The organism is Mesorhizobium sp. M1078, from assembly GCF_040318615.1.
Classification (GTDB): domain Bacteria; phylum Pseudomonadota; class Alphaproteobacteria; order Rhizobiales; family Rhizobiaceae; genus Mesorhizobium.
The window spans coordinates 55,212-262,811 of record NZ_JAMYMP010000005.1; the positions used below are offsets into that span (position 1 = coordinate 55,212).

The following is a 207,600-nucleotide window of genomic DNA, read 5'->3' on the forward strand; positions in this document are numbered from 1 at the left end:
ATGCCTTGCGTGGCCTCCTGTACGGACCCGTTCAGCCGCGAGTTGATCAGCACCGATTCCCGGTTGATGCGCCGCAATCGGCGGGTGATGTAGACGACGGCCCAGATCAGCGGCGGCCCGATCAGCAGCGAGCTGAGCGACAACACCGGATCCTGGTAGATCATGACGCCGACGAGGGCGATCAGCGAGACCGCGTCGCGGCTGATGGAGGTCAGCGTCAGCGACAGCAGATCGCGAACGCCGCCGACATTCTCGTTGACCTGTGCCGCCAGCCGACCGGAACGCGTATCGTTGAAGAAGTCGACGCCGAGCTTCATCAGGTGGTCGAAGCTGCGCTTCTGGTAGCGGGCGACCAGATTGTTGCCGATCTTGGCCAACGCGACCGCCTGGCCGTAACCGGCGAAGCCGCGCAGCACGGAGGCGGCCATGAACCCCGCGCAGATCCAGACGATCATGTCGCCGCGTCGTTCGTAGAAGATCTCGTTGATCATCGGGGCCATGATCCACGCCGTGAAGGCGGTGGTGGCGGAAACAATCAGCAGGCAGCCGACGGCAACGACATAGGTCCAGCGATATTCACTACCGTTTTCGGCCAGGATGCGGCGCAGCACCGCAGTGACCTCAGCTGGCTGGACTTTCAGTTTGAGTGGACTTTGAGCGGTCAAATCGCGGGCGCTTCGTGGTTTGCTAGAGCATGATGCCGAAAAGTGTGAAGCGGTTTTCGGACGACATCATGCTCTATCTCTTTGATTTAGAGCCGGATGATTTCAGGTCGATTCGATCTGAAATCAACCGGCATCTAGGGATGCCAGGCTGGAATTCGGCCCCCTCTTAGCGCCCCGGCTACGGCTTGCCTATGGCGAAACTTCGTCGCGGCCCGAGGTTGGGGTCACGAAAGCGGCAGCCATTTCCAAGAAAATACCCGTTTTCGGGACGAAATGGATCATGCCCGCCAGCGCCGCCCCGCGGTCTGGACGCCGAACAGCGAAGGGTTGCGGGCATAGGCGGCAAGGCCCAGAAGTGCCGCCAGCGGGTGGGTGATGACATAGACCGGCATCGAGGCCATCAGCGCGCTGTGCGGCGCCTTGTCCTCGAAGGCGGCGCGGAAATTGCCTTCCTTCAGCGCGGGCACGATCTTTTGCGCGATGCCGCCGGTCAAGAACACGCCGCCGCGGCTCATGAACACCAGCGCGAGGTCGCCGGCGGTGCGGCCGAGGCAGGTGACGAACAGCGCCAGCGCTTCCTCGGCGACCGCATCGGTCTTGGCCAGGGCCGCCCCGGTGATTTCGGCCGGCGTGGTGAACGGCGCCGGCTTGCCGTCGGCCTTGGCGACCGCCCGGTAGACATTGACCAGACCGCGCCCGCACAGGATCTGCTCGCCCGAAATGCGGCCGTCCAGCTTTTCGATATGCGGGAACACCTCGAAATCGCGCGGCGTCCGCGGACCGATATCCATATGGCCGCCTTCGCCAGGCACCGGTATCCAGTGGTGGAGGGCATGAACCAACCCGGCGACGCCGAGGCCGGTGCCGGGGCCGAGCACGACGCGTCCGGCATTCTCCTCCGGCGTGCCGCCGCCGATCTTTTCCATATGCTCTTCGCCGAGCGCCACGACGGCCAGCGCCTGCGCCTCGAAATCGTTGAGCACGACGATGTCGCCCAGGCCCAGATTGGCAAACATCTGCTTCGGCTTCACCACCCAGGGACAGTTGGTAAGCGGGATCTCGTCGCCATCGACTGGTCCGGCGATCGCCAGCACTGCCGAATTCGGCCGGATGGACGACCGGTCGAGCACCGCCGCCTGGATCGCCTCGTCTATGGTGGAGAAATTGGCGGTTTGCACGATATGCGGCTCACCGGCTTCCGAATTTGCGTCGATCACGATCGAAAAGCGCGCATTGGTGCCGCCGATGTCGCCGATCAGCACTGGAAACCGCAACGCGGTGTCGTCGTCGCCTGACATGCTCTTGCTCGTCCCCTTTGCGGCGCCGTTGCGACCGTTTCAATCGCCCGGTTTTTCAATCGCCCGGTGTTCAATCGCCCGGTGTTCAATCGCCCGGTGTTCAATCGATTGACTAGCGCATGGCCCCGGAAAGGGAAAGCGTCAGTTCGCCATCACTGTCCGACGTTTGCCGGCGGCCGTCGCCTTGGCAGGGGAATGCCGATCTCCGGCGTGGCGGTGAAGGCGTTGGCTGCGTTTGGCAAGCCGCCCGCATTGCCCGCAATAGGCGGAGGCGCGTCGGGTTCCGGCGCCCTGGCGGCGATCGGCACGCCGCCGCCGCGATAGGTGACGGCTTCGGCCGAGTCCGCGTCGGGCTGGTCAAGCACGAACTGGCATTGTTTCGGCAGGTTCGCCATCGTCATCAGGTCGCGCGCCTTGGGCGCATCCGGGTTCTTGTTGGGGCGCCACGGCTCCTCGGTAAACCACCAGGCCAGCGGCTTGCCGCAGCCGTCATCGTCGGGCGTCGCTTCCTGTCCCTTGCAGTTGGGCGAACCCGGCTGGCAGCCGATGCGGATGTGGAAATGATAGTCATGGCCCCAGAACGGCCGGATTTTTCTCAGCCAGGTACGGTCGCCGGTGACGGTGTCGCACAGCTTCTTCTTGATGCCTGGATTGACCAGGATGCGCTCGACTTCCGGATAGCTCGCGGCGCGCTTCAACAGCTTGGTATGTATCGGCTTCCACAGCCTGTCCTTCACCAGATGCGTCTTGTCGTCGACCATCAGCGTGGCGCTGATGTTTTCGCGCTCCTGGGTCGTAAGCTTGCGGTCGGGCATCGGCGTCAGCCAGATGTCGGCGTCGAGGCCGATCTGGTGCGAGGCGTGCCCGGTCAGCATCGGGCCGCCGCGCGGCTGCGAAATGTCGCCGATCAGAAGCCCCGGCCAGCCGTCGGCGGCGGCATCGCGCGACAGCTTCTCGATCAGCGCAATCATCGTTGGATGACCCCAGCGCCGGTTGCGCGAGGGACGCATCACCTCCCAGTTCTGGCCGTCCATCGGAATGGCGACGCCGCCGGTGAAGCAGCCCTTTGAATAGAAGCCGAAGGATTGCGCCGCAGCCACCGCCGGCAGCTTCTTGGCGCCGAACAGGTCTTTTGCCCGTGGCTCGGCCGTGATTGCGCCCGCCACCAGCCCGGCCAGCGCCACGATCGCCAGCGCCGCCGTCAGGAACGGCCGTCTGCCGGTCAAGGATCGCATCGAAATCGTCATGAACCCCACTGCAAAAGTCCGCAACACAATCGAATCATATCACCCTCGGGCTCGCGTTTCGATTATCTACCTTCATCGGGCTGCGCGGCTCGCCGTCGCGCCAGCTGCCGTCGGCCCACATCCGATCGAACGCCTGGCGGTAGTCCGGATAGCGGAACCGGTAGCCCGCTGCCTTGATCGCGGCGTTGGCGACGCGCTTGTTCTCGCCATAGAAGGACCGCGCCATGGGCGAAAGTTGGGCGGTCTCGAAAGGAATCTCCGGCGGCGGCTCGACGCCCATCAGCGAAGCGGCACAGGTGACGACATCCTGCGGCGGCGCCGGCTCGTCATCGGTGACGTTGAAAATGCCGCCTCTATTGCCACCGATGAGGTGCCAGAGCGCACCGGCGATGTCGTCGCAATGGATGCGGTTGAACACCTGGTCGGGCTTGACCAGCCGCCTGGCCGTGCCGTTTTCCAGATTGACCAGCGCGTTGCGTCCCGGCCCATAAATGCCGGAAAGCCGCAGGATCGCCACCGGCTTGCCGGTCTCGAGGCCAAGCTGCAGCCAGTCCCGCTCGGCCGCCACTCGCATCGACGAGCGTTTCGACACCGGCCGGCACTCGGCCGTTTCATCGACCCAGGCGCCGTCATAATTGCCATAGACGCCGACGGTCGAGAGATAGCCGATCCAGCGAAGCGCCGGCATCGCCTCGATCGCCTTTCGCGCGGCGAGAAGCACAGGGTCGCCGGCCTCCTCCGGTGCCACGGAGACGATGAGATGGGGGGTCTTTTCCAGCGCATCGCCGATTTCAGGGGTCAGGGCGCCGTCGAACAGCAGCGGCGCGATGCCGACCTGCCGCAGCGCGTCGAATTTTTCCGATGAGCGCGTGGTGCCGAAGATCGTAATCGCCTCCGCATTGGCCCGTGCAAAGGCTTTGCCCGAATAGCCGGCGCCGAAGATAAAAACCTGTTTTTCGCTCATGCATGCGCCTCGATTGGCAATGCGGACAGCCATTCGTCCTGCACTGTAGTGTCGGTTTCGGTTTTCAAGTAGATCGCCGCCTGCCCGTTGAATTCGGCGGCCGTCACCAGCCGCGCCAGCGCCCAGATCGCCGCGCCGCGCACCAGCGGCGAGGCATCGCCAAGCAGATCGCGCACCGGGCCGGCCAGCGAAACATCGCCGGAATTGCCGGCGGCGGTCAGCACATTGCGGACAAAGCGGTCGCGGCCGATGCGCTTGATCGGCGAGCCGGAGAAAAAGGTCCGGAACGCCGTGTCGTCCAGCTGCAACAGTTCCGCCAGCGGCGGTTCGCGCAGTTCATCGCGCGCGGCGAGCTTGGCCTCCGAGGCGGCGCGGGCGAACTTGTTCCACGGGCAGGCGGCGAGACAATCGTCGCAGCCATAGATGCGGTTGCCGATCTTTTCGCGGAATTCTTGCGGGATCGGCCCCTTGTTCTCGATGGTCAGGTAGGAGATGCAGCGCCTGGCATCGAGCCGATAGGGCGCCGGAAAGGCATCGGTCGGGCAGGCGTCGAGACAGGCGCGGCAGGAACCGCAATGGTCTACCTCGGTCGAATCTGGCGTGAGCTCCGCCGTGGTGAAGATGGTGCCGAGAAACAGCCAGGAGCCGTGCTCGCGGCTGACCAGATTGGTGTGCTTGCCTTGCCAGCCGAGCCCGGCGGCCTCAGCCAGCGGCTTTTCCATAACCGGGGCCGTATCGACGAAAACCTTCACGTCGCCGCCGGCCCGCGCGACGATCTTGCCGGCGATCTCCTTCAGCCGGCCCTTCATCACTTCGTGATAGTCGCGGTTTTGCGCATAGACCGAGATCGCGCCGAGATCGCGCCTTGCCTGCAGCGCACGCGGATCGTGGTCGGGGCCGTAATTCATTGCCAGCACGATGATCGAGCGCACCTCGGGCCACAGCGTCGAAGGCTCGCTGCGGCGTTGGAGCGTCTCCGCAATCCAAGCCATCGAACCGTGAAAACCATCGGCGACGAATTCTGCCAATCTGGCCGGCGCCAGCGGGATCGCGTCAGGCGTGGTGACGGCAACCGCATCGAAGCCGGCGCGCCGCGCCTCGGCGTCGATCAGCGCGCGCAGGGTTTGGCTTCTAGAAGTCGAGGTCCGCATAATGCGAAACCGGCGACAGGCCGCGAACCCGGTCGGAGAGCAGCGGCCGGAACGACGGCCGCGATTTCACCCGCGTGTACCATTCGCGCGCCGCGGCATGCTCGCGCCAATCGATCTCGCCGAGATAATCCAGCACCGACAGCGTCGCCGCTGCCGCCAGGTCGGCATAGGTGACCTTGCTGCCGGCCAGCCAATGACGGGTGCCGGCCAGCCAGTTGGTGTACTTCATGTGCTGGCGAATGTTGGCGCGCGCCGCGCGGATCGCCGCCGAATCGGGGGAACCGCCGCCCGCCGTTTCCGGCATCACCGGCTTCAGCACCCGCTCGCGCACCAGATGCCGGGTCACTTCGCCTTCGGCCTTGTTGAGATACCAGTCTGTGAGGCGGCGGATTTCGGCGCGCTGCATAGGGTCTTCCGCAAACAGCCTCTTGTCGCGCTTCAGGACGCCACGTGTCTCGTCGAGATATTCCGCGATCACCATGGCGCCGACGATCGGCACGTCGCCCTCGGCAAGCAGGATCGGCAAGGTGCCGGCCGGGTTCAGCGCCAGAAATTCCTTGCGCCGCGTCCACGGTTTTTCCTCGATCAGCGCCAGCTCCTCGCCATATTCGCCGAAGGCGAGGCGCACGAAGCGGCAGGTGGCGAACATCGGGTGATGGAAAAGCGTCAGCATGATTCCGCGATATTAAGGCGCACTGGCGAATCGCCGTCCGCACCGGTAAGTCTTGGCGGCCCGTCATGCGGCCGTCACGGTGCTGCGACCTATAGGGGGACTTCCGCGCCGTGACAAGCAAGCCATTCGCAAGCCGTTTCCTTCCGTCCCTTGAATGCCGAGGTTGCCATGGATAGCCACACCATCGTCGAAGCCCTGCTGCTCGGCCTGCTGGAGGGGCTGACCGAGTTCATCCCGGTCTCCTCGACCGGCCATATCCTGCTCGCCGGCCATTTCCTCGGCTTCCATTCCACCGGCAAGGCCTTTGAGATCCTGATCCAGCTGGGCGCCATCCTGGCGATCCTCAGCGTCTATTTCCGCCGCCTGTGGCAGATGCTGCTCGACCTGCCGCATGACCGGCTGACGCGGCATTTCGTCATCGGCATCCTGATTGCCTTCCTGCCGGCCGCCATCATCGGCGCGCTGGCGCATGATTTCATCAAAACGGTGCTGTTCGAATCGCCAAGGCTGATCTGCATCATGCTGATCATCGGCGGCGTCGTGCTGTTGGTCGTGGACCGCATGAAGCTGCAGCCGGTCTATCGCGATGTCGAGCGCTTCCCGACAAGGCTTTACCTGCAGATCGGCCTGTTCCAGTGCCTGTCGCTGATCCCCGGCACGTCGCGCTCCGGCTCGACCATCGTCGGCGCGCTGCTGCTGGGCGTCGACAAGCGCGCGGCGGCGGAATTCTCCTTCTTCCTCGCCATCCCGACCATGGTCGGCGCCTTCGCCTTCGATCTGTTCAAGAACCGCAACGTGCTGAGCAGCGCCGACCTGCCGATCATCGCTATCGGCTTCATCGCCGCCTTCCTTACCGCGCTGATCGTCGTCCGCTTCCTGCTCGATTACGTCTCGCGCAACGGCTATTCGCTGTTCGGCTGGTGGCGCCTGGTGGTGGGAGCGGTTGGGTTGGTGGCGCTTTTCATTTGGGGGTGAGCTTTACCCTCCCCCTTGTGGGGGTCCGAAGGACGGGCGAGACAGGCGGCTCGCCCCGGTCAGTCGATCCGCAAAGCGGATCGGGGTGGGGGCGCCACACCCCCGCCCCGTTTCGCCAACGACGCGTCGAGTCGCTTGCTCACCGACCCTCCCCACAAGGGGGAGGGTAAAGGCCGCTAACTCCTCCCAAAAAACGCGTTCTCGACATGCACCGGCCAGCGCCAGGGCAGCACCGCGATCATGTCGAAGCGCATCGACAATCTGCCGTAGTCCGGCTGCCGCGACAGCCAGATGTCGGCGGCGCCCTCGATGCGGTGCTCCGATTCGTGGCCGATCGCCTCCATCGCTTCCATCAGCGTGCGCCGCGCCTTGACCTCGACGAACAGCACCAGGTCGCCGCGCCTGGCGATCAGGTCGATCTCGCCGAAGCGGGTGCGATGCCGGCGGGCGAGGATGCGATAACCTTTCAGCATCAGCGCCGCTGCCGCCAGCCACTCGCCGCGATGGCCGCGCCGATAGGCTTTTTGGCGGCTGGCGGCCGGGCGCTCAGCCACCTTCGCCTTCTCCAACCGCATTCCTGAGTTCCAACAGCCGGCGGTAGAGCGACTGCTTCTGCCCGCCTGTCATCTTCGCCGCTTCCGCCGCCGCCTTGGACGCCGGCATTTCGGCGGCCAGCGACAGCAGCAGCCGGTCGATGTCGGCGGGTTGGTCGGCCTTGATCTCGGCGGGTCCGACGCAGATGACGATCTCGCCCTTCGGCGTGTCAGCCGCCGCATAGTGGTCGGCCAGCGCCTGCAGCGTTCCCGTCCGCATCTCTTCGAAAGTCTTGGTCAGCTCGCGGCCGATGGCGGCCTTGCGCCCACCACCCAGCGCCTCGACCATCGCAAGCAGCGTATCGGCCAGCCGGCGTGGCGACTCGAAGAAGATCAGCGTTGCCGGCACCGTCTTGAAGGTCTCCAGCCTGGTCAGCCGCTGCCCAGATTTCACCGGCAAAAACCCCGCAAACAGGAAGGCGTCGGACGGCAGGCCCGACGCCGTCAGCGCCGCCAGCGGCGCCGATGGGCCGGGGATCGGCACCACGCGCAGGCCGCGCTCCAGCGCTTCGCCGACCAGCCGGTAGCCTGGGTCGGAGATCAGCGGCGTGCCGGCATCCGAAATCAGAGCCACGCTCTGCCCGGCCTCGAGTGCCGCGATCAGCTTCGGTCCGGCCTCGCCGGCATTGTGTTCATGATAGGCCGTGGTGCGGCGGCGGATGCCGTAGCGGTCGAGCAGCACGCGCGAGACGCGGGTGTCCTCGCAGGCGACGACGTCGGCGGCCGCCAGCGTTTCCAGCGCGCGTAGCGTGATGTCGGAGAGATTGCCTATCGGCGTCGCCACCAGATACAGCGCCGGCGCCAGCGGCCGGACTGCGATCTCGGTCTGCCCGATCACATAGCTGCGTTTCTCGCCGGTCACCGGGTCTCTCCGTTTCGCCCTGTTTGGCATGGCGCGCGCCGGGTTGCAAAACTCCCGAACGTCGGGCCAAACCTGACGCCGATGTAACCCGGCGGCCATGTCTTTGCCACAGTGGGGAACGAAAGCGTGGCTGGCGGATTGAATACCTGAGTCTCTTGAGGAGGAGGACAGGATGGACAGCCTGGAATTGCAGGACGTTTTCGAGCCCTACTATGCCGGGCGCAACCGCGTGCCCGCGCCAAAGGGCAAGCGTGCGCTCGCCGAGAGCGACACCGGCCTGACCAGTCGGGCGGCCACCGCCTTGCCGACGAATGTCAGGCTTTCGGACAACAAACCGGACAGCACGACGGAGCACTGACCGTACGATGCCCAATCGTTTCGATATCTTCATCACCCGTCTTGAAACGAAGAGCGCCCGCGAAGGCGCGCCGCCGCATCCGATGAACGACCAGAACAGCGTCCGCCGGGACAAGAGCGACGCCAAGCCGGCCCGGACCGGAGAGGCGCATGCCGAGAAACACCGCGGCAAGCGCCGCTTCAAGCACGACGCTTGACGAAGAGCACGTTTTTCAAAGGCGTTATCGCGCCAAATCCGCCACCACGGCATCGAGCACGATCATGCCGGCTGGCGTGGCGCGTAGCCTGGCATTGCCGATCGGCGCCACCAGCCCCTCATCCTGCAGCACGGTCAGCCGGGCGCTCGACAGGCCACGCCCGGAAAACGCCTCGTAGCGGGAAAGGTCGATGCCTTCGGCCAACCTCAGCCCCATCAGCAGGAACTCGTCGGCCTCTTCGGAGCGCGTCAGGATCTCGCCGCCGGTGACGCCATGGCCCCTGGCCTCCACCAGATTGGCCCAGGTCTCCGGCATCCGCTCGGCGATCGTCACAACACGGTGGCCGTTCTCGATAAAGCGGCCATGCGCGCCCGGTCCGACGCCGACATATTCGCCATACCGCCAATAGGTCAGATTGTGCCGGCTCTCGGCGCCCGGCCTGGCGTGGTTGGAAATCTCATAGGCCGGCAGGCCATGCGCCGCGGTGACCTCCTGAGTCAGCGCATAGAGATCGGCGGCCCGGTCATTGTCGGGAATGGTAAACTTGTGCGCCGCATGCAGCGCATGGAACGGCGTGCCTTCCTCGATGGTCAGCTGGTAGAGCGACAGATGGTCGGCGGCATGGCCGATCGCCTGTTCGAGCTCCGCCTGCCAGTCGTCCAGCGTCTGGCCGGGGCGGGCGTAGATCAGGTCGAAGGAGAGGCGCGGAAAGATTTCGCGTGCCAGCCCGATGGCATGCAGCGCCTCGTCGACATTGTGCAGTCGGCCGAGAAAGCGCAGATCCTTGTCGTTCAACGCCTGCACGCCGAGCGAGACGCGGTTGACGCCGGCGGCGCGGTAGCCGCGAAAGCGCTCGGCCTCGACCGAGGATGGATTGGCCTCCAGCGTCACCTCGATGCCGTCGGGCACCGTCCAGTTCTTCGCCACGGCGTCCAGCACCGCCGCCACCGTCTGCGGGTGCATCAGCGACGGTGTGCCGCCGCCGAGAAAGATACTGGTCACCTCGCGCGCCCCGGTCCGCTCGCGCATCGCCTTCAGCTCGGTCTCGAAGGCGCGGGCAAAGCGCTCCTGGTCGACCGGCTGGTGACGGACATGGCTGTTGAAGTCGCAATACGGGCATTTGGCCGCGCAGAACGGCCAATGGATGTAGACGCCGAAGCCCGGGCTGCGGTCCAGCGACATTAAGCTGAGCCTAACCTGGCGCGGGCGAATTTCTGGAAGGCGCGGGCGCGGTGCGACAGCGCCGTCGGCTGACCGGGCTTCCAGCCGTGTTTTTCCTCAGCGCTCATCTCGCCGAACGTCTTGTCGAAACCGTCGGGCAAAAACACCGGGTCGTAGCCGAAGCCGAGTTCGCCGCGCGGCGGCCACACCAGCGTTCCCTCAGCCTCGCCGCGATAATATTCAGCCTCGCCATTGGGGAAGGCCAGGCAGATGACGGCGACGAACCGCCCCTTGCGCTGCGCTGGCTTGGCGGCGCCGACCTCCTGCAAGGCCACTTCGGTGCGCTGCATGGCCATGCCGAAGTCGCGGCTGCCATCGGGAGCTTCGGCCCAATTGGCGGTGTAGACGCCGGGGGCGCCGTCGAGCGCGTCGACGCACAGGCCCGAATCGTCCGACAGCGCCGGCAGGCCGGTCGCCTTAGCCGCGGCGAAGGCCTTGATGTAGGCGTTTTCCTCGAAGGTGGTGCCGGTCTCCTCCGGTTCCGGCAGGCCGTAGTCCTTGGCCGACTTCGCCTCGAAGCCGAACGGACCCATCAAGTCGGCGAATTCGCGCAGCTTGCCTTCATTGTGGCTGGCAACGACGATCTTCTTTCCATCGAGAGAATGCATCAAAGGCCCCAGATCCCTGGCTCGGCGAATTCGATCGAATTGCCCGAGGGGTCGCGTATGTAGATCGAGCGCCCGCCCTGCGGCCATTCGAATTCGCTTTCGATGGCGATGTTTTTCGCCTCAAGTTGCGCCTTCCACTGTGCGAGTTCATCCGCACTTGCGGCAAAGCAGAGATGGCCCTCGCCGACCGTGCCATGTGGCGGCACTTTCAGCCGCGCATCGGGCGCCGGCGGGATTTTGGTGGCTTCGGCATTGAAGACCAGCAGCACGCCCGGGCCGCAGCGGAAGAAGAGATGGCGGCCGTCGACCTTGCCGAGGAGAGGGAGGCCGAGGACATCGGAGTAGAAGGTCTCGGCAGCCGGCAAATCAGTGACGTAAAGTGCCGATTCCAGAATCGCGGAGGGAGTCACGAGGCACCCCCCTCTGCCCTGCCGGGCATCTCCCCCGCAAGGGGGGAGATTGGCAGTTCCGCTGGCGGCGTCTCAACGTTGATGGTTGGCGAAAACGGTAGCGACCTCTGATCTCCCCCCTTGCGGGGGAGATGGCCGGCAGGCCAGAGGGGGGTGTGAAGGATCGCCGACGTCATCACGTTAAATTCAATCAGGCCACAGCCATCTGCTGCAAGCTCACCAGCCGCTGAATGCCCTTCTTGGCCAACCCCATCAGCTCCGCGAACTGACCTTCCGAGAACGGCTCGCCCTCGGCGGTGCCCTGGATCTCGACGATGCCGCCCTTGCCGGTCATGACGAAATTGGCGTCGGTGCCGGCAGACGAATCCTCGATATAGTCGAGGTCGATGACCGGCTTGCCGTCGTGGATGCCGCAGGAAATTGCCGCGACATGGTCCTTCAGCACCTTGGCAACACTGGCCATCTGCCGCGCTTCCATCCAGCGCAGGCAATCGTAGAGCGCCACCCAGCCGCCGGTGATCGAGGCCGTGCGGGTGCCGCCATCGGCCTGGATGACGTCGCAGTCGACGGTGATCTGCTGTTCGCCCAGTGCCTGCAGGTCGACAACGGCGCGCAAGGAGCGGCCGATCAGCCGCTGGATTTCGAGCGTGCGGCCGCCTTGCTTGCCGGCCGAGGCTTCACGGCGCATGCGCTCGCCGGTCGAACGCGGCAGCATGCCGTATTCGGCCGTCACCCAGCCCTTGCCGGAATTGCGCATCCAGCCTGGCACCTTTTCCTCCAGGCTCGCCGTGCACAACACATGCGTGTCGCCGAATTTCACCAGGCACGAGCCTTCGGCGTGTTTGGAGACGCCGCGCTCGAAGGAGATGGCGCGCATTTCGTCGGCTTGGCGTTTGGAAGGGCGCATCGAGGCCTCTTTCTGTTCTTTTATGGTTGCGTCGGCGGCTTGTAGACGCATGCAGCCCATGGCGCAAAGGAAAAGGCCCCCATACAGACGCCGGGTTGCGCGGGGGCGATGGAAGTCTATATCCTTGAGCCGGAGGTTTTTGGCTCGAATGACCAAGGCAGTCACCGAACCCAGTTTGCTGGCGCCCGCGCTGCAATCGCTCGACATGCGTTCGCGCGACATTTTTAGGCGCATCGTCGAATCCTATTTGAAGGACGGTGAGCCTGTGGGATCGCGCAGCCTGTCGCGCATCCTGCCGTCGTCGCTGTCGCCGGCCACCATCCGCAATGTGATGAGCGACCTCGAACATCTCGGCCTGATCTATGCCCCGCACATCTCGGCCGGGCGCCTGCCGACCCAGACCGGCCTGCGCTTCTTCGTCGATGCCTTCATGGAGCTTGGCGATCTCTCCGACGAGGAACGCCGGGTCATCGAGGCGCAGGTGCGCGCCTCCGGCTCGGGCGCGACGCTGGAACACATGCTGACCGAGGCCAGCCAGATGCTGTCGGGCATGTCGCGCGGCGCCGGCCTGGTGCTCGCCACCAAGAACGAGGTGGCGCTGAAGCACATCGAGTTCATCCAACTCGAGCCGACCAAGGCGCTGGCGGTGATGGTGTCGCAGAATGGCGATGTCGAGAACCGCGTCGTCGACCTGCCGGCCGGCATCACCGTCTCGCAGCTGCACGAGGCCTCCAACTTCCTCAACGCCCATATCAGGGGCCGCACGCTCGCCGAGGCGCGCATCGAGATCGCCCGTATCAAGGACGAGACCCGGGCAGCGCTGGACACGTTGTCGCAGGACCTGGTCGAGAAAGGCCTGGCGGTGTGGGCCGGCGCCGATAGCGGCCTGCCGGCGCGCCTTATCGTGCGCGGCCGCGCCAATTTGCTCGAAAACGTCACCGCCCAGGCCGATATCGAATTGCTGCGCCACCTGTTCGAGGATCTGGAGACGCAGGACGGGCTGATCCAGCTGCTCGACCTCGCCGAGGACGGCCCCGGCGTGCGGATCTTCATCGGCTCGGAAAACAAGCTGTTCTCGCTCTCCGGCTCGTCGCTGGTCGTGGCGCCTTACCGCGACAAGGACGCCCGCGTCGTCGGCGCGCTCGGCGTCATCGGCCCGACCAGGCTGAATTATGCCCGCATCGTGCCTATGGTCGACTACACGGCGCAATTGATTACCCGGATGTTAAGATAATTCCGAAGCCGGGATCACCGTAAAGGAGGGCGCAGAATGGCGCTTGAATCGTTCAAGGCCCAGATCAGCATGCTGCTCGAAGAAATGGTCAACCAGCCGGAGGACGAGCACGAAATCCAGGAGCAGCTGCGCGAAAAACTGCGCGAAATGCGCGCCATGGGCTTGCCGCTGCCGGAAGATCTCGTCGCATTGGAAAAGCGTCTCGACGACGATCTGGACGTCGAAGAGGAAAGTTGAGCGGTTCTCTCGTCGAATCTGCGCGCGCACGCTTCTCTTTTGCGGCGGCCGCACAATATCTCCCTTGTCGTGACGCGCCGACCGGCGCGAGTTCGAGGAGAACAGCATGATCCGGATTGCCGGCTTCGCAGGCCTTGCCCTGCTTCTGGCCACCAGCGCCTTCGCCCAGCAGGCTGATCAACTGCTGCTGACCGGCAAGGACGCTTTCGGCGACTGGAAGGCCGACAAGCCAGGTGTGCGCCGGCTGATTAGGCCGGATGATCTGAAAAGACCCAACATCACCGAATCCGCCTCCAACAGCGCCGGCCTTGGCGATCGGCCCGAGGGCGCGAAGCCCGTCCTGCTGCCTGGGTTTTCGGCCGAACTGGTTGCTTCCGGCATTTCCAATCCGCGGGTCGTGCGCGTGGCGCCGAACGGCGACCTGTTCGTCGCCGACAGTGACGCCAACCAGATCCGCGTCTATCGGCTGGCCAAGGGTAGCGCGAAGCCGGCCGAAGAGGGCATTTTTGCCGACGATCTCAACGAGCCCTATGGCATCGCCTTCTACCCGCCTGGCGACAAGCCGCAATGGGTCTACGTCGCCAACAACGACAGCGTGGTCCGCTACGCCTATCGCGACGGCGACCTTAAAGCCTCCGGCGAACCGGAGACGATTGTCTCCGACATCCCTACCGGCGGCCACTGGACCCGCGATATCGCCTTCTCGCCGGACGGGAAGACGCTGTATCTCTCGGTCGGCTCCGGATCTAACGTCGCGGAGGGCATGGGGAAGGCACCGAATAGCGGCGTTGACGCCTGGGCAAAATCACAGCCACTCGGCGCCACCTGGGGTTCCGAGGATGGCCGTGCCGACGTGCTGGCCTTCGGCCCCGACGGCAAGAATGGCCGCATCCTCGCTACCGGCCTGCGCAATTGTTCGGGCATGACCGTGCAGCCGGCGACCGGCGCGCTGTGGTGTGTCGTCAACGAGCGCGACGGTCTCGGCGACGATGTGCCGTTCGAATATGCCACCTCCGTCAAGGACGGCGCATTCTATGGCTGGCCCTGGTATTATATCGGCGCCAACGAGGACCCGCGTCACGAGGGCGCGCGCCCAGACCTCGCCGGCTCGGTCACCGTGCCCGACGTGCTGATGCAGGCGCATTCGGCGCCGCTCAACATCGCGTTCTATGACGGCGGCAATTTCCCGGCAGAGTACAAGGGTGACGCCTTCGTCGCCCTGCACGGCTCCTGGAACCGTGGTATGAGGACCGGCTACAAGGTGGTGCGGCTGAGATTTAGCGACGGCAAGCCGACCGGCGAGTACCAGGATTTCATCACCGGCTTCGTCCTCTCCTACGACGCCGTCTGGGGCCGGCCGGTCGGCGTCGCGGTGGCCAGGGACGGTGCGCTTATCGTCACCGAGGATGGCAACGGCACCATCTGGCGCATCACCCATGTCGACGGCCCGTCCTGAGCCGGCGAACTGCGCAACCGGCCCTAATGTACGTCCCGATGGATCACCTTGGGATAGGTATGGATCACCTCGGCCGATGAGACACGGTCATCGAAACCGGTATCCCTGAGATTGAAGAGGCCGACCGAGCCGAAGGACTTCTTCGCCCCTTGCGCGAAGCGGCCGTCGCTGAAATCGTGTTCGTAAAGCGTCACCGTGACGTGGCCGGCATTGAGCTTCGGCACGTAAACACTGCTGATGGTGTCGTTGGCGACGCCAAGCTGGTTGACGTTGAAGCGATAGAGGTCCTGCACCATGCGCCGGGCCGCATTGCCATTGATCATCCAGTATTCGCGGCGCGAAGCGCGGTTCGGGTCGATGAGTTTGAGCGGCGCCTTGCGGCCAAGCCCGAGCCAGTGCTCGAACACCATCACATTGGCGCCCCAGGGATAGGGATAGTTGGACTTGTCGATGATGCGTGGCGGGCCATCCTCGGCAATCTCGGCGGTATCTACATAGTCCAGCCATTGCAGCTGGAACGACGCTTCCACGTTGAGGTCGGTGTTGCGCGGATCGGCAGCGATGATGCGCCAGTCGGAGACCGGCGGATATTTGGTGTCGAGGTCGATGTAGAATTCGCCTTTGGCGGTGTCGTCGGGGTCTATCTTTTGCGGTCCGTCACGCTCCATCGCCACCAGTCGCACCTTGAACCGGTTGTTGACGACCAGCGGATAGATCATCGGACGAATGGGGTGAGCGCCAGGGTCCCGGCTGTCGGTAAAATATCCAGTCTGCGGAACGACATCGCTATCGCCCTCGTCGAACAGGCTGAAAGCCTGACGCCCCTCGAACCACAGATACCATTCCAGCTCGTGGACATGACCGCGTGCTTCGGAATAGTTGTTGGGCATCCACTTCATGAGCTGGATGTGAAGTCTTTTGGCTAACATGGGTGCTCCTGCCGTTCGGAGCCATGCGAGATAGCCGACCGCCTTCGGGGCGTAAGTGAACCATCTCTCGCTTTCAGGCGAGGATGACCGGCGTTCATGTCCTGCTTGGCGCAATCGAATCCGTTTTGCCGTTGCAGGCTTTCATGGCATCAGAGCGGCTCAGGAGGTGCGACCGTCATGACCCTCACCGGCTTCCTTGCCTATAGTGCTGCGCTGGGCATCGCCGCCGCCATTCCCGGCCCCGGCGTCACCGCGCTTGTGGCGCGGGCGCTCGGATCCGGCTTCCGCTCGTCGCTGGCGATGTCGTTCGGCCTGATGCTCGGCGACCTCATTTATCTCACCGCGGTGGTGCTCGGCCTTGCCTTTGTCGCGCAAAGCTTCGGCATGGTGTTTCTCGTCATCAAATGGCTGGGCGTCGCCTATCTCGCCTTCCTCGGCTGGCGTTTCTGGACGGCCGGGATCACGCCCGAGACTGTCGAGGCCAGGAAAGGCAAGGGCGGCCTGGTATCGAGCTTCCTTGCCGGCCTCACCGTCACGCTGGGCAACCCGAAGACGATGATCTTCTACCTCGCCATCACGCCGACCATCGTCGACCTGAAGACCATCACGCTCGCCGACTATGGCATCCTGGTCGCGCTCACCGTTATCGTGCTCTTCGTGGTGCTTGTGCCCTATCTGGCGCTGGCCGCCAAGGCGCGCTGGTTCCTGAAATCGCCGCGCGCGCTGAAGGCGCTGAACCGCACCGCCGCTGGCTTCATGGTGGGCGCGGCCGCAGCCATTGCCGCACGTCAGTAGATCGGTTCAGGCAATTCATTCCGCCGATCGGTCCATCCGGAAATGCGGCTTCGGAAGGCAAGCGTTTTCAGCAAGCGGCCCACTCGATATTTTCGGCCGGCAGCCTATCTTGCGCGGGCGAAAGCCTTATTCTGTCCGCCGACGCCAATTGCCTGATCTGATTTGGGAGCGAAACCAATGAACAAGCCTTCCGCGCGCGTGCCCGGCCGCGGCCGTGTCTACAACTCGATCACCGAGACGATCGGCGACACGCCGCTGGTGCGGCTCGACAAGTTCGCCAAGGAGAAGGGCGTAGTTGCCAACCTTCTTGCCAAGCTCGAATTCTTCAATCCGATCGCCTCGGTCAAGGACCGCATCGGCGTTTCGATGATCGAGGCGCTGGAAGCGTCGGGCCGGATCAAACCCGGCAAGACGACGCTGATCGAGCCGACCTCCGGGAACACCGGTATCGCGCTCGCCTTCGCCGCTGCCGCCAAGGGCTACAAGCTGATCCTGACCATGCCCGAAACCATGTCGGTGGAGCGCCGCAAGATGCTGGCGCTGCTCGGCGCCGAACTGGTGCTGACGGAAGGGCCGAAAGGCATGAAGGGCGCCATCGCCAAGGCGGACGAGCTGGCCGCCACCTTGCCCGACGCCGTCATCCCGCAGCAGTTCGAAAACCCGGCCAACCCGGAGATCCACCGCCGCACCACCGCTGAGGAGATCTGGAACGACACCGATGGCGGGGTCGACATCTTCGTCGCCGGCATCGGTACCGGCGGCACGATCACCGGCGTCGGCCAGGTGCTGAAGCAACGCAAGCCCTCGATGCATGTCGTCGCCGTCGAGCCGGAGGCCTCGCCGGTGCTGTCGGGCGGCCAGCCCGGCCCGCACAAGATCCAGGGCATCGGCGCCGGCTTTGCGCCCAAGATCCTCGACACCTCGATCTATGACGAGATCGTCAAGGTCTCCAACGAGGATTCGGTCGCCAACGCCCGCCTCGTCGCCCGCCTTGAAGGCGTGCCGGTCGGCATCTCGTCGGGCGCTGCCCTGCAGGCCGCCATCGCCGTCGGGTCGCGGCCGGAGAACAAGGGCAAGAACCTAGTGGTGATCATCCCGTCCTTCGCCGAGCGCTATCTGTCGACGATCCTGTTCGACGGGCTGGGGGCTTAACGTCTTAACTGGATAGGCGGCGATCCTTCGCACCCCCCTCTGCCCTGCCGGGCATCGGGGGGTGCTGTCCCTCCGACATCGGAAGTCTCATGGCTGGACCGCAGAAAACCCGGCCGTGGCGTCCGCCACCGGCTTGAGCGGGAGGCGGCTTCAGGGTCAAATCGCCCCGGCCTGCTTCGCGCGGGCAGGGGGAGAATCACATGTACAAGCTTTACACGCGCCCAGGCAGCGGCGGTTTTGTCGTCGAGGCCGCATTGGCGCTGGCAAACGCGCAATTCGACAAGATCGATGTGCCCAAGAAGGATCCGCCGGACCCGGCTTTCCTCGACATCAGCCCGTTGAACCAGGTTCCGGTGCTGACCTTGCCCAACGGTCAATCGATAACCGAATCGGCGGCGATCTGCATCCTGCTTGCCGAGCGCCATCCGGAGGCGGGTCTGGCGCCGGCCGCCGGATCGCCGGATCGCGCCGGTTTCCTGCGCTGGATGGCGTTCATGTCATCGGTGCTCTACCCCGCCATCCTGCGCCTCTACTATGCCCATCGCTACACCGCCGATGCCGACGGCAAGAAAGCCGTCAAGCAGGCAGCCATTGCCGAGATGGACCGCGGCTTCGCCATTGTCGATGCAGCCCTCGAGGGGCGCGGCTGGCTGGTCGGCGACGCGATGTCGCTGGCCGACATCTACCTCGTCATGCTGGTGGCCTGGCACCCCGATATGGACAAGGCGCGAGCCGACTGGCCGAACATCGAACGCTTATGGTCGGCGCTGCGCGCGCATCCGCTGATGAAACGGCTCAACACCACGCATGAGATGTGGCCGGCCTGAACGGACGCTTCAATTTCGCAGGATCGCCCGTTTCGCCTGCAGGAAGCGGCGCACGGCGGGGTCGCGTTCAAGGCCGATCGCCCGGTCATAGGCTTCGACCGCTTGCGCCGCATTGCCGAGCCTGGCCAGCAGGCCGGCGCGAGCGGCCCAATAGGGCTGATAGTCGTTGAGCCGCTTGTCGTCGCCCAGCACGTAGAGCGCCGCCAGTCCTGCCGCCGCCCCTTCGGCCTCGGCAATCGCCACGGCGCGGTTGATCGAAATCACCGGCGAGCCTGATATCGCCGACAGCGCATCGTAGAAGTTACGGATCGCCGCCCAATCGGTTTGGCCGGTCCGTCGCCGCGTCGCATGCACCGATTGTACCGCCGCTTCGAGCTGGTAGCGGCCGATGACGCCAATGGTGGCGGCGTGGCCCAGCAGCGACTCGGCTTCGTCGATCAGCGCGTGATCCCAAAGACGGCAATCCTGTTCGGCGAGCGGCACATAATCTCCAGCCGCATCGCGCCGCGCCGGGCGGCGCGCCTCGGCAAACAGCATCAGCGCCAGCAGGCCGAGCGCTTCCGGTTCGTCCGGCATCAGCGATGCCACCAGCCGCCCGAGCCAGATGCCTTCGGTCGCCAGATTGCGCGCTCTCGTCTCGGTCCCTGCCGGGTCGGTCCAGCCTTCGGCGAAAGCCGCGTAGATCGCTTCCAGCACCGTTCCCAGCCGCTCGCCGAGTTCGGCGCGATCCGGCACGCGGAACGGAATGCCGATCTCGCGGATGCGGCTCTTGGCGCGCACCAGACGCTGGCCCATCGTCGCCGGCGAAACCAGGAAGGCCGAGGCGATCGTCGCCGCGTCGAAACCCAGAACCGTCTGCAGGATCAGCGGCGCCCGCACGCTGGCTTCGATCGCCGGATGCGCACAGGCAAACATCAGCCTGAGACGTTCGTCGGGAAGGTCTTCGTCTTCCATGCTCGCCTCCATCTCCTCGGCCATCAGCTTGAGATGGTCGCGGCTCGCCTCGCTGGTCAGCCGACGGCGCACCGCGTCGACGCGCCGCCGGCGCGCCACGGCCAGCAGCCATGCTTCCGGCTTCTCGGGCACGCCGGTCTGTGGCCAGCGCTCAAGGGCCGCGGCAAAGGCCTCGGCCAGCGCGTCCTCGGTGCCGGCTACGTCGCGGGTGCGCGCAGCAAGGTAGGCGACCAGCTTGCCGTAACTCTGCCGGGCGGCCGCTTCGGCCGCCGCCCGCGCGACGTTCGGGCGATTGTCCATCACGGTGTCATTTCTTGGGCATGTAGTCGGCCATTTCCCAGATCGGCCGCAACTCGACCGTGCCGGCGCTCGCCGCCGGACAGCGCGCCGCCCAGTCGATGGCGGTATCGATATCGGCCGCCTCGATCATGTAGAAGCCGGCAAGCTGCTCCTTGGTGTCGGCATAGGGGCCGTCGATCACGTTGGTCTTGCCGTCTGTGATCCGCACCGAGGTGGTCGCCTGGGTCGGGCGCAACCGTTCGCCGGCGAGCCATGCGCCGGATTTCTTCAACGCTTCGGTATAGGCGGCATATGCTGCGCTCATCTGCCGAGCCTTCTCGATTGGCGTGTTCGCCTGCGCGGCTTCGTCGCTGTTGATCAAAAGCATGTATCGCATGGGTCTTCTCCCGTGGTTTCGAAGGCCGCATCCTATTGGGGCCAGACGTATGTCGCGCGGCGGCGGCCGATTTCGACAGGCTTCAGAAAAAACTTTCGCCTCCGCCAGGAGATTTCGCAAGGACCAGATGTTCCTCCGTCTGCTGGCGGATGACCGGCAGCGGACTGGCCGTGGCTCCGCACAGCACTATCCTCTGTCGTTGGCGGGCACGTCACACGAGGCATGGGAGAAGAGAATGGAACTCATGACCCACAAGAAATTCAAGAACGGCCGGTTGATGCCATGCGGCAAAGGCACGGTCGTCAGCGGTGCGAAAGGCACCGTCTATCTCTGCGGCAACACCGCGACATCGGCTGACTACGATCCGGCCGGCAAGAAGGGTGGCGGCTTCGCCGGCGATGCCGCGGCGCAGTGGCGGGAAGTTCTCGGCAACATCAAATCGGATCTGGAAGAACTTGGCAGCGGGCTCGACCATCTCATCAGGCTGACCTTTTTCGTCAAAGGGCCCATTTCCCGACGGCGGCGTCCTCAGCTCGCCTAATTTTCGTCTCGACGTGCTGGACGCGTTTTTCGCCGAGCATTGTCCGAAGCATTGTAGCGACAACAATCCGCCGCCTTCGGAGGCAATCGGCGTCGCAGCGCTTGCCCAGGCAGACATCGTCATCGAGATCGTCGCCGTCGCGGCGCTGCCGGACTGAGGCGCGAACGAACAGGCCGGCCTTGCGCGACGTCGCCATTGCGATCGAAGCGCGTCGGCCGCCGCGCCGGTGCGGGTTTTGCACCAGGCCTCGGCCTTGCCCAGTGAGCGCCCGGCGACGAGCAGGATCAGGCGTGGCTCGCTCTCCAGCAATTGCACGATGCGGCCGCCGAAAATGCCATAGCCGCCAACGACCAGAAGCCTCATCGCGCCGCTCTTTTTGCGTATGTCGTTTTCCCAGAACGGAGGTCATTTTTGGGTGACATGCGATTAGCCGATCACGCGCGCACGTATCGCGGCGGACAGGATCTCGCAACTGTCCTTGCGGCCGAACATGCGTAGCGGTTTTTGGCGATGCGTTCGTAGAGCCAGTCACGCAAGGGGCGCGGGATGAGCAGCAGGGCCTTCGCCGCCGGCCACGGCCAGCCGAGTTCGGCGGCCATCACCGCGATGAAACTGTCCAGCCGCATGAAGGGAGCGCCGCCGACAAGGACCAGATTGGTCTCGTAGCTGTCGGTGCGCAGCCCGTATCTCTGGAACAGCCCTCGCCGAAGGGCGACTGCGCCGTGGCGAAGCGGAAGCGGTTTTTGCGGTCGAGCCCGACCACCGTGCGTACGAAGCCCGAGCACAGCACGCAGACGCCGTCGAAAACGATCAATGGCTGGTTGGCATCGAAGGGTTCAGGAGAAGAAGTCACGGGACATCCGGCAACTTGTGTCTTCAGACACTAAGCCCGCCGGCAGCGGGATCAAAGCCGCGGCGTTGTCGCACGGCTTCTCGCGGCCAGCGCGGGGCGCTCGGCGCGATAGGTGGTTGCGCGGGGATCGGCCTCCGGTCTGCAGATCCGGCTGTCGTGACGCGTTTCGAACGTCATGATCAGTGCGCGCCGAGCGAGCTGCCGCGACGGGCGCAGGCCGGACCCGGGCCGCGCATGTAGTAGCGCTCCGGCCGATAGGTCGGCGCGATGAACTCGCGGATGGCGGCGGCATAGCCGGCGATGTGGCCCCAGAATTTCATTTTACTCAAGTCCCTGTCCCGATTTTCGGATGTCCCGTCCGATTGCGGGGGATCATAGTGTCGAGGCGTGAATAGTCGGTGAACACGATGTTAATCTTTGGTCGAAAACCCCATGCTTCGTGGCCGGAATGCGGCTGTTTGGGGGTCTTTCGGTGTAGTTCGTCGCCATTTCCGGCATTGTGACTTTTGCATCACATATGTTTCGTCTGGATGTCGCTTGGGCGCGGTTCTGTTTCAGATTTGGCGAGCCTCTCGAAATTTCCATGCTCGCTGCCGAAATGCCCCTGGTTGCGCGCCCGGAACCGGAACGGGCCTTGCCCGTTCTCGCTTGAACCGCATCGCGCAGGAGTTCGCCATGGCACCTCGCCCCGCCTGGAAGGGCTATCTGAAACTGTCGCTGGTCACCTGCGCTGTCGAACTGACCAACGTCGTCACCCACGCCGAAAAAGTTTCGTTCCGGGTGCTCAACCGCAAGACCGGCAACACGGTCAAGCGCATCTATGTCGATTCTGAAACCGGCAAGCCGCTGGGCGATGGCGACGAGATCAGGGGCTATGAGGTGAGCCCCGGTGAGTTCGTCTATGTCGAGGACGAAGAGATCGAAGCGGTGCAGATCGAGTCCTCGCACACGATGGCGCTGGACGGCTTCGTCGACAAAGCCTCGATAGAGCAGATCTATCTCGACACGCCCTATTATGTCACGCCCGCCGACAAGGTGTCGGAGGAGGCCTTTGCCGTCATTCGCGATGCCATGGCGGACAAGAAGATGGCCGGGCTGGCGCGCGTCGTGCTCTATAGCCGCGAGCGGCCCGTGGTCATCGAGCCGCGCGGCAAAGGCATGGTGCTGACCACCTTGCGGTACGGCAACACGGTGCGGGAGCCGGAGAGCATCTTCGGCGACATGAAGGCGGTGAAGACCGACCAGGAGATGACCGATATGGCCGAACGCATCATCGACAAGAAGAAGGGGAAGTTCGATCCGTCGACATTCGAGGACAAGTATGAGGACGCGCTGCTCGAACTGATCCGCGCCAAGAAGGCCGGCAAGAAGGCTCCGAAAGCGCAGGCCGCGCCCAAGCCGTCCAATGTCGTCAATCTGTTCGACGCGCTGAAGAAGAGCCTGTCCGATGGCGGCCAGGCGGAAGGCCCGGCGAAGAAGGCCAAGCCGGCGGCAAAAAGCGGCAAGGCGAAAGCTTCTGCGCCCAAGCGCAAGTCGGCTTGAGGGTCGGCGCCGTGGCCAGCCTCGAACAATATCAGTCCAAGCGCGATTTCAAGAAGACGGCCGAGCCGGCGGGCAAGGTCGCGCGCGGCAAGCAGCCCGGCGGCATCTTCGTCGTCCAGAAGCACGACGCGACTAGGCTGCACTATGATTTCCGCCTTGAGCATGAGGGCGTGTTGTGGAGCTGGGCGGTGACGCGAGGCCCGAGCCTCGACCCGCACGAAAAGCGGCTGGCCGTGCATGTCGAGGACCACCCGATCGACTATGCCGGCTTCGAGGGCACCATTCCCAAGGGCGAGTATGGCGGCGGCACCGCCATCGTCTGGGACGAAGGCACATGGACGCCGGAGATCGACCCGGCCAAGGCGATGAAAAAGGGCCATATCGACTTCGAACTCAACGGCCAGAAGCTGAATGGGCGGTGGCATCTGGTCAGGTTAAGACCCCGCCCGGGCGAAAAGCGCGACAACTGGCTGCTGATCAAATCCGACGATGCCGCCGCCCGCCCCGGCGAGGATATCCTGAAGGACGCACCGAAATCGGTGAAGTCCGGCCTGACCATCGAAGAGGTCGCGGAAGGCAAGACCGCCGACGGCAAGAAGCCGAAGGTCTGGCACTCCAACAAGCCTGCGGCATCCAGCAAGGCGAAAGCCGGCAAGCGCCTCGACTTCGTCGAGCCGCAGCTGGCGACGCTGGAGCGCGAGGCGCCGCCCGGCGAGGACTGGCTGCATGAGGTGAAGTTCGACGGGTACCGCATGCAGGCGCAGATCGCCGGCACAGAGGTGCGGCTGCTGACCCGCACCGGCCTCGACTGGACGGAGAAATTCGGCCCCGAGATCGTCGCGGAACTGGCCCAGCTGAAATGCAGCGACGCCATCATCGATGGCGAGATCGTCGTGCTCGCCGACAGCGGCGTTTCGTCCTTCTCGCTGCTGCAGCAGGATCTCTCCGCCAATCGAACCGACCGCTTCACCTACTATGTGTTCGACCTGATGCGGCTTGACGGCAAGGATTTGCGCCGCGAGCCGCTGGTCGAGCGCAAGCAGGCGCTGCAGGAGCTGCTCGGCGAGACGGCCGAAAATGCCGCTGTTCGCTTCAGCGACCATTTCGCGGAACCGGGCAAGATCATGCTGCAGCACGCCTGCCGCATGGGCCTCGAAGGCATCGTCTCCAAGCGCGCCGATGCTCCCTACCGGAGCGGCCGTGGCCCAAGTTGGGTGAAATCGAAATGCACGGCCCGCCAGGAATTCGTCATCGGCGGGTATCTGCCCTCGGACAAGACCGGCCGCGGCCTGCGTTCGCTGCTGGTCGGTTACCACGAGGGCGGCAAGCTCCACTATGCCGGCCGCGTCGGCACGGGCTTCACAGCCAGGAGCGCCACCGATCTGAAGAAAAAACTCGATGCGCTGAAGGCAGACGCCTCGCCCTTTGCCGCCGCGGTGCCAAAGGGCAAGGGCCTGGTCTGGGTCAGGCCCGAACTTGTCGGCGAACTGGAGTTCCGCAGCTGGACCTCGGACCGTATAATACGCCACGCGTCGTTCCAGGGACTGCGCGAGGACAAGCCGGCGGAGGAAGTCGTGCAGGAAAAGCCATCGAAGGCGGCAAACAAGGCAAAGCCGGCGGCAAGCAGCGCCGGCAAGGCCGCCGGGGCTAAGGCGCCCGCGACGATCACGACCAGCGTAAAACTATCCCATCCCGACAAGCTGCTGTGGCCCGAGGAGAAAATATCCAAGCAGGCTTTGCTTGAGCACTATGCGCTTGTCTGGCCGCGGATGGAGCAGTTCGTCGTCAACCGGCCGCTCAGCCTGGTCAGGGCGCCGGATGGCATCGGCGGCCCGCGCTTCTTCCAGAAACATGCCTCGGCCGGCATGAGCGACAAGATTGCCCGCATGAAGGATCCAACCGATGGCGAGGAAATCCTGTTCATCCGCGATTTCGACGGCCTTGCCGCCTTGGTCCAGTATGGCGTGGTCGAGGTCCACATCTGGGGCTGCAAGATCGAGGAGCTGGAAAAGCCGGATCAGATCATCTTCGATCTCGATCCCGATGAAGGCGTCGACGTCAAGGCGGTGCGCGAGGCCGCACTCGACATCAGAGGCAAGCTTGACGATCTGTCGCTGCCGAACTTCGTCAAGCCGTCAGGCGGCAAAGGCTATCACGTGCTGGTGCCGCTGAAACCCTCGGCGGATTGGGAGGAAGTCAAAACCTTCTCCCATGATTTCGCCAAGGCGCTGGAGCAGGCCGCGCCGGACCGCTACACGGCGACGCTGTCGAAAAAGGCGCGCACCGGAAAAATCTTCGTCGACTATCTGCGCAACGGCAGGGGTTCGACCACCGTCGCGCCCTACTCTTCCCGCGCCAAAAAGGGCGCGACGGTGTCGATCCCGGTGACGTGGGCGGAGGTTGAAAAGGGGCTGGCGCCGAATTCCTTCCCGATCGGGGGCAAGACGACGCTGAAGGAACTAGCGGAGGCCGATCCGTGGGTGGACTTTTTCAAGCAGGGGAAGGTGCTGAAGCGGGGGTGAGCGTCGCGCGCCTCACCTGCTACGCAAGCGTTTCGTCACACCCCCCTCTGTCCGGCAGGACAGAGGGGGGGTGCTGTACCGCCAGCGTCGCCCAATTAGCGCTGCCGAACCTCTACGCCAAAAACACCCGCTCGAACGCCTGCTTCCCCGGCGGTGAAAACACCACCGCGCGGCTGTCCTTCTCCCGCCTTGCCCATTTCTCCGCCAGGATCTTGTCCAGAATAGCCGCGCCCAGCGTTCCCGCAAGGTGCGAGCGGCGCACGCTCCAGTCGAGGCAGGCGCGGCAGACCGGCCGGCGCGGCCTGGCGCCGACATCGATGCCGATGGCCGAAAAATGCGAGGCTGCTGCTGGCCCCAGCCGGATCTCCCCCGGCCTGGTCTCCCCGAGCCTGATCTCATTGTCGTCGCGCAACAGGATGCCGCGCGCGACGAGCCGGTCGAGCATCGCCACCGCTTGTTCGCCGGCGAGGTGGTCGTAGCAGACGCGGGCCACGCGCATGGCGCCGTCGCGCGGGCCGGGCCGCACGCGCTTGGGGCCGACCGCTTCGGCCACCCCGGTGATCGCCTCGATCATGCCGGCAACCTGCGGCCCGGCGAGGCCGTAATAGCGATGCCGTCCCTGGCTGGCCAAAGTTAAAAGCCCGCCCTCCATCAGTTTCGACAGATGCGAGGACGTCGTCGGCAGCGAGACGCCGGCCTCCAGCGCCAGTTCGCTGGCCGTCAAAGCCGTGCCGCCCATCAGCGCATTCAGCATGTTTGCCCGCGCCGGATCGCCAACCAGGCTGGCGATGCGGGCAATGTCGGGTCCTTCACGCATAGTTAGGCCTCCATCGAAGCATTCTCGTCAGATAAGCATTATTGTCGGGCGGGATCAAGGAGAACGCCGATGCCAACCGCTTCCGCCCCACTCGCCAGCCGCCGGCCGTTCCCGTTCGTCACCTGGCTGCAACGGCGGCTTCTCGCCCGCTGGTACGACCGCCATCTGCAGCGGCTAGACCTCGCGGAGGTCAACGACCATCTGCTGCGCGATCTCGGCCTGACCCGTGAGGATGTGCGCCGCGAATGCGCAAAATCCTTCTGGCAGGCCTGACCGCCAGCGCTTTTGCTTAGCAGACCCTGCGGCACAACGTTTCGACGCCGCTCGAACTATCGATGCGAAACCCAAGGAGATCACGATGACCATCACCTGCTTCATCCGCTATGAGATCGACCCGTTCGGCAAGCCGGCCTTCGAGCAATATGCCAAGGCCTGGGGCCAGGCGATCCCGCGCTGCGGCGCCGATCTGATCGGCTACTACGCCCCGCATGAGGGCTCGGCCACCACGGCCTACGCCGCCTACAGCATCGACAGCCTCGCCGCCTACGAGGCCTACCGCGCCCGCCTCGCCGCCGATCCCGCCGGCAAGGCCAATTACGAATTCGCCCGCCGCGAAAAGTTCATCTTGAAGGAGGACCGCATCTTCCTGAAGCTGGTGTCGGGGCCGCATGGACCGCGGCAGCTGTTCCGGACCGCGGTCAAGGAGGAGATATGATCGCTGTCATCTTCGAGGTGCAACCGGCTGAGGGAAAGCGCGATGCCTATCTCGGTATCGCCGCCGAGTTGCGGCCGCTGCTCGACGGCATAGACGGTTTCATCTCGATCGAGCGCTTCCAGAGCTTGGTCGACCGGAACCGCGTCCTGTCGCTGTCCTTCTGGCGCGACGAGGAAGCGGTGAAAGCCTGGCGCAACACGGAAGAGCACCGGCAGGCGCAAAAGGCCGGCCGTGGCGGAATCTTTGCCGGCTACCGGCTGCGCATTGCGCATGTGCTGCGGGACTATGGGCTGACGGAGAGGGATGAAGCGCCGGCCGACAGCCGGGCGGTGAATGGGTGACTAGGTATCGGCGTCGCGCCAGGCCCCCTCATCCGGCCGCTTCGCGGCCACCTTCTCGCCGCTGGGGAGAAGAGATGGCGCAGGCGTCGAAAACCTCCTCTCCCCTCGGGGAGAGGTCAGCCGAGCGAAGCGGAGGCTGGGTGAGGGGGCGCTTGGCGCTCATGCATTCCCGATCAGCACCCCGGCCGCAAACACCAGCGCCCCACCCAGCACCACCTGAAACGCCGCGCGCAGAAACGGGGTTTGCATGTAGCGGTTCTGCACGAAGGCGATCGCCCATAATTCGAAGAACACCACGACGGCCGCCACCGCCGTCGCCGTCCAGAAATGCGGGATGATGTAAGGCAGCGCGTGGCCCAGCCCACCCAGCATCGTCATGATGCCGACGGTCAGTCCGCGCTTGATCGGCGAGCCACGCCCCGACAGCTTGCCGTCGTCCGAAGCGACTTCGGTAAAGCCCATCGAAATGCCGGCGCCGATCGAGGCGGCGAGGCCGACCAGCAGCGTCTGCCAGGTGTCGTGGGTGGCAAACGCCGCGGCAAAGATCGGCGCCAGTGTCGACACCGAGCCGTCCATCAGCCCGGCCAGTCCCGGCTGCACATAGGTCAGGATGAACTGGCGCTGCTCGGCGCTGGCTTCCTCGTCCTTCACCTCGCCCGGCACGAGTTTCTGTTCCAGCCGATGCGCCGAATTCTCATGGCTTTGCTCGGCCGCGGCCAGGTCGCCGAGTAGTTTCCGCGTCGAGGCATCGCCGGTGCGCTTGGCCGCCTCGACATAGAAGCGATAGGCCTGCCGCTCCATCTCTTCGGCTTGGCGCCGCACATGCTCGATGCCGAGCGGCCGCACCAGCCAGTCGGGCTTGCGCTCGTAATAGCCTTTCACGTGCTCGCGGCGCAGCAGCGGAATGCGCTCGCCGAAGCGCTTGCGGTAGAGGTCGATCAGGGAATCGCGATGGCCGTCCTCCTCCTCCGCCATCGCCTCGAACACTTTCGCCGATTGCGGAAAACTGTCCGCCAGCCCGTCGGCATAGGCGCGGTAGATGCGCCCGTCATCCTCTTCGGACGAAATTGCCAGCGCCAGGATCTCCTGTTCCGACAGCGTTTCGAAAGGACGGCGGCCGAAACCGAAGACACGGGAAAGCATGAGAAATTCACCCCAGTTTAGAACAATTCTAAACTAGGCGCTGCAGTCTCCGCGGTCAATCACCAGTCAAGAAATGTTGAAGCGCCGGATTGCCACGCGCCCTTCATTATCGGCAAATGTTCACCTATATTGTCGCGACACGCAAGCGAAAGGCATGAGCAAGATGACGGCAAAGCCGCACGACCACTTCGATCCGAAACCCGTCCTCGATCTGATCGCCAGCATCGAGGCCGATTTGCAGCGGCTGAAAGGCCTGGTCGAACAGCAAGTCGAAAAATTCGACCCCGCCAATCCGCACAACAAGGCGCCCGACGGCAAGCTGACCGAGGAGGGCGTCGAATGCTGCTACCGCCTGTTCGACGAAGGCAGGTCGCGCTACTCGGTCGCCCAGCAGATGAAGATCTCGTTTGCCGCCGCGACGCACCGGTTCAACTCCTGGCGCAAGGCGGGCGGGCCGAAGCGGCAGAGGGCGTTGCTGGGCTAATTGGCGAAAGCCGCGGGGAGACCCGATCTCCCCCCTCGTGGGGGTTGAGGAGTGGTCCGCGCAGCGGACGGAAAGCCAACTGCTTGGCTTTCCGAGCGACGAACGGCCGGCAGGCCAGAGGGGGGCGCTGTCCCGCCGACCTTTCCCTGCCCTAAAGCCCAGCACCGTTCAGGATGCGCCTCCAAGCCCAGCCGCAATCACAACATGCTGGCAGACATTGTCGATGTCGCGGATGACGTCGTCATTCCAGAACCGCAGGACGGTCCAGCCATCTTGTTCGAGGTGCGATGTCCGCGTTTCATCCCCGGCAGCCGCGCCGGCGTCCGCATGCTGGGAGCCATCGACTTCGATGACCAGCTTCTTCCCCGGGCAAGCGAAATCGACGATGTAGGCGGCAATCGGAAATTGTCGCCGGAAGCCAAGCCCCATCAGCCGGTGGGCACGAAGTTCGTTCCAGAGCTTGAGTTCGGCTGGCGTCAGGACTTTGCGCATCGATCTGGCGTTTGCGCGATGTCGAGGCGGTAGAGGCGTGTGCGGCATTACGATGCTCGGTGGTTGCCGAGGCTTGCGCTCTATGGCGCCCCCCTCTGTCCTGCCGGACATCTCCCCCACTTGGGGGGAGATTGGCTGTACTTCCTACGGCGTCAGTTCAATTTCCTCCGTCTCGCCGCCATTGCAGGTGTAGCAGCAATCCTCGCATTTTTCCTTGTTGTTGGGGCCGACGCCCCAATAGGTTCCCTCGTCGCCGTCGACCCAGGCGCCGTAGCAGATGGACTCGCCCTCGTCGCACGAGACCGGGATCTGCTTGGTCTCGCCGTCGTCGAGATAAAAATCCTTGTCGTTGCCCGGCCAGACATAGTCGCGGTCCTGGCTGTAGAGCTCGAGGCGCATGGCGTTGGGATGGCTGTTCTTGACGGCGAAGGTGATGTCGGCGGCGTGCGCGGCCGGCGCAAACAGCCCGGCCAGCGAGAGCGCGACGACGATGCGGCGCAGACAAGTGAAAGACATGGTGTTTCCCCGAGGCAAATCGGCCCCCCGGCCGAGGGAATCAGCATCGCATGATGGCGGCTGACATTGAAGGGCGGGGCGTGACTGATTTTGGGGGGATTGGGAGAGGTTGGTGGAGCTGCTGATCTCCCCCCTCGTGGGGGAGATGCCTGGCAAGGCAGAGGGGGGCGCTGTCCCGCCGACCGCTCATTCCTGCAGCCGCGCCATTTCAATTTTAGGCTTGCTGATCCATACGCTGGCGATCCTTCGCGCCCCCCTCTGTCCTGCCGGACATCTCCCCCACGAGGGGGGAGATCAGCAGCTTCGGCGCCCCGCCCCTCACTCAACCAGATCGATCGTCTCGGTCGTCTTCTCCACGCAGATGAAACAGCACGTATCGCACGGCCGGTCATTGTCCGGCCCGACCCCAGCCGAGATCGCATCATTGCCATTCACCCAGGCGCCGTAGCAGATATTCTCGCCCGGATTACACGAGATCGGCACCGATTTCTGCGAGCTCGGATCGATCAGAAACACCTGGTCGCCGCCCGGCCACGACATCTTGCGGTCACGGCTGAACAGCTCCACCGCCACCGCCCGGCTGCGCAGGTTCTTGACGAAGAACGCCATATCGGCGGCATGCGCCGGGGTGGCGAGGAGCAGGGCGGCAAGGGTGAGGCGGAGCATGATGGGATCCCGAATCGGAGATGCGAGGGTCGCACGCCGCGAGGGCCGGGCCTAGAGCCACGGCTAGGCAAGTCCCCCTCACCCGGATTGCCAGCCGAATTGCGAAAGGCAATTCGGGGCAATCCGACCTCTCCCCGAGGGGAGAGGAGCTCGCTCGGCGCTGGTGCTCGCCTCTTGTCCCCAGCGGGGAGAAGGTGGCCGCGAAGCGGCCGGATGAGGGGGCGGCCTCGTGATACCCTACGCCCCCTACTGCCCCACCTTCACATGCGGCGCCAGCCGCCGGATCGCGTCAATCACCTCGGCGACTTCAGCAACGTCCATATCCAGCCGGCAAAGGTCAGCACCAAAAACGGATAGCCGGCGGCGGGCAGCGGCGCCGAGGTCGGCAGCAAGGGCGCGCCCCACAGCACCATGGCCACGGTCACGACAAACAGAATGGCGGCGATGAGGCCGGTGAGCCGCATCCACAGCGCAAAGGTGTTCTCCGCGCCGATCAGGACGAGTGCTGCCGCCCACAGCGAGATGCCGCCGACATAGGAGGGCACACTGGCCTCCAACCCCGCCGCATCGCCTGAAATGATCAAGGTCTCGCCGGCGAGGAAGGTGAGGAACCCGGCCGCAACGCAGTCATTGCCCAGCCGCTGGTATTTCATGGTCAGCAGCGCGGTTGCCACCACAAGCGCCACGCCATCGATCGCCCAGAGTGTTTCGCGCAGCGGAGCGCTGGCGACGAAAGTGCCGGCCAGGCCGAAGGCGCCGCCGATGGCGAGGCCGATCGCGGCGACGGTGTCTGAGGTGGTGCGCATGCGGTGTATCCCCAAAGCCGGGGAGAGAATACGCCAAGGTAGGGTGTTTTCAACGGGCGACTTAACGCCGAATGCGGCCGGTTGGCCTGACAAAGCCTCTTTGTGACCGGCTAAAAGTGAGCGCAAAAATGAAGGATGGGGGATGGGGATGGGTAGGAATGATGAAGTTGAGAGGACGCTCTGCTAGTCGCGTAGCCACAAACAAATGGCGCGCTCGACATTAAAGTAGGGTGAGCCGCGTTATCTAACGTGAGCAGGGAGCCAAGACCGTCTCATCTCCTTGACAAATTCACCTCTGAAGATGACGTATGGTTTGATGGAGGGGGACATGATTGGATTTCACGACATTTTTGGGGTTCCAATTTTAACTAAGGAAAGGTTTCTTGCCTCAAAAGAAGATGGGATCGCTCATCGTATATGCTTTGGATCCACTCATACGAACGCTCTTGCCGAATATAATGATAAATCTCCGTACAGATTTTCTGTACCATTTCCAGAGTCAATTGAAGAGATATTTGAATATGAAACTGGCCTAAAATTGTTTCGAAGCAAATTTGGAAAAGGGGTTTGGTGCGGTCTTTCAGATAGCGAAATGCCCATAGTTCGGAACTTCATGAACGGGCACCGAGATCACGTTTTTCTCCGAGATCATTTAGATTCGAGTGTGGCACTCTCCATGCACTACGACGGCAATTCGAGAACCCCTCTGGGAGATCTCGAATACGCCGCGAAATATCAACAAGACACGGGCGCGATTAGCAAGCTCACGGATTTAGCAGCGCAGTTTATCTCGACCACACCTCGCTACAAAAACGTTAAGCTGATTGCGCCGGTCCCACCGCGGCCCGATAAACAATTCGACCTTCCCACCGTCCTTTGTACCGGGGTCGCTCAGAAACTCGAGTTGCAACTTGTGTCCGCTGGCGAATGGACCAAGCCGAAAGCTCAGCTGAAAGAAAAAAATATTGGCGAGAAATGGGATGCGCTGGAGGCAGCGGAGTTTAAGATGAGCCCGGATATCAAGGGAAAGGGCGCGATAATTCTAATGGACGACCTATATCAAAGTGGGTGTACGATCAATTTTGTCGGAAATCGCGTGCAGCATCATGGCGAAATCGATGTCTTCGGTCTGTCGGTGGTGAAATCGGCAGGCGACCAAGATAATCTGTGATGAAGGACCTAGCTTACAATACACTGGCTCCGCAGGATGGCCGGTACCCCAATGTAATGCGAGAGCTGTTCGGCCATTTTGATACGCCAACTATATATTATGTAGGAAATTTAGATCTCCTGGATATCCCATCTGTTGGTTTCTGTGGATCACGAAATGCCAGCGACAAAGGCCTTGACGTCGCTCTTGATTGCGCAAGTCAATTTGCTAGCCACAACGTATGTGTTGTCTCTGGATATGCAAAAGGCGTCGATACGCAAGCTCACCTAGGAGCAATAACTAACAACGGGTACACGGTTGTGGTCTTACCTGAGGGCATAAAGCATTTTCGTATTAAGAAGGAGCTTGCGAAATTTTGGGATTGGCAACGCATTTTGGTTTTGAGCTATTTTCAGCCCGACGCGGTCTGGAGGGCAGACCGAGCCATGGACAGAAATAGGATGATCGTCGGTATTTCTGATGCGACAATAGTTATTGAGGCACGGGAGAGCGGCGGCACGTTCCATGCTGGCATAACAGCGATACAACAGAAGAAATTGCTAATTGTAGCTAAGTATTCTGATACAAATACCTCAAATGTTGGCAATGAGCGCCTTATAGAACTTGGAGGTGTTCCCCTTCAGAGGAATAAAAATACTGGCTTGAGCGAAATACGCTGGGTTGTCTCATCGATATCAAAAGGCATTTCGAGCTAACCACCGAATTCTGTATCAAGTCAGCTCAGTGAGCCAAGTCGGGGATAAGGGCCAATTGTAGGCTGAATCATTGTTGACCCGTGGTAACATGCTCGATCACGAATCGGAGTTGCCTGAATGTCTGAAGATAGTGACCGGTCCCGGAAGCTGGCAGAAATCGCCTTCGGAGAGGCCTTCCACCCCCAAGAGCTAACCGCAACGAACGCTACCATCGAAGATCTTATAACGGCGTTCGAGGAAGCCGCTCAAACGGATGAACAGGGCAACGAATTTTGGTATGCCCGCGATCTGCAGCGACTTTTCGGGTATGCCAAATGGGACAACTTCTTGATGGTTGTCGACAAGGCACGCGACGCGTGTGCGGCGTCAGGGAATGCAACTTCTGATCATTTTGCTGACGTCGGGAAAATGATCAGTCTCGGCAAAGGAGCCGAGCGCGAAATAGACGACATCGTCCTCAGCCGGTATGCTAGTTATTTAACGGCACAGAACGGCGACTCGAGAAAGCAAGAGGTCGCGTTCGCTCAGACGTATTTTGCGATTCAGACCCGTCGCCAAGAGATTACAGATAAGGCTGCTGCCGAATACGTCCCTCTATCTGAGGATGAGCGCCGTTGTTTGCTTCGGGACGAGATTAAAGAGCACAACAGGAACTTGGCTAGCGCCGCAAAGAATGCCGGTGTTCGTGAAGGTCTCGATTTCGCGATCTTCCAAACATACGGTTACAAGGGCCTCTATGGTGGCTTGGACGTCCCCGGAATACGGAGGCGAAAAGGGTTAAAGGCCAACAAGCAGATCTTGGATCACATGGGCAGCACGGAGTTAGCTGCGAATCTGTTTCGCGCCACCCAGACGGAAGAAAAATTGCGGCGAGAGCAGACCAAAGGGAAAGACGCGGCCAATCGAATACACTTCGATGTCGGCGCCAAAGTCCGCCAAACTATCCGCGAGATTGGTGGCGATATGCCAGAAACATTGCCGCCCGCAGAAGATATCAAAAAGGTTGAACGCCGCCTGAAGAGAGGGATCGGCGCACAGACGAGGATTGCTGGCCGGTAGCTTCCTTTGACGTCGCCGACCCCCGGGGTGGGACCCGCTGCCTTCGGCAGCTCCCACCCGGACTTGCGCTCGCATCGACCCACTGGGTCGATGCGTCCGGCCGAAGGCCGGACCGCTTAGTCCCCCATCTTCAAGGCCTGGATAAACGCCTCCTGCGGGATATCCACCTTCCCGAACTGGCGCATGCGCTTCTTGCCCTCTTTCTGCTTGTCCAGCAGCTTGCGTTTGCGCGAGACGTCGCCGCCGTAGCACTTCGCGGTCACGTCCTTGCGCAGCGCCGAGATGGTTTCCCGCGCAATGACCTTGCCGCCGATCGCGGCCTGGATCGGGATCTTGAACAGATGGTTCGGGATCAGTTCCTTGAGCTTCTCGCACATCTGGCGGCCGCGCTTTTCCGCCGCCGTGCGGTGGACCAGCATCGACAGCGCGTCGACCGGCTCCTCATTGACCAGGATCGACATTTTGACCAAGTCGCCTTCCTTGTAGTCGGTCAGATGATAGTCGAAGGAGGCGTAGCCCTTGGAGATCGACTTCAGCCGGTCGTAGAAGTCGAAGACGACTTCGTTGAGCGGCAGGTCGTAGATGAGCATGGCGCGCTTGCCGACATAGGACAGGTCGGCCTGGATGCCGCGCCGATCCTGGCAGAGCTTCAAAATGCCGCCGAGATAGTCGTCGGGAGTCAGGATGGTGGCGCGGATCCACGGCTCCTCGATGGCGGAGATTTTCACCACGTCGGGCATGTCGGCGGGGTTGTGCAGCTCCTTCGTCGAGCCGTCGGTGAGCAGCAGCCGGTAGACGACTGATGGAGCCGTGGCGATCAGGTCGAGGTTGAATTCGCGCTCCAGCCGCTCCTGGATGATTTCCAGATGCAGCAGGCCAAGGAAGCCGCAGCGATAGCCGAAGCCGAGCGCGGCACTGGTTTCCATTTCATAGGAGAAGCTGGCGTCGTTGAGGCGCAATTTGCCGACGGCGGCGCGCAGATCCTCGAAATCGGCGGCGTCGACCGGGAACAGGCCGCAGAATACCACCGGCTGCGCCGGCTTGAAGCCGGGTAGGGCATGGGCCGTCTGGCGCTTGTCCTCGGTGATGGTGTCGCCGACGCGGGTGTCGGCCACTTCCTTGATCGAACCGGTGAAGAAGCCGAATTCGCCGGGGCCAAGCTCGTCGACATTGATGCGGGCCGGCGTGAACACGCCGGTGCGCTCGACCAGATGCTTGGCGCCGGTGCCCATCATGCGGATGGTCGCGCCCTTCTTCAGCACGCCGTCGATGATGCGTACCAGAACGATGACGCCGAGATAGGCGTCGTACCAGCTGTCGACCAGCATGGCTTTCAGGGGTGCTGACGCATCGCCTTCGCGCGGCGGCGGCAATTGGTGGACGATGGCCTCCAGCACATCGGGAATGCCGAGGCCGGTCTTGGCCGAGATCAGCACGGCGTTGGAGGCGTCGATGCCGATGACTTCCTCGACCTGCTCGCGGATACGCTCGGGCTCGGCGGCCGGCAGGTCGACCTTGTTCAACACCACGACGATCTCGTGATTGTTGTCGATGGCCTGGTAGACATTGGCCAGCGTCTGCGCCTCGACACCCTGCGAGGCGTCGACGACCAGCAGCGAGCCTTCGCAGGCGGCGAGCGAGCGCGACACTTCATAGGCGAAGTCGACGTGGCCGGGCGTGTCGATCAGGTTGAGGATATAGTCCTCGCCATTGTTGGCGCGGTATTTTAGCCGCACCGTCTGCGCCTTGATGGTGATGCCGCGCTCGCGCTCGATGTCCATCGAGTCCAGCACCTGCTCCTTCATGTCGCGCAGCTCCAGCCCGCCGGTGGACTGGATCAGCCGGTCGGCAAGCGTGGATTTGCCATGGTCGATATGGGCGACGATGGAGAAATTGCGGATGTGGTCGAGAGGCGTGCTCATGGCGCGCGCTTTAGCAGGGGCGGGTTGCAGGGGCAAGCGGGGTGGCGGTGCCCTTGCCTTCTCCCCTTGTGGGAGAAGGTGGATCGGCGCGCAGCGCCGAGACGGATGAGGGGTGTTCCAGCTTGACGCCGGCGTTCTTTCACCGCCATGGCTGCAAACTGACATCCCTTACATAAGCGATTATCGTGGTGCAGACGCTGTCCATGTCTTTCAGGACATCGTCGTTCCAAAAGCGCAACACACGAAAACCTCTCGCCTCCAGTTCCGTTCTACGGGCCTGGTCTGACTCTGAGTCCGCATGCTGACTCCCATCGATCTCGATGATGAGGAGTGATTCAAGACAAGCGAAATCGGCGACGTATTTTCCAACAGGAACTTGGCGCCGAAATTTGATCCGATCGAGCCTGCGGTCACGTAGTTCGTGCCACAGTTTGTCTTCCGCCTCCGTCATTTCACGTCGGAGCGAACGGGCAAAGTTTCGTTTGGCAGGAGCGACGGGCTGATGTGGCATGACGTTAGATTAACCAACGTCTCACTCCGCTGGAACACCCCTCATCCGTCTCGGCGCTTCGCGCCGATCCACCTTCTCCCACAAGGGGAGAAGGCAACGACGCGTCCGCCCCCAATCACGAAGCGGTGAACCATGTAACGAAGCCTCGGGCAGCGACGAAGTGTGGGATGAACCCGCCGCAACGGAGACCCCGATGACTGGACTTAACCCAAAACGCGCCGGCATGCTGGCTGCCGCAGGTGCGGCGCTGATGATGCTTGGCGGCACCGCCTTCGCCCAGCCGCTCACCGTGGTCGAATTGTTCACCAGCCAGGGCTGTTCGTCTTGCCCGCCGGCCAATGCCAATCTGATCAAGGTCAAGGACGAGCCGGGCGTTCTGGCGCTGTCGTTCAACGTCACCTACTGGGACTATCTCGGCTGGAAAGACATTTTCGGCCGCGAGGAATTTACCCAGCGCCAGGTGCGCTATGAGCCGTCGCTCGGCCGCTCCGGCCCGTTCACGCCGCAGGTGGTGGTCAATGGCGGTGCCGATGCGGTGGGCGCGGCATCAGGCGAGATCGAGCAACTGATTTCCGCGAGCGGTCACACGAAGGGGCCGATGCTGTCGCTCGACGGTGGCAAGATCAGCATCGGCGCCGGTTCCGCGCCGGCCGGCCGCGCCGATGTCTGGCTGGTCCGCTACAACAAGGGCGTCGTCGAGGTGCCGGTGGCGCGCGGCGAGAATACCGGGCGCACGCTGCCGCATGCCAATGTCGTGCACTCGCTGGAGAAACTCGGCAGCTGGAGCGGCGACGCCACCACACTGCCGCTGCCGGCAGCCTCCGGCGGCTTGAGCACCGCCGTGCTGGTGCAGTCGCCCGGCGGGGGGCCGATCCTGGCTGCAGCCGCCGACTGATTCTTTTTCTACGCAACGCCGCTAGCGCGGCATAACCGGGCTCGCATCCGCGCGCCCTCTTCAAGGAGGAAATACCATCATGACCAAGACCCTGACCGCGCTCGCTTTTGCGCTTTCGATGACCGCCTTCGCCTCCGGCGCCCGCGGGGACGAAGCGACCAACGCCATGAAGCCGGCGATGGCAACTGATGCGATGAAGCCCGCGACCGATGCCATGGCGCCGGCGACCGATGCCATGAAGCCAGCCGATCCGATGGCGACGAATGCAATGAAACCCGCCACCGACGCCATGAAGCCGGCCGATGCCATGAAACCCGCAACGGATGCGATGAAGCCGGCGGACGCCATGGCGCCCGCGCAATAAGGCTGGGTCCCATGGCCCGGCCGCACAGTGGCCGGGCCGGCGCACGGCAATTTGAGAAACCAGGCGGGACGTTCTGTCGTATAGTCTTCGCCACCATCAAGGAGATCAGACATGACCGGCATTGCAAGGACGAGAACGCCGATCTTCAAGAGCGCGCTTGCGGCGCTCATCGTCGCTGCTGCTGCGGCTGCCCTCTGGCAGAGCCCGGCGCGTTCGGCCGAGGACGCGGTGGTGATCCCGCCGCCGGCAGTGGACGAGAAGGCCGCCAGCGGCAGCGCGAAGGCTATCTTCGCCGGCGGCTGCTTCTGGGGCGTGCAGGGCGTGTTCCAGCACGTCAAGGGCGTGACCAAGGCCGTCTCCGGCTACACCGGCGGCGCCAAGGATGACGCCGTCTACGAAACGGTGGGCAGCGGCCGCACCGGCCACGCCGAATCGGTCGAGATCACCTACGATCCGTCCAAGGTGACCTACGGCCAGCTGCTGCAGGTCTATTTCTCGGTCGCCCACAACCCGACGCAGTTGAACTTCCAGGGCCCGGACTCGGGCACCCAGTACCGCTCGACCATCTTTGCCGAGAATGGCGAGCAGCAGAAGATCGCCCAGAGCTACATCGCCCAGCTCGACCAGGCGAAAGTGTTTGCCAAGCCCATCGTCACCACGCTGGAGACGGGCAAAACCTTCTATCCGGCCGAGGAATATCACCAGGACTTTTTGACGCTGAACCCGACCTACCCCTACATCGTCTACAACGACCTACCCAAGGTGGCGAATTTGAAGTCGCTGTTCCCGGGGTTGTACAGCGAGAAGCCGGTGCTGGTGCTGGCGGGGAAGAGCTGAGCACCTAATCTCCCCCCCGAGGGGGAGATGTCGCCGGAGGCGACAGAGGGGGTCGGTCCGACCGGACGCGACCTCCTGCGGCAGAAGAAGGTTAGCGCTCCACGCGCGGCGACCCCCTCTGGCCTGCCGGCCATCTCCCCCTCAAGGGGGGAGATCAGCTCCCCTCAATCATACGTCAGATCCGTCGCCTTCCCCCCGAACACCCGATACGCATAGAACGAATAGAAGATGATCACCGGCAGCACGACCACCGTGCCGGCGAGGATGATGGCGAGGCTTTCCGTCGCCGACGCCGCCTGCCAGATGGTCAGCCTGTCGGGCACCACGAAGGGGTAGAACGACCAGGCAAGCCCGGCAAAGCCGAGCGCGAAGATGGTGGCGAGCGTCAGGAACGGCCGCAGCGCATGGCGGTCGTCGGGCTTGGGCAGGTGGAAGGTCTGCCGCCACAGCCACATGAACAGCAGCGCCGACAGGATCGGCAGCGGCGACAGATAGAGCATTTCGGGCCAGACGAACCATTTGGCGAAGATGCGCGGGCTGGCGAATGGGGTCGCCAGCGACACCGCCGCCATGCCGAGCGCGGTCAGCACAAGGGCCGTGCGCAGCCAGGCCACCGCCTTCCTCTGCAATTCGCCCTCGGTCTTGTAGATGACCCAGGCCGCGCCCATCGCTGCATAGGCCGCCGACAGGCAGAGCGCCACCAGCGCCCCGAAAGCGATGCCGCCAAAGCCGACATCGAGGCCGAGCACATAGACGCCGAGCATATAGCCTTGCGCCAGCGAGGCGATGACGGAACCGAGGAAGAAAATGCGGTTCCAGCGATGCTTCTTGCCGGCAGGCACTTTGGCGCGGAAATCGAAGGCGACGCCGCGCAGGATGAGGCCGACCAAAAGCACGAAGACCGGAATGTAGAGCGCGGTGAGGATGACGCCATGCGCCAGCGGGAAGGCGACCAGGAGCAGGCCGACGGCCAGCACCAGCCAGGTCTCGTTGGCATCCCAGAACGGGCCTATTGCCGCGATCATGGTGTCCTGCTCGGCATCTTCGGCGACCGAGAACAGGATGCCGATGCCGAGATCGAAACCGTCGAGAATGACGTAGATCAGGATGGCGAGGCCCATCAGGCCGGCGAAGATGAGGGGCAGCGCGGTTGGCCAGTCGAAGCTCATCGGTCTGTCATCCCTCTCATCAACGGTTCTGCCCTTCGCTATGGCTCCGGGCGTTCGTCATTCGAAAAGCCGAATCGTTGGCTTTTCGTCGGCTACGCGGACCATTCCTCACTCCGCTGCGGCCGGTTGCGACATGGCCGTCTTCATCACCCCCGGCAGCGGCGAGGTATCGCCGTCCTTGGCGGCCTTCAGCGCCAGGTGCACCAGCACGCCGAGATAGGCGATCAGCAAAAGCACATAGAGGATAAGATAGATGGAGAGCGTCAGCGCGACATGGCTGCCGGCGACCGGGCCGATAGCGTCGGCGGTTTTCAGCACGCCGGTGACCAGCCAGGGCTGGCGGCCGATTTCGGTGGTGTACCAGCCGGCCAGCGTCGCCAGCCAGCCGGAGAGCGCCATCGGCACCATCAGCATGGCCAGCGGCCTCGGCAGGCTGTGGCGGCGCTTGAGGAAGAAGGTCGCCGACCACGAGACGATGAGCATCAAAATGCCGGTGCCGACCATGATGCGGAAGCCCCAGAACACCGGGAAGACCGGCGGATGCAGGCCGGGATAGTCGTTGAGCCCCGGCACGATACCGCTGGTGGAATGGCGCAGCACCAGGCTGGCGCCGTCGGGAATGGCGATCTCGAATTTGTTTTCCTTCGCCGCCTCGTCGGGCAGCGCAAACAGCACCAGCGGCACGTTGGGGCCGGTGTTCCAGTTCGCCTCCATGGCGGCGATCTTCTGCGGCTGGTGCTCCAGCGTATTCAGCCCGTGCTGGTCGCCGGCGAAGATCTGGATCGGGATCAGGATGGCGGCGGTGAAGACGCCGGTGCGCAGCGCCTTCCACATCGATTCCGACCGGTCGCCGGTGAGATAGCGCAGCGCCGACAGGCCGGCGATCAGGAACGACACCGTCAGGCCGGAGGCAAGCAGCATATGCGTCAGACGGTAGGGCATGGACGGGTTGAAGACGATCGCCCACCAGTCGACGGGATGCGCCTTGCCATCGATCATCTCGAAGCCGGCCGGCGTCTGCATCCAGGAGTTCAGCGCAATGATCCAGAAGGCCGACAGCGTGGTGCCGCCGGCGACCAATACCGTCGCCAGCGTGTGGACGCGGTTGGAGACGCGGCGGAACCCGAACAGCATGATGCCGAGGAAGGCCGCTTCGAGGAAGAAGGCGGTGAGGATCTCGTAGGCAAGCAGCGGCCCGGCGATGTTGCCTACATGCTCCATATAGCCCGGCCAGTTGGTGCCGAACTGGAAGCTCATGGTGACGCCCGAGACCACGCCCATGGCGAAGGACAGCGCGAACACCTTTACCCAGGTGAAATAGGCGCGCATCCAGGCGGAATCGCCGGTGGCGTTGTAGCGGAGCTTGAAGAACAGCAGCACCCAGCCAAGCGCAATCGTGATGGTCGGAAACAGGATGTGGAACGAGATATTCGCCCCGAACTGCATTCGCGACAGGATGAGCGGGTCCATGCGGGCTCCGGCTGCTGTTTGTTGGCGCAGAATAGGCGGCGGATGCGGTCCGGTCAAAGCGGCTTGGCGTCACGCGGGGCGCGTTGTCGCAGCAGATGGGATCAATCCGTCAGTGCCCCGATACCCCCATGACGAAACGGCAAAAGGGGGAACGTTTGTCCACAATTGTCAGCAGCGGCATTGACTTCCCGCCGTGCGCACCGACATTCAGCGCAATAATAATCCCCGCCTCTTTCAAACAGTCGTTTTCGGCCTCATGTCTTCCACGAATTTGCCTTCCATCATTTCGATTTCCGGGGTCACCAAGACCTACGCCACCGGCTTCAAGGCGCTGAAGGAAATCAACCTCGACATCGAACGTGGCGAAATTTTCGCGCTGCTGGGGCCGAACGGCGCCGGCAAGACGACGCTCATCTCGATCGTCTGCGGCATCGTCAACCGTTCGTCGGGAACGGTGACCGTCGACGGCCATGATATCAACCGAGACTACCGCGCGGCGCGCAGCCTGATCGGGCTGGTGCCGCAGGAGCTGACCATCGACGCGTTCGAGAGCGTCTGGGCAACCGTCACCTACAGCCGCGGCCTGTTTGGCAAGGCGCCCAATCCGGGCTTCGTCGAAAAGGTGCTGCGCGACTTGTCGTTGTGGGACAAGAAGGACGCCAAGGCGATCACGCTGTCGGGCGGCATGAAGCGGCGGCTGATGATTGCAAAGGCGCTGTCACATGAGCCGCGCATCCTGTTCCTCGACGAACCCACGGCCGGCGTCGACGTCGAACTGCGCCAGGACATGTGGGCGATGGTGCGGCGGCTGCGCGACGATGGCGTCACCATCATCCTCACCACGCACTATATCGAAGAGGCCGAGGCGATGGCCGACCGTGTCGGTGTCATCAACCGCGGCGAGATCATCCTGGTCGAGGGCAAGGCCGAACTGATGCGCAAGCTCGGCCGCAAGCGCCTGATCGTCGAATTGCGCAACCCGCTCACCGCCATTCCCGGTGCATTCTCGCACTACGCGTTGGAGCTGTCGGACGATGGCACACAGCTGACCTACACCTATGACAATCAGAGCGAACGCCCCGGCGTCGCATCGCTGCTGCGCGAACTCGAGACGGCCGGCATCCAGTTCCGCGACATGGACACGCAAAACAGCTCGCTCGAGGAGATCTTCGTCAATCTGTTGAGGCAAGAGCCATGAATTGGCGAGCAGTATGGGCGATCTACCGGGTCGAGATGGCGCGTGCGTTCCGCACCGTGCTGCAGAGCATCGTCTCGCCGGTGATCTCGACATCGCTTTATTTCGTCGTCTTCGGCTCGGCCATCGGCTCGCGCATCACCGAGATCGACGGCATCAGCTACGGCGCCTTCATCGTGCCCGGCCTGATCATGCTCTCACTGTTGACGCAGTCGATCTCCAACGCTTCCTTTGCCATCTATTTCCCGAAATTCGTCGGCTCCATCTACGAGCTCTTGTCGGCGCCGGTGTCGTATCTGGAGATCGTCATCGCCTATGTCGGCGGCGCCGCGACCAAGTCGATCATCCTCGGCTTGATCATCCTGGCGACGGCCTCGCTGTTCGTGCCGCTCACCATCCAGCATCCGTTCTGGATGCTGGCCTTCCTTGTCTTGACGGCGGTGACCTTCAGCCTGTTCGGCTTCATCATCGGCATCTGGGCGAAAAGCTTCGAGCAATTGCAGCTGGTGCCGCTGTTGATCATCACGCCGCTGACCTTCCTCGGCGGCAGCTTCTATTCGATCAACATGCTGCCCGAGACCTGGCGCACGGTGACGCTGTTCAACCCGGTCGTCTACCTGATCAGCGGTTTCCGCTGGAGCTTTTACGGCAAGTCCGATGTCTCGGTCGCCGTCAGCCTGGGCATGACGATGGTGTTCCTCGCCATCTGCATCGCCATCGTCGCTTGGATCTTCCGGACCGGCTACCGGCTGCGCAACTGACCCTGCCGCTCTTAAGCGCGTCGCGTTTGAACGGACTCAGGCGACGCGCATGTCGTTTGCTCAAAATCGGGACCACTTTTGAGCGACATGCAAATAGGCGATCGCCCGTGCGCCGGTCAAATCAACAGTTTTGCTGAGGGCAAATTGGCCACGTTGGCCGCCACGGATCTTGCTAGATCGCCTTGATGAGGCGCAGCAACCCCAGCATCTCGATCAGCCTTCCTTGGCGGAAGGCGATGTAGGTCGGTTCCTCGATGCCGTGGAAGCGGCGCTTGAACGCCGCCTGGCCTTTGAGGTTGAACTTGCTGCGGTTGACCCAGGGAGACTCATAGGCCCGCTCGAAGGCGTTGCGCCAGAAGCTCGATTCGGCAAAGCCGTTGGCTCCGACATCGAGCATCGGCGACAGGCCGAGCGTGACGACCGAAATGCCCTCATTGCGAAACCGGTCGACGGCGAATTTGGTCAGCCCGATTTCGGCATGCGGCGAGGCATCGATGTGCTTGCGCTTGAACGAGGTGGTGTAGCCGATCACCTTGCCATCCCGGAACATCGGATCGAAATCGAGCAGAGCGACGAGCTCGCCTTCCGGGCTGTAGAGCACGAAACGGCGCATATCGATGCCGAGATGATCGGCAAAGGGGCGGTTGAGGAACGCCATCTCCCAGCGCTTGACGATGCGGTCGGCCCGCCAGTTCTGTGACAGGCGCTGGACCTCGTCGAGATAGACCGCTCCTTCGCCAAAAGAAAACCCCTTCTTCAACAGCCAGCGTTCGGAATACCGCACGGTTTCGTTGCGCTTGCCGGAAAAATCGTGAGCCGGCAGTTCCAGCCGCGTGTCGACGCCGAGACGGTTGACCTGGTAGCCGAGCCCGGCCAGAACGCGCGCCGTCGGTTCGCCGATTTGCACGAACCACGGGCTGTCGGCGGCTTCGACAAAGCGCCTGATATAGTCGGGCCGATCAGCCGGATGGGCCACCGGGTCACCGAGCGCGAAATGGTGCTTCATCTTGGTGCCGAAGGCGATGTAGCCGTCGGCGTCGCCGAAATAGGACAGTTTTTGCTGCACGGCGGTCGAATAGGCCAGCGAGAAGTCGCCGTGCTGGCGGACAAGCGCCAGCCGCTCGACATGCGAAAAATCCTGGCGCGGCACCTTGGCTGCGGCGCCCTCCAGCAGTCTGTCGAGAAAGATACGCAAGGAGGGCATGGTCGAGCTTCCGCGTGCCGATGATAAACAGAGGCTTGCCCCCAAGGCCTCGAATCAGTCGCATTGACGCGACCTCATTATCGATCATATCGCCCCTGTGCCATATGGAACGTGCCATATAGGACGGGTCCCCATGGCGCACCTGAAAGGAAATCTCGACCGAATGGCGGCTACGACAAGCGAAACGATGCCTATCGTCCTGGGGCCGAAAGGACTCGACGATACGGTTATCGTCATCGGCGCCGGAGCGGCGGGGCTGGCGGCCGCCGACGCGCTTGGCCGGCGCGGCGTGCGGGTCGTCGTGCTTGAAAAGGAGCCGCGGATCGCCGAACCGTGGCGACGGCGGCACGAGAAGCTGACCCTCAACACGCATCGCGCGCTGTCGGCCCTGCCCGGCCTTGCCTATCCGCCACGCACCGCCGCCTTTCCGAACAAGGATGCCATCGTCGGCTATCTCCAGGACTTTGCCCGCGCGCGCGGCATAAGGGTCGAATTCGGCACCGCCGTCGAGCGGATCGAACGCAGAGGCAATGGCTGGCTCGTCCATACGGGCCGGGAAACGCTGAGCGCCCGCAATGTCATCGTCGCCACCGGCCGCGACCGCTTGCCATGGACGCCGGACTGGCAAGGCAAGGCGACTTTCACTGGCAAACTTGTCCACGCCACCGATTTCGGCACAGCGCAGGACTATGTGGGCAAAAGCGTGCTGGTGGTCGGGGCCGGAAATTCCGGCTTCGACGTGCTCAACCACCTCGCCCGTGCCGACACCAAGGCCATCTGGTTGTCAGCCAGGCAGGGTCCGTCACTGATGCCGAAGCGGATCGGCAAGGTCGCGGTGGCGCGCTTCGGCGGTTTCATGGCGATGCTGCCGACTTGGATTGCCGATGCCGCGATTGCCGCGACGCAGCGGCTGGTGTTCGGCGACCTCACCCGCTTCGGCCTGCCGCCAGCGCCGAAGGGCGGCGCCAGCCGGCTCGGTGTCGAGCAGATCGCGATTGCCGTTGATGACGGCGCCGTCGCCGCGCTGAAGGCCGGACGGATTTCGGTGGTGGCGCCGGTGGCGGCTTTCGAAGGCGCTGGCGTGCGGCTGAACGACGGCACGGTGCTCGAGCCGGATGTGGTGATTGCGGCAACCGGCTATCGCACCGGCCTGGAGGCCATGCTGGGCGATCTCGGCGTGCTCGACGCTAAGGGCGTGCCGAAGGCCAATGGCGGCACCCCGAGCGGCCAGCCCGGCCTGTGGTTCATTGGCATGCGGCCAAGCCTGACCAGCTATTTTCACAGCGCCGGCCTGCAGGCCGAAGCGATTGCCCGTCAGATCGCCAAGGGGTTGTAGACGAGCGCTTCTGGACGGAGAACCACCGCACTTCGGGCTGCTGCTGTGGCGCGGACTGGTGGTTCAACGCATCTGCAAGACGGGATCGAATATCCTGGCGATTGGGCGAAACGCCATCCCGTCGTCATCCACGGGCGAAGCAAGGAGCGTAGCGACGCGGCGCAGACCCGAGGATCCATGCCGTGACTTCTGAGCTACGCTGCGTTGCAGGTTCTGCTCCGCTGCTTCCACGGCCAAGGCATGATCCCTGGGTCTCCGCGACGGAGCTTCGCTCCTGCTTCGCCCAAGGACGACGAAGTTGAGATGCTTGCGGCCAACTTCCAAAGCAGGCGCTTGAACTCGTTCATTGCATTATTATATAACATGTTATACTTATCCAGGAGACGGACCACCCATGGAAGACATCATTCGATCCCTTGGCTATCTCACCCTCGGCAGCAGGCTGAAGCGCATCGGCGAGCAGTTGCAGGCCGATACGCAGCGCATGCTCGATGGGCTGGAGGTGCCGGTGCAGTCCAGCCAGTATCCTCTGCTGGCCGCGCTCGACCGGCTTGGGCCGCTGCCTGTCGGCGAACTGGCCCAGTCACTGGGGATCACCCAGCCGGGGGTGACGCGCAGCGTGGCGCTGCTGGCCGAGTTGGGGCTGGTCGAGGCCGCGCCATCGGACGACGACCAGCGCCGCAGGATGATCTCGCTGACCGCGAACGGCCAGCGCCTGGTCGACAAGGCGAAGCGGAACGTTTGGCCGCGCATCGAGAACGCCGTTGCCGACTTGTGCAAAGGCCTTGCAGGGCCGCTTCTCGAACAACTCTCGGCAATGGAGGACGGCCTGGCGGCGGCCCCGCTCGATCGTCGTGTGAAGCAGGATGCTGCGCCATGAGCCATGTCCTCGATCGTCCGGTCTGGAGCGCGCTCGACACGCGGCATCGGATCTTTGCGTATGGCGACAGGCTCGCCAGGCGCTATCCCTCCTCGATCGTCCCCTTCGCGGCTTCCGGGGCAGACGGCGCTGAGAGCCTGCAGGCGCTCGCAAGCCTCATTCCTGCAGGTGAGAGCGTGTTCATGCTCCAGGCGGACCCCATTGCCTTGCCGCCGGAACTGACCGCGACCGTGACCGCCTTCGGCGTTCAGATGGTTGCCGAGGCGCCATTGCCTTCCGTGTCGGACGAGCGTGTGCAGCAGCTGACGCAGGACGACGCGGCCGAGATGCTTGCTTTGGCGTCACTGACCAAGCCCGGCCCGTTCACGCTCAAGGCGCTGAGCCTCGGCGAGTTCTGGGGCGTGAAGATCGGCGGCCGGCTGGCGGCGATGGCCGGCGAGCGCATGAAGCAGCCCGGCTACAGCGAACTCAGCGGCGTCTGCTCGCATCCCGAATTTCGCGGCAGCGGCCTCGGCCGGCTGCTGTCGGTGTTCGTGGCCAACCGAATTTTTGCGCGCGGCGAAATTCCCTACCTGCATGCCTATGCCAGCAATGCCGGCGCGGTCCGGTTGTACGAGTCCATCGGCTTCAGGCTGAGGGCAGAGATGAATGTGGCCGTCGTGCAGCGCGCCGGCTAGAGGCCTTTGTTTTTTACCCAATTCCGGACGGAAACCGCTTCACACTTTTCTGGAATTGCTCCAGGCCGCCTTGCAGGCCTCAGGCTGATTTCGGCTCCAACCGGCGGAAACCCACGGTTTCCATAAGCATATCTTCCTCGACCATGCCGGCATTGTGCAGCGCAAGCAGGTTCAGCGCGATCTCCCGCGCATCCGCGGAATCGGGATGCACGTCGCGCCTGCGGCAGGCTTCGTCGAACACGCGTTGCAGCCTGGCGATGTCGTCGGGTTTCAGCAGGCCACGGTCATAGACGGACTTTGGCATCGCAGTCTCCTCCAGAAGACGTAGGACGCCATGTTTAAAAGTCCATTCTTTTCTAATGCTTGAGCGCAGCTGCCTGGGTTTGCACGAATCCGACCGAGCGTGGCAGTCAGACCGCGATCGCGCTGCCATTCATTCAGCACCTCGGCCGTGGCCTGTTCCGCCGCAGTCTGCTTGACGTGCCGCCACGCTTGCGAAACAAGAGCTGCCACAAAGGACAGCGAGGCACAAAAGTGAGTTTCTGGGGACTGGCGCAGCTCGTCATTTCGACGGTGATCTTCCTGCTGGCGGCCATCGCGGCCAAGCAATGGGGGCTGGCGCCAAGCCTTGGCAAGATCGTGCTGACACTGGCGCTCTATACGGCGGGCAATCTGATGATGCTGCGGCTGGTTCGTGAGTTCGGCATGTCGGTGTCGTTCAGCCTGTCGGCGGTGATCCAGCTGGTGGCGGTCAATGTGGTGGCGCTGGTGTTCTTCGGCGAACGCGTCAACGCCTTGCAGGCGACCGGCATCGTGCTGGCCATCGCGGCGGTGGTGCTGATCTCGCTCGGGCCTTACCTGCAGGGGCGATTGTAGTCCGATGAAGACCCCGCGTGCGTTCACCAACTGGCTTGAATTTCCGGTGCTGCTGGCCGGGCTGGTGATAGCCGCCGGGCTGTGGGGCTTCGAGGAACTGATGGAGGTGGCGCGGGCCACCACGCCGCACGCTTTCGATACTGAGATCCTGCTCGCTTTCCGAAAAGTGGGTCAGCCGGATGTTCCCGTCGGCCCGGCATGGCTGGAAGGCGCGATGCGCGACATCACCAGCCTCGGCAGCTCCAGCGTGCTGGTGCTGATCGTAACGGCGGTGATCGTCTACCTCCTGCTGATCCGCAGGCCGAGGACGGCGCTGCTGATCTTTGTCGCGGTGGCCGGCGGGCAGCTGCTGTCGACCTTGCTCAAGGCCGGCGTCGACCGGCCGCGCCCCGATCTTGTCTCGCACCTGGCCAACGAGACGTCGCTGTCGTTTCCCAGCGGCCACGCCATGCTGTCGGCGGTGACCTATCTCACGCTGGGCTCGCTGGCAGCGCGCTTCCTGCCGGGACGAACGACGAAAATCTATGTCCTCAGCCTGGCGGTGCTGCTAACGCTGCTGGTCGGCGTCAGCCGCGTCTATCTCGGCGTCCACTGGCCTTCCGACGTGCTGGCGGGATGGTGCGCCGGCTTCACCTGGGCGACGCTGTGCTGGCTGGCGGCGCGAATGCTGCAGCGGAACAAGGCGGTGGCCGATGGCAACGAGCCCGAAGACTGACGATCCGGAGCGACATTCAAATCAGCCGGTTGATCAGCCCGTGTCCGCAGCCTGCCAGCAGAAAAACCGCCGACAGCAAGGCTGCCGACGTAGTCAAGGTCCTGAAAATCTTCAACGGATATTTCCCCGCCAATAAGAGCCAAGGCGGTAACGTAGCATGCTCATCCCGTATCCCGCCATCCGGCTTTGTGGAGAGATCATGTTTCATGTATGCTTTATGATGGTTGAAACATCACTATGATTGTATTACACGTCGTCTCCGCAGACTCAGACGGGGGTTCCGACCGATGATCACTGCCGCGCAGATGCGCGCCGCGAGGGCGCTGGCCGGCATCGATCAGAAGACACTCGCCGAGCGTGCCGGCGTTTCGCTTCCGACAATCCAGCGCATGGAAGCGAGTGACGGCGTGGTCAGGGGTGTGGTCGATACGCTGATGAAGGTTGTCCAGGCTCTCGACGAGGCCGGGGTGGAGCTCATCGGCGAGAACCAGACCAGCGAGCGCGGCGGCCGGGGCGTGCGCCTCAAGCCGGTCGCGCCGCCGAACCCGCAAGGCTGAGCCGGCATATAGTCGCGACGGCGACCGCCGACAGTCCTGCCGACGATCCCGCCGCCTTCACGCAAGCGGAAGGCAGTCCATGGATCAGATCCGGCGGGCAGTGCATCAACCGGCCCAGAAGTCGGCAAAGCCGACATTTTCAGAGCTGTTCACGCCCAAGCTGGTGACGGTCTGGCGCGAAGGTTACCGCCTGCCGCAGTTCCAGGCCGACTTCATGGCCGGGCTGACCGTCGCCATTGTCGCGTTGCCGCTGTCGATGGCGATTGCGATTGCTTCGGGCGTGACGCCGGAGCGCGGCCTGTTCACGGCCATTGTCGGCGGCTTCATCGTCTCGGCGCTTGGCGGCAGCCGCTTCCAGATCGGCGGCCCGGCCGGCGCCTTCATCGTGCTGGTGGCGGCGACGGTGCAGCGCGAAGGCGTCGACGGACTGCTGCTGGCGACGATGATGGCCGGCATCTTCCTGCTCGCCATCGGCTATCTCCGGCTCGGAACCTATATCAAATTCATCCCTTACCCGGTGACGGTCGGCTTCACCGCCGGCATCTCGATCATCATCTTCTCCGGCCAGATCGTCGAACTGTTCGGGCTGAGGCTTGCCGGGCCGGAGCCCGGGCCGCTGCTGCCGAAACTAATCGCGATCGGCCACGCGGCCGGCACGCTCAACATCTCGGCGACGCTGGTGGCGGCGTTGACCATCGCCACCATCGTGGGGGTGAAGCGCTGGCGGCCCGGCTGGCCGGGCATGCTGATCGCCGTCGGACTGGCCTCCCTTGTCGTGGCGCTGCTTTCGCTGCCGGCGGAAACGATCGGCACGCGCTATGGCGGCATTCCGCGCAGCCTGCCGTTGCCGGCACTGCCGGCACTCAACCTCGACAAGGCGCTTGCGGTGCTGCCGGATGCGGTGGCTTTTGCGCTGCTCGGTGCCATCGAATCGCTGCTCTCGGCCGTGGTCGCCGATGGCATGACCGGGCGGCGTCACCGTTCCAATTGCGAACTGGTGGCGCAAGGCTTTGCCAACATCGCGTCTGCCCTGTTCGGCGGCATCTGCACCACCGGCACCATCGCCCGCACCGCCACCAATGTGCGGGCCGGCGCGCATGGGCCGGTTTCCGGCATGCTGCATTCGCTTTTTCTGCTGGTCTTCATGCTGGTGGCCGCACCGCTGGCCAGCTACATCCCGCTTGCCGCCCTTGCCGGGGTGCTGGCGGTTGTCTGCTGGAACATGTTCGAGAAGCAGGCCTTCGCCACGTTGCTGCGCGCTTCGCGCGGCGACGCCCTGGTGCTGATGGCAACCTTCCTGATCGTCGTCTTCCGCGATCTCACCGAAGGCATCGTCGTCGGCTTCGCGCTAGGCTCGATCCTGTTCATCGACCGCATGGCCAAGTCGATCGCCGTGGAGGCGGATTTGCCGCTGGTGCAGGACGATGTCGCCGACAGCAGCGGCCGCGCCTACGATGCAAGCGAGGCAAGCGACGTCGAGACCGTCGTCTATCGCATCTCCGGCGCCTTCTTCTTCGGCGCCGCCTCGACTGTCGGCACGGTGCTCGACCGCATCGCCGACCAGCGCAAGAACTTCATCCTCGATTGCTCGGCGGTGCCGTTCTTCGATTCCACCGCGGCCAATGTCATCGAGGGCGCGGCGCACAAGGCGAAGCGCGCAGGGGTGCGTTTCATCATCGCCGGTGCCTCGCCGCAGACACGGCGCATGCTGATCAACCACGGCGTCAAGCGGCCGCTGGTGACCTTTGCCGCCTCGATCAAGGATTCGCGGGCGCAACTCAAAGCCGCGCCCGCTGGCTGAGCCGGCAAGTGTGCGCCGTCAGTCCAGGCTCAGCACCGCGATCTCGCCTTCGTTCATCAGCGGCACATAGATCACGGATTTGCCGTCGGTGCCGATGTCGGCGCTACCCGGCTTGAACTGCGCCACAGCCTCCGGCGTGCCGCCAACCTTGTAGCGATAGAGCCTGCCGGTCATGTAGGCGGTGGCGTAGATGCTGTCGCCGATGGCGACGACGCCATCAAGGTCGGCAAAGTTTTGTGCGCCAGGCAGCGGCGTCACGGCTTTCGTCGCGAGATCGACCGACAGCAGGCCCCCGGGCGCGGCAGTGCTGAAGTCCGGCTTGATGCCCTTGCCCCAGGACGCCACGATCAGCCGGTCGCGATCGGCAAAGATGCCGTTGGGTGCGGCGAGCTTCGCATCCTTCACGAAAAGTTCCGGCTTGTCGCCGTCAATGCGGTAGATCGCATCGGCAAGCATGTCGGTGACATAAACCTTGCCCGAACTGTCCGATGTCACGTCATTGAGGAAAACGGCGCCGGGCACATCGATGGTCGAGATGAGCTTGCCGCTGGCGAGATCGACGATGCGCACCTTGGTGATGTCGGCGACGTAGAGCTTGCCGCCGGAGATCGCCGAGCCCTTCGGTGCATCCATGCCGGCGGTCCAGTGCCGGCTAACGACCTTGCCGTCCAGCGATAGCACCGAGAGATAGCCGTTGCCGTCGGCTTCACCGGGATTGCCGACGATGTTGGAGACGATGATGCGGTGGTTGGCGGCATCGAACAGCGCCGATTCCGGTTGCTCGAAGCCCGAGGCGCGCCAGAGTTCGGCGGCCTCGGCCGCAGGCACGAGCGCGATAGCGAAGGCGGCGAGACAAATAGAGGGGATGAGGGTTTTCATGGCCAGGTCTCCTGTGATGGATGGCGGAGAGCTAGGAGTTTCGATACTTTTCCGGAAGGACGATTCGAGCTAGTATCGGAAACCGATACGAAATGGCGCAAAAGAGGTGCATTCCATGAACAGCCTGATCTTCGAGGCGCTGAAGCGGACGCTGAAGGCCAAGGGCGTCACCTATCGTGAGCTTGCCGGGCGGATGGGCGTTTCCGAGCCGACGGTCAAGCGCATCTTCCACGAGCGCAACTGCAAGCTCGACCGTCTCGTCGGGATCTGCGCTGCCGCCGGCGTCGAGCTGGAAAACGTGCTGGGGTCGATGAACCGGGGGCCGGGACCGGTCAACCGCATCGCGCCGGAGGTCGAGCGCAAGCTTGCCGGACGGCCGGCGTTGCTGTTCATCTTCGTCATGCTATCGGAGAAATTCACGCCCGAGGGCGTCATGCGCTCGCAGGGCTTGAGCGAAGCGTCGATGTTCCTCTACCTGCGCGATCTCGAAGCGCTCGGCCTCATTGCGCTGGGCAGCGGGCTGTCGGCACGGCTGCTGGTCGACACACCGATCCAGTGGAATTTCGAAGGGCCGCTCAGGCCGCTGTTCGAGATGACAAACAAGAATTTCATCGGCTGGGCGATCACCCATCTGGAGCGGGAAGCGACCTTCGTCTCTTTCTCCAGGCGGATGCGGCCGGAGACGGCGGAGATGGTGAAGCGCGAGGCGGAGGAACTGGCCGAGCGCGCCAAACTGCTCGCCCATCACGACCAGCACACGACGCCGGAAGACGGGCTGACCGGCTACAAATGGACGTTTGCTTTTGGCGCAACCCCGTTTCCGGCGATCATGCCGATCGGCCCGCACCCCAGGGATGCCGGTGCGTCCGACCGGCCCACCGCTCCGGCAAAGGGACGCCGCCCGTTGCCGGCTTGACGCGCCAGCCGCGTTTCAAAAACGAAACCATGATAGAGTTCGCGCGCTGATTTGCCAGACTGTACGGGGCGGGTTTGCCGAATGCGTGACCGTCCCCGCAAAATCGAAGTGATCCTATGCCGACCGCGCCAACACTTGAACTTCGCCGCTATTCGCGCCTGAAAAATTTGCGGGAGCGCGCAGAACGCCAGGGTGCTGCATTGCAGTTCTGGGCGCGCACGGCATCGCTCGCCGTGATCTCCTGCTTCTTTTCGTTGATCAGCCGCTGGGATGCCTCGCTGCTCTTCGTGCTCGCAGGCCTCGTGCTGTTCCAGCTCGTCGGCCTGATCCAGTTTCGCTTTGCGCGCCGTCGCAACGCGCCATGGTGGATCGGTTACCTCGTCGGTACGCTGGACATCATTCTGTTGACCGTTCTGCTGGTAACGCCCAACCCGTTTGCCCAAGAGGTCGCGCCGGCCGCGATGCAACTGCGCGAGGGCAGCTTCAAATTCCTGCTGATTTTCGTATGCCTTGGCGCGCTGACCCTTTCGACGCGATTGGCGCTCTATCTCGGCGCGCTCGCGGCCTTGACGTGGACGATCGGGGTGGGATGGGTGGTTTTTCATGCGGGAACCGTCATTCCGGCAACGAACCTCTATTCGCTGCCGATGACAGAGCGACTGAATCTCTATCTCAACCCCAATTTCGTCGATACGTTCGCGCAGGCGACCAATGTGTTGGTTGTCCTGATTATCGGCGCGATCATGGCGCTGGTCGTCTCCCGTTCCCGGCATCTGTCGGAAGACTATGTCAAGGCGGAGCGCGCCCGCGCCAATCTCGCCCGGCATTTTTCGCCCAATGTCGTCGACCAGCTCGCCACGGATGACGAGCCCTTCGGCCCGGTCCGCCGGCAGGATATCGCGGTGCTGTTCGCCGACATCGTCGGCTTCACACACTATTCCGAGGATCATCCGGCCGAAGCAGTGTTCGAACTTCTGCGTCAGTTCCACCGTCGCATGGAGCAGGTCGTTTTCGACCACCACGGCACCGTCGACAACTATATCGGCGATTGCATCATGGCGACCTTCGGGGTTCCGCAAGCCAGCCATGACGACGCGACCAGGGCCATCCAGTGCGCTGAAGCGATGATCGCCGCTCTCGAGGACTGGAATGTCCAGCGTGTGTCCAGGGGATATCCGCCGCTGGACGTCCGGATCGGTGCACAATATGGAGCAGTCGTCCTCGGCGCGGTCGGCAGCGAGCGCAATCTGTCCTTCGCGGTGGTGGGCGACACCGTCAACGTCGCCAGCCGTTTGCAGGCGCTCTGCCGTGAGCTTCAGGCGAATATTTGCTTTGGGTCACGACTGGTTGAGGCCGCGAAGGCGGAATCGCCCGCGACACAGTTGAATGCGCGCGATCATGGACCGGTTAGCATCCGCGGCCGGGACGAACCGGTCCATGTCTGGGTCGAACACAGAGCCGAAAACCAGGGCGCTATTGCGGTTTCGGCGTGATGCAGGCCGCCATGTGAGACGCCTGCACCTCGGCAGGATGGACGCCAGAAACCTCGACAGGATCGCGCCCGCCAGCGTGCGCAAAGCTGGCCCGTTCGAGAGCGACTTTCGCTGCCGCATCGATGCGGTTTGGTCGAAATGGTTAGCCGTGCGTTTTCAAATGCAGCATCGGATGGTGTTCGTAGTGCCCGGCGCCATTCTTCACGATCGGGTCCTCCGAGGTGATCGCCTCTATGTCCAGATCATCGGCAATCCGATAGAGCGACACCCCATAACCGCCAGCCGGGTCCATCACGGGGCCGTGCGCGACGATAAGCCTCTTTTCAAGCAGGTCATCCAGGAATGCTCCGTGCTGCTTCATCCACTCTTCCTCATCGGTGGTCATCGTTGCCAGAAAGTCGGAACGCGGCGGAATATATTTGCACAAATAGGACTTCATTCGTCGCTCCTCGGCGAAAGGAGGCTCGCCTGCCGGACTGGCCTGGCGATGCCGTGATTTTAGATCAATCGGCCACGCCCATCTGCTTGCGGAAGCTCTTGTCGAACATGTTTTCGGGCACGAAGCGCCGCATGAAGCGAAGACGGCCTGCCGTTTTGCCAGGCGTATAGCGCATGCTCGGCGTCTTTTCGGTGGCTGCCTGTACCACTTTGTCGGCCACGGCTTCCACCGGATCGCCGCTCGCGATTCTGTTGCGCCAGGTCGAATTCATGGCTGAGCGCCCCTGTTCGTAGACGCCGGAAATCCGGTCAGGCTGTTCGGCGTTCTCTTCCAGTCCGGTGCGGGTGAAGGCGGGCTCGACAAGGGAAACCCTGATGCCGAACGTTCGAAGTTCGTGATCGAGCGACTCGGAATATCCTTCGACTGCGTGTTTGGTGGCGGTGTAGAGGGCGGTGAATGGCCCCGGCAGGAAACCGGACACCGAACTGATGTTGATGATCCGGCCCTCGCCCTGTCTGCGCATGATGGGCAGCACTTCATTGGTCATGCGAACGATGCCGAAGACATTTATGTCGAACAGGCTTTGGGCTTGAGCGACCGATGATTCCTCGGCGCCGCCGATCAGGCTGCGGCCCGCATTGTTTACCAGTACGTCGATCCGGCCGGCGAGGGCGACAACTTGCTTGATGGCGTCTCTGACGGACCCATCATCGGTGACGTCGCAAGGGACCATGTGAATGCCCTGACGCACTTCGTTGGGCGCAGCTCGGCGGCTGGTGCCGAACACGCGATACCCCGCCCGGATGAGCGCAAGTCCGGCCGCATGCCCGATGCCACCCGAAGCGCCGGTGATCAGCGCGATCTTCTCGGCGCGCGACTGAACTTGTGTCATCTCAACTTTCCTGCGTAATGATTATGATCGTAATCATTGGGTGATAATGACCGCCATAATCATTGTCAAGCGCCTCCGCCACGTCTTATATGTCGATCATCATCAATAGGAGAGGATGCGGTCGTGAAGGTGAGCAAGGAGATGGTCGAGTTAAATCGAGAGCGGGTCATCGATACCGCCGCAAAGCTCTTCCGCGAACAAGGGATCGACGGGATCGGCATTGCCGATCTGATGAGCGCGGCCGGGCTTACCCACGGAGGCTTCTACCGACAATTCAAGTCGAAGGACGACCTCATCGTTCAGGCCATGCAGCGGGCCTTCAGTGACATGAGCGCCGATCTATCCGCCCGGCTCGCTTCGACCGATACTCCCTTTGAGACGCTCGTGCGCCACTACATCTCGGACCATCATCGCGACAATCCGGGGCACGGATGCAGCCTCACCGCACTGGCGGCCGATGCCGCCCGGCACGACGATCCAGCGCTTCGATCGTTCTTCGGAAGCATCGTCAGCAATTATATCGCGTTGATCATTTCACTCCTGCCTGGAAGCGACCCGGCCGCGAAGCGGAGTGCCGCGATCGCATTCCTAGCGGAAATGGTCGGATCGGTGATCCTCTCCCGCGTCGTGCCCGATCCGACGCTTTCCGCTGAGATCATCGACACTGTCTCGAATGATCTCATAGGGCGCCACTCGCCATCGGCGCCGGTTTGAATGGTTGCTATTCGGCGGCCTTCGCCTCAGCGGCCCTATCTTCCCAGGTCACCGCCCGGTAGTCGAAACCAAATTCCAGCGTCGGTTTCACGATGCGGAAGAAGGGCGACAGGTCGAAGTCGCGCGGCGTGTAGAGCGAGTGGTGGCGGATGTGCAGGATTTCGCGGCGCGAATAGTTCGACTGCGCCGAGGCGCGGCCGGGCGCGCGGGTGATCTCGGGCAGGATCGGGTAGCGGATCTCACCATAGGCTTCGGCGATCAGCGTCGAGCAAATGGCGCGCGTCGGATCGCCGGAACCGAAAGCCAGCATGCGGCGGCGCCAGCGCACCGGCACCGGTGGCGTCGGCAGGAAAAAGCGCAGCATGTCGAAGATGTTCTTGAGATCGTATTTCAGGCCGAGCTTGCCGATCATGAAGGCGACGACATGGTCGCGGTCTTCCGGCGCCAGCCCGCTCGCCCGGCAGATACGGGTGTTGTAGGTGCGGTAGCGCGACAGCGGCACGGCGACACAGCCTTCGCCGAGCGTGACTTCGATCAGCCGACGCCGTTCCGATCCGTCCTCCGGTTCGGACAACGCATCGCCGATATAGAAGGCCGCATGCGACCAGGTCGACTGTGTCAGGTATTTGATGGCCGCGGAGATCTTCTGGTTGCCTTCGATGAGCAGGATGTCGCCGGGTTCGAGCGTGCGCCGCAACGTCTCGGCGTCGGACGGCGTGTAGGGCTCATAGCCCGAGGATTCGTCCTGCAGCCGGCCGGCAAGCCAGCGGCCAAGTCGGTCGAGAAGCGTGTCGCGCGGCGCGGTCATGGTAAAGTGTGACTAGCACGAGGTGACGTCCTCGGCCATGATCAACCGACCGGGACCTCTTTCGACAATACCGGGCCGGCGAGGTCGTCGCGCACATTGCGCGCGAGTTTCTTTGTCGAGCGCTTGGGGCTGTCGCCGAACAGCTCGGCCGCTCCGGCGAGGCAGCTCTTCTTCAGGCTTTTTTCCGAGCGCTTCAAAAGCTTGCCAAGAAGCCTTGTGTCCTGCGCATCGCCGAGCGGCTCACCGTCGGCCTCGAGCAACACGCGCATGACGAAGACGTCGTGCAGTTCGCCGAGCCTTTCGCCCAGTTCGTCGACCGCCTTGCGCCGCACCTTGATCGGCGTCGGCCACAGCCGGCCGAGCAGCGACAAATGCATCGAGTGGGTCTTGGCAGCCTTGCGCAGATCGTGGAAATCCTCTGCTTCGCCGCGCGATCCCGCCCGGTCCAGCGCCTTCCTGGCACGGCGCAAGGTCTTGCGAGCGCCTTCCGCAAGCACATCGGCTGCATGCTCAGGCAGATCGGGGAGCAGCAGCCGCTCTATCCTGATGAGGCCTTCCTCGCAGGCGGCGGTGGCCGCGCCTATGGCGGCGTCGAGGCCGGCGCCGGCATGCATTTCATGCTGGCGGGCAATCAGCCGGTCGCGCACGCTGTCGAGGCCGCCGCCGGCAACCTGCTCGGGAAAGGCGGCTGCCAGCCGGTCGACGGTCTCGACCAGCGCGGTCGCCTCGCGCGGCCCGGCAAGCAGCGCCGCCACCTGACGGTAGCATTGGTTCTCAGTCCGACAGAATGTTTCATTTCCGGAACGGACCAGCCGCAGCAAGGCGCGCGCGCTCTTCAGCCGCTTGCGGCATTTGTGCAATGCCTGCTCCGGCTGGTCGCGCGCGACGGCCAGATGGGCAAGCGCCTTGCCGATCTCCTCGCCAAGGATACGCCTGACCTCGCCGGTCAGCGGCAGGCGCGGATCGATGCGAAAGCTCATGCGGCGATCTCCGGAATCCCCCTAGAGCATGATGCCGAAAAGTGTGAAGCGGTTTTCGGACGACATCATGCTCCATCTCTTTTGATTAGAGCCGGATTCCGATTTTAGGTCGACCCGACCTAAAATCATCCGGCTCTAGGGCGAGCGACGCGTTGTAAAATCTCTGCTCGCCGGTCACTTCGCGGCCGAGCCAATCGGGCAGCATTTCGTCAGGTACATCCTCCGGCGTCTCCAGTTCGGCCACCACAAGGCCGGCTAGGATCCCGCCGAAAACATCGACTTCGTAGAGATAGCCGCGATGCCTAACATGGTGGCGTGTCTTCTCGATGACATGTCCGATGGCGAAGGCCAGCATCTCCTCGGCATCAGTCAGAGGAATTTCATATTCGTATTCGTCGCGCTCGCGGATCTTGCTGCCGAATTTAAGCGTCAGCTTCGCCGAACTGCCGTCGCTGATGCGCACGCGCACGGTGCGGCCAGGTGCTGCGGCAAGATAGAACTGGCGAATGCGTATATTCGCCTCGGCCATTTCTAGCCATTCGGCGCTGGAGACCAGGAACTTGCGTTCGACTTCCTTGCCCATGGCCGCGCACTAAAGCGTCTGCGGCTCGACATGGCAAGCGGCCGTAGATAATCAATTTGACTTTAATCAATCGATTGATTAAACAGGCCGACATGATCAAATCCGCGCCCGACAAAATGCCCCGCCAGGAGACATCGCCCGCCGAGCAGACGCGCGCCGCACTGGTGCTGGCCGCGCTCAAACTGTTCGGGCGGCAGGGCTTCGACGGCACCTCGACGCGCGAGATCGCGGCGGAGGCGAAGGCCAACATCGGCTCCATCGCCTATCATTTCGGCGGCAAGGAAGGGCTCCGCGGGGCCGCCGCCGACCACATCGTCGAGACCATCCAGGCGGTTGCCGGCCAGGCGCTCGGCGGCATGCAGCTGCAAGGTCAAGCCAGTTCAGAGACGGCGCGGGCGCAGCTCTCGACCGCATTGGAGCGGATGGTAGGATTTATCGTCGCCCGGCCGGAAGCTGGCGATATCGTACAATTTGTACTTAGGGAATTGACGCATCCGACGGCCGCCCTCGACCGCATCTATGACGGGGTGTTCGAACCGACGCATCGCCGCCTCTGCCAGATCTGGGAACAGGCGACGGGCGAGCCGGCCGAAAGCGAGGCCACCAAGCTCGTGGTCTTCACGCTGATCGGCCAGGTCATCTATTTCCGCATCGGCCGCGAAGCAGTGATGCGTCGTATGGGCTGGCGCGAGATCGGTAACACCGAAGCCGCCAAGGTGGTGGCGGCGGTCACAAGCAATCTTGGCGCCATACTGGCGGCCCGAAATCCGGTCGCCCGCAAGGAGGGCAAGCGATGAGTTTTCTCTGTTCCCTGCCGCTCGCGGCCCAGCTGTTCGGCGCCTGCGCGCCGGCAGCGCCGCTTGCCGTCGGCTATGTCGAGGGCGACTATGTCTTGCTGGCGCCGATCGAAGTGGCGCAGGTCGAGACCGTCGCGGTCAAGCGCGGCGACCGTGTTGTATCAGGCACGCCGGTGGTGACTCTCGAAAGCGCCGACGCAAAAATCGCCGTCGCCCAGGCAGGGGCCGCGCTCGCCCAGGCGCAGGCGCAGCTTGCCGACCTGCAGATCGGCAAGCGGCCGGAGGAGATCGCGGTGCTGAAGGCCGAGGTCGACATGGCCAAGGCCCAGGCCACGGATGCCAAGCGCAAATACGACCGCGCCGCCGACCTGTTCAAGCGTGGCGCCGGCACGCAGGCCGACTACGACACCGCCGCCGCGACGCTGGAGACCGCCAATGCGCAGGTCGGCCAGGCGCAGGCCAACCTTGCCGTCGGCGGTCTGCCTGCGCGTCCCGAAACGATCAAGGCGGCAGACAATCAGGTCAAACAGGCGCAGTCGGCGTTGAAGCAGTCTGAGTGGCGGCTGTCGAAGCGCGTGCTGGCGGCACCCTCGCCCGGCCGCATCAATGACGTCATCCGCAATCCCGGCGACACCGCCGGTCCGACCGCGCCTGTCATTTCGATGTTGCCGGACGGTGCGGTAAAGCTCAGCGTCTATGTCCCGGAAAGTGCGTTCTCGTCGATCAAGGTCGGCACGCTGCTTGTCGTCCATTGCGACGGCTGCGGGCCGGAGGTGAAGGCGCGCGTCAGCTATGTCTCGCCCGACCCGGAATTCACCCCGCCGGTGATCTACTCGCTCGAGAACCGGCAGAAGCTGGTCTACCTCGTCGAGGCGCGGCCTGAGGGCAAGGCGCAAGCGCTGCAGCCGGGACAGATCGTCGATGTCGAGCTGGCGGCCTCCGCAAAATGAACGCCATCGACGTTCATGGCCTGGTCAAGCGCTTCGGCGACAAGACTGTCGTCGACCATGTGACGATGACGGTGGCCGAGGGCGAGATCGTCGGCTTTCTCGGGCCCAACGGGTCCGGCAAGACGACGACCATCCGCATCATGTGCGGCCTGCTGACGCCCGACGAGGGCGAAGGTACGGTGCTGGGTTTCAACATCCGCACCGAGTCGCTCCGCATCAAGCGCGAAGTCGGCTACATGACGCAGAAATTCTCGTTCTACGAGGATTTGACGATCGGCGAGAATCTCGAATTCGTGGCGCGGCTCTACCGGCTGAAGCCGGTCGAGGAGCATGTGTCGAAAACGCTGGAAGAGCTTGGCCTGACGAGCCGCCGCAACCAGCTCGCCGGCACGCTGTCGGGCGGCTGGAAGCAGCGGCTGGCACTGGCCGCCTGCATCATGCACAAGCCGAAGCTGCTGCTGCTCGACGAGCCGACCGCCGGCGTCGATCCGAAGGCGCGGCGCGAATTCTGGGACGAGATCCACCGGCTGGCGAGCGGCGGTCTGACCGTGCTGGTGTCCACCCACTACATGGACGAAGCCGAGCGCTGCCACCGAATCAGCTACATCTCCTACGGCAAGATGCTGGCCACCGGCACGGTGGATGAGGTGGTGAAGAACGCCGGGTTGACCACTTTCGTGCTGCAGGGGCCGCACCTCGATCAGGTCGCCGATGCACTGAAGGGGCGGCCGGGCGTCGACCAGGTGGCGCCGTTCGGCGCCACGCTGCATGTCGTCGGCTCCGACAAGGCAAAGCTCGAAAAGGCGCTTGCCGATGTCGAGAAGGAGCACAAGGGCGTCAGCGTAAAACCCGGCGAGACCAGCCTCGAGGATGTGTTCATCCAGTTCATGTCCGGCTCGAAGGACAATATGGCATGAACAGCGTCTTCTCCTTCGCCAGGCTCGGTGCGCTGCTGGTCAAGGAATTCATCCAGATGCGGCGCGACCGCATCACCTTCGCCATGATGCTGGGCGTGCCGCTTTTACAGCTGGTGCTGTTCGGCTACGCCATCAACAACGATCCCAAAAGCCTGCCTGCCGCACTGGTGGCGACCAGCAACGACCCCTACACCCGCGCCATTGTCGCGGCCCTGCAGACGACCGGCTACTACCGCTTCGACCATGTTGCGCAAAGTGCCGAGGCTGCCGAATTCCTGATGGCGCGCGGCGATGTCGCCTTCGTCGTCACCGTCCCGGCCGATTTCGGCCGCCGGGTGGAGCGCGGCGACAACCCGCAGATCCTGATCGAGGCCGACGCCACCGACCCGGCCGCCGCCAGCGGCGCCATCTCGACGCTGAGCAAAGTGGCCAGCCAGGCGCTGCTTCGGGCGCAAGGCATGCAGGAGGCGGCGACTGAGACCGCCAGGGGCCAGCTCGATGTGGTGGTGCACCAGCGCTACAATCCCGAAGGCATCTCGCAATACAACATCGTCCCCGGCCTGCTCGGCGTCATCCTGCAGATGACCCTGGTGATGATGACATCGATCGCGCTGACGCGCGAGACGGAGCGCGGCACGATGGAAAACCTGCTCGCCATGCCGTCCAGTCCGTTCGAGATCATGCTGGGCAAGGTGCTGCCCTATCTGGTGGTCGGCGGCGTCCAGGTGGTGGTGGTGCTGGCGGCGTCGAAGCTTCTGTTCGCCATTCCTTTCACCGGCTCGATGTCGCTGCTGCTTACCGCCGTGCTGGTGTTCGTGCTGGCGCTGGTGCTGCTTGGCTACACCATCTCGACCATCGCCCGCACGCAGATGCAGGCGCTGCAGCTGACCTTCTTCTTCTTCCTGCCGTCGATCCTTTTGTCCGGCTTCATGTTCCCCTATCGCGGCATGCCGGGCTGGGCGCAGACCTTCGGCGAGATTTTTCCGCTGACGCATTTTCTGCGCATCACCCGCGCGGTGATGCTGAAGGGCGCCGAACTGCCGGCGGTTGCGGGCGAGATCGCCTGGCTGGTCGGGTTCGTGGCCTTGTTTGCCGGCGTCGCATTGGTGCGGTTCAGGCGCACGCTCGACTGAGCGTTCAGGAATTGAGCGATGGCGGACCGCTGACGAACGGACTGCCCCTGACATAGAACCGCAGCGGGCGGTCCGCATCCTTCGTGATGCCGGTGCGGATGCCTTGGCCGATGTCGCCGGGCTCGTGCTCGTCGGCTGCCAGCCATAGCGGGCCTTGGCGGCACAGATCGAGGCCGTCCAGCGAACGGTCGATCCGCAATGCCTGGGCGAGCCGCCCCGGCCCGCGCGCCAGGTCGCGCAGGCGCTCCACGCCCCGGTTCAGCCGCATGATGGCGATGCCTTCGAGCGGCTCCAGCGCCCGGATCAGCACGCCGGTGCCGGTGCCCGGCCCCTCGCTCGAGACATTGAGCATCCAGGAGACCCCATAGGCGAGGTAGACGTAGGCGTGTCCGGGCCCGAGGAACAGCGAACGGTTGCGCGGCGTCATGCCGCGATAGCCGTGCCCGGCGGCGTCGCCGGTGACATAGGCCTCGGTCTCGACGATACGGCCGCTGACGATGCCTTCCGGCAGCTCCCGCACCACGAGCTTGCCGATGAGATAGCGGGCGAGATCGGCCGTATCATCAGGCAGTTCGGCACGATCGAGCGGATGGTGGCCGGTCATGCTACCGCCGCCGTGTTTCAAGGTATCCGTTCGACCCATTGCGCGCGCGACTGCCCCGGCTCGAACGGATCGCCGAAATACTGTGTCTCGCGAACCACCTTGCCATCGACCGACTCCATGATGCTCACCGTATAGGACGGAATCCCGTCATAGGTCAGGACATATTCGGTGATCCAGAGGTCGCCTGACCCGGTGATCCGCCGCACGGCAAAGCGCTTCCGGTTGGGCTGCGTGGCGCGCGACGACTGGATGTTGTGCCGTCCGCTGATGCGCTCGCCTGATTGCGGATAATCGAGCACCGCGTCCTCGCGATAGATCTGATGCTCCGTCTCGAGATCATTGGCATCGGAGGCAGCCCAATGGCGATCGAGAGCCGCCCTTATCTCAGCGTCTGCCATATCGGTTCTCAGCCCGCGGCCATGATCTCGGCATAGGTGGTGAAATCGACATTGCCGCCTGACAGCACGACGGCGACGCATTTGCCCGACAGTTCGATCTCGCCTGACGAGAGCGCCGCCAGCGCCACGCAGCCGCCGGGTTCGACCACCAGCTTGAGATGGGCCATGGCGTCGCGCACCGCCTGTGCGGCCGCCTTGTCGGAGACGGCGATGGCGCCGGCGAGGTTCTTGCGGTTGATCTCGAAGGTGATGGCACCGGGCTCTGCGGTGAGGATGGCATCGCAGATCGAACTGTGGCCGGGCTCGTTGGAAACCCTTTTTCCTTCGATCAGCGAGCGGCGGGTGTCGTCGAAATGCTCGGGCTCAACGGCCCAGACTGCTGTGGCCGGCGAGGCATCCTTGACGGCGATCGAAATGCCGCTCGTCAGGCCGCCGCCTCCACAGGGAATGACGACCGCATCGAGGCTGACGCCGAGCGCTTTTGCCTGGCGCATCAGTTCGAGACCGATCGTGCCCTGGCCGGCGATGATGGCCGGATCGTCGAAAGGAGGCACCAGCGCCATGCCCTTGTCCATGTAGGGTCGCACCACCGTCATGCGGTCGTCGCGAAAGCGGTCGAACGGCACCACTTCGGCCCCCATCTTGCGGACATTGGCGATCTTCATCGCCGGCGCGTCGGCCGGCATGGCAATGACCGCCTTGACGCCGAACATGGCAGCCGCCGCGGCGACGCCCTGAGCATGGTTGCCGGAGGAGAAGGCGACGACGCCGCGGCTGCGCTCTTCTTCGCTCAGCGAAGACAGTTTGTTGTAGGCGCCGCGGAACTTGAACGAGCCGGTGCGCTGCAGCGTCTCCGGCTTGAACAGGATGCGGCCGCCGAAGCGTTTGTTGAGTTCCAGCGATTCGATCAAGGTCGTTTCGGCGATCAGGCCGGAGAGCCGCGCGGCGGCGGCATGGATGTCGGCGATGCCGGGAAGCGTGGTCATGGCGAAGTCCTGAAAGGGATGAGATCGGCGCATGGTGCACGCAAAGGCAGGCCACGCACCAATGAAAAAATGTGACCGTTACAAAGTTTGGCGGGCATGAGCGGCGACGAGGGTCAAACTGGCCCACCTCTCCCGCCTTTATCCGCCGGGCCGTATCGGCTAAGGGCGGGGGAGCAGAATCCCGGACCGCCAGACATGACCGCCAAGCCAAAACCCCTGTTCCTCGGTATCGACACCGGTGGCACCTATACCGATGCCGTGCTGTGGTCGGAACAAGGCGGGCCAAAAGGCAAGGTGCTGGCCAAGGCCAAGGCGCTGACCACGCGGCACGATCTTGCCGTCGGCATTTCCGGCGCGGTCGATGCGGTGCTGGGAAAATCGGCCACCGATCCGGCCGCGATCAAACTCGTGTCGATGTCGACGACGCTCGCCACCAATGCGCTGGTCGAGGGCCAGGGTGGGCGTGTGGCGCTCATCATGATCGGCTTTACCGGGGCCGACCTTGCGCGCGACGGGCTGAAGACGGCGCTCGGCACCGATCCGGTGGTGTTTTGTCCGGGCGGCCATGACGTGCACGGCAATGCGGCCAAGCTCGATCTGTCGGGGCTGGAAGCAGCACTCCCTGAACTCGGCGCCTCGGTGTCGGGCTTTGCCGTCTGCGCCTATTTCGCCACCCGCAACCCGGCGCATGAACTCGCCGCGCGCGACCTCATCCGCGAAAAGACCGGCCTCCCGGTGACCGCCAGCCATGAATTGTCGGCCAAGCTCGGCGGTCCGCGTCGCGCGCTCACCACCTTGCTCAACGCCAGGCTGATCTCGATGATCGACCGGCTGGTGGCGGCAACCGAAGGATTTTTGGAAGCCCGCAACATCGCAGCGCCCTTGATGGTGGTGCGCGGCGATGGCGCGCTGGTTTCGGCGGCGTTTGCCCGCCAGCGGCCGATCGAGACCATCCTCTCCGGCCCGGCCGCCAGCCTGGTCGGCGCCCGCCACATGACGGGCCTGGACAACGCCATGGTGTCGGACATTGGCGGCACCACCACCGATGTCGCCGTGCTCGACGGCGGCCGTCCTCGGCTCGATCCCGAAGGCGCCACCGTCGGCGGCTTCCGCACCATGGTCGAGGCGGTCGCCATGCGCACTTTCGGCCTCGGCGGCGATTCCGAAGTGGCACTGGAAGATGGCGCGCTCAACCCGAAAATCCTGCTCGGGCCGCGCCGCCTGGTGCCGCTGGCGCTGGCCGGCATGATGCATGGTGTTTCCGTGACATCGGAGCTCGAGCGCCAGCTCAGGGCGCCCAACCCCGGCCGCATGGACGGCCGCTTTGCGCTGCGCACGGGCGTGCCGGACAGGCTCGCCGCCGGCCTGACCGCGCCCGAGGCGAAACTGTATGAACTCATTGGTGCCGTGCCGCTCGCCATCGACAGGCTGCTCACCTCGAACGCCCAGAACGCCACGCTGAACCGGCTGGTCTCGCGCGGTCTTGTGCATATCTCGGGCTTCACCCCTTCGGACGCCGCGCATGTGCTCGGCAAGCAGGCCAACTGGGACCCGCTTGCGGCCCGGCTCGGCGCCGAACTGTTTGCCCGCAAGCGCGACGGCCGCGGCCAGTACATCGCGCCGTCTCCGGAGGTGATTTCCGAACGCGTGCTGCTGACGCTGACGCGCTGGTCGGCCGAATACATTCTGGAGACCGCCTTTGCTGAAGACGGGCTGGATGGCGCCGCCACCGTCGCGCATGCGCTGGTGCAGCGCGCCGTCGATTCCCATCCCGGCATCGCAAGGCTCAGCGTCGCGCTCGATCGTCCGGTCATCGGCCTCGGCGCCTCGGCGCCGCTGCACTATGCCGGCTTGGCCGAGCTGGTCGGTAATGAGTGCGTTGTGCCGGAGGATACCGACGTCGCCAACGCACTCGGCGCCGTCGTCGGCCAGGTCCGCGTCTCGGCCGAAGCCCGCGTCAGCCAGCCTAAGGAAGGTTTGTTTCGTTTGGCGTCGGGGCAAACGGTGCGCGACTTCACGGACGAGGCCGAGGCGATCGCGGCAGCGGAGGCTGATGTGCGGGCGATCGTAGCCGCGCGCGCGAAGGATGCCGGCACGGATAATGCCGAGATCGACGTTTCGACCGAGTTCAAGGTGTCTACGGTTGAGGCCCAACGGATGTTTATCGAAGCGCATGTGGTGGCGGTTGCATCGGGTCGGCCGAGGATTGCGGTTTAGGTGATCTCCCCCACGAGGGGAGAGATCAGCAGCTTCAAATTCCCCGCCTTCACCCTAAGCTGAATTGACCCTTCACCCCTGACATGCCAAAGGCCGCAAAGCCTTTCATCTGGAGAAGCCCTGATGACCGATCGCGTCGAGATCGCCGGATTGCGGATTGCCCGCGAACTGCATGACTTTGTCGGCGAAGCGCTGCCGGGTACCGGCATTGCCGCCGACGCCTTCTGGAACGGCTTTTCGGCTATCGTCCATGATCTCGCGCCGAAGAACCGGGCGTTGTTGGCCAAACGCGACGCCATGCAGGAACGGATCGACGCCTGGCACCGCGCCAATGGCGCGCCCATCGATATGGAGATCTACAAAAGCTTCTTGCGTGAGATCGGCTATCTCGTGCCCGAAGGGCCGGCCTTTTCCGTGTCGACCGACAATGTCGACCCCGAGATCGCCACCGTTGCCGGGCCGCAGCTGGTGGTGCCGGTGATGAATGCGCGTTATGCGATCAACGCCGCCAATGCCCGCTGGGGCTCGCTCTACGATGCGCTCTACGGCACCGACGCCATTGCCGAGACCGGTGGCGCCGAGAAGGGTAAAAGCTTCAACCCCGTGCGCGGCGCCAAGGTGGTTGCCTGGGCGAAGAGTTTTCTGGACGAGTCCGTGCCGCTCACCTCGGGCAAATGGGCCGGCGTGAACGGGCTGACGGTTTCGGGTGGCACCTTGCGGCTCGGCGCCGGCGCCGGCGGCACCACACTGGCCAACCCGAAACAATTTGCCGGCTACCGCGGCGACGGCGCCAACCCGGAAGCCATCCTGCTGGTCCAGAACGGCCTGCACATCGAGATCCTCATCGACCGCACCAACCAGATCGGCCGCACCGACCCGGCCGGCATTGCCGACGTGATCCTGGAATCGGCGCTGACCACCATCCAGGACTGCGAGGATTCGGTCGCGGCGGTGGATGCCGAGGACAAGGTCATCGTCTACCGCAACTGGCTCGGCCTGATGAAGGGCGATCTGGCGGAGGAAATCAGCAAGGGCGGCAAAACCTTCACGCGCAAGCTCAATCCGGACCGCGCCTGGACCGCGCCCAGTGGTGGCGCGCTGAGCTTGCCTGGCCGCTCGCTGATGCTGGTGCGAAACGTCGGTCACCTCATGACCAATCCGGCCATCCTCGACCGCGATGGCAACGAGGTGCCGGAAGGCATCTTGGATGCGGCGATGACGGCGCTGATCGCGCTGCACGATGTCGGCGCCAACGGGCGTCGGATGAATTCCCGCGCGGGCTCAATGTATGTGGTGAAGCCGAAGATGCATGGGCCGGAGGAAGTCGCCTTCGCAGTCGAGATTTTCGACCGCGTCGAAGCGCTGCTCGGTATGGCGGCAAACACCATCAAGATGGGCATCATGGACGAGGAGCGGCGCACCACCATCAACCTCAAGGAGGCGATCCGCGCCGCCAAGGAACGCGTCGTGTTCATCAACACCGGCTTCCTCGACCGCACCGGCGACGAGATCCACACCTCGATGGAAGCCGGGCCGATGATCCGCAAGGGCGACATGAAGCAGGCCGCCTGGATCTCCGCCTATGAGGCGTGGAATGTCGACACCGGGCTGGAATGCGGTCTGGCCGGCCACGCCCAGATCGGCAAGGGCATGTGGGCGATGCCGGATCTGATGGCGGCGATGCTGGAACAGAAGATCGCGCATCCCAAGGCCGGCGCCAACACCGCCTGGGTGCCGTCGCCGACGGCGGCGACGTTGCACGCCACGCACTATCACAAGGTCGATGTCCATGCCGTCCAGGCGGCGCTCAAGAGCCGGCCGAAGGCGAAGCTCGATGATATATTGTCGGTGCCGGTGGCGGTGCGGCCGAACTGGACCCCCGACGAGATCCAGCGCGAGCTCGACAACAATGCGCAAGGCATTCTCGGCTATGTCGTGCGCTGGATCGACCAGGGCGTCGGCTGCTCGAAAGTGCCCGACATCAACGATGTCGGCCTGATGGAAGACCGCGCCACGCTGCGCATCTCCTCGCAGCACATCGCCAACTGGCTGCACCACAAGGTTTGCTCCGAAATTCAGGTGATGGATTCGCTGCGGCGCATGGCAGCGATCGTCGACCTCCAAAATGTCGGCGACCCGCTCTACCGCCCGATGGCCACCGATTTCGACAATTCCATCGCCTTCCACGCCGCCTGCGACCTGGTGTTTAGAGGCCGCGAACAGCCGAATGGCTATACGGAACCGGTGCTGCACGCACGGCGGCTGGAGCTGAAGGCGAAAGAGCGGGCGAATTAGCGCCTGCGTTTCCCTCCCCCTTGAGGGGAGGGTGGCCCGAAGGGCCGGGTGGGGTCCTGCGTGAAGTGCAGCGACTCCCTTCGGACGACACTACAAGCAATGTAATTGCAGAGGCCCTTTCTCGGCTCGGCTCCAAAAAGATCGACCATTCTTCGGCGACCCCCACCCTGCCGCTTCGGGGCCACCTTCCCCTCAAGGAGGAGCGTTACGCCGCCTGCGCTACCCGCTCCGACATCATGCGGTAGGAAATCGCCTCGGCCAGGTGAATTCGGCCGACGGTTTCGCTGGCGTCGAGGTCAGCCAGTGTGCGCGCCACTTTGAGCACGCGGTGATAGGCGCGCGCAGAAAAGCCGAGTTTCTCGCTGGCGTCTTTCAGCAGCGACAGGCCTGCTGCGTCCGGCGCGGCGATGTCCTCGATAACAGAAGGCGAGCAATGGGCGTTGGTGGTGGCGCTGGTAACGCCCAGCCGCTCGAAACGTTCGCGCTGGATGGTGCGGGCGCGCGCCACGCGCTGGGCGACGGCTGCACTTTTCTCCGCTCGGTCGGGCCGGATCAGGTCGGCGGCCGAGACCGCCGGTACCTCGATCCTGAGGTCGATGCGGTCGAGCAACGGGCCTGAGATGCGCGCCTGGTAATCGGTGCGGCAGCGTTCGCCGCGCAGGCAGCGATAGCCGGGCTCGCCGGCCATGCCGCAACGGCACGGGTTCATCGCCGCCACCAGCTGGATGCGCGCTGGATAGGTGACGCGGTGGTTGGGGCGCGCGATCATGCAGTCGCCGGTCTCCAGCGGTTGGCGCAGCGCATCCAAGGTCTGCGGCGTGAATTCGGGAAACTCGTCGAGGAACAGGACGCCGTTATGGGCAAGCGATACTTCGCCCGGCCGCGCCCTGATGCCGCCGCCGACCATTGCCGCCATCGAAGCCGAATGGTGCGGGGCGCGGAACGGCCGCCGGTCGGTGAGCTTGCCTTCGCCGAGCTCGCCGGCCACCGAGGCGATCATCGAGACTTCAAGAAGTTCCTTGGGCGCCAGTGGCGGCAGAATTGAAGGCAGCCTCTGCGCCAGCATCGATTTTCCCGAGCCGGGAGGCCCTACCATCAAGAGATTGTGGCCGCCGGCCGCCGCCACTTCCAGCGCCCGCTTGGCGCTTTCCTGGCCCTTGATGTCTGAGAGGTCGGGCAGGTCGCGCGCCGAGACATGAATGCCGGGCTCGGGTCGCGACAGCACCTGCGTGCCGCGAAAATGATTGGCGATGGCAATCAGGCTGCGCGGCGCCAATATGTCGAAATCCTTTCCCGCCCAGGCCGCTTCCGGCCCGCAGCCGAACGGGCAAATCAGGCCTTTGCCCTCGGCATTGGCGCCGATCGCCGCCGGCAGGGCGCCTGCAACCGCGGCAATGGTTCCGTCGAGCGACAATTCGCCGAGCACGACATAGGAGGCCAGCATGTCGCCCGGAATGGCGCCGAGTGCTGCCATCAGGCCGAGCGCGATCGGCAGGTCGTAATGGCTGCCTTCCTTGGGCAGATCGGCTGGAGCGAGGTTGACCGTCACCTTCTTCGACGGCATCGACAGGCCGGATGCATGGAGCGCCGCCTGCACGCGTTCGCGGCTTTCGGCCACCGCCTTGTCGGCCAGGCCGACGATCTGCATGCCGACCTTGCCCGGCGCGATCATCACCTGGACATCGACCGGCACGGCCTCGATGCCCTGGAAAGCAACCGTGCGAACCCGCGCCACCATTTGCCCTGCCCCCGGAAACCGGCTTCGCCTCGACCTTGTGGTTCAGGCCGCGAGCGACGTCACGACAAGACAACCATAGATTTCAGGCCAAGGCAAGAACATTACAGGAACACGCAGCCGTGCTGGTTGCAGCCGCGTTGTGCCCGGTAGAGGGCGACAGAGTTCCTCCGGCAATCCGAGGCTGTTGCCGTCTAAGCGGTGACGAAGGCATCGACCGCACCTGAAAGGGATCGATCGATTGCGATTTGGGGTGGAAGCCACTCCATGACAGGATATCGGAAAGGCCAGGGCATGGCGATCCGGCGCGAAGAGCCGCTTTCCAGAAAAATCTCATTTACAAGGTCTATGAACCGCCCGCGGTCCCGTTCAACTCGTTTCAAAGTTTGCGTACGAATATGAGCCCGGGGTATTCGCCGCTCCTTCAGTGCCAAGACAGCCTCCGCGATGGATCGAGGATCGGGTGGAACTGTAAGCGAATAGTCGGCATCCAGATAAAGGTCTCGGCCACCACGGTTCGGCGTCGTGACCACTGGAAGGCCCGCGAGAAGATATTCCGTGCTGGCGAACATTGGTCCTTCCAGGTGAGAGAGACAGATTCCCACGGCTGCACGATTTAGATGCGTGTTCACCTGAGCCGGTGCCAATCGGACAGGCTTGCCGGTGCCGTCAAACTCGTTGATAAAGACGTGATGCGGCGCGAGCTCCCTATGCCGATTTATTCGCGCTCTTTCCGACTCCGTCGTGGAGGATCCGCTTGAATCTCGATAGAAGACAAATGCGCAACGCTGGATGCCAAGCGACAAGTCATGGCGCTTCCACGGAGCCAGCTGCGCATTGTAGATTGCATCAAATTCTACAGGGACGTCATCGAGAGGCCTGAATATGTGTTCGGAGGTTGTTGACGTCTTGTTGTGCAGGACGGCGGCCTCGCCGGACTGGTTCAACAGATCAGCCTCTGCCTGAGTGTTGGATAGGAAGATTAGCGAGTGACGGGGGTTCTTGAGTCTATGCAGAACGGCATAGGTCCGGATGGTTTTGACGCTAGCACTGTTTTCGATGGACCAGGTTGGCGAGATGAGAAACCAGGCGCGGTGGCTGCGTGGACGGAAAGGCATATGACTTGCTAATCCGAGCGGCGTACCGGACATTCCCGAATAGGATATGAACGGATCGTCCGACAGCAAACTGGCCTGAAGAGCAGGTTGCGACTTCGCGGAAGGGTGCCCTTTTCTGAGGTTGTGGCCATGACGCAGCATGGCTCTGACAATCTCGAATTTGGTAGGAGGGCGATACCCGTGCTGTAGGGTCAACATGCGGCAATTGCGATCTTGAGTGCGGAGAAAAACTCGCTTCGATAGAGAGAAATTTGGCAAAGAAACACCGCCATTTGATCGACGGAATATCTCAGGCGATCAAATCTGGTGTACGGAGAAGCGCCTCTTGAAAGAAAACATCGTCCCAAGCGGAGCTGGTTCTCACATCGCGCTACCAACCGTATCCGTTTGCGTAGGCTGTTTCAATCAAGAGGCATTCATCGACACTGCGATCCGATCCGTAGCGGCGCAGACATACACTGCGTTCGAATGCGTGGTGGTCGATGATTTTTCGACCGACGCTTCCCGCCGAAGGATTGAAGAGTGTCTGTCCCAGCTTGGCGACAGTCGTTTCCGCTTTCTGCCCCGACTGCAAAATGGCGGGCAGTTGACAGCAATGATGACCGGGCTTGACGCGACAGCCGGGCCCCTGATCTCCTTTCTTGACGGTGACGATGCTTGGCATCCTGACTTCATAGAATGCCATGTGAGAGCGCATCTCAGCCAAACCCGTATCGCGGCAATGTCGAGCTCCGATGAGGTGGTGATAGATACGGCCGGCAACCTGCTTGCGGGCGGTCATCCCGTATTCCACCTGAACGACCCGCGATCGATGCCGAAAATGAGCGGCTACCTGCATGTCGACACCGAAGCTGACCCGACATTATTATTTATTGATCGGGGTACCGTGGGTTGGTTTTGGTCAACCACATCGGGGATGATGTTTCGTCGAGCTCCGCTTGAAATCATGCGTCCATCCGATCCGGACGAAATAAAGATATGTGCCGATGGTTATATGGCTCGTGCCGCCCATATGATCGGCGGAACCGTGAGGATTGGGCGGGCTCTTGGCAGTTATCGGCTTCACGTCGGCAATGGCTGGGCGGACGGGCGCATCCTGGGTACCGGAGTTGGCCTCGGCAGGATGTCGCCTGATACTGAAATAGCGATACGGCGGGCACTGGCCAATCGTTGGTGCGAAGTGGCGCCGGGACTGGCGCATTTAATCTCCCGCCACTCAATGCGCAGGACCTTGGTCGACCTGATCGGACTGTCTGCGGCTTTTGCATTGCTGGAAAAGAACTCCGATGCGGGTTTTCTGCTGAAAGACTGGGCAACACCACAGCGAAAATTGCAGACCAGACTTATCGGTCTCCTTCCTCCGAAACTGAGGCCTCGGCGCTTCCGGGACATAGTTTGATTTGATGAGCCGCTTGCTCGGCAGTCTTACCCGATAAGAGCATCTTTCGATGCTTCTCTGGACCCACCAAAGTCCTCCGTAGCAACGCACACTACGCGGCCAAATTCCGCCGCTTCGCCTCTACCGCGTCCCAGAACAGGCTGGCGATATCCGCGCCACCAAAGCGTTGCACTTCGCGCACGCCGGTTGGCGAGGTCACGTTGATCTCGGTCATGTAGTCGCCGATCACGTCGATGCCGACCAGGATGAAGCCGCGCTCTTTCAGCGACGGGCCGATGCGGGCGCAGATTTCGCGTTCGCGTTCCGTCAGCTCGGTCTTTTCGGCGCGGCCGCCGACATGCATGTTGGAGCGCGAGTCGTGGTCGGCCGGCACGCGGTTGATGGCGCCGACCGCTTCGCCGTCGATCAGGATGATGCGCTTGTCGCCCTTGCGCACGTCCTTGAGATAACGCTGAACGATATAGGGCTCGCGTGACAGCTGGGCGAACATTTCGAGCAGCGAGGCGAGGTTGCGGTCATCCTCCTTGAGATGGAAGATGCCGGCGCCGCCATTTCCGTAGAGCGGCTTGACGATGATGTCGCCGAACTCCTTGCGGAAGGCGGCGACCTCCTGGGGATCCTTGGTGATCAGCGTTTCCGGCATCAGATCGGGGAATTCGGTGACGAAGATCTTTTCCGGGCTGTTGCGCACCCAGGCCGGGTCGTTGACGACCAATGTCTTCGGGTGAATGCGCTCCAGAATATGCGTGGTGGTGATGTAATTCATGTCGAAGGGCGGATCCTGGCGCAGCAGGATCACATCCATCTCCGACAGGTCGGTGCGCACCTTGTCGCCCAGCGTATAATGATTGCCCTTCTCGTCGCGGAGCTTCATCTCTTCGATGCGGGCAAACACCTTGCCGCCCAGCATCGACAGCCGGTCGGGCGTGTAGTGGAACAGTTGGTGGCCGCGCCGCTGCGCCTCCAGCGACAGCGCAAACGACGTGTCGCCGGCGATCGAGACGGTGGAGACATGGTCCATCTGGACGGCGATCTTCAGGGTCATCTTCTGGTCTCCAGCGGGTCGAGCAAGTCCAGGAAAAGTGCGTAGCGGTTTTCCGTCCGGAATTGCGGCAAGGCAAGTCGCCGATATACGGAACTTGGCGGCTTCTGCCAATCGCGCTTGCTTGGCCCAGACCTTTACCGGTCGAAGACCAGCCGGGAGTAACCGAGGAAGGACAGCGCCATGGCGACCAGCGAGGCGACGGCAAGTGCCGCCAGCGGCGGCATTGCCGGCAGCGCGAACAGGATGGCGCAGTAGACGAGATAGTTGACAATGCTGGTGGCGATACCGACACCGCCATAGCGCGCGCCCTCCTGCGCCACGCCGCGGCTCGACGGCGAAAAGGTCAGGTGCCGGTTGATCTGCCAGGTGACGCACAGCGCAAAGCCGATCGACAGGACACGGGCGACGAAGGGACCGAGCGGCGTCACCGCCAAGAGCAGCCAGAGCACCGCGGCATCGGCGACGAAACCAACGCCGCCGGCCAGGACGAAGCGGGCGAGCCGGCTCACGGCCTCAGGCGGCCCGGGGCGTCTTGCCCGGTTCGGCCTTCGCTGTTTCGCTCGTGCGTTCGCGCCGTTCGACCCGGCCCGACGGGACGGAGAGATAGAAAATGCGCTTCTGCTCGGCGCGTCCGCGCGATACCGAATCGAGGATCAGTCCGGTCACCATCGCAAGCATCGACAAGAGCAGCAGGCCGACCGACAGCACCCAGGTCGGCATGCGCGGCACGAGGCCGGTCTGGGCGAATTCGATCAGCACCGGCGTCATCAGGGTAAGGCTCGATGCCAGGAAGAAAATGGCGAAGGCGCCGAAGAAGCGCAGCGGCTGCGTCTCCTTCATCAGCATGGCGAACATCCACAGGATCCTGGCGCCGTCGCGATAGGTCGACAGCTTCGACGACGATCCCTCAGGCCGGCGGCCATAATCGAGCGCGATCTCGCTCACCGGCAGTTTCAGCTGCGAGGCATGCACCGACATTTCGGTCTCGATCTCGAAGCCGCCGGAAACGGCGGGAAAGCTCTTGACGAAGCGCCTCGAGAAGACGCGGTAGCCGGAGAAGATGTCGGTGAAGTCGGCGCCGAACAGCCGCTTGTAGAGGCTATTGAAGATGCGGTTGCCGAAGGCATGGCCGGAACGGCCGGCATCGTCGGTGACGCCGCGCCTGGTGCCTACCACCATGTCGCAGCGCTCGGTCTGCAGGATGTTGATCAGCAGCGAGGCATCTTCCGGCGCATAGGTGCCGTCGCCATCGGCCATCAGATAGATGTCCGCATCGATGTCGGCGAACATGCGCCGCACGACATTGCCCTTGCCCTGGCGCGGCTCGCGGACGACGATGGCGCCCGCTGCGCGGGCCTTTAATGCCGTCAGGTCGCGCGAATTGTTGTCATAGACATAGATGTCGGCCGATGGCAGCGTCTCGCGAAAGCGCCGCACCACCTCGGCGATGGTCAGTTCCTCATTGTAGCAAGGCAGGAGCACGGCAATGGCCGGCTCATGGCGGACTTCGTGCGGCATTTCCGTCTCCCGACGCCCGGCGGAGCCTCCGGCCGCGCTCATATGCGGCCTCGCTCAGGCGACTTTACTATTTATTGAAGCTGTTAAGGCTAGGTTTAAGGCCGCAGTCTTTCCGACGAAGGTCATGATGATGAACGCAGCCAAGGCGGGTGCTTCCTCCTGGAAGTCCGATATGACGCTGGCGCTGCTTGCCATGCTGGTGGTGCTGGCTGTCAATGCCGCCACGGGCTTTCGCGAATTGAGCAATGCCGGCGGCGACAATGACAGCCTGCTGCGGCTGGTCGAGGTTCGCGACATGCTGGCCGGCCAGGGCTGGTTCGACCTGCATCAGTACAGGATGGGGCCGGAAGGCGGTTTCGTCATGCACTGGTCGCGGCTGGTCGACGCACCGCTCGCCGTCATCATCCTCGCCGCCTCGGCGCTGACCGGCAGCATGGCCATGGCCGAAGCGATCGCACAGGTGCTGTGGCCGTCGCTGCTGTTCTGCCTGGCGGTGTTTTTTACAGCCCGTGCGGCACGCAGCTTCGCCGGCGTCGGCGCCGTGCTGCCCGCTATCGTGATCGGCGCGGCGGCGCTGCATTTCATCGGCATTTTCTTGCCGGGTGCGCTCGATCATCACAATGTCCAGCTGACGCTGACCATGGCCAGCCTCAGCCTGCTGCTCGAGGCGCCGGCGCGTCGCTGGGCGGCGCTGATTTCCGGGCTGTGTGCGGCCCTGACGCTGGCCGTCGGCATGGAAACCGCGCCCTATGTCGCCACCATCGGCGCCTGCATCGCTTTGCTGTTCGTCGTCGATCCCGGCGGCGAACGCCGGATCGCCAGGGATTTCGGTCTCGGCTTTGCCGGGGTTTCAGCCCTCGTCTTCGTCACCACCATCCCGCCATCGGCCATGGGCCAGCCGCAGTGCGATGCCTTCTCGGCTGTGCAGTTCGTGGTGGCGGCAATCGCCGGACTGGGGCTTGCCGCCGTGACGTCGCTCACGGTGTCCAATGGCACGGCCAGCCGCCGCCTGATCTCGCTTAGCCTGCTCGCGCTTGGGCTGGGCGCCGTCATCGTGGCGCTGTTTCCGCAATGCCTTGCGGCTCCCTACGCAAACCTCGATCCGCGCCTCAAGGAATTGTGGCTCGATCACATCGACGAGGCGCAGTCGCTGTTCAGTATTGCCGTCAATGAGCCGGCGTCGCTGGCGGCGCGCTATGTCACGCCGCTGGTGGCGATCGCGCTGATGGCGCTTCGCCTGCGCGGACCATGGCGCCGCCAGGACAGCCTCGTCGGCGCCTTGCTGGTCGGCGCCTTCATCGTCAGCGCCTGGCAGGTCCGCGGCTCGACATTCTCGATCGCCTTTGCCGTCATCCCGCTGTCGGCCTGGATCGCAAGCTGGCGCGAACGGGCGAGGATCAGCCCTGCGCGCAGCGTATCGCTGCGCATGGCGGCGGTCTGGCTGGTGTCGGCGAATGCCGTCTGGGCCGGCGCTGCCGCCGCGACGTCGAGCGTATTCGAGGCCAGCAAGGTCTCGGTCGAGGCACAGGACACCGACAGCGATCCGTCCTGCGAGCGCAAGGCCTCCTTCGCGGCGTTGGCCCGGCTGCCGGACACCACGGTGCTTGCCATTTCCAATCTCGGCTCGCCCATCCTTGCATATTCCGGGCACCGCGTCTTTGCCGGCCCCTATCATCGCAACATCGCCGGCGACCTGCTTGCGCTCGATGCCTTCCTCGGATCGGCGGACGAGGCGGGGACGATCGCGGCGGCTCATCACGTCGGCCTGGTGGCGCTCTGCCGCGGCAGCGCCGAAAGCAAGGTGCTCGCCGCCAAGGCGCCGCAAGGCTTCCTGGCCGGGATTATGCAGGGAAGCGTCCCCGATTGGCTCGAACCGGTGGCCGAAACGCGCGGAGACCCGGTCGAACTCTACCACGTCCGCTAAAGCATCATTCGCCAGCGAAAAATCGATTTCGCGATACGCTTCCTAAACGCTTTGCTGCCAGTCTCAGCCTAAATTTCGGGCGTCACAAACAGGGATACCGATGCAAACGACGTTTGGCACCGGGCAGGCAAGCAGGGAAAACTCGGATCTGGCGTTCACCGATGCGCTGACCGGGCTTGGCAACCATCGGCGCTTCTTCGACAAGGTCGATCGCCTGATCAGCGACCGCGCCGACGACCCCGCGCCGTTTACCGTCGGCATTCTCGACCTCGATGGGTTCAAGCCGATCAACGATTTGTTCGGCCACAAGGCCGGCGACGACATATTGATCCAGGTGGCGATGCGGCTGCGTGCTTCGATGGACAGCCACTCCACCGTTTGCCGCATCGGCGCCGACGAATTCGCCTTCCTGTATCCGATGGTGTTCTCGGAGGAAGCGGCGGCCGAGAAGTCGCGCATGATGATCGAAATCCTGTCGGCGCCCTACGATGTCGGCGAACGCACCGCCAGGCTTTCGGCGTCGGTCGGCTGCTCGCTGTTTTATTCCGGCGACGAAACCACGGAAATCCTCGTCAACAAGGCCGAAACGGCGCTCTACCACGCCAAGCGTTCGGGCCGTGGCCGCGTCGTCGTCTACACCCGCGAAATGGAAGAGGCGGCCAAGCGCGTCACCCGCATCGAACAGGCGCTGCGCCGCGCCGTCTCGGCCGGTGAGGTCGAGCCGCATTTCCAGCCCATCGTCGATCTGACCACCCGCCGCACCATCGGCTTCGAGACGCTGGCGCGCTGGACCGATCGCGACCTCGGCGTCGTCCCGCCGACCGTGTTCATCCCGATCGCCGAAGAGCGCGGCATCATCGGCCCGCTGTCGCAGCTGGTGCTGCGCAAGGCGGCCGAAGCGGCGCGCAGCTGGCCGAAGGACCTGTTCCTGTCCTTCAACCTGTCGCCCTCGCAGCTCGTCGACCAGAACACTGGCCTGCACATATTGTCGATCCTCGACCGCACCGGCTTCGATCCGCGACGGCTGGAGATCGAGATCACCGAAACCGGCCTGATGAACGATCCGGCCTCGGCCGAGAAGATCGTCGAGGACCTGCGTCGCGTCGGCATCCGAGTCTCGCTCGACGATTTCGGCACCGGCCAGTCCTCGCTCGGCCGCTTGCGCGAATTCCATTTCGACAAGCTCAAGATCGACCGCGCCTTCGTCTCCTCGATCCTCGACGACCGACCGTCGGAACACATCATCCGCGCCATTCTGGCCATGTGTGAAGGGCTCGGCATGGATGTCGTCGCCGAAGGCATCGAGGAGGAGGCGCAGGCCGACCGCCTCGTTCAGTTCGGCTGCGCCGGCGGCCAGGGCTATCTCTTCGGCAAACCGGTCGATGCCGACGCCACGCTCGGCTACCTCCGCGATTCCTATCGCGGCGCCCTCTACGCCAAGGCAGTCTGACCGGCGGTCTGGCCTGCGTCGAGCAAGTCAGCGGCGCGAGCCAAGATCGACTGTGGCCGCCATCTTGCGGCCTTTTGTCTGACATAAGCCAATCAAATCGCCGTTTTCGCCCTTGCTCCCCGGACTTGGCTGGATAGGATGCGCGCCGACCGGACCGGGAGATGAAGATATGATGCCATCGGCGGATTTTGCCGACCTCAGGGGAGCCTCGGTGCTGATCACCGGCGGCGGTTCCGGAATTGGTGCGGCACTGACCGAGGGCTTCGTTCGCCAGGGCGCCCATGTCGCCTTCATCGACATCGCCGATGGCCCAAGCACGCTGCTTGCCGACCGCGTCGAAAAAGAACTTGGCCGGCGACCGCTCTACCTCAAGACCGATTTGCGCGACGTCGAGGCGTTGCGCGCTTCGGCCGCCAAAGCGGCTGAGGCACATGGCGACGTCACCGTGCTGGTCAACAATGCCGCCTGGGACGAACGCCACGACGTCGCTGACGTTACCGTCGAGTTCTGGGACAACAATCTCGCCGTCAATCTGCGCCCGCATTTCTTCACCGCACAGGCGGTCGCGCCGGGCATGAAGCGGGCCGGCGGCGGTTCGATCATCAACTTCACCTCAACCTCCTATCTCATCAACCACCCCGATATGCCGGCCTACACCGCCGCCAAGGCCGGCATACTCGGCCTCACCAAGGGTCTCGCGGGCAAGCTTGGGGTCGACGGCATCCGCGTCAATGCGATTGCGCCGGGCTGGGTGATCACCGAGCGGCAACGGGAACTCTGGGTCACCGAGCAGGGGCTCGCCGCCCATGTCGCCAAGCAATGCATCAAGCAGGTCATGCAGCCCGACGACATCGTCGGCACGGTGCTGTTCCTGGCCTCCGACGCCTCGCGTATGCTGACGGCGCAGATGTTGATCGTGGACGGGGGTTTCCTGTGAGCCCGGTGAATCAAAATCCGGCAAAAGGCACGCCGGCAGTCGCCGCCGTCGACTGGGGCACGACCCGCATGCGGGTCTGGCTGGTCGACGAGGCGGGCGGGGTGATTGCCGAGCGTCGCGGCGATGATGGGTTGATCACCGCGCAGCAAAAAGGCTTTTCGACCATCCTCGAGGGCCATCTGGCGGCGCTCGGCGCACCTGACACACTGCCGGTCATCATCTGTGGCATGGCCGGCTCGCGCCAGGGTTGGCTGGAAGCGCCTTACGTCACCGTGCCGGCGCCGCTCAGTGCCATCCTCGCGGGGGCCGCCCGCATTCCCGGCCAGAGCCGCGACATCCGCATCGTGCCTGGCCTGGCGCAGCGCCTGGAAGATGCGCCGGACGTAATGCGCGGCGAGGAAACCCAGCTTGCCGGCGCCGGTTTGCCGGCAAAAGGTCGCCATCTCGTCTGCATGCCCGGCACCCATTCGAAATGGGTTCTGGTCGAAGACGGCGCGGTCGACGGCTTCTGCACCTGGCCGACCGGCGAGCTGTTTTCGGTGCTGGCCACTCACTCGATCCTGCGCCATTCGCTGGGCGAGAGCCCGAAGCCGGTCATTCCGGACAATCCGTTCTTCCAGGAATGGTGCCGCAAGGCTTTGGCGGAGGGCGGCGATGTCACCTCGCGGCTGTTCTCGATCCGCGCCGCCGGCCTGCTGCAGAACCTCACGGCCGACGATGCCGCCGCTTGCCTGTCCGGCCTGCTGATCGGCGGCGAGATCGCCTCGGCGGGCCGCCGCTATGGCGAAAGCACCACCGCAATCGTGCTGGTTGCGTCCGGCTCGCTAGCAGCCCTCTACCGCCAGGCGCTAGACCTTGCAGGGCTTGCCGTCAGGACGGTCGACGCCGACGAGGCGGTGCGTGCCGGCCTTATCGAGGCAGCGCGGGAAAATGGCATGATCGCCAAATGACTCACCAGAGTGGAGTGACAGCGTGACCCAGACCGCCCCCTTCCCGAAGCTCAAGCGTGGTCTTGTCGCCATTCTGCGCGGCCTCAAACCCAGCGAGGCGGTTGCCATCGGCCAGGCGCTGTTTGACGCCGGCATCGAAGCCATCGAGGTGCCGCTCAATTCGCCGGAGCCGTTTTCATCGATCGCCAGCATTGTCACCGCTTTCCCCAAGACAACGCTGGTCGGCGCCGGCACGGTGCTGACTTCAGCCGATGTCGACACCTTGGCCAAGGCCGGCGGGCGGCTGCTGGTCAGCCCCAACATCGATGCCGCCGTCATGGCCCGCGCCATGCACCATGGCATGGTGACGATGCCAGGCGTGTTCACCCCCACCGAAGCTTTTCAGGCGATTAGGCTTGGGGCTTCGGCGCTCAAATTCTTCCCGGCAAGCGTGCTCGGGCCCAGCGGCATTTCGGCGATGCGGGCCGTGCTGCCGGCCGATACCGTGGTCGGCGCCGTAGGCGGCGTTTCCGACAAAGACTTTGCCGGCTACAAAGCCGCTGGGGTAACTGCTTTTGGTCTTGGCTCCAGCCTGTTCAAACCCGGCATGAGCGTCGATGAAGTGGCCACGCGCGCCCGGGCGGCGGTGACGGCCTGGGACGCGGCCTTCGGCGGAGCGGCATGATGGGAAACGTTTCGGTTTTTTCGGACCATGTCTGCGAACTCGGCGAGGGGCCGAGCTACGATCCCGCCACCGATACGCTGTTCTGGTTCGACATCGTCAACGGGCTTTTGCTGGAGCAGGGTGTCACGTCCGGCGCGCGGAAGGTCCATGAGCTCGCCCAGATGGCCAGCGCCATCGCCATTATCGATGACAATCGCCAGCTTATCGCCACCGAGACTGGCCTGCATGTCCGCGACGTCTCGACCGGCAAGCTGACGCTGCACACGGCCATCGAGGCCGACAATGCGCTGACCCGCTCCAACGATTCGCGCGTCCATCCGTGCGGCGCCTTCTGGGTCGGCACGATGGGCAAGGGTGAGGAGAAGGGCGCCGGCTCCATCTACTGGTTCTTCAAGGGCGAGCTGCGCACGCTTTACACCGGCATCACCGTGTCGAACTCGATCTGTTTCTCGCAGGATGGAACGATCGCCTACTACACCGATACCTCGACCGGCCTGTTGATGCGCGTCGCCTGCGATCCGGCGACGGGCCTGCCGATCGGCGAGTCGAAAGTGTTCGTCGACCATCGCTCGTCGCGGGGCTATGTCGACGGCTCGGTTGTCGACCGTGACGGCGTGCTGTGGAACGCGGTCTGGGGCGGCAAGGCAGTGAAGGCTTATGCGCCGGACGGCACATTGTTGCGCGAGATTGCCGTGCCGGCGGGGCAGTCCTCGTGCCCGGCCTTTGTCGGGGCCAAGGCCGATCGGCTGGCGGTGACCTCGGCCTGGAAAGGCAAGGACGACAAGCAGCGCAAGCTTGACCCACAGGCCGGCATGACCTTCCTGCTAGACATCCCCGTCAACGGCCGCTTCGAGCCGCGCGTGGTCATCGCCTGAGCGCTGTCGCGCAGGCGTCCGGCTCGGTCGGTTTCGCGCAAGTCTGAAGCAGGGGCCATGCCATGGTGGGACAACACCACCGAAGGTCCTGATCCATGCCGCGCCCGACCCTGATCCTCGTCCATGAGCCGGAAAAGGCCTGTCTCGACCGGCTGGTCGCCGAAGGCTTTCCCGCCGAGCGCGCCCTGGAAATCTCGTCCTATCTGGCGCAATCGACCGATCTCGCGCCCGAATTCGATGAAATCACCGCCGCTTGCGGGCGGCGCGGCCTCGCCTTCATGCCGGTTGCACTCGACGATGCGTCAAGCGCGCTGGCGAAGGCCGATCCCGCAACCACGCTTGTCTGGACGCTGACCGACGGCATTGCCTATTTCCGCGGTGCTGCAGCGCCCGCACTTGCCAGGCTGAATGGGCTTAGAACCATCGGAGCCGACGATGCGCTGTTCGCGCTTTGCCAGGACAAGTTCCGCTCCGGCGCCGTGCTTTGCGCGCTCGGCCTGCCGGCGCCGCAGGCAGGCCTGGCCCGCGACGGCCGCTGGCTGGCCGCCCCGCCAGCTTCGGAAGCCGGCTGGTTCGTCAAGCCGAACCGGCTCGGCTCTAAGGTAGGCATCTGGCCGGATTCACGCTGCAACGACCTGGCCCATGCGCTGGAGCTTAGCCGGCGGGTCTATGCCGCTTATCGCGACGATGTCGTCGTCCAGCCCTATGTCGGCGGTCGCAATGTCCGCGCCAGCTTCCTTGGGCTGCAAACGGATGCCGGGGCGGAAGCGCTCGGCATTGCGTTCGTCGACTCCGGCGGCGATTTCCAGACCATGGCGGACTCGATGGCGCTTTACGGCGACACCGGCGAGGCCGCCAAGGCGGCTGGACTATACAGCGAGCCGGTGCTGGAGGCGGTTGCCGACACCCAGCCGGCAGCCGCGGCAACCATCCGCCGCATCGCCGAGCGGCTGGTCAGCGGACTTGGCCTGCGCGACGTGTTTTCCATCGATTTCAGGGTCGAGGCCACCGATCATGCCCACCTCATCGAGTTCGAAGTCTGTCCCGGCCTGCCCTGCTTCGATTTCCGCGCCTATTGCCGGCTGCAATGGAGCATGACGCTGGCCGATGCGGTTGCCGAGACGGCGGCGAACCGACTGAACCGACAGGCGATCTGAAAGGCCGCGGGGACCGGCACGACCTACCGCGCCTTGACGGCTTTTGCTCCACCTTTAGTGTCGCGGGACAGTCCTCAGGCAAGGCCGCGCGATGAGCACACCAGCAAGCTCCCTCCATCATCACATAAGGCGCATGGCCGGGCGCGATCCGCATGAGGCGCATCGCGTCGCCACGCCGCTCGAGCTGCTGTTCGATCTGACCTTCGTCACCGCCTTCAGCCTTGCCTCGTCGCAACTGGCGCATGCCTTGGCCGAGGGCCACTACGCGGCGGCGCTGATCGGCTTCGGCTTTGCCAGCTTCGCGATCTGCTGGGCGTGGATCAATTTCTCCTGGTTTTCCTCCGCCTATGACACCGACGATTGGATCTTCCGCCTCGTCACCATGGTGCAGATGATCGGCGTGCTGGTGCTGGCCATCGGCCTGCCGCGCATGTTCGCCTCGATCGAGCATGGCGAACACCTCAACAATTCGGTGATGGTGCTGGGCTACGTCATCATGCGCGTCGCCATGATCTTCCAATGGCTGCGCGCGGCGCGGCAGGACCCTGGGCGGCGGCGTGCCTGTCTCACCTATGCCATCGCCATCGCGATCGCCCAGATCGGCTGGGTGGTGCAGATCCTGGTCGATTTCTCGCTGGCGACGAGCCTGGCTTTCGGCGCGGTCCTGCTTCTCATCGAGCTGGCCGGACCGGTCATCGCCGAACGCCGGGATGGCGGCACGCCCTGGCACGCGCATCACGTCGCCGAGCGCTACAGCCTCTTCGCCATCATCGCGCTGGGCGAAGGGGTGGTCGGCACGCTGGCGACGCTGTCGGCCGTGGTCGAGGAGCAGGGCTGGAACCTCGATGCCGCCTTGATTGGCATTGCCGGAATGGGTCTCACCTTCGGCATGTGGTGGGTCTATTACATGCTGCCCTCGGGGACGGTGCTGCACCAGCACCGCAATCGCTCTTTTGTCTGGGGCTATGGCCAGATGCTGATCGTGGCGGCCATCGTCGCCACCGGCGCCGGGCTGCATGTCGCGGCCTATTTCATCGAGCACAAGGCCCATATCGGCCCGGTAGCGACCCTGCTCTCGGTCGCCATTCCGCTAGGCGTGTTCCTGGGGGCGATCTACGCGCTGTATTATTATCTCGTCCAGCGCTTCGATCCCCTCCATGTCTGGCTGCTGGCGGGAACGGCTGCGGTCGTCGCACTTGCCATCATCGCCGCCCTTGCCGGCGTCGACATGGCGGTCTGCCTCATCTTACTCACGCTAGCGCCGGCCGTCACCGTTGTCGGCTATGAGCTGTCGGGGCACCGCCATCAACTGGAGGTGCTGGCGCAGGAGGAAGCGCCGCACTGAGCAGAGCAGCTTCGCGCGTCAGATACCCTCGACCAGCACGATCTCGCCATCGGCTACTTTCTGACGGATGGCGACGGCGCGCTGGTACTCCGGCGAGTGGTAGCAATCGTGCGCCGCGCTGAGCGATTCGAACTCGATAATGACATTGCGGGCGCGGCCAGGCCCCTCGGCCTTTTCATGCTCACCGCCACGGGCAAGGAACTTCACGTCGAAACGGTCGAAAGCGAGCTTGGCGGCAGCGACATAGTCCTTGTAGCCTTCGACGTCGCGCACATCGACGCGGGCTACCCAGTATCCCTTGGGCATTTTCTTCTCCTCGTTACGCGGCGCGCATCTCTTCCAGTATGGCTTCCGCCGCCGCGCGCCTGTCGCTTGCCGCCACGATTGGCCGGCCCACAACAAGATGGCTGGAGCCGTTGCGGATCGCCTGGCCGGGCGTCACCACGCGTTTCTGGTCGCCATGGTCGCTGCCCTTGGGCCGTATCCCCGGCGTCACCACCGCCAGGTCGGGTCCGACGATGCGGCGCACCGCTTCCGCCTCCTCGGCCGAGCAGACGACGCCGCCCATGCCTGCATGCAGCGCCTGTTCGGCGCGCCTCAGCACCAGCGTGTGCGGGTCGTATTCATAGCCGGCGTCGATCACGTCCTGCTCGTCCATCGAGGTCAGCACGCTGACCGCCAGCAGGCACAGGTCGCTGCCGCGCGACGCTTCCACAGCTGCCTTCATCGCCTTGGGATAGGCATGGATGGTCAGCATCGTCATGCCCATGCGCACGATGTTCTCGACACCCTTCGCCACGGTGTCGTCTATGTCGAGCAGCTTCATGTCGAGGAAGATCTTCGTGCCGCCGCTGGCCAACTCCCTGGCGAAGTCGAGCCCGCCGGCGAAGGCCAACTGATAGCCGATCTTGTAGAAGGAGACGACGCCGTCGAGTTCGCGCACCGCCTGTTCGGCCTCTTTCACCGTCGGCACGTCGAGGCCGACGATCAGCCTGTCTCTCATCGTATGGGCCTGCATGGCTGTGGAAATCATGCCCCGGTCCGGGTCGACAGCATGCGCGAGGTTTCGATCAGCGTGCGGCATAGGTGCTCCATCGATTTGGTCAGTCTATCATCCCTGAAATTGCCGTCGCCGTCGAAGGCATTGCCGCCATCGGATACCGAGCATTCCGGCGTCACCATCTCCAGCTGGCAGCGCACCAGCACGGCGCGCAGATGGTTGATGCAGCGGATCCCGGCGAAATGTCCGTTGGAAGACGAGCACAGGCCGGCGACCTTGCCGACAAGCGGCCTCACCGGCCGGCCGCCATCCAGGCGCACCCGGCTCACCCAGTCGATCGTGTTCTTGAGCAATGGCGGGATCGAGCCATTATATTCGGGCGTCGCGATCAGCAGCCCGTCATTGGCGGCGATCAGCCGGCCAAGCTTCACGGCGTTGTCGGGAACGCCTTTTTCCTTTTCGAGGTCCTCGTCGATGATCGGCAGCGGATAGTCGGCCAGCGAAATGCGCGTCACATCGGCGCCTTGCATGGCCAGCTCCTTCTGCGCCACATCGGCGGTCCTGCCGCTGAAGGCGCCGCTGCGCACCGAGCCGGCAAAGACGAGGATTTTCGCGATCACAGCCATTGGCCACTCTTGTTCCCGGACAGGTACAGCCAGAGGCTGCGCAAATCAACGCACTGGCTCAAAAAACGGAAACGATCGGGGGGCAAGCGCGCGAAGGTGTGCCGAGCAGCTGGGCTATTGCTAGTGGGTGACCGCAATTCTTGCACTCAGCGCGATGAGTGCAACTCCGAGCAAGGCATCTATCGGCCTGCGGACGCTGCCATATACCGACCGAACCCTTCTTGTGGAGAACATTAGCGCGACAAGCCCAAACCACGCCATCGCGACCAGCCCGATTATGGCCAGCGACACTGCCTGGACCCAGATCGGAGCCTGCATCGGCAATACCGATATGAACAGGCTCGCGAAGAACGCGGCCGTCTTCGGATTTGTAATTCCGACAACGAATCCGCTTCGCCAAGGAGCCGTAGTCTCTGCGCCACCGACGACCAGCGGTGGCCGCGCCTGCCAAGCCGACAAAAGGATCTTGCTGCCCAGGTAACCGAGATACACGGCACCGGCGATCCGGACGGCAAGGTGAGCCCATGCAATCTGCGTCAGTACGAGGCCCAGGCCACAAATCGCGAGAGCCGCCCACACCATGATCGCTGCGGCAATGCCAAGCGCCACATGGAACCCCGCGCGACGGCTGATCAGCGCATGGGAAGTCACGGCTACAAAATCGGGTCCTGGGCTCATGGCGCCGAGCAGGAAGACCGAAGCAAGGGTCAGGAATTGCGGAAGGTAGCTCATGCGATACTCCAGTTTCAGTCTCGTCGTACCGCACGCCTGCATGCCGGAGAGCCAGGAAAGCCGCTCGCCGATTTCGAGGGTCGTTTCCCTCACCTTCACAAAACCTACAGCGCTCGTTAATATGAGCGAAATGAAAGATATTTCGGCAGCCATGAACAAAGCTAATATCAACATCACGATGCTGCGCGTCCTGACATCGCTCAGCGAGACGCGCAGCTTCACCAAAACCGCCGAGCGGCTCTGTCTTTCTCAATCGGCCATAAGCCATGCAATGAAGGCGCTGGAGGAGATCGTTGGCGCGCCCCTCGTCATACGTGATCGGCGCGGTGTCGCTTTCACCGCGACCGGCGAGGCGGCTTTGGACGCGGCGCGCGCCGCTTTGCATGCTTTAGGCCGTCTTGTCGGCCTACGGGAACACTCCATCAAAGGCAGAGTACGGCTCGCGCTGGTCAGCAGCGCCTCGGTAAAGATTGCTCCATATGCGTTGAACATTACTTCCGTCCGGCACCCGGAGCTTGCTGTCGAACTGCTCTTGGGCAGGGATACCGAGGTGGCGGAGTGGGTCGATCGCGGTGCCGCCGATATTGGACTGTCCTACATCGCCGGCAATTGCCAAGCCGAGGAACTTGTCGACGACGAACTCTTTGTGGCGTCATCGCAAAAGAACTCAGTCCAAGGCGGGTCATTTCCGATCCGCGCTCTCGACGGCCAGCCATTCATCATGTCGAGCGGCGGCTGCGGACCAATGCTTGCCGAATTGTTCCAGGATTTTGGCGTTGCGCCAGTTGTCATCCTGTCGGCGAGCGATATGGCGGCGCTGCTTGCTCTGGTTGGGGCCGGGCGCGGTTTGTCGATTGCGCCAGGCCTGGCGTTTCCGGCCGATTGGCAGCGAACCGTCGCGAGGCGTCCTCTGGAGCCGCGTGCGCGTCGGCCTCTGCTGCTTCTGTTCTCCAGCAGCGCCGAAGCAACGGCCGTGCGGGCCATGTGCGCGGCGATCAGAGAGGTCGCCACGAGTTTGCGAGGCGGATAACAGTCAAGGATGTGGATCGACCCTCAATCGAGCTTCCTTCGGGAGACGTCGATCCTCTACAAGGCGCCAGAGACTTCTCCCGCCCCCAATACCAGCTAATGCGCTTCGCGCCGGTAGATCCACAGCTGCGTCGGCGGGATGTTGCGGAAGATGAAGTCGAAATGCTTGACCGTGTAATTGCCGCGGCCGGGCGGGATCGGCGACAACGGCCCATAGGTCAGCTGCACGATCGGCCGTCCAACCGGGATGCGGTCTAGCAGGCTTTCAATATAGGCGATCCGCTGTGCGACCGGAAAATTGAGCAGCGGCACGCCGGAGACGACGGAATCGAAAACCATCCCGCTCTTCTCGCCAAGCGTGGCGTTGAGATTGAAGGCATCGCCCTCGATGACGTTGACGCCGGGGTAGAGCTGGCGCAGATGGCGCACGAAATCGGTGGAATATTCGACCGCGTACAGGTCTTCGGGCTTAACGCCCTGGGCGAGGATTGCACGGGTGATGACGCCTGTGCCGGGTCCGACTTCAAGCACCGGCAGGCCGGACTTCGGATTGACGATGGAAGCCATCTTGCGGGCGGTGATGGAGCTTGTCGGCACGATCGAACCGACCGACTTCGGCTTGTCGATCCAGCCTTTGAAGAATTTGAGTTCGTCGTCGAACTTTTCCGCCAGCGCCTTCCGCAATCCCGGACCACGTGCCATGCAAGTTCTCCTCAACACTCCCCGAACGCTACTTAGCAGCTAACAGGTCCAAGGCAAGGCGCGATCTGGCATAAGATGTTGATGACGTTCGGGAAGCGTGGCGGCCTTGGTTTGGGTTCAGTGCTCGCCGAAGGATTCGAAAAAGTCCTTCATGCGGGCGAAAAAGCCGCTCGACTGGGGCGAATTGTCCTTCGACGACAGCTGCTCGAACTCTTCCAGCAGCTCGCGCTGGCGGCGCGACAGGTTTTGCGGCGTTTCGACCGCGGTCTGGATATAGAGGTCGCCGACATTGGGCTGGCGCAGCACCGGCATGCCCTTGCCCTTGAGGCGGAACTGGCGGCCGTTCTGCGTGCCTTCGGTCACTTTCACCTTGGTCTGACTGCCGTCCAGCGTCGTCACCTCGAACGAGCCGCCAAGGGCGGCCGTCGTCATCGATATCGGCACCTTGCAGTAGAGATCGGCGCCGTCGCGCTGGAAGAATTCATGCGGCTTCACCGCCAGGAAAATATAGAGGTCGCCCGATGGGCCGCCGCGCAGGCCCGCCTCGCCCTCATTGGCAAGCCGGATGCGGGTGCCGTCCTCGATGCCGGCCGGGATATTGACCGACAGCGAGCGTTCCTCGGTGACGCGGCCCTGGCCGGCGCATTTCGGGCACGGGTCCTTGATCGTCTGGCCGCGGCCTTGGCATTGCGGGCAGGTACGCTCGATCGAGAAGAAGCCTTGCGTCGCTCGTACCTTGCCGTGGCCATGGCACATCGAGCAGGTCACCGGCTGGGTGCCGGGCTTGGCGCCGGTCCCGGAGCATTCCGTGCATGAGATCGAGGCCGGCACGCGGATTTGCGCGGTCTTGCCGGCAAACGCTTCTTCCAGCGTGATTTCCATATTGTAGCGCAAATCGGCGCCGCGTTCGCGGCCGCCCGACGAGCGGCGCTGGCGCCCGCCCATCATGTCGCCGAAAATATCCTCGAAAATGTCGGCGAAGCCGCCGGCGCCAAAACCTTGCGCGCCGCCATTCATGCCGCCCTGCTCGAAGGCGGCGTGACCGAAACGGTCATAGGCCGCGCGCTTCTGCGGGTCCTTCAGCGTTTCGTAGGCTTCGTTGATTTCCTTGAACTTGTGCTCGCATGAGTGATCGCCGGGATTGCGGTCGGGATGGAACTGCATGGCCAGCTTGCGGAAAGCGCTCTTGAGCTCCTTCTCGTCGGCGCCCTTCTGCACGCCCAGCGTCTCGTAGAAATCAGCTTTCATCTTTTCCCGCAGTCCGGATGCTCAACGTCTTGATGCATGTTGCGTCGTTTGCCGGCACGTTGTCTCGATTTAGGAGCGGTGCTGCCCGGATGCTAGGGCCGGCGCGCTTGTGCCTGTGTTTTTCAGTGACTTTTTCGGCAAGGCCCGCACTTTTTCAGCGAGGGTTGCAAAAAAGCCCGGCTTTGCGCCGGGCTTTCCGCTTTATTTGCCGTCAACCGGTCAGGCCGACTTCTTCTTCTCGTCGTTTTCGTCGATTTCCTCGAAATCGGCGTCGACCACATCGCTATCCTTGGCCGCGTCCGCCTTGGCGTCGGCTTCCGCCGCTTCCTTCTGCGAAGCTTCGTACATGGCCTGGCCGAGCTTCATGGATGCTTCGGCAAGCGTCTGCGACTTGGCCTCGATGTCGGCGGCATCGTCGCCTTCGGCAGCAGCCTTCAGCGCCGTGATAGCCTCCGATATCGCCGTGCGCTCGGTTTCCGAAACCTTGTCGCCATATTCCTTCAGCGACTTCTCGGAGGAGTGCACCAGCGCCTCGGCCTGGTTGCGGGCCTCGACCAAAGCACGCCGCTGCTTGTCGGTCTCGGCATTGGCTTCGGCGTCCTTGACCATCTTCTCGATGTCGGCGTCCGAAAGGCCACCAGAGGCCTGGATGCGGATCTGGTGCTCCTTGCCGGTGCCCTTGTCCTTGGCCGAAACGTTGACGATGCCGTTGGCGTCGATGTCGAAAGTGACCTCGATCTGCGGCACGCCGCGCGGCGCCGGCGGAATGCCGACCAGGTCGAACTGGCCGAGCGCCTTGTTGTCGGCAGCCATTTCACGCTCGCCCTGGAAGACGCGGATGGTCACGGCCGACTGACTGTCTTCAGCGGTCGAGAACACCTGGCTCTTCTTGGTCGGGATGGTCGTGTTGCGTTCGATCAGGCGGGTGAACACGCCACCCAGCGTCTCGATGCCGAGCGACAGCGGCGTCACGTCGAGCAGCAGCACGTCCTTCACGTCGCCCTGCAGCACGCCGGCCTGGATGGCGGCGCCCAAAGCGACGACTTCATCCGGGTTGACGCCCTTGTGCGGCTCCTTGCCGAAGAACTGCTTCACGATCTCCTGGATCTTGGGCATGCGGGTCATGCCGCCGACCAGGACCACTTCGTCGATCTCGCCAGCCTTCAGCCCGGCATCCTTGAGCGCCGCCTTGCAGGGCTCGATGGTGCGCTGGACGAGATCGTCGACCAGTTGCTCGAACTTGGCGCGGGTCAGCTTCAGCGTCAGGTGCTTGGGGCCGGTCGCGTCGGCGGTGATGAAGGGCAGGTTGATTTCGGTCTGCGTCGTCGACGACAGCTCAATTTTGGCCTTTTCAGCCGCCTCCTTGAGGCGCTGCAGCGCAAGCTTGTCGTTCTTCAGGTCGATGCCCTGTTCCTTCTTGAACTCGGCCGCCAGATATTCGACGAGACGCATGTCGAAATCCTCGCCGCCGAGGAAGGTGTCGCCATTGGTCGACTTCACTTCGAACACGCCGTCGCCGATTTCGAGCACCGAAATGTCGAACGTGCCGCCGCCAAGGTCATAGACGGCAATGGTCTTGCCATCCTTCTTGTCGAGGCCGTAGGCAAGTGCTGCAGCCGTCGGCTCGTTGATGATGCGCAGCACCTCAAGGCCGGCGATCTTGCCGGCGTCCTTGGTGGCCTGGCGCTGGGCGTCATTGAAATAGGCCGGAACGGTGATGACCGCCTTCTCGACCTTCTCGCCGAGATAGGCCTCCGCCGTTTCCTTCATCTTCTGCAGGATCATGGCCGAGATCTGGCTGGGCGACTGCTTCTTGCCGCCGGCCTCGACCCAGGCATCGCCATTGTCGCCCTTGACGATCTTGTAGGGGACAAGCTTCTTGTCCTTCTCCGTCACCGGGTCGTCATAGCGGCGGCCGATCAGGCGCTTGACCGCGAAGATGGTGTTTTCAGGATTGGTGACCGCCTGGCGCTTGGCCGGCTGGCCGACGAGACGTTCGCCGTCGCCCGAGATGGCGACGATGGAAGGCGTCGTGCGCGCGCCTTCCGCATTTTCAATGACCTTGGGCTCCTTGCCATCCATGATGGCGATGCAGGAGTTGGTGGTGCCGAGATCGATACCGATTACTTTTGCCATTTTTCTAGTCTCTCCGCTAAGCAGGCTCTCAGGACCCGTAAGGCGTTCCGACGAAAGCCCCTGTTCACAAGAAATTCCGCTCCGGCAACCGGCATTCCGGCACTGGGCGGCTTGGCGCGTATATAAGAACAGGCGGCATCGGGCGCAAGCATTCTGCGCATGGCATCCACCGCGCCGCGCTTGGCGCCCTTGAACAGCCGCCCGGCGGCCCGGATGTGCTCAAACCGCGCTCAAAGCCCCAGGATCTGCGCGATCCCCCGGCGAAGCGCCCAGTCAGGGCTTCGAAACCACAAGAAAACGTCACCTATGCGTGAGAGAGGCGGCTCCTGGCTGAGGAAGGCGCCTGCCCACAGCAGACACAGGCAAAAGCGTCACGCGGCCTGCGACAGCGATTTATGCGCCTCGGCCAGGATTTCGAACGAGCGCACGCGTGCCGCATGGTCGAAGATCTGCGCGGTCACCATCAGCTCGTCTGCGCCGGTGCGGCGCACGAACGCGTCTATGCCTTGCCGGACGGTTTCGGGAGAGCCGACGACGGCGCAGGACAGCGCCTGCGAAATCATGGTTTTTGCCATCGGCTCGAGCGTCTGGTCATAGCCCTCGACCGGCGGCGGCAGGCGGCCGGCCCGCCCCGTGCGCAGATTGACGAAGGCCTGCTGCAACGAGGTGAACAGCAGTTTGGCCTCTCCATCGGTCGGTGCGGCGAAAACGTTGAGGCCGAGCATGACATAGGGCTTGTCCAGCTGTTCCGAAGGCTGGAAGCGCGAACGGTAGATCTCCAGCGCATGGTCGAGTTCGGCCGGCGCGAAATGCGAGGCAAACGCATAGGGCAGGCCGAGCATGGCGGCGAGCTGCGCGCCATAGAGGCTGGAACCGAGGATCCAGACCGGCACCTTCTGGCCTTCGCCGGGCACGGCGTGGATACGCTGGCCTTCCGCGGCCGGCTGGAAATAGCCCATCAGCTCGACGACATCCTGGGGGAAATTGTCTGACGCCTCGAGATTGCGGCGCAGCGCGCGCGCTGTTCCCATATCGGTGCCGGGCGCCCGGCCGAGGCCGAGGTCGATGCGGCCGGGGTGCAGTGCCGCCAGCGTGCCGAACTGCTCGGCAATCACCAGCGGCGCATGGTTGGGCAGCATGATGCCACCGGCGCCGACGCGGATGGTCTTGGTGCCGCCGGCGACATGGGCGATGACCACGGCGGTCGCCGCGCTGGCGATGCCCGGCATGTTGTGGTGCTCGGCCAGCCAGTAGCGCCTGTAGCCGAGCCGCTCGGCATGGCGGGCCAGGTCGAGCGAATTTGCCAGCGATTGCGAGGCGTCGCTGCCTTCGACGATCGGCGACAGGTCGAGAACGGAAAGTGCGGTCATGGGCCTCAAGCCTCTACGATGTTCAACTGCCTGCCCCTTGTTTCGAAGGCGCGGTCGGGAATGAGGATGTCGAGCTGGTGCCAAGCAACGGGTCCATATTCTCGAACGGGATCGCCTGCGGATGCTGGCGATGCGACGCGCTCAGCGTGCCGAGCGGAGCATCGATCGGGCCGCGATAGCCGATGCGGTCGAAATAGGCGTCGAGGTCGAAGGAGGTATCGTTCATCGGAGGGTCCGGGTTGACCGGCTCGATATAGGCACTCCGCCTGAAGACAACAAATGCGAGATGACGGACAGGCGCGGCAAGCTTATGGCGCGGCCTTTCCGTTCTCTTCGGCCGCTTCCTCCTCCACCACGGCCGTCTGCTGTGCGGCGAGAAAATTGCCGACATGGCTGAGGCCATCGAAATGATCGCAGAACACTTTGACGACGACCAGCAGCGGCACCGCCATCAGCGCGCCGACAAAGCCCCAAAGCCAGGACCAGAAGGCGATGGCGATGAAGATCGCCACGGCGTTGATCTCGAGGCGTCGGCCGACAACCATCGGCGTAACGAACTGGCCTTCGACGATGTCGCACAAAAGCACGAAGCCCGGCGCCAAAAGGGCGTAGGTGATCGAGTCGAAGCTGATCATCGCAATGACGCTGACCAGCACGATGGTGATCAGCGCGCCGACATAGGGCAGGAAGTTGAGCAGCGCCGCCATCGTTCCCCAGACGAGCGGGTTGGGCATGCCGAGCGCCCACAGGCCAAGGCCGATAACCGCGCCGAGACCGGCATTGATGACGGTGACGGTGAGCAGATAATGCGAGATTTCGCGCTCGACGTCATAGACGACGCGCAAGGCCCGCTTCTTCTCGCTGAGGCTGGCGAAGGACTGGATGATCTTCTCATAGAACATCGTGCCTGACGCCAGCAGGAACAGTGACAGCACGAAGATGATGGTCAGGCTTGTCCCCGCCGACAGGACGTTGCTGGCGGCGGCCGACAGGACGCCGGACTGCGCCATCGCCACCTTCTGGATGCCCGGCTCCTGCGAGGTCTCCGTCATCTGTTCGATCTGATGCGAGATCTGCATGATCCTCTCGAGCGGACGCCGCAATTGCGCCAGCCGTTCGGTAAGTTGTTGGCCGATCGACGAGGTGTTGTTGAGAAGGTCGATGACCGGGCCGCTGAGCAGATAGCCGGCAACGCCGAAGACGCAGATCGACAGCACGACCAACATTGTCGCCGAAACCACTTCCGGAATGCCGCGCTTGCGCAGGAAGCGCACGATTGGTGTCAGCGTCAGCGTCAGCAGGAAGGCGAGGATGACCGGCATGAAGAAAGCACGCGCGAAATACAGCGCGTAGATGGCCATGAACAGGAAGATCCCGATGAGCAGCGAACGCATCAGATGCGTGTCGGCACGCGCCACAACTCTCGCCTCTTCGGTCTCGGCAAGGCCAGCACCCAAAGCGGCGGGTTCGGCTTTCATGATTTTCCCTCAGCGGCGCACCGCAATTGGTGCTTTCCCCTGACGGAAACGCCTCTGCAAGCCCAAGGTTCCGTTAGCCGGCAAGGCCCTCAATCCGGGCCGCCCGTCGCTCAGGCGGCTGGCGCTGCGACGGCGACGCCGGGCTTGGCGGTCTCCTTGCGCACGATCGGCGCCACCTTGGTGCCGTACAGTTCGATCGCCTTCATGATCTTGGCGTGCGGCATGGCGCCGATCGCCATCTGCAGCAGGAAGCGGTCATTGTTGAAGATCTTGTGCTGGGCGACGATCTTTTCCGCCACCTGCTCCGGATCGCCGACGAACAGCGCGCCGTTCGGACCACGCGACTGATCGAAATGCGCCCGCGAGGTCGGGCCCCAGCCGCGCTCGCGGCCGATGCGGTTCATCACTTCGGCCTGCGGGCCATAGAAATCGTCGGCCGCCTGTTCAGTGGTGCCGGCGATGAAGCCGTGCACATTGATGCTGGTGGCAAGGCCCGAGGGGTCGGTACCGGCCCGCCTGGCGGCATCGCGATAAATGTCGAACAGCGCTGCAAACCGCGCCGGCTCGCCGCCGATGATGGCCAGTGCCAGCGGCAAACCGAGCACGCCCGCGCGCGCCGCAGATTGCGGCGTTCCACCTATTGCGATCCAGATCGGCAATTTGTCCTGCAGCGGCCGCGGATAGACGCCGCGGTCATTGATCGACGCGCGCAGATTGCCGGACCAGGTGACTTTGACGCTGTCGCGTATGGCCAGCAGCAAATCGAGCTTTTCGGCGAACAACTCGTCATAGTCCTCGAGATTGTAGCCGAACAGCGGGAAGGATTCGATGAACGAGCCGCGCCCGGCCATGATCTCGGCCCGGCCGCCCGACAAAAGGTCGAGCGTTGCGAACTGCTGGAAAACGCGCACCGGATCGTCGGAGGACAGCACGGTGACCGCGCTGGTCAGCTTGATGCGCTTGGTGCGTTCGGCGGCAGCGGCCAGCGCCACCACCGGCGCGGACGCGGCATAGTCGGGGCGGTGATGTTCGCCCAGACCAAAAACGTCGAGGCCGACCTGGTCGGCCAGCTCGATCTCCTCGATCAGATTGCGTAGTCGCTGATGCGGGCCGATCGCGCCGGGGCCGGGCTCCGGGCTGACGTCGGCGAAAGTGTAGAGACCGAGTTCCATGGCATGTCATCCAAATGTTCTGATTTGCCGCTAGAGGTAGCGGCGAGCCGCCCCGGCCGCCAGAGGGGCGGATGGTGAACAGTGCATGTCGGTTTCGGCCGGCGTTGTTTCAGGGAAAACGCGTCTCCCGGCTGCAACAGCCTAAACTTTCATGGCTGGCATACCGTTTTGGCGCTTGAACTCTCGGTTTTCGCGCGTATGTAAGCGTCGCGAATTGACTTCAGGGAAGTGGACTTGGCTATCTACAGGGAAAAAGACATTTTCGAGCGGCGCAATGCCGCGAACGAGGCAAAGAAGGCGCTTCTGGAGCGCTTCAAGTCGAAGCCGGCGGCTGATGATCCTGCGGTTCTGGCCAAACAGGCCGAACGCAAGGCGATTCTTGAGGCTCGCGAAATACGCGAGGCCGAAAAGGCCAGGCTGAAGCAGGAGAAGCTGGCACGCGAGGCGGTCGAGAAGGCCGAGCGCGAGGCAGCAGCCGAAGCGGCGCGTATTGCGGCCGAAGAGGCAGCGCAGGCTGAAGCGAAGATCAAGGAAGCCGAAGAAAACGAGCGCATTGCCCGTTTGCTGGCAGACGAAGCCGAACGCAAGGCCAAGCGCGACGCACGCTATGCGGCGCGCAAGCAGCGTACCGGCAGGACGCCTCCGGGCTTCTCCGCCCGCTAACGCTTCGATCGAAACGATCGCCATCAGGGTCGCCTTGCAGCGGCCCTGATGGCGTTTGCCTAATTTAAGGATTTGATGCCTCGGAGCTCAGGCGGCGAGCTTCAGCCCCATAATGCCGCAGACGATGAGCGCGATGCAGGCGAGCCGGATGGCCGTCGCCGGCTCGCCCAGCAGCCAGATGCCAAGCAGCGCCGTGCCGACCGTGCCGATGCCGGTCCACACAGCATAGGCCGTGCCGACGGGCAGCGTCTTCAGCGCCAGGCCAAGCAGGCCCAGGCTGATGATCATCGAGGCGACGGTTAGCACCGTCGGCAACGGCTTCGAGAAGCCGTCGGTGTATTTGAGGCCGATCGCCCAGCCGATTTCGAACAGACCAGCGAAAAACAGAAAAATCCACGACATCGGGATGCACTCCATTCCATGAGCATGGCGGGCCGTCCCGGCCGGACTTTTGAGAAAGGCGCGAGGTCGTCCTCGCCGCTTCGGTATAAGCGGCTGCGCCGGTCCGATCAACAAAACACCGGCAGCATCGTTCATGCCGCCGGTGTCAAAATCTGCGCCGAAACGGTTTGCCCGGATCTCAGCCGTCCCAAGATATTGACGACCTAAGGCGGGCTTACTTTTCCTTGAGCCTCATCGCCTTCACGGGCGGCGCCTTCAGCGCCGGAGCCGCGGCGGGCTTCTTGGCGTCTTTTTTCGGCTTGCGAGCTTCCTTGCCCGCCTTCATCGCACCTTTAGCCATGATTCGTTCCTCCAGTTGCTGGGAGGCCAAGTGAAACAAGAGAAACGCCGGACTGCAAGAGGGCTGGCGTCCGTCGCCGGCGCCGCGGGCCGCTTTCAACCGGTTTCTAATTTGCTCGTAAACCATTGCGGTCCGTGCCATGGTTGTCTTCGCACTGCAGCATCGGCCATGCCTTCGCCCGGCGATGATCAGGCAGTGCGGTCAGGACGACAATGCGAATCCGCATCGGCAGCGAGATGAGTTTCGATTTTCCGCAGGAAACGCCGCTGATCGCGATGCTCAACGTCCACTACTCCAGGGCCTCCGATCTCGAGCGCCCGGATTTCCTGACCTCCAACCCGCCGGTGCCGATCCAGAGCTACCGCGACAGTTTCGGCAATTGGTGCAACCGTTTCGTTGCCCCGCCCGGTCGCTTCACCTTCGGCACCGATTCGGTAATCCGCGACCCCGGCACGTTCGAGATGGGCGACCTGATGGCCTGGCAGCACGAGGTGCGCGATCTGCCGTCGGACACATTGCTCTTCCTGTTGCCGAGCCGCTTTTGCGAGAGCGATCTGCTGGCCAGCGAAGCCTGGCGGCTGTTCGGGCATACGCCGCTTGGCATTGCGCGCGTCCAGGCGGTCTGCGACTTCGTCCACAACCACATCGTCTTCAGCTACGGCAATGCGCGGCCGACCCGCACCGCGGCGGAAGCCTATCGCGAGCAAAGCGGCGTCTGCCGTGACTTTGCCCACCTCGCCGTCACCTTCTGCCGTGCGCTAAACATCCCGACCCGCTACTGCACCGGCTATATCAGCGACATCGGCCTGCCCAAACCTTGGGCGAGCATGGATTTCGCAGCCTGGATGGAGGTCTATCTCGGTGGCCGCTGGCATGTCTTTGACCCGCGCAACAATTCGCCACGCATCGGCCGCATCCTGATCGCGTCGGGTCGCGACGCCGCCGACGTGCCGCTGACCCACATCTTCGGACCGGGCACGCTGGCCGGTTTCAAGGTGTGGACGGACGAGATCATCGAATAGGGGCGTCTTTCCGCAAGCTGGCCTACAAGACCCTGAACGACCGGGCGATTCGTGCGTTGTGATGCCTGTGGAGCTCAGGGGCGTTACATCAGGTTCCTTGGAGGGCCAGCATGGCAGCACATGGCGGGTCGAAGACGGTCATCTACGCGGCGCTCGCCGGTAATCTAGCTATTGCTGTTACCAAATTCGTCGCCGCCTTCTTCACCGGCAGCTCGGCGATGCTGTCGGAAGGCGTGCACTCGCTGGTGGATACCGGCAATGGCGGGCTGCTGCTCTACGGCATGCACCGCGCCGCCCGTCCGCCGGACCGCACGCATCCGCTCGGCCATGGCCGCGAGCTGTATTTCTGGAGCTTCATTGTCGCCCTGCTCGTATTCGCGCTCGGCGCCGGCGTGTCCTTCTATGAAGGCGTCGTCCACATCATGGCGCCTGAGCCGGTCGCCAATCCCAAAATCAACTACATTGTGCTGGGCCTCTCAATGCTGTTCGAGGGCAGCTCCTGGTACGTGGCGCTGAAGGAGTTCCGCCAGCAGAAGGGCAAGCAAGGCTGGCTGCAGGCCGTGCAATCGAGCAAGGATCCGAGCGTCTACACGATCCTGTTCGAGGACAGCGCCGCCCTGCTCGGTCTGTTCGTCGCCTTCGCCGGCATATTGGCGGCCGAACTCCTCGACATGCCCGAACTCGACGGCGTCGCCTCGATCGGCATCGCGATGATCCTCGGCGCCACCGCCATCTTTCTGGCGCGCGAAAGCAAGGGATTGCTCATCGGTGAGCCGGCCTCGCCGGAAGTGCAGGCCAAGGTGCTGGCCATCGCCCAGCAGGATCCGGCAGTGCAGCGGGCCAACGGCGTTCTCACCGTCCATCTCGGCCCTCGACAGATCGTCGCTGGGCTGAGCATCGAATTCGAGGACCATCTGACGGCGCCTGAGATCGAAGCCTGTGTCGAGCGCATCGAGGCGCTCTTGAAAAAAGAAATGCCGGAGATCACCAGGCTGTTCGTCAAGCCGCAGACGACCGGAACCTGGGAGCACCGGCGCAAGCAGGTCGAGGCAGCGTCGGACTAGTTCTGGACCAGCAGTCCACCGTTGGCCCCATCGCCTGGTCCCGCTAAGATCACCCGACGGATTTCGGAGAATCAACCATGAAAATCGATGGTGGGTGCCATTGCGGCGCCATAACTTATGAAGCAGAGGTCGACCCGGAAAAGACCTCTATCTGTCATTGCACCGACTGCCAGCAACTGACCGGCACCGCCTTTCGTGTCACTGTTCCCGCGCCTGAGGATCATTATAGGATCACAAAGGGCACACCGAAGGTCTATATCAATACGGGATCGAGCGGCGCCAAGCGTGCCCAGGCGTTCTGCGGCGACTGCGGTTCGCATCTTTACGCAACGTCGGTTGGCGACGGGCCGAAGGTCTATGGGATCAGGGCGGGGACCGCGCGGCAACGCGAGGATCTCGTTCCGACCCAACAGAAATGGCACCGATCGGCCCTGCACTGGCTTCCGGAATTCGAGGGCGTAAGCATCGTAGAGGCGCAGTAGCACCTGCCTCCCGGTTAAGCGCGGCCCAAACCAGCCAATAATGTGCTAGGCTAGCCATCAAACGGATGGCGGGGGATAGCAATGTCGGAAACGGACAAAGTGTTTGCCGGCTCGATTCCGGAAAACTACGACCGCTACATGGTGCCGCTGATCTTCGAGCCGTTCGCCGCGGATTTGGCACGACGGGCAGCGTCCTTGTCGCCCGGCGCCGTCCTGGAAGTCGCCGCCGGCACCGGCGTTGTTACCCGCGCATTGGCGCCAAAACTGTCCCCTGGCGCAAGCTATGTCGTGACCGACCTCAACCAGCCTATGCTCGACTACGCGGCCTCGCGACAAGCTCCCGACAGTCGCATACAATGGCGTCAGGCGGATGCTCTGGCGCTGCCGTTCGAAGATGCGGCTTTCGATCTCGTTTGCTGTCAGTTCGGCGCGATGTTCTTTCCCGACCGAGCCGCCGGCTATCGCGAAGCAAAGCGGGTCCTGAAGACCGGCGGCCATTTCCTGTTCAACGTGTGGGATCGCATCGAAGAGAATGTATTCGCCAATGATGTGACGAATGCTCTTGCGGAGATTTTTCCGAACGATCCGCCCCGCTTTCTCGCCCGCACGCCGCACGGCTACAATGACATTGCATTGATCCGCGGCGAGTTGGAAGCCGCAGGTTTCTCCCGTGTGGTGATCGACACGAGGGCCGAACAAAGCCGTGCCTCCTCGCCGCGCCTTCCGGCGGTTGCCTATTGCCAGGGAACTCCGCTTCGCAACGAAATCGAGGCTAGAGGAAAACTGGAAGCCGCAACCGATCACGCCGCGTCCGTGATTGCAGCCAGACACGGCAGCGGCGAGGTTGCGGCCAAGATCCAGGCGCACGTGATCGTGGCTACGGTCTAATGCATGGCGCCCAGAAGTGTGCCGCGGTTCTGGGACAACGACATGCATCAAAACAAAGACTTTTAAAGCGCGTCGTATGAATCCGTTCAGCGCGACGCGCTTTAATCGTCGCCTTCGACGACACGCAGCCTGAGCTGCCCCGTCTTGGAATCCGCCACCCGCACCCCGGCTTCGGCCTTGGCGGGTCCGCCACCGCGCACTTCGGCTTCGCTTTCGCCAAACTCCAGCGCTTCGATCTTTTGGCCGCGCTTGGTCACCTTCGACGTCGACACCAGTATCTCGTCGATATCCTTGGCCGACTGGCCAAAATGCGTCTGCAACCGGCGCACGCGTTCGTCGACGCGCGCGACGTCTTCCATCAGCCGGATCACCTCGCCCTGGATCAGATGCGCCTGTTCGCGCATGCGGGCGTCCTTGAGGATGGCCTGGATGACCTGGATCGACAGCATCAAAAGCGACGGCGAGACGATGATGACACGCGCCCGGTGCGCCTTCTGGACCACGGCGTCGAAATTCTCGTGGATTTCGGCGAACACCGATTCCGACGGCACGAACATGAAGGCGGTGTCCTGCGTCTCGCCCTGGATCAGGTATTTTTCCGAGATATCGCGGACGTGAATTTCGATGTCGCGGCGGAAAGCCTGGGCCGCGATCTTCTGTTGTTCGGCGCCATCGGCGGCGCGGATGGCGTTCCAGGCTTCCAGCGGAAACTTGGCGTCGATGGCAAGCTGCGGCGCACCGTTCGGCATCCTGACCAGGCAGTCGGGACGGCTGCCGTTTGACAGCGTTGCCTGGAACTCGTAGGCGCCCATCGGAAGGCCGTCGGCGACGATCGCCTCCATGCGCGACTGGCCGAAGGCGCCGCGCGTCTGCTTGTTGGACAGGATCGCCTGCAATTGCACGACCTGGCCGGCCAGCGACTGAATGTTGCCTTGCGCGGTGTCGATGACCGCCAGCCGTTCCTGCAGTTTGGCGAGGCTCTCATGCGTCGATTTGGTCTGTTCGGTCATGGTTTGACCGAGCCTGCCGGTCATGGCGTCGAGGCGCTGGCCGATCGACTGGTTGAGTTCGGCCTGCCTTGCGCCGAACACGTCGGCGATGGCGCCCATGCGGCCCTGCATCTCGGCCTGGCTTTGCAAAATGCCGGCCATCCGCGCCTCGGCGTCGCGGGCGTGGTCGGCAGCTTCCGCCGCGGCGATGGTGCGCGCCTTGGCCGATCGCCACAGCGCCACGACAAGCGCCAGGAACAGGCCGAGAAACACCAGCGCGCCGAGGGCCAGTGCATGGCCGAGCGTGATCGTCGTGGCGCCAAGCCGGGCAACGGGTTCGGAAAGGATGGTGCTCAGGTCGTTCATCCCGCCAGCATAGCCGATTCGCAGACCTGGCACAGATCAAAACGTGAACGAGACCGATTCGCACCGGTTGACGCTTCTCCTGCGACGTTTTAGGTGAGGCGCCATGTCGATCAAGCCGCTCATCATCCTTCCCGATCCTATCCTGCGCCAGGTTTCCAAACCGGTCGAACGCGTCGACGCGCCTTTGCGCAAACTGGCCGACGACATGCTGGCGACGATGTATGATGCGCCGGGCATCGGCTTGGCCGCAATCCAGATCGGCGAGCCGCTGCGCATGCTGGTCATCGACCTCGCCAAGGAAGACGAGCCGCCGGCGCCGCATGTCTTCATCAATCCCGAAATCCTCGAAAGCGCCGACGCTCGCTCGGTCTACGAGGAAGGCTGCCTGTCGATCCCGGACTATTACGCCGAGGTCGAGCGTCCCGCCTCGGTGCGCGTGAAATATCTCGACCGCGACGGCAAGCTGCAGGAGATCGAGGCCGAAGGCCTGATGGCGACCTGCCTGCAGCACGAGATCGACCATCTCAACGGTGTGCTGTTCATCGACCACATCTCGAAGCTGAAGCGCGACATGGTGGTCAAGAAGTTCAAGAAGCTCGCCAAGGACAAGGCGCCGGGCAAGCTGGTGGGATAGGGAAGATGCCGCTTCGCGTCATCTTCATGGGCACGCCGGAGTTTTCGGTGCCGGTGCTGCGCGCGATTGCCGAGGCCGGGCACGAGATAGCAGCCGTCTACACCCAGCCGCCGCGCGCCGCGGGCCGCCGCGGGCTGGAGCTGACACCGTCGCCGGTGCAGCGCGAGGCTGAGCGGCTGGGCATCGAAGTGCGCACGCCGCTGTCGCTGAAGGGCGAGGCCGAGCAAGCTGCTTTCCATGCGTTGCGTGCCGATGTCGCGGTCGTCGTCGCGTATGGTTTGCTGTTGCCGAAGGGTATTCTGGAGGCTCCGCGCCTCGGCTGCCTCAATGGCCACGCGTCGCTTTTGCCGCGTTGGCGTGGTGCAGCTCCCATCCAGCGAGCCATTATGGCCGGCGACGTCGAAACCGGCATGATGGTGATGCGCATGGAAGAGGGCCTGGACACCGGTCCGGTGGCACTGGTTGAAAAATGCGCCATAGAGCCCGACATGACGGCCGGCGATCTGCACGACCGCTTGATGAATATTGCTGCCACGCTGATGGTGGAAGCGCTGTCCCGATTGGAGACAAATACCCTGGCATCGACTTTGCAGGCGGCTGACGGGGTGACCTACGCCAGGAAAATCGATAAGCCGGAGACACGTGTGGACTGGACGCGCCCGGCTGCGGAGGTCCACAATCACATTCGCGGCCTGTCGCCATTCCCGGGCGCCTGGTGCGAGGCCGACATCGGCGGCCGCACGGAACGGCTGAAACTGCTTCGCTCGACGCTTTCTGAAGGTACGCTTTCTGAAAGCATGGGCGAGTCGGGAGGAATTCTCGATGACCGGCTGACGGTCGCCTGCGGGTCGGGCGCGGTCAGGCTGGTCGAAGTTCAACGGGCGGGCGGAAAGCCTGCTGCCGCGCAGGAGTTTCTGCGCGGGGCCAAGATCGAAAAAGGAATGAAGTTCTCATGAGCATGATGTCGATACGCGGCGCGACGCCGCGGGACCGCGAGGCCATACGCCTGGTCGAGGAACACGCATTCGGCCAGCAGGCGGAGGCCGGGCTGGTCGACGCTCTGGTCACCGGCGGCGACGCCGTTGTCGAACTGGTGGCGGAAGAAGACGGCCAGGTGGTCGGCCACATCCTGTTTTCCAGGCTGTTCGTCCAGAACGGCGGCAAGCAGTTCGCAGCCGTGGCGCTGGCGCCGTTGGCGGTGGAACCTTCGTTCCACGGCTCGGGCATTGGCGGTGCGCTGATCCGCGAGGCGCATATCCGCCTCAGGGATGGCGGCGAGACGCTCGCCGTTGTGTTGGGCGATCCGGCCTATTACGGCCGCTTCGGCTACAGCCATGCGCGCGCCGAAAAGTTCGAGAGCGAATATCAGGGCGAAGCGCTGCAGGCGCTGGCCTGGGGTGACGCACCCGAAAAAGGCAAACTGGTCTACGCCCAGGCCTTTACCGCACTCGCCGCCTGAACGAAGGGTGTATGCCGCGTTTTCGTCTCGATATCGAATATGACGGCAGCCTCTTCGCCGGCTGGCAACACCAGGCGGATCAGCCTTCGGTGCAGCAGGCGATAGAGCAGGCGATCGAGAAATTTTGCGGTGAGGCGGTGCGGATACGCGCCGCCGGCCGCACCGACGCCGGCGTGCATGCGACCGCCCAGGTGGCGCATGTCGACCTCGCCAAGGCATGGCCAAACGACAAGGTGCGCGACGCCGTCAACGCGCACCTGCAGGCGGCAGGCGCGCGCATCGCCATCCTGCAGGCCACGGTTGTCCCCAATGAGTTCGACGCCCGTTTCTCGGCCACCGGACGGCACTATCTCTACCGCATCCTCAACCGGCGCGCGCCTGCAGCGATGGAAAAGGGCAAGGTCTGGTGGGTGCCGAAGCGGCTCGATGCGGACGCCATGCACGAAGCGGCGAAAGTCCTGCTCGGCCGACATGACTTTACCACCTTCCGCTCGACGCAATGCCAGGCCAATAGTCCGGTGCGGACGCTGGAGCGGCTCGATGTAAGCCGCCAGGGCGACCTGATCGAAGTCAGGGCCTCGGCGCGCTCTTTCCTGCACAACCAGGTGCGCTCCATGGTCGGTTCGCTGAAACGCGTCGGCGACGGCGGCTGGACCGCCGCCGACCTCAAGGCCGCGCTCGCTGCACAAGACCGCGCCGCCTGCGGCCAGGTGGCGCCGCCCGACGGGCTTTTTCTCGTCGGTGTAGACTATCCGGAAAAGTTCTAAGCCGGAGCGGCGGTCGGCACAGTGATGCCGAGCAGCGCCACCAGGCCGAACAAGACGGCCAGAGACACCACCAACATGCCTGCGAACACGGCGCTGCCGACAGCCGCGCCCTTGCCGATCGCGGCGTTGGTCATCCGCCAGGAGAGTACCAGCGACAGCACCACCAGAACCAGCCACACCAATTCGGCAACCGGGTTGCCAGACGGCAGGAAAAGCCTGATCAGCGCTGAAGGCAGCAGCATCCAGGCAGTGATCGCCGACGCCCAGTTGCTGGCGACGACATAGTGGACGAAGCGGTCGCCGATGCCGGCGCGCGATGCGACCAGGGCAAGCACAACCAGGGGCAGCAGCCACGAGCCGAGGTCGACGGTCGCCAGGCGAATCAACATGCCCAGCCGGCCCGCGAACGCATTGGGATCGCCGATCTCGTTGGCCGTGCCGACCCAGCCGACGATCATCGCCGGCGCGGCGACGACGATGGAGAAGAAGGAATTCCAGAAGCCGTCCGCCGACAGGTCGAGCAGCCGCAAGCCGTCGGCCTTTCCGAGCATCAGCCGCCAGGCGCCGTTAAGCGATGAAGAGGTCTCGTCAACCGAAAGCATGATCAGCCCTGCTCGAACCAGTCATCGATGAAGCGCTGGTAGATTTGGGTCAGCGTCTCGAGGTCGGCCAGTGCGACGCGCTCGTCGACCATGTGCATGGTCTTGCCGACCAGGCCGAACTCGACCACCGGGCAATAGTCCTTGATGAAACGCGCATCCGAGGTTCCGCCCGAGGTGGACAGCGCCGGCTCCTTGCCGACCGTCGCCTTGATCGAGCCGCGCAGCGTCCCGATCAGCTTGTCGTCGCGCGTCAGGAAGACATGGCTCGGCCGGTCGCGCCAGATCAACTCGTAGTCGACCGGCGTCTTGCCGGTCCGGTATTTCTTGCGCTTCGCCGCCTGGTCGAGGCGGTTATGGATCTCGGCCTGCACCGTCTCGGCAGTCCATGTGTCGTTGAAGCGGATGTTGAAGGTGGCTGTCGCCTTGGCCGGAATAACATTGGTCGCGGGGTTGCCGACATCGATCGAGGTCACTTCCAGATTGGTCGGCTGAAAATCCTTCGTGCCCTTGTCGAAGACGGGCGACAGCAAGGCGTCGACCAGGCTGATCAGGCCGCGCACCGGATTGTCGGCGAGCAATGGATAGGCGACATGGCCCTGGCGGCCGTTGACCGTGACACTGCCCGACATCGAGCCACGCCGGCCGATCTTGATCATGTCGCCGAGCGTGTCCGGATTGGTGGGCTCGCCGACGATCGCGGCGTCCCATTTCTCGCCCCTGGCCGCCGCCCAGTCGAGCAGTTTTGTCGTCCCGTTGATGGCCGGCCCCTCCTCGTCGCCGGTAATCAGCAGCGAGACCGAGCCTTTCGGACCACCCTTGTTCTCGACATGGCGCGCCACGGCAGCGATGAAACAGGCAATGCCGCCCTTCATGTCGACGGCGCCGCGGCCGTACATCTCGCCCTTGGCGATCTCAGCGGCAAAGGGCGGATGCGTCCACGACGCCTCGTCGCCCGCCGGCACCACGTCGGTATGGCCGGCAAACATCAGATGCGGCCCATTACCGGAGCGGCGCGCGTAGAGGTTCTCGATGTCGGGGGTGCCGTGTTCGGAAAACACAGGGCGTTCGACGGAAAAGCCGAGCGGCTTCAGCATGCCTTCCAGGGCAGCCAGCGCGCCGCCCTCGGCGGGCGTTACGGAGGCGCAGCGTATGAGGGTCGCGAGGTTGGCGGCGGGATCGGTCGGCAGTTTCATGGGCAAAGCGATAGTCGAAAGCGAAAGGCCTGTCACGGCCAGAGATGATGACCGATCCTGCCGCCGACATTATGGTTTTCCTGTCGTATAGTGCAGGCCAACACGAGATAATCGCATGGCCAACGCCGAAAAGACCATCGTCATTGCCGGCGCCGGCAGCATCGGCTGCTATGTCGGCGGTTGCCTGGCGCTGGCCGGACGCAAGGTGGTGTTTTTGGCGCGGCCAGGCATAGCGGCGGCCTTGCTGGGCGGTGGCCTGCGCATCACCGATCTCGATGGTCGCGACCGATCCATCCGGCCGGAGTCCGTCACCACCGATCCCGCCGCTGCCCTCGCCAGCGCCGACGTGGTGCTGGTGACGGTCAAGAACGGCGCTACCGAGGAGATGGCGTCGCTTGTTGCCGGACATGCGCGCGGCGATGTCGTGGTGGTCAGCCTGCAGAACGGCGTCGGCAATGCCGACCGGTTACGCGCCGGGCTCGGTGGCCGGACTGTGCTCGCCGGCATGGTGTCGTTCAATGTCGTCCAGTCGGCCGTAGGCAATTTGCCGCTTCACCTGCATCGCGCCAGCGACGGCAAGGTGATGATCGAAGACGGTATGGCCGGGCTTGCCGGCCTTCTCGATGTCGAAGGGCTTGGCGTGGAAACGCGTGCCGATATGAAGGCCGTGCAGTGGGGCAAGCTGCTGATCAACCTCAACAACGCGCTTGTCGCCTTGTCCGGCCTGCCGCTGGCGAGCGAACTTGCCGACCGCCGCTGGCGGCGGATCCTGGCCGGTCAGATCGACGAGGCCCTGGCGGCGATGAAGGCGTTACATATCGCGCCGGCGCGGATCGGCGGCTTGCGTCCCGGCCTGCTGCCGAAGCTGCTCCGGCTGCCGGACTGGCTGTTCCGGCTGGTCGCCCGCCGCATGCTCGCCATCGACCCGCAGGCGCGCTCGTCGATGTGGGACGACCTCCAGCGCGGTCGGCCGACCGAGATCGGTGACCTGCAGGGGGCCGTCCTGAGCCTCGCCGAAAAGGCCGGCACGCCGGCGCCTCTGCTGAAGCGGGTCACCGCGCTGGTGCGGCAGGCCGAGCGGGAAAAGCGCGGCTCACCCGGGCTGACGCCGGAAGCCGTCACTGGATAGTCTACTTGCCGCGAGCCTCGGGCCTTGGCCCGCATAGCCCGAAAACAGGCGCGTGGGCCCGCCGCGTCACAGCTTTGGTGCGCGCCTCGGAGCCGGCGCTTTGCTCGCCGGGCCTGGCGCCGGCACGGGCTGCGCCGCCGGGTGGTTCTCGATCAGCGTGATCTTCTGCCAGATCTTGCGCGACAGGTTGGACGCCAGGTTCTCGACGTCGTTGACGCCGTCGATGACCACATCGTCATTGACGGACTGCGCAAACAGCGCCGCGATCTTGCCGGTGATCGACAGCATTTCCGAGCAATAGTCGAGGTAGCGCGCCAGGTCGGCGGCATTGGTGATGCGAGCCGGCGAATGCGCGGTCGGCCTGAAATTGGCGGACAATGCTGCCGGATCCTTGGTCAGCTGGTGCATGTCGATGACATGGATCAGCGATCTCAACCCATGCAGCTGGCGAAACACCCGCTTGCGCTTGATGCGCTCCTCGGTGCGGATCAGCGCCAGCAGGCCGAGCACGGCAAGGATCATCATGTTGATCGTGGCTTCGATGCCTTGCACCGACTGCACCGCATCGTCGGCCTGCGAGATATGGATGAGCGGCAGGATGGTGCCGACGAATAGGAAGATCAGCGCGCCGGCGGCAACAGCGGCGACGATGGCGCCGCGCAGCCACCAGATCGGCGCTTCCAGCGCCTGCGCCGCCTTGGCCAGGTCGCGCGACAGCGACACCAGTTCGGCGGCGACGCCGCGCAGGCCGGCATCGGGAAAACGCTCGGCGACGCGCTCTTCCAGCCGCTCGGCGGTGTCGATGATCAGTTTCGGATCAAGCGTGCGGTAGCGCATGGCGAGATATCCGGTCGGCGCTCATGGTTCAGCCGGCGCGTTGCTGCGTTTGCCGTAGCGGTTCGGACCGGGGTCACCGCGGAAACACGCTAGAACGATGAGAAGAATGGGGCCGATGATAAGAGAGATCAATGCGTAATAAGTCGGCTTGCCGAAATCATGAAACCGCTTTGCGGTTACCGCAAAGCTCGACCATGTCGAGATGAGCAAAACGACCCAGAACACAAGTGCCCAGTTCTGGCTGGTTGCGGTGCCGGGTTCCAGTCTCGACAACTGGTAGAGCGGGAAAAACTGTGCAAGCACCAGCAGCAGCCCGGCGAGCACGTAGGCACTTGGGCTGACGCGCCCTGAGAGGCTGAAGAAAAGCCAGGGAAGTGGTGGTGTGTTGGGCAATCTGGAGCGCTCTGGTTGCTCGGACAGGATCAATCACGCAGCAGTTCGTTGATCGAGGTTTTCGACCGGGTCTTGGCATCGACGCGCTTGACGATGACGGCGCAGTAGAGGCCAGGGCCCGGCTCGTTGTTCGGAAAGGCCTTGCCCGGCATCGAGCCGGCGACGACGACCGAATTAGGCGGCACCTCGCCATAAAACACTTCGCCGGTGGCGCGGTCGACGATCTTGGTCGACTGGCCGATGAACACACCCATTCCGAGCACCGAGCCTTCGCGCACGATGCAGCCCTCGACCACTTCGGAGCGCGCGCCGATGAAGCAATTGTCCTCGATGATGGTCGGGCCGGCCTGCATCGGCTCCAGCACCCCGCCGATGCCGACGCCGCCCGAGAGGTGCACATTCTTGCCGATCTGGGCGCAGGAGCCGACCGAGGCCCAGGTGTCGACCATGGTGCCGCTATCGACATAGGCGCCGACATTGACGAAGGACGGCATCAGCACCGCGCCCGGCGCGACATAGGCCGAGCGGCGCACGATCGAAGACGGCACGGCGCGGAAGCCTGCCTTCTCGAAATCGACCGCGCTCCAGCCGTCGAACTTCGACGCCACCTTGTCCCACCAGACCGCCTGGCCGGGGCCGCCCTTGATGATCTCCATCGGATAGAGCCGGAACGAGAGCAGCACCGCCTTCTTCAGCCATTGGTTGACATGCCATTTTCCATCGGCCTGGCGCTCGGCAACGCGCACGGTGCCACGGTCGAGCAGGTCGAGTGAGGACTGGATGGCGTCGCGCGTTTCGCCCCGGGTCGCGGTCGAAATCGTGTCGCGCTCCTCGAAGGCCTTCTCGATCGTCTTTTCGAGGCTGGCCAGATCAGGCTTCGACATGAATTCGCTCCGTTACCACGCTGTTAAGGCCGTCGGCCTTAACCTTGTTTTGAAAGTCGCGCGGACCCTATGTTAAGGCGTATTGGGGGTCAATCGCGCGTGCGCCATGGGACGGCGCAAGTGAACTGTTGGGACGGGTAGAAGCATATGACTCCTATGGAAAAGGCGGGATGGACGCCGCTGCCGCATTCGGACGAGGATCTGGAGCGCTCGAAAAGCGTTCCCGACACGCCGCAGACGCGCGCCGAAACCTACCGGCTGGCCTGGAACGATCCCGACTTCATGACGCGCCGGGAATTGCGCGCTGTGCGCTTGCAGCTTGAGCTCTTGAAGCCCGAAATGATCCTGGCCGAGCGCGGCATCCGCTCGACGGTCATCCTGTTCGGCGGCGCGCGTATTCCCGAGCCCGGCGGCGAGGCCTGGGCCGCCAAGAACGAGACGCAGAAGAAAAACCTCGAGGAAAACAGCAAATACTACGAGGAGGCGCGCAAATTCGCCCGCCTCTGCTCACAGCAATCGGCCACGTCCTACTACCGCGAATTCGTCGTCGTCACCGGTGGCGGCCCAGGCGTCATGGAGGCGGGAAATCGCGGCGCCGACGATGTCGGCGCGCCGTCGATCGGCCTCAACATCGTCCTGCCACACGAGCAGGCGCCGAACGCCTATGTGACCCCGGAGCTGTGCTTCAACTTCCACTATTTCGCCATCCGCAAGATGCATTTCGTGATGCGCGCCAAGGCCGTCGCGGTGTTTCCGGGCGGCTTCGGCACCATGGACGAGTTCTTCGAGACGCTGACGCTGATCCAGACCGGCCGCATGGAACGCGTGCCGGTGATCCTGTTCGGCAAGGCCTTCTGGCAGCGCGCGATCGACCTCGATTTCCTGGCCGAACAAGGCACCATCACGCCCGGCGACCAGGATATCATCGACTTTGTCGACACCGCCGACGAGGCCTGGGGGATCATCAGCCGCTTCTACAAGTTGGGGGAGTAGGGGAACCGGGAATTGAGGAGATGAAGAATTGAGGAAAAGGAGGTCCGGATCGGTCTTCCTTTCACCAGTTCTTCAATTCTTCAGCTCCTCAATTCCTCAATTCCCTCCACTATCCCCGTCAGAAACGTCGCCAGATCGTCGGTGACGAAATCGACGTCGTCCTCATTGGCCGGATCGCGTTCCCAGATCTCGGCAAAGGTCGGCTCGAAATTGCGCGGCACCACCAGCACCGTGGTCATGCCCAGTGATTTCGGCACCTCGAGGTTGCGGGCGAGATCCTCGAACATCACCGCATTGTGTCCGGTGACGGCGTGCAGTTCGGCAAACTTCTCATAGGTCTGCCGCGACGGCTTCGGCGTCAGCCCGGCGGCGACGATATCGAAAATGTCGTCGAAATGGTCGAGTATGCCGAGCTGGCGCGCGGTGCGCTCGGCGTGCCTGCGGTCGCCATTGGTGAAGATGAACTTGCGGCCGGGCAGCTGGCGGATTGCGGTGCCCAGCACCGGATCCGGCACCAGCCACGAATAGTCGATATCATGCACCTTTTCGAGAAAGTCGTCGGGGTCGATGCCATGACGCGTCATCAGCCCGTTCAGCGTCGTGCCATATTCGAGATAGAGTTCCTTCTGCAGCTTGCGCGCTTCCTCGCGCGGCAGCGTGAGCAGTTCTCCGACATAGGCCGTCATCTTGACGTCGATCTGCGAAAACAGATTCGAATGGTGCGGATAAAGCGTGTTGTCGAGGTCGAACACCCAGTCGGTGACATGGGCGAAGCGGGCGGGATCGGGCAGCGTGGTCATGGCGTCCTTATGGCATGAAATATCTGCCGTTCGAACCCCTTTCTGATGTAGAGCTTATCCACAACCTATGTGCATCTAGAGTTGTAAAAATGGGCTCACCATTCAAATTTTAGCCATCACGGAAAGGTGGCCTTCAGGGCTTGCTGGCACAGAGACGGTTCAGTGGGAGCCAGCGATGAGTCGCATAGTCTTAAAGTCCGCCGCGGTCGCATTCGGCTCGGTAGCCATCTCGCTTTTGCTGACGCTGATCATCGTTCCCGCCATGGGTTTTCCGGTCGACCGCACTGTCTGGCTGACATCGACGGTGTGCCCGCTGGCGCTCGCCTGGATCGCCTGCGCCAGCACCTTCTGGCAGAGCGACCGACTGAAAAACGCGCATCGCGATCTCGCCCGCGCGCATGCCCAGCTCGCCGCCGCGCATCGGCGCCTGTCGGCGAAGGCGAGCCGCGACGACATGACCGGCATGCTCAACCGCGAGAGCTTCTTTGCCGCGTTGGACGGCTCGCGGCGCAAATCCGATCGCGGCGCGCTGCTGATCATCGACGCCGACCATTTCAAGGCGATCAACGACAGTTTCGGCCATCTGACCGGCGATGACGCACTGGTGTTGATCGCCAGCGCCATCGAGCGCGGCGTCCGCAGCGGCGACGTGCTCGGCCGCATTGGCGGTGAGGAGTTCGGCGCCTTCCTGGTCGGCGCTACGGAAGCCGAAGCCCGGCGCGTGGCCGAGCGCATCCGCCGTGAAGTCGAGCTGGTCCGCTTTCGTCCGGTCGACGAGCGCACGGTGCCGCTGACCGTCTCGATCGGCGGCATCACCTGTGCGCAAGATGCCGATGTCTCGGACCTGATGCGCGCCGCCGACCGCCGGCTCTACGAGGCCAAGCACCGCGGCCGCAATTTGTCGATCCTAGACCGGGATATTTCCGAAGCTGCCTGAGGTGTTGGTGGTGGGGCTGTTAACGGTTCGCCGACATTGTTTCCACGCAACTGCGCCGTTTACCGGGTTGTAACTCGTTTACACGCAAGGCTTGGCACGGGAATGGCATGTCTGGCCGGTACGTGTGCCGTTCAGGGAACGCTATGCGTGGATCGAAGCCCCCATCCAGAGACGTGTCATGAGTTTGTTCATCAGGAAAATATCGCGCCGCACCATCGTGCAGGCGCTGATTGCGATGCCGGCGCTACAGCTTTTTCGCAAGCTGCCTGACAGCGACCGCCCCCCGGCCGATCCCGACGAGATCGTCGTGGTCAATGGCTGGATCCTGAAGCGGAGCGACCTGGCATGATCTTCGACAGCTATGAGGCGTTTCGAGCCTCGGATTTCAAGCCCAAGGTCTGCATTCTCGGCTCCGGGCCGGCCGGCACCACCATTGCCAGAAAGCTCGGCGCCGCCGGCATTCCGGTCGTGGTGCTGGAGGCCGGCGCACGCGAATTCAGCGACGAGTCGCAGGATTTCTACCGCGGCTCCACGGTCGGCGATCAATATTTCGATCTCGACATCACCCGGCTGCGCTTCATGGGCGGGTCGTCGAACCACTGGGCCGGCTGGTGCCGCGTGCTCGACAAGCAGGACTTTGAGCCCAAGGCATGGGCGCCGGACACCGGCTGGCCAATCGCCCGGACCGACATCGAGCCCTATCTGTCCGAGGTGCACGACATACTCGAGCTTCCCGACTTCAAGCCCGATGTGCCGATTTCAGACGACATACGCTGGGTGCAGCTGATCAAGAGCCCGGCCGTGCGCTTTGGCGAGAAATTCTCCGACGAACTCGACAAGAGCAAGAACATAGCGCTCGTCCTCAACACCTATGCCACCGAACTTGCCGGCGACGGCAAGCGAGTGACCGGCGCCAGGCTGTGGTCGAACGGCAAGGATGCCGGCGCCTTCAGCGCCGATTATTTCATCGTCTGCGCCGGCGGGCTGGAGAATTCGCGGCTGCTTCTATGGTCGAACCAGCGCTCGAATGGCGGCGTGGTGCCGAACGCCACGGCACTTGGCCGCTACTGGATGGAGCACCCGACCTTCGAGGGCGGCAATGCCATCCTGGCCGATTACAGCGAGTTCGAGGTCGATGCCGTCAACGAGGCGTTCTTCTCGCCGACGCTCGCCGCCATGGAGCGGCTGCAGATCATGAATTTCGGCATACGCCTGATCGAGACGCCCTATGCCGGCGTCAAGAGCCTGATTGCCGACCTTGCCTGCACCGCGCCCGAGGCCGCCGAATGGGTCGCCTACCAGCTCAGCCAGAACCTGCGCTGCGCCGCCCAGCTCTACGTCGCCTGGGAACAGGCGCCGCTGGCCTCGAACCATATCGAATTGTCGAAGACCGATGTCGACCGTGCCGGCGTGCCGCGCATCGAGCTGCACTGGAAGAAGTCGCCGTTGGAGCGCCGCACCATCCTCGAGGGGCTCAAGCTGTTCGGAACGACGCTGATCGAGAAGGACCTCGGCCGCGTCCGCATCATGGACTGGCTGACCAATGGCGAGGACTACCCGACGGATGAGGAACTGGCCGGCCACCATCATATGGGCGGCACGCGCATGGGCACCGATGTCACCAAGAGCGTGGTCGACGCCAACTGCAAGGTGCACGGCATGGACAATCTCTATGTCGGCGGTTCCTCGGTATTCTGCACGTCGGGCGAATGCAACCCGACGACGACGATCACCGCACTTGCCTGCCGGCTAGGCGACCATCTGACCAAAGTAATCACGGTGTGACGAAGTCATCCCCCCGGTGTGACGAAGTCATCACCGTCTGATTGTCAAAAAAGCGAACGGCGCGACAGGATTTCTACCGGCGCTACCCATGCCTTGGTGTCGAAACCCTCGGAAATCAGCGCCAACGAGATCTCCCTCCCCCTTGTGGGGAGGATTAAGGGTGGGGATAGGTGCCGCGCAAACCCTTCAGGATTTGCTAAACCGTCGCTGGATCCAGGGTCGGCTGCCCCTTGCGGCGGGCAACGATCGCCTTGAAATCGGCGGTCCGGAACGCATCGCGCAGCACGTCGAAGGACGGCAGCACGAAATAAGCGCGCTGGAACTTGTCGATCTCGTAACCGGTGCGCATTACCGTTTCGAGGTCGAAGGGCACGTGGTGCGCGTCCGGGCTCGCGACGGCGAACTGCAATTCGGTGAACGACGACATCAGCCCGGCGCCGAAAGCTTTCAGCTTCTGGCCCTCCTCCTGTATCAGCCCGTATTCGGCGGTGTACCAGTAGAGCCGGGTGATCATCTCGTCACCGCCCAGCGCAATCACGCTCTCGGCCTTTTCGCCATACATCTGCATGAAGTCGGCAAACACCGGCTGTGTCAGGATGGGCACATGGCCGAAGAAGTCGTGGAACATGTCGGGTTCGACGATGTAGTCGAGCTCGTCCTTGGTGCGCAGCCAGTTGGTCACCGGAAAGCGCCGGTTGGCGAGATGGTCGAAGAAGGGCGCGGCCGGGATGAGGCCAGGCACGGCGACGATTTCCCAGCCGGTCAGCTTGCGCAGCCTGTCTGAGACCGCGCCGAAATCCGGGATCTTGTCGAGCAGGCCGAGTGCGGCGACGCCATCGAGATAGGAATGGTGCGCCAGCTTCTGCGTCAGCTTGGTCTGCCGGTCGCACAGCGTGCGCCACACCGCCTGTTCGTCGGCGCTGTAATCATAGCCCTGCGCCACGGTGAAATCGGAACGGCACACTGAATAGTCGCCACGCAGGCCTTGCGCCGCGCAATCACGGGCATATTCGGCAACGCTCATCGTCGTCATGGTTCTTCTCCCCTGATCGTGACACTTGAATCTGTCCGCAGAGTCTAGCGGCGGCCGGCGAGGCAATTCAGCTTTGATGATGGCTTGGGTCCATGATTTGAGGTAAAAATCACCAAGCAGAAGCTGAAAGAGAGTGAAAATGCCTCAGTTCGACGATTTCGAGATCAAGATGCTGGATGTGCTTCAGCGCGATGGACGCAAGCCCGTGTCCGAACTGGCGCAGGAGATCGGCCTGTCGACGACGCCTTGCGCCCGCCGCTTCGAGGCGCTGCAGGAGGCCGGCATCATCAAGGGCTTTGCCGCCGTGCTCAACCGCCGCGCCGTCGGCCTGATGGTCGAGGTGTTCATCCAGGTGCGGCTCACCAGCCACAGCGACGGTTCGCCCGAAACCTTCATCGCCGCCGTGCAACGCATGGACGAAGTGTCGTCATGCTGGACGATGACCGGCGACCACGATTTCCTGCTGCACGTCATGGTGCCGTCGGTCGACGAACTCAACGCCTTCGTCATGCACCGCCTGATGCGCCTTGCCGGCGTGCGCGACGTTCACACCCAGCTGGTGCTGCAGAACATCAAGGGCCCGGGCCACGTGCCGCTCGCCCACCTCAGGCGGTAGGACACGCACCGCCATTTCTGCGGAAAGGCTGCACGCAAACTGCTGAACGGAGCCCAAATGCGAAACTGAAACGCCGGCTATGCCATGCGGACCGTCGCTCAAAGGTCCGTCATGAACATCGTGCTGATCAATCCGCCGCACACCGCCATCGGCAGCCGCGTGCCCGATGACCATCTGCCACCGCTCGGCCTGCTGGCACTGGGCGGCCCGCTTATCGACGCCGGCCATAAAGTCCGGCTGGTCGATGCCGAATTCGGGCCGATGCCGTTGGAAACTCTGGTGCGCGATGCGCTCAGCGGCCAGCCCGATTGCATCCTGATCGGCCACTCCGGCTCGACCTCGGCGCATCCCACCGCGCTCGCGATCGCCCGCATGGTCAAGGCGCTCGAGCCGGCGACGCTGGTGATCTATGGCGGCGTGTTCCCGACCTATCACTGGCGCGACATATTGGCGGCGAGCGATGTCTTCGACTTCATCGTGCGCGGCGAGGGCGAGGCAACCATCCTTGCCCTGGTCGTGGCACTGGACAATCGCCGGCCGCTGGGCGATGTCGCGGGTATCGCCTATCGCGACGATCTCGGCCGCCCCTTCGCGACGCGGCCGGCCGGGACCACTGCCAATCTGGACGAGTACCGCGTCAGCTGGGAGCTGATCGATCACCGCCGCTACAGCTATTGGGGCGGCAAGCGCGCCGTGGTCATGCAGTTTTCGCGGGGCTGCCCGCATCTGTGCAACTATTGCGGCCAGCGCGGTTTCTGGACCCGCTGGCGGCACCGCGACCCCAAAAAATTTGCGCAGGAGATTGCCTGGCTGCACCGCCAGCACGGCGTCGAACTGATCAACCTCGCCGACGAAAACCCGACCGTATCGAAGAAGGTTTGGCGCGCCTTTCTCGATGCGCTGATCGCCGAGAACGTGCCGGTGCTGATCGTCGGCTCGACCCGGGCCGACGACATCGTGCGCGATGCCGACATCCTGCACCTCTATCGCAAGGCCGGCGTCATCCGCTGGCTGCTCGGCATGGAAAACACCGACCAGCAGACGCTTCAACTGATCCGCAAGGGCGGCAGCACCTCATCCGACCGCGAGGCGATCCGGCTGCTCCGCCAGCATGGCATACTGTCCATGGCGACCTGGGTGGCGGGGTTCGAGGATGAGACCTTTCGCGATCTGTGGCGCGGCTTTCGCCAGCTGCTTGCCTACGACCCCGACCAGATCCAGGCGCTCTATGTCACGCCGCACCGCTGGACGCCGTTCTTCCGCATCGCCAAGGACCGCAAGGTGATCCAGACGGATGCCCGGCTGTGGGACTACAAGCACCAGGTGCTGCAGATGACCCGGCTGAAACCGTGGATGCTGTTCTTCTCGGTCAAGCTGATCGAGGTCGCGGTGCAGTCGCGGCCGAAGGCGCTGGCGCGCATTCTCTTCCACCCCGATCCCGAACAGCGCCATTCGATGCGCTGGTACACCCAAATGGGCCGCCGCGTGTGGTTCCGCGAGGTCTGGGGTTTCCTGGCCCGCGACCGCCGCCTCAAGGATGGTCCGACGCTGGCTGAGTTCTGGGGCGCTCCGCAGGATGCCGATGAGGAATCCATGCTCGTCATGCGCCCGTCGCGCAAGCCGGCCGAAGCGGCTGTCGCGATCTCGGCCGGCACCTGACCGGCTCGCTGCCATTCATAGATACGTACCGTATGCGTATTGACATACGCGGCGTATGTACCCACCTCATGCATACGGGACGTATGTGAGTGCCCCGGACAATGGAGTGAAAATGACCAAACGTGACGCGATCTTTCCTGCCGGCAGGCAGGCTCTCTACGAGATCAATCGCTATTCTGCTGCAATCCGATCGGGCGATCTTTTGTTTGTCTCGGGCCAGGTCGGCAGCCGCGAGGACGGGTCGCCCGAACCTGTCTTCGAAAAGCAGGTCCAGCTTGCCTTCGACAATCTCGCGGCAGTGCTGAAAGCAGCGGGCGCCACGTTCGACGATATAGTCGACGTGACCACCTTCCACACCGATCCGGCAACGCAATGGCCCGTGATCGATGCCGTTCGGCTGAAGGTGTTCGGTGAACCGCCCTACACCAATTGGACGGCGGTCGGCGTCAACTGGTTAGCCGGCTTCGACTTCGAGATAAAGGTCATCGCGCGCCTGCCCCAGCCTGCCTAAGGGCTGGCCAGCCGACCAACTGGCCGCCAAGCCAGTTGCCGATCAGGGCACGATTAGCGTGCCGGCGCCGTGTTCGGTGAACAGTTCCAGAAGCACCGCATGCGGCGTCTTGCCGTTGAGGATGACGACGCCTTCGACGCCGCGCTCGATCGCCTCGATGCAGGTCTCGACTTTGGGGATCATGCCGCCCGACACCGTGCCGTCCTTGATCAGCGCCTTGGCTTCGGCCACCGTCAGCTCGTCGATCAGCTTCTTGTTCTTGTCGAGCACGCCGGGCACGTCGGTCAGGAACAAAAGGCGCGTCGCCTGGCAGGCGCCGGCGATGGCGCCGGCGAAGGTGTCGGCATTGATGTTGTAGGTATGGCCATCGCGGCCGGGCGCCACCGGCGCCAGCACCGGGATCATTTCGGAGCGCGCCAGCAGGTCGAGCAGGGTGCGGTCGACTTCGACCGGTTCGCCGACGAAACCGAGATCGAGCACACGCTCGATGTTGGAATCCGGGTCGATCATGGTCTTGCGCGCCTTTTCGGCGAACACCATGTTGCCGTCCTTGCCGCACAGGCCGATCGCCCATTCGCCCTCGGCGTTGATCAGCGCGACGATCTCCTTGTTGATCGAACCGGCCAGCACCATCTCGACGATTTCGACCGTCTTCTGATCCGTGACGCGCAGTCCGCCTTCGAACTTGGATTCGATGCCCATCTTGGCCAGCATGGCGCCGATCTGCGGCCCGCCGCCATGGACGACGATCGGGTTGACGCCGGACTGCTTCAGCAGCGCGATGTCACGGGCGAAAGCCTTGCCGAGCTCGATATCGCCCATGGCATGACCGCCATATTTCACCACCACCGTCTTGTGCTCGTAGCGCTGCATATAGGGCAGGGCCCGCGAGAGCAGGGCGGCCTGCATTTCGGCGGTGGCGGTGATCTCCGTCATCGGCATGGTTCCCTGGATGTGGGTAAGGACGGCGGCGTCTTAGCGGGAATTGGCCCAGGCCGCAAACAGCTTTGCTATCACGATGATGAAATCTGCCGGATCAGGCCGGCACCTTGAGCGGCGCCCGCCGCGTCAGCCACCCGGAAACCTTCTCCATCTGCGCAGCAAGCGACAAAAGCGTCCTGCTCGTCGCCGGGGCGGCCGACGGCCTGGATGCCGAGCGGCAGGCCGGCATCGGTGACATGGACCGGCAGCGCGATCGACGGCTGGCCGCTGACATTCTGGATCGCCGGCCAGTGGTGAACCACAGGCTCTTGTCCATCAATTGCCCAAACAAGGATCTGATCTCCAAGAGACGGGTCAAATGCAATTTGTCGAGCAGGTTTTCGATGAGCTCGTCGGCCCCCTTCGGGTCCATGGCGCCTCAGGCAAGCGGCGGATGCGCAATGATCGGGTTGCCTCGGCGCGCGCGATCGCAGCATCGACAAGGTCTGGCGGCGAGATCTCGCCTCTGTGCAACAGCTCTGCCAAGCCGGTCGCATCGTTCTCCCACAGCATCCGTTCGGCCGACATTGCTGTTCCCCTATCTGCGGGAGGCTAACGACAGCCGATTTCCTTGGCAACCGACCGGCGATTACTGGCGATCGGGCGCGGACATCGATTGCGTGGACAACAAGATTTCTGCCTTTGCAAATAAATCGTGATCGCTTAGCTTGTCCGTATGACGCCGCAGGATATCTCCACCCTGATTGTCCGGACCTCGATGAAGGATCGGACTGCGTTCGATCTGCTTTACCGGCAAACCAGTGCGAAACTTTTCGGCGTGTGCCTTCGTGTATTGAAGGATCGCGGAGATGCGGAAGAAGCGCTGCAAGAGGTCTTCGTCAAAGTGTGGACGAAGGCGGACCGTTTCGCTGTTTCCGATCTAAGCCCAATCTCCTGGCTGGTGGCCATAGCACGCAATCATGCGATTGATCGCATCCGGTCGCGACGCAAGCCCGCTGCCGATATCGATGCCGCGCTCGACGTGGCTGACCCCGGTCCGGGGCCAGAGGCTATGGTTGTTGCGGGCGGTGAATCCGAGCGCATCTATCAGTGCCTTGAAGAGTTGGAACAAGACCGGGCGCAAGCCGTTCGGGGTGCTTATTTGAACGGCGAAAGTTACGCCGAGCTCGCGGAACGTCACAAGGTTCCGCTCAACACGATGCGGACATGGCTGCGCCGCAGCCTGTTGAAACTTAGAGAATGTCTGGAAAGATGACCCTGGCAGAAGAAAATGGACCGGAACGTGGAGGCGACGACCTGCTCGCAGCCGAATACGTTCTCGGCGTGCTGCCGGCGGATGAGCGCCAGATAGCCTCCGGGCGCATCGACGCGGAGACCGGCTTTGCCCGTCTCGTCGATTCCTGGGAAGTAAACCTCTCGCCGATGGCTGCCGCTTATGCTGAGGTAGAGCCGCCGGCCACCATCAAGCCGGCTATCGATCGCCGGCTGTTCTCCTCCACCGCGGCGTCGACGACGGCCCCGAGCGGCAGCCTGTGGTCCAGCCTTAGCTTCTGGCGCGGCCTCACCGCAGCGGCTCTCGCGGCCCTGGTGCTCTATGTCGCCGTGCCTTACGTCAGGTCGCCGGTCGTCGTGCCGCAGGAGCGCCTCGTCGCCTCGCTGGCTGCCGAAGGCAGCGATGTCAAATACCTTGTCGTCTACGACGCTTCCCGCCGCGATGTCGGCCTGTCGCTGGTTTCGGGCGAACGCGCCGCCGGCAAGGACTTCGAACTGTGGATGATCGAAGGCAAGAATGCTCCGGTCTCGATGGGCGTCATCCCCGCCGGCCAGGTCGCCCATATCCCGGTTACCCCGGCCGTGCAGCAGAAGCTGGCGCAGGGCGCCGTGCTTGCTGTCAGCGTCGAGCCGACGGGCGGTTCGACGACGGGACAGCCGACCGGACCGGTCGTTGCCGCGGGCGACCTGAAGGGCATCTGATAGATCGTAAAACCATGACGTGACAATGAAGTCAGCGGAAGTAGATCTTCCGTTGTTTTCGTTTTGGATACGCTGCTGGAGATTAGAGATTCGATCTCCGGAGATAATTCGCCGACAAGATAAAGGATAAATTTTTCCCGGCGCGCGGAAACTCAGGCAGTTCTATTACGTATCTCCTCATGTTCCCGAAAGAGGAAACAATAACCCCGAGGAGTTCGAACACTATGCGTAGAATCTCCACCCTTTTGCTCGCCGGTACCATTGCCGTCTCCGCCCTCGCCACAATCGCCTATGCCGAGAATCCGATGGTTGGCGGCGCCGCCATGTACGCCAACAAGAACATCGTCGAGAACGCCGTCAATTCGAAGGATCACACGACACTGGTCGCCGCCGTCAAGGCTGCCGGCCTGGTCGAGACACTGCAGGGCGCCGGCCCGTTCACCGTCTTCGCGCCGACCAATGAGGCCTTCGCCGCGCTTCCGGCTGGCACGGTCGAGTCGCTGCTCAAGCCCGAGAACAAGGACAAGCTCACCAAGATCCTGACCTGCCATGTCATCGGCGCCAAGGCGATGGGCGCCGATGTCGCCTCGATGGCCAAGGCCGATGGCGGCACCCACAAGGTCAAGACGGTCGGCGGCTGCGAGCTGTCGCTCAAGGCCGATGGCGGCAAGGTCACCGTAGCCGACGAGAACGGCAATGTCGCCAATGTCACGATCGCCGATGTCGAGCAGTCGAACGGCGTCATCCACGTCATCGACAAGGTCCTGCTGCCGAAGATGTAACAAAGCCCCTGCCGCCGACGAACAGGCGGTAAGCTCTCTGATTGCGCGGCTCCCCCTTCGCGGGCCGCGCAATCTTCCGAGCGCTCCACGCCGTCCGCCACAAAACGCGGAGCCGGCTTGGAGCGTTCGGTTTGCAGGGCAACCGTCACCGGCTTTTGATTTTCCAGTGGCGGCCAAATCTGGCAAAATGATCCGCAGGAGGATTTCCGTCATGAACCGTCGCGACTTGCTTTTGAGTGGCGTCGCCTTTGCGGCCGTCGCCGGCGCCTTGGCAACGCTACGCTTGGGCGGAACCCAGTCCGCCAGAGCTGCCGAAACCTTCGAGGTCACCAAGACCGACGCCGAGTGGCACGCCATCCTGTCGGATGAAGCCTTCAATGTGCTGCGCAAGGAAGGCACCGAATATCCCGGCACCAGCCCGCTGCTCAACGAGCACCGCAAAGGCATTTTCGCCTGCGCCGGCTGCGACCTGCCGGTCTATTCCTGGGAGACCAAGTTCGATTCCGGTACCGGATGGCCGAGCTTCTGGCAGGAGATCGCCAACAGCGTCGGCAAGACCACGGATCGTTCTCTGGGCATGACCCGCACCGAGGTTCATTGCCGCCGCTGCGGCGGTCATCTCGGCCATGTCTTCGATGACGGTCCCGCACCCACCGGCCTGCGCCACTGCATCAACGGCGTTGCGCTCAGCTTCAAGCCGGCCACTGCCTGACCGTTCGGCGTCTTTTAGCGGGGTGGGGATTTGGCGCCGGTGTGACGACCGCCCCCTATCTCTTGAAATGGGGCGAAAACAGTCAACTTCAAGAATTGGCAGACGGCTTTTTATGCGTAGATTCCGCAGCCCTTAACGAGAGGGCCAGAACCTATGCAACGAACTGAAGCACGGGCTCGCGACGGCGAGCCCAAATCGACCTCCAAATCGACCGGCGGTGTTGATGCGGACCGGCCGCGTATCTCCCATCAAGTGGTGATCGCCGGCGGCGGCCCGACCGGGTTGATGCTGGCCGGCGGACTGTCCCTGGCCGGCATCGATGTCGCCATCGTCGAGCGGCGCGAGAACCAGGATCTCGCGGGCGCGCGCTCGGGCGGCCTGCATTCGCGCACCATCGAGATCTTCGACCAGCGCGGCATTGCCGATCGGTTCCTGTCGCAAGGCCAGACCGCACAGGTCGCAGGCTTCGCCGACGTTTCGCTTGACATCAGCGACTTCCCCACCCGCCACAATTACGGGCTGGCGCTGTGGCAAAAGCACATAGAGCGGATCCTTGCCTGCTGGGTCGATGAACTTGGCGTCACGGTCTACCGTGGCCGCGAGGTGACAGGCTTCGTGCAGGATGCAGGCGGCGTCGATGTCGCGCTGACAGATGGCGGGTCGCTTCGTGCCGATTATCTCGTCGGTTGCGACGGCGGCAGAAGTCTCGTGCGCAAGGCGGCTGGCATAGAGTTCCCCGGTTCCGAGCCGACAATCAGCAATTTGATTGCCGAGGTCGAGGTAACAGAAGAGCCGCAATGGGGTATCCACCGCGACGCCATCGGAATTCACGGCCTCAGCAGACTGGAAGACGGTACGGTACGGGTGCTGGTGACCGAACGCGAGGTCGGGGCCGGCGGCGTGCCCACATTGCATGAGCTCAGCGAGGCGCTCATTGCCGTCTACGGCACCGATTACGGCGTCCACAATCCAACATCGCTGGCCCGCTTCACCGACATGACCCGGCAGGCAGCCTCATACCGCAAGGGGCGGGTGCTGCTGGCAGGCGACGCCGCGCACGTGCATCCACCGGACGGTGGACAGGGGCTGCAGACCGGCGTGCAGGACGCGGTCAATCTGGGCTGGAAGCTCGCCCAGGTGGTCAGGAAAACTGCGCCCGAAAGCCTGCTCGACAGCTACCAGGCAGAGCGCCACCCGATTGCCGCGCGTGTGATGAAAAACACCATGGCGTCGGTCGTGCTCCGTCGCGAAGACGAGCGCACCAAGGCGCTGCGCGATACAGTGTCGGAACTTCTCGGCATGGAAGAGCCGCGCAAGCGTTTTGCCGGCATGTTGTCCGGCCTGGACATCCACTACGATCTTGGCGAGGGGCATCCGCTGCTGGGGCGTCGCATGCCGGATCTCGACCTCGTCACCGCTGCCGGTCCGCTGCCGGTTTTCGCCCTGCTGCATGACGCTCGGCCGCTGCTGCTTAATCTTGGTGAGCCCGGCGCTTTTGGTATCGGCCAGTGGGTGGAGCGGATTCAGCTGGTCGACGCCAGCTACGATGGCGCATGGGAGCTTCCGGTGCTGGGGGCAGTCGAAGCCCCACGCGCAGTGCTGGTCCGGCCTGACGGTTATGTGGCCTGGGTCGGCGGCCCTGAAGCAGCCGGGCTAACCGACTCGCTGACCAAATGGTTTGGGCCGCCTGCCGCAGCATAGCGCGCCGGGTGTTCGACCAAGGAGCTTGACAACGATCGATGCTTAAGCGTGACCCCGGAAATCGGGGGTGATTTCCGGGGTCACACATGAGCGCGCCAGGCGGGGGGTCCGGCGCGCTCAATGGCCTCCGCCGCCGCTGCCCGCGGGCGGCGCCGGCTTGGCGATGACCAGGGTGAAGACCGCCATGGTCGCGAACAGCACGGTCAGCATGGTGAACACATCCATGAACGACAGCAGCGACGCCTGCTGCTGGACCATGCCCGACAGTTTGGAGATCGCCGCCTTGGTGGCGTCGAGGCCGGGAGTCTGCTGGAAGTCGAGCGTCATGTTCTGCAGCTTGGTCTGCGCCGCCGCACTGCCCCATTCCACATGCTCGGCCAGCCTGGCGTAGTGGAAGGCGCTGCGATCGATCAGCACGGTGTTGATGACGGCAAGGCCGACCGCACCGCCGAGGTTGCGGGTCAGGTTGAACAGGCCCGACGCGTTCTTCAGCCGGTCCGGCGGCAAGGTGCCGAGCGCAATGTTGTTGATCGGCACCATGCACAGCATCATCGAGCTGCCGCGCAGGATCTGCGGGATCAGCAATTCCCAGAAATCCCAGTCGGCGGTCAGATGCGTCATCCACCATGTGCCGGCAGCGAAGCCGAACAGCCCGATCATCATCATGATGCGCAAATCCATCTTGCTCGACAGGATGCCGGAAATCGGCGCAGTGACGAACATCGCCAGGCCGCTGACGAACAAGGCTTCGCCGATCATCATGGAATCGTAGCCGCGGATGCGCCCGAGGAACACCGGGTAGAGATAGGTCAGACCGTACAGGCCGATGCCGATGACGAAGGAGAACAGCGAACCGAAGGCGAAATTGACGTTGGTGAAGGCCCTGAGATCGACGATCGGCTCCTCGGCGGTGAAGGCACGCCAGAAGAACAGCGCCGCACCGACAACCATGATGATGGCGCAGATGAACACGGCCTGTTCCTGCAGCCAGTCATGGTTCGGACCTTCCTCGAGCACATATTCCATGCAGCCGAGAAACGCCGCCATGCCGGCAAGGCCCCACCAGTCGAACTTGCTGAACAGGCCGAGATTGGGCTTGTCGAAATCGATCAGGGTCCAGGTCGTGACCGTCACCAGAATGCCTGGAATGACATTGATGAGGAACAGCCAGTGCCACGACATGGCATGGCTAATATAGCCGCCGACGGTCGGGCCGATGGTCGGCGCCAGCGTCGCCACCAGGCCGATCATCGGCGACACCATGGCGCGGCGCGACGGCGGGAAGATGGTGAAGGCGGCGGCGAAAACGCTCGGGATCATGCCGCCGCCGATAAAGCCCTGGATGGCTCGGTAGACGATCATCTGGTCGATGTTGGTGGCGGTCGCGGCCAGCGCGCTGGCCGCCGTGAAGCCGGCCGCGGCGCCTGCAAACAGCACGCGCGTCGACAGCATCCGGCTGAGGAAGCCCGACAGCGGGATCATCACCACTTCGGCGATCAGATAGGCGGTCTGCACCCATGGGATTTCGTCGGAACTGGCGCTGAGGCCGGCCTGGATCTCGGCCAGCGAGGCTGAGACGATCTGGATGTCGAGGATCGCCATGAACATGCCGAACACCATCGCCAGGAAGGCGATGAGGCGGCGCGTCGAGATGGTCGTCGGCACCGCTGGCATGGCCGGCGCCGCTCCTGCTGTTATGGTTGCGGTTGCCATGGCGTTGCTCCCGGCTTTCGCTCAGTTCGCCGCGGCCGGAGCCGTGCGGCTGTCGACGGCGACAACGACGCTCAGGCCGGCGCGCAGCCTGCCTGCCTTCAGCACATCGGCCGGGACGTCGATGCGAACCGGGATGCGCTGCACCACCTTGGTGAAGTTGCCGGTGGCATTTTCCGGCGGCAGGAGCGAGAACACGGCACCCGAAGCCGGCGCCAGCGACGACACCGTGCCTTCGAAATCATGGCCGTCCGTGGCGTCGACCGAGACCCGAACCTTCTCGCCGGGCACCAGCTTGGCCAGCTGCGTCTCCTTGAAGTTGGCAACGATGTAGAGCTTGTCCAGCGGCACCACGACGGCGAGCTTCTGGCCGGGGCTGACGAGGTCGCCCTGCTCGACCGAGCGGTTGCCGACGACGCCGTCATAAGGCGCCTTGAGCACGGTGAAGGACAGATCGCGCGCGGCCTTGTCGCGGTTCAGCCGCAGCGAAGCCAGCGTGCTGGCCGATTCGGCGCGCTGCGCTTCGAACACGCCGATATTGGCCTGTGCGGCTGCAATCTGCGCGTCGGCGCCGACAAGGGCCGCATTGGCCTGGTCGAGAGCGGTCTGGGCATCGTCCAGTTGCGCCTGTGTGCCGACATGCGTCTTGACCAGTTGCGCGGCGCGCTGCTGGGCGCGAGCGGCGTTGTCGGCTGCCGCCTGGTCGGCGACCTTCTGCGCCTGCGCCTGTTGCAGCGAAGCTTGCGCCGCCTTGGTCTGCGCGTCGATACGGTCGAGCGTCTTGGCCAGCGTGGCGATCTGCGCCTCCGCCTGGGCAACGGCTATTCTGTAGTCGCCGTCGTCGATCGTCAGCAGCGGATCGCCGGCCTTGACCTGCTGGTTCTCCGAGACCTTGACTTGATCGACATAGCCGGAAATCTTCGGCGAGACGAACGACATGTCGGCCTGGACATAGGCATCGTCGGTCGAGATCAGGAACCGGCCGTCGGTCCAGTAATTATAGCCATACCAGGCGCCGGCGCTGAGCAGAGCGAGGCCGATGATCGGCAGCATGAACGAGCGAGCCGACCGCTTCTTCTTGGCCGGCACCTCGGCCAAAACTTCGGCGGCAGGCTTGATGGGCGCTTCCGGCGCTTCGATAACCGGCGAGACCTTGGCGTTGGGAAAGGGGCGGACTTCGGCGGTGGTTGGCGTGTTCGAGGACATGATATCTCGCTACCGTAGCTACATAAGGAAAATGTGTTATACTGAACCGTTCGGTTCGATGCGAACGTTGACATAGCGCTAAAGCAGGCCCATATCAAGAGCAATCGAACCGATCGGTTCGAATTATTTCGCGAGGTGTGACTTTAATGGCCGACACGTTACCCGACGTCGAAAATGATCGGTGCGATGTGCTGGATAGTGCGCGTCGCGGCCGCCCGGCGGCGGGCCAGGATCCGGTCAAGCGCAGCCAGATTATCGAGGGCGCGCGGCGCGTGTTCATCGACAAGGGCTTCGAAGCGGCGTCGATGAACGACATTACCCGCGAGGCTGGCGTCTCCAAGGGCACGATCTATGTCTACTTCGCCAACAAAGAAGAGCTGTTCGAGGCGCTGATCGAGGAAGAGCGCGGCACCATCTTCAAGAACATGTACGACATGCTCGACCGCGCCGACGATCTGCGCCAGACGCTGGTGAAGTTCGGCAAGGTGCTGTCGATGAAGATCACCTCGGCCAAGGTCATCCAGGCGCAACGCACCGTGATCGGCGCCTCCGACAGGATACCCGACATGGGCGCGCGGTTTTACGAACGCGGCCCCAAACGCGGCCACGACAAGGTGGTCAAGTTCCTCAATGCAGCCATCGAACGCGGCCTGCTCAAGATCGATGATGTCGATCTTGCCGCCTATCAATTCACCGAACTGTGCCTCGCCGGCCTGTTTCGCCAGTGCATCTTCGCCTACCGCACCAAGGCGCCGAGCCAGGATGAAATCGACCACATCGTGCGGTCGGGCGTCAGCCTGTTCCTGAAGTCCTACGGCACTGAAAAGCTTGCCGAGGAAGAAAGCCACCAGATGATCGCGCTCGAGGCGAAGTCCAAGGCAAAGGCCTAGTTAGCCAAAGGTCTTTTTTCGCAACTCCGGACGGAAAACCGCTTCACACTTTTCCCGGAGTTGCTTTTAACCGCCATTGGCCGCCAGCACGATCGCCGCGCGCAGTTCGTCCAGACCCTCGCCCTTTTCCGACGACGTGGCGAGCACGAACGGAAACGCCGCCGGCCGCTTCTTGATCTTCAGTAATGTCTCTTCGATCAGCTGCGGCACGCCGGCGGCCTTGATCTTGTCGGTCTTGGTCAGCACGATCTGGTAGGACACCGCCGCCTTGTCGAGCAGCGACAGCACTTCGTCGTCCTTGGCTTTGATGCCATGGCGGGAATCGATCAGCACATAGACCCGCTTCAGCGTCACGCGGCCCTTGAGATAGTCGAAGACCAGCTTGGTCCAATCGTCCACCTTTTCCTTCGGCGCGCTGGCATAGCCGTAGCCCGGCATGTCGACCAGCGCCATTGGCGGCAAGTCGGTGCCTTCGCCGGAAAACCCGCCCGGCACGAAATAGTTGAGCTCCTGCGTGCGCCCCGGCGTGTTGGAGGTGCGCGCCAGCCCGTTATGGCCGACCAGCGCATTGATCAGCGACGACTTGCCGACATTGGAGCGGCCGGCAAAGGCGATCTCCGGCGGCCCCTCCGGCGGCAGGAACTTCATCGCCGGCACGCCGCGGATGAAGATCCACCCCTTGGTGAACAGGTCGGTTCCGATGACGGTGTTGCCCAGCGCGTTCAAATCGCTGCCTCCAGCCTGGAAATATCGGCGCCCCGAATGGCGTTGAGGTTGCGGCCGATCTTGTCCACCGGCCAGTTCCACCACGCCACGGAAAGCAGCCGCCTGACCGTCCTGTCGTCGAAACGCATCTTCACCACCTTTGCCGCATTGCCGGCGACGATCGCATAGGCCGGCACGTCATGCGTCACCACCGATTTCGCCGCCACGATGGCGCCATTGCCGACCGACACGCCGGGCATGATCACCGCATCCATGCCGATCCATACATCATTGCCGACCACCGTGTCGCCGCGCAGTTCCTGCGACCACGTCTTCGGGTCGAAGCCTTGCTCCCAGCCATGGCCGAAAATGTTGAACGGATAGGTGGAAAAGCCGGACATGGCATGGTTGGCGCCGTTCATGATGAAGCGCGCGCCCTCGGCGATGGCGCAGAACTTGCCGATGATCAGCTTGTCGCCGATGAAGGGATAATGATGCAGCACGCACCGCTCGGCGAATTTGTCCGGTCCGTCAGGATCGTCATAGTAGGTGAACTCGCCGATCTCGATATTCGGCGCGGTGACCAGGGGCTTGAGGAAGCCGACGCGGGTGTGCATCGGGATCGGGTGTTTGATGTCTGGGTTGGGTCCGTCCATGGCGAGATCCGTCGAGAGTGGCGCAAATTAAAGCCGCCATTCGAGATGGCGTGATCCGCCCTATAGCACCAATCGCCCGATGAGCGAGCCCTGCTGGGCTTCGATGTTCAGTTCGTGCCGCGGCAGATCACGATCAGGTCGACCGCCGCCGTCGGCTAAGGCGCCCTGAAACAAAAAAACGGGGCCCTGCGAAGGACAAGCAGGACCCCGGTGGTGTCGAAGACGGCTTCAAAAGAATGGCACCTCCTCGTGAGGTGGGGAAGGCAGACCGAGAAAGCCCGTCGCAGCCCGCCGTCATTCCCCGTTGCGTAAAGCCGTTACTTCGGCAACAGCACCTTGTTGACGACGTGGATGACGCCGTTCGACTGGTTGACGTCGGCGACCGTTACCTTGGCGGCGCCGCCGGATTCGTCGACGATATAAAGCGCGCCTTTTTTTACCTCGGCGATCAGCGTGTCGCCGCTGACGGTCTTCATTTCATACTTGCCACCCATCGCCTTGGCCTTGGTCATCATATCCTTGGCCGAGATCTTGCCGGCCACGACATGGGCGGTCAGGATCTTGGTCAGCTTGTCCTTATTTTCGGGCTTCACCAGCGTGGCGACGGTGCCGGCCGGCAGTTTCTTGAAGGCGGAATCGGTCGGCGCAAACACCGTGAAGGGTCCCGCGCTTTCCAGCGTGTCGACCAGGCCGGCGGCCTTGACGGCGGCAACCAGCGTCTTGTGGATCGGCGAGTTGAGGGCGTTCTCGACGATGTTCTTCGAGGTCAGCATCGCAGCGCCGCCAACGGCGGGATTGGCGAGCGTATAGGCCGTCGTAGCTGCGAGGCCCGATAGAGCCAGGCCGGCGGAAAAGCAGAATGCCTTGAGGATGGACTTTGCCATTGGAGAACCCTTCTGGTGCGACAATTGTTGATTCGATTGTCGGGAAGAGTTACGCGGCGATTGCGGGAAAGTTTCGGTGCAGAGTAAAAAAGGATAATGATAACAAATATTTAAAGGCGAATGCCCATTCCACGCGCCGCATCCCCGCGATGGACATGACGGGGTCACGGATCAAAAACAGCGGTCTTCGGATTAGAGCTGATCGGTGTTGATCGGCCTTGGCGGTACAAGCAGCAGCCACGCCGGTTGCACGCCGCAAGTTTCGCGCCTCACGGGAACGTGATGCGCGCCTCGTCCACAAAAAACACCGGACGAGCCGGGGCTTTGATTGCCACGCTGTTTATTCAGCTGGCGAGGGTTTCTTTCGGAACAATGCCGTCAGATTGTCCCACAATTCGATCTTGGCGCCCTGGCGCTTCATGATCACGCCCTGCTGCAGGATCGACAGCGTGTTGTTCCAGGCCCAGTAGATGACGAGGCCGGCCGGGAAGCTGCCCATCATGAAGGTGAAGATCACCGGCATCCAGGTGAAGATCTGCGCCTGCGTCGGATCCGGCGGCGTCGGGTTCATGCGCATCTGCAGGAACATGGTGATGCCCATGACCACCGCCCAGGCGCCCATATGCGGCAGGAATGCCGGCGGCGCGAAGGGCAGCAGGCCGAACAGGTTGAAGACCGAGGTCGGATCGGGCGCGGCCAGATCCTGGACCCAGCCGAAGAACGGCGCGTGCCGCATCTCGATGGTGATGTAGAGCACCTTGTAGAGCGAGAAGAACACCGGGATCTGCAGCGCCACCGGCCAGCAGCCGGCGAGCGGATTGATCTTCTCGGTCTTGTACAGCTCCATCATCGCCTGTTGCTGCTTCATCTTGTCGTCCGCGTATTTCTCGCGGATCTCGAGCATCTTGGGCTGCACCTTCTTCATGTTCGCCATCGACGCATAGGATTTGTTGGCGAGCGGGAAGAAGAGGGTTTTGACGACGACGGTGGTGGCAAGGATGGCCAGACCGAAATTGCCGAAGAATTTGTACAGCGTGTCGATCAGGTAGAACATCGGCTTGGTGATCCAGATGAACCATCCCCAATCGATCAGCCGGTCGAACAGCCTGATCTGGCGATCCTGGGCGTAGGCGTTGATCTTGTTGACTTCCTTGGCGCCGGCGAAGATCTCGGTCTCGACCGTCGCCGACTGGCCGGCGGCAATGGTGATCGGGTCGGTGAGGAAGTCCGACTGGTAGCGCGGGCGGCCATTGTCGTAATAGGCATAGTGCGGCTGGAAGGGCTGCTTCTCGGTCGGCACCAGGGTGACCGCCCAATATTTGTCGGTGATGCCAAGCCAGCCATCGGTCGATTTGCTCGGCGTATAGAGCTTGTTCTTCTCGATGTCGGCGTATTTGTGCTCCTGCAGGCCTTCGGTTCCCGTGACGCCGATCAGGCCTTCATGCAGCACATAGGAGCTGGCGACGGCCGGCTTGTCGAAACGGATGACGCGGCCGTAATTGGACAGCGTGACGGGGGTCGAGCCTGAATTCTGCACCGCATCGGAAACGGTGAACATGTAGTCGCCGTCGACGGAGATCGTGCGCTTGAAGGTCAGGCCCTTGTCGTTGGTGAAGGTCAGCGTCACTGGCGTCGCCGGCGTCAGCGTCGCATTGCCGTCGACGCTCCAGACCGTTTCCGGGCCCGGCACCGTGCCGGTCGTGTCGCTGCCGACAAAGCCGATCTCGGCATAATAGCCGGTGGGCAGCGCCTGCGGATTGAGCAGCTGGATCTGCGGCGATGTCTTGTCGACCGTCTCGGTGTAGTGCTTGAGCTTTAGGTCGTCGAGGCGGGCGCCGGTGAGGTTGATCGAGCCCGACAGGCTCGGCGTGTCGATGTTGACGCGGGCCGTCTTGGCCACTTCCTGCGCGCGGCCTTCCGGCGTCGTGACATAGGTGCCGGGCGCGTTTGGAATGGCGCCGGGCGCCGCGGGCGCCGGCGTGCCGCCGGGATTGGCGGCCTCGGCCGCCTTCTTCTGCTCCGCCGCCCGCTGCTCTTCGATGCGGGCCGCCTCGCGCTGCTGTTCGCTCCGCGGCAGCACATAGAAATATTGCCACAGCCCGAGGATCAGCACCGACAAGACGATGGTGATGTAGAAGTTCCGGTTATTTTCCATCGAAAGCCCTTGGCCTATCGTGTTCCGCTGAGACGGCGGGAGAGTTCGGCCTTCAAGTGGCCGAACGGAATGGTGAGCACGTCTTCACGCCCGACAATGACATAGTCATTGCCGGGCGCCATGTCACTTGCGGCATGGGTGCGCACGGCTTCTTTCAGCCGCCGCCTGACGCGGTTGCGCACAACCGCATTGCCGACCTTCTTGGTGACGGTGAAGCCGACGCGCGGCGGCAGACCGTCTTTGCGGTCGAGAACTTCAACGAGAAAAAGCCGCCCGCGCCGCTTTTCACCGCGGCGGACGGCCAGGAATTCCGCACGTTTCAGAAGCCGCTTGGGGTTTGGTCCCACTGGCTTGCCGGTTGCGGGCAACGATCTCGTCTTCCGTTCAGGCGCTGAGCCGCTTGCGGCCGCGGTTGCGGCGAGCTGCGACGACGCCGCGACCACCCTTGGTGGCCATGCGAGCACGGAAACCGTGCCGGCGTTTGCGGACGAGTTTGGACGGTTGGTAGGTACGCTTCATTTGTTTTAATACCGCGGGGTGCGGCCCTTCTTGATTCTGTCACTGTGTAACAGGAGCTTTGCCGGGCCGGCATTGGCGCGATCGAAACCGCGCCGGGACGAATGGCCCGAGCGTGAGCGGCTTATAGAAAGAAGGGTTTTGGGAGTCAATCCAGCGCGAACTATGAGTTCGTCGCAGCGCGAACGCCAGTTCGTCGCAGTGCGAACTGCCAGTTCGTCACGACGCGACACCCCGTTCGTCGCGGCGCGAACACCCAGTTCGAGGCTATCTTTATTGCTGGCACCATCGTCCAACGAAGGATGAAATTGGCAAAAAAGCCGCAATCACCTAATCTCAACCGATCAAGCGTTTGTGAAGACAGGCCTTAATGAGCGAAGTTGCATCAGCGGATGAAGGGAGCGGCCCGGCGACAGCCGATGCCAGCCCGGCGACCGTTCGCCCGGTTGCGAGCCGTTCGGTGCCCAATCGTTCAGTGCCCTTGGCGCGCGGCCTGTCGACCAAGCTGCTCTTGCTCACCATTGTCTTCGTGCTCCTGGCCGAAGTCCTCATTTTCCTGCCCTGGATCGCCAGCTACCGCCTGGCCTGGCTGAAGGAGCGGCTAAGCACCGCTGCCGCGGTGTCGATCGTGCTGGTGCAGGGCGAGCCCAATTCGCTCTCCCGCGCCGCCCAGAACGACGTGCTGATGGCAATCGGCGCCAAGGCGATCGCGGTGCGCGACGGCGGCGTATCGCGCCTGCTGGTGGTGGCCGAGATGCCGCCGCAGGTCGACGAGCACATCGACATCGCCAATGTCGGCATGATCAAGGGCATGACCGGGGCGCTGGATACGCTGTTCTTCGGCGGCAAGCGCATGCTGCGGGTGTTCGGCCCGGTCGGCGACAGCGACAAGGAATTCGAGCTGATCATGCCCGACTATTCCCTGCGCAACGCCATGCTGCGCTATTCGCGCAACGTCGCCTTCGTCTCACTGCTGATCTCGCTGTTCACCGCAATGCTGGTCTATGCCGCGATCGACCTGATCATGATCGGCCCGATCCGCACCATGACGCGCTCGATGCTGTCCTTCTCCGAGGCGCCCGACGATCCAGGGCGCATCATCCACCCGGCCGCCCGCGCCGACGAGATCGGCGTTGCCGAGCGCGAACTGTCGCAGATGCAGGAACGGCTGCAAAAGATGCTGTCGGAGCAGAAGCACCTTGCCGACCTTGGCCTCGCCGTCTCCAAGATCAACCACGACATGCGCAACATCCTGGCCTCGGCGCAGCTGATGTCGGACCGCTTGCGCCTGGTCAAGGACCCGACGGTGCAGGCCTTCGCGCCAAAGCTGTTGCGCGCGCTCGACCGAGCCGTCTCCTATTCCGAAGGCGTGCTCCACTATGGTCGCACGCAGGAGCCGGCGCCCTCACGCCGCCGCTTGCGGCTGCGCCAGCTGGTCGACGACGTCCACGGCCTGCTCGACATCGAGGGCGGCATCGAATTCGTCAATGCCGTCGAGCTCGCCTTCGAGGTCGATGCCGATTCCGACCAGCTGTTTCGCGTGCTCACCAATCTCTGTCGCAACGCGGTCCAGGCGATGGCGGCCGACGCCGAGAGCGCGCTGGTGCGCCGGCTCGCCGTATCGGCCGAGCGCATAGGCAGCGTAAGCCGCATCATTGTCACCGACACCGGTCCCGGCCTGCCGGCGAAGGCTCGAGAAAACCTGTTCGCGGCGTTTCGCGGCTCGGCCCGCAGCGGCGGCACCGGCCTTGGCCTGGCCATCGCGCACGAACTGATCCGCGCCCATGGCGGCACGGTGGAGCTGGTCGAATCGATCGGCGGACGCACCACCTTCGCCGTCACCATCCCCGACCAGCCGGTCCGCCTCGACCAGGCCCGCAACGGCCTGCGCCGCCCGGCCTGAGCAGTATTGATATTCAGCCGAAGCCGGACTTTAGCTGAATCTCAGCACACCTTGATCGACACCGTCGAAAGCAGCTGCGACAAAACTTTTGCCGGATTGGCTTGCTTTTCGGAAATTCAGTCGCTAGGGAACACGTCTTGTCGCGGCCGGTCGTCAGGATCGGTTAGCGGGGCTATGTAAAGCATGGCCTGTTGCGCGCCCGTAGCTCAGCTGGATAGAGCACCAGACTACGAATCTGGGGGTCAGGAGTTCGAATCTCTTCGGGCGCGCCATTTCCGCCGAAACTGTGATTTCCTGCGATCCGCTAGCCGGTCTTTGAGCTCACATATGAAGAGCAGGTCGCGGAACACGTTGCCGAGCACCGCCTCATTCGAGTGCTGGAGAACTGGACGCCGCCTATTCCGGGCTTCTTCATTTATTACCCCAGTCGTCAGCCTGACTGCGCTATAAACGCGCTGCGATGTTCTTGAAACGGGAGAGTACGCGGCGACCGTTATCTGGGCGCAGCGACGCTGAATGCTCATTCACGCCGCCGCGCAGCACGCTCACTTTTCTTCCGCCTTTCCCGGATCAGGGCCCAATAGGCCTCGCTCCAGCCAGATACCGCTCATTGTCAAACGGCTCGGCGTGGGTGCTGTCCGGGCTCCACATGTGGCGGTGGGTCTCCGTCAGATTGCCGAGATAGACATGCAGTGCGCCCGAGCGGGCGCTGCCGGTGTTGGCGACCGCATGCACCGTATCCGGGTTCATATGCACCACCGCGGGCGCCGCGACGTCGTGGCGTTCCGGCGCATCGATCTCGCTGCCGTCGATGGGATAGATGAAGTTGGTCTCGCTGCCCTTGTAGATGCCGATCAGCGCATCCATCAGATGGTTGTGCGGCGGGTACTGCAGGCCGGGCGACAGCGTGATGTGGTAGATGGTCAAGTCAGGGCTGGCATGCAGCAGCACCTCATCGTCGTCTTCCTCATGCGCGAGCACGCCTGATGCATGGAAGCGATCGGTGTGTTCGCGCAGCACCGCCTTGACCCGTTCGAATGCATGAGCACCTTTGGCTGCGTTGACGATATCGGCGGTTACGGCGTAAAGAGGCGAGTTGGCGGCAAGAGGCATTTGTCGTCATCTCCATTGGGAAGCTCAACCAATACAACTGAGATGCTTCAGGCTAGCGAATGCCGGCAGACCCGTCAACCGGATGGTCGAAACGGGCAAGCAGACTACGCGGGCAGACCAAACGGGCAGGCAGATATGGCTCTTCCGAAATCAGTGTCACCGTCCGCCGTCAAGGCGCCGTCGACCGCCGACATATTGCGCAGCGAGGAAGCTTATGAGCAGCTGAAGAGCGACATCGTCGCCTGCGTCCTGCAACCCGGCGAAAGCCTGACCGAAAAGCAGATCGGCGACCGCTACCAGATCAGGAAGGCGACGATCCGCTCGGCTTTGGCCCGCCTGACGCAGGAAGGGCTGATCAAGAGCGAGCCGCGCCGCGGCTATGTCATCGCACCGCTTAGCCTGCGCGACGTCAACGAGATCTTCGACGTCCGCAGCCTGATCGAACCGGAAGTGTTCCGGGTGGCCGCGGCAAACCTCACCGAACGCGGGCTCGACGACATCAGGCTGGCGGCGCAGAAGGTGCTGAAGCCGGAGACGCTGCGCAGCCATGTCGCCTTTCTGGCGGCCGACCGCGCCTTTCGCCTGGCCCTGGCCGAACTCTCCGGCAATCTGCGGCTGGTTCGCCTGCTCGACCAAACGCTCGACCAGTCGGAGCGTGTCCTCCATCTCGGCTTCAAATCGCGCGACTTCACGCAAGCGATCATCGGCCAGCAGAAGGAGTTGGTGCTTGCCTGCGAGCTGGCCGAAGTCTCGGCCATCGCAAAGCTTGCCCGCTCGCAGTGCCTGTCGCTCAAGAAGCAGGTGCTCGAGGCCTTGCTCGCCGGCTCCAAGCTGCAGGACGCCAATTTGCAAAGCTTCGCCTGAGGCGCGAAGCCCGCGCTCTCTGGCCGATGCTTACTCGTCGATGAAGCGGATGTCCGCATCGGCAAGGCAATAGGGCGCGTAGCGGAAATCGCGGATATGGCTGACCTTTCCATCCTGCCAGTCGACCAGCATGAAGCCGCGCACGGCGTCATCTCCCGCTTGCGGGTTGCGGATCAGGATGGCCGGCCTGCCGTCGACGAAGCCGAGCGACAGCGCCCAATCCTGGACACGGTCGTAATTGCCGAAATAGTTGGAAACCTGCGCTTTGCCGCGCATGCGGGTGCGGTTGACGACTTCAAGCTGGATATCCTCGGCGATCAACGCGCGCACGGCGTCGAAGTCGCGCGCGTTGAACAGGTCGACATAGCGGCGCAGGCGCCGCTCGTCGTTGATGTCAAGTTTTGGGGCAGGCGCTTGCTCCTCCTGTGAGGCCAGCAGGCGCAGCTGCGACCGCCCGCGATGCAGCGCCGCCTTGGTCGCGGCCAGTGTCGCGCCGGACACTTCGCAGGTTTCGTGCAGGCTGAGGCCAAGCACGTCGACAAGGATCACGGCGCTGCGCTGCACTGTTGCCAGCTGCATGAAGCTTCGCAGGCTGGCGGCGGTGGCGAGCCTCGCATCGGCGCTTGCGGAGGGGTCTTCGATCGTCGTCATGTCGGTCTCGCTCATGCGCGCCTGCTCCCGCTGGCGCCGGCGCAGATGATCCTGCGCGGCATTGTGGGCTATGCGGAACAGCCATTGCTCCGGACGCTCGACGGCGGCGTCGCCGTCGATGGCCTGCAGTGCCTTGATCAGTGTCTCCTGGACGATGTCCTCGCCATCGATCACCGAGCCGGCCATGCGGGCGCAGTAGCGGTGCAGCTTCGGTCGCAAGGAGCCGAGCATCGCCTCCAGGGCCACGCGGTCGAGTTTTGCTGTGTTCATCCTGTCCGTTCCCAAGATGCCGGTCTTTGCATTCAAGCCGGCACGACCTCGCCGGCCAGCATACGATAATTGCCGACGATCTTTGCCGGCGATCTGGCAAGCGGCGTCGAGCGGCGCCCGGCATGATCGGCGCTGAAGGCCTTGAAGGCTGCGAGCCCGGTCAGGCCGTCGCCATCCTGGCTGACAAGATGGATGAACTCGCCATTCTCCAGTTCCAGGACGAGGTAGCGCACGGATTGCGGTTTCGTGTCGTCGAGCGCCTCGAACACCTGTGCAACCAGCATACGGTTCTCGGCGATGCTTTCGTCCCTCACGCCGTAGCGGATGAGATTGTAGCCCATTGTCGTCTCCTGTTTTTCAACTCTGCACAGAGAAGACGTTTCGCGGCCTCGAAAAGATTCGTCGCCCGGCGAATCTTTTCGATCGTCCGGATCGTCTTTCCCGTCGACGGCTGCGCGGCAGCCGTCCAGGAGCAGGAGAGACCCATCATGCACATCCAGTTTGCCGAATTGCCGGTGTTCGACCAGGACCGCGCCAAGGCCTTCTACACCGGACATCTTGCTTGCCAGGTGGCGGCGGACCAGCTGATGGGCGACAGCGGCTGGCGCTGGATCGAGCTGACATTTCCCGGCGCCGTCACCAATTTGCATTTCGTCAAACGCCCCGATGACACGCCGGGCACTGAGCCCGTGCTGGTGCTCGTTGATGGCGATGTCGAGGCAACGGTCGCGGGCCTGAAGGCGCGCGGCGTCGAAATCATCACCGAGCCGCAGGAAGCGCCTTGGCAGCCGGGCCGCACGGTCGCCGAATTCCGCGACAGCGAGGGCAACCGCATGGTTGTCGCCAGCAAATGATCGGACCCGGCGCAAAGCCGAACTTTGACATGAGAACAACAGGAGAGATGGACATGACCCCCCAAACGTCGACGCTGAAAGTACCGGGCGCCAGCCTCTATTATGAGATGCGCGGTTCCGGCCCCGTACTGTTGATAATCCCCGGCGGACCGCAGGACGCCGGCGTCTTCGCCGATGTCGCGGGCCACCTCGCCGACCGCTACACGGTGGTCGCCCATGATCCGCGCGGCAATTCGCGCAGCACCTTCGACGGAGAGCCGCAAGAGCAGGACCTCGATGTCCATGGCGACGATGCTGCGCGATTGATCGAGGCGCTTGGCGCCGGACCGGCCTATGTGTTCGGCACCAGCGGCGGCGCCCAGATCGGGCTCAACCTCGCCGCCCGCCATCCCGGCCGGGTTCGTGCGCTGGTGGCGCATGAGCCGCCCAGCATGATGCTGCTCGACGACCCGTCGCCGTCACTGGCCGGCATGCGCGACCTGCACGACACCTATCGCAGCCAGGGCGTCGAGGCGGCGATGCAGAAATTCTTCAGCGAGAACAGCCTGTCGGAAGGGCCGGGTCAGGATGAAGCCGGGCCGCAGGACGGACCGCCTTCGTTCGAACCGTCGCCCGAGGAGGCCGAGACCTTTGCCAGGGTCAGCGGCAATTTCGAATACTGGCTGGCGCATGGCGTCATGCCGCTGTCGCTCTACCGTCCTGATATCGAGGCGCTGCGCGGCCGCCCGGTCGTGGTCGGCATCGGCGAAGAGTCCATCGGCCAGCCGATCGACGGCATGGGCAAGGCGCTGGCCGACAGGCTCGGCAGCAAACGCGCCGCCTTCCCCGGCGACCATATGGGCTTTGCGCCCTATCCCGACCGCTTCGCCGAGACCTTGCACCTGACGCTCAGAGGCGCGTGAGATCGTCAGTCCAATAGGAAAGGAGCGTCCGCATGCACAATGCGGACGCCCTTCTCCCATGAAATTACCGGCTAAGATTGGTGTATCAGACGGCCTCCCAGCCTTCCTTGCCGCCGGCGCGGAAGATGGCGTCGATGACCTTCTGGTTGAGCACGGACTCCTCCAGCGTGAAGACACGCTCCTTGCCGCCCTGTGCCGCCCTGGCAAACGTCTCGACCTCGCGCCGGTATTGCTGGGTGCCGGGAAAGCGGAACACCTGCGCCTCCGTATGGTTCTGGTTGTGCAGTTCGATGCGGTGATGGTCGTAGAGCCCGGCATTGAACGGCGAGAACACCTCGATGAAACCCTTCTCGCCGTGAAACACCATCACCTGCCGCGCCGCCATCTGCGTCGAGAGGTAGAAGGACAGTTCGAAGTCGCCGAAATCGGCGCGGATCGAGGAGTAGATGTCGGTGCCGAATTTTTTGTCGCGCTCGATCGTCGCCTGCACGCGGAGCGGCTCCTTGCCGGTTGAAAACCGCGTCGACACCGTCGGATAGACGCCGATATCAGGCAGCGCGCCGCCGCCGAGATCGAGCTGGTTGCGCATGTTGGTGGGATCGACATTGTAATAGGAGAAGGCGCCCTGCACATGGCGCAGCCGGCCGATGGCGCCATCGGCGATGAGATCGCGCACCTTGATCCATTGCGGGTGGTAGATGACCATGAAGGCCTCGCAGACCAGCACCTTCTTCTGGTCGCGCAGCTTCATCAGCGGCGCGATGTCCTTGGCGTCGAGCGCCAGCGGCTTCTCCACCAGCACATGTTTTCCCGCTTCGATGGCCTTGGCCGTCCATTCGACATGCTGCGAGGTCGGCAGCGGGATGTAGACGCCGTCGACGTCTTTCGAAGCGAGCAGCTCCTCATACGAACCAAAGGCATGTCTGGCGCCGAACCGCTCGCCCAGGGCCTCGGCCTTCGACAGGTCGCGGCTGGCGATCGCGGACAAAACGCCATTCTCGGCCTCGACGATTGCCGGCAACAATTGCTCGCGGCCGATCTTGGCCGTCGACAAAACACCCCATCGGAACATCAGGCTTCTCCTATCGATTTACAGGCGAGGAGGTTTGCCCGAAATTGCGGGAAAAGCCAATGCGGATCGCTGGTCCTGCTAGCCTCGCTTGCCCGTCAGCGTCATGTCGAAATCGACGATATTCGAATAGATCGGCGTGCCGACATCCATGCCGTAGCGGGAGCGCAGCACCTTGCCGGTGACGTGGAACGTAATGACGCCACCCTTCAGCCCGCCGAGCTCGGCAGTGAACTTTTCCGCAAACGTCTTGCCGCGCGCCGTCAGCCGGCCGCTGACCAGCGCCGTGGTGTCGCTGGTGCGGGTGACGCTGGTCGAGCGGAACTGGATTTCGGGGCTGTTGGCGACGTCGAACACCGCATCGGAGCGCAGGAAGGCATCGATGCGGCCCTGGCCGGTGCCGACGCTTTCGGGATAGATGGTGAAGTTGACCGCGGAACGGCCGACATCGCTGTTGTCGATGCGGATGGAGCCCTTGAAGCGGCCAAAGGCGCCGTTGAGGCCGCCGCCACCGACCTTGCCGATGGAGAAGCGAATGCTGGAGCTGGCCGGGTTGACCGTGTAGGTGCCGGCGGCGTCGCCGAGGTCCACAGCGGCGGAGACAGGCATTGCAAGGCAAACGGCAACAGCCGCCAATCCGAAGATGCGCGCATACATGGGTTTGTCCTTCTGAGGCAGGCGAAGTCTTGCGCCCTCACCCCAATGAACGAATGCGCGGCGCGCCCTATTCCATGTCCTGATCTGACGAAGGCGTGATCATGCGCGTGAGCACGCTGTCGTGGAGCCAGAAATGATGCCGCAGTGCCGCCAGTGCATGCAGCGCGACCAAGGCAATGCCGACATAGGCGAGATACCAGTGTGCTATCGCCCAGAAGTTTTCCGCCGCATCGGACACGCCGAGCGGCAGGTTCGGCATCACGAACAGGTTGAACGGCATGCTGGGTATCTCCAGCATCGACACCGAAACCAGTGCCCAGCCGGACAGCGGCACCGCGAGCTGGAAGCCATAAAGCGCCAGATGCGCCAGCGGCGCCGTCCGACGCTCCAGGCCTCCGACCGAGGCCGGCAAGGCCGGGGCCGTATTGCCGAGCCGCCAGGCAATGCGCAGGATGAGGAGGCCGAGCAGCAGGAAGCCGAAGGATTTGTGCAGCTGGATCAGCTCGAAGGCGGTGCGCTGGCTGGTCAACCGCACCATGATGAAGCCGAGCATGAACTGGCCGATGAACAGGATGCCGATCAGCCAGTGGAGGACGATCGCCGCCCAGCCGTAGCGGGTTGAGTTGTTGGTGATGAATGCCGGCATGGTTGGTGAACGAATGGCAGCTGGGCTTTCTTCCACCCTCCCCCTTGTGGGGAGGGTCGGCGCGAAGCGACGGGGTGGGGGGTAGCGCCCTACGAAGACTCCCACCCCGATCCGCTACGCGGATCGACCCTCCCCACTAGGGGGAGGTGGCTAACCACCGACCTTGAAGAAATCCACAAACGCCCGCAGCGCCGGGCGCATCTGGCGGCGGCTGGGGTAGTAGACGAAGAAACCGTCGAAGGGCGGACACCAGTCTTCCAGCACGCGGATCAAGCGACCGTCGGCGAGCGGCGCGCGCACATAATCGTCGAAGACGAAGGCGAGCCCAGCGCCGTCGACCGCCGCCTGGGCGATCAGATGGTCTTCGTCGAGGATCAGCGGCCCTTGCGCCGCGATCTCGATCTCTTCGCCATCCTTCTCGAATTCCCAGCGGTAAAGAATGCCGCTGGAAAAACGGAAGCGGATGCAGCGGTGGTCGGCAAGATCGCGCGGATGGCGGGGTCTTGGCATGGTCGCGAAATAGGATGGCGCGCCGACCACGGCGCCGCGAAGGTCCGGTCCGATGCGCACCGCGATCATGTCGCGCTGCAGGCTCTCACCGAGCCGCACGCCGGCATCGAAGCCGCCTTCGACGACGTCGGTGAAGCGATCCTCGATGACGATTTCCAGCACGATGTCAGGATAGGCCGCGGCAAAGCCGCCGAGCCTGGGCGTCAATGCCAGGTGGGCCGCGGTGCGCGGCACGGTCAGCCGCAGGTTCCCGGCCGGCCGGTCGCGCGCCTCGATCGCCGTTTCCAGCGCCAGATCGATCTCGGACAGCGCCGGCCGCAGCCGTTCGAGCAACTGCGCGCCCTCTTCCGTTGGCGCTACGCTGCGGGTGCTGCGCGCCAAAAGCCGCACGCCGAGCCGCGCCTCCAGGCTGGACACGGCATGGCTCACTGCCGAGGGCGCTATCGCCAGTTCGCGCGCCGCGCCACGAAAACTGCCGCATTGGGCGACTGTTGCCAGTACAGCGAGTTGAGAAAGATGCGCTCGGTTCATTGCTCTATTTTATAGAACAGCCCGTGCGAATGACAGCCAATTATCGAACGTAAAGCCAAGCGCTATCTCTCTTTCATCGCAACAAGGAGACGCGCCATGAAAACCCGCAAACTTGGTACTGAACTCGAAGTCTTCCCCGTCGGCCTCGGCTGCATGGGCATGAGCTTCGCCTATGGCGGTCAGGCCGAGGCGGACGCAATCGCCACGCTGCGCCGCGCTGTCGAGATCGGCGTGACGTTTTTCGACACCGCCGAAGTCTATGGTCCCTTTGAGAACGAGATCCTTCTCGGCAAGGCGTTGAAGCCGGTGCGCGACAGGGTGACGATCGCCACCAAATTCGGCTTCAAGATTTCCGAGGAAGGCTCAGGCCTCGAACGTATGGTTGGCGTCGATAGCCGCCCGGAGCACGTCAAGGCAGTGGCGGAAGCCTCGCTGAAACGGCTCGATACCGATGTCATCGACCTCTACTACCAGCACCGCGTCGATCCCGGCGTGCCGATAGAGGACACGGTCGGCGCCATGGCGGAACTGGTGCGCGACGGCAAGGTGCGGGCGCTGGGCCTGTCGGAGGTCAGTGCCACCACCATCCGCCGGGCGCACGCCGTGCATCCGATCGCTGCCGTGCAGAGTGAATATTCGCTCTGGAGCCGCGACCCCGAAGACGAAGTGTTCGATGTCTGCCGCGAACTCGGCATCGGCTTCGTCCCCTACAGCCCGCTCGGTCGCGGCCTGCTCACCGGCACCATCGCCAAGCCCGAGGCCCTCAGCGACGACGACTGGCGCCGGACCTTGCCGCGTTTCCAGGCCGACGCCATGGCCGCTAATGCCAAGGTCGTTGCGACGCTGGAAAAGCTGGCGGTGGAAAAAGGCGTCACCTCGGCCCAGCTGGCGCTGGCCTGGGTGCTGCACCAGGGCGACTTCATCGTGCCGATCCCCGGCGCAAGAAAGATACGCCATCTCGAGCAGAACACGGCGGCGGTCGGGATCGAGCTGAGCGCGGCTGAGGTCGCGGCGATCGGCGATGCGCTGTCGCCGGACAAGGTGGTTGGCAAGCGCTATACGGAGGAGCTGTTGGCGCTGGTGAATGGGTGAGTGCCTTTACCCTCCCCCTTGTGGGGAGGGTCGATCCGCGAAGCGGATCGGGGTGGGGGTCCTCGTGAGGCGCACCCCCACCCCGTCTCTCTGTCTCCGCCTCGCTGCGACAGCGAGCCGACCCTCCCCACAACGGGGAGGGTAAGTCTCACCACGGCACCACCGTAATCTCCGGCCAGCACGCCTTCGCCCTCGCCCCCTTGGCCTCATGCGTGCGCCTGTTATCCATCAGCCGGTTGGGCGTGATGCGAAACGCGAAGAGGTCATCCAGCCCGAACGGCGCCACGACCTCAAGCTGCCCATCGGCATCGTATCGCACCCCGACCGCATGCGTCTTCGAAGCAAAATAGCTCACCGACTCGCTGGAACTCGTATAGCGCGGGCAGGGCTGGCCGAATTTCTGCGGATACCACAGATGCACCCGTGCCTGGTTGCGCACCTCGGCCGGCAGAGCCAGCCCCTCGAAATGCTGCGCGGCTCGACGGATGACCGCGTCCTCGGCCTCGTAGGACAGGTCGCTGTCATCGAAGTAGAAGAGATCGACATCCTTGATGCCGTAGCCCGGCGCCTTGCCGGTCAGGTGGTTCCAGACGCTGTTGTAGAGCGCGCCGGACACCACCAGCCAGTCCGGCAACGCCAGCGTGCGGGCCCGCTCCAGCGCGTCGCTGACGAGCGCATCCGCCAACACCATGGCGAGAAACGCTTCGCGCTGGGCTTCGAACGGCAGACCGGAATAGCGCAGATGGTCCATCGCCCTTTGGAGAGCGATTCGCAACTGCCGGCAATCCTCAGAAGCAATTCCAGGAAAAGTGTGTAGCGGTTTTACTGGGAAAGCGCGCCGCGCTTTCCCTAAGACGCGCTTTCCCTAAGAATTGCGTGAAGTCGAAATACGTAGGGCGGCGTTAGCCGCTCTACGTTCTCAGCATGCCGCCCGTTTGCTTGCCAACATTGTCGACGATGCGCTTGGCCAGCGCCTCGAAATCCTCGTCGGTGAGCGTCTTTTCAACCGGCTGGATAGATACTTCGATGGCAATCGACTTCTTGGCGGTCCCGAGAGATGCCCCCTCGAACACATCGAACACCGAAACGCCGGTGACCAGCTTCTTGTCGGCGGCGAGCGCCGCGCGCACCAGCGCGCCGGCCTCCACCGTCTTGTCGACGACGAAAGCAAAGTCGCGCTTCACCGCCTGGAAGGCGGACAGCTCCAGCTTTGGCTTGGTTTTCGTCGGCTTGGCCTTCGGCTCGGGCACGGCGTCGATATAGACCTCGAAACCGCAGATCGGTCCGGAAACGTCCAACCCCTCCAGCGTCTTCGGGTGGAACTCGCCGAAGGTGCCGAGCACTGTCTTCGGGCCGAGCTTGATCGTGCCGGAGCGGCCGGGATGATACCAGGCCGGACCGCCTGGCTCGATCTGCAGCCTGTCGACCGGCGCGCCGCAGGCTTCCAGCGCTGCAATCGCGTCGGCTTTGGCGTCGAACACGCCGACCGGACCGGAATTGCCGGCCCAACTGCGGCCGGAACCGTCGAGCTTGGCGGTGCCGCGGCGCACACCGGCGGCAACGCGCCGCTGCTGGTCGGGGCCGTCGCCCTCATAGGTACCGGAGACCTCGAACAGCGCGACATCGCCGATGCCCTTGTCGGCATTGCGCTGCGCGGCGACGATCAGGCCGGGCAACAACGAGGGCCGCATATCGGACATGTCGGCTGCAATCGGATTAGCGAGCTTCAGCGCCGTCTGGCCGCCGCCGAACAGTTCGGCGTGTTTGGCCGGGATGAACGACCAGGTGAGAACCTCCAGCATGCCCCGCACGGCGAGCGAGCGCTTGGCAGTGCGGGTGCGAACCTGCAGCGTCGTCAGTATCTTGGAGTTGACCGCGTCATGCGCGCCGAGCGGCTGCGGCGCGATGTTGTCGACGCCGTGGATGCGCATCACTTCCTCGACCAGGTCGGCCTTGCCGTCGACGTCAGGACGCCAGGACGGCACAGCGACATCGACGACGTCGCCCGAGCCTGACGGCTTGAAGCCGAGGCGGGTCAGGATGTCGAGGCTTTCCGCCTTCGGCACCTCGATGCCGGTCAGCCGCTTCACTTCCGAGATCGGGAAGGAAACGATCTTCGGCTTGTAGCCGGCATAGCCGACCACCTCCGTCTCGGTCGGCTCTCCGCCGCAGAACTCCAGCACCAGCTTTGTCGCCAGCTCGACGCCGGGCACAATGAATTCCGGGTCGACGCCACGCTCGAAACGGTAACGGGCATCGGTGATGATGCCGAGCGTACGGCCGGTGCGGGCCGTGGTGATCGGATCCCAAAGAGCGGATTCGATCAGCACGTCCGTGGTGTTCTCGTCGCAGCCGGAATGCTCGCCGCCCATGACACCGGCGATCGATTCGACGCCATTGTCGTCGGCGATCACGCACATCTGCGGCGTCAGCGTGTATTCGCGCCCGTCAAGCGCCAGCACCTTCTCGCCGTCGCGTGCGCGGCGCACGACGAGATTGCCGGCGACCTTCTTGGCATCGAACACATGCAGCGGCCGGCCACGGTCGAAGGTGACGTAGTTGGTGATGTCGACCAGCGCGCTGATCGGGCGCAAGCCGATGGCGATCAGCCTTTGCTGCAGCCATTTCGGCGACGGCCCGTTCTTCACGCCTTTCACCAGGCGCAGCGCGAAACCGGGGCAGAGCTCCGGCGCCTCGATGGTCACCTTGACCGGCGTTTCACCTTTGCCAAGGACCGCTTCGACCGGCGCGGTCTTGAGCCGGCCAAGCCCGCTTGCCGCCAGGTCCCGGGCGACGCCGTAAATGCTGGTCGCATCCGGCCGGTTCGGCGTCAGATTGATCTCGATCACCGGATCGTCGAGATGCGCGTAAGCCGCGAAGCTGGTGCCGACAGGCGCATCGGCCGGCAGGTCGATAATGCCATTGTGCTCATCCGACAGCTCCAGCTCGCGCTCGGAACACATCATGCCATGGCTCTCGACGCCCCGGATCTTGCCGACGGTCAGCGTCACGTCGATACCGGGCACATAGGCGCCGGGCGCGGCGAAGGCGCCGATCAAGCCGGCGCGGGCATTCGGCGCACCGCACACCACCTGGACAGGGGCTGCGCCATTGCCGGTGTCGACGGTCAGCACCCGCAGCCGGTCGGCGTCGGGATGCTGCACCGCCGTCAGCACCTTGGCGATGACGAACGGCTTCAGGCCGGCCTTGTCGTCGACATGCTCGACTTCGAGGCCGATCGAGGTCAGCCTCTCGACGATCTCGTCGAGCGTGGCGTCGGTGTCGAGATGATCCTTGAGCCAGGAAAGGGTGAGTTTCATCACTGTGTTCCGTTTTGTCTGTACCCGCCCGGACCTTGTCCATCGGGTCTGGGCACGCTTGTCTTCAAATGGCGCGGCAAGTCGTCGGGCATATGCACGAAGGGCAGCTGCTCGCGCACATAGGCATGGTGCGTCGGCCGGAAATAGGCCGGCATGTCCATGGCGCCCAGCATGAAATAGATGTGGTCTTCCAGCCGCTCGTCGACATAGGCGATAGGCGAGCCGCAAATGCCGCAGAACGAGCGCGTCACCGGCCCGTTCTCGTACATCTTCAGCGCCTTGCCGGTGAAAGCCACCTGCTCGGTCAGGAAGCCGACAAAGGCCGACACCGGCGCGCCGCTGGCGCGCCGGCAATCGCCGCAATGGCAATAGCTGATATGGTGCGGTTCGACTGATGCCTCGAACCGTACCGCGCCGCAGCGGCAGCCACCCGTGTGCGGCGCCGTCATGCGGAAAGACCTCCGAACAGCGTCGGCATGTCGAGCGGCCTGAAACCGTAATGCGACAGCCAGCGCACATCGGCGTCGAAGAAGGCGCGCAGGTCCGGCATGCCGTATTTCAGCATGGCGATGCGGTCGATGCCCATGCCCCAGGCAAAGCCCTGATATTCGTCGGGATCGAGCCCGCCGGCGCGCAGCACATTGGGGTGGACCATGCCGCAGCCGAGGATCTCCATCCAGTCGGAGCCTTCGCCGAATCGCACCTCACCGGGCCGCGAGCGGTCGCACTGGATGTCGACCTCGAGGCTCGGCTCGGTGAACGGGAAGAACGACGGCCGGAAGCGCATCTTCACCTGCGGCACCTCGAAGAACGCCTTGCAGAACTCCTCCAGCACCCACTTCATGTTGGCGACATTGGCCGACTTGTCGATTACCAGACCCTCGACCTGATGGAACATCGGCGAGTGGGTGGCGTCAGAGTCCTGCCGGTAGGTTTTGCCCGGAATGACGATGCGGATCGGCGGCTTCTGCTTCTCCATGGTGCGGATCTGGACCGGCGAGGTGTGGGTGCGCAACAGCTTGCGCTCGCCCTTCTCGTCCGGCTGGAAAAAGAAGGTATCGTGCATCTCGCGCGCCGGATGCCCTTCGGGGAAATTCAGCGCGGTGAAATTGTAATAGTCGCTCTCGACATCGGGACCTTCTGCGATGGCAAAGCCGAGATCGCCGAAGATCGCCGCGATCTCGTCGATGACCTGGCTGATCGGATGGATGCGGCCGCGCTCGGCCGGCGATTGCCGCACCGGCAGCGTCACGTCGACCGTCTCGGCGGCGAGGCGCGCAGTGACAGCAACATCCTTCAGCTCGGCCTTGCGTGTCGTCAGCGCTTCGGTGACGCGGTTCTTCAGGCCGTTGATCGCGGGGCCCTTGACCTGGCGCTCCTCGGCGCTCATCGCGCCCAGTGTCTTCAGCAATTCCGAGATCGACCCCTTCTTGCCGAGAGCCGCGACGCGCACGGCTTCGATAGCAGCCTCATCGGCGGCCGACGCGACGTCGGCAAGCAGGGAGTTTTCGAGAGTATCCAAGCCGGTAGCTATGTCGTTCACGGTCAAACTCGCTGTGTTGGGAGTCAACTTTGAGGTGAAAGTCACTTTCAAGTTGAAAGTTCAGCCATAAGAAAAACCCGCGCCAGCCGTGCCAGCGCGGGTTCCCCAATCAGAATTGCGAATGCTGGGAAGCGCTGGGCTCGGAGCCCGATCCCGAAAAGTTGCAGACTTTTCGGAAAGATCGCGCTCCTCGCTAAATTTCCCTGAGCATGATGTTGTCCAAAAAGTCAGCAACTTTTTGGCATCATGCTCTAGGCGACAGCGCTTTCAAAAGCATTCGGGGTGGTGTTCTTCAGATATTCGAGCGCGACCTTGGCCTTGGCCACGAGTGCGGCGAACGCCTGCGGTTCATGGATGGCCATGTCGGACAGGATCTTGCGATCGATCTCGATACCGGACTTGTTGAGGCCGTCGATGAAGCGGCCATAGGTCAGGCCATGCTCGTGCGTCGCGGCGTTGATGCGCTGGATCCACAGCGCGCGGAACGAGCGCTTGCGGTTCTTGCGGTCGCGATACGCATACTGCATCGACTTTTCGACCGCCTGCTTGGCGATGCGAATGGTGTTCTTGCGGCGGCCGTAGAAGCCTTTCGCGGCTTTCAGGACCTTCTTGTGCTTGGCGTGCGAGGTGACGCCTCTTTTTACGCGTGCCATGTCATGATCTCCTTAAACGCTGTTCCTGAAACCGAATGCTCAGAGGCCGTTCGGCAGAAAATTCTTGATGACCTTCTTGCCATCCGGTTCAGCCAGAACCATCGTGCCGCGGGCATTTCGAATGAACTTGTTGGAACGCTTGATCATGCCGTGACGCTTGCCGGCCGCAGCCGACAGGACTTTACCCGTACCTGTGATCTTGAACCGCTTCTTGGCGGCCGATTTGGTCTTCATCTTGGGCATTTTGCTACTCCGTATTGGTGGCGCACAATCGCGCTTCTTGTTCGCTTCGGGCGGACCAAAGCCCGAAAAGCAAATGAAACCGCCACGGCATGCCCTGCCGGGCGGTTTTCTTGGAACGGCGGTCCTATACGTCAAAGCGGGCTGGCGCGCAACACCCGAGCGGCTGCGACGCTCTGTCCGCGATCAGGGCAGCCTGAACAGCACCGGCAGAATGCCCGATTGCTGGGCGCCATCGATGGTCTCGAACACCGGCAACGCCACCAGAAACACCAGCCCGTCGAGCAAGGTGGTCAGCAAGAGGCGCGGCTTGAAGCTGCCGGTGTCGCCTTCCTGGTAGAGCGACAGCTTGGGGAAGAAACGCGGCACCCGCGCCAGATAGGCTGTGTAGGGCGCGCCGAGAACCTCCTTGAGATACCGTTCCTCGCGCAGGATGACGATGTGGAAGGCGCCGGCGCACAACAGCGCAAACAGGACGATGCCGGAGAACGAGCCGATCTGCGCCCCGACGCCGGCGGCGGCAACGGTCGAGAACACGTAGAGAGGATTGCGGGTGATCGAATAGGGTCCGCCGGTGACCACTTCGGAGGATTTGCGCCCCCCGATATAGAGTGTCGACCACAAGCGGCCGACGACGCCAAGGAAGATCAGCAGCACGCCGACCATCTCGATCGTTTCATGCACCGGGGTATCGGGCGGGAAGGTCGACTGGCCGAACAGCAGTGCCGCAAACAGCACCACCACCAGCACCGCAAGCACCATCCGGCGCATGTGCTGGTAGCCGCCCAGCTCCTTGATGGGCGCAGGGTTGATTTCATTGGCCATGTCGGGAATCCGATCGTCGAGAAGCTTTGCCGGCGATCGCGGCGTCTGGACAGGAGAATCGGCGTCCCGCCGATCGCCGGGACGCCATGAGACAGGATTCAGGCGGATTTAGAGCGCAACGCCCGAACTGATCTAGCGCGGGGCCAGCACCATCATCATCTGGCGGCCTTCCAGCTTCGGCTCGGCTTCGACCTTGGCGATGGTAGCCGTCTCCTCGCGCACCTTGTTCAGGAGCTGCATGCCGAGTTCCATATGCGCCATCTCGCGGCCGCGGAAGCGCAGCGTCAGCTTGACCTTGTCACCTTCCTCGAAGAAGCGCCGCACGGCCTTCATCTTGGTTTCGTAGTCATGGCTGTCGATGTTCGGGCGCATCTTGATCTCCTTGATCTCGATGACCTTCTGGTTCTTGCGCGCCTCGGCCGCCTTCTTCTGGTTGGCGTATTTCAATTTGCCGAGATCGAGAATTTTGACGACAGGCGGCACCGCATTGGGCGAGATCTCGACCAGATCGAGCCCTGCCTCTTCGGCGAGCAGCAATGCGTCGTTGATGGAAATATCGCCGCGGTTCTGGCCATCGGCGTCGATCAGTTGGACCCGGGGAACCCGGATATCACGGTTTGAGCGCGGGCCATCCTTGGTGGGCGCCGCTGCTTTGAAAGGTCTGCGAATGGTCGTGGTCTCCTTGGCCGTTTCGTTCAGGGTTCAAATCTAGAAATGTTCGGGACGCGCCAATGTGGTGAGCGCGCGGGCGGAGTCAATAGCACAGCGCTGACAGAAAATCACCCTGATCGCAGGCCTGCACCAAACAAAGGATGTCGCGAGCACTTTCCGCCTCGCCTGTGCCTGTGTCAAAAGACCGGCGAGGAAAATCAGGCTCCCGCAATCAGGCCCCCAGAACCAGGATTGATCCACAGCCATGACCGCGACCACCCCAACCCTGCTGGATGTCGACGGCATTGATATCGCGGTTCGCCATTCCTCGGGCGCAACGCCCGGCATCGTCTGGCTCGGCGGCTATAAATCCGACATGCTGGGCACGAAGGCGCAGACGCTGTCGGATTGGGCGGCAAGGGAAGGCCGCGCGTATCTGCGCCACGATTATTCCGGCCATGGCGAATCCGGCGGCGCCTTTGCCGACGGCACCATTTCGAAATGGCTTGGCGAGAGCCTCGCCGTCTTCCGGCGTTTCACCGAGGGCAAGCAAATCCTGGTAGGCTCGTCGATGGGCGCCTGGATCGCGCTGCGCATGGTGCAGGAACTGCGCAAGGCGGGCGACAGCAATGTGGTTGGCCTGGTGCTGCTCGCGCCGGCGCCGGATTTCACCGCCGAGCTGGTCGAGCCGGCTCTGACGGAGGAACAGAGGCGCGACCTCCGGGAGAAAGGCTTTTTCGAAGAACCTTCGGACTATTCCGCCGAGCCTTACATCTACACAAGCGCGCTGATCGAGGACGGCAGGGCGAACCGGGTCATGACCGGGCCGATCGATACCCATTGCCCCGCCCACATCCTGCAGGGCCTGGCCGATGCCGATGTGCCGGCAAGCCATGCGCTGAAGCTGGTCTCGCTGCTGCCGGCCGACGACGTCACCTTGTCGCTCATTCCCGACGGCGACCACCGCCTGTCGCGGCCGCAGGATCTCGACATGCTGCTGAGGGCGGTGGGCGACATGGTTCAGCGGGCGGGGTAGGCGAGAATGCGCATTTCCGTCCCGATATCCGCCTTTGTCGCGGCAATCGTCGGCTTCGGCGGCACGCTGGCCGTCGTCATTGCCGCCGCCAAGGCGGTTGGCGCCACGCAAGCCGAAACCGCGAGCTGGGTGACGGCAGTGTGCGTGGCGATGGCGATCGAATGCTTGTGGCTGTCCTGGCGCACGAAAATACCCATCATCACCGCCTGGTCGACACCGGGCCTGGCGCTGATGGCGGCATCGAGCGGGTTTACCATGGCTGATGCGGTCGGCGCCTTCATCGTCACCAGCTTGATGTTGATCGCCACCGGTCTGTTCAAGCCGCTGACCCAGCTGATATCAAGGATACCGGCGTCAGTCGCGTCCGGCATGCTGGCGGGCATCGTCGTCACCTTCGCGCTCAATGCCGTCAAGACCATTCCGGTCGATCCCTGGCTGATCCTGCCGCTGATCGCGGCCTTCTTCGTCATTCGCCTGTTCAACCCGGCGCTGTCGGTGCTGGCGGTGCTGATCGGCGGCGGCATCGCCGCCTTCCTGACAGGCCGCGTCGGCGGACTGCCGGCGCCGGAACTGTCGACGCTGACGCTGATTGCCCCGCATTTCAGCGCCGCAGCTGTCATCGGCCTGGCGCTGCCGCTCTACCTCGTCACCATGGCGTCGCAGAACCTGTCGGGTCTCGCCGTCTTGCGCGCCGCCGGCTATCACCCCGAACCCGGCCCGCTGATCGGCGTCACCGGCCTGTTCTCGCTGCTGTCGGCGCCGTTTGGCGGCTCGACCACCAATCTGGCCGCGATCTCTGCGGCGATCTGCACCGGGCCGGACGTCCATCCCGACCCGGCCGAGCGCTGGAAGACCGGACCCTTCTATGCACTTGCCTATCTGATTTTCGCGGTTTTCGGCGCCTCGCTGGTGGCTATCTTCGCCGTCCTGCCGCAGAGCCTGATCGTTCTGGTAGCCGGCCTGGCGCTGATGGGATCGCTCGCCAACGCGCTGTCGATCGCCCTCAAGGACGAGGACCAGCGCATGGCGGCTACTGTCACCTTCGTTGTCACCGCGTCGGGGCTGACTTTGTTCGGCGTTGGCGCCGCCTTCTGGGGCCTGGTCGCTGGCCTGGTCGTGCTTTTCCTCGAAGCGCTCAAAAAGCGGTAATCATTTCAGGCCCTTGTCCGGTTTTGGCGGACGTCGTCTTGAATCGCCGTTTTTCTCATCCCATTTCGAATCCACGCAGCCGCCCTTGGCTGTCTCCAACCGAAGGAATGGGAGAAAATGAACACATCCGCATTGATCCGCCCGGCCTGGACGCCGGCGACCATCGCGCTGATGGTGATCGGCTTCATGGTGTTCTGGCCGCTTGGCTTCGCCATGCTCGCCTACATCATCTGGGGCGACCGGCTTGACGGCTTCAAGCGCGACGTCAACCGCGCCACGGACGGCATCTTCGCCGGCTGCCGCCGCGGTTCCGACAAGGCCGCGCGCTGGGGCCACGGTTCGGCTCGCACCGGCAATGTCGCTTTCGACGACTGGCGCGAGAAGGAACTCGAACGCCTCGCCGAAGAGCGTCGCAAGCTCGACGAGATGCTGAGCGAGTTCGATGAGTACGCCCGCGAATTGCGCCGCGCCAAGGACCAGGACGAGTTCGACCGCTTCATGGCCAACCGCAACAAGTCGACGGCGCCTGCGAAAACAGGCTCGGCCGAAACGGCCAAGCCCGCGACCCCCAAGCGCAAGGGCCCGAACCTGCTTGACGACTGAGGCTGCGCGCATGACCCCGAAAATCGGAACCGATTTTCGGAAAGGTTCATGCGCCAAATTAGAGTGCTACAGCGTCCTGTGCGCGTCAGAGACGCGCGGCGCTGTAAGACAGGCCTTGGCATGATGGACGGCGTCGCGCGAGCGGCGCCGTTTCTTTTTTGTTCTGGTCGTTTTCCTCGAATCGCGTATCGTTCAGCCATGTCCTTCGGCTTTTTCCGCAACCTGACCAAACCAAAACCCTCGCCTGTCGAAGAGCGAGAGCACGTCGTTGCCGGCCGCACACTGCCGCTCAGGATCGTCGAGAGCGCCCGCGCACGGCGGCTGACGTTGCGCATCGATTCGGGCGGCCAGGGGCTGCGCATCACCGTGCCGCCGGGCCTGCGCCGCGGCGAGGTGGAGAAATTCCTTCACCGCCACCAGGACTGGCTGGAGCAGCGTCTGGCCAAGGTACCGACACGGCCGCAAGTGCGCCCCGGCATCAAGATCCCGATACGCGGCGTCGCGCATCGCATCGTCCACGAACCGTCGAAACGCGGCACCGTCACCGTGTCGCGCGACGAGCGCGGTCCGCTGCTGATCGTCCATGGCGAGCGGATACATTTGCCGCGCCGCATCGCCGATTTCCTCAAGCGTGAGGCCAAGAAGGACATCGAGAAGCTGGTGGTCAAGCATACCGAGGCCATCGGCAAGCGCGCCAAGGCGATCCGCTTCAAGGACACGTCGAGCCGCTGGGGTTCCTGCACTTCCGATGGCAATCTGTCCTTCTCCTGGCGCATCATGATGGCGCCGACGCCGGTGATAAACTACCTGGTCGCGCATGAGGTGGCGCATCTCAAGGAGATGAACCACGGCCCGAAATTCTGGAAATTGTGCGAGCAGCTCTGTCCCGATACCGACCGCTGCAAGGACTGGCTGAAGCGCAATGGCGGCGCGCTGCAGGCGATCGTGTTCGATTAGCCTGCGCCGGCGCCGCGCTCAATCATCATTGGCCGCATTAAGCTCTTCAGGCCGCAGCCCTTCGTCGCCATGGCGCGGCCATGGCAGGAAATTCTGCTCGAACGCATCGCTGCCGAAATAATCCAGGACCCGGTGCGCTTCTGCCCCGTCGAAGGCGGCCTTTTGCATCAGATGCGCGATGACGTCGCGCGCTTGCGCGATCTTCTGCCGGAGTTCGGCTATGCTCTGGTCGGCCATTCGTCTGCTCCGCCTTGCTTCTCCCATCAATAGGTAGCGCCTTTGGCGTTGCCGGCAAACAGCATGCTTTTTCTCGACTCTTGGCCGGTTTCGTGCCAATCCCCGCGCCATGGCGCTCGATATCAAGATCTGCGGATTGAAGACCGATGATGCAATGGCCGCGGCATTGGCCGGCGGCGCCAGCCATGTCGGCTTCATCTTCTTTGCCAGGAGCCCGCGCTATGTCGAGCCTGCGGCAGCCGGCCGCCTGCGCCAGGCGGCAATCGGCAAGGCCCTGGCGGTTGCCGTGACGGTCGATTCCGATGACGCCTTCCTGGACGAGATCGTCGAAAAGATGCGACCCGACATGCTGCAACTGCACGGCACGGAGACGCCCGAGCGGGTGGCCGAGGTGAAAGCCCGCTACGGCTTGCCTGTCATGAAGGTGTTCTCCGTCAGTGAGGCTGCCGATCTCGAGCGGCTACAGCCGTTCATCGGCGTTGCCGATCGCTTCATGTTCGATGCCAAGCCGCCAAAGGGCTCGCAACTTCCGGGTGGCAATGGCGTCGCCTTTGACTGGCGCATCCTGGCCGGCCTTGACGCCGGGCTCGATTACATGCTTTCCGGTGGGCTCAACGCCGCCAATATCGGCGATGCCCTGAGATCCGCCAATCCGCCCGCGATAGACATTTCGTCGGGGGTGGAAAGCGGCCCGGGCGTCAAGGATCCGGCGCTGATCGAGCAGTTTTTCCGGGCCGTCAGGGCCGCGCGCGACGACCGCGCTGCCTGAGCACTTCTTTCGAACCCGAGCATGTTCCGGAAAAGTGGGAACCGGTTTTCCGATAAGACATGCTCAGAACCAAGACCAGGAGATCGGCGATGAACAAGCCGGCGACACCCAATTCCTTCCGCACCGGACCCGACGAACAGGGCATGTTCGGCATCTTCGGCGGCCGGTTCGTCGCCGAGACGCTGATGCCGCTGATCCTCGACCTGGAGCGGCACTGGAACGAGGTCAAGAACGATCCGGACTTCAAGGCTGAGCTGACCAATTTGTCGACCCACTATGCCGGGCGGCCGTCAAAGCTCTATTTCGCCGAAGGCCTGACCAAGCATCTTCGTGAGGTTTCCTCGGCGAAGGGCCTCGGGGGCGGCGCCAAGGTCTACTTCAAGCGCGAGGATTTGAACCACACCGGTTCGCACAAGATCAACAACTGCCTCGGCCAGATCCTGCTGGCCAAGCGCATGGGCAAGAAGCGCATCATCGCCGAGACAGGCGCTGGTCAGCACGGCGTTGCCGCGGCCACGGTCGCGGCGCGCTTCGGCTTTCCCTGCGTCGTTTATATGGGCGCCACCGATGTCGCCCGCCAAAGCCCCAACGTCTTCCGCATGAAGCTGCTCGGCGCCGAAGTGCGGCCGGTGACCGCCGGTCACGGCACGCTGAAGGACGCCATGAACGAAGCGTTGCGCGACTGGGTCACCAATGTCGAGGACACTTATTATCTGATCGGCACCGCCGCAGGTCCGCATCCCTATCCGGAGCTGGTGCGCGACTTCCAGTCGGTGATCGGCATCGAGGCGCGCGCCCAGATCCTCGAACAGGAAGGCCGGCTACCCGACACCATCATCGCCGCTGTCGGCGGCGGCTCGAACGCCATCGGCCTGTTCCATCCGTTCCTGGATGACAAAGAAGTCCGCATCATCGGCATCGAAGCCGGCGGCCGCGGCCTTGACGGCATCGAGCATTGCGCCTCGATGAATGCCGGCGCGCCCGGCGTGCTGCACGGCAACCGCACCTATCTCTTGCAGAACGCCGACGGCCAGATCCTCGACGGCCATTCGATCTCAGCCGGCCTCGACTATCCCGGCGTCGGCCCCGAACATTCCTGGCTGCGCGATTCCGGCCGCGTCGAATACGTGCCGATCCTCGACGACGAGGCGCTGGAAGCCTTCAAGCTGACGACACGCGTCGAAGGCATCATCCCGGCGCTGGAATCCGCGCACGCCATCGCGCATGCGGTCAAGATCGTGCCGGATATGGACAAGGACCAGATCGTCATCGTCAACCTGTCGGGACGCGGCGACAAGGATGTGCACACAGTGGCCTCGATGCTGGGCATGGAGATCTGATCATGGTGACCCGCATCGACCGCCGCATGGCAAAACTGAAAGCCGAGGGACGCCCGGCGCTCGTTACCTATTTCATGAGCGGCGACCCGGACTACGACACCGCTTTGTCGATCATGAAGGCGCTGCCGAAGGCCGGCGCCGACATCATCGAAATGGGCATGCCGTTTTCCGATCCGATGGCCGACGGCCCGGCGATCCAGGCCGCGGGCCTGCGCGCGCTGAAAGGTGGCCAGACGCTGGTCAAGACGCTGCAGACGGCGGCTGATTTCCGCGCTGGCGACAATGAGACGCCGATCGTCCTGATGGGCTATTACAACCCGATCTACATCTACGGCGTCGACCGCTTCCTTAAGGACGCGATTGCCAGCGGCATTGACGGGCTGATCGTCGTCGACCTGCCACCGGAGATGGATGAGGAACTCTGTATCCCTGCGCTGAAGGCCGGCATCAACTTCATCCGCCTGGCAACGCCGACCACCGATGACAAGCGCCTGCCCAAGGTGCTGCAGAATACGTCGGGCTTCGTCTATTACGTGTCGATGACCGGCATCACCGGCTCGGCTTTGGCCGACACCGGCAAGGTTGCCGCCGCGGTCAAGCGCATCAAGGGCCACACCAACTTGCCAGTCTGCGTCGGCTTCGGCGTCAAGACCGCCGAGCAGGCGCGCATTATCGGCGCCAATGCCGATGGCGTCGTCGTCGGCACCGCGATCGTCAACGCGGTCGCCAATGTGTTGGGACCGAAGGGCGAGAAGACCGCCGACCCGGCCGAGGCCGTCGCCACCCTGGTCAGCGGACTGTCTCAGGGCGTGCGTTCGGCCCGCCTTGCTGCTGCCGAATAGTTTCCCTACTTAGGCCTTGTGCAAGTCGTTATCCCAAAACCGGTTCCCACTTTTGGGCGACATGCACGAGCCAACTCTTCGTCAGGACAGGAGCCGAAGCGATGAACTGGATCACCAATTACGTTCGCCCGAGGATCAATTCGATGCTCGGCCGGCGCACCGACATGCCCGAGAATCTCTGGATCAAGGATCCCGAGACCGGCGAGATGGTGTTTCACAAGGACCTGGAATCCAACCAGTTCGTCATCCCGTCATCGGGCCATCACATGAAGATTTCGGCCAAGGAACGGCTGAAATTCTTCCTCGACGACGGCAAATACGAGCAGCTTGAGAACCCCAAGGTCATGCAGGACCCGCTCAAGTTCCGCGACGAGAAGCGCTACACGGACCGGCTGAAGGACGCCAAGGCCAAGACCGGCCTGGAAGACGCCATCATCAATGCGCTGGGCACGGTCGAGGGCCTGCCGGTTGTGGTGACCGTGCAGGATTTCGCCTTCATGGGCGGCTCGCTCGGCATGGCCGCGGGTGACGCCATTGTGCACGGTTTCGAGGTCGCCTTGCAGCGCAAGCGGCCGCTGATCCTGTTTGCCGCCTCCGGTGGCGCGCGTATGCAGGAAGGCATCTTGTCGCTGATGCAGTTGCCGCGCACCACGATCGGCGTCGATCGGCTGAAGGAAGCCGGCCTCCCATACATCGTCGTCTTGACCAACCCGACCACCGGCGGCGTCACCGCCTCCTACGCCATGCTGGGCGACGTGCATATCGCCGAGCCCGGCGCGCTGATCGGCTTCGCCGGCCCGCGCGTCATCGAACAGACTATCCGGGAGAAACTGCCGGACGGTTTCCAGCGCTCCGAATATCTGATGGAGCACGGCATGGTCGACATGGTGGTGTCGCGGCTGGAACTGCGCGAGACGATTTCACGGCTGTTGAAAATCCTGCTCAAACTGCCGCAGGAGCAAAAGCCGCTGGAGCCGGAAATCCTGCCGCCGTCGGTCATCCCGACGGAAGCCCGCCCGCAGGCCTGACGCGACATTTCTGGCCGCAAACCGCGATTGCGTGCACCTGCGCGCATGCGTAGGATTCGCTCATGACAACGCTTGCCGCAGATCGTGAAATCGAAGCCCTGATGGCGCTGCATCCGAAAGGCTTCGACCTTTCGCTCGACCGCATCACAAGGCTGCTCGAACGCCTCGGCAATCCGCAGGAGCGGCTGCCGCCGGTCATCCATATCGCCGGCACCAACGGTAAGGGCTCGTGCGCGGCCTTTTCGCGCGCGCTGCTCGAAGCCGGCGGCCACCTTGTCCATGTCCACACTTCGCCGCATCTGGTGAACTGGGCCGAGCGCTACCGACTGGCGGCCGAGGGCGGCGGCCGGCTGGTCGACGACGAGACCTTCGCCGAGGCCATCGCCCGCGTCGCCCGGGCCAATCAAGGCCAGAAGATCACCGTCTTCGAAATCCTAACCGCCGTCACCTTCATCCTGTTTTCCGAACATCCGGCTGCCGCCGCCATCATCGAGGTCGGCCTTGGCGGCCGCTTCGACGCCACCAATGTCGTTGCCCGGCCGGCGGTGTCGGTGATCATGCCGGTGTCGATGGATCACGAAGCCTATCTCGGCGACCGGGTCGAACTGATCGCCGCCGAAAAGGCCGGCATCATGAAGCGCGGCTGCCCGGTGGTCATCGGCGCGCAGGAGAGCGAGACGGCGCTGCAAGTGCTGATCGAAACCGCCGAGCGGCTGGATTGCCCGACCTTCGTCTACGGCCAGGATTTTCTCGCCTTCGAGGAAAACGGCCGCATGGTCTATCAGGATGAGGACGGGCTGATGGACCTGCCGCCACCGCGCCTGCCCGGGCGCCACCAGTTCGCCAATGCGGCGGCAGCGATTGCCGCCGTCAAGGCCGCCGGTTTCGAAATCAGTCATCGCGCCACTGAGAAGGCGATGGCGAGCGTCGCATGGCCGGGCCGCATGGAGAAACTGGTACAGGGCCGGCTGATGGAGCTGGCGCCCAAGGGCGCCGACATCTGGCTCGACGGCGGCCACAATCCGGGCGCCGGCATCGTCATTGCCGAGGCGCTGGCCGAGCAGGAGGAAAAGAACCCGCGGCCGCTGTTTCTGATCTCCGGCATGATCAACACCAAGGACCAGAGCGGCTACTTCCACGCCTTCAAGGGCCTGGCTCGGCACGTCTACACCGTGCCGGTGAGCAGGAGCGATGCCGGCGTGCCGAATGACGAGCTGGCGGTGCGGGCGACCGAAGCCGGCCTCACCGCTGAACCGGTTAGTTCCGTCGCCAGCGCGCTGATGCTGTTGCGCGACACCTGGGATGGGCCGGCGCCGCGCATCCTGATCGGCGGTTCCTTGTATCTTGCCGGCGCGGTGCTGGCCGAGAACGGCACGCCGCCGACCTGAAGCTATTCACTGCGAGGAGCCGAACATGATCAAGGTCAAGCAGCTCGCCCATGTCTGCATCTTTGCGCACGACCTCGAAGCGACGCGAAGCTTCTACCGCGACGTGCTTGGCCTCGACACCCGGTTCAATTTCCTGCGCGACGGCAAGATCTTCGGCTTCTACCTCAATTGCGGCGGCCGCAGCCATGTCGAGGTGTTCCAGAAGGACGGCACTGCATATAGCGAGCAGAACCAGATCAATCATTTCTGCCTTGAGGTCGAAGATCTAGACGCGGCGATCGCCCACATCAAATCGAAGAGCATCGACGTTACCGCCAAGAAGCACGCCTGCGACGACACTTTTCAGGCCTGGATCCGCGATCCCAACGGCGTGAAGATAGAGCTGTTCGAATACACCGCCAAAAGCGCGCAATTTACCGGAGGCGACCGCATCGCCGACTGGTGAGCTGTGTTGGTGTCGACGAGGATCAAAGCTCCGGCCCTGTATGGACCTTGCGGCTTTTCCGGATGATTTCTTCCAGATCGATATCCGCGCCACTGCTTGCCGTCAGGCGGGAGTAGAAGGTGGACGCCTGTTCTCGCCCCGCCTCCCGAATCTCATAGGATTCAAGCGCGCGTTCGACTATATCCGCTATCGAGCGGTTTTCGCGATGAGCAAGACGATGCGCAAGATCTCGTGCTTTTGCGCTGCGGACGGAAAGCCGGGGTTCGGCCATTTCAAAATACCTTCGAGAAAATATATCCCCCATTTATTCTAGGACGAGCCATCAAGATGGCAGAGGATGGCAAGCCATCACCTTAGCTCAATCTCGATGAAGGCGTATTCGCCGTCATTGGCGCTGATGACGTCGTGCTCGACGCCTTCCTTGCGGAAGTAGGGCGCGCCCTTCTTCATTTCAGCAAAACTCTCGCCGTCCTTGGTCACCAGCTTCACCTTGCCGTCCATCAGCGGCACCACGACATAGTCGTGGCCGTGGCGATGCCAGCCGGTGTTGTCGCCGGGCTGGAACCGATACTCGGTGACGATGACGCGCTCGTTGTCGATGAAGACGGTGGCCTTGGCGGATCCGGTCATTCTGTCTCTCCTGTCCAGCCTCAAGCAGAAGACATGGAGCCTTCAGGCGCGAGGGCCAGAGAGGTCAGGCGATAACGCCAAAGAAAAGCCCGGCGCCAGGGCCGGGCTTAACTTCAGAAACTCCTACAGGATCAGGCGAGGCTGCCATTGATCCAATGCGACAGCGCGGTCTTCGGCGCGGCGCCGACCTTCATGTCGGCGACTTCGCCGCCCTTGAAGATCATCAGCGTCGGGATCGAGCGCACGCCGAATTGGGCGGCAAGCTCAGGGTTCTCGTCGATGTTCAGCTTGGCGATCTTGATCTTGTCGCCGAGTTCGTTGGCGATCTCTTCCAGCGACGGACCGATCATCTTGCAGGGGCCGCACCATTCGGCCCAGAAATCCACGACGACGGGCTGCGAGGCGTTGAGCACATCCGCCTGGAAATTGCTCTTGTCGACCTTGACGGTGGCCATGCGAAAATCCTTTCGAAATTTATCTCGCACCAAATGTGGTGGTTGAGCAGCCCTTCTTCAAGCAGAACTTGTGTCACGCTCCCGTGAGTCGGGCAAGGGCGTCATCCATCGCCTGCGCCGGCAGTTCGATAAGCCTCGGTGCCTCGGTGAACAGCAGTGCTGCCGTCACCGCGCGGCCGGGGTAAAGCGGCTGGAGCAGCGCGCGGTAGAGCGCCAGCTGCAGGATATAGGCCGGCGGCACCTGGGCCAGGCCTGCGGGCGCCGGCCGGTTGGTCTTGTAGTCGACGATCGATACGCGCCCGGGCGTCACCGCCAGCCGGTCGATCTTGCCGGAGATCGAGCGCAGTCTGCCCTTGACCTCAAGGCTGCCCATCACAGCAACTTCGGCGCGGGACGACGGCGAAAACAGCCCGGCAAAACGCGAATCTCTGAGGATCGCCATCACCGAAGCCAGCGCCTTGTTGCGCTCGGCCTCCGGCCAGTCGGCGCCGGCACGGCTGAGATATCGCAACGCCGCTGCTTGCTGTTCGTCCTCGGGGAAGCCGGGCAGCATCTGCAGCAATTTGTGCAGCGCCAGCCCGCGCATCACCGCAAAGCCCGGCTCCGCCTCGCTGTCCAGCACCGGCGAGCGGGTATCGACAACAGCTTCCTTGCCCTCGTCGATCAGCGCCGACGCGCCGGAAGGCGACAGCGGGCGCGGCAGCTCCTCATAAGGCGGCAAGGGCCGGAACAAGCCCACCGGCAGCGGCAGCACCTGTTGTGGCAGCCGCGACTCGTCGGCTGCCGCCTGCGCCACCGGCGGAAGCTTGCTCATGACGAAACGATGCACCGGCTCGCTGCTGGCGGGGTGGCGGCGCTCGGTGCTTTCGGGTGCACCTGTCAGCGCGCGGCTGACGATCGAATGCCAGGTGCCGGTGCTGGGCTGACGCTTGCCGTGATAGCCGCAGACGATCAACCGGTCCTCGGCGCGTGTCATGCCGACATAGAGCAGCCGCCGGTATTCGTCGTCGGCAAGCTCCCGCGCCCTGGCCGAGGCTGCCTTTGAGAAGCCGTTGGCGACATCGGCGGCTGAGCGCCAGAGATAGCCCTTGCCGTCGAAATTGCGGCCCGAAGCGTCGAACGGCATGAGCCGCGGCAGATGCTGGTCGCTGAACGGCGCCGAACCGCCATCGACCAGGAAGACAACAGGCGCTTCCAGGCCCTTGGCGGCATGCACGGTCATGACGCGGACCTCGTCGCGCGTCTGGTCCATCTCGCGCTTGATCTCCGGGCCGGTGTTTTCCAGCGTCGCCAGGAAAGCCTCCAGCCCCGGCAAGCCGGTGCGTTCTTCGGCCAGACAGAAGCTCAGGAACTCGTCGAGAATATCGCCGGCCTCCGGGCCGAGCCGGGCGATCATCTTCTTGCGCAGGCCGTCGCGCGCCAGCACCCCGGCGTAGAATTCGAACACCGGCCGGAACGCCGCCTCGTTGGCCCAGCCGTCGAGCCGGGCAACGCCATCGGTCAGCGCGGTATTGTCGCCAGCATGCTGGCGTAGTGAGGCGATCAGCGATGTTCCGGCTGGCCGTCCGGCGCCAAGCGTAAAAAGCGTCTCCTCCGACACGTCGAAAACCGGGCTGCGCAGCACGGCGGCGAGCGACAGGTCATCCTGCGGCTGGATGAGGAAATGGCCGAGTGCGATCAGGTCCTTGACCGCGATGTGGCCGGGCAGGCTCAGCCGGTCGGCGCCGGCGACGGGAATATCGCGGTCCTTCAGCGCGCGCGACAGCGCATGGACGAAGCGGTCGCGCTTGCGCACCAGCACAAGAATGTCGCCGGCCCTCAGCCTGCGTCCCTTGCCCTCGATGATCTCGCGGTCCTTGAGCCAGGTCTGGATGGTCGCAGCCACGTGCTCGGCCACCCGCACAGCCGGCGCGCTGGCATGATTGACCGGCAACGTCCAGTCGTCGGGCTCCTCGACGGCGTCAGCGCCGAGCGACGGCCAGACCTCGACATAGCCAGGCGCGTCGTTGCGGATCGCCTTGTGGTCGAGCGGATCGGGGTCGTGGCTGATGCCGCGCCGCACGCCCGGATCGGCAAAGACGCGGTCGACTGCGGCAAGCACGTCGTCGGTCGAACGGAACGACCAGGTCAGTTTCAGGTCGGCAAACGAAGCATTGGCTGCGTTCACGCGTCCGGAAAACAAGAGCCGGCTGTCGGCAAAGGAATCCGGTGCGGCACCCTGGAAGGAATAGATCGACTGCTTTTCGTCGCCGACGGCAAACACCGTGCGATTGGCCGTGCCGCGCTGGCCGTGGCCGGCAAAGAACTCCTCCGCCAGCCGCTTCACCACCTCCCATTGGTCGGGGCTGGTGTCCTGCGCCTCGTCGAGCAGGATGTGGTCGATGCCCTGGTCGAGCTTGTACTGCACCCAGGGGCCGGCATCGGGCCGCGCCAGAAGGTTGACGGTGCGGGTGATGAGGTCGTTGAAATCGAGAAAGCCGCGGCTGCGCTTCAGGCGCTCGTACCGCACGATCAGCCAGTCGGCTATGGTCAACGCCGCGACCGTGCCTTCCAGCATCCGGAACAGCGCCAGCCGGTCGGAGACGTCTGTTATCGACTTGACGGCCGCCAGATAGCGCTCGGGAAGGTCGGGCAGCCGGCCGAGCAGCGCCTTCTTGAACAACTTTGAGGGATCATAGGGGTCGCCATCGGCCTTGAGAAAGGCTTTGCCGAGCATCTGCAGCCGGCGGGTCGGGTCCGTCTCGGCAAAGGCCAACCGGGCATAGGGCAAGAGATTGTTGAGCACGGTGCGGGCGTCGGCGGCCTCGGCGGCACTGGCGAACACTGCAAAGAAGTCCGGCAGGAAACCCGGCAGCGGCCATACCGATGCCGCTATGTCTTCGGCGCTCCGCCCGGGGCGAAAATGGAATTCGTCGAACAGGGCCTGAAAGCCGCCGCCGTCGCGCCGGACCGCATCGATGAAGCCGCGCAGCCCGTCGCGCTTGCGCACGATTTCGGCGAGCAGCGCATCGAGCCCGTGTTCTCCGCCGCGCTCCAGCACGGTGGCAAAGGCCTCGGCCAGTCCGGCGTCTCCGGCTGACGTGCCCGAAATCATGTCGCGGCGGGCGCCAGCAAACAGCGAGGCCTCCATCTGCGGATCGAGCATTTCGAAATGCGCCGGGATGTTGGCCTCCAGCGGAAACTGGTGCAGCACCGATTCGCAGAAGGCGTGGATGGTCTGGATCTTCAGCCCGCCCGGCGTTTCCAGCGCTTCGGCAAACAGCCGGCGCGCCCGCCGCATCGTGTCGCGGTCGGGTCGGCGGCCGTCCACCGCCTCAATCTTTGTGGCAAGCTCGGCATCGCCGAGCGCCGTCCATTCCGACAGGGTCGAGAACACGCGGTTCGACATGTTGGCGGCGGCCGCCCGCGTATAGGTCAGGCACAGGATCTTCGACGGATCGGTGCCGTTGAGCAACAGCCGGATGACGCGCTGGGCCAGCACATGCGTCTTGCCGGATCCGGCATTGGCCGACACCCAGGCCGAGTTCTTCGGGTCGGAAGCGCGCGTCTGGCTGGCGGCGGTTTCGCCGGGAATGGGATAGGCTTTCTTCATGCCTCCCCCGCCTCGTCATCGCTGTCGCCGCCGGCCGACCATTCGAGCACGCGCGCCAGGTGGTCGTAGTCGCCATCGCTCTCGCCTTCGCGAAACGGCAGCGCCCGCGACAGATAGCCGGTCGCCGGATCGGCATAGTGAATGAGCAGTTTTTCCAGCCGCGCCCAGGCCTCTTCGGCGAGGTCTTCTGCGGTCCGGGGCTGGCGGTTGTAGTCGAGGATGGATTCCTCGAACACTTCGCCATTCGGCTTCAGCCGCACGAATGCAAGCTGCGAGGGTTCGCGCGCGCCAAGCCCCTTGAAGGCGCCGCGCCGGAGCAGCGCCCCTTCGAGCGCCAGCTGTGGCGCCAGCAGCGTGTGCGCCTGCGCCTTGGACGGCGAGGAGCCGGTCTTGTAATCGAGAATGTCGGCCATGCCACCGGCCAAAAGGTCGACGCGGTCGGCATAGCCGGACAGCGTCACACCGGTACGGCCGACAGCCGTCTTTTCGGCGCGCTCCTCGGCATGCCGCCGGGCGACGGCAGGGGCGCGGCCGCGCTCCCATTCGATGATGTTGGCGGCGAGCTTTTCGAAGCGCGGCCACCACACCGCCTCGACATCGGCGGGTAGGGCAATGTCGGCGAAGCAGGTCCGGCCGGCAGCGATGAGGCGTTCCAGAGCTTCGGGCGCGCGGGGATCCGCCACCTCTGTCGAGAACAGATGCAGGATGTCATGAAACAGCGTGCCGCGCTCGGCCGCACCGGGATCGCGGATCACCGGCTCGAGCGGCAGAAGGCTCAGAATACGCTTGGCATAGACCGCATAGGGGTCGCGGCGCAGCGTCTCGATCTCGGTCACCGAGAAGTGGGTGGGCCGCATGCTCAGCGGCGGTTTCGGCTGCGGTCGCGGCGCGAAATGCTGCCGCTCGCCGGCATCGAGCGCGCGCGCCCAGGCAAGCAATTCGTCGCCGCGCCCGCGCAATGCGGCCGCCGGATCCTTGCCGATGAAGGTGAGGATGCGCTGCAGCCAGCGCGACGGCACCGCCGGTGCGTCGCCGGCTCGGGCGGAGCGCGTCAGCACCACCTTTTTCGCCCCCATCGCCATCTGGAAGTCGTGGGCGGCAAGGCCGATACGGCGCTCCGGCGGCTCGAGATCGATGCCGGTCTTCATCAACCGCGACATGAAGCGATCGCTTTCCGGCTTGCGTGGCCACACGCCCTCGTTCAGCCCGCCAATGACCAGCGTGTCGACATTCTGCAGCCGCGCTTCCAGCGCCCCCCAAATGGCGATGTTGCGGTCGGTGCCTTGCCCGGGCTTGACCGTTTCCGGTGCTACCAGCGCGTCCATCACATCAGGCCATTCGTCGGCCGGGAAGTCGAACGAGGCCGAGGCCGCGACCACACCGCGCAGCAGCTCGGCGAGTTTCTCGCCGGCGTCGCCGGCATAAAATTCAGCCAGGCTGCGCTCCGCCGTGCGGCCGAGATTTTCCAGCGCGGCGACGCTCGCTCTGGTCAACGCGACAAGATCGGCATTCTCTTCACCGCGAAAGGCGGTCAGCGGCGCCAGTGCCGTCACAAGCCGGCTCAGCATATCGCGGGCATCGTCGATGCCGCGCACGCTCAGGCGCGAAAACCAGAAGGGCTGGCGCTTGTCCCCGCTCAGCCCGGCGAGACGCTCCTCGAACAGTGCTGGCAAGGCGGCGATGTCGGGGCGTCCGGTGCCGCCGCGCAGCGCCACGAGTTCGATGAGCTCGGCGGCATGGCGCACGCCGGTGCGCTCAAGTCCGAGCCCGAGCAGCGGATGCTTGAGCAGCGACAAAAGGCCGACGGGATCGCCGGGCCGGAATACCGCTTGAAGTGTGAGCCGCAGCAGGCTGGCGGCAGGCGTGTTGGCGAGCGGCGTGCCGCCGGAATCGTCAGCGATCACACCGAAGCGCAACAGCTCGGCCGAGACGCGCCGCGCCAGCCCGCGGTCGCCGGTAACGAGCGCTGCCCTGTGCCCCGGCTGTTCCACGGCGGTTTTCAGCGCGATGGCGATCGCCGCCGCCTCGTCGCGTTCGCTGGCGGCTTCGACCAGCGTCACATCGGCGAAGGCCTCGGCGATATCCAGGGCGTTGAAGCGTATGCGGGTCTCGGCCCATAGTTCCGTGGTCTCGGCCGGACGCAGCGCCTCGCCGACAAGGGCCGCGCGGAGCACCAGTGCGGGCTCGGCGGCGACCACTTCCTCGACATCGCCACGCAGCACGCCAACCTTGCCGATCAGCTTGGCCATGCCGTATTGTGGGTGGCCGAGCAGTGCCGGCCGCGCACCGGGCGCCGCAATCGCGGCAAAAGACGGTTCGTCCAGCATCCCATCGAGCCCGGGCAGCACCACGGCGCCGTTAGGCAGGCTGGCGACCGTGGCAAGCAGTTCAGCCGTGGCCGGAATAGAGCCCGTCGAGCCGGCGGCGATCACCGGGCCTTTGGGCGGGTTGCGTTCCAGCCGCTTCGCCTCGCGCCGGATCAGCGCATTGCGGTGCGCGGCCGGGTTGGAGCGGTCGCGCTCCTCCAGCAATTTCGGCCAGGCCTCGGTGACGATACGGAGGAAATCGAGCGTCACCAGCCACCAACCGGCAAGATTGCCGGTGACCAGATCGGCAAGCCTGGTCCAGTCCGTGCCTTCGGTTTCGATTTCGTCCATGAGCCGGGCGAGGTCGCGCGCCAGCCAGATCGCATCGGCGGCGGAGGCCGGCACGACAATCTCTTCGTTGAACATATCAAGGACATGCGCCGGCAGGGTGCGCTTCCAGGCCTGCACCAGCGGCGCCAGCAGCAGCAGGCGTTCGATGGCTGCGATCGGCGGCGCCATTTCAAGCTCGGTCGGCGTGCCGGCGTCGAAGGCGGCTTCGTCCTGGTCGAACTCTCCGAGCGGGCGGATGACCGGCAGGATCGCCGAACGGCGGCTCCCTCCCGGTCCCGAAAGCGCGTCGACAAAGGCGCCGCGCAGCGCACGGGCCGCGCGCCGTGTCGGCACATAGATGGTGACATCAGCCAGCGCCAGCGGATCGCCGTCGAACCGGAAGCCGGGCACCAGCCGTCCGGCCAGCAAGGCCTCGGCCAGAGTCGGCAGGAATGGCGCTCCGGGCGGGATCGAAAGAACGCGGCGCGCGCCGCTCATACCACCTTCGCGAGAGCTTCGGCGGCGGCCGCTTCCGCCTGCGGAATGGCGTCGGGAGTGCCGACGGTGATCCAGCTTCCGCGCATCTGCATGCCGAACAGACGGCCAGAGGCGATTGCCTTGTCGAAATAGGTGTTGAGCGAATGCGCCCCGGCCGGCGCATCCCTGAAGATGGCGGGATTGACGATTGCCGCTCCGGCATAGATCAACCCGGCCGGATCGCCTTTCGAGCGCCGCAGGCCGCCATCCGGCGCCATCAGGAAATCCGTGCCGACACCGTGTCCGGTGGCCGAGTCGAGATCGGTAAGCATCAGCAGAATATCCATTTTCGCGCCGTCCCATGCAAGGGCAAGGCGCTCGAGGCTGGGCTGGCCGCTGTCGATCCAGAACGTATCGGCGTTGATGATGTAGAAGGGGTCGCTGCCCAGCAGCGGCAATGCCTTGACGATGCCACCCGCCGAATTCAGCAGTGCGTCGCGCTCGTCGGAAATGACGATCTTTGGCGCCCGCCTGTGGGCGATATGGGCGACGATCTGGTCCGGCAGATAGTGCACGTTGACGATGGCTTTCTCGACGCCGGCCGCTTCGAGACTGTCCAGCCCCCAGTCGAGCAAGGTCCTGCCGGCGATCCGCACCAGCGGCTTCGGCATGGTGTCGGTGATCGGCCGCATGCGCTTGCCAAGACCAGCCGCCAGCACCATCGCTGTGGTCAAGGTCACGGGAGCCGTTCCTCCAGCAGGCCATGTGCCATGTAAAACTCCTTCAACTGAGCCAGCGCCGGGTGCGCCAGCGCCCGCCTGAGATAATCGCGGATGCGCGGCAGGTGTCGGAGATAATAGGGCTTGCCGTCGCGCTTTTCGAGCCGCACGAAAATGCCGAGGATCTTCGAATTGCGCTGCGCCGCCATGATCGCATAGGCCGCGCGGAAGGCGTCCTCATCGAAGCCGCCGGCGGCGTGGCGCGCAGCGACATAGGCGTCCACGGTCCGCTGCTCGATATCGGGCGAAACGGTGACGCGGGCATCCATGGCCAGCGACGCAACGTCATAGGCCGCCGGACCCATCAGCGCGTCCTGGACATCGACGATGCCCAGCCGGTCGTGGCCTTTGCGGTCACCGCGCCAGATGATGTTGGGCGAATGGAAGTCGCGCAGCATCAGCGTGTATTCCTGTGTGTCCAGCCGATCGAGAACCGCGTTCCATTCCCTGTGATAGCCGGCGCGTAAAGCCTCGCTTGCCGGGCTGCCGGTCACCATCGGCACATACCAATCGACCAAGAGATCGGCTTCGATCAGCATGGCGGCGCGATCGAAGGGCGGCACCTCGTGGAAGACGCCCGGCAAGGCCTCCATGCGCTGCGGCCAGGTCTTCCCATGCATCATCGCCAGCAATTCGGCCGCTGCCGCGTAGCGCTCGGCCACCGGCTCATCATTGTCGTCGAGAAAACCTTCCGAGCCCAGATGCTCCAGCAGCAGAAAGCCCCGTTCGAGATCCTCGGCATGGATTTTTGGGACACTGACACCTTGCGCCAGCAGCGCCTTGTCGATGGCGACGAAAGCGGTGACCGACTGCGCCGTGTGGGCGATCACGGCATAGGGCTTGCCGTCGCGCACCGGCGGCCCCAGCACCAGCCTTGGCGAATTCATCAGCACGCGCGGCGCAAGGCCGGCGAGCGAAACAATCTCGTAAGAGCGCGCCGAGGCGTCGCCGACGAAATGGCGCCGCGCGGCGTCGCCCCAACCGGCCGTTTTGAGGAAATCGCGCATCGCCAGCGATCGCGCCACGCGTTCGAAGGCAACGCCTTGGCCCGATAGTTTCGCCAATCGTCCTTCGTCCTGATGGACGAGTTCGATCCAGATCGACGTTCTCGGAAGAGCGGCCTCCGCCCGTTCCGGCCACTCGACAAGGGCAGCGCCCTGCAGCAGCGCCTCGTCGAAACCCAGCTCGTCCATCTCGCCGGCCGAGGACAGGCGATAGAGATCGAAATGGTGCACGGGGATGCGCGTGTCGTAGCTTTGCACCAAGGTGAAGGTAGGGCTCGGCACATCGAGGCCGGCATCATCGGCCAGCGCCCTGATCAGGGCCCGCGCCAGCGTCGACTTGCCGGCGCCGAGATCGCCCTTGAGCGCCAGCACGTCGCCCGGCCGCAGCGCCATGGCCAGGTCTTCGCCGAGCCTTGCGGTCGCAGCCTCGTCTGCGAGAAAACGCTCCAGCACAACAACAGTCATCGAGCGCGCTACTCGGCCGCGGCGCGGATGCCCGACGGTGCATCGGGGAAGGTGCAGATGACGGTGGTGCCCTTGTCCTTGCCGGTCTCGATGCGCACGCTGCCGCCGTGCAGCTCGACAAAGCTCTTGACGATCGACAGGCCTAAGCCCGCACCGCGCCGGCGCCCGCCATTGGTGCGCGGCTCGAAGCGGCGGAACACCGAATCGAGCAGGTCCGGCGGCATGCCGGGGCCGTTGTCATGGACGGAGAATTCCACACCTTGCTCCAAATGCCGGCAGGCAAGCGTGATAGTGCTCGCCTCCGGCGCGTAATTGGCGGCGTTGCTGAGCAGATTGTAGAGGATCTGGCGAACCCGGGTCTCGTCGCCGTGAAAACTCTTCGGCGCCGCAGCGGCGTCGATCCGGAGCTTGATCGAATGCTCTTGCAGCCGGTCGGCGACCAGTTCGGCCGCGGCCTCGATGGTGCGCTCGACGCTTACTTCCGAAATGTCGAGCTGCATGATGCCGGCGTCGACGGTGGCGAGGTCGAGTATGTCGTTGACGATGGTGAGCAGCACCGAGGATGACGAGCCGACATGCTCGACATATTCGCGCTGCTTTGGGCTGAGCGGCCCGGTCGCCGGCAGCGACAGAAGCTCGGTGAAGCCGATGATGTTGGTCAGCGGCGAGCGCAGCTCGTAGGAGACATGCTGCACGAACTCGTTCTTCAGCTGGTCGGATTTCTGCAGCGCTTCGTTCTTGTCCTTCAGCGCGCGCTCGACATTGACGCTGTCGGTGACGTCCACAAAGGTCATCATCACCTGGCCGTTGGGCAGCGGGATGACGGCGTAGCTGAGCACTGTGCCGTTCTTCAGTTCGGTCTGGCCATGGCGGTCGCGGCGCTCGTCGTCGAAACCGGTGATGGCGGCGACGAACCCGCCCCACGGGCTGTCTACGGCGCGCTGGTCGCTGAGATCGCGGATCGCCGAGACATGGACGTTGGGCTTGATCACATCCTGGCTCAGTCCCCACAGCGCGACAAAGGCTGGGTTCGACAGGCGCAGCCGCCCATCGGGACCGAACACCGCGACGCCTTCGGCCAGATTGTCGAGCGTTTCGCCCTGGACCCGCACCGCCGTCTGGTAGCGGCTTTCGAGGTCCATCTTCTCGGTCAGGTTCTCGAACACCCAGGTCACGCCGCCCTTCGGCTGCGGGTTGGCCACCACGCGGATGGTCTTGCCGTCGGGCAGATGCCACCAATGCTCTTGCGATTCCACCGCGCGGTAGGCGCCAAGCAGGCCTTCTTTCCAGCGCCGCCATTCCGGCTGCTCGGCGATCTTGCCTTCGCTGCGCAGCCGGTCGAGCAGCAGCGCATTGTCGGGCGCGCTGTGCAGGAAGCCCGGGTCCAGCCCCCACAGTTTCTGGAACGCCTGGTTGAAGAAGCGCAACTTCTCGTTGGCATCGAAGATCGCCACCGCCGTGTTGAGCTGGTCGAGCGTGTCGGCATGGCTGCGCACCGTGCGCTCATATTCGCCGCGAATGGTTTCGGTGGCGCTGGTGTCGCAGGCAAGACCGGCCGAGCCGTCGGCACCGGCGAAGTCGGTGACGGCGAACACCCGGCGGTCGCCCTCGATCACCGTCGACAGCGTCTGTTCGAAGATCGGGCGCGATTTGTGCTGCGCGGCGATCTGTTCGCGCGCCTGGGCGCCGAGGAATTCCTTGGCTTCGCGCACCGCGGTCTCGGCGTTCGGTGCCTCGACCGCTCCGGCATAGGCACGGTTGACCCATTTCAGCCGCCCGTCGGTGGCGCGCAGCCAGGCCGGCATCGGCAAGGCGTCGAGCAGGCCGATCATGGTCTCGTAGTCGGCGGCCAGCCGCTGGTTCTCGATCTTCAGCCTGGCTTGGCTCCTCTGAGTTTCCGACAGCGAGACGAAGCGCACCAGCACATGCGCGGCGCTCTTGCGGCCATGCACTTCAAGCGGCGCCCCGGCCTGCGATTCGATCACGAGATCAAAGGGTTTCGCTTTCTCGCGCAGACCAGCGACGGCATTTTCGAGCGCCGCCGCCGAGCGCGGCATCAGCCAGCGGCCGAAGGCGAGGAAGGCTGCACGGTCGTCCGGCGCACCGCTTTCCAGCGGCAGCGTGCCGATCAGCTCCGGCTTCTTGTTCTCCGACGCCCAGACGATGACGCGCTGGTCACGCAGATTGAGCAGCGCCTCGGAGCGCTGCAGCGCCGCATTGATGTCGGCAATGCGGGCTCTGAGTTCGACATTCTGCGCCGAGGTGCGGGCTCTTTCGCGGATCAGGAAGATGGCCGAGACCAGTGCCGCGCCCATGACGCCGACGAACATGGCGAGCTGGATGACTTCGACCGCGCTGACCGACAGTCCGGCCTTCTGCGCAATGGCCGGCTCGGCATGGGCGGCAAACGAGGTGAGCGGGCCGGCAAGAGCTGAGGTGGCAAGAAAGCCGGCGGTGCGGGCGCCAACGCGCCTCTTCAGGCCACCGCCTGTCGTGACGGAGCCATTGCTATCGGAATCGTCATGGCCGCCGGAAACGGCCGATCCCGCGCGAGGCGGGTTTTCCCCCGGCATGCCTTGGTCCTCTTCGCCGCCTGAATGCAAGACCGCCTAGATCAGGATCACGTTTGATGGAAACGCCCTTCTGACCTAACTCTTTTCTAAAGGGCATGATCTTTTCCGAAAACCGCTTCCCACTTTTCGCTGACGCGGTCCTTCGGTTCGAATCATGCTCTCGATGCGTACGCCGGCCTCGTCCCCGGCCCACGAATCAGCACAATAGCGCGTGCTGGAATCGGCGTGAAGAATCATCCGCGCAAAAAAGAAGCCGGGCGAAAAGTCAATCGCCCGGCTTCAATATCTAGTGGTAAACGCCGCTTTGGCTAATAGCGGTAGTGTTCCGGCTTGAACGGACCCTGCGGGGTCACGCCGATATAGGCGGCCTGTTCGCCGGAAAGTTCGGTCAAGCGGGCTCCAAGCTTGTCGAGATGCAGACGCGCCACCTTCTCGTCGAGGTGCTTGGGCAGCACATAGACCTGGTTCTGGTACTGGCCGGGCTTGGTGTAGAGCTCGATCTGCGCCAGCACCTGATTGGTGAACGAAGCCGACATCACGAAGCTCGGATGACCGGTCGCGTTGCCGAGGTTGAGCAGGCGCCCCTCGGACAGCAGGATCATCCGCTTGCCGTCCGGGAAGGTTATCATGTCGACCTGCGGCTTGACGTTGGTCCATTGCAGGTTGCGCAGCGACGCGACCTGGATCTCATTGTCGAAGTGGCCGATATTGCCGACAATCACCATGTCCTTCATCGAGCGCATGTGGTCGAGGGTGACGACATCCTTGTTGCCGGTGGTGGTGATGACGATGTCGGCGGTCGGTGCGGCATCTTCCAGCGTGACGACTTCAAAGCCGTCCATCGCCGCTTGCAGCGCGCAGATCGGATCGACTTCGGTGACCTTGACGCGGGCGCCGGCGCCCTTGAGCGAAGCCGACGAGCCCTTGCCGACGTCGCCATAGCCGCAGACGACCGCAACCTTGCCGGCCATCATGGTGTCGGTGCCGCGGCGGATGCCGTCGACCAGCGATTCCTTGCAGCCATATTTGTTGTCGAACTTCGACTTAGTGACCGAGTCGTTGACGTTGATCGCGGGGAAGGGCAGCAGGCCCTTCTTCTGCAGCTGGTAGAGCCGGTTGACGCCCGTCGTCGTCTCTTCGGTGACGCCGCGAATGGCTTCCTTCTGCTTGGTGAAGAAGCCGGGTGAGGCCTTCAGGCGCTTCTTGACCTGGGCGTAGAAGTATTTCTCTTCCTCGCTCTGCGGGTTGGACAGCACGTCCTCGCCGGCCTCGGCGCGGGCGCCGATCAGTATGTACATCGTGGCGTCGCCGCCATCGTCGAGGATCATGTTGGAGAGGCCGCCATCGGCCCACTGGAAGATCCTGTCGGTGTAGTCCCAATACTCCTCGAGCGACTCGCCCTTGACGGCGAACACCGGGATGCCGGCCTCGGCGATGGCTGCGGCCGCATGGTCCTGGGTCGAGAAGATGTTGCACGAGGCCCAGCGGATATCGGCGCCAAGCGCCTTCAGCGTCTCGATCAGCACCGCAGTCTGGATGGTCATGTGCAGCGAGCCGGTGATGCGCGCACCTTTCAACGGCTTCTTGTCGCCGAATTCCTCGCGGCAGGCCATCAGGCCCGGCATTTCGGTTTCGGCGATATCGAGTTCCTTGCGGCCCCAGCCGGCAAGCGAGATGTCGGCGACCACATAGTCCTTGCTACCTGTCATGGCAGTGCTCCGGTGTGATTTGTCTTCAGAATGCGCCTGCGCCACACGGCGCGTCGAAGGGCGCGGAATGCCGGCCTGACTAGCAGATCGCCGCCAAGACGACAATGGGATATAAAGAAATCTTTATGCGCGTATGTGTTTTACGGGGATGCATGCCGCCCAAAAGTATCCCGCGGTTTTGGGACAACGGCGTTCAAAGCAAAAACTTCAGCACTCTTCGCCGAAGCGCGAGGCGACCAGCTGCTCCAGCGCGTCCATCGCCGCTGCGGCTTCAGCGCCGCTGGCGGTGACGCGGATCGAATAACCGGGGCTCGCCGCCAGCATCATCAGCCCCATGATCGAGGTGCCGCCGACCTTGAGACCATCCTTCTCGACATGGACGGTGGCGTCGAAGCCGCTGGCGACCTGGACGAACTTCGCCGAGGCGCGCGCATGCAGGCCGCGCTGGTTGACGATCGGGAACTCGCGCACGATCTCACCGGGCGACAGCGCGTTCATTTGCTGCTCAGCAGCTGACTTGCGACATTGATGTATTTGCGCCCCGCGGCCTGCGCCTCGTCGAGCGCGGTCGCCATGTTGTCGCCCTTGCGGATCGACGACAGCTTGATCAGCATCGGCAGGTTCATGCCGGCGATGACCTCGGTGCGACCGGATTCCATCACCGAAATGGCGAGGTTGGAAGGCGTGCCGCCGAACATATCGGTCAGAACGATGACCCCGGTCCCGGTGTCGACGCGGCCGACGGCGTCGACGATATCGCGCCGACGCTGCTCCATATCGTCATCGGCGCCGATTGCCACGGTTTCGAAATTGTCTTGTGGCCCCACGACATGTTCCACGGCATGGCGGAACTCGGCGGCCAGTTGACCGTGCGTTACAAGCACGAGTCCGATCATTCTATGGTGGCTCCCGTCATCGCCGCTTCACAGGCGCTTTTTATGCTCGCCGGCCATCCCAGGCGGCGGGAGCGCTATCTTGTCGACGCGCGGCGCGTTGACAAGCCCAAAATTGCGTCGGCCATGGCCAATTTGACGCATTGCAGCAAAAAACCGGCGGCGGATCATACGAAAGGCGCAATCGCCAGCCGCGCCATTACCGCCGGCAAAGCCGCAGTGACGTTGCGCTGAACGAGGTCGATGCGCGGCACCACACAGCCGGCAATGGTCGCGCTCGACTCTTCCTGGAAACGCTCCACAGCGTTAGCGGCAACCAGCTGGATCGTAAGGTCGATGACTCCCACAGGTTGGAACAAAAGCGGCTTCGGACCAAGCCCGGGCACCTCTGCGAGGCCGGCAATGCTGGCGGGCGCATGGCAGACCAGCCGCCCGAAACGCGCCGCGACAAACAGCTGGTCGTCGCCGATCAGCCGCGCAAACAGCCCGAGCCGGCTGAAATGGTCGATGAGCGCCAGCGCCAGCGTTGTCTTGCCCGAGCCGGACGGCCCGGTGATCAGGACGCCCCGCTCGCCAATCAGGACTGCGGTGGCATGGATGTTCTCGGGTTCCGCGGTGGGATCGGGCATGCGCAGCCGCGATCAGCCTTCGGCCGGCAGCGTAACGACGAAGCGCGCGCCCTTGATGTCGCCGGGCTTGGTGCCGGGGATGTTCTCGGCGGTCAGCGTGCCGCCATGGGCTTCGACGATCTGCCTGGATATCGACAGGCCAAGCCCTGAATTCTGGCCGAACGCCTCGCCGGCCGGGCGGTCGGTGTAGAAGCGCTCGAAGATGCGGTCGATGGCGTCGGCGCGGATTCCGGGGCCGTTGTCGTCGACGGTGACGATGTTGACCTTGCCCGAGCGTGCCAGGGAAATGGCGATGTGACCGTGGTCCTCCGGCACGAAGGAGCGGGCATTCTCGATCAGATTGGTGATGACCTGGCCGATCCTGAGATCATGGCCGGTGACGAAATAGCCTTTGACGCCTTGCGGCAGCTTGGCGGCCTTGAATTCGATCTCGACAGCCTTTTTGTTGCGCGTCGCTTCGCGCGACACGGCGACGAGATCGGTGATGAATTTCTTCAAATCGACCGTGGCGGCATCCTCACGCGCCAGTTCGGCGTCTAGGCGCGAGGCATCGGAAATGTCGGTGATCAGCCGGTCGAGACGCCGGACATCGTGCTGGATGATCTCCATCAGCCTGCCGCGTGAATTGTCGTTCTTGGCAAGCGGCAAGGTCTCCACCGCGCTGCGCAGCGAGGTCAGCGGGTTCTTCAACTCGTGCGAGACATCGGCGGCGAAGCTTTCGATCGCCTCGATGCGGGCATAGAGCGCATTGGTCATGTCGCGCACCGCGACCGACAAATTGCCGATCTCGTCCTGGCGGTCGGAAAAGTCGGGGATCTCCTCGCGGCTCTTGACGCCGCGCCGCACCCGCACTGCCGCCGCCGATAGGCGGCGCAGCGGATTGGCGATGGTGGATGCGAGCAGCATCGACAGGATGGCGGTGACCAGGGCGGCGATGCCGAACACGCGCAAAATAGCCTTGCGTTCGGCGGCGACGATCTTGTCGATGTCGCCGCCTTCCGTCGACAGCATCAGCACGCCGAGGACGGCACGGAAGCGCTGGATCGGCACCGCCACCGAAACGATCTGCTCGCCCTGTTCGCTCACCCGCACGATCGTCGATGGACTGCCGGTCAGCGCCTTGACCACTTCCGGGAAGGCCGCACCGTTGCCGCCGGGCTGCTCATGGTAGACGGGCAGGTCCTTGTTGCGGAAGAAGTCGAAGACGAATTTCTGCACGCGCTCCAGCATATCCGGCTGCTCGTCCTCGACCGGCGGCAGGTCGTAGCGCAGGATCTGGCCGCGCGAATAGAGATGGCGCGAATCGAGCAGCAGATTGGCGTCGCGGTCATAGATGCGGGCCCGGGTGCGCGTCGGCGAAATCAGCCGCCGCAGCACCGGCGCCACGCGCTCGGGATTGATCGGGAAATCCAGATTGTCGAGCTGGTCGGAGCCCGGCCCCAGGCTTTCGCCGGCCTGCAGTTCAAGCAGTTTTTCTGGATCGATGCTGATCGAATCGGTCTCGACCGTCGCCGACGCGGCAATGGCGCCGGCGATGATCTCGCCCTGCGTCATCAGGCTTTCGACGCGGGCGTCGATCAGCCCGTCGCGGAAGGTGTTGAGATAGAGGATGCCGGTGACCAGCACGGCGAGGCCGGCCAGGTTGAGGAACAGGATGCGCCGGGTCAGGCTGGAAAAGATGTGGTGGCCGAGGAAGCGGCGCATCGGCACCGTCAACCTCGACAGGAATGCGGGCAGAATCCGCGACCGCCTGACAGCGCTCGTTCGTCTGCTCCGCTGTACATCCACTGCCATCGAATAGCAGCTCCCGCCTAGTCTTTGGTTTTATGCATGTCGTCGTCCCAAAAACGCGACCACTTTTGGGCGACATGCATCAACTCAAGCTTCGCGGAACCGGTATCCGACTCCGTAAAGGGTTTCGATCATTTCGAAGTCGTCATCGACGGCCTTGAACTTCTTGCGCAGCCGCTTGATGTGGCTATCGATGGTGCGGTCGTCGACATAGACCTGCTCATCATAGGCCGAATCCATCAGCGCATCACGGCTTTTTACCACGCCGGGGCGCTGCGCCAACGAGTGCAGGATGAGAAATTCGGTGACCGTCAGCGTCACCGGCTCGCCCTTCCAGGTGCAGGTATGGCGTTCCTGGTCCATGACCAGCTGCCCGCGTTCCAGCGAACGGGCCTGCTGGCTGGGCGCCTTTGCCGCAGCTTCGCGGGCGCTGGCGCGGCGCAGCACGGCGCGCACCCGTTCGACCAGCAGGCGCTGCGAGAACGGTTTGCGGATGAAATCGTCGGCGCCCATCTTGAGGCCGAAAAGCTCATCGATCTCATCGTCCTTCGAGGTCAGGAAGATCACCGGCAGGTCGGACTTCTGCCGCATCCGGCGCAACAGCTCCATGCCGTCCATGCGCGGCATCTTGATGTCGAGGATGGCGAGATTCGGCGGCCGCGCCGCCAGGCCTTCCAGCGCCGACGCACCATCCGTGTAGGTCTCGACGCGATACCCCTCGGACTCGAGGGCGATCGACACCGATGTCAGAATGTTGCGGTCGTCATCGACAAGCGCGATTGTTGCCATTTCAAGCGGCTCCCTCATGAGCTGTCCCTTCTGTCTTAGAGAAGGGGCTTTTGCAGGACAAATTAGGTACAAAATGTGGCACAGGCTCCAACCGCTGTCGCGGACGGCTTACCGGCGGCCCCATCGGAACCTCTACACGGGTTGGACGAACACTGTGTGCCAATCCTTTGGGCAACCACCGTGATTTTTTGCACATATAAACGATTTAAACAACTTTCAAAATTTTTAAATCGATTAATGATTTGATATCATTCGAGTTTTCTGGTTCTCACCGTCTCAGCCCCTAACGCGGGCTCGCCGGAAACGCGCCGGCAAAGTGCGGCGAATCCAGAAGAAGGGACCCTTGATGTCGGAAGTCGGCAAACGCAATTCTGCTTGCGCGATCGATCGTATCGGCCTGAAAACCACCGGCACGGTGCATTATAATTTTGGTGCGGCCGCCCTTTATGAGGCAGCGATCCGTCGTGGCGAGGCCCGGTTGACCGCCGGCGGCGCGCTGCTTGCCGAGACCGGCCAGCACACTGGCCGCTCGCCCAAGGACAAGTTTGTCGTCCGCGATGGCGCCACCGAGCCCCATGTCTGGTGGGACAACAACAAGGCGATTTCGGCGGGCCAGTTCGAAATGCTGCTCGCCGATTTCCTTGTCCAAGCCGCGAATAGGGATCTCTATGTGCAGGACCTCGTCGGCGGCGCCGATGCCGATCTGAAGCTGCCGACGCGGGTCATCACCGAATTCGCCTGGCACTCGCTGTTCATCCGCAATCTTTTGATCCGCCCGCAGGCCGCCGAGCTCGAGGATTTCGTGCCGGAGATGACGATCATCGACCTGCCGTCCTTCCGCGCCGATCCGGCCCGTCACGGCAGCCGCACCGATACGGTGATTGCGGTCGATCTCGCCCGCAAGATCGTGCTGATCGGCGGCACTTCCTATGCCGGCGAGATGAAGAAGTCGGTGTTCACCATGCTGAACTATCTGCTGCCGGAAAAGGGCGTCATGCCGATGCACTGCTCGGCCAATGAGGGCCCGGCCGGCGACGCGGCGATCTTCTTCGGGCTTTCCGGGACGGGCAAGACGACGCTGTCGGCCGATCCGTCACGTACGCTCATCGGCGACGACGAGCATGGCTGGGGACCGCACGGCATCTTCAACTTCGAAGGCGGCTGCTACGCCAAGACGATCCGGCTGTCGGCCGAGGCCGAGCCGGAGATTTTCGCCACCACGCAGCGCTTCGGCACGGTGCTGGAAAATGTCGTGCTCGACGCCGACCGCGTGCCGGACTTCAACGACGGCCGGCTCACCGAAAACACGCGCTGCGCCTATCCGCTGGATTTCATCCCCAATGCCTCGAAGAGCGGACGGGCCAGCCACCCGAAAAACATCATCATGCTGACCGCCGATGCCTTCGGCATCATGCCGCCGATCGCACGGCTGACCCCGGCGCAGGCGATGTACCACTTCCTCTCCGGCTACACCGCCAAGGTGGCCGGCACCGAGAAGGGCGTTACCGAGCCGGAAGCGACGTTCTCGACCTGCTTCGGCGCCCCGTTCATGCCGCGCCACCCCAAGGAATACGGCAATCTGCTGCGCGAGCTGATCGCCCGCCACGGCGCCGATTGCTGGCTGGTCAACACCGGCTGGACCGGCGGCGCCTACGGCACCGGCAAGCGTATGCCGATCAAGGCGACGCGCGCCTTGCTGGCCGCAGCGCTTGACGGTTCGCTGAAGGCGTCCGGTTTCCGCACCGACGCCAATTTCGGCTTCGAGGTGCCGGTTGCTGTGCCTGGCGTCGACAGCGCCATTCTCGACCCGCGTTCGACTTGGGCCGACAAGGCAGCCTATGACCGGCAGGCAGCGCGATTGGTCGGCATGTTCGCCGTCAACTTCGAGAAATTCGAGAGCCATGTCGATGCCGTCGTGCTCGGCGCAGCACCCCGCCTGCAGGAAGCTGCGGAATAGTCGAGGCGTCTTCACCGAAGCATCCTTGAAAGGCGCGGTCTCGATCGGGCCTTTTCTTTTTTGGTCCGCCGCGCCATGACTGCGGCATGCCGATCGACGACATCATCATATCAGACGAAGCCGTAATCCATCCGGGCGACCTACACGAGGATTTCATCCGCTCGTCGGGTCCCGGCGGCCAGAACGTCAACAAGGTGGCGACCGCCGTCCAATTGCGCTTCGACGCCGCCAATGCGGCTGGCCTGTCCGAACGCGTGCGCGCGCGCACGATCAAGCTCGCCGGCCAGCGCGCCACCAAGGACGGCGTCATCGTCATCGAGGCCGGCCGCTTCCGCACCCAGGAGCAGAACCGGGCCGATGCCCGGGCAAGGCTGACGGCGCTGGTCGCCAAGGCCGCGGAACCGCCGCCGCCGCCGCGCAAGAAGACCAGGCCGTCGAAAGGCTCGGTGGAGCGGCGGCTGCAAAGCAAGGCAGGGCGCGGCACGATCAAAAAGCTGCGCGGCCGGGTAGAGAACGACTAAGGACCGCGCCGACTGCGTGCATAAAGCGGCTTCCCCTTCGGAGCCGCAGCCGCAAGGTTTCACCATTGCCACAGAAAGGGAGGCCGACAACCGTGGCTTTCGGGTCGCTGTTTCTGATTGGCGGTGGCATGGTTTCAGTATCAACCGGAGGCGAAGTCATGCTCGTTCTGCCCAAAGGCGTCCGCCACATGCCTGGTTATCTGTCCCGCGCGGCGCAGGAAGCGCTGGTCGAAGAGGTGAGGACCATTGTACAGCGGGCGCCGCTGTACGTGCCGGCGATGCCGCGGACCGGCAAGGAGATGAGCGTGCGCATGACCAATTGCGGCACGCTCGGCTGGGTCACCGACAGGGAACTGGGTTATCGCTACCAGCCAACGCACCCACTCACCGGAGAGCCATGGCCGCCGATCCCGGACGCGCTGATGCAATTGTGGCGGGAGGTCGCCGCCTATCCGAATCCGCCAGAGGCCTGCCTGGTCAATTTCTATACGCAGGACGCCAAAATGGGCCTGCACCAGGATCGCGACGAAGCCGATTTTTCGGCGCCTGTGGTCTCGGTGTCACTTGGCGACGATTGCCTGTTCCGGGTCGGCCAAGTGACGGGCAGGGGGGCCACACGCGACGGCGGCACCAAATCGTTCCGCCTGAAAAGCGGCGACGTCGTCGTGCTCGGCGGCGAAGGCCGGCTCTGCTTCCATGGCGTCGACCGCATCTACCCGTCGACCTCGGCGCTGCTGAAAAATGGCGGCCGGATCAATCTGACGCTGCGGCGGGTCAACCGTACCCTGGAGCAGTAGAGGTATTCTTCGACTTACTGTTTGTTAAAGTATAGGTGCGACACAAAGGAATGTTCTCAAAAAGATTGGGGCCGTTCCTATGGCTTCTTCTGAAATCGTGCAAAGTCCTTCGCATGTGGACCGGTTTCCCGCATGGCTCGCGCGTGAGGGCCGCCGCAGTGCAATGATCTTCGCATTTGTCGTGTTGACCTTTCTCATCGCGAGAATCAGGGGCGATTCGATCCTGCCCCATATTGTTGAATATACCGGTCGAATTGTGCGCTTTTTGCCTTTGCTGGGCTCTATCCTTGTTGCCGTGGTTGGTTCCTGCGCGCTCGTTCAGGGTCGCCATGGGTCACCAGTCAGCATCGCGGTCGCTTCCCTCGGAGGCATGTCGAATACCCTTGCGCGGGGTTTCTGCGCTAGCGTCGTGTTGGCTCTCTTCATGGCGGCATTCCTCTACAACAAAATGATGATTCCGATTGTCGCCCCCTTCCAGTGGGACGAAACTTTCTCCCACTGGGATGCAAATCTCCTGGGTGGGAATCAGGCGTGGCAAATCATTCAGCCGGTCGTCGGCATGCCTTGGGTAACTCGCCTGTTGGACATAGTGTACACTCTGTGGATGCTGCTGGTGTTCTTGTTCTGGGTGGGGTTGCTTGTCAGTCCGCGCGTGCCTGAGCGGATCCGCCTTCGCTACTGGCGGGCGACGGTCATTTCGTGGATCCTGATCGGCCTGGGCATAGCAACGTTGTTCTCCTCGGCAGGACCTTGTTACTTTGCGGAAATGGTGCCGGGCGCACCCTCGCCATATGCCGATCTGATGCGCTATCTCGACGAGGTTGCCTCGATCTATCCGCTGTCGTCATCCTTGACACAGGATTTTCTTTGGGAGGTCTATACTGGCCGTGTCGATTTGCCCGGTGGCATTTCGGCCATGCCCAGCATGCACAACGCGCAGGCGGCGCTGTTTGTGGCTGTCGCGTACTCAATTGATCGCAGGTTCGGTCACGCCATGCTGGCCTTTGGTGTCTTGTTGTTCTTCGGCTCGATTCACCTCGGGTGGCACTATGCCGTGGACGGAATTGTCGGCATTGCCGCGGCGCTCGCCATCTGGTGGGGCTGTGGCAAATTGGGGCTGGCGAATGACGACACTTTCTTGAGCGAGCGCGTCCTCGCACAGCACTAACCGATTCTACAGATTTTCCTTATAAAGTGCCCGGGCATTGCAACGTCGGCTCGGGACAATGACAAAGAGCAGTGTGGTTTTCCGTCAGTTGTGGGCAGTCATCAAACAAGCGATCCCGCTGATTCGCCGGGATTCAGGCGTTTATCTGTTCATCGTCGTCTACACATTGGCCGGACTAGTTTTTCTGTATGCAATAGGCGCGGCCGACCGCAGCGCGTATTCGATATATTTCGGGCGGTGGATATTGTTGAACGGCCTGATGCTGCCGACCTTCGCCATTATTGTTGACATAAGCCTGCTTATACATCGCACCGACATCAGGCGCCGTCTGGCGGCGAAATATGTGTTCTCGACATCGCGGCTGGCATATTCGCTCTCGGGTCTATGCCTCCTCATGGCGCTCATGATCTTTCAAGGCACATTCACCTCGGTGAAGAACGGAATGCCGGTCTGGCAGGACGGCTTTCCATTTGACGTGCTGCATGCCGACATCGATGCGTTCCTGCATTTCGGCGCCGATCCGTGGCGCTGGCTCTATCTGGTGGCCAAAAACGATTTCGTGCGGGCTGCCATCGAGTGGAATTACAACGTATTCTGGTTTGTCCTCAATTTTGGCGCCTTGTTCTTCGTCGCGACATCGCCCCGGACGGCGTCGGTTCGAACGCGCTATGTCATCTGCTTCATGGTGGTTTGGATCGTCGTCGGCAACATATTGGCTGGACTGTTCCTGTCGGCTGGTCCGGCGTTTTACGGGATGGTCACGGGCGACACGGCGCGGTTTGGCGAACAGCTCGCATTCCTGGCCCGCGGCGCCGAATCCTCCAATTCCGCTGTTTCCTACCAGCAATATTTGTGGAGGCTTCATGAGGCCAGGCAGACCGGTTTCGCGTCAGGCATTTCGGCCTTTCCCAGCGTGCATGTCGGCTTGGCGATGCTCAACGCACTTTTTGCATGGGAGTACAATCGCCGTCTCGGCGCTGTAGCGTTTGTCTATGTGGCCTTTGTTGCCGTCAGCTCGGTTTATCTGGCGTGGCACTATGCAATCGACGGCTATGCCGCAGCTGCTGTCTCGGTGATTGTCTATGTCGCGGCGCGCAAACTCGTCCCGGCCGACCGGCGCTATGTCCGGCGACCGGCGCAGGATACGCAATCGGGCGATATCGCGACCAGCCCGGAGGCGGCGGTCACAGTTTCCTGAGCGCCACTTCCTCGACCAGATGATTGGCGCCCTTGCGCAGGATGAGGTCGGCCCGCGCTCGTGTCGGCACGATGTTCTCGCGCAGGTTTTTCAGGTTGATGTTGGCCCACAAGCCTTCCGCAATGGCGCGCGCGGCGTCTTCCGAAAGCTGCGAATAGCGGTGGAAGAAGGAGTCCGGATTGCGGAAGGCCGTCTCGCGCAGGCGCATGAAGCGGGCGATGTACCATTGGTGGATCAGCTTTTCGTCGGCGTCGATATAAATGGCGAAATCGAAGAAATCCGACAGGAACGGCACTATCTTGCCGTCCTTCGGCAATTTGCCGGGTTGCAGAACGTTGATGCCTTCGAAGATCAGAATGTCTGGCCGGTCGATGGTGACGAACTCGCCGGGAATGACGTCATAGGTCAAATGCGAATAGACGGGCGCGCGGACATTGCGCTGCGCCGACTTGATGCCCGAGAGGAAACGCAGCAGCGCACCGACATCGTAGCTGTCGGGAAAGCCCTTGCGCTCCATCAGATTGTCGCGTCGCAACACCTTGTTGGGCAGCAGGAACCCGTCGGTAGTGATGAGATCGACCTTGGGGCTCGACGGCCAGCGCGCCAGAAGCTCCTTCAGCACGCGCGCCGTGGTCGATTTGCCGACCGCAACCGAACCGGCAATGCCGATGATGAACGGTGTCTTGACCACATCCAGCGCGTTGAAGAAGGCCTGGCGCTGGCGAAACAGCAACTGGCTGGCCTCGACATGCGCCGAAAGCAGCCGCGAGAGCGACAGATAGATGCGCTTGACTTCTTCCAGGTCGACCGGATCGTTCAGTGAGCGCAGACGGTTGATCTCGTCTTCGCCCAGCGTCATCGGCGTGTCGGCGCGGAAGTTCGACCATTGCTCGGCCGAGAAGAAACGATAGGGGGAATATTTCTCGGTCGGAGCGAGCTGGTCCATCGAGTTTCCTGCCCTCTAGAGCATGAGGCCGAAAAGTGTGAAGCGGTTTTCGGGCGACATCATGCTCCCTCTATCAATTTAAAGACGGATTCAGATTTAAGGCCTCGGCCCGAAATCATCCGGCTCTCGCGGTCAGCCTTTCGGCCGGGATGCCTTTTCAGTGACGCCCGAACGGCCGGTGCGGCCCTCAAGCTCCTTCAGCACCTCGCCCAGCGAAACGCCGGCCATGCCAAGCACGACGAGCCAATGATATATGAGATCGGCACTTTCGGAAACGAGGGCATTTTTGTCGCCTTTGACGGCGGCAATCACCGTCTCGACTGCCTCTTCACCAAGCTTCTGCGCCGCCTTGTCGATGCCTTTGGCGAACAGTTTTGCCGTCCACGAGTCCGGGTCGCCGGAACGGGCGCGTTCGCCAATGATCGTTTCCAGATCGGACAGCGAAAATTCAGCCATGACGCAGTCTACAGCCTTTGTGGAGTGGATTGAACCGGATAGTCCAGCCGCATCGGCAGCCCGGCCTCGGCCATATGCGCCTTGGCTTCCGTAATCGTGTAAGTGCCGAAATGGAAGATCGAGGCGGCGAGCACGGCGCCGGCATGGCCGTCGCGAATGCCCTCGACCAGATGATCGAGCGTGCCGACGCCGCCCGACGCGATCACCGGCGCGCGCACCGCATCCGCTATCGCGCGGGTCAGCGCAATGTCGTAACCGGCCTTGGTGCCGTCACGGTCCATCGAGGTCAAAAGAATCTCGCCGGCGCCGCGATCGACCATTTTTCGCGCAAACTCTACCGCATCGACGCCGGTCTTTTCACGGCCGCCATGGGTGAAGATCTCCCAGCGGTCGGCTTCATTGGGTGCCGACACCTTTTTGGCGTCGATGGCGATGACAATGCACTGGTTGCCGAACTTGTCGGCGGCTTCCGCGACGAAATCGGGGTTCTTCACCGCCGCAGTGTTGATCGACACCTTGTCGGCGCCGGCCAGCAACAGTTTGCGAATATCGGCCACCTGGCGCACGCCGCCGCCGACGGTCAGCGGCATGAAGCATTGTTCGGCGGTGCGGGCGACGACGTCGAAGATGGTTTCACGGTTGTCGGACGACGCGGTGATATCGAGAAAGCAAAGCTCGTCAGCGCCGGCCGCGTCATAGGCTTTGGCCGCCTCGACCGGATCACCGGCATCGATGAGGTCGACGAAATTGACCCCCTTGACGACGCGGCCGTTCTTGACGTCGAGGCAAGGGATGACTCGGGCCTTCAGCATCAGCCCTTGTCCATCGTCGCCAGCAACTCGCTTAGCAGTTCGCCGACCAGCGGCGGAACCTCGGCCTGCGCATCGAACGCCGGATCATAGGCGGAAATGGTAATGCCGGAAATCGGCAGCAGGCCGGCCATGCCGCAGACAGCCTGGCGCAGCTGTTTCGGCTCCGGGCCGCCGGGCGTGGTGTAGCGGTTGGCCTGCAGCGCCCCGGGGTCGTGCACGTCGAGATCGAGATGCAGGTGCACCCGCTTCGCGTCCGGCGCCTTCAGCCTGTTGCAGGCCGTGGCCCAGTCCGGGCATTCGGTGCGGATGACCGGCAAAGTCTTCAACAGCTCTGTTTCGGCCGGATCGAGATCGCGCGCGTTGACCAGCACGCAGCGCGCCGGATCGATAGGCCTGAAGCCGGGGATGGCCGAGGCCATCGGCTTCCAGCACAGGCCGAGAACCGTGGCCAGCGCCATGCCGTCGAGAAAGCCGAAGATGGACGTCTCCGGCGTGTTGAGATCGCCATGCTGGTCGGCCCAGATGATCGCATCGGCATCCTCGCCGGCAACCGCACCGGCCGATGTCAGGCAATTGCCGGCCAGCACGATGGGAAACCGGCCGCGGTCTATGGCGATGCGGACCTCGCCGGAGACGGCACCGCACACGGCAAAGCCGGTGGCGATCTCGCGCTGTTGTTCGTCGCCAACCCTGCCGATATCGGTGACGACGACGTCATGCCCGGTGAGCGTCAGCGCGTCGACAAGCCCGCCGGCGATGAGTGCATCCGGGCCTCGGCCCATGCCGCCGTGATAGTGGCCGCTGTCATAGGAGGCCAGGATGATGGAGATTTTCACGGCCGGGTCTCCATCGCCTTGCCCTGCAGCACCGCCAGCGCCTCGGCCGGGTCGATGCGCCCGTCATAGAGCGCGCGGCCGGAGATGGCGCCTTCGAGTTTCTTTGCGTCGGGCATGGTCATGCGCACGATGTCGGCGATCGAGGCCAGCCCGCCCGAGGCGATGACCGGGATCGACACCGCATTGGCAAGGTCGATGGTGGCGTCCCAGTTGATGCCGGTCAGAACGCCGTCGCGGTCGATATCGGTGTAGATGATGGCGGCAACGCCGGCGCCTTCGAATTTCCGCGCCAGTTCGATGACGCCGAGGCTGGAGGCCTCGGCCCAGCCTTCGACCGCCACCTTGCCGCCCTTGGCGTCGATGCCCACGGCGATCTTTCCAGGAAATTCCTTGCAGGCTTCCCGGACCAGGTCGGGATCGCGCACCGCCACCGTGCCGAGGATGACGCGGGCCAGCCCGCGGTCGAGCCAGTCCTCGATCTGCGCCAGCGTGCGGATGCCGCCGCCGAGCTGCACCGGGTTTTTCGTCGCCTTGAGGATGGCGCCGACCGCCGCGCTGTTGACGCTCTGGCCCTTGAAGGCGCCGTTGAGGTCGACGACATGCAGCCATTCAAACCCTTGCTCTTCGAAGGCCTTGGCCTGGGCCGCAGGGTCGTCATTGTAGATGGTCGCGGTCGCCATATCGCCGTGCTTCAGCCGCACGCACTTGCCGTCCTTGAGGTCGATGGCCGGAAACAGGATCACCGTTCAGACCCCTTCCACAATGGCGAAATGCGAGGTCGAATAAGCGCGCCGGAATTTCAGCGCTGCCTGGTATTCGGGGGAATGGAAGCAAGCCAGCGCGACCTCGTAGCTTTCGAACTCGACGATCACATGGCGATTGCCGGATGGCCCTTCCGGGCTTGACGACTGACCGCCTCGCGTCAGGAATTTCGCGCCGTATTTGTCGAACGCCGCTTTGTTGGCGGCGATGTATTTCGGATAGTTTTCCGGATCGGTCACATCGACCATCGCCATCCAGTAGCCCTTCTTGCTCATCTCAAGGCCTCCAGCGCAGGAAGTTGGTGATCAGTGCCAGGCCGAGCGCCTGGCTCTTTTCCGGATGGAATTGCGTGCCGGCAAGGTTACCGCGCGCGACCGCCGCCGTTACCGGGCCGCCATAATCGGCGACGGCCAGCACTTCGTCCGGCCTTGTCGCGTCGAGATGGTAGGAATGAACGAAATAGGCGTGCAGACCCTTAGGCCCGGTCGCAATACCCGAAAACAGCGGGTGCTTGCGCTCCAGATCGATGGTGTTCCAGCCGATTTGCGGGATCTTCAGTGCCGGATCGGCGGGCGTGATCTCCTTGACGTCGCCGACAATCCAGCCGAAGCCCTTGGTCACGGTCTTTTCCAGGCCGCGCTCCGACATCAGCTGCATGCCGACGCAGATGCCGAGGAACGGCCGCGCCTTGGCGATCGCTACCTCTTCCACCGCTTCCCACATGCCGGCGACGCCGCGCAGGCCCGCCGCGCAATCGGCATAGGCGCCGACGCCGGGCAAAACGATGCGGTCGGCGCTGCGCACACGCTCGGCATCGGCGGTCAGCTCGATGGCAGCCGCAATGCCGGCTTCATGCGCGGCGCGCTCGAAGGCCTTGGTGGCCGAGCGCAGATTGCCCGACCCGTAATCGATGATCGCGACCCGCATCTCAGGCTTTTCCCGGCGTATGGCTCAGGCCCAGCGTCAGCCCGGTCTGCGCCGGCCGGGCCAGGCTGGCGTCCGGCACGATGCGCGGCAGCGGCGCCGGCTCATCGGCAAGCGCCTCGGCGTCCAGTGACTGGCGAATGTCGGCATCGTCAGGATTGTCGGCTTCGACGACGCCCCATTCATGCCAGCCGCCGCGGCGCAGCGCTGCGAGCCGCAACCCTTGGCCTTCCAGCCCGATATAGAGCGACACCAGTAAAGACAGTGCGGAGCCGGCCCAGTCCAGTCCCAGCCATTGGCCGAGCACCGAGATGAGCCCCATGGCGACGAAGGCGAGCGCGGCCTCGATCCAAAGCCGCTGCCAAGCGAGCCACAGCGGCGCCACCAGGAAAGCGAGCCAGGAAAAACCGTCGCGGACAAAAATGGTTGCGTCGGCCGCCTCGGTGCGGCCTGGCGGTTCCATCACGACATAGATGGCCATCAGCCTACCCTTTCAGAGATCCCTTGGTGGAGGGAACCGCTTCCGGCTGGCGCGGGTCGCGCTCCAGTGCGAAACGCAGCGCGCGCGCCACCGCCTTGAAGCAGGTCTCGGCAATATGGTGGTTGTTGGCGCCATAATGGTTGGTGACATGCAGCGTGATGCCGGCATTCTGCGCCAGCGCCTGGAAGAATTCACGCACCAGTTCGGTGTCGAACGTGCCGATCTTGGGCGACGAGAAGGCGACATTCCAGACCAGGAACGGACGGCCCGACACGTCGATCGCGGCCCGCGTCAGCGTTTCGTCCATGGCCAGGTCGACAGAGGCGTAGCGCATGATGCCGCGCCGCTCGCCCAGCGCCTTGGCCAGCGCCTGGCCGATCGCAATGCCGGTGTCCTCGACCGTGTGGTGGTCGTCAATGTGCAGGTCGCCCTTGGCCTTTACCGTCATGTCGATCAGCGAGTGGCGCGACAGCTGGTTCAGCATGTGGTCGAAGAAGCCGACGCCGCTCGACATGTCGGATTTTCCGGTGCCGTCGACATCGACCGAGACGCTGATCTCGGTTTCCTTGGTCTTGCGGCTGACTTCGGCGGAACGGGACGCCATGACCTTGTCCTTGGCTGAGGGGTTCGAAACTCAAGACGGGGTTCCAAGCTGTCTTTTGCTTGAAAACGAAAGCCTTCTAGCAGCATGATCCGGCGATTGCCAGTTGCGATGCGGACAGCCACCGGCCATGGCGGACGCCGTTTGCAATCACCCGCCCCATGCATACATATGGCCGATCGAAATCACTCGTACCGCGCGCCAATCGCCTTATCGGGATCGCGCGAATCGGAGCTAAAAATGTCCAATGAACTGAGTATGCACGCCACGACCATCGTGACGGTGCGCAAGGGCAACAAGGTGGTGATCGCCGGCGACGGCCAGGTCAGCCTTGGCCAGACCATTATGAAAGGCAACGCCAAAAAGGTGCGCCGCATCGGCAAAGGCGGCAATGTCATTGCGGGCTTCGCCGGCGCCACGGCGGATGCTTTCACCCTTTTGGAGCGGCTCGAAGCCAAGCTCGAACAATATCCCGACCAGTTGACGCGCGCCTGCGTCGAGCTCGCCAAGGACTGGCGCACCGACCGTTATCTGCGCCGGCTGGAAGCGATGATGCTGGTGGCCGACAAGTCGGTTTCGCTGGCGCTCACCGGCACCGGCGACGTGCTGGAGCCCGAATTCGGCGTCATGGCCATCGGTTCCGGCGGCAACTATGCGCTGGCCGCTGCCCGCGCGCTGATGGACAGCGACAAGGATGCCGAGGAGATCGCCCGCAAGGCGATGCAGATCGCCTCCGACATTTGCGTCTACACCAACAACAACTTTGTTGTCGAAACGCTCGATGCCGGCTAACCCGCCGGTGCTCTATGATTTTCGACCGGTTACCGAAAAAGACCTGCCGATGATCGCCGGCTGGCTGGCCGAGCCGCATGTCGCCGAATGGTGGGACGATCCGGAGACGGAAATCGCCGAAATCCGGGAGCACATTGACTCTATTTCTGTAGAGCCGCTGATCGTCGAGCTCGACGGCAGGCCGATTGCCTATCTGCAGAGCTACGATCCGCATCTGGAAGACGGCCATCCCTATGCCGACCAGCCGTTTGGCACGCTCGGCATCGACCTGTCGATCGGCGTGCCGGACCTGGTCGGCAGAGGTCATGGCTCGGCGATCGTCAGGCAATTCGTCGAGCAACTGTTCGAGGAAGGCGCGCCACGCGTCATCATCGATCCGCATCCCGACAATGGCCGCGCCATCCGCGCCTATGAAAAAGCGGGCTTCAGGGCTATCGATCGCAGACACTCTAGATATGGGGACGTCGTGCTGATGGCCGTCGATGCCGAAGAGAGCGACGCGGAAGAAGGGGAATGAGTTGATGGCGACACCGGGCACTGCCAAAAATTACTCGGCCTACGAAGACAGCTGGCGGATGGGGCTTCTGCTCGTGCTCGCTCTGCTCATCTTCCAGGCCGGCGCGCTTTACGGCATGGGCCGCACGCCGATCTGCACCTGCGGTTATGTCAAACTCTGGCACGGTGTGGTGAACAGTTCGGAGAATTCCCAGCATATTTCCGACTGGTACACGTTCTCGCACATCATCCACGGCTTCCTGTTCTACGCCTTGGCCTGGTTCCTGTTCCCGCGCTCGCCAATCGGTCTGCGCCTGGCATTCGCCGTCGTCATCGAGGGCGGCTGGGAACTCCTGGAAAACAGCCCGTTCATCATCGAGCGCTACCGCGCCGGCACCATCTCGCTGGATTACTATGGCGATAGCATCATCAATTCGGTGTCCGACACGCTGGCCATGATGCTGGGATTTGTGATGGCGCGAAAGCTACCTATATGGAGCATCGTCGGCCTCGCCCTCATCTTCGAACTGGGTGTCGGCTACCTAATCCGGGACAATCTGACGCTCAACGTGATCATGCTGCTGCATCCGTTCGAGTCCATCAAGCAGTGGCAAAGTGGAATTTAGTGATATGACCACCTTCTCTCCCCGTGAAATCGTTTCGGAACTCGACCGCTTCATCATCGGCCAGAAGGACGCCAAGCGCGCCGTGGCCATCGCCTTGCGCAATCGCTGGCGCCGCCAGCAGCTGGAAGGCCAGATGCGCGAAGAGGTGATGCCGAAGAACATCCTGATGATCGGCCCGACCGGCGTCGGCAAGACCGAGATCTCGCGCCGCCTGGCGCGGCTCGCCGGCGCGCCTTTCGTCAAGGTCGAGGCCACCAAGTTCACCGAGGTCGGCTATGTCGGCCGCGATGTCGAGCAGATCATCCGCGACCTGGTCGAGATCGCCATCGGCCTGGTGCGCGAGAAGATGCGCGAGGACGTGAAGGCGCGCGCGCACCTCAACGCCGAGGAGCGCGTGCTGGAAGCCCTGGTCGGCAAGACGGCGAGCCCGGCAACCCGCGATTCCTTCCGCAAGAAGCTGCGCGACGGCGAGCTCGACGACAAGGAGATCGAGATCGAGGTTGCCGACACCGGCACCGGCGGCATGCCCGGCTTCGAGATCCCCGGCATGCCGGGCGCTAATATCGGCGTGCTCAACATCAACGACATGCTGTCGAAGGCGATGGGTGGCAAGAAGACCAAGGCGCGCAAGACGACGGTCAAGGAATCCTACGCGCTGCTGGTCAACGACGAGTCCGACAAGCTGCTCGACCAGGACGAAGTCGTGCGCCGGGCGCTGGATGCGACCGAAAATGACGGCATCGTCTTCCTCGACGAGATCGACAAGATCGCCTCGCGCGAAGGTGGCATGGGCGCCGGTGTCTCGCGCGAAGGCGTGCAGCGCGACCTGCTGCCGCTGATCGAAGGCACGACGGTTGCGACCAAATACGGACCGTTGAAGACCGACCACATACTGTTCATCGCCTCGGGCGCATTCCATGTCTCCAAGCCCTCCGACCTGTTGCCGGAATTGCAGGGCCGCCTGCCGATCCGTGTCGAGTTGCGGGCGCTGGAGAAGGACGATTTCATTCGCATCCTCACCGAGACCGAGGCAAGCCTGATCAAGCAGTATATCGCACTGATGAAGACCGAAGGCGTCGATCTCACCTTCACCGACGACGCCATCGATTCGCTGGCCGGCATTGCCGTCGACCTCAACGCCAGCGTCGAAAACATCGGAGCGAGACGCCTGCAGACGGTGATGGAGCGTGTGTTGGACGAGATCTCCTACGACGCGCCGGACCGCAACGGCACCAGCGTCGCCATCGATGCCGCCTATGTGGAAAAGCATGTCGGCGACCTCTCGCGAAACACAGATTTGTCGCGATTCATCCTTTAAACGAGGGCGCCGGTTCATCCGGCGCCGGTATTAGGGCGCCGCGCGTCTTTTGGACACGCAAAGGTCGCTCTAGCAGTATTGAATCGATGCATCGGACTTTCCAAAAATCGGTTTCGATCTTTGGGCCGATGCTTAGGCAACAATCCGGCTAACAGGTTGATGTGTGGCCGGATGGTATCATCGGACCACCTTTCGTCTTGCCGGCTGCAGGGGCGCTCTCGACTCGACCGGGAGCACTCCCTAGTTTGCGCGGCAATTCTCTAGACGCAATTCCGGACGGAAAGCCGTTTCACACTTTCCTGGAATTGCTTGGGCGGCGGCGCATGAAAAAACTGATCCTTGTCATTCTCGGCTTGACGCTGGCGGCGACGCTGTTCGCGGCTGACGCGGCGACATTGGTGCCGGCGGGCAACCGCAATGTCGTGCAGCCTGACATACCGGGCGCCTCCAGCCGCCGCACCCAGGCCACCAACACCACCTTCCAGGCCAAATACCGCAAGGTCTACGCTCTGTTGCAGAACGACGCCGAATTGCGAGCCAAGATCAGGAAGGCGGCTGCCGCTTACGGCATCAACCCCTTGCACATCGTCGGTGCCATCGTCGGCGAGCACACCTACAATGTCGATGCCTACGACCGGCTGCAGACCTACTACGTCAAGGCGATCTCCTACCTCTCCAGCAAGCTGTCCTTCGCCTATGACGGCGAGGACATCACCGATTTCGTGCAGCGGCCGGAATTCAAGAAGTGCACAATGTCGGACAGCTACGACCTGTGGGAATGCCGCGAGCAGGTGTGGAACCGCTCCTTCCGCGGCAAGACCGTCGGCGGCACCAGCTTTCCCAACGACCGCTTCGGCGCCACCTTCTTCCAGCCCTATTATGCCGGCCAGACCTTTGGCCTCGGCCAGCTCAACCCGCTGACCGCGCTGCAGATGAGCGATCTCGTGCACAAGGTGTCGGGGCTGCCCGAACTCGATGTCGGCGATCCCAATGGGGTCTACAAGACCATCATGGATCCGGATCTGACATTGCCCTACGTCGCAGCGACGATCAGGAAGTCGATCGACGCCTACAAAAACATTGCCGGCTTCGACATCTCAGGCAATCCGGGGCTGACCGCCACGCTCTACAATGTCGGCAATCCCGAGCAGCGCGCCTATGCGCTGAAAGCAGAGAACGACAAGCGCCGCGCGGCGGGTGAGACGGTCAAACTGCCCGAAGAGAATTATTACGGCTGGCTGGTCAACGACAAGCTGGACGAGCTGAAAGCGCTGTTTTAGGGCTGGGGCCCTTTACCTCCCCTTGTGGGGAGGTCGGACCAAAGGTCCGGGTGGGGGTCGGTGCCGCACCCCCACCCGGCTGCTTCGCAGCGACCCTCCCCACAAGGGGAAGGGTAAAACTTACGCCGCCAGCAACGACTTCAGCTTTACCCCCTGCGACCCCAACGCCTCCGGCGCCGGCTGTGCCCGTTTCGCGATCAGCATCTCGGCCAGCCTGATGTCGCGCGCCACGGCATTGCCCGTACCGAGGCCGCTCGCCGCCACCAGCCTGCCATCCTCGGCCAGATGAAACAGAATAAAAGCACCGTCGCCGAGATCGCGGCGGACCGTGCTTTTGCCCTCGTCCGAAAGGCCGGCGATCTGCAGCGACAAACCATACTGATCCGACCAGAACCATGGCACCGCGGCATGCGCTTCGCGGGCGCCCAGCATGTTCTTCGCGGCCAGCGCACCCTGTTCCTGCGCATTGCGCCAGGCTTCCAGCCGCACCCGCCGGCCAGCATAGACAGCGAGCGGAAACGAGCAGCAATCGCCGGCGGCGAAGATGTCGGGATCGATTGTTTGGAGTTCGCCATTGACGGCGATGCCGTTATCGACGGTCAGGCCCGCTTCCGCGGCAAGCCCGGTCACCGGCACGGCGCCGATGCCGATGACGGCGAGATCGGCGACGATGTCCTGCCCATCGGCGAGCATGATGTGCACCTCAGCGCCGTCGTCGGCGATATCAGCGATGCCCTGACCGGTGAGCACGGTCACGCCTTCGGCCTCATGCGCCTGATGGATGATTTCAGCGATCTCCGCCGGCACGCCACGCATGAGGATGCGCGGCTGCGCCTCAATGACCGTGACGCTGGCCCCGAGCTTGCGCGCCGAAGCGGCGAGCTCCAGGCCGATAAAGCCACCACCAATGATGGCGATGCGGTTTGCCGGGCTGAGGTGGGCGCGAATGGCCAGCGCGTCGGCAAAGGTGCGGAGGTAGACGCAGCGCGACCCCAATCCCGGCATCGGCAGCTTGCGCGGTGTCGAGCCGGTCGCCAGCAGCAGCTTGTCGTAGGGCAGGGCCGAACCGTCCGACAGCCGCACCATATGCGCCGGGCGGTCGATCGCCACCGCTTGAACGGAATGGATATGCCGGATCGATTTCTCGGCCAGAATTTCGTCGCTGGCGATCGTCTTGATCTCGGCCGCGTCGCTCGTCATTGCGTCCTTGGACAGGGGCGGCCGCTCATAGGGCAGATGGGGTTCGTCACCCACCAGCGTCACCGGCCCGTCATAGCCCAGTTCGCGCAGAGCAAGGGCTGCCCGCCCGCCGCACTCGCCGGCGCCAATGATGACCATTCCCGCGTGCATGGTCCTACCCGATCTGGATCAGCACTTTGCCGGCCTCGACCTTTACCGGATAGGTGGCGAGATTGACGCAAACCGGCGCGCCGCGTGCCGCCCCCGTCTTGTAATTGAAGCGGCCATTGTGCTTGGGGCACTCGATGATGTCATCCATCACCAGCCCGTCGGCCAGATGCACCTTTTCGTGCGTGCACAGGCCATCGGTGGCGAAATAATCGTCGTCAGGGCTGCGATAGATGGCGAAGGTGCGGCCGCCATGGTCGAAGCGCATCACATCTTCTTCGTCGATGTCGCCGGCGGCGCAGGCCTCGATCCAGTCGCTCATGTGTTCCTCCCAAAAGCAATTCCAGGAAAAGTGCGTTGCGGTTTTCCGTTCGGAGTTGCGACAAAACAAAAGCTTAATCGCGCGATCATTCCGCCGCGGCGGCGACGGCGTCGTTGTGGAGTTCCTCGCGATAGGGCCGCGCCGTTGGCGGCAGTTCGCGCTTGAGGAAATAGTCCTCGTTGCGCAGCTGGCGCAAAAAGGCCGGGATCATCTCGCGGTAGCCGGCCAGGATCGACGGCGTCGGCGCCGGCAGATCGTGCTTGATCAGCGCATGCAGTTTAGGCAGTGCATGATAGGGCACCATCGGGAACATGTGGTGTTCGACGTGATAGTTCATGTTCCAGTAGATGAAGCGGCTGACCGGGTTCATGTAGACGGTGCGGCTGTTCAGCCGGTGGTCGATGACATTTTCCGCCAGCCCGCCATGCTGCAGCAGGCCAACCATGACATGATGCCAGGCGCCGTAGAGCCGGGGCAGCCCGACCAGCATCAGCGGCAGCCATGAACCGAAATAAAGCGCCAGCGCGATCGTCACGGCATAGATCGCCGTCCAGATGCGGGCGATGCGAATGGCCTTAGGCTGCTCCTGTTCGGGGATAAAAGTCTTTTCCGCCGCGCTGATATTGCCGGCGGCATTGCGCAGCATGTCCGACATCGCATGCCAGGCATCCAGCACGCCGATAAAGCCAAGCGCGACCCGGAACAGATCCGGCGGCCGCATGACGGAGATTTCCGGGTCGCGGCCGACGATGATGGTGTCGGTGTGGTGGCGGGTGTGGCTCCAGCGCCAGGTCACCGGATTGCGCATGATCATGAAGCAGGCGATCTGGTAAACCGCGTCGTTCATCCACTGGGTGCGGAAGGCGGTGCCGTGGCCGCATTCGTGCCAGCGTGAGTCGGTCGACGAGCCGTAGAGCACGCCATAGACGAAGAAGAACGGCACGCACCACCAGCTGCCCCAGAACCAGGCGCCGCCGGCGGCACTCAGGATCAGCGCGGCCAGCCAGATCGCGGTGTCGCGGATCGCCGGCCCGTCGGAGCGCTGCATCAGCTCCTTCATCTGCTTGCGCGGAATATCGGTGTGATACCACTCGGCCGCCGCCAGCCCGGTCTCGACGGCGAGCTTGGAATCGCGGCCCATCAGGCTGTAGTCGCGCCGAAACGGTAGTGTGGATAGTGTCGCTTCCATAGGGGCTGCCTCCGTCGGCCACAGCATCCGTCAGGACGGATATGTCCATTACAGGCGCTTGTGTCCGAGCGCAAAATAGCGCCATGCGGTGATAGTCTCAATATCACAAAGATAGTTTCTATCATTTTCCATCAGAACGATGTAAGCAGTTGCAGGCACTCATGCGGGACAGTCATGGCAAAACGGCCAACCATCACCGATCTGGCGCGCATCTCCGGCGTTAGCGTCGCCACTGTCGACAGGGTGCTGAACAACCGGCTGCCGGTGCGCGAGGAAACCGCGCGCCGCGTCTATGAGGCGGCGACCGGCATCGGCTACCACGCCGCCGGGCTGATCAAGCGGCGCATGCGCCAGGAATTGCCGGAATACCGCCTCGGCTTTCTGCTGCTGCGGGGCAATGATGTTTTTTACGGCGATTTCGCGAGGGAGCTAGAAATGGCGGTCTCGCAATCGCAGCGCTTCCGCGGCGTCGCCACCATCGATTTCGCCAGCTCGCTAGCCGCCGACGAGATCGCCGCCCAGATGCGCAAGCTGGCAGCGAAATCCAGAGCAATCGCCGTTGTCGGTCCGGACCATCCGACGCTCACGGCGGTCGTGGAGTCGCTGAAAGCGAGGGGGCAACCTGTCTTCTCGCTGCTGTCCGACTTTGCCGCTGGCATCCGTGAGGGATATGTCGGCCTCGACAATCGCAAGGTCGGTCGCACCGCGGCCTGGATGATCGCCAGGGCGGCAAAGAACCCCGGCAAGGTCGCCCTTTTCGTCGGCAGTCATCGCTTCCACGGTCATGAACTGCGCGAGATCGGATTTCGCTCCTTCTTCCGCGAACATGCGCCGGACTTCACGGTGATGGAAACGCTGGTCAATCTGGAAGCCAACCAGGTCACCCACGATGCGATGATCGATCTCCTGGTGCGGTATCCGGATCTTGCCGGCTGCTATGTCGCCGGCGGCGGCATGGAAGGCGCGGTCTCGGCGCTGCGCGCAGCGAAGCCCGCAAACATGCCGGTGGTCGTCTGCAACGAGATCAACGCCGAATCGCGCGCGGCACTCGCCGACAACATCCTGACAATGGTGATCTCGACGCCGCTCGCCGCCTTGTGCCGCGAGCTTGTCGACCTGATGGCGCATTCCATCGAGGCCGGCGCCGCCAACGCGCCGGGCCAGACCTTTCTGCCCTTCGACATCTATCTGCCGGAAAATATCTAACGCGTTGCCGCGCCGACCCGTTCGGCGTGGGCTCTCCGGCGATGATAGAATCTATCAGATTCTGCCTTCAGACTCGGCCTGGGCCGCTGTCGGCCTCGATTCGACGTGAAATTGCGGCGCGGCGACCGAAAATCCGCTTTCCGACTTAGGAATCGCTCTTGACGTCTTGCGAAAAAATGGAATAAATATTTCATCAGATTGGTATTTTGGTTCTTTCGTTCCGGAACATCTGTTTCAAACTGGGAGCCTGGCGTTCCATCCCTTGGACAAAACGCCATACGGAACAGGAAGGCATCAGGGAGCGATTCCTCGGGCTATCGGGGATTCCGGGTAGATCGGTGCAGCCGGACACCAATGTGGAGGAGAAACACAATGAAGAAACTGATTTTGGGCGTCGCCTTTGCGGCGCTGATGAGTTCGTCCGCTTTTGCCGCCAAGGTCGGCGTGTCGATGGCCAAGTTCGACGACAACTTCCTCACCGTGCTGCGCAACGGCATGATCGAGCAGGCCAAGGGCATGAGCGGCGTGGAACTGCAGGTCGAGGACGCGCAGAACGACGTCGCCAAGCAGCTCGACCAGATCAAGAACTTCGCCGCCTCGGGCGTCGACGCCATCATCGTCAACCCGGTCGATACCTCGGCCACGCAGGCGATGTCGGACGCCGCCGCAGCCGCCAAGATCCCGTTGGTCTATGTCAACCGCCAGCCGGTCAATGTCGACACGCTGCCGGACAACCAGGCCTTCGTCGCGTCGAACGAGGCCGATTCCGGCACGCTCGAGACCAAGGAAGTCTGCCGCCTGTTCACCGAGGCCGGCAAGAAGGAGGCCAATGTCTATGTCATCATGGGCGAGCTTTCCAACCAGGCCGCCGTGCAGCGCACCAAGGACATCGAAGAGGTGATCGCCACGCCGGAGTGCAGCTTCATCAAGATCATCGACAAGCAGACTTCGAACTGGAACCGCGACGAAGCGCAGAACCTGATGACCAACTGGCTGTCAACCGGCAAGCCGTTCGACGGCGTCATCGCCAACAATGACGAAAGCGCCATCGGCGCCATCCAGGCGATGAAGGCCGCCAACATCGACATGAAGACGGTCGTCGTCGGCGGTGTCGACGCCACGCAGGACGCGCTTGCCGCCATGCAGGCCGGCGACCTCGATGCCACCGTGTTCCAGGATGCGGCCGGCCAGGGCGCCGGCGCTCTGGACGCAGCGCTGAAGCTCGCCAAGGGCGAGAAGGTCGAGCACAAGGTCTACGTGCCCTTCCAACTCGTGACGCCAGCCAACATCGACAAGTTCCTGAAGAAGAACTGAGCCGGCGACTCGTTCGACTAACGGAGCGGCGCATCAATCGCGCCGCTCCCGTTTCCCTCACCGCCCTTACGTGCGGGAGGGCAAATGCCGCCTCACGGAGGACAGACATGTCACAGACATCTCATGGCGTCGGCGGGGTCAGCTATGACGCGAAGAGGCGGACATGGCCGGCCGAATTCAACGTCTTCCTGGCGCTGGTCATTCTGGTCGTCATCTTCGAAATGATCGGCCGCATCTTTCTTGGCGACAGCTTCCTGTTCAACACGCGCGACAACGTCGCCGGGATCTTCAATGAGGCCCGCCTGCAGATCATCATCCTGCAGGTGTCGATCGTCGGCATCATCGCCATCGGCGTCACGCAGGTGATCATTTGCGGCGGCATCGACTTGTCCTCGGGCTCGATCGTCGGCGCCACCGCCATGATCGCCATGAGTTTTGCCCAGGTGGCGACGGTCAACGGTAACCCCAACCCCAAGGCGATGTTCCTGGCGCAAGGCTGGACCGACCTGCCGGTCGTCGTGCCGGTACTAGTCGCCATCGGCTGCGGTCTGCTCGCCGGTCTCGTCAACGGCTCCTTGATTGCATACACGCGCATTCCGCCGTTCATTGCCACGCTCGGCATGATGGTGACCGCGCGCGGCATTGCCAAATGGTGGTCCAAGGGTCAGCCGATCTCGTTTCCGACCGAAAGTTTCGCTGGTATCGGCAAGGGCCTGATGCCGGTCATCATCTTCCTGTCGCTGGCGGTGCTGTTCCAGCTGATCATGACCTACACACGCTACGGCAAGCATTGCTATGCCATCGGCTCCAACGAGGATGCCGCGCGCATGTCGGGCATCAAGATCGCCAACCACAAGATCCTCGTCTATGTCATTGCCGGCATCCTCGCCGCGCTGGCCGCCGTCGTGCTCTCCTCCAAGAACCTGACGGCACAGTCCGGCATGGGCGTCATGTACGAACTCGACGCCATCGCCATGGCGGTCATCGGCGGCGTCTCTTTGTCGGGCGGCCGCGGCTCGATCGTCGGCACCGTGATCGGCTCGCTGATCTTCGGCGTCATCATTTCCGGCTTCACCTTCCTGCGCCTCGACGCCTACTATCAGGAGATGGTGAAGGGCGTGATCATCGTCGGCGCGGTCGTTCTCGACCAATGGCGCCAGCGCATGCGGGCATTGAGGGCTTGACCATGCCAGATATCTCCACGACAGACATCGTCCTGAAGACCGAAAACCTGACCAAGCGTTATGGCGGCGTGCACGCGCTGGAAGGCGCGAATTTCGAGCTGCGCAAGGGCGAGCATGTCGCCATCATGGGCGACAATGGCGCCGGCAAATCGACCTTCGTGCGCCAGATCACCGCCGTCGAGCAACGCACCAGTGGCCAGATCTGGTTCGACGGCAGGGAAGTGAATTTTGCCGGGCCGATCGAAGCGCGCACGGCGGGCATCGAGACCGTGTTCCAGAACCTGGCGCTGGCCGACGATCTCGACGTGCCGTCGAACCTGTTCCTCGGCCGCGAAAAGGTGCTTTTCAATCTCGGGCCGTTCTCGATCCTCGACCGCAAATACATGCGCAAGGCGACCGAGGCGGCGCTGATCCGCACGGCAGTGAAAATCCCCAATTTGTCCAACACCATTCGCCACATGTCGGGCGGCCAGCGCCAGTGCGTTGCGATCGCCCGGACCGCGACCTTCGCCTCCAAGCTGATCATCATGGACGAGCCGACGGCAGCCCTTGGCGTGCAGGAGACGGCGCAGGTCGAGAACATCATCCGCACGCTGAAGGACAATGGCGAGCCGCTGATCCTGATCAGCCACAACATGCGCCAGGTGTTCGACCTATGCGACCGCATCGTCGTCTTCCGGCGCGGCCGCATCGTCGCCAACCTGCGCAAGGAAAACACCGACGGCAACGACATCGTCTCCTACATCACCGGCGCCAAGACCGGGGAGGCGGAACTCGCGGCCTGAACAGGATGGTCATCCTGTTTTCTGGCGTGCTCGAAAAATTATCTTGCCACCTTTCTCAAAAGGAAGGTGGAGACACAACTCTCTCGAACCCATCCCCCCTAGAGGAAATACCCCATGACTGTTCGTTTCGCCCTCCTCGGTGCCGGCCGCATCGGCAAGGTCCATGCCCGCGCCGTCGGCTCCAACCCGCAGGCCAGACTGGTGGCCGTTGCCGACGCTTTTGAAAAGGCGGCGACCGAACTGGCAACCGCCTATGGCGCCGAAGTGCGCACCATCGACGCGATCGAGAAGGCCAAGGACGTCGACGCCGTGGTCATCTGCACGCCGACCGACACCCATGCCGATCTGATCGAGCGTTTCGCCAAGGCCGGCAAGGCGATCTTCTGCGAGAAGCCGATCGACCTCGACGTCAAGCGCGTCGAGAAATGCCTGGCCGTGGTCGACAAGGCCAAGGCGACGCTGATGGTCGGTTTCAACCGCCGCTTCGATCCGCACTTCGCCGCCGTACGCAAGGCGATCGACGACGGCGCCATCGGCAAGGTCGAGATGGTCACCATCACCTCGCGCGATCCAGGTGCGCCGCCGGTCGACTACATCAAGCGCTCGGGCGGCATCTTTCGCGACATGACCATCCACGATTTCGACATGGCGCGCTTCCTGCTCGGCGAAGAGGTGGTCGCGGTCAGCGCCCATGCCTCGGTTCTGGTCGACGAGAAGATCGGTGAGGCCGGCGATTTCGACTCTGTCAGCGTCATCCTCGAAACCGCGTCCGGCAAGCAGGCCGTCATCTCCAATTCGCGCCGCGCCACCTATGGCTACGACCAGCGCATCGAGGTGCATGGCTCCAAGGGCATGGTCGCCGCCGAAAACCAGCGGCCGGTGTCGATAGAGGTCGCCAACGAGAAGGGCTATACCCGCCCGCCGCTGCACGATTTCTTCATGACCCGCTATCTCGACGCCTACGCCATCGAGATCGCCGCCTTCATCGCCGCCGCGACGTCGGGCAAAAAGGCATCGCCGAGCGGCGCCGACGGCCTCGTTGCGCTGAAGCTGGCCGATGCGGCGCTGAAGTCGGCGACATCGGGCAAGACCGTCCGCCTCGACAAGTAAGAACCGGAACCAGGGCACAGGAGCAGAGCGATGAGCACATCCGCCGATCGCAATTCGAACACGCGCGCCATCGTCACCGGCGGTGCGCAAGGCATCGGCTTTGCCGTCGCCGAAGCGCTGGCCGACGAGGGCTGCAAGGCGCTGGCGCTCATCGGCCGTTCGCAGGAGAAGGGCGACAAGGCTGTCGCCCACTTCAAGAAGGCAGGCGTCGATGCGATCTTCATCAGCGCCGACGTCTCGAAAGTGGCGGACTGCAAGCGCGCGGTGGCAACCGCGATCTCGCATTTCGGCACCATCAACGCGCTGGTCAACGCCGCCGCCACCTCCGCGCGCGGGTCGCTGGTCGAAACCTCCGAGGAGACCTTCGACCAGATTTTCCAGACCAATGTGCGCGGCCCGTTCTTCCTGATGCAGGGCGTGGTGGCCCATCTCCTGGACAAGAAGGCGCCGGGCTCGATCGTCAACGTGCTCTCTATGTCGGCACATTGCGGCCAGTCGTTCCTTGCGCCCTATTCCTCGAGCAAGGGCGCGCTGGCGACGCTGACCAAGAACGTCGCCAGCGCCTATCGTTTCAACCGCATCCGCTGCAACGCCGTGCTGCCGGGCTGGATGGACACCGAGGGCGAGGACATCGTGCAGAAGAAATGGCACGGTGCCTCCGACGACTGGCTGGCAAAGGCAGAGGCCGGCCAGCCCATGGGCCAACTGGTGAAGCCCGACCAACTGGCGCGGCTGATCAGCTACATGGCCAGCCCGCAATCCGGTGTCATGACCGGCTCGCTGGTCGACTATGACCAGAACGTCGCGGGGACCTCGCCGGAGTAGCTTCAAACCCTGTTGCAGCAACATCGCCATTCCCAGATAGTCATGATAGTCATGATAGTCGCGAGGGATGCGATGCTAACGTCATCCAAAGGCACCAACTGGACGGTTGCCGGGGCAAAAGCCCGGCTCTCCGAGGTCATCGAGCGCGCGCAGTCCTCGCCGCAGACGATCACCAAGAACGGCAAACCAAGCGTGGTTGTCGTCTCGGCCGAGGAATGGCAGCGCAAGATCGCACGCAAGGGTACGCTTGCCGAGTTCCTGCTGGACTCGCCGCTGCGCGGCGCCGATCTCGACCTTGAACGTCAGCGCGACGAACCGCGTGACCTGCCGCGGTGAGACTGCTGCTCGACACGAATGTCCTGTCCGAGGTGACGAGGCCAGCGCCTGTCGCACGTGTCCTGGGCTGGCTGGACGAGCTTGATGAGGACCGCTCCTTCATCAGCGTAGTGTCGATCGCCGAGATCCGGCGCGGCGTCTCTCTGATGGATGAGGGCCGCAAACGCGAGGCGCTGGCCGAATGGCTCGCCCGGGACCTGCCCCAGCGCTTCGAACAGCGGGTTTTGCCGGTGGACGATGCGGTTGCCTTGGCCTGGGGCGACCTGATGGGTTTTGGCAAGCGCCGCGGTCGTGGTCTATCGTCGATGGACGGCCTGATCGCAGCCACTGCGATTGCGCACGAGCTCACCTTGGCAACGCGCAATACGAAACATTTCGAAGGCTTAGGGCTTGAACTCTTCGATCCATGGACGGCATGAGCCGCTCCGCGTTATACGTGTTGGCGATTGGCGAAACCGCCGGCACTTCGTCATCCACGGGCGGAGCAAGGAGCGTGGCGACGCAGCGCAGACCCGAGGATCCATGCCGCGACTTCAGAGCGCTGCTAGGGTCCAGAATTCTGCTCCGCCGCACTCCACGGCCCAGGTCACGGCATGGCAACTGTGTTCATGCGAATGCTTTTTTATCGCGAATGATGGCGTTGAGGGCGACGAGAAGCTTTCTTGCGACGGCGATGATGGCGAGTTTCT

The 207,600-nt window shown here is 63.4% G+C and carries 225 protein-coding genes, 1 tRNA gene and 1 pseudogene (1 of these 227 cut by a window edge); 108 read left to right on the forward strand and 119 right to left on the reverse strand.

From position 1 onward, the window contains the following. The 6 genes from NKH38_RS09305 to NKH38_RS09330 form a co-directional block, all read right to left on the reverse strand. On the reverse strand, positions 1-665 hold the beginning of the coding sequence (locus NKH38_RS09305; RefSeq protein WP_352759727.1) for an ABC transporter ATP-binding protein. Its footprint begins 1,195 nt before the window's first position; the window shows 665 of its 1,860 coding nt (coding positions 1-665); its start codon is at positions 663-665; its stop codon lies off the left edge, out of view. 278 nt (positions 666-943) lie between these two features. Next, positions 944-1,963 (reverse strand): glucokinase, encoded by a 1,020-nt coding sequence (locus NKH38_RS09310; protein ID WP_352759725.1) that lies wholly within the window; start codon positions 1,961-1,963, stop codon positions 944-946. A gap of 152 nt (positions 1,964-2,115) precedes the next feature. Then, positions 2,116-3,198 (reverse strand): penicillin-insensitive murein endopeptidase, encoded by a 1,083-nt coding sequence (gene mepA, locus NKH38_RS09315; protein ID WP_373420153.1) that lies wholly within the window; start codon positions 3,196-3,198, stop codon positions 2,116-2,118. Positions 3,199-3,244: 46 nt separating this feature from the next. Beyond that, complete coding sequence (locus NKH38_RS09320; protein ID WP_352759722.1) at positions 3,245-4,174, reverse strand: SDR family oxidoreductase; 930 nt, start codon at positions 4,172-4,174, stop codon at positions 3,245-3,247. Next, a complete protein-coding gene (gene queG, locus NKH38_RS09325) occupies positions 4,171-5,325 on the reverse strand; it encodes a tRNA epoxyqueuosine(34) reductase QueG (protein WP_023728744.1) in 1,155 nt (384 codons plus the stop codon). The genes NKH38_RS09320 and queG overlap by 4 nt, the downstream gene beginning before the upstream one ends. Further along, positions 5,306-5,998 carry a glutathione S-transferase family protein gene (locus NKH38_RS09330; protein ID WP_023728745.1) on the reverse strand — a complete coding sequence of 231 codons (693 nt, stop codon included), beginning with the start codon at positions 5,996-5,998 and terminating at the stop codon, positions 5,306-5,308. The genes queG and NKH38_RS09330 overlap by 20 nt, the downstream gene beginning before the upstream one ends. Before the next feature lie 168 nt (positions 5,999-6,166). Here NKH38_RS09330 and NKH38_RS09335 point away from each other — a divergent pair, with 168 nt between their 5' ends. Next, on the forward strand, positions 6,167-6,973 hold the full coding sequence (locus NKH38_RS09335) for an undecaprenyl-diphosphate phosphatase (protein WP_023687560.1): 807 nt from the start codon (positions 6,167-6,169) through the stop codon (positions 6,971-6,973). 176 nt (positions 6,974-7,149) lie between these two features. Here the strand turns inward: NKH38_RS09335 and NKH38_RS09340 are convergent, their stop codons facing one another. Together NKH38_RS09340 and rsmI are read right to left on the reverse strand one after the other, a co-directional pair. Continuing rightward, entirely contained in the window at positions 7,150-7,527 is a 378-nt protein-coding gene (locus NKH38_RS09340; RefSeq protein ID WP_352759718.1) for a YraN family protein, read from the reverse strand. Next, complete coding sequence (rsmI, locus tag NKH38_RS09345) at positions 7,520-8,428, reverse strand: 16S rRNA (cytidine(1402)-2'-O)-methyltransferase (protein ID WP_023728746.1); 909 nt, start codon at positions 8,426-8,428, stop codon at positions 7,520-7,522. The genes NKH38_RS09340 and rsmI overlap by 8 nt, the downstream gene beginning before the upstream one ends. A 172-nt stretch (positions 8,429-8,600) precedes the next feature. On the opposite strand from rsmI, the gene NKH38_RS09350 reads away from it, so the two are divergent. Together NKH38_RS09350 and NKH38_RS09355 are read left to right on the forward strand one after the other, a co-directional pair. After that, positions 8,601-8,786 (forward strand): hypothetical protein, encoded by a 186-nt coding sequence (locus NKH38_RS09350; protein ID WP_023681229.1) that lies wholly within the window; start codon positions 8,601-8,603, stop codon positions 8,784-8,786. A gap of 7 nt (positions 8,787-8,793) precedes the next feature. Beyond that, a complete protein-coding gene (locus NKH38_RS09355; protein ID WP_023672058.1) occupies positions 8,794-8,982 on the forward strand; it encodes a hypothetical protein in 189 nt (62 codons plus the stop codon). A 24-nt stretch (positions 8,983-9,006) separates the two neighbouring features. Here NKH38_RS09355 and hemW read toward each other — a convergent pair whose 3' ends face one another. The 4 genes from hemW to rph form a co-directional block, all read right to left on the reverse strand. Continuing rightward, a complete protein-coding gene (gene hemW, locus NKH38_RS09360; RefSeq protein ID WP_352759714.1) occupies positions 9,007-10,164 on the reverse strand; it encodes a radical SAM family heme chaperone HemW in 1,158 nt (385 codons plus the stop codon). Then, positions 10,164-10,811, reverse strand: a complete 648-nt coding sequence (gene rdgB, locus NKH38_RS09365; protein ID WP_023692946.1) for an RdgB/HAM1 family non-canonical purine NTP pyrophosphatase — start codon at positions 10,809-10,811, stop codon at positions 10,164-10,166. Before rdgB ends, hemW begins: the two co-directional genes overlap by 1 nt. Then, on the reverse strand, positions 10,811-11,221 hold the full coding sequence (locus tag NKH38_RS09370) for a VOC family protein (RefSeq protein ID WP_023728747.1): 411 nt from the start codon (positions 11,219-11,221) through the stop codon (positions 10,811-10,813). Before NKH38_RS09370 ends, rdgB begins: the two co-directional genes overlap by 1 nt. Before the next feature lie 190 nt (positions 11,222-11,411). Beyond that, positions 11,412-12,128: a ribonuclease PH gene (gene rph, locus NKH38_RS09375; protein WP_023710344.1), complete on the reverse strand. Its 717-nt coding sequence runs from the start codon at positions 12,126-12,128 to the stop codon at positions 11,412-11,414. A gap of 148 nt (positions 12,129-12,276) precedes the next feature. Between rph and hrcA the strand changes: the two genes are divergently transcribed. The 3 genes from hrcA (at position 12,277) to NKH38_RS09390 (ending at position 15,055) form a co-directional block, all read left to right on the forward strand. After that, complete coding sequence (gene hrcA / locus NKH38_RS09380; protein WP_023681233.1) at positions 12,277-13,362, forward strand: heat-inducible transcriptional repressor HrcA; 1,086 nt, start codon at positions 12,277-12,279, stop codon at positions 13,360-13,362. Between the two features lie 36 nt (positions 13,363-13,398). Continuing rightward, complete coding sequence (locus tag NKH38_RS09385) at positions 13,399-13,599, forward strand: hypothetical protein (RefSeq protein WP_023672050.1); 201 nt, start codon at positions 13,399-13,401, stop codon at positions 13,597-13,599. A gap of 106 nt (positions 13,600-13,705) precedes the next feature. Beyond that, positions 13,706-15,055 (forward strand): PQQ-dependent sugar dehydrogenase, encoded by a 1,350-nt coding sequence (locus NKH38_RS09390; protein WP_352759708.1) that lies wholly within the window; start codon positions 13,706-13,708, stop codon positions 15,053-15,055. A gap of 23 nt (positions 15,056-15,078) precedes the next feature. Here the strand turns inward: NKH38_RS09390 and NKH38_RS09395 are convergent, their stop codons facing one another. Further along, entirely contained in the window at positions 15,079-15,984 is a 906-nt protein-coding gene (locus NKH38_RS09395; RefSeq protein ID WP_352537492.1) for a hypothetical protein, read from the reverse strand. A gap of 177 nt (positions 15,985-16,161) precedes the next feature. Between NKH38_RS09395 and NKH38_RS09400 the strand changes: the two genes are divergently transcribed. The 3 genes from NKH38_RS09400 (at position 16,162) to NKH38_RS09410 (ending at position 18,758) form a co-directional block, all read left to right on the forward strand. After that, the gene (locus NKH38_RS09400) at positions 16,162-16,779 is read left to right on the forward strand and encodes a LysE family translocator (RefSeq protein ID WP_023692951.1); all 618 of its coding nucleotides are present in this window, start codon (positions 16,162-16,164) and stop codon (positions 16,777-16,779) included. A 177-nt stretch (positions 16,780-16,956) separates the two neighbouring features. After that, positions 16,957-17,931 (forward strand): cysteine synthase A, encoded by a 975-nt coding sequence (gene cysK, locus NKH38_RS09405; protein ID WP_352759704.1) that lies wholly within the window; start codon positions 16,957-16,959, stop codon positions 17,929-17,931. A gap of 200 nt (positions 17,932-18,131) precedes the next feature. Continuing rightward, complete coding sequence (locus tag NKH38_RS09410) at positions 18,132-18,758, forward strand: glutathione S-transferase family protein (protein ID WP_352759703.1); 627 nt, start codon at positions 18,132-18,134, stop codon at positions 18,756-18,758. 9 nt (positions 18,759-18,767) lie between these two features. On the opposite strand, the gene NKH38_RS09415 is transcribed toward NKH38_RS09410, so the two are convergent. From NKH38_RS09415 to NKH38_RS09435, 6 genes are all read right to left on the reverse strand, one after another. Continuing rightward, positions 18,768-20,012: an RNA polymerase sigma factor gene (locus tag NKH38_RS09415; protein ID WP_352759701.1), complete on the reverse strand. Its 1,245-nt coding sequence runs from the start codon at positions 20,010-20,012 to the stop codon at positions 18,768-18,770. A 7-nt stretch (positions 20,013-20,019) separates the two neighbouring features. Next, positions 20,020-20,388 carry a YciI family protein gene (locus NKH38_RS09420; protein ID WP_023672042.1) on the reverse strand — a complete coding sequence of 123 codons (369 nt, stop codon included), beginning with the start codon at positions 20,386-20,388 and terminating at the stop codon, positions 20,020-20,022. 211 nt (positions 20,389-20,599) lie between these two features. Continuing rightward, the gene (locus NKH38_RS09425) at positions 20,600-21,292 is read right to left on the reverse strand and encodes a hypothetical protein (RefSeq protein ID WP_352759818.1); all 693 of its coding nucleotides are present in this window, start codon (positions 21,290-21,292) and stop codon (positions 20,600-20,602) included. Positions 21,293-21,363: 71 nt separating this feature from the next. Then, on the reverse strand, positions 21,364-21,627 hold the full coding sequence (locus tag NKH38_RS33310; protein WP_502905773.1) for a DCC1-like thiol-disulfide oxidoreductase family protein: 264 nt from the start codon (positions 21,625-21,627) through the stop codon (positions 21,364-21,366). Then, the gene (locus tag NKH38_RS33315; RefSeq protein ID WP_348625502.1) at positions 21,528-21,782 is read right to left on the reverse strand and encodes a DCC1-like thiol-disulfide oxidoreductase family protein; all 255 of its coding nucleotides are present in this window, start codon (positions 21,780-21,782) and stop codon (positions 21,528-21,530) included. The genes NKH38_RS33310 and NKH38_RS33315 overlap by 100 nt, the downstream gene beginning before the upstream one ends. Positions 21,783-21,961: 179 nt before the next feature. Continuing rightward, positions 21,962-22,111: a hypothetical protein gene (locus NKH38_RS09435; RefSeq protein WP_196813601.1), complete on the reverse strand. Its 150-nt coding sequence runs from the start codon at positions 22,109-22,111 to the stop codon at positions 21,962-21,964. Positions 22,112-22,457: 346 nt separating this feature from the next. Here NKH38_RS09435 and ku point away from each other — a divergent pair, with 346 nt between their 5' ends. Both ku and ligD read left to right on the forward strand, forming a co-directional pair. Beyond that, the gene (ku, locus tag NKH38_RS09440; RefSeq protein WP_352759698.1) at positions 22,458-23,324 is read left to right on the forward strand and encodes a non-homologous end joining protein Ku; all 867 of its coding nucleotides are present in this window, start codon (positions 22,458-22,460) and stop codon (positions 23,322-23,324) included. Positions 23,325-23,335: 11 nt separating this feature from the next. Further along, on the forward strand, positions 23,336-25,846 hold the full coding sequence (gene ligD / locus NKH38_RS09445; protein ID WP_352759695.1) for a DNA ligase D: 2,511 nt from the start codon (positions 23,336-23,338) through the stop codon (positions 25,844-25,846). A 112-nt stretch (positions 25,847-25,958) separates the two neighbouring features. Here the strand turns inward: ligD and NKH38_RS09450 are convergent, their stop codons facing one another. Next, positions 25,959-26,663: an ArsR/SmtB family transcription factor gene (locus NKH38_RS09450; protein ID WP_352759692.1), complete on the reverse strand. Its 705-nt coding sequence runs from the start codon at positions 26,661-26,663 to the stop codon at positions 25,959-25,961. 69 nt (positions 26,664-26,732) lie between these two features. On the opposite strand from NKH38_RS09450, the gene NKH38_RS09455 reads away from it, so the two are divergent. From NKH38_RS09455 to NKH38_RS09465, 3 genes are all read left to right on the forward strand, one after another. Continuing rightward, on the forward strand, positions 26,733-26,936 hold the full coding sequence (locus NKH38_RS09455) for a DUF1127 domain-containing protein (RefSeq protein WP_352520690.1): 204 nt from the start codon (positions 26,733-26,735) through the stop codon (positions 26,934-26,936). 85 nt (positions 26,937-27,021) lie between these two features. After that, positions 27,022-27,378, forward strand: a complete 357-nt coding sequence (locus NKH38_RS09460; RefSeq protein ID WP_023825846.1) for an NIPSNAP family protein — start codon at positions 27,022-27,024, stop codon at positions 27,376-27,378. After that, positions 27,375-27,719, forward strand: a complete 345-nt coding sequence (locus NKH38_RS09465) for an antibiotic biosynthesis monooxygenase family protein (RefSeq protein WP_023825845.1) — start codon at positions 27,375-27,377, stop codon at positions 27,717-27,719. Before NKH38_RS09460 ends, NKH38_RS09465 begins: the two co-directional genes overlap by 4 nt. A gap of 159 nt (positions 27,720-27,878) precedes the next feature. On the opposite strand, the gene mbfA is transcribed toward NKH38_RS09465, so the two are convergent. After that, entirely contained in the window at positions 27,879-28,862 is a 984-nt protein-coding gene (mbfA, locus tag NKH38_RS09470) for an iron exporter MbfA (protein ID WP_352759687.1), read from the reverse strand. A 163-nt stretch (positions 28,863-29,025) separates the two neighbouring features. Between mbfA and NKH38_RS09475 the strand changes: the two genes are divergently transcribed. Next, entirely contained in the window at positions 29,026-29,346 is a 321-nt protein-coding gene (locus NKH38_RS09475) for a hypothetical protein (RefSeq protein ID WP_023728762.1), read from the forward strand. Positions 29,347-29,514: 168 nt separating this feature from the next. Here the strand turns inward: NKH38_RS09475 and NKH38_RS09480 are convergent, their stop codons facing one another. The 4 genes from NKH38_RS09480 to NKH38_RS09495 all read right to left on the reverse strand — a co-directional run bounded on the left by NKH38_RS09480 (position 29,515) and on the right by NKH38_RS09495 (position 31,826). Beyond that, entirely contained in the window at positions 29,515-29,886 is a 372-nt protein-coding gene (locus tag NKH38_RS09480) for an endonuclease domain-containing protein (RefSeq protein ID WP_352759685.1), read from the reverse strand. A 96-nt stretch (positions 29,887-29,982) separates the two neighbouring features. Beyond that, a complete protein-coding gene (locus tag NKH38_RS09485) occupies positions 29,983-30,354 on the reverse strand; it encodes a hypothetical protein (RefSeq protein WP_027048717.1) in 372 nt (123 codons plus the stop codon). Between the two features lie 318 nt (positions 30,355-30,672). Continuing rightward, positions 30,673-31,020: a hypothetical protein gene (locus NKH38_RS09490; RefSeq protein WP_352759682.1), complete on the reverse strand. Its 348-nt coding sequence runs from the start codon at positions 31,018-31,020 to the stop codon at positions 30,673-30,675. A 293-nt stretch (positions 31,021-31,313) separates the two neighbouring features. Beyond that, on the reverse strand, positions 31,314-31,826 hold the full coding sequence (locus tag NKH38_RS09495; protein ID WP_352759680.1) for a hypothetical protein: 513 nt from the start codon (positions 31,824-31,826) through the stop codon (positions 31,314-31,316). Positions 31,827-32,154: 328 nt separating this feature from the next. On the opposite strand from NKH38_RS09495, the gene NKH38_RS09500 reads away from it, so the two are divergent. The 3 genes from NKH38_RS09500 (at position 32,155) to dinD (ending at position 34,751) form a co-directional block, all read left to right on the forward strand. Then, on the forward strand, positions 32,155-32,997 hold the full coding sequence (locus NKH38_RS09500) for a hypothetical protein (RefSeq protein ID WP_352759678.1): 843 nt from the start codon (positions 32,155-32,157) through the stop codon (positions 32,995-32,997). Next, the gene (locus tag NKH38_RS09505; protein WP_352759675.1) at positions 32,997-33,692 is read left to right on the forward strand and encodes a DNA-processing protein DprA; all 696 of its coding nucleotides are present in this window, start codon (positions 32,997-32,999) and stop codon (positions 33,690-33,692) included. The genes NKH38_RS09500 and NKH38_RS09505 overlap by 1 nt, the downstream gene beginning before the upstream one ends. A gap of 117 nt (positions 33,693-33,809) precedes the next feature. Beyond that, positions 33,810-34,751 (forward strand): DNA damage-inducible protein D, encoded by a 942-nt coding sequence (gene dinD, locus NKH38_RS09510; protein WP_352759673.1) that lies wholly within the window; start codon positions 33,810-33,812, stop codon positions 34,749-34,751. A gap of 116 nt (positions 34,752-34,867) precedes the next feature. On the opposite strand, the gene lepA is transcribed toward dinD, so the two are convergent. After that, the gene (lepA, locus tag NKH38_RS09515) at positions 34,868-36,673 is read right to left on the reverse strand and encodes a translation elongation factor 4 (RefSeq protein WP_023824050.1); all 1,806 of its coding nucleotides are present in this window, start codon (positions 36,671-36,673) and stop codon (positions 34,868-34,870) included. A 139-nt stretch (positions 36,674-36,812) separates the two neighbouring features. Next, the gene (locus tag NKH38_RS09520; RefSeq protein ID WP_023681256.1) at positions 36,813-37,184 is read right to left on the reverse strand and encodes an endonuclease domain-containing protein; all 372 of its coding nucleotides are present in this window, start codon (positions 37,182-37,184) and stop codon (positions 36,813-36,815) included. Between the two features lie 193 nt (positions 37,185-37,377). On the opposite strand from NKH38_RS09520, the gene NKH38_RS09525 reads away from it, so the two are divergent. The 3 genes from NKH38_RS09525 to msrA all read left to right on the forward strand — a co-directional run bounded on the left by NKH38_RS09525 (position 37,378) and on the right by msrA (position 39,280). Further along, positions 37,378-38,079: a DUF1223 domain-containing protein gene (locus NKH38_RS09525; RefSeq protein ID WP_352759669.1), complete on the forward strand. Its 702-nt coding sequence runs from the start codon at positions 37,378-37,380 to the stop codon at positions 38,077-38,079. A gap of 79 nt (positions 38,080-38,158) precedes the next feature. After that, positions 38,159-38,443 carry a hypothetical protein gene (locus tag NKH38_RS09530; RefSeq protein ID WP_023752369.1) on the forward strand — a complete coding sequence of 95 codons (285 nt, stop codon included), beginning with the start codon at positions 38,159-38,161 and terminating at the stop codon, positions 38,441-38,443. A gap of 111 nt (positions 38,444-38,554) precedes the next feature. After that, entirely contained in the window at positions 38,555-39,280 is a 726-nt protein-coding gene (gene msrA / locus NKH38_RS09535; RefSeq protein ID WP_352759666.1) for a peptide-methionine (S)-S-oxide reductase MsrA, read from the forward strand. Between the two features lie 164 nt (positions 39,281-39,444). Here msrA and NKH38_RS09540 read toward each other — a convergent pair whose 3' ends face one another. Together NKH38_RS09540 and NKH38_RS09545 are read right to left on the reverse strand one after the other, a co-directional pair. Then, on the reverse strand, positions 39,445-40,449 hold the full coding sequence (locus NKH38_RS09540; RefSeq protein WP_023673264.1) for a cytochrome d ubiquinol oxidase subunit II: 1,005 nt from the start codon (positions 40,447-40,449) through the stop codon (positions 39,445-39,447). A gap of 108 nt (positions 40,450-40,557) precedes the next feature. Continuing rightward, positions 40,558-41,919 (reverse strand): cytochrome ubiquinol oxidase subunit I, encoded by a 1,362-nt coding sequence (locus tag NKH38_RS09545; RefSeq protein WP_352759663.1) that lies wholly within the window; start codon positions 41,917-41,919, stop codon positions 40,558-40,560. Between the two features lie 271 nt (positions 41,920-42,190). On the opposite strand from NKH38_RS09545, the gene NKH38_RS09550 reads away from it, so the two are divergent. Both NKH38_RS09550 and NKH38_RS09555 read left to right on the forward strand, forming a co-directional pair. After that, on the forward strand, positions 42,191-43,117 hold the full coding sequence (locus NKH38_RS09550) for an ABC transporter ATP-binding protein (protein ID WP_023728775.1): 927 nt from the start codon (positions 42,191-42,193) through the stop codon (positions 43,115-43,117). Then, positions 43,114-43,875 (forward strand): ABC transporter permease, encoded by a 762-nt coding sequence (locus NKH38_RS09555; RefSeq protein ID WP_023681263.1) that lies wholly within the window; start codon positions 43,114-43,116, stop codon positions 43,873-43,875. Before NKH38_RS09550 ends, NKH38_RS09555 begins: the two co-directional genes overlap by 4 nt. A 172-nt stretch (positions 43,876-44,047) precedes the next feature. Here the strand turns inward: NKH38_RS09555 and NKH38_RS09560 are convergent, their stop codons facing one another. After that, the gene (locus NKH38_RS09560; RefSeq protein WP_023728776.1) at positions 44,048-45,079 is read right to left on the reverse strand and encodes a phosphatidylglycerol lysyltransferase domain-containing protein; all 1,032 of its coding nucleotides are present in this window, start codon (positions 45,077-45,079) and stop codon (positions 44,048-44,050) included. Positions 45,080-45,212: 133 nt separating this feature from the next. On the opposite strand from NKH38_RS09560, the gene NKH38_RS09565 reads away from it, so the two are divergent. The 3 genes from NKH38_RS09565 to NKH38_RS09575 all read left to right on the forward strand — a co-directional run bounded on the left by NKH38_RS09565 (position 45,213) and on the right by NKH38_RS09575 (position 47,972). After that, complete coding sequence (locus tag NKH38_RS09565) at positions 45,213-46,415, forward strand: flavin-containing monooxygenase (RefSeq protein ID WP_352759659.1); 1,203 nt, start codon at positions 45,213-45,215, stop codon at positions 46,413-46,415. 394 nt (positions 46,416-46,809) lie between these two features. Next, on the forward strand, positions 46,810-47,295 hold the full coding sequence (locus tag NKH38_RS09570; RefSeq protein ID WP_023714444.1) for a MarR family winged helix-turn-helix transcriptional regulator: 486 nt from the start codon (positions 46,810-46,812) through the stop codon (positions 47,293-47,295). Further along, positions 47,292-47,972, forward strand: coding sequence for a GNAT family N-acetyltransferase (locus NKH38_RS09575; RefSeq protein WP_023687519.1), 681 nt, complete (start codon positions 47,292-47,294; stop codon positions 47,970-47,972). Before NKH38_RS09570 ends, NKH38_RS09575 begins: the two co-directional genes overlap by 4 nt. Positions 47,973-48,051: 79 nt before the next feature. On the opposite strand, the gene NKH38_RS09580 is transcribed toward NKH38_RS09575, so the two are convergent. Next, a complete protein-coding gene (locus NKH38_RS09580; protein WP_023687518.1) occupies positions 48,052-48,276 on the reverse strand; it encodes a hypothetical protein in 225 nt (74 codons plus the stop codon). Positions 48,277-48,506: 230 nt separating this feature from the next. Here NKH38_RS09580 and NKH38_RS09585 point away from each other — a divergent pair, with 230 nt between their 5' ends. Continuing rightward, on the forward strand, positions 48,507-48,848 hold the full coding sequence (locus NKH38_RS09585; RefSeq protein WP_023681268.1) for a hypothetical protein: 342 nt from the start codon (positions 48,507-48,509) through the stop codon (positions 48,846-48,848). 4 nt (positions 48,849-48,852) lie between these two features. Further along, positions 48,853-49,563: a phosphatase PAP2 family protein gene (locus NKH38_RS09590; protein WP_352759655.1), complete on the forward strand. Its 711-nt coding sequence runs from the start codon at positions 48,853-48,855 to the stop codon at positions 49,561-49,563. Positions 49,564-49,579: 16 nt separating this feature from the next. Here NKH38_RS09590 and NKH38_RS09595 read toward each other — a convergent pair whose 3' ends face one another. Continuing rightward, the gene (locus NKH38_RS09595) at positions 49,580-49,771 is read right to left on the reverse strand and encodes a hypothetical protein (RefSeq protein WP_155924000.1); all 192 of its coding nucleotides are present in this window, start codon (positions 49,769-49,771) and stop codon (positions 49,580-49,582) included. 79 nt (positions 49,772-49,850) lie between these two features. Between NKH38_RS09595 and NKH38_RS09600 the strand changes: the two genes are divergently transcribed. Further along, the gene (locus NKH38_RS09600; protein ID WP_023687514.1) at positions 49,851-50,120 is read left to right on the forward strand and encodes a helix-turn-helix domain-containing protein; all 270 of its coding nucleotides are present in this window, start codon (positions 49,851-49,853) and stop codon (positions 50,118-50,120) included. A 79-nt stretch (positions 50,121-50,199) separates the two neighbouring features. Beyond that, positions 50,200-51,921, forward strand: coding sequence for a SulP family inorganic anion transporter (locus NKH38_RS09605; RefSeq protein WP_352759651.1), 1,722 nt, complete (start codon positions 50,200-50,202; stop codon positions 51,919-51,921). 18 nt (positions 51,922-51,939) lie between these two features. Here NKH38_RS09605 and NKH38_RS09610 read toward each other — a convergent pair whose 3' ends face one another. Beyond that, the gene (locus NKH38_RS09610) at positions 51,940-52,800 is read right to left on the reverse strand and encodes an SMP-30/gluconolactonase/LRE family protein (RefSeq protein WP_023714446.1); all 861 of its coding nucleotides are present in this window, start codon (positions 52,798-52,800) and stop codon (positions 51,940-51,942) included. Positions 52,801-52,915: 115 nt separating this feature from the next. Here NKH38_RS09610 and NKH38_RS09615 point away from each other — a divergent pair, with 115 nt between their 5' ends. Both NKH38_RS09615 and NKH38_RS09620 read left to right on the forward strand, forming a co-directional pair. Further along, positions 52,916-53,716 carry a helix-turn-helix domain-containing protein gene (locus tag NKH38_RS09615; protein WP_023714447.1) on the forward strand — a complete coding sequence of 267 codons (801 nt, stop codon included), beginning with the start codon at positions 52,916-52,918 and terminating at the stop codon, positions 53,714-53,716. Between the two features lie 116 nt (positions 53,717-53,832). Continuing rightward, positions 53,833-55,209 carry an adenylate/guanylate cyclase domain-containing protein gene (locus tag NKH38_RS09620; protein WP_023696065.1) on the forward strand — a complete coding sequence of 459 codons (1,377 nt, stop codon included), beginning with the start codon at positions 53,833-53,835 and terminating at the stop codon, positions 55,207-55,209. Between the two features lie 142 nt (positions 55,210-55,351). Here NKH38_RS09620 and NKH38_RS09625 read toward each other — a convergent pair whose 3' ends face one another. Beyond that, the gene (locus NKH38_RS09625; protein WP_023703852.1) at positions 55,352-55,648 is read right to left on the reverse strand and encodes a YciI family protein; all 297 of its coding nucleotides are present in this window, start codon (positions 55,646-55,648) and stop codon (positions 55,352-55,354) included. 64 nt (positions 55,649-55,712) lie between these two features. Next, positions 55,713-56,540 (reverse strand): oxidoreductase, encoded by an 828-nt coding sequence (locus NKH38_RS09630; RefSeq protein ID WP_023673282.1) that lies wholly within the window; start codon positions 56,538-56,540, stop codon positions 55,713-55,715. Between the two features lie 123 nt (positions 56,541-56,663). On the opposite strand from NKH38_RS09630, the gene NKH38_RS09635 reads away from it, so the two are divergent. After that, complete coding sequence (locus tag NKH38_RS09635; RefSeq protein ID WP_023728784.1) at positions 56,664-57,254, forward strand: TetR/AcrR family transcriptional regulator; 591 nt, start codon at positions 56,664-56,666, stop codon at positions 57,252-57,254. A gap of 7 nt (positions 57,255-57,261) precedes the next feature. Here NKH38_RS09635 and NKH38_RS09640 read toward each other — a convergent pair whose 3' ends face one another. The 3 genes from NKH38_RS09640 to NKH38_RS09650 form a co-directional block, all read right to left on the reverse strand. Further along, complete coding sequence (locus NKH38_RS09640) at positions 57,262-58,062, reverse strand: C40 family peptidase (protein WP_023681276.1); 801 nt, start codon at positions 58,060-58,062, stop codon at positions 57,262-57,264. 41 nt (positions 58,063-58,103) lie between these two features. Next, positions 58,104-59,042 (reverse strand): CHAD domain-containing protein, encoded by a 939-nt coding sequence (locus NKH38_RS09645; protein WP_023703849.1) that lies wholly within the window; start codon positions 59,040-59,042, stop codon positions 58,104-58,106. An 85-nt stretch (positions 59,043-59,127) separates the two neighbouring features. Continuing rightward, a complete protein-coding gene (locus tag NKH38_RS09650) occupies positions 59,128-59,625 on the reverse strand; it encodes a CYTH domain-containing protein (protein WP_023681278.1) in 498 nt (165 codons plus the stop codon). Between the two features lie 92 nt (positions 59,626-59,717). On the opposite strand from NKH38_RS09650, the gene NKH38_RS09655 reads away from it, so the two are divergent. Genes NKH38_RS09655 through NKH38_RS09670 form a run of 4 tightly spaced genes read left to right on the forward strand, consistent with a single transcriptional unit; the run spans position 59,718 to position 63,422 of the window. Then, entirely contained in the window at positions 59,718-60,422 is a 705-nt protein-coding gene (locus tag NKH38_RS09655) for a CerR family C-terminal domain-containing protein (protein WP_023703848.1), read from the forward strand. Continuing rightward, a complete protein-coding gene (locus tag NKH38_RS09660) occupies positions 60,419-61,372 on the forward strand; it encodes an HlyD family secretion protein (protein WP_023703847.1) in 954 nt (317 codons plus the stop codon). The genes NKH38_RS09655 and NKH38_RS09660 overlap by 4 nt, the downstream gene beginning before the upstream one ends. After that, positions 61,369-62,289, forward strand: coding sequence for an ABC transporter ATP-binding protein (locus NKH38_RS09665; RefSeq protein ID WP_023703846.1), 921 nt, complete (start codon positions 61,369-61,371; stop codon positions 62,287-62,289). Before NKH38_RS09660 ends, NKH38_RS09665 begins: the two co-directional genes overlap by 4 nt. After that, complete coding sequence (locus NKH38_RS09670) at positions 62,286-63,422, forward strand: ABC transporter permease (protein WP_352759641.1); 1,137 nt, start codon at positions 62,286-62,288, stop codon at positions 63,420-63,422. The genes NKH38_RS09665 and NKH38_RS09670 overlap by 4 nt, the downstream gene beginning before the upstream one ends. A gap of 4 nt (positions 63,423-63,426) precedes the next feature. Here the strand turns inward: NKH38_RS09670 and NKH38_RS09675 are convergent, their stop codons facing one another. Genes NKH38_RS09675 through NKH38_RS09685 form a run of 3 tightly spaced genes read right to left on the reverse strand, consistent with a single transcriptional unit; the run spans position 63,427 to position 65,410 of the window. Continuing rightward, positions 63,427-64,026, reverse strand: coding sequence for a DNA-3-methyladenine glycosylase (locus NKH38_RS09675; RefSeq protein WP_352759639.1), 600 nt, complete (start codon positions 64,024-64,026; stop codon positions 63,427-63,429). A 17-nt stretch (positions 64,027-64,043) separates the two neighbouring features. Continuing rightward, on the reverse strand, positions 64,044-64,424 hold the full coding sequence (locus NKH38_RS09680) for a nuclear transport factor 2 family protein (RefSeq protein WP_352759636.1): 381 nt from the start codon (positions 64,422-64,424) through the stop codon (positions 64,044-64,046). Between the two features lie 8 nt (positions 64,425-64,432). Beyond that, on the reverse strand, positions 64,433-65,410 hold the full coding sequence (locus tag NKH38_RS09685; RefSeq protein ID WP_023681285.1) for a threonine ammonia-lyase: 978 nt from the start codon (positions 65,408-65,410) through the stop codon (positions 64,433-64,435). A gap of 195 nt (positions 65,411-65,605) precedes the next feature. Here NKH38_RS09685 and NKH38_RS09690 point away from each other — a divergent pair, with 195 nt between their 5' ends. Together NKH38_RS09690 and NKH38_RS09695 are read left to right on the forward strand one after the other, a co-directional pair. Then, a complete protein-coding gene (locus tag NKH38_RS09690) occupies positions 65,606-67,627 on the forward strand; it encodes a hydantoinase/oxoprolinase N-terminal domain-containing protein (protein ID WP_023696059.1) in 2,022 nt (673 codons plus the stop codon). Between the two features lie 123 nt (positions 67,628-67,750). Next, entirely contained in the window at positions 67,751-69,922 is a 2,172-nt protein-coding gene (locus tag NKH38_RS09695; RefSeq protein WP_352759623.1) for a malate synthase G, read from the forward strand. A gap of 205 nt (positions 69,923-70,127) precedes the next feature. Here NKH38_RS09695 and NKH38_RS09700 read toward each other — a convergent pair whose 3' ends face one another. Both NKH38_RS09700 and NKH38_RS09705 read right to left on the reverse strand, forming a co-directional pair. Next, entirely contained in the window at positions 70,128-71,660 is a 1,533-nt protein-coding gene (locus NKH38_RS09700; RefSeq protein WP_352759616.1) for a YifB family Mg chelatase-like AAA ATPase, read from the reverse strand. 191 nt (positions 71,661-71,851) lie between these two features. After that, a complete protein-coding gene (locus NKH38_RS09705; RefSeq protein WP_156932602.1) occupies positions 71,852-72,916 on the reverse strand; it encodes a glycosyltransferase in 1,065 nt (354 codons plus the stop codon). Positions 72,917-73,100: 184 nt separating this feature from the next. On the opposite strand from NKH38_RS09705, the gene NKH38_RS09710 reads away from it, so the two are divergent. Then, the gene (locus NKH38_RS09710; RefSeq protein WP_352759606.1) at positions 73,101-74,174 is read left to right on the forward strand and encodes a glycosyltransferase family 2 protein; all 1,074 of its coding nucleotides are present in this window, start codon (positions 73,101-73,103) and stop codon (positions 74,172-74,174) included. A 91-nt stretch (positions 74,175-74,265) separates the two neighbouring features. Here NKH38_RS09710 and gshB read toward each other — a convergent pair whose 3' ends face one another. The 3 genes from gshB to NKH38_RS09725 all read right to left on the reverse strand — a co-directional run bounded on the left by gshB (position 74,266) and on the right by NKH38_RS09725 (position 76,737). Next, positions 74,266-75,219 (reverse strand): glutathione synthase, encoded by a 954-nt coding sequence (gene gshB, locus NKH38_RS09715; protein WP_023673181.1) that lies wholly within the window; start codon positions 75,217-75,219, stop codon positions 74,266-74,268. Between the two features lie 134 nt (positions 75,220-75,353). Continuing rightward, complete coding sequence (locus NKH38_RS09720) at positions 75,354-75,728, reverse strand: GtrA family protein (protein ID WP_023681308.1); 375 nt, start codon at positions 75,726-75,728, stop codon at positions 75,354-75,356. 4 nt (positions 75,729-75,732) lie between these two features. Further along, on the reverse strand, positions 75,733-76,737 hold the full coding sequence (locus NKH38_RS09725; protein ID WP_023673183.1) for a glycosyltransferase: 1,005 nt from the start codon (positions 76,735-76,737) through the stop codon (positions 75,733-75,735). A gap of 124 nt (positions 76,738-76,861) precedes the next feature. Between NKH38_RS09725 and NKH38_RS09730 the strand changes: the two genes are divergently transcribed. From NKH38_RS09730 to NKH38_RS09765, 8 genes are all read left to right on the forward strand, one after another. Further along, positions 76,862-78,661 (forward strand): GtrA family protein, encoded by a 1,800-nt coding sequence (locus NKH38_RS09730; protein WP_352759597.1) that lies wholly within the window; start codon positions 76,862-76,864, stop codon positions 78,659-78,661. Between the two features lie 100 nt (positions 78,662-78,761). Beyond that, entirely contained in the window at positions 78,762-80,111 is a 1,350-nt protein-coding gene (locus NKH38_RS09735; protein WP_023673185.1) for a putative bifunctional diguanylate cyclase/phosphodiesterase, read from the forward strand. A gap of 169 nt (positions 80,112-80,280) precedes the next feature. Beyond that, entirely contained in the window at positions 80,281-81,048 is a 768-nt protein-coding gene (locus NKH38_RS09740) for an SDR family NAD(P)-dependent oxidoreductase (RefSeq protein ID WP_023673186.1), read from the forward strand. A gap of 5 nt (positions 81,049-81,053) precedes the next feature. After that, positions 81,054-81,998: a 2-dehydro-3-deoxygalactonokinase gene (locus NKH38_RS09745; protein ID WP_352759807.1), complete on the forward strand. Its 945-nt coding sequence runs from the start codon at positions 81,054-81,056 to the stop codon at positions 81,996-81,998. A gap of 22 nt (positions 81,999-82,020) precedes the next feature. Continuing rightward, positions 82,021-82,662, forward strand: coding sequence for a 2-dehydro-3-deoxy-6-phosphogalactonate aldolase (locus tag NKH38_RS09750; protein ID WP_352759585.1), 642 nt, complete (start codon positions 82,021-82,023; stop codon positions 82,660-82,662). After that, positions 82,662-83,537, forward strand: a complete 876-nt coding sequence (locus NKH38_RS09755) for an SMP-30/gluconolactonase/LRE family protein (RefSeq protein ID WP_352759804.1) — start codon at positions 82,662-82,664, stop codon at positions 83,535-83,537. The genes NKH38_RS09750 and NKH38_RS09755 overlap by 1 nt, the downstream gene beginning before the upstream one ends. 95 nt (positions 83,538-83,632) lie before the next feature. Continuing rightward, a complete protein-coding gene (locus tag NKH38_RS09760) occupies positions 83,633-84,694 on the forward strand; it encodes a D-alanine--D-alanine ligase family protein (protein WP_352759580.1) in 1,062 nt (353 codons plus the stop codon). Positions 84,695-84,785: 91 nt separating this feature from the next. Continuing rightward, complete coding sequence (locus NKH38_RS09765) at positions 84,786-86,039, forward strand: low temperature requirement protein A (RefSeq protein ID WP_027049051.1); 1,254 nt, start codon at positions 84,786-84,788, stop codon at positions 86,037-86,039. An 18-nt stretch (positions 86,040-86,057) separates the two neighbouring features. Here the strand turns inward: NKH38_RS09765 and NKH38_RS09770 are convergent, their stop codons facing one another. The 4 genes from NKH38_RS09770 to NKH38_RS09785 form a co-directional block, all read right to left on the reverse strand. After that, complete coding sequence (locus tag NKH38_RS09770) at positions 86,058-86,345, reverse strand: DUF1330 domain-containing protein (protein WP_023692990.1); 288 nt, start codon at positions 86,343-86,345, stop codon at positions 86,058-86,060. Between the two features lie 13 nt (positions 86,346-86,358). After that, on the reverse strand, positions 86,359-87,072 hold the full coding sequence (gene pyrF / locus NKH38_RS09775) for an orotidine-5'-phosphate decarboxylase (RefSeq protein ID WP_352759569.1): 714 nt from the start codon (positions 87,070-87,072) through the stop codon (positions 86,359-86,361). After that, positions 87,069-87,665, reverse strand: coding sequence for an NADPH-dependent FMN reductase (locus NKH38_RS09780; RefSeq protein ID WP_352759563.1), 597 nt, complete (start codon positions 87,663-87,665; stop codon positions 87,069-87,071). The genes pyrF and NKH38_RS09780 overlap by 4 nt, the downstream gene beginning before the upstream one ends. 120 nt (positions 87,666-87,785) lie before the next feature. Continuing rightward, positions 87,786-88,397: a LysE family translocator gene (locus NKH38_RS09785; protein WP_352545106.1), complete on the reverse strand. Its 612-nt coding sequence runs from the start codon at positions 88,395-88,397 to the stop codon at positions 87,786-87,788. Between NKH38_RS09785 and NKH38_RS09790 the strand changes: the two genes are divergently transcribed. After that, entirely contained in the window at positions 88,396-89,427 is a 1,032-nt protein-coding gene (locus NKH38_RS09790; RefSeq protein WP_352759556.1) for a LysR family transcriptional regulator, read from the forward strand. The genes NKH38_RS09785 and NKH38_RS09790 overlap by 2 nt on opposite strands. A 95-nt stretch (positions 89,428-89,522) precedes the next feature. Here the strand turns inward: NKH38_RS09790 and pmtA are convergent, their stop codons facing one another. The 7 genes from pmtA to NKH38_RS09825 form a co-directional block, all read right to left on the reverse strand. Next, a complete protein-coding gene (pmtA, locus tag NKH38_RS09795; RefSeq protein ID WP_352545107.1) occupies positions 89,523-90,128 on the reverse strand; it encodes a phospholipid N-methyltransferase PmtA in 606 nt (201 codons plus the stop codon). Positions 90,129-90,245: 117 nt separating this feature from the next. Beyond that, a complete protein-coding gene (gene dnaJ, locus NKH38_RS09800) occupies positions 90,246-91,376 on the reverse strand; it encodes a molecular chaperone DnaJ (RefSeq protein ID WP_023681322.1) in 1,131 nt (376 codons plus the stop codon). Positions 91,377-91,595: 219 nt separating this feature from the next. Continuing rightward, the gene (gene dnaK, locus NKH38_RS09805) at positions 91,596-93,512 is read right to left on the reverse strand and encodes a molecular chaperone DnaK (protein WP_023673200.1); all 1,917 of its coding nucleotides are present in this window, start codon (positions 93,510-93,512) and stop codon (positions 91,596-91,598) included. Between the two features lie 371 nt (positions 93,513-93,883). Then, on the reverse strand, positions 93,884-94,882 hold the full coding sequence (locus NKH38_RS09810) for an LLM class flavin-dependent oxidoreductase (protein ID WP_023673201.1): 999 nt from the start codon (positions 94,880-94,882) through the stop codon (positions 93,884-93,886). Between the two features lie 22 nt (positions 94,883-94,904). Then, positions 94,905-95,108 carry an arylamine N-acetyltransferase gene (locus NKH38_RS09815; RefSeq protein WP_023714466.1) on the reverse strand — a complete coding sequence of 68 codons (204 nt, stop codon included), beginning with the start codon at positions 95,106-95,108 and terminating at the stop codon, positions 94,905-94,907. A gap of 82 nt (positions 95,109-95,190) precedes the next feature. Then, positions 95,191-96,360, reverse strand: a complete 1,170-nt coding sequence (locus tag NKH38_RS09820; protein WP_023681324.1) for an AI-2E family transporter — start codon at positions 96,358-96,360, stop codon at positions 95,191-95,193. 110 nt (positions 96,361-96,470) lie between these two features. Next, complete coding sequence (locus NKH38_RS09825; protein WP_023728807.1) at positions 96,471-97,532, reverse strand: LLM class flavin-dependent oxidoreductase; 1,062 nt, start codon at positions 97,530-97,532, stop codon at positions 96,471-96,473. A gap of 234 nt (positions 97,533-97,766) precedes the next feature. On the opposite strand from NKH38_RS09825, the gene NKH38_RS09830 reads away from it, so the two are divergent. After that, complete coding sequence (locus NKH38_RS09830) at positions 97,767-98,195, forward strand: DUF6481 family protein (protein ID WP_023673205.1); 429 nt, start codon at positions 97,767-97,769, stop codon at positions 98,193-98,195. Between the two features lie 87 nt (positions 98,196-98,282). Here NKH38_RS09830 and sugE read toward each other — a convergent pair whose 3' ends face one another. Together sugE and NKH38_RS09840 are read right to left on the reverse strand one after the other, a co-directional pair. Continuing rightward, positions 98,283-98,597, reverse strand: coding sequence for a quaternary ammonium compound efflux SMR transporter SugE (sugE, locus tag NKH38_RS09835; RefSeq protein ID WP_023681326.1), 315 nt, complete (start codon positions 98,595-98,597; stop codon positions 98,283-98,285). A gap of 214 nt (positions 98,598-98,811) precedes the next feature. After that, positions 98,812-99,078 carry a hypothetical protein gene (locus tag NKH38_RS09840; protein ID WP_032999253.1) on the reverse strand — a complete coding sequence of 89 codons (267 nt, stop codon included), beginning with the start codon at positions 99,076-99,078 and terminating at the stop codon, positions 98,812-98,814. Positions 99,079-99,149: 71 nt separating this feature from the next. Here NKH38_RS09840 and NKH38_RS09845 point away from each other — a divergent pair, with 71 nt between their 5' ends. The 4 genes from NKH38_RS09845 to NKH38_RS09860 all read left to right on the forward strand — a co-directional run bounded on the left by NKH38_RS09845 (position 99,150) and on the right by NKH38_RS09860 (position 102,393). Next, positions 99,150-99,959: a transglutaminase-like domain-containing protein gene (locus NKH38_RS09845; RefSeq protein ID WP_023687480.1), complete on the forward strand. Its 810-nt coding sequence runs from the start codon at positions 99,150-99,152 to the stop codon at positions 99,957-99,959. 110 nt (positions 99,960-100,069) lie between these two features. Continuing rightward, entirely contained in the window at positions 100,070-101,023 is a 954-nt protein-coding gene (locus tag NKH38_RS09850; RefSeq protein ID WP_023819256.1) for a cation diffusion facilitator family transporter, read from the forward strand. A 77-nt stretch (positions 101,024-101,100) separates the two neighbouring features. Continuing rightward, positions 101,101-101,505 (forward strand): GFA family protein, encoded by a 405-nt coding sequence (locus NKH38_RS09855; RefSeq protein WP_352759506.1) that lies wholly within the window; start codon positions 101,101-101,103, stop codon positions 101,503-101,505. Positions 101,506-101,586: 81 nt separating this feature from the next. Continuing rightward, complete coding sequence (locus NKH38_RS09860) at positions 101,587-102,393, forward strand: class I SAM-dependent methyltransferase (RefSeq protein ID WP_023703801.1); 807 nt, start codon at positions 101,587-101,589, stop codon at positions 102,391-102,393. A 101-nt stretch (positions 102,394-102,494) separates the two neighbouring features. On the opposite strand, the gene NKH38_RS09865 is transcribed toward NKH38_RS09860, so the two are convergent. Next, positions 102,495-103,748, reverse strand: a complete 1,254-nt coding sequence (locus NKH38_RS09865) for a DNA recombination protein RmuC (protein WP_023692996.1) — start codon at positions 103,746-103,748, stop codon at positions 102,495-102,497. Between the two features lie 103 nt (positions 103,749-103,851). On the opposite strand from NKH38_RS09865, the gene def reads away from it, so the two are divergent. From def to truA, 4 genes are read left to right on the forward strand one after another with little or no spacing between them, the layout of a single operon-like run. Then, positions 103,852-104,382 (forward strand): peptide deformylase, encoded by a 531-nt coding sequence (def, locus tag NKH38_RS09870; RefSeq protein ID WP_023673213.1) that lies wholly within the window; start codon positions 103,852-103,854, stop codon positions 104,380-104,382. A gap of 5 nt (positions 104,383-104,387) precedes the next feature. Next, a complete protein-coding gene (gene fmt, locus NKH38_RS09875) occupies positions 104,388-105,338 on the forward strand; it encodes a methionyl-tRNA formyltransferase (RefSeq protein WP_352759488.1) in 951 nt (316 codons plus the stop codon). Then, positions 105,335-105,841, forward strand: coding sequence for a GNAT family N-acetyltransferase (locus NKH38_RS09880; RefSeq protein ID WP_023673215.1), 507 nt, complete (start codon positions 105,335-105,337; stop codon positions 105,839-105,841). The genes fmt and NKH38_RS09880 overlap by 4 nt, the downstream gene beginning before the upstream one ends. Positions 105,842-105,852: 11 nt before the next feature. After that, entirely contained in the window at positions 105,853-106,608 is a 756-nt protein-coding gene (truA, locus tag NKH38_RS09885; RefSeq protein ID WP_023681338.1) for a tRNA pseudouridine(38-40) synthase TruA, read from the forward strand. Here truA and NKH38_RS09890 read toward each other — a convergent pair. Both NKH38_RS09890 and dapE read right to left on the reverse strand, forming a co-directional pair. Then, entirely contained in the window at positions 106,605-107,210 is a 606-nt protein-coding gene (locus NKH38_RS09890) for a transporter (RefSeq protein WP_352595189.1), read from the reverse strand. The two genes, truA and NKH38_RS09890, sit on opposite strands and share 4 nt — an antisense overlap. A 2-nt stretch (positions 107,211-107,212) precedes the next feature. Continuing rightward, entirely contained in the window at positions 107,213-108,403 is a 1,191-nt protein-coding gene (gene dapE / locus NKH38_RS09895) for a succinyl-diaminopimelate desuccinylase (protein ID WP_352759469.1), read from the reverse strand. A 115-nt stretch (positions 108,404-108,518) separates the two neighbouring features. On the opposite strand from dapE, the gene NKH38_RS09900 reads away from it, so the two are divergent. After that, positions 108,519-109,532: a 2-dehydropantoate 2-reductase gene (locus NKH38_RS09900; protein ID WP_352759462.1), complete on the forward strand. Its 1,014-nt coding sequence runs from the start codon at positions 108,519-108,521 to the stop codon at positions 109,530-109,532. A 66-nt stretch (positions 109,533-109,598) separates the two neighbouring features. On the opposite strand, the gene NKH38_RS09905 is transcribed toward NKH38_RS09900, so the two are convergent. Genes NKH38_RS09905 through dapD form a run of 3 tightly spaced genes read right to left on the reverse strand, consistent with a single transcriptional unit; the run spans position 109,599 to position 111,646 of the window. Then, entirely contained in the window at positions 109,599-110,369 is a 771-nt protein-coding gene (locus NKH38_RS09905) for a hypothetical protein (RefSeq protein ID WP_023673220.1), read from the reverse strand. 21 nt (positions 110,370-110,390) lie between these two features. Next, on the reverse strand, positions 110,391-110,795 hold the full coding sequence (locus tag NKH38_RS09910) for a DUF805 domain-containing protein (RefSeq protein ID WP_081725464.1): 405 nt from the start codon (positions 110,793-110,795) through the stop codon (positions 110,391-110,393). Continuing rightward, on the reverse strand, positions 110,792-111,646 hold the full coding sequence (dapD, locus tag NKH38_RS09915; RefSeq protein ID WP_023673222.1) for a 2,3,4,5-tetrahydropyridine-2,6-dicarboxylate N-succinyltransferase: 855 nt from the start codon (positions 111,644-111,646) through the stop codon (positions 110,792-110,794). Before dapD ends, NKH38_RS09910 begins: the two co-directional genes overlap by 4 nt. Before the next feature lie 147 nt (positions 111,647-111,793). Between dapD and NKH38_RS09920 the strand changes: the two genes are divergently transcribed. Then, complete coding sequence (locus tag NKH38_RS09920) at positions 111,794-112,639, forward strand: LOG family protein (RefSeq protein ID WP_023681343.1); 846 nt, start codon at positions 111,794-111,796, stop codon at positions 112,637-112,639. 80 nt (positions 112,640-112,719) lie between these two features. On the opposite strand, the gene NKH38_RS09925 is transcribed toward NKH38_RS09920, so the two are convergent. After that, entirely contained in the window at positions 112,720-113,439 is a 720-nt protein-coding gene (locus NKH38_RS09925) for a pyrimidine 5'-nucleotidase (RefSeq protein ID WP_352759442.1), read from the reverse strand. A 175-nt stretch (positions 113,440-113,614) separates the two neighbouring features. Between NKH38_RS09925 and NKH38_RS09930 the strand changes: the two genes are divergently transcribed. The 3 genes from NKH38_RS09930 to NKH38_RS09940 all read left to right on the forward strand — a co-directional run bounded on the left by NKH38_RS09930 (position 113,615) and on the right by NKH38_RS09940 (position 116,161). After that, positions 113,615-114,376 (forward strand): GGDEF domain-containing protein, encoded by a 762-nt coding sequence (locus NKH38_RS09930; RefSeq protein WP_023681345.1) that lies wholly within the window; start codon positions 113,615-113,617, stop codon positions 114,374-114,376. Positions 114,377-114,554: 178 nt separating this feature from the next. Next, a complete protein-coding gene (locus NKH38_RS09935; protein WP_197031281.1) occupies positions 114,555-114,725 on the forward strand; it encodes a hypothetical protein in 171 nt (56 codons plus the stop codon). Beyond that, entirely contained in the window at positions 114,722-116,161 is a 1,440-nt protein-coding gene (locus tag NKH38_RS09940) for a GMC oxidoreductase (protein WP_023821729.1), read from the forward strand. Before NKH38_RS09935 ends, NKH38_RS09940 begins: the two co-directional genes overlap by 4 nt. Before the next feature lie 196 nt (positions 116,162-116,357). Here the strand turns inward: NKH38_RS09940 and phhA are convergent, their stop codons facing one another. Continuing rightward, positions 116,358-117,194, reverse strand: coding sequence for a phenylalanine 4-monooxygenase (gene phhA / locus NKH38_RS09945; RefSeq protein WP_023687466.1), 837 nt, complete (start codon positions 117,192-117,194; stop codon positions 116,358-116,360). Between the two features lie 139 nt (positions 117,195-117,333). Between phhA and NKH38_RS09950 the strand changes: the two genes are divergently transcribed. The 3 genes from NKH38_RS09950 (at position 117,334) to NKH38_RS09960 (ending at position 119,980) form a co-directional block, all read left to right on the forward strand. Beyond that, positions 117,334-117,810 (forward strand): Lrp/AsnC family transcriptional regulator, encoded by a 477-nt coding sequence (locus NKH38_RS09950; RefSeq protein WP_023687465.1) that lies wholly within the window; start codon positions 117,334-117,336, stop codon positions 117,808-117,810. A gap of 111 nt (positions 117,811-117,921) precedes the next feature. Then, a complete protein-coding gene (gene bchE / locus NKH38_RS09955) occupies positions 117,922-119,469 on the forward strand; it encodes a magnesium-protoporphyrin IX monomethyl ester anaerobic oxidative cyclase (RefSeq protein WP_023744897.1) in 1,548 nt (515 codons plus the stop codon). 112 nt (positions 119,470-119,581) lie between these two features. Next, the gene (locus NKH38_RS09960; RefSeq protein ID WP_023687463.1) at positions 119,582-119,980 is read left to right on the forward strand and encodes a RidA family protein; all 399 of its coding nucleotides are present in this window, start codon (positions 119,582-119,584) and stop codon (positions 119,978-119,980) included. A gap of 42 nt (positions 119,981-120,022) precedes the next feature. Here NKH38_RS09960 and argB read toward each other — a convergent pair whose 3' ends face one another. After that, complete coding sequence (gene argB, locus NKH38_RS09965) at positions 120,023-120,916, reverse strand: acetylglutamate kinase (RefSeq protein WP_013528489.1); 894 nt, start codon at positions 120,914-120,916, stop codon at positions 120,023-120,025. A gap of 77 nt (positions 120,917-120,993) precedes the next feature. Beyond that, positions 120,994-121,224, reverse strand: a complete 231-nt coding sequence (locus NKH38_RS09970; protein WP_023696030.1) for an amidase family protein — start codon at positions 121,222-121,224, stop codon at positions 120,994-120,996. Between the two features lie 56 nt (positions 121,225-121,280). On the opposite strand from NKH38_RS09970, the gene NKH38_RS09975 reads away from it, so the two are divergent. The 6 genes from NKH38_RS09975 (at position 121,281) to NKH38_RS10000 (ending at position 126,091) form a co-directional block, all read left to right on the forward strand. Further along, positions 121,281-121,517, forward strand: a complete 237-nt coding sequence (locus tag NKH38_RS09975) for a hypothetical protein (RefSeq protein WP_023696029.1) — start codon at positions 121,281-121,283, stop codon at positions 121,515-121,517. A 120-nt stretch (positions 121,518-121,637) separates the two neighbouring features. After that, positions 121,638-122,177: a sigma-70 family RNA polymerase sigma factor gene (locus tag NKH38_RS09980; protein ID WP_023673234.1), complete on the forward strand. Its 540-nt coding sequence runs from the start codon at positions 121,638-121,640 to the stop codon at positions 122,175-122,177. Further along, positions 122,174-122,896, forward strand: a complete 723-nt coding sequence (locus NKH38_RS09985; protein ID WP_023736962.1) for an anti-sigma factor — start codon at positions 122,174-122,176, stop codon at positions 122,894-122,896. Before NKH38_RS09980 ends, NKH38_RS09985 begins: the two co-directional genes overlap by 4 nt. Before the next feature lie 224 nt (positions 122,897-123,120). Continuing rightward, positions 123,121-123,678: a fasciclin domain-containing protein gene (locus NKH38_RS09990; RefSeq protein WP_023744898.1), complete on the forward strand. Its 558-nt coding sequence runs from the start codon at positions 123,121-123,123 to the stop codon at positions 123,676-123,678. Between the two features lie 211 nt (positions 123,679-123,889). Continuing rightward, positions 123,890-124,390 (forward strand): peptide-methionine (R)-S-oxide reductase MsrB, encoded by a 501-nt coding sequence (msrB, locus tag NKH38_RS09995; RefSeq protein WP_023736961.1) that lies wholly within the window; start codon positions 123,890-123,892, stop codon positions 124,388-124,390. Between the two features lie 153 nt (positions 124,391-124,543). Next, complete coding sequence (locus tag NKH38_RS10000) at positions 124,544-126,091, forward strand: FAD-dependent monooxygenase (RefSeq protein WP_352759409.1); 1,548 nt, start codon at positions 124,544-124,546, stop codon at positions 126,089-126,091. A gap of 117 nt (positions 126,092-126,208) precedes the next feature. Here the strand turns inward: NKH38_RS10000 and NKH38_RS10005 are convergent, their stop codons facing one another. Next, positions 126,209-127,804: a DHA2 family efflux MFS transporter permease subunit gene (locus NKH38_RS10005; RefSeq protein WP_023744900.1), complete on the reverse strand. Its 1,596-nt coding sequence runs from the start codon at positions 127,802-127,804 to the stop codon at positions 126,209-126,211. A gap of 21 nt (positions 127,805-127,825) precedes the next feature. Then, positions 127,826-129,007 (reverse strand): HlyD family secretion protein, encoded by a 1,182-nt coding sequence (locus NKH38_RS10010; RefSeq protein WP_023687455.1) that lies wholly within the window; start codon positions 129,005-129,007, stop codon positions 127,826-127,828. Between the two features lie 146 nt (positions 129,008-129,153). On the opposite strand from NKH38_RS10010, the gene NKH38_RS10015 reads away from it, so the two are divergent. Further along, positions 129,154-129,897 carry a TetR/AcrR family transcriptional regulator gene (locus tag NKH38_RS10015; protein WP_023710413.1) on the forward strand — a complete coding sequence of 248 codons (744 nt, stop codon included), beginning with the start codon at positions 129,154-129,156 and terminating at the stop codon, positions 129,895-129,897. Between the two features lie 66 nt (positions 129,898-129,963). Here NKH38_RS10015 and yihA read toward each other — a convergent pair whose 3' ends face one another. From yihA to rpmH, 6 genes are all read right to left on the reverse strand, one after another. Continuing rightward, positions 129,964-130,623 carry a ribosome biogenesis GTP-binding protein YihA/YsxC gene (gene yihA, locus NKH38_RS10020; protein ID WP_023673242.1) on the reverse strand — a complete coding sequence of 220 codons (660 nt, stop codon included), beginning with the start codon at positions 130,621-130,623 and terminating at the stop codon, positions 129,964-129,966. Continuing rightward, positions 130,620-131,258, reverse strand: a complete 639-nt coding sequence (locus NKH38_RS10025; RefSeq protein WP_023681358.1) for a CatB-related O-acetyltransferase — start codon at positions 131,256-131,258, stop codon at positions 130,620-130,622. The genes yihA and NKH38_RS10025 overlap by 4 nt, the downstream gene beginning before the upstream one ends. 317 nt (positions 131,259-131,575) lie before the next feature. Further along, positions 131,576-132,142, reverse strand: coding sequence for a fasciclin domain-containing protein (locus NKH38_RS10030; protein WP_023673244.1), 567 nt, complete (start codon positions 132,140-132,142; stop codon positions 131,576-131,578). A gap of 340 nt (positions 132,143-132,482) precedes the next feature. Continuing rightward, a complete protein-coding gene (gene yidC, locus NKH38_RS10035; protein ID WP_023681359.1) occupies positions 132,483-134,297 on the reverse strand; it encodes a membrane protein insertase YidC in 1,815 nt (604 codons plus the stop codon). Between the two features lie 14 nt (positions 134,298-134,311). Continuing rightward, positions 134,312-134,665: a ribonuclease P protein component gene (gene rnpA / locus NKH38_RS10040; protein ID WP_023681360.1), complete on the reverse strand. Its 354-nt coding sequence runs from the start codon at positions 134,663-134,665 to the stop codon at positions 134,312-134,314. 16 nt (positions 134,666-134,681) lie between these two features. Beyond that, positions 134,682-134,816 carry a 50S ribosomal protein L34 gene (rpmH, locus tag NKH38_RS10045; RefSeq protein WP_008833937.1) on the reverse strand — a complete coding sequence of 45 codons (135 nt, stop codon included), beginning with the start codon at positions 134,814-134,816 and terminating at the stop codon, positions 134,682-134,684. 367 nt (positions 134,817-135,183) lie between these two features. Between rpmH and NKH38_RS10050 the strand changes: the two genes are divergently transcribed. From NKH38_RS10050 to NKH38_RS10060, 3 genes and pseudogenes are all read left to right on the forward strand, one after another. Continuing rightward, complete coding sequence (locus tag NKH38_RS10050; protein ID WP_023687452.1) at positions 135,184-136,716, forward strand: ATP-binding protein; 1,533 nt, start codon at positions 135,184-135,186, stop codon at positions 136,714-136,716. A 195-nt stretch (positions 136,717-136,911) separates the two neighbouring features. Next, a tRNA-Arg gene (locus NKH38_RS10055) sits at positions 136,912-136,988 on the forward strand. A gap of 54 nt (positions 136,989-137,042) precedes the next feature. After that, positions 137,043-137,186, forward strand: a pseudogene (locus NKH38_RS10060) (LysR family transcriptional regulator); the annotation flags it as partial. 100 nt (positions 137,187-137,286) lie between these two features. Here NKH38_RS10060 and NKH38_RS10065 read toward each other — a convergent pair. Continuing rightward, positions 137,287-137,829, reverse strand: coding sequence for an autotransporter (locus tag NKH38_RS10065; protein WP_352759401.1), 543 nt, complete (start codon positions 137,827-137,829; stop codon positions 137,287-137,289). A 135-nt stretch (positions 137,830-137,964) separates the two neighbouring features. On the opposite strand from NKH38_RS10065, the gene NKH38_RS10070 reads away from it, so the two are divergent. After that, positions 137,965-138,693 (forward strand): GntR family transcriptional regulator, encoded by a 729-nt coding sequence (locus tag NKH38_RS10070; protein WP_023714481.1) that lies wholly within the window; start codon positions 137,965-137,967, stop codon positions 138,691-138,693. 30 nt (positions 138,694-138,723) lie between these two features. Here the strand turns inward: NKH38_RS10070 and NKH38_RS10075 are convergent, their stop codons facing one another. After that, a complete protein-coding gene (locus NKH38_RS10075; protein ID WP_352759398.1) occupies positions 138,724-139,614 on the reverse strand; it encodes a sigma-70 family RNA polymerase sigma factor in 891 nt (296 codons plus the stop codon). Between the two features lie 32 nt (positions 139,615-139,646). Next, a complete protein-coding gene (locus NKH38_RS10080) occupies positions 139,647-139,955 on the reverse strand; it encodes a hypothetical protein (RefSeq protein WP_023739767.1) in 309 nt (102 codons plus the stop codon). Positions 139,956-140,102: 147 nt separating this feature from the next. On the opposite strand from NKH38_RS10080, the gene NKH38_RS10085 reads away from it, so the two are divergent. Both NKH38_RS10085 and NKH38_RS10090 read left to right on the forward strand, forming a co-directional pair. Next, complete coding sequence (locus tag NKH38_RS10085) at positions 140,103-140,468, forward strand: VOC family protein (protein ID WP_352759395.1); 366 nt, start codon at positions 140,103-140,105, stop codon at positions 140,466-140,468. Between the two features lie 53 nt (positions 140,469-140,521). Then, positions 140,522-141,370 carry an alpha/beta fold hydrolase gene (locus tag NKH38_RS10090; protein WP_352759392.1) on the forward strand — a complete coding sequence of 283 codons (849 nt, stop codon included), beginning with the start codon at positions 140,522-140,524 and terminating at the stop codon, positions 141,368-141,370. A gap of 85 nt (positions 141,371-141,455) precedes the next feature. On the opposite strand, the gene NKH38_RS10095 is transcribed toward NKH38_RS10090, so the two are convergent. The 4 genes from NKH38_RS10095 to NKH38_RS10110 all read right to left on the reverse strand — a co-directional run bounded on the left by NKH38_RS10095 (position 141,456) and on the right by NKH38_RS10110 (position 144,783). Next, positions 141,456-142,442, reverse strand: coding sequence for a Gfo/Idh/MocA family protein (locus NKH38_RS10095; RefSeq protein ID WP_352759389.1), 987 nt, complete (start codon positions 142,440-142,442; stop codon positions 141,456-141,458). Positions 142,443-142,520: 78 nt separating this feature from the next. Next, complete coding sequence (locus tag NKH38_RS10100; RefSeq protein ID WP_023714485.1) at positions 142,521-143,096, reverse strand: YceI family protein; 576 nt, start codon at positions 143,094-143,096, stop codon at positions 142,521-142,523. Between the two features lie 67 nt (positions 143,097-143,163). Continuing rightward, a complete protein-coding gene (locus NKH38_RS10105) occupies positions 143,164-143,742 on the reverse strand; it encodes a cytochrome b (RefSeq protein ID WP_023714486.1) in 579 nt (192 codons plus the stop codon). A 150-nt stretch (positions 143,743-143,892) separates the two neighbouring features. Next, entirely contained in the window at positions 143,893-144,783 is an 891-nt protein-coding gene (locus tag NKH38_RS10110; RefSeq protein ID WP_023728836.1) for a LysR family transcriptional regulator, read from the reverse strand. Positions 144,784-144,879: 96 nt separating this feature from the next. Between NKH38_RS10110 and NKH38_RS10115 the strand changes: the two genes are divergently transcribed. Beyond that, positions 144,880-145,875, forward strand: coding sequence for an aldo/keto reductase (locus tag NKH38_RS10115; RefSeq protein ID WP_023703777.1), 996 nt, complete (start codon positions 144,880-144,882; stop codon positions 145,873-145,875). A 148-nt stretch (positions 145,876-146,023) separates the two neighbouring features. Here NKH38_RS10115 and NKH38_RS10120 read toward each other — a convergent pair whose 3' ends face one another. The 8 genes from NKH38_RS10120 to infC all read right to left on the reverse strand — a co-directional run bounded on the left by NKH38_RS10120 (position 146,024) and on the right by infC (position 153,125). Continuing rightward, positions 146,024-146,626 (reverse strand): nucleotidyltransferase family protein, encoded by a 603-nt coding sequence (locus NKH38_RS10120; protein WP_023672277.1) that lies wholly within the window; start codon positions 146,624-146,626, stop codon positions 146,024-146,026. A 160-nt stretch (positions 146,627-146,786) separates the two neighbouring features. Next, positions 146,787-149,195: a phenylalanine--tRNA ligase subunit beta gene (gene pheT / locus NKH38_RS10125; RefSeq protein WP_023703775.1), complete on the reverse strand. Its 2,409-nt coding sequence runs from the start codon at positions 149,193-149,195 to the stop codon at positions 146,787-146,789. After that, the gene (locus NKH38_RS10130) at positions 149,195-149,644 is read right to left on the reverse strand and encodes a GFA family protein (RefSeq protein WP_023672279.1); all 450 of its coding nucleotides are present in this window, start codon (positions 149,642-149,644) and stop codon (positions 149,195-149,197) included. Before NKH38_RS10130 ends, pheT begins: the two co-directional genes overlap by 1 nt. Beyond that, positions 149,641-150,738, reverse strand: a complete 1,098-nt coding sequence (gene pheS / locus NKH38_RS10135) for a phenylalanine--tRNA ligase subunit alpha (RefSeq protein WP_023696008.1) — start codon at positions 150,736-150,738, stop codon at positions 149,641-149,643. The genes NKH38_RS10130 and pheS overlap by 4 nt, the downstream gene beginning before the upstream one ends. A gap of 251 nt (positions 150,739-150,989) precedes the next feature. Beyond that, positions 150,990-151,391 carry a 50S ribosomal protein L20 gene (gene rplT, locus NKH38_RS10140; protein ID WP_023672281.1) on the reverse strand — a complete coding sequence of 134 codons (402 nt, stop codon included), beginning with the start codon at positions 151,389-151,391 and terminating at the stop codon, positions 150,990-150,992. 39 nt (positions 151,392-151,430) lie between these two features. Then, a complete protein-coding gene (gene rpmI, locus NKH38_RS10145; RefSeq protein ID WP_006201248.1) occupies positions 151,431-151,634 on the reverse strand; it encodes a 50S ribosomal protein L35 in 204 nt (67 codons plus the stop codon). Positions 151,635-151,817: 183 nt separating this feature from the next. After that, complete coding sequence (locus NKH38_RS10150) at positions 151,818-152,456, reverse strand: methyltransferase family protein (protein WP_023755491.1); 639 nt, start codon at positions 152,454-152,456, stop codon at positions 151,818-151,820. Between the two features lie 132 nt (positions 152,457-152,588). Next, complete coding sequence (gene infC, locus NKH38_RS10155; RefSeq protein ID WP_023744911.1) at positions 152,589-153,125, reverse strand: translation initiation factor IF-3; 537 nt, start codon at positions 153,123-153,125, stop codon at positions 152,589-152,591. 247 nt (positions 153,126-153,372) lie between these two features. On the opposite strand from infC, the gene NKH38_RS10160 reads away from it, so the two are divergent. The 4 genes from NKH38_RS10160 to NKH38_RS10175 all read left to right on the forward strand — a co-directional run bounded on the left by NKH38_RS10160 (position 153,373) and on the right by NKH38_RS10175 (position 156,852). Further along, positions 153,373-154,143, forward strand: coding sequence for an alpha/beta hydrolase (locus NKH38_RS10160; RefSeq protein ID WP_352759382.1), 771 nt, complete (start codon positions 153,373-153,375; stop codon positions 154,141-154,143). Positions 154,144-154,149: 6 nt separating this feature from the next. Then, complete coding sequence (locus NKH38_RS10165) at positions 154,150-155,292, forward strand: benzoate/H(+) symporter BenE family transporter (protein ID WP_352759379.1); 1,143 nt, start codon at positions 154,150-154,152, stop codon at positions 155,290-155,292. A 117-nt stretch (positions 155,293-155,409) separates the two neighbouring features. Beyond that, the gene (locus NKH38_RS10170; protein WP_023672286.1) at positions 155,410-155,895 is read left to right on the forward strand and encodes a DUF2852 domain-containing protein; all 486 of its coding nucleotides are present in this window, start codon (positions 155,410-155,412) and stop codon (positions 155,893-155,895) included. Between the two features lie 198 nt (positions 155,896-156,093). Continuing rightward, entirely contained in the window at positions 156,094-156,852 is a 759-nt protein-coding gene (locus tag NKH38_RS10175; RefSeq protein ID WP_023702070.1) for a M48 family metallopeptidase, read from the forward strand. Between the two features lie 18 nt (positions 156,853-156,870). On the opposite strand, the gene NKH38_RS10180 is transcribed toward NKH38_RS10175, so the two are convergent. Then, complete coding sequence (locus NKH38_RS10180; protein WP_023672288.1) at positions 156,871-157,089, reverse strand: hypothetical protein; 219 nt, start codon at positions 157,087-157,089, stop codon at positions 156,871-156,873. A 109-nt stretch (positions 157,090-157,198) separates the two neighbouring features. Here NKH38_RS10180 and NKH38_RS10185 point away from each other — a divergent pair, with 109 nt between their 5' ends. The 6 genes from NKH38_RS10185 (at position 157,199) to NKH38_RS10210 (ending at position 162,901) form a co-directional block, all read left to right on the forward strand. Continuing rightward, positions 157,199-157,858 (forward strand): phosphoribosylanthranilate isomerase, encoded by a 660-nt coding sequence (locus NKH38_RS10185; protein WP_352759374.1) that lies wholly within the window; start codon positions 157,199-157,201, stop codon positions 157,856-157,858. Positions 157,859-157,947: 89 nt separating this feature from the next. Beyond that, positions 157,948-159,198 carry a tryptophan synthase subunit beta gene (gene trpB, locus NKH38_RS10190; protein WP_023672290.1) on the forward strand — a complete coding sequence of 417 codons (1,251 nt, stop codon included), beginning with the start codon at positions 157,948-157,950 and terminating at the stop codon, positions 159,196-159,198. Positions 159,199-159,200: 2 nt separating this feature from the next. Then, positions 159,201-160,040, forward strand: a complete 840-nt coding sequence (gene trpA, locus NKH38_RS10195) for a tryptophan synthase subunit alpha (RefSeq protein WP_023687438.1) — start codon at positions 159,201-159,203, stop codon at positions 160,038-160,040. 101 nt (positions 160,041-160,141) lie between these two features. After that, a complete protein-coding gene (accD, locus tag NKH38_RS10200; protein ID WP_023687437.1) occupies positions 160,142-161,068 on the forward strand; it encodes an acetyl-CoA carboxylase, carboxyltransferase subunit beta in 927 nt (308 codons plus the stop codon). A 62-nt stretch (positions 161,069-161,130) separates the two neighbouring features. After that, entirely contained in the window at positions 161,131-162,456 is a 1,326-nt protein-coding gene (locus NKH38_RS10205) for a bifunctional folylpolyglutamate synthase/dihydrofolate synthase (RefSeq protein ID WP_352759370.1), read from the forward strand. Positions 162,457-162,481: 25 nt separating this feature from the next. Beyond that, positions 162,482-162,901, forward strand: a complete 420-nt coding sequence (locus NKH38_RS10210; RefSeq protein WP_352759368.1) for a VOC family protein — start codon at positions 162,482-162,484, stop codon at positions 162,899-162,901. A gap of 22 nt (positions 162,902-162,923) precedes the next feature. On the opposite strand, the gene NKH38_RS10215 is transcribed toward NKH38_RS10210, so the two are convergent. From NKH38_RS10215 to NKH38_RS10280, 14 genes are all read right to left on the reverse strand, one after another. Then, complete coding sequence (locus NKH38_RS10215; protein WP_352759365.1) at positions 162,924-163,172, reverse strand: type II toxin-antitoxin system VapB family antitoxin; 249 nt, start codon at positions 163,170-163,172, stop codon at positions 162,924-162,926. A 77-nt stretch (positions 163,173-163,249) separates the two neighbouring features. After that, on the reverse strand, positions 163,250-163,531 hold the full coding sequence (locus NKH38_RS10220; protein WP_023696001.1) for a cupin domain-containing protein: 282 nt from the start codon (positions 163,529-163,531) through the stop codon (positions 163,250-163,252). Between the two features lie 131 nt (positions 163,532-163,662). Beyond that, on the reverse strand, positions 163,663-163,986 hold the full coding sequence (gene trxA, locus NKH38_RS10225) for a thioredoxin (RefSeq protein WP_023672297.1): 324 nt from the start codon (positions 163,984-163,986) through the stop codon (positions 163,663-163,665). Positions 163,987-164,059: 73 nt separating this feature from the next. Further along, positions 164,060-167,578: a double-strand break repair helicase AddA gene (gene addA / locus NKH38_RS10230; protein ID WP_352759361.1), complete on the reverse strand. Its 3,519-nt coding sequence runs from the start codon at positions 167,576-167,578 to the stop codon at positions 164,060-164,062. After that, the gene (gene addB / locus NKH38_RS10235; RefSeq protein ID WP_352463446.1) at positions 167,575-170,712 is read right to left on the reverse strand and encodes a double-strand break repair protein AddB; all 3,138 of its coding nucleotides are present in this window, start codon (positions 170,710-170,712) and stop codon (positions 167,575-167,577) included. Before addB ends, addA begins: the two co-directional genes overlap by 4 nt. Beyond that, entirely contained in the window at positions 170,709-171,413 is a 705-nt protein-coding gene (locus NKH38_RS10240; RefSeq protein ID WP_031197320.1) for a nucleotidyltransferase family protein, read from the reverse strand. The genes addB and NKH38_RS10240 overlap by 4 nt, the downstream gene beginning before the upstream one ends. A gap of 14 nt (positions 171,414-171,427) precedes the next feature. Beyond that, positions 171,428-172,939 carry a tRNA (adenosine(37)-N6)-threonylcarbamoyltransferase complex ATPase subunit type 1 TsaE gene (tsaE, locus tag NKH38_RS10245; RefSeq protein WP_023752329.1) on the reverse strand — a complete coding sequence of 504 codons (1,512 nt, stop codon included), beginning with the start codon at positions 172,937-172,939 and terminating at the stop codon, positions 171,428-171,430. Between the two features lie 8 nt (positions 172,940-172,947). Continuing rightward, the gene (locus NKH38_RS10250; protein ID WP_023672300.1) at positions 172,948-175,512 is read right to left on the reverse strand and encodes a sensor histidine kinase; all 2,565 of its coding nucleotides are present in this window, start codon (positions 175,510-175,512) and stop codon (positions 172,948-172,950) included. A gap of 308 nt (positions 175,513-175,820) precedes the next feature. Then, entirely contained in the window at positions 175,821-177,221 is a 1,401-nt protein-coding gene (ahcY, locus tag NKH38_RS10255; RefSeq protein ID WP_352759356.1) for an adenosylhomocysteinase, read from the reverse strand. Between the two features lie 207 nt (positions 177,222-177,428). After that, the gene (locus NKH38_RS10260; RefSeq protein WP_023672303.1) at positions 177,429-177,719 is read right to left on the reverse strand and encodes an HPr family phosphocarrier protein; all 291 of its coding nucleotides are present in this window, start codon (positions 177,717-177,719) and stop codon (positions 177,429-177,431) included. After that, positions 177,716-178,117, reverse strand: coding sequence for a PTS sugar transporter subunit IIA (locus tag NKH38_RS10265; protein WP_023672304.1), 402 nt, complete (start codon positions 178,115-178,117; stop codon positions 177,716-177,718). The genes NKH38_RS10260 and NKH38_RS10265 overlap by 4 nt, the downstream gene beginning before the upstream one ends. Positions 178,118-178,281: 164 nt before the next feature. Beyond that, positions 178,282-178,743, reverse strand: coding sequence for an HPr kinase/phosphorylase (locus NKH38_RS10270; protein WP_023672306.1), 462 nt, complete (start codon positions 178,741-178,743; stop codon positions 178,282-178,284). A gap of 12 nt (positions 178,744-178,755) precedes the next feature. After that, entirely contained in the window at positions 178,756-180,537 is a 1,782-nt protein-coding gene (locus NKH38_RS10275) for a sensor histidine kinase (protein WP_023672307.1), read from the reverse strand. An 84-nt stretch (positions 180,538-180,621) separates the two neighbouring features. Then, the gene (locus NKH38_RS10280; RefSeq protein WP_010912942.1) at positions 180,622-181,323 is read right to left on the reverse strand and encodes a response regulator transcription factor; all 702 of its coding nucleotides are present in this window, start codon (positions 181,321-181,323) and stop codon (positions 180,622-180,624) included. A 346-nt stretch (positions 181,324-181,669) separates the two neighbouring features. Here NKH38_RS10280 and NKH38_RS10285 point away from each other — a divergent pair, with 346 nt between their 5' ends. The 5 genes from NKH38_RS10285 to NKH38_RS10305 all read left to right on the forward strand — a co-directional run bounded on the left by NKH38_RS10285 (position 181,670) and on the right by NKH38_RS10305 (position 186,964). Next, positions 181,670-183,280, forward strand: coding sequence for a phosphoenolpyruvate carboxykinase (locus NKH38_RS10285; RefSeq protein ID WP_023728845.1), 1,611 nt, complete (start codon positions 181,670-181,672; stop codon positions 183,278-183,280). A gap of 86 nt (positions 183,281-183,366) precedes the next feature. After that, positions 183,367-183,801 carry an alternative ribosome rescue aminoacyl-tRNA hydrolase ArfB gene (gene arfB / locus NKH38_RS10290; protein WP_023672309.1) on the forward strand — a complete coding sequence of 145 codons (435 nt, stop codon included), beginning with the start codon at positions 183,367-183,369 and terminating at the stop codon, positions 183,799-183,801. Between the two features lie 158 nt (positions 183,802-183,959). After that, positions 183,960-184,598: an alpha-ketoglutarate-dependent dioxygenase AlkB family protein gene (locus tag NKH38_RS10295; protein WP_023728846.1), complete on the forward strand. Its 639-nt coding sequence runs from the start codon at positions 183,960-183,962 to the stop codon at positions 184,596-184,598. A 79-nt stretch (positions 184,599-184,677) separates the two neighbouring features. Next, positions 184,678-185,766, forward strand: a complete 1,089-nt coding sequence (locus NKH38_RS10300) for a phosphatase PAP2 family protein (protein WP_352759350.1) — start codon at positions 184,678-184,680, stop codon at positions 185,764-185,766. Between the two features lie 58 nt (positions 185,767-185,824). After that, positions 185,825-186,964: a phosphatase PAP2 family protein gene (locus NKH38_RS10305; protein WP_352904339.1), complete on the forward strand. Its 1,140-nt coding sequence runs from the start codon at positions 185,825-185,827 to the stop codon at positions 186,962-186,964. On the opposite strand, the gene coaA is transcribed toward NKH38_RS10305, so the two are convergent. The 9 genes from coaA to hisB all read right to left on the reverse strand — a co-directional run bounded on the left by coaA (position 186,951) and on the right by hisB (position 192,785). Continuing rightward, positions 186,951-187,910: a type I pantothenate kinase gene (gene coaA / locus NKH38_RS10310; protein WP_023672313.1), complete on the reverse strand. Its 960-nt coding sequence runs from the start codon at positions 187,908-187,910 to the stop codon at positions 186,951-186,953. The genes NKH38_RS10305 and coaA overlap by 14 nt on opposite strands. Positions 187,911-188,042: 132 nt before the next feature. After that, entirely contained in the window at positions 188,043-188,366 is a 324-nt protein-coding gene (locus NKH38_RS10315) for a phosphoribosyl-ATP diphosphatase (RefSeq protein WP_023672314.1), read from the reverse strand. A gap of 8 nt (positions 188,367-188,374) precedes the next feature. Then, positions 188,375-189,181, reverse strand: coding sequence for an imidazole glycerol phosphate synthase subunit HisF (gene hisF / locus NKH38_RS10320; RefSeq protein WP_352759798.1), 807 nt, complete (start codon positions 189,179-189,181; stop codon positions 188,375-188,377). Continuing rightward, positions 189,178-190,014 carry an arginase family protein gene (locus NKH38_RS10325; RefSeq protein ID WP_352759344.1) on the reverse strand — a complete coding sequence of 279 codons (837 nt, stop codon included), beginning with the start codon at positions 190,012-190,014 and terminating at the stop codon, positions 189,178-189,180. The genes hisF and NKH38_RS10325 overlap by 4 nt, the downstream gene beginning before the upstream one ends. Then, the gene (hisA, locus tag NKH38_RS10330) at positions 190,011-190,757 is read right to left on the reverse strand and encodes a 1-(5-phosphoribosyl)-5-[(5-phosphoribosylamino)methylideneamino]imidazole-4-carboxamide isomerase (protein ID WP_352519343.1); all 747 of its coding nucleotides are present in this window, start codon (positions 190,755-190,757) and stop codon (positions 190,011-190,013) included. The genes NKH38_RS10325 and hisA overlap by 4 nt, the downstream gene beginning before the upstream one ends. Before the next feature lie 3 nt (positions 190,758-190,760). Beyond that, the gene (locus tag NKH38_RS10335; protein WP_023672318.1) at positions 190,761-191,051 is read right to left on the reverse strand and encodes a DUF1330 domain-containing protein; all 291 of its coding nucleotides are present in this window, start codon (positions 191,049-191,051) and stop codon (positions 190,761-190,763) included. Position 191,052: 1 nt separating this feature from the next. Further along, complete coding sequence (gene hisH, locus NKH38_RS10340; RefSeq protein WP_352759340.1) at positions 191,053-191,703, reverse strand: imidazole glycerol phosphate synthase subunit HisH; 651 nt, start codon at positions 191,701-191,703, stop codon at positions 191,053-191,055. A 1-nt stretch (position 191,704) separates the two neighbouring features. Continuing rightward, positions 191,705-192,181, reverse strand: a complete 477-nt coding sequence (locus NKH38_RS10345) for a DUF2628 domain-containing protein (RefSeq protein WP_352759337.1) — start codon at positions 192,179-192,181, stop codon at positions 191,705-191,707. 4 nt (positions 192,182-192,185) lie between these two features. Continuing rightward, positions 192,186-192,785 carry an imidazoleglycerol-phosphate dehydratase HisB gene (gene hisB, locus NKH38_RS10350; RefSeq protein WP_023724184.1) on the reverse strand — a complete coding sequence of 200 codons (600 nt, stop codon included), beginning with the start codon at positions 192,783-192,785 and terminating at the stop codon, positions 192,186-192,188. 237 nt (positions 192,786-193,022) lie between these two features. Between hisB and hslV the strand changes: the two genes are divergently transcribed. The 5 genes from hslV to NKH38_RS10375 all read left to right on the forward strand — a co-directional run bounded on the left by hslV (position 193,023) and on the right by NKH38_RS10375 (position 197,293). Continuing rightward, a complete protein-coding gene (gene hslV, locus NKH38_RS10355) occupies positions 193,023-193,574 on the forward strand; it encodes an ATP-dependent protease subunit HslV (RefSeq protein ID WP_023672322.1) in 552 nt (183 codons plus the stop codon). Then, on the forward strand, positions 193,564-194,091 hold the full coding sequence (locus NKH38_RS10360; protein ID WP_023744924.1) for a GNAT family N-acetyltransferase: 528 nt from the start codon (positions 193,564-193,566) through the stop codon (positions 194,089-194,091). The genes hslV and NKH38_RS10360 overlap by 11 nt, the downstream gene beginning before the upstream one ends. 4 nt (positions 194,092-194,095) lie before the next feature. Beyond that, on the forward strand, positions 194,096-194,695 hold the full coding sequence (locus NKH38_RS10365) for a DUF2585 domain-containing protein (RefSeq protein ID WP_023744925.1): 600 nt from the start codon (positions 194,096-194,098) through the stop codon (positions 194,693-194,695). A gap of 4 nt (positions 194,696-194,699) precedes the next feature. Continuing rightward, a complete protein-coding gene (gene hslU / locus NKH38_RS10370) occupies positions 194,700-196,013 on the forward strand; it encodes an ATP-dependent protease ATPase subunit HslU (RefSeq protein WP_023672325.1) in 1,314 nt (437 codons plus the stop codon). A 323-nt stretch (positions 196,014-196,336) separates the two neighbouring features. Further along, positions 196,337-197,293: a DUF1402 family protein gene (locus tag NKH38_RS10375; protein ID WP_023687416.1), complete on the forward strand. Its 957-nt coding sequence runs from the start codon at positions 196,337-196,339 to the stop codon at positions 197,291-197,293. Between the two features lie 120 nt (positions 197,294-197,413). On the opposite strand, the gene NKH38_RS10380 is transcribed toward NKH38_RS10375, so the two are convergent. The 3 genes from NKH38_RS10380 to NKH38_RS10390 form a co-directional block, all read right to left on the reverse strand. Further along, entirely contained in the window at positions 197,414-198,643 is a 1,230-nt protein-coding gene (locus NKH38_RS10380; RefSeq protein ID WP_352759332.1) for an NAD(P)/FAD-dependent oxidoreductase, read from the reverse strand. 4 nt (positions 198,644-198,647) lie between these two features. Continuing rightward, entirely contained in the window at positions 198,648-198,962 is a 315-nt protein-coding gene (locus NKH38_RS10385) for a MocE family 2Fe-2S type ferredoxin (protein ID WP_023672328.1), read from the reverse strand. 85 nt (positions 198,963-199,047) lie between these two features. Further along, a complete protein-coding gene (locus NKH38_RS10390) occupies positions 199,048-200,151 on the reverse strand; it encodes a fatty acid desaturase family protein (RefSeq protein ID WP_031209636.1) in 1,104 nt (367 codons plus the stop codon). Between the two features lie 174 nt (positions 200,152-200,325). Here NKH38_RS10390 and NKH38_RS10395 point away from each other — a divergent pair, with 174 nt between their 5' ends. From NKH38_RS10395 to NKH38_RS10430, 8 genes are all read left to right on the forward strand, one after another. Further along, entirely contained in the window at positions 200,326-201,357 is a 1,032-nt protein-coding gene (locus NKH38_RS10395; RefSeq protein ID WP_023684066.1) for a LacI family DNA-binding transcriptional regulator, read from the forward strand. A gap of 372 nt (positions 201,358-201,729) precedes the next feature. Then, entirely contained in the window at positions 201,730-202,671 is a 942-nt protein-coding gene (locus NKH38_RS10400; RefSeq protein WP_023684065.1) for a sugar ABC transporter substrate-binding protein, read from the forward strand. A 107-nt stretch (positions 202,672-202,778) separates the two neighbouring features. Then, positions 202,779-203,855 carry an ABC transporter permease gene (locus NKH38_RS10405; RefSeq protein WP_023710443.1) on the forward strand — a complete coding sequence of 359 codons (1,077 nt, stop codon included), beginning with the start codon at positions 202,779-202,781 and terminating at the stop codon, positions 203,853-203,855. 2 nt (positions 203,856-203,857) lie between these two features. Then, entirely contained in the window at positions 203,858-204,640 is a 783-nt protein-coding gene (locus NKH38_RS10410) for an ATP-binding cassette domain-containing protein (RefSeq protein ID WP_027049093.1), read from the forward strand. A gap of 114 nt (positions 204,641-204,754) precedes the next feature. Continuing rightward, positions 204,755-205,750, forward strand: a complete 996-nt coding sequence (gene iolG / locus NKH38_RS10415) for an inositol 2-dehydrogenase (protein WP_352638885.1) — start codon at positions 204,755-204,757, stop codon at positions 205,748-205,750. Between the two features lie 30 nt (positions 205,751-205,780). Further along, entirely contained in the window at positions 205,781-206,575 is a 795-nt protein-coding gene (locus NKH38_RS10420; protein ID WP_352759325.1) for an SDR family oxidoreductase, read from the forward strand. Between the two features lie 72 nt (positions 206,576-206,647). Next, entirely contained in the window at positions 206,648-206,911 is a 264-nt protein-coding gene (locus tag NKH38_RS10425; RefSeq protein ID WP_023702090.1) for a type II toxin-antitoxin system Phd/YefM family antitoxin, read from the forward strand. After that, entirely contained in the window at positions 206,908-207,330 is a 423-nt protein-coding gene (locus tag NKH38_RS10430; RefSeq protein WP_352759322.1) for a type II toxin-antitoxin system VapC family toxin, read from the forward strand. The genes NKH38_RS10425 and NKH38_RS10430 overlap by 4 nt, the downstream gene beginning before the upstream one ends. Positions 207,331-207,600: the final 270 nt, after the last annotated feature.

Excerpts from the sequence above, each read along its gene's own strand:
- NKH38_RS09310 (WP_352759725.1), bottom strand. The coding sequence starts at position 1,963 with ATGTCAGGCGACGACGACACCGCGTTGCGGTTTCCAGTGCTGATCGGC.
- mepA (WP_373420153.1), bottom strand. The coding sequence starts at position 3,198 with ATGCGATCCTTGACCGGCAGACGGCCGTTCCTGACGGCGGCGCTGGCG.
- NKH38_RS09320 (WP_352759722.1), bottom strand. The coding sequence starts at position 4,174 with ATGAGCGAAAAACAGGTTTTTATCTTCGGCGCCGGCTATTCGGGCAAA.
- queG (WP_023728744.1), bottom strand. The coding sequence starts at position 5,325 with ATGCGGACCTCGACTTCTAGAAGCCAAACCCTGCGCGCGCTGATCGAC.
- NKH38_RS09330 (WP_023728745.1), bottom strand. The coding sequence starts at position 5,998 with ATGCTGACGCTTTTCCATCACCCGATGTTCGCCACCTGCCGCTTCGTG.
- NKH38_RS09335 (WP_023687560.1), top strand. The coding sequence starts at position 6,167 with ATGGATAGCCACACCATCGTCGAAGCCCTGCTGCTCGGCCTGCTGGAG.
- NKH38_RS09350 (WP_023681229.1), top strand. The coding sequence starts at position 8,601 with ATGGACAGCCTGGAATTGCAGGACGTTTTCGAGCCCTACTATGCCGGG.
- NKH38_RS09355 (WP_023672058.1), top strand. The coding sequence starts at position 8,794 with ATGCCCAATCGTTTCGATATCTTCATCACCCGTCTTGAAACGAAGAGC.
- hemW (WP_352759714.1), bottom strand. The coding sequence starts at position 10,164 with ATGTCGCTGGACCGCAGCCCGGGCTTCGGCGTCTACATCCATTGGCCG.
- rdgB (WP_023692946.1), bottom strand. The coding sequence starts at position 10,811 with ATGCATTCTCTCGATGGAAAGAAGATCGTCGTTGCCAGCCACAATGAA.
- rph (WP_023710344.1), bottom strand. The coding sequence starts at position 12,128 with ATGCGCCCTTCCAAACGCCAAGCCGACGAAATGCGCGCCATCTCCTTC.
- hrcA (WP_023681233.1), top strand. The coding sequence starts at position 12,277 with ATGACCAAGGCAGTCACCGAACCCAGTTTGCTGGCGCCCGCGCTGCAA.
- NKH38_RS09385 (WP_023672050.1), top strand. The coding sequence starts at position 13,399 with ATGGCGCTTGAATCGTTCAAGGCCCAGATCAGCATGCTGCTCGAAGAA.
- NKH38_RS09390 (WP_352759708.1), top strand. The coding sequence starts at position 13,706 with ATGATCCGGATTGCCGGCTTCGCAGGCCTTGCCCTGCTTCTGGCCACC.
- NKH38_RS09395 (WP_352537492.1), bottom strand. The coding sequence starts at position 15,984 with ATGTTAGCCAAAAGACTTCACATCCAGCTCATGAAGTGGATGCCCAAC.
- NKH38_RS09400 (WP_023692951.1), top strand. The coding sequence starts at position 16,162 with ATGACCCTCACCGGCTTCCTTGCCTATAGTGCTGCGCTGGGCATCGCC.
- cysK (WP_352759704.1), top strand. The coding sequence starts at position 16,957 with ATGAACAAGCCTTCCGCGCGCGTGCCCGGCCGCGGCCGTGTCTACAAC.
- NKH38_RS09410 (WP_352759703.1), top strand. The coding sequence starts at position 18,132 with ATGTACAAGCTTTACACGCGCCCAGGCAGCGGCGGTTTTGTCGTCGAG.
- NKH38_RS09415 (WP_352759701.1), bottom strand. The coding sequence starts at position 20,012 with ATGGACAATCGCCCGAACGTCGCGCGGGCGGCGGCCGAAGCGGCCGCC.
- NKH38_RS09420 (WP_023672042.1), bottom strand. The coding sequence starts at position 20,388 with ATGCGATACATGCTTTTGATCAACAGCGACGAAGCCGCGCAGGCGAAC.
- NKH38_RS09425 (WP_352759818.1), bottom strand. The coding sequence starts at position 21,292 with ATGAGGCTTCTGGTCGTTGGCGGCTATGGCATTTTCGGCGGCCGCATC.
- ku (WP_352759698.1), top strand. The coding sequence starts at position 22,458 with ATGGCACCTCGCCCCGCCTGGAAGGGCTATCTGAAACTGTCGCTGGTC.
- NKH38_RS09450 (WP_352759692.1), bottom strand. The coding sequence starts at position 26,663 with ATGCGTGAAGGACCCGACATTGCCCGCATCGCCAGCCTGGTTGGCGAT.
- NKH38_RS09455 (WP_352520690.1), top strand. The coding sequence starts at position 26,733 with ATGCCAACCGCTTCCGCCCCACTCGCCAGCCGCCGGCCGTTCCCGTTC.
- NKH38_RS09460 (WP_023825846.1), top strand. The coding sequence starts at position 27,022 with ATGACCATCACCTGCTTCATCCGCTATGAGATCGACCCGTTCGGCAAG.
- NKH38_RS09465 (WP_023825845.1), top strand. The coding sequence starts at position 27,375 with ATGATCGCTGTCATCTTCGAGGTGCAACCGGCTGAGGGAAAGCGCGAT.
- mbfA (WP_352759687.1), bottom strand. The coding sequence starts at position 28,862 with ATGCTTTCCCGTGTCTTCGGTTTCGGCCGCCGTCCTTTCGAAACGCTG.
- NKH38_RS09475 (WP_023728762.1), top strand. The coding sequence starts at position 29,026 with ATGACGGCAAAGCCGCACGACCACTTCGATCCGAAACCCGTCCTCGAT.
- NKH38_RS09480 (WP_352759685.1), bottom strand. The coding sequence starts at position 29,886 with ATGCCGCACACGCCTCTACCGCCTCGACATCGCGCAAACGCCAGATCG.
- NKH38_RS09485 (WP_027048717.1), bottom strand. The coding sequence starts at position 30,354 with ATGTCTTTCACTTGTCTGCGCCGCATCGTCGTCGCGCTCTCGCTGGCC.
- NKH38_RS09490 (WP_352759682.1), bottom strand. The coding sequence starts at position 31,020 with ATGCTCCGCCTCACCCTTGCCGCCCTGCTCCTCGCCACCCCGGCGCAT.
- NKH38_RS09495 (WP_352759680.1), bottom strand. The coding sequence starts at position 31,826 with ATGCGCACCACCTCAGACACCGTCGCCGCGATCGGCCTCGCCATCGGC.
- NKH38_RS09500 (WP_352759678.1), top strand. The coding sequence starts at position 32,155 with ATGATTGGATTTCACGACATTTTTGGGGTTCCAATTTTAACTAAGGAA.
- NKH38_RS09505 (WP_352759675.1), top strand. The coding sequence starts at position 32,997 with ATGAAGGACCTAGCTTACAATACACTGGCTCCGCAGGATGGCCGGTAC.
- dinD (WP_352759673.1), top strand. The coding sequence starts at position 33,810 with ATGTCTGAAGATAGTGACCGGTCCCGGAAGCTGGCAGAAATCGCCTTC.
- lepA (WP_023824050.1), bottom strand. The coding sequence starts at position 36,673 with ATGAGCACGCCTCTCGACCACATCCGCAATTTCTCCATCGTCGCCCAT.
- NKH38_RS09520 (WP_023681256.1), bottom strand. The coding sequence starts at position 37,184 with ATGCCACATCAGCCCGTCGCTCCTGCCAAACGAAACTTTGCCCGTTCG.
- NKH38_RS09525 (WP_352759669.1), top strand. The coding sequence starts at position 37,378 with ATGACTGGACTTAACCCAAAACGCGCCGGCATGCTGGCTGCCGCAGGT.
- NKH38_RS09530 (WP_023752369.1), top strand. The coding sequence starts at position 38,159 with ATGACCAAGACCCTGACCGCGCTCGCTTTTGCGCTTTCGATGACCGCC.
- msrA (WP_352759666.1), top strand. The coding sequence starts at position 38,555 with ATGACCGGCATTGCAAGGACGAGAACGCCGATCTTCAAGAGCGCGCTT.
- NKH38_RS09540 (WP_023673264.1), bottom strand. The coding sequence starts at position 40,449 with ATGAGCTTCGACTGGCCAACCGCGCTGCCCCTCATCTTCGCCGGCCTG.
- NKH38_RS09545 (WP_352759663.1), bottom strand. The coding sequence starts at position 41,919 with ATGGACCCGCTCATCCTGTCGCGAATGCAGTTCGGGGCGAATATCTCG.
- NKH38_RS09555 (WP_023681263.1), top strand. The coding sequence starts at position 43,114 with ATGAATTGGCGAGCAGTATGGGCGATCTACCGGGTCGAGATGGCGCGT.
- NKH38_RS09560 (WP_023728776.1), bottom strand. The coding sequence starts at position 45,079 with ATGCCCTCCTTGCGTATCTTTCTCGACAGACTGCTGGAGGGCGCCGCA.
- NKH38_RS09565 (WP_352759659.1), top strand. The coding sequence starts at position 45,213 with ATGGCGCACCTGAAAGGAAATCTCGACCGAATGGCGGCTACGACAAGC.
- NKH38_RS09570 (WP_023714444.1), top strand. The coding sequence starts at position 46,810 with ATGGAAGACATCATTCGATCCCTTGGCTATCTCACCCTCGGCAGCAGG.
- NKH38_RS09575 (WP_023687519.1), top strand. The coding sequence starts at position 47,292 with ATGAGCCATGTCCTCGATCGTCCGGTCTGGAGCGCGCTCGACACGCGG.
- NKH38_RS09580 (WP_023687518.1), bottom strand. The coding sequence starts at position 48,276 with ATGCCAAAGTCCGTCTATGACCGTGGCCTGCTGAAACCCGACGACATC.
- NKH38_RS09590 (WP_352759655.1), top strand. The coding sequence starts at position 48,853 with ATGAAGACCCCGCGTGCGTTCACCAACTGGCTTGAATTTCCGGTGCTG.
- NKH38_RS09595 (WP_155924000.1), bottom strand. The coding sequence starts at position 49,771 with ATGAAACATGATCTCTCCACAAAGCCGGATGGCGGGATACGGGATGAG.
- NKH38_RS09600 (WP_023687514.1), top strand. The coding sequence starts at position 49,851 with ATGATCACTGCCGCGCAGATGCGCGCCGCGAGGGCGCTGGCCGGCATC.
- NKH38_RS09605 (WP_352759651.1), top strand. The coding sequence starts at position 50,200 with ATGGATCAGATCCGGCGGGCAGTGCATCAACCGGCCCAGAAGTCGGCA.
- NKH38_RS09610 (WP_023714446.1), bottom strand. The coding sequence starts at position 52,800 with ATGAAAACCCTCATCCCCTCTATTTGTCTCGCCGCCTTCGCTATCGCG.
- NKH38_RS09615 (WP_023714447.1), top strand. The coding sequence starts at position 52,916 with ATGAACAGCCTGATCTTCGAGGCGCTGAAGCGGACGCTGAAGGCCAAG.
- NKH38_RS09620 (WP_023696065.1), top strand. The coding sequence starts at position 53,833 with ATGCCGACCGCGCCAACACTTGAACTTCGCCGCTATTCGCGCCTGAAA.
- NKH38_RS09625 (WP_023703852.1), bottom strand. The coding sequence starts at position 55,648 with ATGAAGTCCTATTTGTGCAAATATATTCCGCCGCGTTCCGACTTTCTG.
- NKH38_RS09630 (WP_023673282.1), bottom strand. The coding sequence starts at position 56,540 with ATGACACAAGTTCAGTCGCGCGCCGAGAAGATCGCGCTGATCACCGGC.
- NKH38_RS09640 (WP_023681276.1), bottom strand. The coding sequence starts at position 58,062 with ATGACCGCGCCGCGCGACACGCTTCTCGACCGACTTGGCCGCTGGCTT.
- NKH38_RS09645 (WP_023703849.1), bottom strand. The coding sequence starts at position 59,042 with ATGAGCTTTCGCATCGATCCGCGCCTGCCGCTGACCGGCGAGGTCAGG.
- NKH38_RS09650 (WP_023681278.1), bottom strand. The coding sequence starts at position 59,625 with ATGGGCAAGGAAGTCGAACGCAAGTTCCTGGTCTCCAGCGCCGAATGG.
- NKH38_RS09655 (WP_023703848.1), top strand. The coding sequence starts at position 59,718 with ATGATCAAATCCGCGCCCGACAAAATGCCCCGCCAGGAGACATCGCCC.
- NKH38_RS09660 (WP_023703847.1), top strand. The coding sequence starts at position 60,419 with ATGAGTTTTCTCTGTTCCCTGCCGCTCGCGGCCCAGCTGTTCGGCGCC.
- NKH38_RS09665 (WP_023703846.1), top strand. The coding sequence starts at position 61,369 with ATGAACGCCATCGACGTTCATGGCCTGGTCAAGCGCTTCGGCGACAAG.
- NKH38_RS09670 (WP_352759641.1), top strand. The coding sequence starts at position 62,286 with ATGAACAGCGTCTTCTCCTTCGCCAGGCTCGGTGCGCTGCTGGTCAAG.
- NKH38_RS09675 (WP_352759639.1), bottom strand. The coding sequence starts at position 64,026 with ATGACCGGCCACCATCCGCTCGATCGTGCCGAACTGCCTGATGATACG.
- NKH38_RS09680 (WP_352759636.1), bottom strand. The coding sequence starts at position 64,424 with ATGGCAGACGCTGAGATAAGGGCGGCTCTCGATCGCCATTGGGCTGCC.
- NKH38_RS09685 (WP_023681285.1), bottom strand. The coding sequence starts at position 65,410 with ATGACCACGCTTCCCGGCATCGCCGACATCCATGCCGCCGCCGCGCGG.
- NKH38_RS09690 (WP_023696059.1), top strand. The coding sequence starts at position 65,606 with ATGACCGCCAAGCCAAAACCCCTGTTCCTCGGTATCGACACCGGTGGC.
- NKH38_RS09695 (WP_352759623.1), top strand. The coding sequence starts at position 67,751 with ATGACCGATCGCGTCGAGATCGCCGGATTGCGGATTGCCCGCGAACTG.
- NKH38_RS09700 (WP_352759616.1), bottom strand. The coding sequence starts at position 71,660 with ATGGTGGCGCGGGTTCGCACGGTTGCTTTCCAGGGCATCGAGGCCGTG.
- NKH38_RS09705 (WP_156932602.1), bottom strand. The coding sequence starts at position 72,916 with ATGCTGCGTCATGGCCACAACCTCAGAAAAGGGCACCCTTCCGCGAAG.
- gshB (WP_023673181.1), bottom strand. The coding sequence starts at position 75,219 with ATGACCCTGAAGATCGCCGTCCAGATGGACCATGTCTCCACCGTCTCG.
- NKH38_RS09725 (WP_023673183.1), bottom strand. The coding sequence starts at position 76,737 with ATGCCGCACGAAGTCCGCCATGAGCCGGCCATTGCCGTGCTCCTGCCT.
- NKH38_RS09730 (WP_352759597.1), top strand. The coding sequence starts at position 76,862 with ATGATGATGAACGCAGCCAAGGCGGGTGCTTCCTCCTGGAAGTCCGAT.
- NKH38_RS09735 (WP_023673185.1), top strand. The coding sequence starts at position 78,762 with ATGCAAACGACGTTTGGCACCGGGCAGGCAAGCAGGGAAAACTCGGAT.
- NKH38_RS09740 (WP_023673186.1), top strand. The coding sequence starts at position 80,281 with ATGATGCCATCGGCGGATTTTGCCGACCTCAGGGGAGCCTCGGTGCTG.
- NKH38_RS09755 (WP_352759804.1), top strand. The coding sequence starts at position 82,662 with ATGGGAAACGTTTCGGTTTTTTCGGACCATGTCTGCGAACTCGGCGAG.
- NKH38_RS09760 (WP_352759580.1), top strand. The coding sequence starts at position 83,633 with ATGCCGCGCCCGACCCTGATCCTCGTCCATGAGCCGGAAAAGGCCTGT.
- NKH38_RS09765 (WP_027049051.1), top strand. The coding sequence starts at position 84,786 with ATGAGCACACCAGCAAGCTCCCTCCATCATCACATAAGGCGCATGGCC.
- NKH38_RS09770 (WP_023692990.1), bottom strand. The coding sequence starts at position 86,345 with ATGCCCAAGGGATACTGGGTAGCCCGCGTCGATGTGCGCGACGTCGAA.
- pyrF (WP_352759569.1), bottom strand. The coding sequence starts at position 87,072 with ATGATTTCCACAGCCATGCAGGCCCATACGATGAGAGACAGGCTGATC.
- NKH38_RS09780 (WP_352759563.1), bottom strand. The coding sequence starts at position 87,665 with ATGGCTGTGATCGCGAAAATCCTCGTCTTTGCCGGCTCGGTGCGCAGC.
- NKH38_RS09790 (WP_352759556.1), top strand. The coding sequence starts at position 88,396 with ATGCGATACTCCAGTTTCAGTCTCGTCGTACCGCACGCCTGCATGCCG.
- NKH38_RS09785 (WP_352545106.1), bottom strand. The coding sequence starts at position 88,397 with ATGAGCTACCTTCCGCAATTCCTGACCCTTGCTTCGGTCTTCCTGCTC.
- pmtA (WP_352545107.1), bottom strand. The coding sequence starts at position 90,128 with ATGGCACGTGGTCCGGGATTGCGGAAGGCGCTGGCGGAAAAGTTCGAC.
- dnaJ (WP_023681322.1), bottom strand. The coding sequence starts at position 91,376 with ATGAAAGCTGATTTCTACGAGACGCTGGGCGTGCAGAAGGGCGCCGAC.
- dnaK (WP_023673200.1), bottom strand. The coding sequence starts at position 93,512 with ATGGCAAAAGTAATCGGTATCGATCTCGGCACCACCAACTCCTGCATC.
- NKH38_RS09810 (WP_023673201.1), bottom strand. The coding sequence starts at position 94,882 with ATGACCGCACTTTCCGTTCTCGACCTGTCGCCGATCGTCGAAGGCAGC.
- NKH38_RS09815 (WP_023714466.1), bottom strand. The coding sequence starts at position 95,108 with ATGAACGATACCTCCTTCGACCTCGACGCCTATTTCGACCGCATCGGC.
- NKH38_RS09820 (WP_023681324.1), bottom strand. The coding sequence starts at position 96,360 with ATGAAAGCCGAACCCGCCGCTTTGGGTGCTGGCCTTGCCGAGACCGAA.
- NKH38_RS09825 (WP_023728807.1), bottom strand. The coding sequence starts at position 97,532 with ATGGAACTCGGTCTCTACACTTTCGCCGACGTCAGCCCGGAGCCCGGC.
- sugE (WP_023681326.1), bottom strand. The coding sequence starts at position 98,597 with ATGTCGTGGATTTTTCTGTTTTTCGCTGGTCTGTTCGAAATCGGCTGG.
- NKH38_RS09840 (WP_032999253.1), bottom strand. The coding sequence starts at position 99,078 with ATGGCACGGACCGCAATGGTTTACGAGCAAATTAGAAACCGGTTGAAA.
- NKH38_RS09845 (WP_023687480.1), top strand. The coding sequence starts at position 99,150 with ATGCGAATCCGCATCGGCAGCGAGATGAGTTTCGATTTTCCGCAGGAA.
- NKH38_RS09850 (WP_023819256.1), top strand. The coding sequence starts at position 100,070 with ATGGCAGCACATGGCGGGTCGAAGACGGTCATCTACGCGGCGCTCGCC.
- NKH38_RS09855 (WP_352759506.1), top strand. The coding sequence starts at position 101,101 with ATGAAAATCGATGGTGGGTGCCATTGCGGCGCCATAACTTATGAAGCA.
- NKH38_RS09860 (WP_023703801.1), top strand. The coding sequence starts at position 101,587 with ATGTCGGAAACGGACAAAGTGTTTGCCGGCTCGATTCCGGAAAACTAC.
- NKH38_RS09865 (WP_023692996.1), bottom strand. The coding sequence starts at position 103,748 with ATGAACGACCTGAGCACCATCCTTTCCGAACCCGTTGCCCGGCTTGGC.
- def (WP_023673213.1), top strand. The coding sequence starts at position 103,852 with ATGTCGATCAAGCCGCTCATCATCCTTCCCGATCCTATCCTGCGCCAG.
- fmt (WP_352759488.1), top strand. The coding sequence starts at position 104,388 with ATGCCGCTTCGCGTCATCTTCATGGGCACGCCGGAGTTTTCGGTGCCG.
- NKH38_RS09880 (WP_023673215.1), top strand. The coding sequence starts at position 105,335 with ATGAGCATGATGTCGATACGCGGCGCGACGCCGCGGGACCGCGAGGCC.
- truA (WP_023681338.1), top strand. The coding sequence starts at position 105,853 with ATGCCGCGTTTTCGTCTCGATATCGAATATGACGGCAGCCTCTTCGCC.
- NKH38_RS09890 (WP_352595189.1), bottom strand. The coding sequence starts at position 107,210 with ATGCTTTCGGTTGACGAGACCTCTTCATCGCTTAACGGCGCCTGGCGG.
- dapE (WP_352759469.1), bottom strand. The coding sequence starts at position 108,403 with ATGAAACTGCCGACCGATCCCGCCGCCAACCTCGCGACCCTCATACGC.
- NKH38_RS09900 (WP_352759462.1), top strand. The coding sequence starts at position 108,519 with ATGGCCAACGCCGAAAAGACCATCGTCATTGCCGGCGCCGGCAGCATC.
- NKH38_RS09905 (WP_023673220.1), bottom strand. The coding sequence starts at position 110,369 with ATGCGCTACCGCACGCTTGATCCGAAACTGATCATCGACACCGCCGAG.
- dapD (WP_023673222.1), bottom strand. The coding sequence starts at position 111,646 with ATGTCGAAGCCTGATCTGGCCAGCCTCGAAAAGACGATCGAGAAGGCC.
- NKH38_RS09920 (WP_023681343.1), top strand. The coding sequence starts at position 111,794 with ATGACTCCTATGGAAAAGGCGGGATGGACGCCGCTGCCGCATTCGGAC.
- NKH38_RS09925 (WP_352759442.1), bottom strand. The coding sequence starts at position 113,439 with ATGACCACGCTGCCCGATCCCGCCCGCTTCGCCCATGTCACCGACTGG.
- NKH38_RS09930 (WP_023681345.1), top strand. The coding sequence starts at position 113,615 with ATGAGTCGCATAGTCTTAAAGTCCGCCGCGGTCGCATTCGGCTCGGTA.
- NKH38_RS09935 (WP_197031281.1), top strand. The coding sequence starts at position 114,555 with ATGAGTTTGTTCATCAGGAAAATATCGCGCCGCACCATCGTGCAGGCG.
- NKH38_RS09940 (WP_023821729.1), top strand. The coding sequence starts at position 114,722 with ATGATCTTCGACAGCTATGAGGCGTTTCGAGCCTCGGATTTCAAGCCC.
- phhA (WP_023687466.1), bottom strand. The coding sequence starts at position 117,194 with ATGACGACGATGAGCGTTGCCGAATATGCCCGTGATTGCGCGGCGCAA.
- NKH38_RS09950 (WP_023687465.1), top strand. The coding sequence starts at position 117,334 with ATGCCTCAGTTCGACGATTTCGAGATCAAGATGCTGGATGTGCTTCAG.
- bchE (WP_023744897.1), top strand. The coding sequence starts at position 117,922 with ATGAACATCGTGCTGATCAATCCGCCGCACACCGCCATCGGCAGCCGC.
- NKH38_RS09960 (WP_023687463.1), top strand. The coding sequence starts at position 119,582 with ATGACCAAACGTGACGCGATCTTTCCTGCCGGCAGGCAGGCTCTCTAC.
- argB (WP_013528489.1), bottom strand. The coding sequence starts at position 120,916 with ATGACGGAGATCACCGCCACCGCCGAAATGCAGGCCGCCCTGCTCTCG.
- NKH38_RS09975 (WP_023696029.1), top strand. The coding sequence starts at position 121,281 with ATGCAATTTGTCGAGCAGGTTTTCGATGAGCTCGTCGGCCCCCTTCGG.
- NKH38_RS09980 (WP_023673234.1), top strand. The coding sequence starts at position 121,638 with ATGACGCCGCAGGATATCTCCACCCTGATTGTCCGGACCTCGATGAAG.
- NKH38_RS09985 (WP_023736962.1), top strand. The coding sequence starts at position 122,174 with ATGACCCTGGCAGAAGAAAATGGACCGGAACGTGGAGGCGACGACCTG.
- NKH38_RS09990 (WP_023744898.1), top strand. The coding sequence starts at position 123,121 with ATGCGTAGAATCTCCACCCTTTTGCTCGCCGGTACCATTGCCGTCTCC.
- msrB (WP_023736961.1), top strand. The coding sequence starts at position 123,890 with ATGAACCGTCGCGACTTGCTTTTGAGTGGCGTCGCCTTTGCGGCCGTC.
- NKH38_RS10000 (WP_352759409.1), top strand. The coding sequence starts at position 124,544 with ATGCAACGAACTGAAGCACGGGCTCGCGACGGCGAGCCCAAATCGACC.
- NKH38_RS10005 (WP_023744900.1), bottom strand. The coding sequence starts at position 127,804 with ATGGCAACCGCAACCATAACAGCAGGAGCGGCGCCGGCCATGCCAGCG.
- NKH38_RS10010 (WP_023687455.1), bottom strand. The coding sequence starts at position 129,007 with ATGTCCTCGAACACGCCAACCACCGCCGAAGTCCGCCCCTTTCCCAAC.
- NKH38_RS10015 (WP_023710413.1), top strand. The coding sequence starts at position 129,154 with ATGGCCGACACGTTACCCGACGTCGAAAATGATCGGTGCGATGTGCTG.
- NKH38_RS10025 (WP_023681358.1), bottom strand. The coding sequence starts at position 131,258 with ATGGACGGACCCAACCCAGACATCAAACACCCGATCCCGATGCACACC.
- NKH38_RS10030 (WP_023673244.1), bottom strand. The coding sequence starts at position 132,142 with ATGGCAAAGTCCATCCTCAAGGCATTCTGCTTTTCCGCCGGCCTGGCT.
- yidC (WP_023681359.1), bottom strand. The coding sequence starts at position 134,297 with ATGGAAAATAACCGGAACTTCTACATCACCATCGTCTTGTCGGTGCTG.
- rpmH (WP_008833937.1), bottom strand. The coding sequence starts at position 134,816 with ATGAAGCGTACCTACCAACCGTCCAAACTCGTCCGCAAACGCCGGCAC.
- NKH38_RS10050 (WP_023687452.1), top strand. The coding sequence starts at position 135,184 with ATGAGCGAAGTTGCATCAGCGGATGAAGGGAGCGGCCCGGCGACAGCC.
- NKH38_RS10065 (WP_352759401.1), bottom strand. The coding sequence starts at position 137,829 with ATGCCTCTTGCCGCCAACTCGCCTCTTTACGCCGTAACCGCCGATATC.
- NKH38_RS10070 (WP_023714481.1), top strand. The coding sequence starts at position 137,965 with ATGGCTCTTCCGAAATCAGTGTCACCGTCCGCCGTCAAGGCGCCGTCG.
- NKH38_RS10075 (WP_352759398.1), bottom strand. The coding sequence starts at position 139,614 with ATGAACACAGCAAAACTCGACCGCGTGGCCCTGGAGGCGATGCTCGGC.
- NKH38_RS10080 (WP_023739767.1), bottom strand. The coding sequence starts at position 139,955 with ATGGGCTACAATCTCATCCGCTACGGCGTGAGGGACGAAAGCATCGCC.
- NKH38_RS10085 (WP_352759395.1), top strand. The coding sequence starts at position 140,103 with ATGCACATCCAGTTTGCCGAATTGCCGGTGTTCGACCAGGACCGCGCC.
- NKH38_RS10090 (WP_352759392.1), top strand. The coding sequence starts at position 140,522 with ATGACCCCCCAAACGTCGACGCTGAAAGTACCGGGCGCCAGCCTCTAT.
- NKH38_RS10095 (WP_352759389.1), bottom strand. The coding sequence starts at position 142,442 with ATGTTCCGATGGGGTGTTTTGTCGACGGCCAAGATCGGCCGCGAGCAA.
- NKH38_RS10100 (WP_023714485.1), bottom strand. The coding sequence starts at position 143,096 with ATGTATGCGCGCATCTTCGGATTGGCGGCTGTTGCCGTTTGCCTTGCA.
- NKH38_RS10105 (WP_023714486.1), bottom strand. The coding sequence starts at position 143,742 with ATGCCGGCATTCATCACCAACAACTCAACCCGCTACGGCTGGGCGGCG.
- NKH38_RS10110 (WP_023728836.1), bottom strand. The coding sequence starts at position 144,783 with ATGAACCGAGCGCATCTTTCTCAACTCGCTGTACTGGCAACAGTCGCC.
- NKH38_RS10115 (WP_023703777.1), top strand. The coding sequence starts at position 144,880 with ATGAAAACCCGCAAACTTGGTACTGAACTCGAAGTCTTCCCCGTCGGC.
- NKH38_RS10120 (WP_023672277.1), bottom strand. The coding sequence starts at position 146,626 with ATGGACCATCTGCGCTATTCCGGTCTGCCGTTCGAAGCCCAGCGCGAA.
- pheT (WP_023703775.1), bottom strand. The coding sequence starts at position 149,195 with ATGAAACTCACCCTTTCCTGGCTCAAGGATCATCTCGACACCGACGCC.
- NKH38_RS10130 (WP_023672279.1), bottom strand. The coding sequence starts at position 149,644 with ATGACGGCGCCGCACACGGGTGGCTGCCGCTGCGGCGCGGTACGGTTC.
- rplT (WP_023672281.1), bottom strand. The coding sequence starts at position 151,391 with ATGGCACGCGTAAAAAGAGGCGTCACCTCGCACGCCAAGCACAAGAAG.
- rpmI (WP_006201248.1), bottom strand. The coding sequence starts at position 151,634 with ATGCCCAAGATGAAGACCAAATCGGCCGCCAAGAAGCGGTTCAAGATC.
- NKH38_RS10150 (WP_023755491.1), bottom strand. The coding sequence starts at position 152,456 with ATGGCCAATGAAATCAACCCTGCGCCCATCAAGGAGCTGGGCGGCTAC.
- NKH38_RS10160 (WP_352759382.1), top strand. The coding sequence starts at position 153,373 with ATGACCGCGACCACCCCAACCCTGCTGGATGTCGACGGCATTGATATC.
- NKH38_RS10165 (WP_352759379.1), top strand. The coding sequence starts at position 154,150 with ATGCGCATTTCCGTCCCGATATCCGCCTTTGTCGCGGCAATCGTCGGC.
- NKH38_RS10170 (WP_023672286.1), top strand. The coding sequence starts at position 155,410 with ATGAACACATCCGCATTGATCCGCCCGGCCTGGACGCCGGCGACCATC.
- NKH38_RS10175 (WP_023702070.1), top strand. The coding sequence starts at position 156,094 with ATGTCCTTCGGCTTTTTCCGCAACCTGACCAAACCAAAACCCTCGCCT.
- NKH38_RS10180 (WP_023672288.1), bottom strand. The coding sequence starts at position 157,089 with ATGGCCGACCAGAGCATAGCCGAACTCCGGCAGAAGATCGCGCAAGCG.
- NKH38_RS10185 (WP_352759374.1), top strand. The coding sequence starts at position 157,199 with ATGGCGCTCGATATCAAGATCTGCGGATTGAAGACCGATGATGCAATG.
- trpB (WP_023672290.1), top strand. The coding sequence starts at position 157,948 with ATGAACAAGCCGGCGACACCCAATTCCTTCCGCACCGGACCCGACGAA.
- trpA (WP_023687438.1), top strand. The coding sequence starts at position 159,201 with ATGGTGACCCGCATCGACCGCCGCATGGCAAAACTGAAAGCCGAGGGA.
- accD (WP_023687437.1), top strand. The coding sequence starts at position 160,142 with ATGAACTGGATCACCAATTACGTTCGCCCGAGGATCAATTCGATGCTC.
- NKH38_RS10205 (WP_352759370.1), top strand. The coding sequence starts at position 161,131 with ATGACAACGCTTGCCGCAGATCGTGAAATCGAAGCCCTGATGGCGCTG.
- NKH38_RS10210 (WP_352759368.1), top strand. The coding sequence starts at position 162,482 with ATGATCAAGGTCAAGCAGCTCGCCCATGTCTGCATCTTTGCGCACGAC.
- NKH38_RS10215 (WP_352759365.1), bottom strand. The coding sequence starts at position 163,172 with ATGGCCGAACCCCGGCTTTCCGTCCGCAGCGCAAAAGCACGAGATCTT.
- NKH38_RS10220 (WP_023696001.1), bottom strand. The coding sequence starts at position 163,531 with ATGACCGGATCCGCCAAGGCCACCGTCTTCATCGACAACGAGCGCGTC.
- trxA (WP_023672297.1), bottom strand. The coding sequence starts at position 163,986 with ATGGCCACCGTCAAGGTCGACAAGAGCAATTTCCAGGCGGATGTGCTC.
- addA (WP_352759361.1), bottom strand. The coding sequence starts at position 167,578 with ATGAAGAAAGCCTATCCCATTCCCGGCGAAACCGCCGCCAGCCAGACG.
- addB (WP_352463446.1), bottom strand. The coding sequence starts at position 170,712 with ATGAGCGGCGCGCGCCGCGTTCTTTCGATCCCGCCCGGAGCGCCATTC.
- NKH38_RS10240 (WP_031197320.1), bottom strand. The coding sequence starts at position 171,413 with ATGGTGCTGGCGGCTGGTCTTGGCAAGCGCATGCGGCCGATCACCGAC.
- tsaE (WP_023752329.1), bottom strand. The coding sequence starts at position 172,939 with ATGACTGTTGTTGTGCTGGAGCGTTTTCTCGCAGACGAGGCTGCGACC.
- NKH38_RS10250 (WP_023672300.1), bottom strand. The coding sequence starts at position 175,512 with ATGCCGGGGGAAAACCCGCCTCGCGCGGGATCGGCCGTTTCCGGCGGC.
- ahcY (WP_352759356.1), bottom strand. The coding sequence starts at position 177,221 with ATGACAGGTAGCAAGGACTATGTGGTCGCCGACATCTCGCTTGCCGGC.
- NKH38_RS10260 (WP_023672303.1), bottom strand. The coding sequence starts at position 177,719 with ATGAACGCGCTGTCGCCCGGTGAGATCGTGCGCGAGTTCCCGATCGTC.
- NKH38_RS10265 (WP_023672304.1), bottom strand. The coding sequence starts at position 178,117 with ATGATCGGACTCGTGCTTGTAACGCACGGTCAACTGGCCGCCGAGTTC.
- NKH38_RS10270 (WP_023672306.1), bottom strand. The coding sequence starts at position 178,743 with ATGCCCGATCCCACCGCGGAACCCGAGAACATCCATGCCACCGCAGTC.
- NKH38_RS10275 (WP_023672307.1), bottom strand. The coding sequence starts at position 180,537 with ATGGCAGTGGATGTACAGCGGAGCAGACGAACGAGCGCTGTCAGGCGG.
- NKH38_RS10280 (WP_010912942.1), bottom strand. The coding sequence starts at position 181,323 with ATGGCAACAATCGCGCTTGTCGATGACGACCGCAACATTCTGACATCG.
- NKH38_RS10285 (WP_023728845.1), top strand. The coding sequence starts at position 181,670 with ATGTCGGAAGTCGGCAAACGCAATTCTGCTTGCGCGATCGATCGTATC.
- arfB (WP_023672309.1), top strand. The coding sequence starts at position 183,367 with ATGCCGATCGACGACATCATCATATCAGACGAAGCCGTAATCCATCCG.
- NKH38_RS10295 (WP_023728846.1), top strand. The coding sequence starts at position 183,960 with ATGCTCGTTCTGCCCAAAGGCGTCCGCCACATGCCTGGTTATCTGTCC.
- NKH38_RS10300 (WP_352759350.1), top strand. The coding sequence starts at position 184,678 with ATGGCTTCTTCTGAAATCGTGCAAAGTCCTTCGCATGTGGACCGGTTT.
- NKH38_RS10305 (WP_352904339.1), top strand. The coding sequence starts at position 185,825 with ATGACAAAGAGCAGTGTGGTTTTCCGTCAGTTGTGGGCAGTCATCAAA.
- coaA (WP_023672313.1), bottom strand. The coding sequence starts at position 187,910 with ATGGACCAGCTCGCTCCGACCGAGAAATATTCCCCCTATCGTTTCTTC.
- NKH38_RS10315 (WP_023672314.1), bottom strand. The coding sequence starts at position 188,366 with ATGGCTGAATTTTCGCTGTCCGATCTGGAAACGATCATTGGCGAACGC.
- NKH38_RS10335 (WP_023672318.1), bottom strand. The coding sequence starts at position 191,051 with ATGAGCAAGAAGGGCTACTGGATGGCGATGGTCGATGTGACCGATCCG.
- hisH (WP_352759340.1), bottom strand. The coding sequence starts at position 191,703 with ATGCGGGTCGCGATCATCGATTACGGGTCGGGCAATCTGCGCTCGGCC.
- NKH38_RS10345 (WP_352759337.1), bottom strand. The coding sequence starts at position 192,181 with ATGGCCATCTATGTCGTGATGGAACCGCCAGGCCGCACCGAGGCGGCC.
- hisB (WP_023724184.1), bottom strand. The coding sequence starts at position 192,785 with ATGGCGTCCCGTTCCGCCGAAGTCAGCCGCAAGACCAAGGAAACCGAG.
- hslV (WP_023672322.1), top strand. The coding sequence starts at position 193,023 with ATGTCCAATGAACTGAGTATGCACGCCACGACCATCGTGACGGTGCGC.
- NKH38_RS10360 (WP_023744924.1), top strand. The coding sequence starts at position 193,564 with ATGCCGGCTAACCCGCCGGTGCTCTATGATTTTCGACCGGTTACCGAA.
- NKH38_RS10365 (WP_023744925.1), top strand. The coding sequence starts at position 194,096 with ATGGCGACACCGGGCACTGCCAAAAATTACTCGGCCTACGAAGACAGC.
- hslU (WP_023672325.1), top strand. The coding sequence starts at position 194,700 with ATGACCACCTTCTCTCCCCGTGAAATCGTTTCGGAACTCGACCGCTTC.
- NKH38_RS10375 (WP_023687416.1), top strand. The coding sequence starts at position 196,337 with ATGAAAAAACTGATCCTTGTCATTCTCGGCTTGACGCTGGCGGCGACG.
- NKH38_RS10380 (WP_352759332.1), bottom strand. The coding sequence starts at position 198,643 with ATGCACGCGGGAATGGTCATCATTGGCGCCGGCGAGTGCGGCGGGCGG.
- NKH38_RS10385 (WP_023672328.1), bottom strand. The coding sequence starts at position 198,962 with ATGAGCGACTGGATCGAGGCCTGCGCCGCCGGCGACATCGACGAAGAA.
- NKH38_RS10390 (WP_031209636.1), bottom strand. The coding sequence starts at position 200,151 with ATGGAAGCGACACTATCCACACTACCGTTTCGGCGCGACTACAGCCTG.
- NKH38_RS10395 (WP_023684066.1), top strand. The coding sequence starts at position 200,326 with ATGGCAAAACGGCCAACCATCACCGATCTGGCGCGCATCTCCGGCGTT.
- NKH38_RS10400 (WP_023684065.1), top strand. The coding sequence starts at position 201,730 with ATGAAGAAACTGATTTTGGGCGTCGCCTTTGCGGCGCTGATGAGTTCG.
- NKH38_RS10405 (WP_023710443.1), top strand. The coding sequence starts at position 202,779 with ATGTCACAGACATCTCATGGCGTCGGCGGGGTCAGCTATGACGCGAAG.
- NKH38_RS10410 (WP_027049093.1), top strand. The coding sequence starts at position 203,858 with ATGCCAGATATCTCCACGACAGACATCGTCCTGAAGACCGAAAACCTG.
- iolG (WP_352638885.1), top strand. The coding sequence starts at position 204,755 with ATGACTGTTCGTTTCGCCCTCCTCGGTGCCGGCCGCATCGGCAAGGTC.
- NKH38_RS10420 (WP_352759325.1), top strand. The coding sequence starts at position 205,781 with ATGAGCACATCCGCCGATCGCAATTCGAACACGCGCGCCATCGTCACC.
- NKH38_RS10425 (WP_023702090.1), top strand. The coding sequence starts at position 206,648 with ATGCTAACGTCATCCAAAGGCACCAACTGGACGGTTGCCGGGGCAAAA.